Below are 230686 nucleotides of genomic sequence, written 5' to 3' on the forward strand. Positions count from 1 at the left end.
TTCGCGGCGGTTCCGGCGCTCGCGCAGGCAACGGCCAAGCCTCGGCATATTGTCTTGGTGATGTCCGACGACCAGGGCTGGGGCCAGACCGGCTACAACAACCATCCGTTGCTCAAAACCCCCAACCTCGATGCCATGGCGGCCAGCGGCCTGCGGTTCGACCGCTTCTACGCCGGCGGCCCCGTCTGCTCGCCGACCCGCGCAACGGTGCTGACCGGCCGCACGCACGACCGCACCGGTGTCTATTCCCACGGCCATCCGCTGCGCCATCAGGAAAAGACCCTGCCCCAGGCGCTGAAGGCCGCCGGCTATGCCACCGGCCATTTCGGCAAATGGCACCTCAACGGCCTGCGCGGCCCCGGCGCCCCCGTGCTGGGTTCCGACTCGCACCATCCCGGAACCTTCGGCTTCGACGAGTGGCTCACCGTGACCAACTTTTTCGACATGAACCCGATCATGAGCCGCAAGGGTACGTTCGAGGAATTCAAGGGTGACTCCTCGGAAGTGATCGTTGCCGAGGCGCTAAAGTTTATCGAGCAGCAGAACGCCGACGGAAAACCATCGTTCGCGGTCATTTGGTATGGCTCGCCCCACAGCCCCTTCATCGCCACCGATGGGGATTCCAAGGCGTTCGAAAGCTTGGACGCCAAGGGAAAGCAGCACCACGGCGAGCTGGTGGCCATGGACCGCAGCGTCGGGACGCTCCGCTCCGGATTGCGCAAAATGGGCCTTTCCGACGAAACGCTCGTTTGGTTCTCCAGCGACAACGGCGGCCTCGGCGGCGTGGGGTGCGACTCGGTCGGGGGCCTGCGCGGGAAGAAGGGTACGGTCTACGAAGGCGGGCTGCGCGTCCCCGGCATCATCGAATGGCCGGTGGGCATCAAACCGCGCATCACGAAATATCCGGCGGGCGCGGTGGATATGTTCCCAACACTGGTGGAATTGCTTGGCCTTCCAAGGCAAAGCATGGGCGGCCCGATCGACGGAGAAAGCCTGGTTCCGCTCTTTGGACAGGAACCGGGGCTTCGCAAAAAGCCGCTGCCGTTCCAGTTTGGCGACAATACGCTGCTGATCGACAACGACCACAAGATCATCTTCAACCGAAAAAAGAACCGGTTCGAACTCTACGACCTGAAAACCGATCCGAAGGAAACCACCGATATCCTGGGTGGGCAGCCGGAGATCGCCGCAAGGCTGAAAAAGCAGGTGGTTGCGCTGGCCGAGTCGATCGCCAAGAGCGATGCCGGCGCGGACTATCCCGAAGGCAAGGTGGTCGGCCCCGATCCCGGCCGCCGCTTCTGGGTGGAGGATCCGGCCTACGAACCCTATCTCGACGCCCTCCTTAAGCGCCCCGAATACCAGGGCCAGAGCGGGAAGGCGAAAAAGAAAAAATAACCCTGCAAACGTAAATGAACCACAGATGAACACGGATAAACCTAGCGTCGCATAGCCGCAACCAACCACAGATGAAAACCGAAAACACGGATTTTTTTACCACAGAGATCCCAGAGAAACAGAGCATCCTAATCCTCTGTGCTCAGTGTCCTCTACCGCAGCGGGGGTGAAAACTGGTCAGGAAAACTAGAAATTGACGGATAGTAGTACGGAAGGTAAAGGTGGTCGGTCGTTGGCCTCAACGGAGGGGGGGAAGCTGAAATCAAAATGACGATTTAGGCGGCCTGACTCTTTTTTCGGGCGGTAGATGGATCCAAAGAGGGGCCGTTATGGAAGTTGAAAGCCGAAATGACGAAATAGGCGGCCTGACCCGAATGGCTTGCGCACGGCAGGTCAGGCTGAACGTTGATCTGGCTCCGCCAGATCAACGTCGCGGTGACCGGTCCACCGGTCACCGAGACGTTCGATAAAAGAAAATGAATTTATACGCACAAATAATGTCATTTGTTCTTCCACTAGGATTCATCCTCTTCGGCTATAGTGCTTTTAAATATGGAATATCTCGCTTAATCAAATCATTGAAGAGCAGATCATGGCCTACGACCATTGGTTCTGTTAGCTATTCAGAATTGCATAAATTACGATCTCAGAAGACTGGAATTCAATATCAATACAAACCGAGAATTAGATATGAATTCATTGCAAATGACCAAGTTTTATCATCCAACAAAATCTTCTTCGGTGAATATACATCATCCAACAAATCTAGAATTGAATCGCTATTGTCGAAATACCCATTAGGAAGTGATGTTACTGTTATCTATAATCCCGACAATCCAGAAGAGGCTATATTGGAACCTATAATTTCAATCGGCACTATTTTCAGCTTAATTGCAGGTATAGTGTTCACGGGGTCGTCTTATTTAGCTTTCATTATACTTCAAGCCTTCGCACTTAAAGAAATGTAAAACAAATCGAACCACCATTAAGTCCCTCTGAGTAAAGACAAAAATTCCCCTGTCTCAATCTTCGTGTTTTTCCAACTACCACTATCGATTGAACTGTCCAACCTGGTCTCAATGCGTGCCGTTTTTATTTCTACATGGGCGAGTGAAGCAAGGCTCCCTCAAACAACCGTGCGGGCTCGGGCGGCCAGGATTCCAACCTTGCGGTCGGTGGCGGCTGTCACGGATTACTAAGATCCATGACGTCCCAGAAAATCATGCGGTACATCCCTGTGCGCTACCTATTCAAGAAAACATCGGTTGTCTGCATTCGTCTTCCGGTATTGCCGTGTTGCAGTGGAAGGCAGAAAAGGGGTCAGGAAAAGGGCAAAAGGGTCACCCATTAGAGGTTCCGGTCAAACACAAAAACCCCTTCCATGGTCGTTTTTCAACGGCCTGCTGATTTTCCCGTTTTGTTGATCGGTACTACGTTGCTTTCCATCGCTGAACGCTTGCTGCCTTATTGCTTGCCCATGGCCGGGATGGGCAGGCTGGAAAGCCTACCCCAAGGTTTTCTATCCAACCTACAGGGTGGGTGGACCCATTCCGTATCTTCTTGAATATCAGCGTCCATCGGTGTTCACCCGTGGTTCCTTCCCGAGTGAAGGATAACGGATGTCCAGGCGGTGGAAAATTTCGCTGATTTTTTTTGAACCCTTTCCGGGGAGCCGGGTCTACGTAACTACCAACACAACTCCCTGACGGCGTGCTTGCACGCCGGAGCAGCGCGCGGTTCCTCCCCCTTACCGCGCGCTGTTTTTTTTTGTTTCAGCCGCAAATGGAGGAAAAGGAGGGGGAAACCTATCTCCGATGCCGGTGCCGCCGGTTTTTCTTCTTTTGTGGAAATTCGTGGTGTTGCTCTTTTTCCAGCAGTTCGCGTTCGCGCTGCCGGCGCAGGCGTTCTTCATGCTCCGCGGCGGCGAATTCGACCTCGTTCAGCACGCCCTTCACATCGGCGCGCTTGGTGCTTTCCTTGAAGCGTCCGGTCAACTGGGTCTCGGGGGTGAGGGTGCCGGCTTCATAGTGCGCCCAGATTTCCTTGGCATATTTGCTCTTGAGCACGTCGGGGGCAAAACGGCCGTAGTAGGCGGTCATGTTTTTGACGTCGCGCGCCAGCATGGAACGGGCATTGTTGTTGCCGGCGGCATTCACCGCTTGCGGAAGATCGATGATGACGGGGCCGGACCCATCGACCAGGACATTGAATTCCGACAGGTCGCCATGCACAATTCCGGCGCAAAGCATGCGAACAATATGCTGCATGACCACCGCATGATCCTTCCGCGCTTGTTCTGCTCCCATGGCGACATCGTTCAGCCGTGGCGCAACGCCTCCCTCGGCATCGGTGATTAGCTCCATCAGCAACACGCCATCGAAGCAGCCGTAGGGTTTTGGAACACGGACGCCGGCATGGGCCAGGAGGTAGAGCGCATCGACTTCGGTGTTTTGCCAGATTTCCTCCTGCTCCTTTTTCCCGAACTTGGAGCCTTTGGCCATTGCGCGGCCACGGCGGGTGTTGCGCACATGGCGTCCTTCGCGATATTCCACGGCCTTCTTAAAGCTACGCTTCGCCGCATCCTTATATACCTTGGCGCACCGGATTTCGGTTCCGCAGCGGACGACAAATATGGTGGCTTCCTTGCCGCTCATCAGTTGGCGGAGGACTTCATCCACGAGGCCATCGTCGATCAAATCGTTGAGTCGTTTCGGAATCTTCATCGGGTTTTTATACCTTGCCCAAATTCAAATGCAACGCGGATCGACCCGCCGTGCTTGGCGGGAGGCGCGGTCGATGAAGCATTGCATGCGATTACCGCGTTGTAGCCACAACCGTTAGCATTTGAAGATGGCATTTGATTTCAGCTGTATGATTCACTCGCGTGTGCATGATAGCCGGTGAATCAACAAGGATCTTGCATGGGAAACAATGAAGAAAGGAAGCCGTGGCAAACTCGACCGAGGGCCATCTATTTCTGGCGCAGCGGATCGCGGTGATCTGCGAGTCAGACCATCCGGTATTGAGCCGGGCGTCGGGAAGACTGGTTGAAGCGCTCGACGAATTCCGTTCACGAGGGGAAATCGAAGGCGGGCGTTTCAAGGTCACCCTAAAAGGCCGATAAATACAGATGAACCGAACCCTTAAAGTAGTCCTAACCTTCGTTGCAACGATCCTGGTTCCGGTCGTGGCGATGTTTGCATGGAGCCTGTTGGTTGGAGGCGTGGCGCTGGCGGCCGGGCTGATGGTTTTCGGCCGGGTCTTGGTTCGAACGTTGCCGCCGCTGGACACACCCGGGAAAAAGTGGGCGCTGTTTCTCGTTTCGTTCATTTTATTCTTCGCCGTCGCGTTCGTGCCGTGTCTGTTTTACTATCTCGACCTGTTTTACATTCTTGGGCTCACGGTTTGGGGCTCAACCTCCCTTAGTGCATTCTTTTGGGCAAGGGGAGAGCATCGCCACAAGACGGTCATCCTGCATTTGGCGCTTTTGCTTGCCTTCATTGCCGCCACCGTCGCTGCCTATTGTCTTTATGAAAGCGGTTGGGAGCGAATAACCTTCGACTAAACCATGCAACCGTTCACCGAAGAGATCATCGAAATCATCCGCTCCATCCCGCGCGGGAAGGTGGCGACCTATGGCGGGATCGCGGCGCTGGCCGGGAACGCGCGTGCGGCGCGGCAGGTGGTGCGGGTGCTGCATACGTTTGGCTCGAAGGAAAAGCTGCCGTGGTGGCGGGTGATCAGCAGCAAGGGAACCATTTCCCTCAGGCCCGGCCACGGCTACGAGGAGCAGCGCGACCTGCTGGAGGCCGAGGGCGTGGAGTTAGGCGAGGCGGGCAGGATTGACCTCGAACGCTTTCTTTGGGAACCTGACTGGCTCAACGATTAAGGCGCCAATGAATAAGCGGGATCTGTATCATCTTACCAGGCAGGTTGATTTCCTATGGAAGAGCACGTTGGTGTTGGCGGTGGTCTTTGTTTTGCTGGGCATGGGGATCGGCTCCCTGAACACGGGGCGCCTGGACTCCTATCAACGCATCGTGTCGGTGCCGCGTTATGTGGATGAGTTCACTGAAGAGCTCGATGGCGACTATACGCGGCCCGCGCACAACACGGCGGTGGCCGATGCCGTCCGCGACATGCTGGCGAGTCCTGCGCCGTTCCACGAAAAGCTCGAAAACATCCGGTTCCTGCTCTATTTCGCCGCCCCGGATGATCGGGTTTCCGTGCCCGTTGCAACGGAGCTCCCCAACCTTTCCGGGAAGGAGCATGCGGTGGCGTCGGCATTTGTTGCGGCCGCCTCGGGCGAAAAGAACGAAGCGGCGCTCGTTGCCCTCGCGGGGGGCGATGCCCCGGTTGCGCACGCCAACTATGCGCTGGCCCTGCTCCGCGAGAGCCGGCAGGAAAATTCCAAGTCCATCGCCGCGCTGAAGCGGGAAATCGAATTCCACAACTCCGATCCGGCCCGTAGGCGGTTGGTAAACACCTATCTCGACGCAAAACAATTCAACGAACTCGAAAAGCTCATCTCCGATCCGGAATACAAACCTTTCATCTCCAGCTTTGTGTTGCGGGAGGTCGCCCTCTCCAGGATGGATTGGCCTGCGTTGGTCAAGGCGCATTTCAGGTCGGCCTACGAGGGCACCAACCTGGCGATGGCCGTGCTGGCCCTGCTATCCGGGCTGGTTTGGGCCACGATTCTTTTCCGGTTCAATGGAAGCCTTTCCGTGCTGAAGCTCGCGGTGCCGGCCCTGCTGCTCGGTGCATTGTCCACCCATGCCACCCTCCTGTTCATCTATTGGCAGGAATACCAGCTCGGTTTCACGATGGGGCAGGAGACGGTGGGGCAGATCGTCTACTGCATCCTCGGCATCGGATTGCGCGAGGAGGCGATGAAGCTGCTGCTTTTTGTTCCCCTCATTCCCTTTCTGCTGAAGCGCACCGATTTGGAGATCCTGACGATTGCCGGGCTGGTGGGGCTCGGATTTGCCATCGAGGAAAACATCAACTATTTCGAGAGCACGGCGGGCGTGAGCGCGCTGGGCCGTTTTGCCACCGCCAACTTCCTGCACATTGCGCTCACGGCCATGTGCGGCCTAACGCTGACGCGCGCCGTTGCGCACCGGGGCGAGGAGATCCAGCATGCGCTGACCACCTTCGTCTCCGCCGTTGCCATCCACGGGCTCTACGATGCCTTCATCATGGTTCCGGCGGTGGAGGATTATTCCTTCCTTTCCTCCACGGTCTTTGTGCTGATGGCCTATCAATATTTCGGGTGGTTGCGCCATTTGCGGGAGGAGTGGCGGGATCCCGTCAGCATTACCTCGGTTTTCACGCTGGGCGTCCTTCTCGTGACCGGGATTTCGTTCTGCCTCTATGCCTGGAAGGCCGGGCCCTATCCCGCCTTGCAGGCCATCGGCTACGAGGCCATCGGGGTTGGAATCATCCTGATTCTATTCTACCGCGAAATTCCGGAAACCCTCGAATAGGCGTTCGTGGAAAATATGGCGCCCACCAAGCTATGGTTTGACTTTCCCCGGCTTTCGGCGTAAAGAATTCAAATGCAGTTCGGGCGTTGCATGCATGGTTGGCATGTAACTTTCTATAGAAATTGGACTTAGCCAAAAGGAGAGTACGATGAAGACAAGAACACTGCTTATTGCAATTGGATGCATAATCATCACCGGCATGGCCGATGCGAATACCCTGAAAGACAAGCCCCCCACCATTTTCTACCCCGAAGGCCACTATCTTGAAGGCTGGCCCCGGACGGCGCAGCGCGACATGTTCGGCTACAACTACCAGCAGCACAAATTCGTCGGCTATTTCGCCAACGTCTATCTCGGCGGCGACGGCCTGCCCCCCTATGGCGGCAATGCCAAGAAATATTACCAGGCGCTGGTGGCCTATGGATATTTCGATTCCGTTGAAGCCGCCGAGGAAGCGCTCTCCGGCGAATGGTTCTGGGGCCTGCGCGACGTCCGCCTCTACATGCGCTGGAACGATGCCTGGCTCAGCAACCAGGACCGCGGCGACGACAGCATGGGCGACGAACCCGACGGCAACCTCGACCGCCACTATGGATTCCCCTCCTACATCAATTCCGGCGCCGAGCTGACCCAGTTCCAGGTCGAACCCATCAAGGTGACGTGCAAGAAAGGCAAAACCAAGACGGTCTATCTCTACTACTACTCGAAAATCGTGGCAGTTCCGGATACCGCCGTGCTGGTCGACGGCATCTGGTACACCGAGGATGGCGAAGAAATGGGGCCGCAGAGCTATGGCCAGTTCGCCAAGGTGAAGGAATTCCTCTACGACCCGCTCGAAAACGGCGATCCCTGCATGAAGCCCTGCAAGCCTCGCGTATGGAAAAAGGAAATGTGCGAAATGGTTCGTCCCGACCACTGCTGGACGGGCAAGCGTGTCTGGGGCGACAACGGAAATGGGAAAGGCCCCTACAAGATCGGGAAATAATATTGCGCCATAACGGCGAATGATTCAAAGGGCGGGACATTTGATCCCGCCCTTTTTCATTGATTAATCATCCACCGGATCCACGGGGTTGGCACTGATCTTGAAGAAGCCCGAGGCTTCCGAACCATCAACCGCGTATTCCCGGAGGATGGCGGGATCGGAGGTCGGCGGAAGGGTTTCGAGCGGCTGCCACGGCTCGCCCAGTTCGGGCGAGTACCACACTTCGTATCGGGTGTTCGGGAAGGCGTTCCACGCCAACGATGCGGAGCCTTCCACCAGCGCCACCTCGATGACCGCCACAATGTTCAGCGTGCTGTCCGGCGAGGCAGGGTTGGTTCCCAGCAAATATTCCTCGTAGTCGTCGTAGCCATCGCCGTCGGTATCGATGTCCTCAAGTACGGCGCGCATGAGCCAGCGCTTGTTTCGCGGATTGATCTGCACATGCGGCTCGTTGGTGACGGCATAGTGGATTTCGTCGAACGGGCTAAGCGCCAGCAGCTCCGCATGGGCATCGAGGTTGGAGGCAATGTTTTCGATGGGTATGCCCAGCGCGCTGACCGTCGGGATGAAGCAGTGGTTGGTTTGGGTGCAATAGTCGTCGCCGCTGGTGGGGAGGTTTGCGAAGAGGTCGAGAAAGGTGGAGCGGGCCCCGCCCGGCGCGTTGTCGAACGAGAGCGGATGGTAGGCCTCGACCGTGGCGGAATCCACGGTGATGAAGAGGAGCGTGATCTTGCCCGAGAACACCGTTGCCGGAGCAGCAGGCAACGAATAAACGTCGGAAACAATGGAGGGATCGAACAACCCGCCGGAATCCGTCCAGTGGATGATGCGCTCGCCCGCGTTGAACGGATACGTTTCCCCGAATCCGGAACCGTTGCAGATGGCAATCGTTTTGCAGTTGGTCGGATAGCCGGCGGCGGCCATCGTGGCCACGAAATCCGGGCGTTCCGGCAGGCTTCCGCCCGCCAACCCATCCGGGTGGCTGTGGTGCAACAGCAGCATCTGGCGGGCGGCGGGGCTGTCGAGCGCCGCCAGCATTTCGGCGGCGGCATCGTCTTGCGGGCCGAAAAACTCCAGGTATTCCTGCAAGCCGAGTGGAATGTTCGCCCCCTCGTGCGGGGCGTCGAAGCTGATCCAGGTATCCACGTCGTGGTTCGGCGCATCGACCAGCGCCTTGCGCAGGGTCAACCCGCCGAGGCTGGCGCCGACGGCCACAAACTTGTCCGCCGCGTCGGCGCGGTTGGCGTTGACGTAGTCGATGGCGGTTGCGTTCAGGGCCATGTTGCCCAGAATGTCCGCCGTCGAGTCGCCAAAGTTGAGCACCGCCAGGTCGCGTCCGAAGGATTGCAGGTCGGCCACGAGGTTTTCTTCGTTCAGCAGTCCATACAGCTCCGGCCAGTTCATGCTGTTGCCGATATCGAAACCCTCCACCACCAAAACCGGATTGTTCAAGGCCGCCGAGTTGGTGTCGGCTTTGAGGATGAACAATTCGCCGGAGGCCGAATAGGGTGGTGCGGAGGTGATGGCCACCGTGTAGGTCGGTTCGGGAATCGCCTGGGCGAATAGTGCCACTGAACATGCGGTCGTCGTGAAGAGGCTTTTCAAGCACATGGGTATATCCTCCGGATCGGGGGGGATCATAGGCTTTTGAGCCCACATGGGAATGGTTTAATAGCAATCATTAAGCATTGGGGCGTTGACGTTTATTGCAAGACTGATATGCTTTGGCAATGGTTTTGCGGGTGGGTATTCTTGGGATGCTGCTGTGGTGCGGGACGGGTTTCGCGCAGTCCTACACCGATTTGGCCAAGGCCTTGGCGGAGACATCCGAAAAATCCGGGATCCACCGGCTCAAGGCGCAGGTGGCCCAGGCCGCCGTGCGGCGGCTCGAAACCGAAAAGCTCTCCGCAACCGAAAGGAAAAAACTCAAGGCCGAGGCGCTGGCGCTTTGCTCGGATGTGCAGCTGGGGGCGATGGATCTTTGGTTCGGCGACTCGGTCGTGACCTGGGGGCGGTTGCTATTGCTCGAGGGCAACTGGAAGGAGGCGCGTTCCCTGCTCTGGGGCCAGGCCGAGGTGTTGCAGAACATCGAGAAAAACCTCGCGGCCAACGGGATTCCGGTTTCGTCCATCAGCCCGGTGGCGGGTTGCCGCCATGCCCTCGGCGAGACCTACCGCATGGAATACGAAGCAACCAACCAGCTCGAACCGGCGATCGAGGCGCTCAAACATTTCTACAACGTCCAAATTAAATATGGGGACAGCCCGTGGGGAATGCAGGCGCAGCAAAAGGCGGAAGCCGCAAAGGCCTTTGTTGAAGGCCGGGGCAAAGAGGTGCGGATCGACCTTGGCCAACACCGCGCCACCTTCGTTCGGAACAAGTTTAGGCTGGGGGCCCGGCTGACCGCCGAAGGAAACCATGGGGCCGCAGTGGATCAGGTTCTCGACGCCATCAATTTTTTCCCGGAGTCGGGCCAAACCATCGAGGCCCTGCGCAATCTGGGTGTCTGTTTCCTGAACCTCGGGCGCGATGATGAGGCGATGGCCTCCGCGGAATACCTTTGCGAGCGGTTCGGCTCCGATACCAACGCACCCGTCGCCGTGCTCGGCATTGGGCGGCAATACATCGAGTCGGGCCATGAGGAAATGGGGGAAGGCGTTTTCGATCTCTATCTGGCTTCCTTCCCATCGGACGCCCGCCGCACCGATATCCTCTCCTATTTTGCGTGGAAGGCCTACAAGACCGGGGATTGGCCAGAGGCCATCAACCGCTTCCATCAGCTGGAAGCCGCGCTCCGCACCAAAGGGGAAACGGGCGCCGAGCTCCAAAAGGCGGTCTACATCCAGGCCAGCCGTTCCGCCGATCCCGCCCGGCTCGAGCAGTTCATTGCGGAATTCCCGGACTCCAACCTCGTGCCAACCGCGCTTGGGGAAAAGGCGCAGGCGCTTCTGGTGGCGGGCGCCTTCGATGCCGCCTTCCAGACCTTGGAAACCCTCGGCGAACGTTTTCCGGAAGCCGCCGCATCGCGCACCGCCTTGGCCGGCCTGATCGTCGCGGCCGTCGAGGCCGAACGGTTCGATATTGCCGGGCAGGTGCTCGACCGGATGCTCGCGGACCGGAAAGCCTATGGCCACGAGGTCTATCTTTCCACCGGCGAGGGTCTGCTTTCTGCCCAGCGCCATACGCTCGCCGAACGCGCATTCGCCGCCGTTCCGCTGAACGCCAAGCGGGCATTCGTTGAGCGCGCCCTGTATGGAACCGCCGCTGCGCAGTTTGGCCGCGGACAGTTCGGGCAGAGTTTCCAGACCCTGGAAACGCTGCTGGCGAAATATCCGAACAGCGGGCGCTATTTCGATGCCCGCCTCATGCAGGCGCGTTCGTTGGTCCGGCTCGGCCGGATCAATGAAGCGGCGGAGCCCTATGGCGAAGTGGTTGCCCTGAAGCAGGACTATGCCGTGGCCTACGAGTGGGCGCAGGTGCTGCAGGAACCGGAGGAAAAACTCGCCGCCCTCCAGCGCATCGCCCTGCTGGCCGACCCCGACACCCTGGCCAACCGGCCGCTCATCGCCGATAGCATCGTCGCCAGCCTACCGATCGCTTTGGAGCTGCGGAAATACCAACTCGCCGTCGAAAGCTGCGACCAGTTCGAGGAACTCTTCCCCAAGCATGATCAACTCAACGTGGTGGCGGGATACCGGAAGGAGGCTGCCGATGCGCTGGCGCAATAGCCTTCTGCTTCTGCTCTTGGCGGGTTCCGCCGAGGCCGCCTATGTCGTCACCCAATCCGGCCGGCAGATCAACGGCACGCAAATCAGCGCCGCCGAAGATGGTTCAGTTACGCTTGTTACTGCAACCGGCCAGAAGATGACCTTCCGGAAAGGGCAGTATCGTTCCGCATCCGCCGATCGGCCGCCGGAGCTGGCGCAGGCGGAAAGGCTCCTGCTCGAAGGGCAGGGCGAAAAGGCCGTTCCCTTGCTGGAAATAGTGAAGGCCGACTGCCGCTTCCTGGCGTGGGACCAAAATGCGATCCTCCTGCTGGCCAACCACTACTATGCGACCGGGCAGTTTGCCCAGGCCGCCACCGAGTTCCAACGGTTGGAAAAACAGGATGCGGATGTTCAGGCCAAGTTAAGGGAAGCCATGGTCAAATCCGGCCAGACCGGTTCGGTGCTCCCTGTTTTGGAGCAGGATATCGCCACGGGAACTCGCGAGGCGGCGGCCCAGGCCTATCTCATGCGCGGCGACCTCAAGGCCGCCCAAGGCGACACCCAAGGCGCGCGCCGCGACTGGCTCAAGGTCGCCACCTTTTTCAAGGCACAACAGGAACTCGCAAAAACGGCGGAACAAAAACTCGGACAACAGGAGGATTTGCCACAAAAGAACGCAAAGTAAGCAAAGACCTATTCTCTGGGTTCTTTGCGCTCTCTCGTGGCTAATCGTTTTTAAGAAGGAGAAGTGGGTATGAAACGGATGATGTTGGTTTTGCTAGTGTGCGCGGCCCCTGTGTTTGCGCAGGAGGTGGTGAAGAGCGAGGCGGTGGCGACGGCCGAGGCCGCGCCGGAGGAGGTTTCCGGCTTCATGGATGTCGTCAAGGGCGGCGGCGGGTTCGGGATGGCGCTTTGGATCGGGCTGGCCGGGCTGTCGCTGGCGGCGGGCACCTTGATCGTCGATTCGGTCATCAACATTCGCGAGTCGAAGATTATTCCCAAGACGCTGGTGTCGCTCGTGCGCGAGGCGATCGACGAGGGGAGCCTGAAAAAGGCGGCGCAACGCTGCAAGGACGTGCCGGGGCCATACTCCAATATTCTGCTGGCCGGGTTTGAAAACGTTGAGGATGGTTTCGAGACCGCGCAGGAGGCCATCGGCATCGCCGCCGACATGGAGAGCGAAAAGATGCTCCAGCGCGTCAACTATCTCAACGTGGTCGGCAACCTGGCCCCGATGCTCGGCCTGCTCGGCACGGTGCAGGGGATGATCCTCGCCTTTGCTACGCTCGGCACCACCTCCGGCGCGGCCAAGAACGCGCTGCTCGCCATCAACATTTCGCAGGCGCTCTACACCACCGCCGCCGGGCTCGTCATCGCCGTTCCGGCCATCGGCTCCTACTTCTTTTTCCGCAACCGCGCCGCCAAGGTCATCCTCACCATGGAAAGCCTGACCATGGAGGTCATGAAGGGACTTAAGAATAAGGAGACAAACCACTAATCCACGCTAATGGACACTAATCAGCCATAAAGATAATTAGTGCTGATTAGTGAAAATTAGTGGTTAAAGAAGCATGAGAAGGAGTTTCCAGAAAGGAGGTAACGGCGGCATCAACATGACGCCGATGATCGACGTGGTGTTCCAGATGATCATTTTCTTCGTCTGCACGGCGCAGCTGGAGCAGGAAATGTTTTCGGAATTCATCAACCTGCCCGACTCGCCCAACGCCCCCTCGATGGCGCAGGAAAAAGATCCCCGCACCATCACCATTGAAGTCGATGAAAAAGGGAAGGTCTCCATCGCCCGGACGGCTTTGACCATGGCCAGGCTCCGGAGCGTGTTGAACAAGACCGTCGCCGACTATGGAAAACACGGAATCACGATTCCAATCCTGATTCGCGCGGATGCCGGCGTGCAGCACAGCCACGTAAAGAACGTGATGGATATCTGCACGTCATCCGGCCTCTACAAAATCGCATTCGTTGCCGTAAAGGACAGTATTGATTAACCGCGAAGGAACGCAAAGAACGCAAGAATGAGACGGAAGAAGACCAGAAGATTTGCAGGAACCAACGAAGAAATCGAACTATCGATGACGCCGATGATCGATGTGGTGTTCCAGTTGCTGATCTATTTCCTGGTGACGTTCAGCACGGCGGATATCCTGGCGCATCTGGACATTTCCCGACCATCGCCGGATGCGGCGCAGAAACAGCAACCTCCCGCCGATATGATCCGTGTTGCGGTGCTTCCCCAGGGTTTCGCGATCAACGGTAGGGAAGTCACGGAGGAGGAGCTCTCCGTAATGTTAAGGAAGCTGGCCAGCGTCAGCACCCGGCAAACGGTGCTCGTCTCCTGCGACGACCAGTCGCTCCACGGGCGCCTCATCAAAGCCCTGGACCTGTGCGCCGAAAACAAACTCACACAGATTTCAGTCATGAGCGGGAAATAGGATGAGCCACAAGAATATGTATGACCGCAAAGACGCGAAGACGAAAAGGTTCAGGAGTCTTCGTTTCTTCGCGTCTTTGCGGTCATCGATAAACCCATGAGCAGAAGCGGGAACAGTTTAATCAGCAAGATCGGTGGCCCGGCGGTTTCGGTGGTGGTGCATGGGATCATCTTCGTGGTGCTGCTGAAGGTGCTGGTCTTCCATGCCCCGGAGGAGGAGCGGGCCATCGACGTGCAGGTGGTGGAGGAACAGGTTCGGGAATTGGACAAGATCGAGCGCGAGGTGGAAAAGGCGGAGGAAATCGAGACCGAGGAAGAACTGCTGGAGGCGCCGGAAGAACTGGCCGATGAGCTGCCGCCGGATGACGGGCTTCAGGATTCCATGCTGGAGTCGGAGCTGGACTTAAGCGGGTTGGATTCGGTGGCGGAGATCGAAAGTCCGTTGGTGATCAAGGGGCTGATGGTCGGGCGCTCGGCAGCGGGGCGCAAAAAGCTATTGCGTGAATTTGGCGGGCGCTATGGCGGGCAGGCCGAAAAGGCAGTGCTCAAGGGATTGGACTGGCTGCAGACGGTGCAGAGCGAGGACGGCTCGTGGGGCGTGGGAAAAAGCAAGAGCATGACCGCCAAACAGGAACGGGCGCGGTTGACAGGATTGGCGCTGCTCAGCTATCTCGCCCATGGCGAAACGTCGCAGTCGGAACAATATGGCGGGACGGTGCAACGCGCCATCGAGTATCTACTGGATGAACAGGATCCAGCAACCGGTCGCTTTTGCCCGCTCTCGAAAACGGTTGGTTCGCACGACGACATCGGGGTCTATGGCCACGCCATTGCCACCTATGCGCTGTCGGAAGCGTTCGCCTTGACCCGCTCCCCGGCATTGAGGCAACCGGTTGAAAGGGCGGTGGAAGTGATTATCGACGGACAGCAGGCCGGCGGAGGGTGGGACCACCGCTACCAGCACGACAAGTGGAGCGATCTTTCGGTCGGTGGCTGGCAGGTGCAGGCGCTCAAGGCGGCACAGTCGGCCGAGGTTCAGGTTGAAGGCATCGGTGAGGCACTGGCCAAGTCGGTTCCCTTTGTGCAGGGCATGCACGCGAAGGAGGGCCAATTCTATTATCGCCTCGGCAACAAGACGCCCAACGCCGATCTCGACTATATGACCGGCGTGGCGGTGCTCTGCCTTCAACTAGCCGGGCAGGGCGATGCGGAGGAGGTCAAGGCCGGGCTTGCTTTTCTCAAGGACAAGGAGTGCTCCGACTGGGACGAGGGCTGGGAAAAGACCGGCAAGAACAAGAGCTTCAACATTGCCTACGAGTGGTACTACAACACGCAGGCCATTTTCCAGAAGGGCGGTTCCAAATGGTCGAGCTGGAACAACCGGTTTGCGCCGATGCTCATCGAGGCGCAGGATGCCTCCGGCGCCTGGAAGCCGCCCTCGGAGGCCGGTGAAGCCGTGTCGAAGGACATCATCTATACGACCGGCTTTTGCACATTGTCGCTACAGGTCTACTATCGTATCCTACCTTCTTTCAAGAAGGTGGCCGGCACGGACGAGCACTTTGCATTCGAGAACGATGTGAAGATCGAAATTTATTAAGGGAGCGGGAGAGCGTGATGGAAGGGCTAATTATATTGCTGGTATTCGTGGTGTTTGTTTTGCCGCTGATCCTTTCCATCGTGGCCTTGGTCAAAGTGACTTCGTTGCGGCGGGATTACGAGGCCAGCCGAAGGGCGGAACAAATTCCGCCGGCCTGGAAAGAGCCGCCTCTACCGGAAGAAACGCCGGCAAAAGAGATTCCGGATGCGTTCAAGGTTCCGGAACCCGTTGTGTCGCCTCCCCCCATTCGCCCGGCGGCGGCCAAACCGCCACCGGCCGCCCCGAAGCCACCCAAGCCAAAAGCCGGAATCGAATTCATGCTCGGCGGCAAGGCGGCGAGCTTTGCCGGGATTGCCATATTGGTGATCGGCATTGTCCTGCTGGTCGGCTACTCGATCCAGCAGGGCTGGATTGGCCCGGGCACACGGATCATTCTCGGCCTTCTCTGCGGCGGGGCGATGGTTGGAATTGGCCATTTCGTGGAGCGGAAGGACGACCGCTACCAGCTGTTCGCACGCGTCCTGACCGGCGGTGGCGGGGCACTCTTCTATTTCTGTGTTTTCGCCGCCTACAGCATCTATCAGCTGATCGGTGTCTGGATGGCGGGTGTTGGGTTGGTGGCCAGCGCCTTCGCGGTGTTTGGCTTGGCCATGGCCTACCGCTCCCAAGCGGTCGGCGTGCTGGGCGTGCTCGGTGCGTTCATCACCCCCCTGTTGATCGGCGGCGACTTCGATAAGGGCGTCTTTCCGCTGGTCTACATCGCCGTCATCAACGCGCCCGTCATTCTGCTCGGCATCAAGCGCAACTGGCAGGTGCTATACAACCTCTCGTTCGTGCTCACCGTCATCATCTTCTGCATCTGGCTGGATTGGTTCGGGCGCAGCGAATGGTGGATTGGCCTGGCGTTTGCCGTCGGCTACTTCCTCGAATATGCCGCCCTCGGCCTGCTGAAGCTGCGCTGCGAGCAGCGGATTGCCGGACGCCGCATCGATATTGTCCGTTTGTTGCTGGCCTCGCTGTTGTTGCTCGGTGCGGTCTATTGGATCCTCGACGATGCCGGCATGGACGGATGGCTCGGAACCGCCTTCCTGGCCATGGCGTTGCTTCACATCGGCCTCGCGGCCTTCGCCTTCAAGGTGCTGGCGCGCTTCAACGAGGAAATCCTCGCCTTCCTCGCCGGAGGGCTTGTCTTTGCCACGCTCGCACTCCCCGCGCAGCTCGATGGCGAATGGGTATCGCTGGGCTGGGCCATCGAAGGCGTCGTGCTGGCCTGGTTCGCCGGCCGGGTACGTTCCCGCCTGTTGCAATGCGCGGCCTTCCTGCTGGGCTTCTTCGGCATCATGAAATCGCTGGTGTTCGATGTTTCGTTGCACGATGCCCCCGGCAACCTGTTCCTGAATGCCCGCTTCATGGTCGGCCTTCTTTCCGCCGCGCTCCTCGGCGTCCAGGGCTGGCTGGCCGGCCGCTTCGACGACGAGACAACGCCCAAGTGGCAGGAGGGCCTCTGGTGGGTCGCCGTGCTCTCGGCGCTGGCCGTATTCTTCGCCGACACCTTCTGGACCATCGGCCCCGACGAGGCGCTGGCCTGGGTGATGACCTCCTTGGCGCTGCTGGTGGCCGGCGCGGCTCTCGTCTATTTCATGCCCGCCCAATCATCGCTTCAGTTGCTGGGCGGAATCCTGCTGATCCTGGTTCCGCTGAAGCTCTTCCTGCTCGACTCGTGGATCGGCTTCGATGTCGGCGGCTACCGCATGCGCGCCTTCGCCAACCCGGCGGTCTACATCCAGCTGTTTGCCCTCGCCGTGGTCGCCTTCCTTTTGCCGCGCCGCATGGCCGGCAACAGCGCCACCTACATGCTGCCCTCGCCCGACTTTTCCACCCTGCTCAACATCCTTTCGCTGGCCGGCGCCCTCGGGGTGCTGACCATCGAGCTCTTCCGGATCTCGAACGACTGGGCCGGCACGGCCGTCACCATACTCTGGGCGGTGAGTGCCATCACGTTGACCATCTTTGGCCTTGCCCGCCGCCGCCGCGCGCACCGCTATTTCGGTCTCATCCTGATCGGCCTCACCACGCTCAAGGTGCTGGTCGTCGATTCTTCCGAGCTGAAAGGGCTCGAACGCATCTCGGCCTTCATCGTCACCGGCGTGCTTCTGCTGCTCCTCTCCTTCGCCTACCAAAAGGCCTCCGCCTATTTCCATTCCTTGGAGGACAACAATGAAGAAATCTAATCTGATACTGGCCGTCTTCGGCTCGCTCTCCCTATGTTGCGCCGCCGAATCTTCCATGGCTTCCCGCTTCGAGCTGTGCCGCCAGATCGACGGCGAATTCACCGCCGGGCAGGTGGGGCGGGTCTCGCTACCCGGCGATGTGTTCGCCCAGTGCCGGTCGTTCCCGGACGACCTGCGTATTCTGGATGCGGCTGGAAAGCAGTGGCCATTCTACCTCTCGGTCGCCCGCAGCCAGGTCGAGTCGCGCGGGCAGCTGGCCGAAATCGTCAATGCCTCGTTTGTCGATGCGGAGGAGCGCTATTGGCAATTCGACCTGGTGATTCCCGCAGTTGATGGAAAAGTTCAGCCGCACAATCAACTCGAGCTGCGTTCCTCCGGCAACGGCTATGTTCGGCGGGTCGAGGTGTTCACCGCCCGTGAGCCGCGCGGCCATATGGCCACAGGCTACCTGATCCGGTCGGCCCACCACCGCAATGCCGGGAACCGGCTTGTCCGCTATCCCGCCTCCGATGCCGCGCGCCTCCACGTGCGGGTCTATGCCAACGCCAAGGACGCCACCGAGACATTCTCGGTTACCCGCGCAAACGTTCTCCACAAGGTAGCAACCACAGCGGAACGCGAAACCGTCGAATACAAGGCATTGGACGTTCCCGAGAACGAAACAACCCAGACCGTGCAGACATTCCTGTTCGATACCGGGTTTGAAAACCGGCCGGTTGAGTTTATTTCTTTCAATGTGAAGACCGCATCCTTCGTTCGTAGTGTCACCGTGCAGGGGCGCAACCGCGAAAACGAACCGTGGCAGCGGCTGGGCGGCGCCGGAATCCATCGCTATGGCGACGAATCCAAGGCGGAAATCACGCTCAGAGCCAACAAGCGCTTCCTCAAAATCGATATCCACCACTACGACGATGTGCCTCTGGCGGTAGAAGCCGTGAAGCTCGAAGCCATCCCGCGCCACCTCGTCTTCGAGGCGGCGTCCGCCGCCTCGGCCTCCCTCTGTTTCCGGGCCTGGGACATGCCGACGCCGCGCTACGACCTGGAAGCCCGGCTCTCGAAGCAAACGATGGCCGAAGCGCCGCTCTACCCAACCTTGGAAACCCGGCCCAACGAAGCCGCCAAAGCCCAGCCCTGGCGCAAATATTCCAAACTGCTCGCCGGTCTGGCGGTCGGCCTCGTCAGCCTCCTCGTCATCCGCGTCATCATCGGCATGATGAAGCAACAAGCCGGCGACTCCCAGGGCTAAGGCAATAGGGGCGCCGGCCTCTGCAACCGGCCGTCCCCGCAATTTAGATACAGTCCTTGTTTACTTCTGGAAAATCGGTAGGTACTGTCCCGCGCCTTTAAACGTGAGGAATAAGGTCATGAATTGGAAGGCGTTGGCAAACAGGATTTTGGACGGGGGTGAACCGATCAGCCGGGAAGAGGCCCTGGCGGTGCTCAACTCATCGGACGACGAACTGCTCGAGGTGCTGCAGGCGGCCTACCTGATCCGCAAGAACTGGTTCGGGAAAAAGGTCAGCCTCCACGTGCTTAAAAATGCCAAAAGCGGCGTTTGCCCGGAGGACTGCTCGTTTTGCAGCCAGTCAAAAACCTCCACCGCGGAGGTCGCGGAATACGAGATGCAATCGGCCGACGAAATCGTCGCCGGTGCCGCCGAGGCCATGGAAATGCAGGCCCTGCGCTACTGCGTGGTTACCAGCTCCCGCGCCCCGTCCGAAGGCGAACTCAAGATCATCACCGAGGCCGCCTCGCGCATCAAGGCCGCAAACCCGCAGCTCGAACTTTGCGCCTCCATGGGCTTCCTCACCGAGGAAAAGGCGCAACGGCTCAAGGATTCCGGGGTGGACCGCTTCAACCACAACCTCGAAACCTCCGCCAATTTCTATCCCTCCATCTGCTCCACCCACCAATACGAGGATCGGGTCGAAACCGCCAAAACCGTCAAAAAGGTGGGCCTCGACCTCTGCTGCGGCGGGTTGATCGGCATGGGCGAAACCCTCGAAGACCGCGTAGACCTCGCGCTTGCGCTCAAGGAACTCCAGGCCGACTCCGCCCCGATCAACTTCCTCGACCCTCGCGAAGGCACCGAGCTGGAAGGGCAGGAGCGACTCACCCCGAACGACTGCCTACGCACGCTCGCCATGTTCCGCTTCGTGCTCACCCATGCCGAAGTCCGCATTGCCGGCGGTCGCGAAACCTGCCTGCGCCACCTCCAGCCGCTCTCCCTCTACCCGGCAAACTCCATGTTCACCAACGGATATTTAACCACCGGCGGCTCCGGCTATGAGGCCGACAAACAGATGATCGAAGACGCCGGATTCGAGCTCGGCCACCTCGTCAACGCCTAGCAAAAGTATATCATCCAACCACCACGATCGTGGTGGTTGGATGATATACTTTGCGTGGGATGGGGTTGGCCGGTTGAAGGTTGGCAGTGGATTCTGTTTTCCGGAAAATCGTATTCCGAAGGTCGTTTCCTGGAACATGCGCCACTGTCTGACGCAGAGAAATCCAGGGATAAACAGGCTGCGGACCCCACGGAAAAAATCACGATCGTGATTTTTTCCGTGGGGTCCGCCCGCTGTGACGGTATCGGGAGCGGTTCGCAGAAGGGGGATGCCGTTGCAGACGAAACGTGGCTCTGGGCACAGCCCTGCTTGCGCTGGTGGGTATGGAGGAGTGGCGGGGTTATTCGCTTCTCCGCAGTAAAGTTGCTGTTCAGCGGGGTTATGTATGAAATAGCGTAGGTTTGGCTCATGCGAATGCTCAACATTGGAGGGCGAGGCTCTGTCCGAGCCGCTGCCGAGGTTCGGTTCCAGCTCGGACAGAGCCTCGCCCTCCAAAAACAACGATCTGGAATGTGGATGTTTCTCGCAGAAGATTAACACTTTTGGCTTTCGTACTAAATGCCCCTGGGAGGAGCGGCTTTCGTGGGAGGCGGGTATTTACTTCAGGGGTGGCTCTGGTATTATGCGCCTCCATTCAACGCTTTAACGAAAGGATACGACCATGCGTAGCGACAAGACGAAAAAAGGATTGGAACGGGCACCGCACCGCAGCCTGATGCGGGCCACCGGAATGTCTTCGGAAGACATCAAGAAACCGTTCATCGCCGTTTGCAATGCTTTCAATGAAGTGATCCCGGGCCACGCCCACCTCGACCAGGTTGGGAAAATCATCAAGGATGCCGTGCGTGAAGCGGGCGGCACCCCGATCGAGTTTAACATGATCGGCGTTTGCGACGGCATCGCGATGGGCCACTCGGGCATGAAATATTCGCTGCCGAGCCGCGAGCTGATTGCCGACTCGGTCGAAACCATGGTTGGCGCCCACGCGTTCGATGCCATGATCTGCATCCCGAACTGCGACAAGATTGTGCCCGGCATGATCATGGGCGCGATGCGCGTCAACATTCCGACCATTTTTGCCAGCGGCGGACCGATGAAGGCCGGCAAGACCAAGGATGGCAAGGTGGTCGATTTGATCAGTGTTTTCGAAGGGGTTGCCGCCCACAAGCAGGGCAAGATCTCCGACGAGGAGCTCGAGGAGCTGGAGTGCAAGGGCTGCCCGGGCCAGGGTTCGTGCTCCGGCATGTTCACCGCCAACTCCATGAACTGCCTGTGCGAGGCGATCGGCCTGTCGCTGCCGGGCAACGGAACCATCCTTGCGTTGGATCCGGCGCGGCACCAGTATTGGAAAGATGCCGCCAAGCGTGCGGTTGAAATGGCCTTCGCCGATGGCCCGTTGCCGCGCGACATCGTTACGCAGGAGTCGCTCGACAACGCCTTTGCGCTGGACATGGCGATGGGCGGCAGCACGAACACCGTGTTGCACACGCTAGCCATCGCCAAGGAAGCGGGGGTCGATTACAATCTCGAACGGATTAACGCCGTTTCCAAGAAGTGTCCGAACATCTGCAAGGTTTCGCCCTCTTCGCACTACCACATCGAAGACGTGCATGCGGCCGGCGGAATCAGCGCGATCCTCGGCGAAATTGCCAAGAAGGACGGCCTGCTGAACCTCGACTGCCCCACCGTCAGCGGCAAGACGCTCGGCGAGACGGTCGTTGGGTGCGATAGCCAGGATCTCGAATGTATCCGCGTTGTTGAAAACGCCTATTCCGAAACCGGCGGGCTTTCCATTCTTTGGGGCAACCTGGCCGAAGGCGGCTGTGTGGTGAAGAAGGCGGGCGTCGATCCGAAAATGCTGGTTCACACCGGGCCGGCGGTCATCTTCGAGTCGCAGGAAGAAGCCTGCGAAGGGATCCTCGATGGCAAGGTGAAGGCGGGCGACGTTGTCGTGATCCGCTACGAAGGCCCGAAGGGCGGGCCGGGCATGCAGGAAATGCTTGCGCCGACCTCCTACATCATGGGGCAGGGGCTGGGCGACAGCGTTGCGTTGATCACCGACGGCCGCTTCAGCGGCGGCACGCATGGCGCATGCATTGGCCACATCTCGCCGGAGGCGGCGGAGGGCGGCCCGATCGGTTTAATCAAGGCCGGCGACATCATTGAGATCGATATCCCGAACAACAAGCTGGCCGTGCAGCTTTCCGATGAGGAGCTGGCGGAGCGCAAGAAGGATTGGAAGGAGCCGGCACCGCGTTTCACCACGGGTTGGCTCTCGCGCTACGCCAAGATGGCCACCAACGCCAGCAACGGCGCGGTTCTGGAGGGCTAGTCCTCCCGATCTGTTAATGACCGCCAAGGCGCAAAGAAACGAAGAAGTTGTTTCCAGTTTCCTTGCGTCTTCGCGTCTTTGCGGTCATTCCCTTCTGCTTGGCTACCTGGTTGTTGGGCTGGTGTTCCAGACCCATGCCGGGAGCATCAAGGAGCGCGAAGCGGAGATCAAGGAGCGTTCCGCCGCCAAGTCGGAAGAGCAAAACCCATCCCAATCCAGCCCTAGCGCCCACTCGGCATTCGGATCGGGAACCTATCCATCTTCCGGGGGTGGAGGCAGTTTTCTGGGCGACTTCCTGGTTTGGCTGGTGGCCGCCCCGTTCCAATACCGCGCAGACGATCCTACCTCCGGCTCCGCAGGGGGCGCCGATGCAGAGGATTGGGCGGATGAACCCCATTCCATCTTTCCCATGCATCTGCCCGGCGAAGCGACGGTTCCCTATGTGCGGTTCGACTACAACCGCCAGTTTGCCGACTGGGACACGGATGATGCGCGGCTGGAACTGGGCTACAAATTCGTTGCGTTCCATGGGCGGTTTACACGCCATACGGATGATTTCGATGATAACCTGGACGTGCGGCAATACTACGCCTTGCTGCGCTACGGGGGCTACCGTCCCGACTTTCTGCCGGGCACCTTTGAGGCGGCCATCGGTTTCGGCGTGGTGCACCATGCCGGGGATGTGGACGACGATTCCTCCGGGGCGTTGACCATCCCGCTCAAGTATCATCCCTTCGAATGGCTCGGGTTTGAATTCCGCCCGGCCTGGTATCGGTGGGAGAAGGTTCGGATGGGCGACTACGATATCTCCGCCTCCCTCGGCCTCCGCTTTCTCCAGCTGCGCGGCGGCTACCGCTGGATCTGGGACGACGGAATGGTGGACGAGCAGAGCGGCTTCTACACCGGGGTGACGGTTTCGTTTTAACGGGTAACACGTAATACGTAATTGACGATCTCGCATCGCTTTGAAAATTTACGCATTACGCATTACGCATTACGCATTACGCATTACGCATCCCGATCAACGTTCCGCTTCCATTTGTGCGCCAACCCGCCTAAAGTCATGGACGACTGAGGTATAGGGTATGGCCAAACAATTCATAGACCGTGTAAAGCGCTTCCTGCATTTCCTGCAGCACGACCTGTGGCGGATCGACCTGGTGCACGACTCGAAGTTGCACGCCATTGGTGTCGAGGTGTTGCGCGTCACCCACTTGGTGCTCAAGGGCGTCAAGGACGACAACTGCAAGCTGCACGCGGCAGCGCTCACCTATTCCACGCTCATGGCGATGGTGCCGTTCATGGTCATTCTCTTTTCCATCGCAAAGGCCATCGGCTACAACGCGGCTGAGGAATCGTTGCTCGAGTTTGCCACGGAAATGCCCGAGGGCATCCAGGAATTCATCCACAATGTGCTCAATATTGTACAGGGCATCAATCCCGCAACGCTCGGCGCGGTGGGCGGCGTCATTTTCCTCTATATCATTTTCAAGTTGCTCAGTGGGATCGAGGAATCGTTCAACCAGATCTGGGGCGTGCAGTCCTCGCGCGGCATCTCCGACAAGATCCGCAACTATCTCTCCGTCTTGGTCATCGCCCCCGCGCTCATGCTGTTGGCCAATGCCGGTTCGGCGGCCATCCTCGCGTTCGCGGCAAAGGTGGAATGGCTCGGATCCCTTGTTACCTTGTCGATGCAGCTCGCCCCGATCTTCGTGCTGGCGCTGGCGTTCGTGGCGGTTTTCATGTTCCTGCCCAACACCAAGGTGGGCTTCCGGCCCGCCGCCATCGGCGGTCTGACCAGCGCGGTGATGGTGCTGATTCTCCAATACGTCATCCTGAAGTTCAGTTCCGTCCTTTTCCAGAAATACGCCATCTATGGCTCCTTCGCCTCCATTCCCCTCTTCCTGTTCTGGCTGCACCTCAATTGGACGATCCTGCTGATGGGGTCCGAATTGGCCTTTGCCATCCAGAACCGCGACACCTATGCCGAGGAGCAGGCCGCCGTCCGCGCCAGCATGGTGGCGAAGCTGTGGGTCGCCTATTCCGTCATGCAGGAGGCGGTCCGCATTTTCCAAGGGACCGAACCCGCGTTCAACACCACGCACTATGCCCGCAGGAACAACATCCCGATCCGTCTCATGAATGAAGTGGTGGGGGTTCTCTCCCGCGCGCGCCTCTTGGGCGAAGTGGCAACGGAAGGGCAGGAAACCTATGCCCTGCTTCAGGCCCCCGAGCACGTCACCGCCAAGAAAATCTATGATCTCATGATTTCCGACGGCTCTTCGCCGGAGGAGCTCGGCCTCGTCGATGACCTGGTCACGAATGAAATGCTCTCCGCCGTCGATGTCTCGCTCGACGAAACCCTCGATGCCATCAACCTCCGCAAGTTCATGGAGTAGAGCCGCCGCTATGCGGTGGCTTTTCGCTGGAACGGGACAGTAGCTCGCATATCCGATGCGAGTTCCCGTCGCCGGGGAAACGCGGATCGGATATCCACGCTACGTCATTGCGGCATCGTCTACGTTCTGGCATGTTCTCGCGCATGAATTTCCAAGAAGAACTCAACGAAGAGCAGCTCGCCGCCGTCACCGCTCCCGACGGGCCGGCACTCGTCGTCGCTGCCGCTGGCACGGGTAAAACGCGCACCCTGATTTATCGCCTGGCCTATCTGGTCAAAGAGAAAAATGTTCAGCCGTGGGAAGTCCTTTTGCTGACCTTCACCAATAAGGCGGCGAAGGAGATGATCGAACGGGCCTCCTCGTTGATCGAGTCGGAATCCGACCGCGGATTCGACCGCGGCATGAGCGGCACGTTCCACTCCTTCGCGAACCGGCTACTTCGAAGGCATGCGGGGCTGGTTGGATTCGGCAACGATTTCTCCATTCTGGACTCCGACGATTCCAAGAAGCTCGTTCGTTCCTGCATGGACGACCTGAAGGTGGAGAAGAAAAACTTCCCGAAGCCCGAAGTGATCCTGAGTTTGCTGGGGGTGACGAGCGGGCGCATGGGCGACCTCGGCGCCGCCGTGACCGATCATTTTGAGCTGACCGACGTCAACGCGGAGCAGGTGCTCGCGGTGCTGGAGCGATACAACGCCCGCAAGAAAGAGCAGAATGCGATGGATTTCGACGATCTGCTCGCATTCGCCCTCAAGTTGTTGAATGAGCACGAAGATGTTCGGTTGCGCTATCAGACCCTTTTCCGCTATGTGCTGGTGGACGAATATCAGGACACCAATGCCATTCAGGAACAGCTGGTGCGGCAACTGGTCAGCGGCCATGGTAACCTGATGGTGGTCGGCGACGATTTCCAGAGCATCTATTCCTGGCGCGGGGCGGACTACCGCAACTTTCTCGATTTCGAACAACGATATCCGGACGCCACGACCTATAAATTGCAGATCAACTATCGCTCGACGCCCGAGATCCTCGAGGTCGCGAACTCGGTCATCGCGGGAAATCCGGAGCAGTTCCAGAAAGAGCTGCGTCCCGTGCGTGCGTCGCAGGCCCGACCGCACCTTTTCCGACCGCGCGATGGGTCGATCCAGGCGCGCTACGTGATTGAAAAGGCGCGCGAGCTACAGCGCAAGGGCATGAGGCTCGCTGATATCTGCGTGCTCTATCGTTCGCACTTTCATGCGATGGAACTACAGATGGAGCTCAGCCGCGCCTCGCTGCCCTACATGCTGACCTCCGGTGTGCGCTTCTTCGAACAGGCGCACATCAAGGACGTTTGCGCCGTACTGAAACTGCTCGCGAACCCGAGCGATGAAATGGCCTTCACGCGGCTGGTGGAAATGTTCCCGAAGGTGGGGCCGAAAACCGCGCTCAAAATCTTTCGCAAATTTGGCGGGCGCTGTAATTTCCAGCGCGCCGAAACCATCGAGGAAGTCACTGCGGCCCTGCCGAAGGCCGCGCTACCGGATTGGGAAAAAATCGCACCCATTTTCACGGCCTATCGGGAGGAAAATCTTCAGGGCGACCCCGGCGAGGTCATCTTCCGTTTCGTGAAGGAGTTCTATTCCGAGTTCATGGTCGAGAATTTCGATAACCACAAATACCGTCAGGAAGACATCGACGGCTTGATCGAGTTTACCGCGAAGTTTGAAACGACCGAAGAGTTCCTCAGCGAGATCGCGTTGCAAAGCAATGTCGATGGCGAAGTCTCCTCGGAAGCGGAAGCACCGGAGGATGCGATTCGCCTGAGTACGGTGCACCAGGCCAAGGGTTTGGAGTGGAAAGCCGTCTTCATTCTCTTTGCGTGCGAGGATATGTTCCCGAGCAAAAAAGCCGCGGAGGAATCCGGCGACGCAGAGGAGCGCCGCCTCTTCTACGTCGCCGTGACCCGCACCGAGGACGAGCTGTTTATCTGCGCGCCGACGGTGCGCCGCCAGCGCGATGGCGGAATTATATTTCTCGATCCTTCGCGCTTCATCTCCGAGATCCCCCCGGAAATGTTGGACGAGGTTTCCGGGTTCAGCGCTTCCCAGACCTACTCAGCTCCGAGTGCTCCGCCGCGCCGCCCCAAGCCGCCCTCGCGGCCCATGCCGAAGCCCGCGCCGCGACCTCAAAGCACCACGCCAACGTGGGAACGCGAGCGCGAGCATAGCTGCCGGCTGCACATCGACGAATTCACGTTTTCCGACGGCGCGGCGGAAGTGGAGCTGGCTTTTGATCAGCACAATCTGCCGGGATTGACCACGTCCATCAAACAGACCATTCGCGTCGAGGATCCTCTTTTTGAGCCGATCTACAATTCGCTGAAAGATGCACTGCGCCAAGCGCCCGATGGGAGAACCATTTTGCTGTCGGTTTCGGTTTCATACACTGCGCTTTCCGTGACGGAATACGAAGTGACCGCCTGCGATTTGAAGGAATATTTGGAAACCCGCCTGGAGCAGGCGGTGCCGGCCTATTTGAACCAGCGGCTGGGAGCGTTTGAGAAGAAGGGGCGCGATTTCGTGGACATGAAAACGTTGCTTGCGGAGTGCGATGGAATTGAATCGGAATCGGAACTTGTTGAGCGGTTGGGTGCAGACGCGCGCCATGCCGAACAGATTGCCCATCTCGCAAAGGAGCATCTCGCGACGTTGGGGCCCATCAATGTCGGTACGGACGGGAATTCCGTATTGTGCCTTTTGGCGGGGGCGGAGGGTTGCTTTTTTGTTTGGGAAATCTTTGATGCCGACCTTTCCACCTATTTATGGAAATCCACGGCATCGCTGATGGAACTATCCACCAAGCCTCATCGATATGCGGAGGAGATGGCGTTGGTGCTGAAGGAGATTGAGTCGATCCCCAAGCTCGGTGGTCGGACAAAATATAAAGCGAGCAAACCCGGGAATTTTTCCCATTTTAAACACGATTATGATGCTGAAGGCTTCGAGGCGTGGCTTACCAAATTGAATCAGAAACTTGGACGGTTGCTGTAATGTTGTGGTTCGGCGAACCAGGCAAAGGTGCGCCGCCAGCGCGACGGCGGTATGATCTTCCTCGATCCCTCGCGTTTTCTTGCGGAGATCCCGGAGGATCTGCTATCCAATGATGGAGGCGGTTTTTATTAGCGGCGATGCCGCGTCGAATGTCCAAGGGCAGGGGACGTTCGACATACGACCTTCGGACTTTTGACTGGCAAATAGGGGATTGGAATGGGCTTTATATTTATTTTGGTGATTGTCGGCGTCGTTATCTATTTTGGGATGGCGAACAACAAGAAGAACCAGGCGGCGTGGCAGGCGGCGGCGGATCGGTTGAACCTGGCCTACTATGGCGGCGGTTTCGGTTCGATGGGCACGATTTCCGGGTCGGTCGATGGCCACCGCATCAACATTTCCACGTTCACCAAGGGCAGTGGCAACAGCAGCCAAGCCTATACGAAGTATACCGTTGAATACCGCCACCGCATCAAGACCGATGTAAAGATGACGCGGCAGGGGGCGCTGCATAAGCTGGGCAAGGTTTTCGGGCTGGAGGATATTACCGTGGGCGACGCGGCCTTCGATGAGCAGGTGCTGGTGCGCGGGGCCGATTCAGCGGCGGTGCGCAAGCTGCTGACCCCCGACCTACGCGACGCCATCCGGCTCATGGTCATCACCTTCCCGGACATCACCATCACGAACGAGCATGTCTGCGTGAACAAGAAGGGGAAGGATACCGAAATCTCCGCCATCGTCCGCACCGCGCGTCACGTACTGCAATTCTCTGATCAAATGAATGCTTCTTTCCCGGCAGCCAAACCGCCCGGGAATGTGCGCGTGGTTGATCCAGTTCCGCCGCCTCCCCCAATTCCCGCGGCCGAAGAGCCGGAGCCCGGGCTGGTGGAGATTGAGCCCGTTGAGCTGCCGTTCGATCCCTACACGATACCGAACCCCGTTGTTCCCGACCCGCCGATGATTCCGGTAGCGGAAGAACCGGAGCCCGAGCTCCCCGCCGTCGAAGAAGAGCCCGTCGATCAGGAACCGGAGCCGGTTGCCGAACCGGTGGTTCTCAACCTGGAGCAAGCCGCAAAGGAACTGTTTGGCGGAGATTCGAAGAGCTCGTTGGAGGCATCGAAGGTTTTCGAGGGGCAATACAAGGGCCGTTCGGTTGAAGGATCCGGCGTGCTCAAGCGGATCGGCAGGATCAGCTACGATTCCATATTCGGCAACCACCCGGGCATCAAGGCCACGCTCGAAATTTGCGAGCTGTCCGGGCCCTATTCCCAATTCAAGGTCGAGGCCAATGTCCTGTTCCCGCTTGAAAAAGAAGAAGCGCTTCGAGCGATGGTGGGGGAACCGCTTTCGATCTCCGGCACGCTCATTGCGCAGGACGCCATCATGAAGCGGCTCTATATTGCCGCCGGTTAGTTCGACACAGAAAAATCCACCATCACCGGGAAATGATCCGATCCCACATCGCCCCCGACCATCCGGTTGTGGATGGTGATTTCCGGGGAGTGGAGCACATGGTCGAGCGGGATGCGCAGGAACCGGTTGTTCGCCGGCCACGTGGGTTGGAAGCCGAATCCCTTCATGCTGTTTTTCAATCCCATTTCCGTCACTCGCCTAAACCAATAGGAAAACGGTGTAACGTTCAGGTCGCCGAGCAGCAAAACCGGATGCTTCTGTTTTTGGGCCACGTAGGGAAGATCGGCAAGCTGGCTGTTCCGATGCGAGGAATAGGTTGCGCCAATCGGCGGCAGGGGATGGGTGCCGATAATGGACACCGTGCCCTGCGGAAAATGGCCCTCGGCGATGATCGTTGGAACGCCTGCGGTGCCGATTTCAACCACCGTTGCGTGCTCCAGCGGATATTTTGAAATCATCATGATCCCGAAACACCCCTCCTGCGGTTCGGCGATGCGGTATGCATAGTCGCTGTCCAGCACGGCGAGTTCCGCCGCCCACTTCGGGGTGACTTCCTCGAGCAGCAGTAGATCCGGGTTGGCCTCGCGGATGGCTCCGAGCACCTGTTCCGTGTTCCCGTTCCCGGCATTGAGGTTCATCAGCATGGCGCGGATCGGTTTGCCCGTTCCCGGATCGGGCTTGCCGAAATAGAGCGGGAGCACGAAGGCATAGTTCAGCAGGGCCAGCAGGATGATGGCCACCGCCCGTTGATTCATCCGCTTCCAAAGCGCGATCCCGACCAGGGGCAGGCACAGCTGCATATACTGCACCCGGAAATGCGAGAATAGGTCGAAGAACCAAACGAACCGGCCGAGCAAACCTAGCAGCGTTGCAATGCCGAGGCTAATCGCCAGGAAATCAAGGGCTCCAAATAAACCAATCCGTGTTTTTTTCATTGTGTAACACCCCATCTAAACGCCGTTTCTAAATCGACGGCCGTCGATTTAGAAACGGCGTTTCATTTGTTGGGCAGACCCTATACATCGATCACGATCCCGCACCATTGGCCATCGCCATCGCGCGACACTTCCTTGCATCCGAGCTGGATGAAGGTGTCGGCCACGGCGTCGGCTTCGATTTCCCGGATGCCGCTGAGCAATATCCGCTTTTTCGCCGCGCGCTTGATCAACGGCGCGGCTTCGAGCAGCACCGAGGTCAGGATGTTGGCGCAGACGAGGTCGGCGGGTTGGGTATGCCAGCCGGGTTCCAGCACGTCGGCCTGGAAAAAATGGATCTTGCCCCCGACCCCGTTGCGCGCGGCGTTTTCGTTGCACTGTTCAACGCAAACCGGATCGTAGTCGAACGCAACGATGTCGGGGATGCCCAGCTTGCGGGCGGCGATCGAAAGAATCCCGCTGCCGGTTCCGGCATCGATCATGGTTTGGATGTCCAGCGTTCGAAAGGCATCCTCCAGCGCCTCCAGGCAAAACTTCGTTGTAAAGTGCCCTCCGGTGCCAAAGCTCAGGCCGGGATTAATGATGATGTTGGTTTTTCCGTCTACCGGCGCCTCTTCCCATTCAGGAACAATGCGCAGGTTCTGCCCGAGCTCCATTGTTTTAAAATGGTGGTGCCAAAAGGTCGTCCAGTCCTGCTCCAGATATTCTTTCGCCTCCGCCGTCTGGACCGGGAGCGTTTCCGGCAGGGCCTTCAGCGCAATCTCGGCTTCCAGCAGCGAATCAAAATAGATTTCGAGCAGCGATTCCTCGGCCAGCGGCCGGGTGACTTCGACCGGCTCCTTTACCAGCGCCCCGCGCACCCATTCGCAAACGGCATCGACCTGTTCGGTGGCAACCAGCAGGTTCAATTGCCCGCCGCTGTGTTTGTTTTCTTCGCTCATAAAACTAATCCTTTTGATGGCGCGCCTGGCGCGGCAGGCGGGCGGTATGTGTATCGCAGGCGTCTCGCCTGCTCTCCGCCTGGTCTTCTTTGGGTTCAAACGGTTTAAGGAAGCCCGGAACATCGGGACGGTTGCCGCGTTGATAGTCGAACCACAGCGCTTCCGCAACCGTTTTTTCATCCAAGCCCTTTTCCTCCACCAGATATTCGAGCAGGAGCTTGGCGAGGCGCACCATGTGCAGGTTGCCGGTGGTGTGGGTCGTGGCGTAGAGCCAGTCGGAAAAGGCCATGAATTCCGCGAAGGGGGAGTTGGGTTGTACCACCGCCGGCTCGGCGGCCCCGTGTACCGGTTCTTCGTCCGGGAGCAGGCCGGCGGCCTGCGGTACGGCGGATGCTTCGGGCAGGCCGGCGGCCTGCGGTACAGTGGTCGTATCGCAGGCGGCCCGCCTGCTCCAGATGAGCGGTGCGGTGTTGATGAACTGGCCGTTGTTCACAACCAAATTCCAGTAGCGTGCGAAGCGCTGGACACGCTGCATCTGCTCAAAGGGAATCTGGCTCGTGCTGAGGATTTCGTAGGGGGCATGGGGGCTGTAGACCATCTTCCAGTCCGTGGAATGCCGATCAATCGGCGCGCCCCGCAGCCGTTTGAGGATGCCGAGCTGGATCTCCTGCGGGTCGAGGGTCAGCAGGCGGTTGAACCCGGCTTCGAAGCTTTCGAGGTCTTCGCCCGGCAGGCCGGCGATCAGGTCGGAATGGATATGCACGCCGGTCTCTTCGCGCAGTCGCCGCACGTTGGCCTCGATCTTCTCGATGTCGAGGGGCCGTTTGATCCGGTGCGCGACTTCCTCGTTGAAGGTCTGGATGCCGATTTCGAATTGCAGCATGCCGGGGGGGCAAGCCGCAACGGCTTCCATCAGTTCGTCCGGCAGACGGTCGGGGATCACCTCGAAGTGCAGCATCATGCCCGGCTCGTAGCGTTCGTGGAAAAAGCCGAGCACTTTGAGCGCAAAGGGAATGTCGATGTTGAAGGTGCGGTCGACGAACTTAAAGTTGCGCGCCCCGCGGTCGAGCAGGTTGGTGAAGGCGGCAAACAGCTTTTTTTCCGGGAAGTAGCGTACGCACGGATCGAGCGACGACATGCAGTATTCACAGCGGAACGGGCACCCGCGCGAAGCCTCCACATAGATGGCGCGGTGCTTGATATCCTCGTCCGTGTATAGATCGTACGGCAGTTCGACCTCCGCCACATCCACTGGTTCGGCATGGATAATTTTACCACGAAGACTCGAAGAGCACGAAGGAGCACCAAGCCTCCCCTTCTTAGAGTTCTTTGTGTCTTTGTGGTTAAAAACCCGTCGGCAGAGCCTCGGGAACTCGGTTTCCCCTTCGCCGCAGATGACGTAGTCGGCATATCGGAAGATTTCCTGCTCTTCGGTTTCGTGGCTGGTTTCCGGGCCGCCGAGAACAACCACGGTTTCGGGGCTGACGCTTTTGAGCAGGGCGGCCACCTTGGTGGCGAGCTCGATGTTCCAGATATAGCAGCCGATGCCCACGATGCGCGGTTTGTGCGCGAGGATCTTTTCAACGGCGACGCGCGGCTGCACCTGGAGGTCGAACTCCATCAATTCCGTCCGATCCTTCAGTTCGCCCAGGTTGGCGAGCAGGTAGCGCGCGCCGAACGAGGTGTGGGCGTAGCGCGCGTTGAATGCGGCTAGGACAATCTCAGCCATTGCGTCCCATCATGGTTGCAATTTCGCGGAGCTGGTCATTATCGAGCTCAACGCCGCCTCCGAGCCGACCGATGTTCAAGTTGATCTTGGCAATATTTTCAAGCACCTCGATGCGGTCGAAGGCCTGCAGCAGGGTTGCGCCCGTGCAGAGTACGCCGTGGTTTTCCATCAGGATGCAGCAGGTGTGTTTCTTGAAACTACCGGCAACGGAGTCGGCCAGCGCATCCGAACCCATCAGTTCATAGGGGGCGTATTCCGGTTCGCCGACGATGGCGTAGGCCTCGGCGATCAGGCGGACGTTGATGGGCTTGCGGGCGGCCACGAAGGTGCTGGCCATCGGCGGGTGCGCATGGACGATGGCGTGCACCTGCGGGTGGCGCCGGTAGATTTCCAGGTGCATCGAGGTTTCGATGCTCGGTTTCAGGTTCGGTGTATGGTTGGTGCCGTCCATGCCGATTTCCGCTATTTCCTCGGCCTTCATGTTCCCTTTGTCGGTGGCCGAGGGGGTGAGTAGGATCAGGTCGCCGGGAACGCGCATGGAAATATTGCCGCCGGAGGTGGTGGTGAGCCCCTGCCGGTAGAGCCTGTTCATGCAGTCGGCCACAGCTTGTTTTAGGTCAATCATTGGAACCTTTCTTTCGCGTTGCGAATCCGAAATGGTATAACGCGAATCCTTAACGAAAGGAACCATTCTATGTTGGAAACCGTACGCTGGATCACTGCCGAAGGAAACGTGCTCGCCGGTTTTGAGGAGGGAGTGCCGCTATTGCCCGGCAAGTTGCGCATCATCGACCAAACCCGGTTGCCGCAGGAACTCGTCTATCTCGAACTCGACGACGTGGATGAAATCGTGGCCGCCATCCGGCGCCTTTCCGTTCGCGGTGCGCCCGCCATCGGTTGCGCGGCGGCCTTGGGCCTTGCGGCATGTGCGCAACATCTGGAGGAAAAGGAGCTGCTCGAAAAGGCCCAAGAGATCGCCGATCAACTCGCGGCCTCGCGCCCGACGGCGGTCAACCTCTTCTGGGCGCTGGAGCGGTGTTTATCACACCTCACAAGGTGTGATAAAGCGACGGCCGAGGAGCTGGTGCGGGAGGGGTTGGCCATCCTTGAAGAGGATATCCAGATGTGCCGGGCCATTGGTTCGCATGGTGCGCCTTTGATCAAGGAGGGCATGGGCGTGCTGACCCACTGCAATGCCGGGGCCTTGGCGACCGGCGACTTTGGAACGGCGCTGTCGCCCATGTATGTGGCGCACACCGCCGGTCGCAAGTTCACGGTCTATTCCGACGAAACGCGCCCGCTCAACCAAGGCTCGCGCCTGACCGCGTGGGAGCTTCAGCGGGCCGGCATCGACGTGGTGACGATCTGCGACAACATGGCGGCGCAGGTGATGAAGGAGGGGAGGATCGATCTGATTATTGTCGGTTCCGACCGCATCGCGGCCAATGGCGACGCGGCCAACAAGATCGGCACCTATGGCCTGGCGGTGCTGGCGAAGCACCACGGCATTCCGTTCTATGTCGCCGCACCGACTTCGACCATCGATTCATCCCTTGCGACGGGCGACCTGATCCCGATCGAGATCCGCGATCCGGCGGAAGTCGGCGCGGCCGAGGGGGTGCGGGTTTATAACCCCGCGTTCGATGTCACGCCCAACGAACTGATTTCGGGCATCATAACGGAGGGCGGTTTGCACCGCCCTCCGTATGGCTTTGCGTGATGTGGCGCAGGCTTTCTTGCCTGCGCAGGGCAGGCTGGAACGCGAAGCGAGTCTGAGCTGCGCGTAAGACAACCCTGCCCCACAAGCTCTACTTCGACGATTTGACGCGGAAAAACTGCTTATCGCCGTCAACCGTCCAGCTCCAGACCTGCGCCGGGCCGGCGTTCGACCAGGACTGAAGATCGTCGGAGGTTTCGAGCTGGAGGCTCAGCGTGGCTTCCGTGCCCGCCACATCCATCAGCATTTCACCGAGGGCAACATCGAGCACCGCGTTCGACGGGTAGAGTCCGTAGGTTTCCGGGTTGTCCTGGATGTGGGTCAGGAACGCGGAGCTGTCGCGGGTGGGCGAGAGGCCCTGGGCGAACTCGAAAGCATCGTTAAATCCATCGCTGTCGGTATCCACGAGCCACGGATCGGCACCGGACTCCCATTCATCGACGTTTTTGAGGCCGTCGCCGTCCGGGTCGTCGGAGAAGGAGGCGAGGATGTTGGTTGGTGCGGTCGGTACGAAGTAGATATCGGTGGCTCCCGGCCCGGTGGTGTAGCCGCCGCTCCAGCCGGTCAGCAGCCAGCCATATTGCGGGACTGCCCGGAGGTGGTGGCTGTCGTTTTCGGCGCACCAGGCCCCGTTTCCGGAATAGGCCATGTTGACCGGCTGGATTTCGCCCAGGCCGGAAACGGCCCAGGTAATCCAATGGAGTGTGCTCCAATCCCACGTCAGCGTCGATGTCACATTGGTTAGCTTTACCCAGGCGGTTCCGCTTCCCGAGGCCGGATCGGTTCCCTCTCCGGAAAAGCCGGCCAGGCTATGCAGCGTGGTTCCGCTGGGTTCATATTCCGGCGAGCCGCTGACCGAGCTATAGACCATGCTGTGCCAGGAGTTGGTCGAGACCCCGCTTTCCGGATTGGAAACCGTTCCATAGGGCGACGTGACCGTCAGGATATAATCGCGGGTGTCCACCGGTCCCGAAACCGTGTAGGTGTTATGCATGGCGGAGACACTCAGCGCTACTCCGAGAGCGACGAAGATGGATATTGTTTTTTTCATGATGATGGATCTCCTCAGCTTAATTTCCGCCGCGAACCGGCCAGACATACCGCGGGTTTTCTTTATACTGCGGGCCCTGCCGACCGGTATCGAACTTGAATTCAACGGCGAGGGCGGCATTGCCGGCAGCGGTGGTTGAGGACCAATACGCGGCCCCGGAGGTGAATTTCACGTTGTCAAACATGTCCGGAGTGACCGGCGCGTTGGTTGAATAAGTGATCAGGCTTTCGAGTTCGCGGGCATTGGGCAACCGCCAGTCGCTGTAGTTGCCGAAGTGCATGGATTCGCAGGCGGCCACCGCATTGCTCCAATTCATGCGGTTCAGGGAGGCGGCATCCTTCAACCAGACCAGTCCCGTTTGGTTGTCATTCACCGTTCCATTCCCGTTGTCGGCGAACCGCTCTCCGGCCACGGCCACGCCCTTCTGATAGAAGCCGTCGTCTCCGTCCCTCAACGAGAAGGTCTGCCCGGTTTTCGGGACCGCGGCAACATCGACCGGTTCCGTCATCCAGCGGACCAGACAGAAGCAATTCTGGCCGAATCCCCGGTGGCTGGAGAATACGGTTCCGTCGTTCAGGTTCACCGTCAGCGCATAGTCGGTGCTGTGCGGCGAAACCGTGCTGGTCCAATAGACGACGTTGGTCCAATCCGCGAACGGGTGCCCTTCCGGCAGCATCGGGGTGGATTGGCCGTAGTCGAGCAGGCTGAGCATTTCGCGCACATTCGGAAGGCGCCAGTCGGTCGCACCTGCCGAGCTTGAATATTCGCAGGCGACTATGGCCGCAGTCCAGGAGGTGTTGTATCCGTCGGAGACGTACCATTCCAGTCCGGTCCGCGAGTCATGGAAACGGCCGGAGCCTGAATGGCCAAAGCGGGGAATATATTCGTTTGTGAATTCCTTCACGCCTTTTTGCAGGTCGCCGTCGTCGCCGACCGCAAAGCTGTTGGTCTGCCCGGTAACCGGCAGCGGTTCATAGGTGGTTGGCTCCGAAATCGTTTCCTGAATTTCCACCCCGCCGCGGCAGGCCATCACATAGCAACTGTTGCCCTTCGAGTAGGCATCAATATGGCCGTTATAAAAATCAACAATATATCCATAGCCGGTGCTATACGGTGTCGAACTGGACCATACCCTAACGGCCGTGCCGCCCGGGAAGCTAACGAAGGGATGGTCCGCCGGAAGCGTCGGGCTCGGGTATTTCTCTCCGTAATCCACCAGCGTTTCAAGCTCATTGATGTTCGGAAGACGCCAGTCGGTGTGCCCAGCAGCCGTCAGGCCATTACACGCATTAAGAGCCCCTGCCCAATAGGTAGAGCCGAGTTGGGTTTTGCACCACATCAACCCGGTAAGATGATCGGTGGCCGTGCCGTCGCCATGATCTGTGAAGCGCGGTTCGGGCCACGCCTGCCCGGTCTGAAGATCCCCGTCTTCTGTCGACCGAGCAGCGTCCCAACTGTTGGCCTGGCCGGTTTTTGCAATGGCAACCATTCCGGTGGAAGAGCCGCGCACCGGAAGGTATCCATACGAACTCCCCAGGCTCAGTGGGAGTGTATAGCCGTAGTTCCCATAGACCGCATACGCGTATCCCGTATTGTATTCAAGCCGCGTGCTGGTCCAGTAATTATTTCCGGTTGAAAAATTAGAAAACACCCCGAGCTCCACAACGGGATAGCTGCGACTGAAGTTTGAAAGGAGTGAGCGCATCTCGCGGACATTGGGCAGTCGCCAATCGTCATGTCCGGCCAAAGAAAGATTCTCACAGGCGCTCATGGAGTTATACCAGGATGTATAACTGGCGGTCTTGCCCCACTGAAGACCCGTCATGTTATCCGTAACCGTGCCGTCGCCGTTATCTGCAAAACGAGGCGAGGGCCAAACCATACCAGCCTGAAGATCGCCATCCTCACCATCAATACCCATATAATAGTCCAGCGTGATTTGAGTTTTTGGGATAGCCCATGGTCCTGGCGTGTAAGGCGCATAGAACGGCAGGCCGTCTTCGGAGAGCAGATTAAACGTCAGCTCGTCCACGTTCAGATTCCAGTCCGTGCCGGCATTCCAGGTGATTGTATTGCTGGGTCCGGCGCTTACCATGCCGACCGCGCCGGATAGCGCGGAGGCATTCAGGTTCGAACCGTTTTGGAATACCTCCAGGTCAACCAGCAGGCTGCGGGTACCGGCCACATCGTAGGTCACCTCCACCTCACGCGCGCCTTCAACCTGCGCTACGGACAGGTTGGCAATCGATGCTGGAACCGAGAACGTGGCGATTGCGCTCTTTGGCGCATCCATCGTCAGCGGCGCAGAGCCGGTTCCGGTGGCATCGCCGCTCCAGCCGTCGAACACCCAGCCTTCGGCCGGTGTGGCGGTCAGCGTCTGGACCGATCCCTCATCATAGAAACCGGAGGCCTGGCTGACCGTTCCGCTTCCTTCCACCTGAATATCCAGCCGGTGGTCGGTCTCCCACAGCCAGGTTAGCCGGAGATCGGGGGAATTCAGCTCCAGTTCCGTCCAGTTCGTCGTTCCGGCGGTGATATAATAATACGAGCCAATATAATGAGAGTAGCCATGCTTTTGCCAGCCGGTGCAATAATGGCGGGTTTCCGGACCGACCACATTCTCCACCGAGCAGGTCACCACGGTTCCCGGGGCGTACATATCGTCGCCAACAGCCGGAACCGGATCGCCATGGGCCGAAACGACCGCCAGTCTGGATTCCAGATTCTCCCAGATCCAGGTGATCGACGAGGTTGCTCCGACGGTGACGACCACAGAATTGGCGCTGCCGGAGGCCGGCACCGATCCGGAGCCGGTCCAACCGGCACACCGGTAGCGAATGCCGTTGACCGTCACTTCATTCTGAACCGAACAGGTCAGCTCTGTGCCGATTGAATACGACCGGCTGCCGACCGTTGGGTACGGGGACCCGAAACCGGAGCTGACCGTAAGAACAGCATCCAAGGGCTCCCAGTTCCAGGTAATGGAGGAGTCTTCATTCAGCGCGACCGCCACCGCATTGGTGGCGCCGGAGGCCGGCACCGATCCGGTTCCGTTCCAGCCGACACACGCGTAGCGCACCTGGGTCGGGGTGAAGAAGCCGGTGTAGGCCAGGTTTGTCGCCGAGCAGTCGATAACGGTGCCTGCGGAATAGACCGAATCGCCCACGGAGGGAGAGGGTGCTCCATAGGCGGAAGCCACCGTCAGCGTATGCACTTCTGCCTGCGAAGCCGTAAAGTCCACGATGGCTTTGTAGTCCGTTGCGCTTCCGACTGCGTAGGCGCTGCCCCGCAGGTAAACATGGGTTGTTCCGGCAGGAAGCGGGGTTCCCGTAATCGTTGTGGATCCGTTTGCACTCGAATAGGAACCCTGTCCTGTGGCCGGATCGTAGGTGATGGTTTCATCAAAGAAAGCGTCCCAGGTGGCCGGCACCAGCGTATCATCGAAGCCGCCAAAGCCATAGCGGTTGGTCCCGCCATCGCTGTAGTAATGATATCCCCACCGAAGCAGAACCGTACCATCTTCCGCCACGATCTCGTCCGGCCGGGAAACGAGTGTGCCGCTGCCTCTCGAAACATAAAGGTTTCGATCAATGACAATCTCCCCGTACCCGTTTACAGGGAGCAGTATGGATTTAAAAGCGCCGGCGGCATTCTGGATCCACAGGTAGCCGGACGTCTCGGTCACGATGCCGCCGGCCGAGGATTCGTCAAAACCTGTGTGACCGCTTGCTGTAATCAGGGCCCATTTTGACGGATCAATCGAGGCATCCTCGAAATCATCCGTCAGCAGTACGGTGTTCGCGGCCTGCGCGTTGTGATGTGCCGCAGCAAGGAGCAGTGCTGCCAATAGTCGCTTTTTCATACCTCGTCCTCGTGGAAGCCGACCGAACCGAACAGCCCGGTCGGTGAATGGGTTTGATCGTTATTTTGAAGAGCGCACGCGGAAATATTTCTTCTCGCCGTCCACCGTCCAGCTCCAGACCTGCGCCGGGCCGGCGTTCGACCAGGACTGAAGATCGTCGGAGGTTTCGAGCTGGAGGCTCAGCGTGGCTTCCGTGCCCGCCACATCCATCAGCATTTCGCCCATCGCCACATCGAGCACCGCGTTGGACGGATACAGGCCGAAGGCATCAACGTTGGCGGCGATGTGGTCGACCACCCACTGATCCGACACCGTCGGGTTCCAGTTATGATCCACTTCCAGCTTGTCATCAAACCCATCGCCGTCCGTATCGGATTTCCAAGGATTGGAACCGATGGCGGTTTCATTAGAGTTGAGCAACCCATCGCCGTCCGCATCGTCGGAGAAGGTGGCGGTGACGGCTTTCGGCCCGTCCATCATGATGAAGGCGTCGTTGGTTCCGGAGGCATCGCCGCTCCAGCCCATGAAGAGCCAGCCTTCATCCTTCGTTGCAGTTAAGGTTTGCACGGAACCGGCGAGGAAGAACGCTTCATCAGGGTCCACGGATCCGCTACCCGTAATGTTGATATCGAGTAGGTAGTTGGTCGCCCAGTTCCAGGTGATAGAGGAATCTTCGGTCAGGGTGACTTCAACGCTGTTGGAAGTTCCAGAGGTTGGAACCGATCCGGTACCGGTCCAGCCGATGCATTCGTATTGCGTGGTGCCGGCATTTACATGGGCGACGGAGCAGGTGACTTCGGTGCCCCAAGCATTCGAGGTGGTTCCAATGCTTGGAACCGGCGAGCCGTGAATGGAGGCAACGGTCAGTGCGACGTCATCCATCGGGATGCCAAGGATGGAGAGATGGGCATCGTCGAGTCTGGCGTAGCCTGAAAGCTCAGTGCGGTATCGGATGGATCGTGTTGAAGGCGGAACTGTGTTGGTGGCCATCTGCTCAACCCAGGCCCCACCTGTATTTTCCACAACGGGCAGACTGTTTGTACTGATGGGCTGCTCGTTCATGTCCAGATATTCGATCTCAATCTGCCCCGCTGAGCCGTTGCCGCCAAATTGCCATCCTCCAAATGAGGCGCGGTAGATCCCGGCATCGATATCCTCAGCGGTCAATCCCTCATTCAACAAATTAATAACCTGATAGACCTCTGCGGTATATGAGCTGCGGCAGGTAACGTACGGACCATTATGATAAGGCAGGTTGTGAGGAAGAGAGCTATAAGAAATGTCCGTGCGCCCCTGACCATCGCGACGCCATGTTGTGTCATAAAGGTCGAAAGAGGGGCGGATCAGCAGATTGGTTCCGGCACCACGGTTGGCGTTTTCTCCGGTGCAGAAGCGAATGTCATCCAGGAACGGTTGAAACCCAAAATAACCCCAATAGGATGACCAGGAGCAGTGCCCGATTCCACCAAGCTTCGTAATCGATGCCGGGTCATCAATTTTCATCTCGACCTGAGTTAGGCCGGCGACAGCAGACCACTGCGTGGCGCCTTCCATTTTCATAAAAACGCTGCACAATCCATACTTCCCGTCTGGGCCGACATAGCTGAAGTCAAAGTCCAGCCGAAACTCAACCCAGGTATTAATATCCGGGGATACGGTGCTGTGCACAGGCGTTTCTTCTGCATCGTAGATGCGCAGATAGGCATCATCGCTTGTGGGAGCATGTGCTCCCATTCCAAACTCAAAAAAACGGGCTCCGTCATTGGTAAAGGAGTGGTCAGACAACGTGATTCCACTAAAACCGGAACTGTCGCTTTTAACTTTCGGTCCCAGTTTTGAGAAGTACTGGATCGACATGTGCGTGTTGGTGGTGACGCTGAAGGGCAGGTTCCGGTAGGATGCCTTTCGGTAGTACATAAAGTCCGCCCCGGTCATCACCGAATTCGAGGGCGACTCGGTTACCTGCTTCAGTCCTGACCAGGTTTCACCGGGCACGGCCTCCCAGGCCCAAGACATATATTCTCCATCACAATCATCCAGCGTGGTGAAAGTCAGATTTTCTTTGAGGGTGGTGAACGAAAGTGATTCAGCGGTCTGGACGATGCCGGAGGCACTCAGGCCGTAAACCAGCAATTCATCGCCCGGCTCGACCATTTGTTCAAAATCGAACGACAGGCTGTTGGTGGAAGAATAGAGGGTTGTATTGTTGTATTTAACCAGCACCTCTTGCACTCCGGCGGGATACGTTCCCTGAACCCGCACCCGGGACAGGCCGTCTTCCGCCGGAGCCACCCAGCGCGCAACTGCCGGATCCCAGGATTCGCTGATGATAATATTATCCAGCCCGATCGTGTCATTATCGCTGGTTGCCGCCGCAGTTTGAAGATCCAGTATTAGCGTCAACGATTGCCCGGTTACCGCGCCGAAGTTTATATTCGTATGGCCACTCGTGCTTCCATCAATCGCCATATTGTTCTGCTGGAACGGAACGGCTCCGCTTTCATTGGTTATGGTCATGCTGTCAATCGGAATAAGCCCCGTACCATAGATGCCCATATCCAGACTGTGCAGGGTAACCTGATGCGCGGTTTCGGCTTCAAAATGAACGATGGTCCAGCGTTCGCCGTCATCTTCGTTTTCCAGCACACCGATCAGGTCGCCATAGCTGTTATGCCAATAATGCAATCCATCGCCGACCCCGATATATTCCACCGTGACATTCGGCGTGAAGCCCTCACCGGCTTCTCCGTAGGAGTAGGCCCCCATGTTTGTACTGGTTACGTTGTCGCCATAATCCTGCGGCATCAGCTCATAGTTACTCACCCCAGCATCGAAGGTCAAAATGGTTGCCGATGCGGTTCCGCATGCCAGTACCGCCAGGGCGGTCAGTAGTTTGACTATATTCATGTTTTTCTCCTGCTTCCTGTTATCCGATCTGTAATATGCACTGACAACTTATTGGTGGAGAGTCGCACGCCGTGCGACCGGGCGGACAGCGTCCGCCCTTCCATTCCTACTTTGACGATCTAACGCGGAAGTATTTCTTCTCACCGTCCACCGGCCAGCTCCAGACTTCCGCCGGGCCGGCATTGGTCCAGGTGACGAGATCTTCCGACTCCTCGAGCTGGAGGCTGAGGGTGGCTGTCCCGCCCGCTGTTTCAATGACCATCTCACCGACCGCCACATCGAGAACGACGTTCGACGGATAAAGGCCGAAGGTTTCGTCGTTGTCCTGAATGTAGGTTGCGACCTCGGAGTTATCGATCGTGAGCGGCATGCTTTGCTGCGCTTCAAACAGGTCGTCAAATCCATCGCCGTCCGTATCCGCTTTCCATGGGTTGGAGCCATAACCAGCTTCCTCGGTGTTGGTGAGGCCGTCGCCATCGGCATCGTCAGAGAAAGTTGCTGAGATCGCCTTCGCAGAGGACATGGTTACCATCGTGCTGAGGTTTGTGCCTGATGCATCGCCTCCCCAATACATGAACAGATATCCCGCCGACGGTGTGGCAATGATGGTTTGGTCTGAACCTGCAAGGAAGTAACCATCCGCATGGCTCAATGATCCGCCGGTTCCAACGGTGACATCGAGGTAATGGTTGGTTTGCCAGAGCCATGTAATGGAGGAATCTTCGGTCAGCGTTACGCCTACGGCATTACTGAGGCCGGATGCAGGAATCGATCCGGTACCAATCCACCCATTACATTCATACTGTGTGCCGGATGACTCCACGTTGGCGACGGAACAGGTTACGATGGTGTTGTAGACAATCGTGTGCGATCCGACTACCGGGGAAGGGGAACCCAGAATGGAGTTTACTTGAAGCTGCACCTCTTCGACAGGCGGCACCCAATACGCGGTCGGACGTCCGCCCCACGCATCGGGAACATCCGGCCAGCCGGTAGACTCCGCAGTTCGGTAAACCGTCGCGGATGTACTGTAAAAAGGCGATGATCCTATGGATGGCGCATTTCCTCTGAAGTAGACTCCGCTCAGCACGTTGCAAAATTGAAACGCATAATCATCAAGTCGGGTCACACTTGCGGGGAGTATGACCGACGTCAGCGCGTCGCATTCTTGAAATGCCCTGACACCGATGGTTGCGACTCCCGAAGCGACCGTTAAATTGGTCAGCCCGCTGCAGTTGCCAAAGGCGTTGTTGCCAAGCGTCGTCACGCTCCCCGGAATCGTTAGCGATGTCAACGCGCTACAATTCTGAAAAGCATTATCTGAAATGTTCTTCACGCTCGTGGGAATAGAGAATTGCATCAATCCACTACAGCCGTTAAACGCGGATGCGCCAATATTCGTAACTGTGTTTGGAATCGTGATGGAGGTCAACCCGCTTCTGCCACTGCAGAGGCCTGGGTTAACGGATGAAATACTATAGTGAAGCGTCACAGATCTTAGCGCGTTGCACCAGTAGAAGGTATTATCGATACTCGTTACACTGGCAGGGATGGTCACCGACTCCAGCAAATCGCAATATTGGAACGCATAGACACCAAGACTAGTCACACTCAAAGGGACTTCCAGTGTCGTTAGTGCGTCGCAATCGCCAAATGCTCTTTGGCCGATGGTTTCTACACCCGAAGAGAGCGTTAGATTGGTTGCCCCGCTGCAGGTGCCAAAAGCATCGGCACCGATCGTCTTTACCGTCCCGGGGATCATCAACGAGGTCAACGCAGTGCACCCCTGAAATGCTACGTCGTCGATCTTTGTTACGCTGGCAGGGATGGACAGTGAATCCAATCCGCTACAGTATCTAAACGCGGAACTCCCGATATTTGTTACACTGTTTGGAATCGTCACCGACGTTAATGTACTGACAGAACTACAAAGCCCTGGAGCAACGGATGTCACGCCATCGTGAAGTGTCAGCGATGTTAATGCGGGGCAAGCATAAAAGATATTTCCAACGCTAGTTACGCTCGCAGGAATGGTCACCGATTCCAGTAGGTCGCAATATTGAAATGCATAGCTGCCAAGGCTGGTCACACTTGTGGGAATGGTCACCGACGTCAATCCGTCGCAATCACCAAATGCTCTTGTGTTGATGGTCGTTATTCCCTGGGAGAGCGTCAGCGATGTGAGCCCATTACAGCCTCCAAACGCGTCGTCACCGATCGTCTTAACTGTCCCGGGGATCGTCAATGATGCCAACGAAGTACACCCTTGAAATGCCACGTTGCCGATTGCGGATACATTGGCCGGGATGCTCAGGGACTCCAATCCGCTACAGTATCTAAACGCGGAACTCCCGATGTTTGTCACACTGTTTGGAATCGTGATCGACGTCAATGTACTGACCGAAGCACAAAGGTTCGGAGCAATGGATGTCACGCCATCATGAAGCGTTACGGATGTTAATGCGTTGCACCAGTAGAAGGTGTCACCAAAGCTGGTTACACAGGCCGGAATGGTCACCGAGTCCAGCAAGTCGCAATACTGAAATAAGTAGACACCAATGGAAGTTACGCTCGTGGGAATCGTCACCGAGGTTAGCGCGTCGCAATTGCTAAACGCTCTATCGCCGATGCTTGTCACGCTGGTCGGGATTGTCAGCGATGTTATTCCTGTGCAGTCTGCAAACGCGTTGACGCCGATACTGGTTACTGGATCGCCATAAATCGTTGCCGGAATATCCATCGCCCCGGTAGCCGCAGTTTCACAATCGGTAATCGTGACCTCTCCGCCGCTTTCAGTATAAATCAAATGCCCGTAGTCTGCTGCGCTGGTCACGCCAACCCAAGAGCCAAACAATATGCTGGCGATCAGTTTTTTATCGATTCTCATAGTTTTGCTGCTCCTATTGTTTCTTCTGGCAGGATGACCTGAATTTCAGGCTCCTTCTCTTTGTCAATCCAAATTCCACCTTTGACGACTTCACACGGAAGAATTTCTTTTCACCATCCACGGTCACATTAGGTAGGGGTAAACCCCTCGCCGTTTTCTCCGTAGGTATAGGCTCCCATCGTTGTGTTCGTCACGTTATCACCAGAGTTCTGCGGCATGGCGGCTCCGTCGGTCAATCCGGCATCGAAGGTCAAAATGGTTGCCGATGCGTTGCCGCAGATCAGCGCAGTAGCGATAAGTGTTGCTACTTTCATTGTTGTACTCCAAAGAAGAGCCGCCTCGTAGCGGCGACTCTACTGGATTAACCGGCGCTACGAACCGGTTGAAGCAAACAGTTCGCTTATTCTACTTTGACGATTTAACGCGGAAATATTTCTTCTCACCGTCCACCGGCCAGCTCCAGATCTGCGCCGGACCCGCATTACTCCACGTGTTCAAATCTTGGGAGGTTTCGAGCTGGAGGCTCAGCGTGGCTTCCGTGCCCGCCACATCCATCAGCATTTCACCGAGGGCAACATCGAGCACCGCGTTCGACGGATACAGGCCGAAGGTGGATCCGTTGGCGGCGATGTGGTCGACCGCCCACTGATCCGACACCGTTGGGTTCCAGTTGTGATCCACTTCCTGCTTGTCGTCGAATCCATCGCCGTCGGTATCAACCAACCACGGATTGGAGCCGACGTTTGCTTCCTCGATGTTGGTGAGTCCGTCTCCATCCGCATCATCCGAGAAGACGGCCATCACAACCCTGGGGGCATCCATCGTCAGAACGGCATTGTTGGTTCCGGAAGCATCACCGCTCCAGCCCATGAAGAGCCAGCCTTCACCGGGAGTCGCGACGAGGTTTTGTACGGAGCCCTCGGCATACCAGCCATCAGAATGGCTGACCGATCCGTTGCCGGTCACATTGACGTCCAGCCAGACATTGGTCTGCCAGAGCCAGGTGATGGAAGAGTTCTGGGTGATAACCACCTCCACGGAGTTGCTGTTGCCGGATACCGGGACAGAACCCGTTCCAGTCCAGCCGATGCATTCATACTGCATATTGCCGCTGATGACGTCGGCCACGGAGCAGGGGACAACCGATCCGCCGGTGTATGGGCGGGAGCCAACCGAAGGAACCGGGCTACCGAGAGCAGACTGTACGGTCAGATTAACCGAAATAACGACCTCCTCAAGATGCACTGTACCAACCTGTCCGCCGTTCGATCCTCCATCGGCGGTGAGGATTCCGGAGAACTGATTGCTCTGGTAATAGATGGCAATACGGCCGCCACCGCCGCCGCCGCTGTCTTCCTCGCCAACAACCCAGCCCGCGCCGCCAACGGCCTGGATGGAACCGAGGGAACCGGAGAGGGTCGGGGTGGTAATCCAGATGCTTCCGCCGGCACCGCCGCCGCTGGCACCCCAGCTGTGAACCAAGCCATCTACACCGTTGGCGGAAAGAAGTCCCTCAACCACGACTTCGTCTGTGGCAATGATGCGGATTGCACCGCCGCCGCCACCGCCCCGTCCGGCATAGCCGGCACCGCCGGCTGACCCCAGATCGACCGGTGCAGTTTCCGAGCCGTAGGTTCCTCCGCCCGGCTGGCCTTGACCCGGATAACCGGCACCGCCGTAGCCACCGCCGCCGCCGCCACCGTTATTGTCGGAGCGCGTTCCCGAGCCGCCGCCCGGACCGTTGCCTTTGGCATCTGTGCTCGTATAGCCCAGTCCCGTTGCCGTAAGAACACCGCCGACGTCAATGGTAAGCGTGCCGACCTGCAGCCCGGCACCATATCCAACCCAGTTGCTGTTGACCGTGGCTGAGTTGTCGGCAGACTCGCAAAGAACGACTCCGTCATCCTCGATGGTCAAGGCATCCGCATAGAGCACGGCACCGCCCTGAACGGCGACCGTTGCGTTGCTCTTAACCGTCATGGTTGCAACTGAATTTGATACTCCGGGCATTTGTTCGAGAATGCCTGCATTTAGCACCTGGACATGGTCATACGACTCGTCATTACTCAGCACCGTGCGCGCACCGGTCTGATCGCCATTATCAACAAACACGTCACCGACCGTTTGCGGCGCTGTCCGGATATAGATCGTGCCGGCACCCCCACGCTCGAACCCGCCTCCGCCTTGTGCCAGAAGAGAGCCTGAAAAGGTGTTGGCATCCGCTTCAACCGCAATGCGGCCGCCGCCTCCTCCGCCGCCATCCTGTTCGCTGACCACGGCACCATTTCCTCCGCGTACGTCCACCGAACCGCTGCCCGTAATGGAGCCGGTCGCAATCCAGACACTTCCGCCCGCGCCGCCGCCCCCGCCGCCGAAACTATGCGAGGGTCCGTTGAGGCCTCTGGCAGTGATCAGTCCGTCAAGTGAACATACTCCACTGACCACCAGGCGGAATGCGCCGCCCCCGCTTACACCGTCACCGGCATAGCCGGCGCCGCCGGCCGAGCCGAGGTCAAGCGGTTGGGCCACAGAGCCGTAGCCGATGCCGCCTTCCAGCGGGCTTTCGGGATTGCCGCCATGGCCGCCGTAGGCTCCTCCGCCTCCGCCGCCGGGCCAATCCTGCCGGGTGCCGGTGGCTCCGCCGGGACCGAATCCATTGGTGCTGGTTCCCGTATAGCCAAGGCCATCGGCCGTGATGACCGCACCGGATCCAATGTCGGCGCTCTGCGCTTCAAGTGTGACGCCGCGGCCGGCCCATTCGCCATCAACGAGTGCAGATGTGTTCATGCCGTGGCAATAGACCAGCGCATTGGAGGCCATGATGAAGGAATCCAGAACCAGGGTCGCAGCATCGCGCATGTGCATGGTGCCGCCATCGGTGATGTTCAACGAAGAGCCGGCCCATGAGTTCGTGCCGCTGACCTCCAGAATACCACCGCTTCCCACGGTCGTTTCGTCCAGTGCAAGACCGTAAGGCCATGGAGTGGCTGCGCCATTTGTGGCCAGATTGTCAACGATCAGGTTGCCTGCAGTTTGTGCATCCGATTCCAGATAGATTGTGCCGGCACCGCCTGCCTGGCCTTCCGTAACACCGTTGCCGCACAGACCTCCATAGGCCTGGAGCTGTCCCGCAAAGGTATTCGATGCATAATGGATTGCAATACGTCCGCCACCGCCGCCGCCGCCATCTTCTTCGCCTACTATATAGGCATCGCCGCCGTTAACGGAAAGAAGGCCGCTGCCGGAAAAGGTGTCCAGTTCCAGCCATACGCTGCCGCCGGCTCCTCCGCCGGAGGCGCCATAACTGTGGGCGGCTCCAGTCGATCCGTTCGCCTGAATATCCCCTTCGAGTTCGAGCGTCTCGGCCACGATCTTTATCGCCCCGCCGCCCGAAGCCCCGTCGGCGGGATAGCCTGCACCGCCGGCTGATCCAAGGTCCAGTGGTTGTGTAACAGAGCCATAGGCGATTCCTCCGGCGTAGGGGCTTTGCGGGTTACCGCCATTACCGCCCAGTGCGCCGCCACCGCCACCGCCGGGCGTGTCGCTGCGGGTTCCTGTACCGCCGCCGGGGCCGTTACCGGTGGTTGATGTGCCGGTGTAGCCCTGGCCGTTCGCCGAGATTAAACCGCCGACTTCGACCCGCAGGGTGCTGCCGGTAATGGTCACGCCCGTACCCTGCCACGCATTGTCCACCTGCGCATCAGTATTAACAGAGCGGCAAAGGATCGAAGCCGTGTCATCGATCAGAATGTCGCCCGGAACGAGCATGCTGTCGGCGCCAAGCAGTTCGACATTGGCCGCATTATCAATACTGAGGTCACCAAATCCGGTGGTCTGAACCCACGTTGATATTCCGCCTTCCAGCCCGCCGTTTTCGATCAGGAGCAGCCCGGTATCGGCTGCTGAAGACTTGTAGAAAACCGTACCTGCGCCACCGCTGCCCTCGGTCCGGATTCCACACGCCCCTCCGTGTGCAGTCATTGTTCCGTTAAAGGTGGAACTCTGGCAGATCACGGCAATGCGTCCGCCGCCGCCGCCGCCGCTGTCCTCTTCGCCCACTTCATGTCCCGCACCGCCATTGGCCGAGACTTGGCCGGAGCCGGCCAACTGGTTTGCGCTCAGCCAGATGCCGCCGCCCGCGCCGCCGCCCGCCGCGCCGTAGCTATGGCTGAGACCACTCAAACCATCAGCCAGAATCTGACCATTGAGCTGCAGGGTACCGCCGACATCGATCCGCACGTAGCCACCGCCCGGGCCGCCAATGCCGGCATATCCTGCGCCGCCGGCAGAGCCGTGCTGTACCGGTTCGGTTGCGTTGCCATAGGCTTGCCCGCCCGCAAAGATACTCTGCGGTGCGCCGCCGTTACCGCCAAAGGCGCCGCCACCGCCACCGCCGTTGCCGTCACCCCGGGTTCCGGTTCCGCCTCCCGGACCGTTGCCTGTGGACGAAGTGCCCACGTAACCCCGGCCGCTGGCGTCCACACGGCTCGAGGCATCCACCGTCATGTTGCCGCTGATCGTCAGGTCCAGTCGGAGGGTGGAATTACTTCCTGTCCCATAGGGGGAATGGGTCAGTACCGCGCTGTTATTGAGCGTCAAGCTGGCAAAAGCGTGCGAGCCGTCGACCGTCAGCGTGCAACCCGACACCACGATATCGGCATTATCATTTACTGCGTTGCCCAACCCTATATAGGTGTCGGTTGTGATAGTAATAGTCGCCGCGTGAGCAGTAAAGTTTAGCCCGAAAAACAGAGTTAAGGACCATGTGATATTCAGAAGTAGTTTAATTTTCATTGGACTTCCCCATGTGGTTTGTGTTTATCACTCACCAAGTGCGCCTACCCCTAAGCGACTCGCATTCAGACACGTTTTAAACTAAAAGGGATACAGCCAACAAGGGTTTTTAATCTCTCTTTGACCTATTCGATGTTGACATCCAAAGTGATCTCCACGAAAACCTTGCGGCTATGAGTTTACCCATTTGCACCTACGGAAACCCGGTTCTGCGGCAGAAAGCCGTGGAAGTGATGAATGTCGATGCCGAGATCCACGAGCTGGTCAAAGACATGTTCGAAACCATGTATGCCGAAAAGGGCGTCGGCCTGGCCGCCGAGCAGGTCGGCCGCACCGAGCGCATCTTCATTGTCGATATCCCGGCCGATAGCGATGTTGGCGACGACGGGCGGCGCGAAAACCCGGCGGTGGAAATGCCGCTGGTCTTCATCAACCCGAAAATCACGGGCCACACCGAAGAGATCCAGGTGGGGCCGGAAGGTTGCCTGAGCTTTCCGGACATCTTCGCCAATGTGGAGCGCTGGTACGAGGTGGACGCCGAATACATCGACCGCGACGGCCTTCCGCGGACCATCCACGCCAAGGGGCTGCTCGCCCGCGCCATCCAGCACGAGCTCGACCACCTCGATGGCGTCCTGCTGGTCGACCGCATGTCGCACGTCAAGAAGGTTGCCATCGGCGGCAAGCTCAAGCGCCTCGTCAAAGAAACCAAGAAGGCGCTTTGATTCAAACCACTAATCGACACTAATCCGCACTAATGAATCTGTTCTGGCGAATTAGTGAAGATTCGTGCTAATTAGGGGCTTCCTATGAATGCGCTGAATAAAACCATACGGCTGTTTCTCGACAGCATTGGGCGCCGGGACGAGTATGAGTTCTACCTCAACAAGTTCCAGTCCGACAAGGCGGCCTGCTTTGCCCTGTTGTGCCCGGATCTCGGCAGCATCGAGGCCGGGGCCGAGGTGCTGGCGTTCGATCTGCACTTCCTGCTGCGGCTGGAACTGGTTCCCGCCATCCTCCTTTGCGGCGAAAAGGCGCTCGAAATGAAAGAGGCCTTGTCGTCCGAACCCATCTTCGCCTTCCAGCCGCTTGAGCAGGGTTCGGTGCCGTTGTTCATCCAGCAGTCGCGCATGGCGGAAAAGGTTCCGGTGCTGGTCGGCGAGCGCCATGGCCTTGAAGAATCGTTGCTGACGCTTCTGCCCGAAACCGCAACGCGCGTTCACTTTGTCCGGGCGGCGGGCGGGTTGAAAAACCCGGCCGGCGAGCTGCTGCCCTACATCTACACCCATCGGAAAAACGCGCCGGAGATCGAGGAGCTGGAGTTCGACTATCCGGCACTGGGGCGCAAGCTGCTCGAGCAGCGCCCGGGCGTCCATCTTTCCGTCACCTCGCCGATCAACCTGCTGCAGGAAATCTTTACGGTGAAGGGGGCCGGCACGCTCTTCCGGAAGGGAAGCGAGCTGCGGCACTTCGTGGCCATGGAAGGGGTGGAGCGCGCCCGTTTGCTCGTACTGCTTGAGGCGAGTTTCCGCAAAAACCTTTCCAGCACGGGGTTTCTGGAAAACGTTTCCCATGCCTATATTGAAAAGGACTACCGCGGGGCGGTGCTGCTCGAGGAGCATCCGGCCGGGTTGTACCTTTCCAAGTTCGCGGTCGGTCGCGAGGCGCGCGGCGAGGGGCTGGCGCTGGAGCTCTGGCGCGAGGTGTGCGAAAACCACGGGGCCCTCTTCTGGCGTTCCAACGTGGCGAACCCGTTCAACTCCTGGTACGACAAACAGGCCGACGGCTACCACACCTGCGGCAAGTGGCAAATCTTCTGGCGCGGCATCCCGGCCAGCTCGATTTCCGATTGCATTGCCTACTGCTGTGCGCGGGATGAAGATTTCCAATCGACCCCGCCATCATGAACCCATTCAACGATCCCCCCGAAAAGCTCCGGGTGGAATAATCCTTCGCCCCGAGCCTCTTGCAAAACCCTTCGAGTTTGCGAGGCGGTTTTTTGTTAAAAGTTATTGGTTGTTGGGCTAACCCGCTGGTTGCGTATGACTTGTCCTGATAACCAATAACCAGTACCTGATAACTGGAACGGCAAAACCAGAGGTTTTGCAAGTTCCTTGCCCCGACTAGAATTAGTTGCTGGCAATTCTGCCGGAGTGCGTTACGCTACCGGTGAATTCGATGGAGGCAGGTGATGACGATTGCCGAACTGATTAGCCAGCAAGTAAAGAAGCTTTCCGATGCGGGGCAGCTTGAGGTCTTGGACTATGTCGAATTCATAGAGCAAAAATATCAAGCCAGATCCTTCGTTGCGGAAAACAACGACTGGAGCGAAATGTCGGTTGGTGCGGCGATGCACGGAATGGAGGATGAGCCTTCCCTCTACTCTTTGGACGACATTATCGAGGCATGAATCATGATTAAACCTGGTCAAGTTGTTCTTTTCCGGTTTCCCCATGCCGATGCTCCTTTTCTTCGTTTTGGTCGATGTAGAATAAGGTTCATTCTGGCATGGGGTTCTTCTTGCTCCAATTTCGGACAGTTTGATTTACAGTCTACCGAGTCAAGATGTGGTACTGGGTGCCATCGGCAATGTTTCCGAGGATCGGTTGGGCAGGGTGAAGGCCACGATGGCTTCATGGATCCAAGGCCGTTAAGTTTGTTTTTCCCTGCTCATTGACACCCCGCCGCCCAATCACTAGGTTTGCTGTATTTCCGAATTAACAAAAGGATGATCGTGTTATGAGCCAATTCTTCGAAGAGTATTACGCACATGTGGAAGAACGCGCCAAGGAGGGCATTCCGCCGCTTGCCCTGAGCCAGGAACAGACGGTCGAAGTGATTGAGTTGCTGAAAGCGCCGCCGGCCGGCAAAGAGGACGAGCTGATCGAGCTGATCACCAACCGGGTGAACCCGGGGGTTGACCCGGCCGCGCAGTTGAAGGCCGAGTTTTTGTTCAAGGTGGCCCATGGCGAGGAATCCAGTTCGCTGCTTTCGCCCGACCGCGCCGTTGAGTTGCTCGGAACCATGGTGGGCGGATACAACCTCGACGGGCTGATCCGTCTGGTCGATGAGCAGGGCGAACTGGCGGCCACCGCCGCCACCGCCCTGAAAAACATGGTGCTCTCCGTCAACCGTTTCGAGGATATCCAGGCGCTGGCCGACGGCGGCAATGGCGTGGCCAAGGAAATCATTACCTCGTGGGCGAACGGCGAATGGTTCACCTCGCTCCCGGCCATCGACGAAAAAATTGAAACCGTGGTCTACAAGGTCGACGGCGAAATCAACACCGACGATTTTTCCCCGGCCTCTTTCGCCTACACCCGTGCGGATATCCCGCTGCACTCCACCTGCATGGGCGGATCGCTCTTCCCCAACGGTCCGCAGGAAATCGCCGACCTGAAGGAAAAGACCGGCCTGCCGGTTACTTTCGTGGGCGATGTGGTCGGAACCGGTTCATCCCGCAAATCGGCGATCAACTCCCTGCTCTGGCATATTGGCAACGACATCCCGTGCATTCCCAACAAGCGCCGCGGCGGGGTGGTGATCGGCAGCACGATTGCCCCGATCTTCTTCAATACCGCCGAGGACTCCGGCTCCCTGCCGATCCAGACCGATGTCGCAAAACTCACCACCGGAACCGTCATCAACGTTTATCCGGCCAAAGGGCTGATCACCGATGCGGACGGCAACGAGCTCACCAGCTACGCCGTAAAGCCCGACACGATTCTCGACGAATACCGCGCCGGCGGCCGTGTGCCGCTGATTATCGGCAAACAGCTCACCGAGCGCGCGCGCAACGTGCTGGGCATGAGCTCCATCGATGAATCCGGCATCTTCGTGGTGCCGAACAACCCGCAGCCGAAGGAAGGGCAGGGCTATACGCTGGCCCAGAAAATGGTGGGGAAAGCCTGTGGCGTCGCAGGCATTCTGCCGGGCACCTCCTGCCTGCCGAAAATGACCACCGTCGGTTCCCAGGATACCACCGGCCCAATGACCGCCGGGGAAATTACCGAACTCGCCTGCCTGAAGTTCAATGCCGACCTCGTAATGCAGTCGTTCTGCCACACGGCGGCCTATCCGAAGCCGTCCGACGTGATCACCCACGCCACGCTTCCGGACTACATCATGGACCGCAAGGGCGTGTCGCTCCGCCCGGGCGACGGCGTGATCCACTCGTGGCTCAACCGCCTGCTGGTGCCCGACACCGTCGGCACCGGCGGCGACTCGCACACCCGCTTCCCGATGGGCATCTCGTTCCCGGCCGGTTCCGGTCTGGTGGCCTTTGCCGCCGCACTCGGCGTGATGCCGCTCGATATGCCCGAGTCGGTCCTCGTTCGCTTCAAGGGCGAGCTGCAGCCGGGCGTCACCCTGCGCGACATCGTCAACGCCATTCCCTACCAGGCCATCCAGGAAGGCCTGCTGACGGTGGAGAAAAAGAACAAGAAAAACATCTTCGCCGGCCGCATCCTAGAGATGGAAGGCCTGCCGGATCTCAAGGTCGAGCAGGCCTTCGAGCTGACCGATGCCGCCGCCGAGCGTTCCGCCGCCGCGGCCTCCATCAAGCTGGGCCGCGAATCGACGGTTGAATACCTTCAGTCGAACGTCACCCTCATGCAAGAGATGATCAAGGGGGGCTACGGCGATGCCGAGACCCTCGCCAAGCGCATCGAGGACGTGAAGGAGTGGATCGAAAACGGCGAGCTGATGGAAGCCGATGCCAACGCGGAATATGCCGCCGTCATCGAGATCGACCTCAACGAAGTCAAGGAGCCGATCCTCTGCTGCCCGAACGACCCGGACGATGTGAAGGTGCTCTCCGACGTCCAGGGCGCCAAGATCGACGACGTGTTCATCGGCAGCTGCATGACCAACATCGGCCACTTCCGCGCAGCCGGTGAAGTGCTCGACGGCGAAGGCTTTGCCAACGTCAACCTGTGGGTCTGCCCGCCGACCAAGATGGATGAAGCCCAGCTGACCCGCGAGGGCTACTACTCGAAATTCAGCGCCGCCGGTGCACGGATTGAGATTCCGGGATGCTCGCTCTGCATGGGCAACCAGGCGCGGGTTCGCGACAACGCGGTTGTGTTTTCAACCTCCACCCGCAACTTCAACAACCGCATGGGAACCGGAGCCCAGGTCTATCTGGGTTCCGCCGAGCTCGCCGCCGCGGTTGCGCTGCTGGGCAAGCTGCCGACCCCGGCGGAATACATGCAAATCGTCGGCCCGAAACTCGAAGGCCGAACCGAGAATGTCTACAAATACCTCAACTTCCACCAAATGACCGAGTTTTCGGTATGAACGCATGACGATTGATTCGTGAAACGTGAAAGGCGGCCTCTCCGGGCCGCCTTTTTCCTTGGCTAGGCCGGTTCCGATGAAAGCGCCGTCCTGAGGGTCGGCTCCCCGGGTGGTAAGGCTTTCCATTTGAAATCATAATTGCATATGGTTTTACTAAACGAAAATAGACTTGCGTTTGGTACTTTATGTGCGACACTGCTTTCATGATTAAGCGGTTGATCTGGATGGAACGCATTGAAGAGGCGTGGCGGGAGCGCAGCATAATCTGGTTGAGCGGTGTTCGCCGGGTCGGAAAAACCTGTTTGTGCAAATCTCTTGATAGCGTTGAATACTTTGATTGCGAGTTGCCCCGCATCCGGCGCTTGCTGGATGATCCCGAAGCGTTTCTTGAGCAATTTTCAAAATCAAGGGTGGTACTGGATGAAATCCATCGTCTTCCTGATCCGTCGGAACTCCTTAAAATCGCGGCAGATCATTATCCGGATATTCGGATTGTTGCCACTGGCTCTTCGACATTAGGCGCTTCTGCGAAATTCAAAGATACCTTGGCCGGGCGGAAGCGCGACATCTGGCTATCCCCGATTATTCAGCAGGAACTCGAGGAATTCAGTGATAAAGGAATGGATCATCGGTTCCTGCGTGGCGGACTGCCTCCGTTCTTCCTCGCCGGGGAATATCCCGAACGGGACTACCAGGAATGGTTGGACGCATTCTGGGCAAAGGATATCCAGGAACTCTACCGGTTGGAGCGGCGCGATTCGTTCATGAAGTTTTTCGAGCTGCTGATGCAGCAAAGCGGCAGTGTTTTCGAGGCCAGCTTCATGGCCTCGCCCTGCGGGGTGAGCCGGACAACCTTGCAGAACTATCTTCGCGTGCTTGAAGACACCTATGCGATGACGGTGATCAAGCCCTACTTTTCGAACAAGACGAAAGAGATTGTCTCTGCCCCGAAGGTGTATGGCTTTGACACGGGTTTTGTGGCCTTCAACCGGGGATGGCTGGATATCCGCCCGGAAGACCGGGGAATCCTCTGGGAGCATGTGGTCTTGAATGAATTGCTTGCCTTCGGTTTCAAGCAGCAGATTCGATACTGGCGAACAAAACAGGGACGGGAAATTGACTTTGTTATTGTCCGGCGAGGTAAACCACCGGTGGCCATTGAAGTGAAATGGAATTCCACGGGCAAAGGTGATCATAAGCACCTCGTTTCGTTTGCCCGAAGCTACCCCGATGCGGAATTGTTTGTTGTTGCCGGCAACATCGACCGATCATTTTCCCGGAAACACGGTGAACATACCGTTTATTACATGGGACTTGCCCAACTGGTTGCCGAACTAAGCACTTCTTCGTGACTTAAAAAGGCGGTCTCCGGGCCGCCTTTTTGCGTAGACGCGCGTCCAACTGCGTTACGCAGGATTCTCGATATGTATCGCAGGCAGCCTGCCTGCCCCGCCGCTCAGTTCTGTGGCATCGTCTACATTCTCACCTGCCTGACCGTGCAGGATTTCCACCTGCTTGTTCGGTTAAGGGTCTTCAACACCGAGCAAATGAACCAGGCCGTGTTCGCCTTCCGTCGCTATGAAGATGCATCGCTCCGTTACACCGGAATCGAAAGCCACAAAGGCTTAACTCATTACGGCTTGTACAACACCGTGGTGGGGATTGAGTAGCGGGATTGAGTTTGCTTCCATTGTAATGCGACATTGGGAACTTCAGAAATAGAGCATCCGGGCAACAGTCTTTCCTCTGAGCCTCAGTGTACTCATACCTAATTAAACTGATTCGTTTTTTTACCACAGAGGGCACTGAGGCACAGAGGAGCGGGATTGCTATATTTCTCTGTGCCTCCGTACTACTATCCGTCAATTTCTTGTTTTCCTGACAAGTTTTCACCACCCGCTGCGCTAGAGGACACTGAGGCTCAGAGGATTAGGATGCTCTGTGTCTCTGAGTTCTCTGTGGTAAAAAAAATCTGTGTCTTCGGTGTTCATCAGTGGTTCTAAATTTGGTTGCGGCTATGCCGCGCTAGGTCCTCTGTGGTGAGACCATTCAAGCTAAGTTCCCATCAGTGGTAAAATATTATTCGGTTAAATGGTTTTTCCGAGCACGCTGCCCGGAGGGTCGGATCCCGTGGCGTTCGTGCGGACGGTTCGTCGAACCGTCCCTGCTTCAAGCTTTCCAGTCCAGGATGGCGTCGTCGTCGACGCGGTCGAGCGGATAGTAGACGGCCGAGTTTTCGGCGAAGGCCTGGTTGCTGATGGCGTTGTAGGCGCAGATCATGGACCAGCGAGGCTCCGTACTCCGGTTCTGGTTGGATTTGTGCAGCAGGTTGCAGTGGAAGAAGAGGGTGTCGCCGGGATCGAGTTCCACATGGACCAGCTCGTGGTATTTCATGGCTTCTTCGACAAACCGCATGTCCGCGCCCTTTTGGTCGCCGGTGCTTTGGTGGTCGAGCCGGCCGATGTGGTGGGAACCTTTGAGCACCTGGAGGCATCCGTTTTCCACGGTGGCCTGGTTGATGGCGACCATGCAGCTGATCGCCTTGGGGTAGAGCATGAGGTTGTCGAGGTGCCAGTAGCCGAAATCCTGGTGCCATTCCCACGCGCCGCCGACGAAGGGCTCCTTCATCATGATCTTGGTGCTGGTGTGGTAGGTCGGCTCGCCAATGATGCGCTCGCAGGAATCGACCAACCGGCGACTGCGCGAAAACATGCTATAGAAATCGTCGCCCGTCTTTTGCCAGAGGCAGACCTTGCTGACCGTGCCCGTGGCATCCTTCCGCCGCCATGCGCGCTCATCGAGGCTGTCGTCGCTGAAGGCCGCCTCCTGCAGGCGCGCAATCTCCTCGGGACGGAAGTAGCCCCTGGCAATCACATAGCCGTTTTCGTGGTATTCCTTGATCTGCTCATCCGATAATCCAATGGTTTCCATCGCATGCATCTCCGATTTAATACCACAACGGTACACTAGCTCGGGGAAGATCGTAGCGAAATCCCATGGACCCTTTGGCCAGGTCGGGCGGGATAAAGGGGTGCGGACAATTTGGGCGCGGTGGTTGTAATTCCATGTGGGTCTGCTACCGTTCGAGCATGAAAACGCATACCTCTTTCGATCTGCTGCTCTCGCTGCCCCCCAACATGTGCGGGCATTTGGCCGACTGCGAACCCGCCGTTGCGGGGCGGGCCTTTTCCACGTTCGATCCCCCCGGCCAGCAGCTGGGGTCCGGTGGGGGCACGGCCTATGTGCTCGAACAGGCGTGGCGGAATTCCGGGTCGGCCTCCTTTGCCGAATGGCTGTCCGGGTCGGGCAAGCTGATCATCCATGGCGGGGGCGAAAGCCGGCGTCTTCCGCCCTATGCCGCCCCCGGCAAGCTGTTCATCCCGATGCCCGTGTTCCGCTGGTCGCTCGGCCAACGGCTCGACCAAACCCTGCTGGATCTTGCCGAGCCCACCCTGCAGCGCATGGCCACGGCGGCTTCGGACAACGCGCGCGTGATGGTCGCCAGCGGCGATGTGCTGGTGCGGCTCGAAAAGGAACTGCCGCCCATTCCGGATGCCGACGTCGTATTTTTCGGCCTCTGGGTGAAGCCGGAGGAGGCGCAAAACTTCGGCGTCATGTTCTGCAATCCCGATACCCCGGAGCAACTCGTCACGTTCCTGCAAAAACCAACCCCCGACACCATCCGCGAAAAATCGCGCAACAGCGCCTTCCTGATCGATGTCGGCATCTGGCTGCTGAGCGAGCGGGCGGTGGACTGCCTCATGAAAAAGAGCGGGTGGGATGCCGCATCGCAGGCCTTCGGCCACGGCGTCCCCGACACCTACGACCTCTACGGCAGCTGGGCGCTCAACCTCGGTTCCGATCCGGTCGAGTCCGATCCCGAGGTCGGTCAGTTGACCACCGCCGTGGTGCCGTTGCCCGATGCCGGTTTCTACCACTTCGGCACCTGCAACGACATGATCCATTCGATCTACGAATTGCAGAACCTCGTCTCCGACCAATCCAAGCTCGGCGCCGTTGCCTCCTTGGCGCAACCCAACCAGTTCGTGCAGAACTGCGTTTTCGAAGCGCCCCTGCGCCGCCAGGCAAACGATCATCTTTGGGTTGAAAACAGCTACATCCCTTCAACCTGGAAAATCGCCTCCAAAAACATTTTGACCGGCGTGCCGAAAAACGATTGGACGCTCGAACTCGAAGAGGGCGTCTGCCTCGATTTTGTTGCGGTCGAGGAACAGACCGCCCTACGTGTCTATGGCTATGCCGACGCCTTCCGCGGCGAAATGGGCGATCCGGCAACAACCTGGATCAACCGTCCGGTGGTGCGGTGGCTCGAGCAGCGCGGCATCACGCTGGAGCAGGCCGGCATCGATCCGGCAACCGACCTGCAAACGGCGCCGCTCTTCCCGCTGCTCGACGAATTCGCCCCCGGCTTCGTGAAATGGATGTTCGCCGCGGAACCGGAAGCAACGGACGAATGGAAGCGGCTTTGGCTGGAGTCGCCCCGTCGGTCGGCGCGCCAATTGGGGCAGCAGGCCAACCTGCGCAACATGTATGAACGCCGCAACGCCCTGCGCAAGGATGCCCTGCCGCTGATGGCAAAGCATGCGGAGCACAGCGTCTTCTACAAGCTCGATCTCGAAGCCACCGCCGACCTCTATGCCGACAGCCCGCATGAGCTGCCGGAACTGCTCGACGTGTCGAGCCTGCGCAATCCGATGATCGCCCTGCACGACCGCATGTTCCGCGCCGCCGTGCGCCGCCGCCGCGGCGACGCCGGGTGGGATGTGCGCGAGAAGGAGGCGTTCGCGGTGTTGCGCGACCTGATCGTGGATCGCTACAAGGCCCAACCCGTCGTGCCCGACTGCACGCTGCTTGCCGACCAGATTGTCTGGGGGCGCTGCCCCGTCCGGCTCGACTTTGCCGGCGGCTGGGCGGATACGCCGCCCTACAGTCTGGAGCATGGTGGTTCGGTCTTGAACATTGCCGTCGAGCTCAACGGCCAGCCGCCCATCCAGGTGTTTGCCCGCCGGACGGAACAGCCCGTGCTGACCATCCGCTCCATCGATCTCGGCCTTGCCGAAACCCTGGACACCTACGACGATGTCCGCGCCTACGACCAGCTCGGCAGCGGCTTCACGCTCGCCCGGGCGGCATTCGCCCTGTGCGGATTCCACCCCGACTTCAACGGAGCCGCATTCGGCTCGCTGGAGGAGCAGCTGAAGGCCCTAGGCGGCGGGGTGGAAATTTCGATGCTCGCCGCCATCCCGAAGGGGTCCGGCCTGGGCACCAGCAGCATTCTGGCCGCCACCATTCTCGGCGTGCTCTCCGACCTCGCCGGGCATAACTGGGACAAGGTGGAGATTACCCAGCGTACGCTGGCCTTGGAGCAAATGCTCACCAGCGGCGGCGGTTGGCAGGACCAGGTGGGCGGGGTCTTCCCCGGCATCAAGCTGGTGCAAACCGTGCCCGGCCTTGAACAGGTGCCGGTGGTGCGCTGGTTGCCGGGCCGCTTTTTCCACGGTGCGGAAAAGGCGCGCATGTTGCTCTACTACACCGGCATCACCCGCGTCGCGCACGACATTCTCGGCGAGATTGTCCGCGGCATTTTCCTCAACGCCGGCGCCCGTCTCGAAACCGTCCACGGCATTGCCCGTACCGCGGTCTTCTGCCACGACGCCATCCAGCGCGACGACTTCGAAGCCTTCACCGAGGCGGTGCACCGCAGCTGGACGCTCAACCGCCAGCTCGACAGCGGAACCAATCCGGACGGGGTGCAGGAAATCTTGGATATCGCGGGCGGCGACCTCGCGGCCGCGAAGCTGCTCGGTGCCGGCGGCGGGGGCTATCTCTATATGATTGCCAACGATGCCGATGCCGCGTTGCGGATCAAGGAGCGGCTGGAAAGCAACCCGCCCAACGCCGGCGCCCGCTTCGTCGAGTTCGCCCTTTCCGAAACCGGCTTGCAGGTGACGCGAAGCTGACCGGAGGCGAGGCCGCCCGCCGTGGAGGAATGCATGGGCAGGGCTGATGGAAGACCAATAAAAACAGGGGCTTCGGAGTTTTTACCGCTTGAGGTCCGCGTTTGTTTTTCGTACAACTAACCACAACTAAAGTCCGATTCGGTGCGTGCCGGGGGGATCAAACGTAATGAGCCGCATAAACTCAAAGGAGAAAGAGAATGGCTGTAACAAAAACTCAGATCATCGCTAAAATCGCTGACGACGCCGATATCACCAAGGTACAGGCGAAAGCGGCTTTGGAATCCCTGGTTACGCAGGCTTACAAAGGCGCTAAATCCGCAGACGGATTCACGATTCCCGGCATCGGCAAACTGATCAAGGTGAAGCGCAAAGCACGTATGGGCCGCAACCCGGCCACCGGCGAAAGCATCAAGATCAAAGCCAAGACCGTTCTTAAGTTCCGCCTCGCAAAAGCGGCCAAGGACGCCATCACTCCCACCAAGAAATAATCGCTTCTTGCGAGTGCATGAAAAAGGGCGACCCTCGGGCCGCCCTTTTTTTTATGTCCGGATGGTTTGAATTAACCAATCGCATCCGAGCCGGTTTCGTCGGTGCGGATGCGGATGCATTCGTCCATCGGCATCACGAAGATTTTCCCGTCGCCGATGTTTCCGCTCTTGGCGCCCTTGACGATGGCCTTGATGGTATCATCGACAAACTCGTCGTTGACGGCGATTTCGATGCGGATTTTTTCGAGCAGGTTGACGGAGCGCACCTGGCCGCGGTAGTGCTCGGTGAAGCCCATCTGGGTTCCGCAGCCGCGCACGCGGCTGACGGTCATCTTGCAGACCTCGGCGTTGAAGAGCGCTTCCTTCACATCGTCGAGTTTTTCGGGTTGGATAACGGCAATAATCATTTTCATGGAACGTTCCTTTCAGGTTTTGGTTATCGGTTATTCGTTACCAGGAACCTGATAGCCAATGGCAATTAACCGATAACCGGTTTTCCTCTACATCGCCTCTTCGGGGTTGGCTTCGATCATGTGAACGGTGAGGTCCGAGCCGCGCAGCTCTTCGTGGTGGTCGAGGCGGATGCCGACGGTGATTTTCAGCAGGCCGTAGACGACGGTACTGGCCACCACGCAGAACACGACAACAAGGGCGGTCACGATCAGCTGCGAGAAGAAGGAAACCCCGCCGATTCCGCCGAGCGCCTTCTGGCCGAAGATGCCGGCGGCGATGCCGCCCCAGGCTCCGCAAATGCCGTGCAACGGCCACACGCCGAGTACGTCGTCGATCTTCCACTTTTCGGTTTCGATCTCGAACATGAAGACGAAGATTCCGCCGGCGAAGGCGCCAACCACCGCCGCGCAGACGGGGTGGTAGAGGTCGGAACCGGCGCAGACGGCAACGAGTCCGGCCAGTGCGCCGTTGTGAACGAAGCCGGCGTCGTTCTTGGAGATGGCCATTGCGGCAATCGTTCCGCCCACCATCGCCATCAGCGAGTTCATCGCCACCAGTCCGGAAACGGCGGTCAGCTCGCCGGCGCTCATGACGTTGAAGCCGAACCAGCCGACGATCAGGATCCAGCTGCCGAGCGCCAGGAAGGGGATCGAGCTGACCTTGATCGAGTTGGAATCATAGCGCTTGAGACGTGCGCCCAGCAGCATGACGGCCGGCAACGCGAGCCATCCGCCCGTTGCATGCACGACCACCGAGCCGGCAAAATCGTGGAACGGGGCGCCGAACGTGCTGGCCAGCCAGCCTTCCGCCCCTCCCAGGCCGTTGTTGAACCTGCCCCAGGTGACGCCCTCGATCAACGGATAGACGAGGCCGACAAAGATGCCGCCGGCCACCGAGTTCGTCCAAAACTTGGCGCGCTCCGCAACGCCGCCGGAAATGATGGCGGGGATACAGGCGGCAAAGCCGAGCAGCAGGAAAAACTTCACATACTCGAATCCGTGGTTGACCGCCATTTCCTCCACGGGAACCAGGAACGACACGCCTCGGGCGAGCGGGTAGCCGATCAGGAAGTAGACGATCGTGGAAAAGCCCCACTCGCAAATAATCTTGTTGAGCGCATTCACCTGGTTCTTGCGGCGGACGGATCCGACCTCCAAGAAGGCGAAGCCGCCGTGCATGGCAAGAATCATTACTGCGCCGAGCAGAATGAAAAGGGTATTCGATGAACTTGCCAGTTCCCCCGCGGCATCCCCCTCCGCGGCCATCGCTGTTCCGGACAGGCAAAGGCCTGCCAGGAAAGTGACCGCAAGGGCCACCTTCTTGCTTAATTGCATCTCTCTCTCCTGATGTGTTTGCACCCCGGCTCCGTCCACCTCGTTAAAGGCTCTCTCTGGACGGAACCAACAAAAAACGGAGTAAGGCACGCACAAGACGTGCCATTGGGGAGGTGGTAGTCGGCAAGTGCTAGGTGCCAAGTGGATTGCAAAAATAGAGGATCTTCGCCATGGAGCCGTCTGATACAACGGATCTGACAGATATGTTGGAAGGAGCACAATATTGTTTGTTTGTGGGTGTAAAAAAGGGCGGCTCGGAGGCCGCCCTTTGGGAAGGTGGGGTCGGGAGTCCTCTCCCGGCCCGGCGCATCAGATCGCCTCGCCACCCCGTTCGCCGGTGCGGATGCGGATGCATTCCTCCAGCGGGGTGATGAAGATTTTTCCGTCGCCGATCTTGCCGTTTTCGCCGTGGCGGGCGGCCTTGAGGATGGCATCGATGGTGACATCGACAAACTCGTCGTTGACGCCGATCTTGACCTCAACCTTGGGGATCAGGTTGGGGGCAACCACTTGGCCGCGGTAGATTTCGGTGCCTTCCTGGCGGCCGTGGCCATCGACGCGGGTGACGGTGATGCGGCCGATTTCGGCAGCGGTGAGGGCCTCGCGCACTTCGTCGAGTTTGTCTTCCTGGATAATTGCGGTAATCAGTTTCATGTCAAAAGTTCCTTCAAATTAAGAATTAAGATTTAGGAATGTAGAATGGATGGCGGGGATGCCCCGCACCCCTATAGGAAATGCGTCGCAGACCCACCATTCTGAATTCTACATTCTTCATTTCTATGAGTTGAGGTTCACCATGCCGTAGCCACGCTCGGAGTGGAGGCTGTGGTCCATGCCGGCGCGCTCTTCGTCCTCGCTCATGCGGAAACCGAAGACCTTGTCGACGAAGACGATCAGGATGAGGGTCATGATGGCGGAATAGGCCAGGCTGACGAGACAGCCTTCGGTCTGCACCCAAAGCTGGTGCATCATGCTGACATCGATGGTGCCCGGACGGAGCACGAAGGTGAGGCCGATGGCGCCCCAGAGGGCGGCGACGCCATGGATGCCGAAGACGTCGAGCGTGTCGTCGTAGCCGAGCTTGTTCTTCATTTCGATGGCGAGGTAGCAGAGTACGGAAGCAACCGAACCGAGGATCAACGCGCCCCACGGCTGAACGGCGCCGGCGGCCGGGGTGATGGCCACGAGGCCGGCCAAAACGCCGGAAACGAAGCCGAGGGTGGTGACCTTTTTGTGGAATATGCCTTCGAATATCATCCAGGAAAGGGCACCGGCGGCGGCGGCCACCTGCGTGACGGTCAGCGCCTGCGCGGTAACGAGTCCGGAGCTAACGGACGAACCGGCGTTGAAGCCGAACCAGCCCACCCAGAGGAGGCCGGCACCCATGAGGGTCATCACCAGGTTGTTCGGGTGCATGGCGGTCTTCGGGTAGCCGCGGCGTGGGCCGAGGTAGAACGCGGCAACCAGGGCGGCCGCCCCGGCGGAAATGTGGATCACCGTTCCGCCGGCAAAGTCGATGGCGCCCTTTTTGAAGAGGAAGCCGTCTTCCGCCCAGACCCAGTGGCAGAGCGGGTTGTAGATCAGCAGGCTCCAGAGGGCGATGAAGATGCAGTAGCCGCGGAACTTGACGCGTTCGGCGAAGGCGCCGGCAATCAGCGCCGGGGTGATGATGGCGAACTTGCCCTGGAACATGGCGAACACATATTCCGGAATGCCGGCCTCCATGATATTGGAATCGATGCCCTTGAGCAGGAAATAGTCGGGGTTCCAGCCGAACCAGCCGCCAAGCACATTGGAGCCGAAGCTCATGGAGTAGCCGCAGATCATCCAGAGGACGCCCACCACCGCCATGGCGGCGAACGAGTGCATCATGGTGCCGAGCACGTTCTTGGTGCGAACGAGGCCGCCATAGAACATGGCCAGGCCGGGAACCATGAGCAGCACGAGTCCGGTTGCGGTTAGCATCCACGCCGTTGTACCGGTGTCAACTTCGGGTGCTCCGTCGGCCGCGAACACGGTGCTCGCTGAGCACAACAACGCGGCGAAAGCAGCCAGAACGGCTGCCAGTCTTGATTTAGGCATTCTCTCTCTCCTGTTTGTTGCATCCTCGATCCCGCTCTCCAACGGAACCTACTAAAAGTGGGGGCCTTAATGCACAAGGCGTGCCATATGGCGGGCGGTCGGTGGCAAGTCTCTAGTGTGAAACGGATTGCAAAAAATATAGCGGAAATGGAAGATCGGTCTGATCCGACAAATCCGACAGATCTGTCGGCTTGTTTCCAAAATTGTCATTTCCTGCGTTGCTTGATCCATTCCAGGCCGATCCGGCTCAGGATGAAGCCGGGCAGCAGCACCACATAGAGGCGGCACAGGATGAACAGGGCAATCATGACGGGATAGTGGTGCGGCAGGTGGTCGCCGGGGCAAAAGATGCCGGCTACAATGTTGGTGCCGACCAGCACCCGCAGCTGAATGGAGTAGACCAGCAGGATCAGCGCGGCTTGGATCAACATTTTCAAAACGATCCGTTTCATGGAGCGAATCCTCCGGGTTGCGCGGTGAGCATGGCGAACAGGATGGCATCGCCCAGCGAAGCGCCGGTCACAAAGTTGAAGCGCTCCCGTGTTTGCAGTGGAGCGCCGGCGGCGTGGGCGGTGGCGTAGAGGTGCTTGAAATAGTCGCGGTCGCCGTGGATTCGCGCGCCGCCGAGGGCGAAGCCGGTCGGCGAGAGGCCGTATCCAAAAATGACCGCGCCCGAATCGATGTCGCCATTTTGTCCGTGCACACCTCGGGCATATTCGCGCACCAGCCCGAAGCCGCAGACGTTGCCAGCCAATTCGTTTTTCACCGCTTGGTAGAGATCTTCCGAAAGATGCGGATCCATGAAGGAAAGGAAGAAGAGACCGAGGGTGGTGCCGGATCCGCGCGGGAAATCGTATATGGCTCCGGTCTTCCCGTTCACCGCTTGGAAGAGGAGTCCGGATTTCGGCTCCATGTACTTCCGGCGGCATCGCCCTGCCCAGCGTCCGGCTAGATCGTCGAAGCCTATGTTGTTCAAGCGACCGTTCAGTACAACCGAGGCAATCACGGCGCAGTTGTCGACCGGATAGGTTTCGTGCGGATAGGATTCGAGGAGCAGGGTGGGGCTGGTCTCGATGCGGCGGCGTAGCGCGGCGGAGATGCGGTCGTTGAGGTCGGCGAACTTGGAGTCGGGATTGAGATGCCGATGCAGCCCCATCGCCAGATTGACGTAACCGAGATAGGCGGCGTGGCCATCTTTGGTGTCGAGCGTTTCGAGCGGATCGCTTTTCCACATCTCAATGTCGAATTGGCGGACGCGGTCAGACAGCACTTCATCAATCGCTTCTTCCATCAACGCGAGGTAGTGTTCCTTGTTTTCCGGTTGCTGCGCGGCCAGCTGACCGAAGCCGATCGCCGCCATCACATAGGTGCCATAGAGCCACTCGCCGTCGAAAAGTTTCGAGCCGGTGGCGAAGTCGTCGCGGTCGAGTCCCTCGCGCATCCAGAACTCCACGCCGTTCGCCAGCTTGCTTTGCAATTCGGCATCGCCCCCGTACCACCGATCCGCCAGCCGCGAATGCCACGCATACGGAATCCATGCGATGCCTGCCAGGAACAATGCGCAACCCACCAGCTGTCGAAGAAGCAACCTACGCATGTCGTCTCCGGATTAGGTCGGCGATCACGGCGCACTCGAGGCCGAACGGGAGATAGCCGGCATAGCCGAGCAGCGGCATCTCGAAAACCTGGAAGCGGTGCACGAAGGGAACTTCATAGATCCACTTGGCCAGGCTGTGCCAATTCCACAACTCCCAAAAGAAGCCGCAAATGAGCGCCGCCAGCGCAAGGCGGTAGATGCGGCGCCAGTCGCCCTGCTCCAGTTCCGGAAAAAACGAGGGCTGGTTTGCGAGACGCCCGAAAGCCATCAGCAGCAGGAGCGGGGCAACCCACAGCAAGGGGAAAAGATAGTCCGGGAACCAGCCGATGAACAACAATCCCAGTCCCGAAACAAGCAGGGTGATCCATGCACCACGTTTCGGCTTGGTGCACCAGATGATGGTTCTGAATTCGAGCCCGGCGCTGGTGCGGGGATTGGCCGCCAGCCATTCCTCGGTCGAGAGCACGGCGGGCAGGACGGTGGCGAAGGGCAGGGTGGCGGCGATGAAATATTGCAGCGGCGTGAAATCGGCACCCGAGGTGTACCACCAGTTTTGCACGAAACGGTTGAGGTATTCAAAGAACCACCAGAAGACGGCGCTCAGCGGAAACAGCCAAAGGAAAAAACGGGTTTCGTGCGTCAGCAAACAGCGCCCCGTCTTTCGCCAGGTGAGCGCATTGACCACCACGATGTAGGCGATCCACTGCGGCGTGAAGGTATAGAGCTGAACCGGTTCCATCCACCCGAAGCGCGTCCACGCCAGAAGCCAAAACAAAACGCCAAACCCCACGACCATCCATCCCCACGGCGGGAAGGACCTTTGTGCTGGAGGGGCGGAGGCCGCTCCGCCCGGGCAGACGGCGTCTGCCCCTCCACGAATGACTCGCACAAGAAAAGGAACCATCACCGCCAAAATCACGACAGCCAATCCAATGAACACCGGCCACGAAAACGGTGCGTGTTCCACATGCCGCGTGCGCGGCGGAAATTCGAGGAAGGCGTCAACGTCGCGCCCGGCCAGCCAAACGCCGCACAGCGGCAGGCCAATCAGTAGAAGTGCCAGTGGCAGGAAAAATGTGACGATCCTTTTCATGGCATTTTATCTAACGTGGTTTTTACCACAGAGAACAAGGAGGCACAGAGGGTGTGATGTTGCAACGGACTCTCTGTGGCTCCGTGCTCTCTGTGGTGAGACCAGTCCAGTAGTTTCATCTCATGCGCCTCCAAAGAGAGTGTGCCACAAATATTCGTAGAAGTTGCCCGAAAATGCGGCTGGGTTGAAGAACGGTTCGGGGCGGTCGGGCATTGCAAGGAATGGGCTGAAAATCCACGAGAGCTGGCAGCCCACAAAGCCCGAAACCAGGAACCATGCGGTGAGGACGCGGTTGGGCATGGTGGTCAACGTGCGTAGCAGACGGTGGAGGTGAATGATGCCGACGGTGCCGCAAAGCCCGACGAGTGCCGTGTGGCCGAGCAGTACCCATGGGTAGGCGGCCGAGCTGACCGGCAATTGCACCGCAAAGAAAAGCGCCACCGGGCTGAGCGCGCCGAGCAGTGCGGCGGCGATCGCCATGCCGATGGCAATGCAACGGAAGACCTGCCGGAACGATAGTCCGGCGCCAAGCGCCTGCGACAGCATGGCATTGGCCGTTCCGCTCGTGGCAACGATGGAAAGGAAGAGCAGGGGCATCTTGATGGCGGAGTAGCACGCTTGCAGCGGTGAGCGCCAGATGCCGAACGCAACTCCATACAAGGCTGAGCCGGCGAGGACCATGCCGAGGCATTTCAATACGGAGGTTGCCGGCGTTGGCCGCAGGATGTTCATGGTCTCGGCTCCGTGGCGAAGCGGAGGGCGGAGCGGTAGACCGATTCGTAGAAGTTGCCGTTGAACGGATCGGGGCGCAGGAACTGGATGGCAAGGCCGGGCGAGCCGATGAAGGGCCGCAGGTTCCACGAAAGCTGCGCGCCGACCAGCAGGTTGCCGGCGAGCCAGGCTAGCAATACCTTTTGGGCAAGGATGCGCTGTCCGGTCTTCCGCAGCAGGAATTGGTGAAGCCGGATGTTCGCAACGATCCCGGCGAAGGCCAATGCGCCGACATTGATGAGCAGGAAAAAGCTATGCCCGAAGGTGTTGCCGCTCATTAGCGACGGCGTGTTGAGGAGAATGAAGAGGGTGATCGGCGCGAGCGCCGCCAGGCAGAGCGATGCCACGGTGAAGCTCATCAGCTGCGCCAGCAGGGTTTGGCGAAAGGTGAAGCCGGTGCCCATCGCGGCGGCGAGCATCCAGTTCAGGGTTCCGTTGCAGAGCGTGGTCAGGAAGATCAGCAGGGGAAACTTGAGGGCGACATAGAGCGCCATCAACCCGGCTCTCCAAAGACCGATCGTTGCGCCGTAGAGGCCGGAGCAGACGGCGATGGTCAGCATGCAGAACAGGATCCATTGCCCGCTCTGCTCGCCGAGCCATCGGTCGATTGCTTCCGAATCGCCGCGGCACAACACCGGTAGTCTGGCAGTAAATATTTTCAATGCGGATCCTTCATTATCTTTTTTTAACCACTAAGGCACCAAGAACACCAAGCTTCGTGTGCTTTGTGTCTTCGTGGTTATTTATTCCCGCAACGAAATGGTTCATCGATCCATGGTTTCCGCCCAGTGCACGAGGAAAAATTTCTTTTCGCTGAACTGCGGGGCTTCATATTCGCCGATGATGGGGCGGAGGGTGGTGCTCATTTGCAGCACGACGAGGGTAAAGATGAAAAACCAGAGGTTCAGCGTGCCGGCCTTCTTTTTGTTCAGGAAGCGGAAGGCGGTCTTCATGAGCCGCAGGCCGAAGAAGAGGCCGATGCCCCAGACGAGCAGGTAGAGGAAGCCCATGAAGGCGACCGACTCCGTCGCCTGCGAAAAGATCCACGCCACCGGCATGAAGCCCACAAACAAAATGCCGGCCAGCACGAGGCCGAGCAACAAAATCCGCGCCACCTCCGGGAAGCTCTGTTCGCCGCCCGAAAGGCAGAGCAGGATGAAGAGGCTCGGCATGCAGATGAGCACGCTCAGCAAGGTGCCGAACATCACCTTCACCGGTGCCGCCCAACATTGCGCGCCGCCGCTGAAGCTACCCATCATCAAGCCCAGCCCGGCCAGGCAGGCCAGCAACAGCAGGGTCAGGATGGCCGGTATGTTCCGGCTTTTCCGGTTCATCAATTCATGCACAACCTGTGCGGGGCGCTTCAGCGTGGCATCGACCACCGGGAACAGCCCCTGTTTTTCCAGCGGTTGGAAGTGGGCATCGAACGGATTTAGTTCAGGGGGATGTGCTTTCATGGCTGGCTCCTTGGTTGGCGGGATTGCGGTTTCCTGGTTGCCCAGATGAGAAAGAGGATGATGCCGGCCGCCGCTGAAATTGAATAGAGCAGGCCTTGGATGCGCCGGGGGGTGAAGCCCATGGAGCAGATGTATTGAATGAGCCACAGCACCGGCCAACTGAGGATGCTAAGCAGCATGAAGCCGAGGACGAACGTGTTCACCGAAAAAGCGATCCGCCCAGCCTTGCTCGTTCGGTTGGCCAGCCAGCCGACGCCGGCCGTGCAGGGGAGTGCAGTGGCCGCCATGACCGTGAACCAGAACAACCATTTCCCGATGGTTGGCTGATCCAATGCCGAGCCGGCGTGGATGATGCTGAAGCGCTCCGTGCACATCCGCCCACTCAGAATAAAGGTTGGAACGGCTCCGTTGAGCACCGACAACACCGGGTTTTCTGCCGCCAGCCACACCCAGGCATGCACGGGTAGGAGCAAGGCCGTTGTCCAAATCCAGCCCAGCCGATGGCGCAATTTTTTAGATTTGGAAAGAGCTTTGCATTGCAAAGTATGGCGGCATGAAAAACGAGTGCGGCGGGGCAGGCGAGCCGCCTGCGGTACAACCGGTTCGCCGACGAGTGTATCGCAGGCGGCTCGCCTGCCCCGCCGAACAGTCTCCGAAACTCCGGGTTTGTCCGTGTTCATCCGTGGCTCCCTGCTTATGCGGTTGCTTCTTTTCCATTGGACACCGTCTTGACGACCTTATCTTTCGGCAGCGCCTTACGGGCTTGCTTCATCACGTCGGCCAAGGCTTCGAGATAGTCGTTGAAGCGGCCGAGCCCTTGGGCGGTGATGAATACCGTCGTGCGCGGCTTGTCGTCGACAAACGCCTTCTTCACCCGCACCACCTGGCTTTCCTTCAGCACCTTCAAATGGCGGTTAAGGTTGCCGTCGGTCAGTTCGCACTCGGCCTTGAGCTCGGTGAAGGTTAGCCCATCGGTCGCCATGCAGAGGGCCGACATGATGGCCAGGCGGCTCGGTTCGTGGAATATTTTTTCCAGTGCCTGGAAGGCGTTTTCTTTTTTAGTCATCGGTATATTCCTCCATGGCCTCGGTTTTGTGGCGGTGGAAAACCAGTCCGCCGATCCATTCGCCCACCAGGAATACGACCCCGGCCGGCCATGGATTCATGAACGACGTTCCCGGCCAGAGCAGGAAAAACGCGCCGCAGGCGAGATAGTAGAATCCCAGCCACCCATTTTCCTTTGGCAGGGCGGTGCGGCAGGTGGTATGCGCCAGGCCATAGAGGCACATCCACGAACCGAACAGCAAATCCGGGTGGCCCTTCAGGAGCAAGGCCGCCGTAAACAACGCGCCAACCGCCAGGGGCGGGATGGCATCCAGCGCCGGGGATATCGTCCGCAGCGTGCGCTCGCGGTCCGGCAGCTGGACAAACCAGAGCACCAGCGCGCCATAGTTCACCGCCAGCCCCACCGAAAGAATGAAGCCCCAGCCCAGCAGGTGCATCCCGTAGCCCTCAACGTAGAGCCCCATCAGCACGCAACCGAACAGCGCCACCGACCCGCCCAGCATGCGGGCGGTTCCCGAATAGCCCGTAAACTTGCGCTTCTCCAGGATCAAGGCCTGCAGCCGGCGTACTTGCCCGAGCGCGTCATGGATGTGGTTTGCAATCATTTCCCGTCTTCCAATGTCCAGAACCTAGTCAATGGGAAAGCACTTTGCAACACAAAGTTGAGGGAAAGATGATCGCAGGTGGTTACGCCTTTAGGTGGTTGCACCCGATGCGTTTAGGCAGGGAAGCCGCCTAAAGGCGGAACAACATGCCTTTGCCGCCAAAATTTTCCGTTAAAAACGGTTGATTTTCCGACGGCGGACGCTATCTTTTGCCTCTTCTCAGTTGGTGATTGTAGCTCAGTTGGTTAGAGCGCGTGATTGTGGTTCATGAGGCCGCGGGTTCGAATCCCGTCTTTCACCCCAATTTTTTTGTAAAGCCTTGAAACTGCGGTAAAACGCATGTTCTCAAGGCTTTATTTTTGCCCTTGGTACAAATTCTGGTACAAAATCGGAGGTACTAAAGGTGGTCATAATGCAGAAAGTCCCGAATTTAACCAATCCTTCTGAAGGCAAGTACAAGTACAGGAAGGTTGTTCCCGATGACGTGCAGGCGTACATCGGGCAAACGGAATGGAAGTTTACCCTTGATACGGATGATGAAAATCATGCGGTAGCTTGGGGAAAAGGACTCAATAAAAAATACGGTAAGGAAGTTCGTGAAGCACGGCAGGCTATCAGGAAAGAATCTTCAACTGGTGTGCCTGCTTCAAAGAAACCCACTTCCAAACCATTTGACCTGTCCAGTATTGAGTCAGAGATCCATCAATTGTCCGAAAATCTGGAATGTAAAAAGAACGCTGATCTAAACACTTTGCACCTCCAGCTTGGAAATATCGGGCATAGTATGCAATACGCTGTTGAGAAGGATTTAAGTGAACAGGCTTTGGCAGGAGTTGATTTGTGTCCTGTTTCTCAGCAAACGCTACTGGAGCTATGCACACATGTGGCACAGGTTGAAAACCTAGCCGATGGTGACCTGCGACGAAAAACCGCTCGTTTTGTTATTCACAAACTCCAGCCTCTGCTGGAAGAGATGGAGGACAGCATTCCCCCGCTGATGGGAAAACCTGTGCCAGTTCGGACAACACATAAATTGATTGATGGGCGTTGGGAGGATGTTCCGGTTGAAAAGCCTGCTGTTGCGACGACTCCATCAACTAATGCCCATGGTGAAAAAATACCTACACTTTCCGAGGCTCTTGAAAAGCACATAGCGTTCAAGGACGGGGATGTTAAAGATGGCACCGCCGAAACTAAAAGGGCTGGTGTTGCTCTGTTTATTGAGTGGGCGGGTGATAGACCTGTTTCCGATTATTCTCCCGATGAATTGGTTGATTACCGAAATAACTGCCTTAGGAAGTACCCGAAAAACCGCCAGCAGTCTCCAAAGTTTGACGGGAAGAGTTTGGCAGAAGCGCTAAAGATTGGTGCCAATGATAAACACATCGGGCAATCTAGAATTAACACCTTAATAAGCAACGTCAGCTCAGTTTTTAATTTTTCCGTACAGAGAAGGTGGATAACTCTCAACCCTGCATCTGGACTGAAAGAGACTAAGCCGAATGTATTGAGCGAAGAGGATGACAAAGCATTTGAACAGCATGAATTAGAAAAGTTGTTTGAGATCCTTCCATACAAAGAGAGTAAGCCGTCTTGGTATTGGTCTGTCATAATCTCCCTTTACAATGGTTGCCGACAATCAGAGATCTGTCAGCTATTCGTTGATGACATTATAACTTATCAGGAACTCCCTTGTTTCAAATTAACCGAGGAGGGGGAGGTCGGTGCAGATAAGAGCCTTAAAAATCGTCAATCGTGCCGAATCGTGCCTATTAATCCTAAGTTGATAGAAATAGGGTTTATGCGATTTGTGGAAAATCGGCGAAGGGAACTCAATGGCAAAAATGATTTGTTGTTTTCCAATGTTCGTCGCACGGCAAATGGAAAATATAACAAGAGTCTCAGTGACTGGTTTAACCAGCGATTCAAGCATAAGTTTATAGATAAAAAGATTCAGGCTGTTCGCAGGCGTACATTCCACGGGTTGAGGCATAGCTTCGCCCATTATTCACAAAATAATGCGAGGATGGACTTTCAGGTTCGCCATGAATTAATGGGACATGAACTCAAAGGCTATAACCCTGTGAATGCTGATTATACGGGAAAACTACCAATGGCACGGTTGCTGGAGGATCTTGTGAAAATGGACTTTGGAGACTATGATTTAACAATCCCTGCCAATCCGTTCATGAAAAAAAAGGCGACCAAATGATCGCCTTCATGTGTCCTTAAATCAGATCCACCACTTTTCGCTGTGATTCGCTGTCGTGGTCAATGTACCGCTGTGTAGTTTGCAGGGTGCTGTGTCCTGCCAGATACTGGATGTCCCGTAGTGATCCGCCAACCGTGGATACCTTACGTGCGGTATTGGTGATAAAGGTTCTCCGCCCTGAATGGGATGAGTAGCCAATAAGACCAAGGTCTTTATACAGGGTGTGGAAGAAATTCACGATGACCTGTGGGGTAGAGGACTTTGATCGTTCCGTTTGAATAAGGGATGTTTCATATAGGGCGGTCTTGTTACCCCTGATCCGTTTGGAATGAATTTCCAATAGTTCCTGAAGAAGCGGCTTTAGCGTTTTATGGATCGGGATCACCCGTCCGCCATTCTTGCCCTTTGAAATATCGTTGGTCAGATGGATCGTGTCACCGACTTCAATTTCATCGGTCAGAATGTTCTTCCACTTCAGACCTGAGATTTCTTTCGCCCGTAAACCTGATTTGCAGGAAAGCAGAAACATTATCCGGTTCCGCAGTGAATTTCTACGATCCGCCAAGTATCCGAGGATCATGGATTCCTGTTTCGGGGTGAGAGTCTTTGCTTGATTTGTCAGTCCAGTCGTCATAGTCAATCCCGTTATGAAAAGTTAGATATATAAGATAACATAATGAGTATAGAATGCAAGGCAATTCAGGTAATATGCAACATGTTAAATACAAGTGGTTTGTGAGTACTCATTATAAAACACTGATTTTATAACGAGATGATTGTTCTCCTAGAATCAAGCCAGAGGGTTGGGATTGGTCTGATTTACTGCATATTACCGGGTTATTACGAAACCCCCATATAGAGGGGTTTGCCGATCAATTTATTTGGCGGTCATTTTTCCATTAGTCATGGTGTGGGTTGACGCAGTTCTGTGAAACTCACTTATTTCCCGCACTTTCTTATTTGAACCTAATATAATTAACCTGTTTTTTTTTAATATGGTCGATGAGTAAGGGTTTTGTCTGATATTAATAAAGTAGTTTGCATAAGAGATTTGCGGTCATCAATGGATAATAAAACGCCAATATCAGTTCTGAAGCTTGGGGTGAAAGCTCACAGGGCTTTGCACCGTCTTCACATCAAGAGTATCGGTGAGTTTATCGACCTAGATATGAAGGATGTTTTGCGATTAGATGGTGTCGGCAAAAAAACTGTGGTCTGCTTAGGAGTTTGGCAGAAAAAAGTAGCGTCCATTCTAGGTTCAGGGGTCGTCGATGAGGCGGTGTCCGATGCTGATTGGAAGTTTTATCAGGAATGCCTTTCGGAGGTGAGTCAAAATCGTCTGACATCTTTAGGGATTTGCTCTCTAGAAAAATTCTTTGCCTTAAGTAAGTACACATTTTTAGGACGTCAGGATGTTGGTGCAATCTACTGGGAGGAAGTCGATTATCTTCAGGAAGTACTTAGCGGCGGATTTGAATATAGTTATGATATAGGTTGTGAACCGAATGAAGAGGAACGTTCTGAGAAACATGGACTAGAGCATGAGTGGCGACTTGCGTATGCATCCTTTTCTGTGCGGACAAAAAATGGTTTAGATCGTCTATCGGTTACATCGCCCAAGCCTTTTCTGAAGTTGACTAAGGATGTTTTTTTAGGTCAGCGAGGTGTAGGAAAGAAATGCTGGAAAGAGATTGAGGGCGTTCAGAAAAAACTATTCCCCCTCCTTTCCTCGGGAGAGGTGTCACTATGGGAGCCAGACCCATATTTATTAAGTGATTATCCTTTATATAGTGGGCTTGATCTCAACGTCACTTCCTTGCCAGACGAGTTCTATCCCGATGCTCCAGTGACGTCATTTGTGACAAATGTAAGGGCTAAAAAAGCACTGGCTAATCTTGGGGTAAAAACATTAGGTGAATTATTGCTGGTTCGCTCCAACGTTTTTTTTGGCTTGAAAAATTGCGGTAAAAATACAGTTCGTGAACTGCGAAAAAATGTTGAGGAATTTTTAGAGTATCGCCGCAACCCTGAAACAAATATTTCCATGGGAGAGAGTATAAGCGACCTCATAAAGCAAATGTGCTTGGAGGTAGGAATGTCTGTCAGAGATGCTGATATTTCTTCGTGTCGAATTTGTCATGGGCGAACTTTAGAATCGGTTGCTCACGATTATGGGTGCACTAGAGAGCGCATCCGTCAAGTTGTAGCAAAATCAACCGACTTGGTAGAAACGTGTTTCAAAACTCGCATCGCATTAGACTATGTTGGAGAGGCGATGGCTGATGTTGTTAATTCCAATCGGGGCATTATTGAGATGCATGCGCTCGGCACTTTATTGGCTGAAAAACTGAACTGGAATACCCCTGTAGATGAAGGAGGGGTAAAAGAATTGATTCGGAATTTTCCTTCAATGAAAGCCCGATTTGCTTTTGAGGGAGATGTTGTTTTTCGTCCGCATCAATGCCGAGATTGTGACGAGATAACTCAGTTGTTCAAAAGGCTTGTCCGTGACTCGGAGGATAAACCTTTTACCTTGAATGCAGAAGCTCTTGAGGAACTACAAGAGATATGTCGGAAAAGAACTTTTTTTGGTTGTGAGTTTGCTGACTTGCCATTTTCATCAGGGTATGTTGATGAGCTATGTGAACGTAGTGGCTACAGAAAAGACGGTGACACTGTTTGGTCTGATGAGGCTCATGCTCTTGCCAGGGGTGGGTTGATGAGGAAAGCTGAAGCATTGCTCCAGATGTATGGGGGTGCTTGCTCAATCACCGAACTTTGGTCTTCTATTGAAGCTTTGTCTGATACAACAATTCTAAAACTGAGACAGGTTTTGTCAAATTCTAACCAGTGTTTCCGCTGGGGGAAAGATGAGTTTATTCACAAGGATTTCATCAAAGTTCGGGATGATATTTTGTCGATTATTGGGAATGAGATTAATCAACGCCTGAAGGAAAACTCAATCACCAGTGTAATCGGAATATTTAAAGAATATCAATTCACTTTCTCTGATGCAGGTGTGCCAAATGAGTATGCTTTGGCGTCTGTTGTTGCAAATTTATTTAGTGATACATGTTATGTAGACAAGTTTCGGTATATTCACTCTGAGCGACCTAGTGATGGGCGAAGCTCGATTACTTATTATGTTCAGCAGTGGGTATTGGATCAAGACGGAGCGGTTCGTTCTGACGAGATTAAAAACCAGCTTGTGAATGGTTTTGGAATGAGAGAAGCAACAGTGCCCAGTTGTTTTAGCCGCCTCGATGAGGTGATCCCATTGGGAGAGGATAAGTTTATTCATGTCGATAATCTGGGGCTAAATAAGAGTGACTTACAATCGTGTGCGGACTTGATAGAATTAACCCTTCAGTCTCATAAGCAAATTGGTGTTCATCGCTTGTTTAAGAAGAAGGAGATCGTTTGCTTTGAACTTGGCATTGAATCTCCCAACATGCTCCATGCGCTGATTCAACATTTTTTTTCTGATCAATATGAATGTCGCAGGTTCCCTCATATTTCTAGGCAGGGAAGAAGTGCAATGTCATTAAACGAGACTATCGAAAGATATCTTATAGAGAGGAATGGTGTTGTTTCTGTCGATGACTGTTCAGATCACTTCGAGAGTGTTGGGTATAATGCCGCACAAATGAAGGCACGTTTGCCTCAAACAGCTAACGTATTTGTTTATTACCCCCGGTGTTTGATTCACTCAAGCGTACTTGGATGGAGCGAGAACAAAAGTAGGGAAATCTTTAAGGTTCTGGAAGCATCGTATGAGCAAAGTCTCCGTGCTGGTGGATTCGTTGGTGATCTACAGGATGTTTTTGATCTTATGGAGGATGATCTTCCTGAATTAGAAAATGGATATGGGTGGACTGCTGATTTGCTAGCCTCAATTGCCGGGAAAATTGATGGAGTTCAGATTTTAGGTAATGCAAAGAGGGCATTCACGATAAAGGGCTCAAAGGGAGAATTAGCCAAACTAGGCGATTTGGTTTCATCTGTAGTTAAGAATGTTTTTAATGGTGGCTGTAGCCGTGATCAACTTTCTGAGTGGATGCGGGAGCATGGAGTTGTCAGAAAGAAACTCTCTTTATCCATGTTTCAGCCAAAAGATGGACTAATTATGAGTGAATATGAGTGTTATCTTGAATCAGGCGAGGTCGTAAATGGGTGATCTTCAATCTCTCTCGCTGGAAGCTGTATATGACAGTTCAGAGTACCACTTAGTGCGGGACTTGATGGTTCCATTGTTGGCACAGTCCAAGTTGTATTGCCGTGGTGTCGGGTACTTTTCTAGCGGATGGTTAAGAATAGCTTCAGAAGGGCTTGAGGAGCTTATCTCCTCTGGAGGACGTGCCCGGTTAATTATGTCGCCCATTCTTGATGAAAAGGATTGGCAAGCAATTGAACTCGGGCAACAAGCTCGTGAAAATGAGATGCTCAAAAAGTGTCTTCACTCATCCGTGGATGAAATTTCTTCATCGCTCGAATCTAACACCTTGAATACGTTTGCTTGGTTAATCGCTGATGAGCTGTTGGATGTTCGGTTCGCAGTCCCACGGGCGGGTTTTCGTGGTGGGGATTACCATGATAAAGTAGGATATTTTGCGGATGAGTCAGATAATTATGTAGCCATTCATGGGTCATATAATGACTCAATCAAGGGAACACTTAATGGAGAGGCGTTTTCTGTCTTTCGATCTTGGTATGAGGGGCAACTCCCGTTTTTGGACAAGCATGTTGCTCGGTTAAACCAGCTATGGGATGATGAAAACGCTCAGTTTCACACCTTTAAATTGCCCGATGCGGTAAGGCAACAAATAGTCCAGCTACGATCAACGGATTATAGACCGTACACTACATTATCTGGCGGAAAAATAATGCGGATTCTGCTAAGGAATGGAGAAAGCTATATCACCGCATAGGCTCCAATCAGAAACAACGTCTACTGGAAGTATTGTCTGAGGGGAAAATTAAAGAGCATCATTGTGCTTCTGAAACTGGCTTGCTCACTCCAATGCTGAAGTCGATTGAGTTGGCTTTGTTCTGTGTTTTGGAAAATGGCGAGGTACGAGCTACATATCCAGAGGGTACATGAATGATTTTTTGTGGATGGCCGTATGACCGACATAATCAATACGCTGAATCCGATTATCACCCCCGAATTGTTCGGGAGGATACTTGAGGGCTACCCTCTAGATCCTCTGGGTATCCATGGGATTTACCACTGGCTGAAGGTTGCCGAGAATGCCCGTCATCTTGCCAAGGAGGAAGGAATCCAAAGCGATGTATTTCCCCTGTTTGCCGTATTCCATGATTCCCGCCGCCTCAATGATGGCCGTGATCCCGATCATGGGAAGCGTGGGGCCTCTTTCGCCAGAGAACTGCATGGAACGTGGTTCACTCTTCCCGAAGCTGATCTGGAGCGATTATGTTACGCCTGTGAGCACCATACTGACGTGGTACGTCACAAAGATCCAGTGATCGGGATCTGTTGGGATGCTGATAGAATGGATTTGCACAGAGTCGGGATCATGCCTGACGTAAAATACCTGAATAGCAAGACCGCTAAATCCGAATACTACGGTGCCAAATTTAAGTATGAACAACCCTGTCCCAGATGTGGACGGGATACAGAACTATTCTCAGGCATCTGCGCTGAATGCCGTGTGGAGATGGAAATCCAGTTATCGGAAACCAATATCGGATGGAAGACCGACATCTTTGATTAAGGGTGGTTTCGGGCTGAAGTTTAGATCGGATTAACTGCCCGAAATGAATCAAATTCCTTCTTTTTGACTTTGCTGAGACGGAATCTAAATTCATTTTCAAACTTTTTTAAGCCCCTTTTTCTAAAACCTGTCGAGGCTGAAAATGCATTTTTTGTGACAGGGGCTAACTTGGTAAAAATCCATGAAGGGCAATAATGCCAAAAACATTAAGTTTTCTAGCAAAACCGCATATTTGAGGCTCCTCTTATGCGTCCCTACTACAGAATTCTGAAATCTCAAAATGGTTTTTTCGCCTGAAAAATATCGGTTGCGCATCTGAAAATCTGTGGTCCCATAAGACCGTGGCACTACCGCCCGCAACCAAAACTGAAAATTAACCAAGGAGACCGGATATGAAAAAAGCTAAGAAACAGAACAACAAATACTGCTGGCACTACACTACTGGGGAGAAGTTTCAGGCTATCTCGGAATCCGGTGCAATTTATACTGAGGGAAAAACTACGCCGGTACAGATTCCGGGGCTGATCAATGCCGTATGGTTTTCCACGAATCAAAAATGGGAGCCTACGGCAACCAAAGCCGAGATGGATGGTGCCGGAGGAATGAAGCAATTTAGCTTTGGGAGGATGAGGCAACTTGGCGGCGGGCTGGTTCGGTTCGGCATTTCTGCTGATTCAAGTTTCTTGATGACATGGGACGAGTGGAAGCGGAAATGTAAATGTTCCGTAGGCATTATTGAAGGTATGGAGCAAACTGCTTTGTCGCAGGGATCAAATGTGAAGAATTTCAGGGCATGTCTTTCTGATGTCCCTCGTGAACTGTGGGAAGTTGTTGATGTGTGGGAAAATGGCAAGTGGGTGCGAGTATTCACTAGGGATGAGGAAGCTTCAGCCGCCGCTTAATCTTTGGGTTTCCTTGTTAGAATACTTCCCCGCCAGAGGCGGGGATGTCCTTTTCAGAAACTGTCATTTTGCCGAACATAAAAAATAATTTTTGAAATTTTTGCATTTTTGAATGACCGGATATCTGGGGGGCAGATTCCAAAACTGCCATTTTGGGTTCCTGAAAATCTCGGTATGAAAAAAATATAAAATTTTGATTTTTGGATGGTGAAAAGGTGATTTGCACATTTTCAAAATTCTATGCCCTGACGCTAAAAGGTCAGAATCCATGTGTCATATATTTTTTTCACGGTCGCCTTATTGAATCTGAATCGAGTCATTTTTTCAGCCACCGCCGGAACTTCCAAATCTGAAATTGAACCTCTTTTCTGAATGTAAACCTCCAGCCGTCCGGGGAGAACACTACACCTCTGTTCTTTGACATATTATTTAACCGGTTCATCTCATGCTCCCAGAATATTGGCGGCTACTTCATCCCAGTTGATGCCGGTTGCTTTTGGAAACTGAATAATCCGACCTTCATTGGCTTCTTCCGGGTTATATTCCTCCAGCCTTTCCACTTCAATCCACGGCGTATGGTTAAGGCTTTTTTCCCATGCCCATTCCAAAGCACGTCTGGCTTTTGCCTCCTTTGATGCCGGGACTATCAATTCATCAAAAACCTGAACTGAAGGTACATCGCACTTCTGAAGGATCTCCATTGCTTTGAATAGAATGGATGCTTCAATCTCCACGGCATTACGGCAGGCAGACTGATAAAACTGATGTTTGATCTTTGGGTTCAGGGCTTCAACTTTGTTGAATACATCCCGGTAACCACTTTGTGTTTGCTATCAGCTTGGGCTGAAGCTCAGGACTACACCAATATGGCATCCTCATTTGCTGTAGGTGGAATATCTACCAATGGCGAGTATTCAAATGTATCCTCATGGCAACAGCCGGTAGATCCTACTCAGTCCACAGGTGGTGATTATGTCAATCAGTCTGGATTCTTGGCAGGATTCATTGAACAGGATGGATCTGATATCGATGGTGATGGTCTTGTAGATACACTTGATCCAGATAACGACAATGACGGGATTCTAGATCTGGCTGAAATTTCAGGATCTACATTCAATCCTCCAGTTCCTACAGATCCGAACAAGGATGATAGTGATGGGGATGGCAGTAGTGACATGGCGGAATTTCTATTTGGGTATGACCCGACCAATCCAGATTCCCGTTTCCAGATATCGCCTGATGTAGGTGCGAGTAATGGGGCGTATCAATTGACGTTCCAAACTCTGAAAGATCGTATGTACGTTCCTCTGTACTGCGACGACCTCGCAACTGCTAATTGGGTCGCTTTTACCAATGTTGGCAACAGTGTATGGATAGAAAGTCGTGGTGGAACAAACTCCCATACAGTTGTTGATGATTTCACAGTGAATACATCAGGGACGACACCAACGAATAGCGTTCGATTTTACAGAGTATCTGTACAGAAGATCTACTAGGGAGATATTATGAAGAAATATATAGTTCTAATTTCGCTTTTGGTATTACTCCCTCTTTTATGCACTGCTGGTACAGAGCGATTGAACTATCAGGGCAAATTGGCTCATGGTAACTCTCCTGTTACGGGAACTATTCCTATGATCTTCCAAATCTTCGATGGACAGTCTGGAACAAACGTCCTCTATGAAGAATCCATGAGTGTTGATGTCGTGGATGGATATTATTCAATTGAGCTTGGTGAATATCCGAATTTTGGGCAATTGGTCAGTGCCATTAAGCGTCAAGATGCTCATATTCAAGTGACTGTTAATGGGAAGAAATTGAAGCCTAGAGAGAAGGTTGGGAAACCGCCTTTTGCTGAGAAAAGCAAAGAAACTATTCATGATTTCTATATGAACAACAATGTGTTTCCCAAGTCGTACTGGGATAATCAAATAGCGAATACCAACTTCTTCGGCGGCTATTTTTACTCGGTGCATAATTATTCCCTGTATTTCTATAATTGTGAATCGCAACAACATTTTATGTTTGTATCTCCATCGGTGATGGAGAGGAAAACCGTCTCTCAGATAGGTATTTGGGCGAGAAATATAACAACTAATGTGCCAACAGATGTAGTCATCCAAGCTTATGCAAGAGGCTTTGATGATGATCAAATAGAAAGAGTGTTGTCGGATCAAGTTAGATTAGATCAGATGATTCCGCTCGAATGGTTCTATTTGCCAGTTATCTCTCCAGAGAATAAGGCATACATTAATTCAGATGAATACATCCATATAGAGCTTTCATTGCCAGAAGGACAAACTCAAACGAACAGATTTGATCTGACATGTATTCGTGCAAGCGTAGAATTGAAATAGTACCAAGCATTAAAAATACATATGAACGAAATTTTCGATCCAACACAAATATCTGGTGTGTCACCAACTAACGGTGTTCGTTTTTATAGAGTGTCTGTCGAAATCAATTAAGGAGTTCGAAATGCAAAAACTACTTTTACTGGCGACTTTGGTCTTCCCTTTATTGTCCTACTCAGGAACTGAGCGGCTTAACTACCAAGGCAAACTTGCCCATGGGAATAACCCCGTAACGGGCAATGTCCCGATGACCTTCCAAATCTTCGATGGACAGAATGGTACCAATGTCCTTTATGAAGAATCCATGGATGTTGATGTCGTGGATGGTTACTACTCCATTGAACTTGGTGAGTATCCAAACCTTGGGCAGTTGGTAAGTGCCATAAAAAGACAGGATGCCCACATACAAGTGACTGTTAATGGGAAAAAAATGAAGCCTAGAGAAAAAGTCGGTAAGCCACCTTTTGCAGAACACAGCGAGGAAACATGGACAGAATTTAGTTTAGAGCAGTCGGTTGATGGAGATCCTATATTTGAGCAATGGATATCGTATCAAACGAATCCATTTATTGATACTGCGGACACTCACATGAAGTACTTGGGCGGATATCGACCAAGTGAGGGATCTGCAATGTCTTTTTATTTCAACCCAGTCACCGTTTCGAAAAAAGTTAGAGAGGTTAGAGTTTTAGCGTTAAAAAATAATACTGGGTATTACAATGACGTGAATCCTATTCTTCAAAATACAAAGCTAGAAGTAGTGGTGAGATCCCTAACGACAAACGAAAAGACTCGATCTCTTTCAGAGCCTACTGATGTAAGCGAAATTATTTCAGGTGAATGGTTCAGCGTCCCGCTTACTAACAGCATAAAGGATTCTGTCGTAAATGCAGGAGAGTACCTCTGCATAGATGCATATTCCCCATACGTTGATAATGGAGTGTTTGAAAAAGGGTCTCATCTACAGGGAATCTTTATAAATGTCATTGTGTATTGATGAAGTTGACAGGTGAAGGCAAGGTCAGGTGTGTAAACTTGATCTACAAAAATGGGCTTCACTAGAATGGTAATCAATATCTAACTACAAGGGTGGTAGTCCCAATGCTGGCTGATCCAAAAACATTTGATTATGGATCACCCGAAAAGGGCTACTTCTGTAACGGTTATGGGGTGATCTGGGATGAGGGTTTTTGGATCACCTGAATCGGGTAGGGTTTTTGAATCAGTCAAACAATTCTTTAATCCTAAACCTAAGACAATGGCGTCGGCTTGCTGAGATATAGGCTAAATATCTTGATAGCCTTGTTGGGCTAATAGTTTCCTGTAATATGGATCTGGTATAGCCTTATTAAGATATGGGAATGGAGTTACTATGAGATTCAGGAACCTGAGAAAATGGGAAAATCCCAACCAATGTGAAGGATTGCTTTTTTTTGCTCAACGAATGGAGGAACTTCTATTCGACTATTCTTTGGATAGTTACAAACCCCCAGCCTTGAATTCTCTCTTTCTGTGTAAAGAAGCTCTTAGTCTCATTGAAGATATTGAGAACAGGATAATTGATCCTGAGAACCTTGTTCCTGTTCTAGAGGAACTCGATTGGAGTCTAAAGAACGACAGAGTCGCTAAATCGTTATTAGATGCAGAGCCTGAAAAATATATATTGCTGGATGAAGCGACTCAGCTAAAGGATAAGAAGATTCGGCTCGAAGTTCTTGCTAGAACATTGGGTGTGCAAAGGTACGTGGATCGATGCTCTGAGCTTCTTGCGTTAGCTATTCAGGAAAAGAGCAAAATAGAAATATCTAAGCTGTCAACGCTGTTGACGACAACACTCCTTAACTGCGGTCTCAGCAAGCAGTATCTTTATACAAAAACACTCGATTACTTCTATATTGGATCAACACCCAAGATAACTGGAAATGACAATATCAAAGAGTTCCTGGAGTCAATTTATCCAATCGGGCACGAATTTGAGGTATATTTCACCTGTTCAAGGTTGATCGCTGAAGTTAGAGATTCAATATCAGCATTTAACGTCATCATACTGGACGAACTTCCAGAGGACTTGCACGAGATATCTGATCAACAGGGGTTTAAGAAATCTGATGACGAAGTGTATGTCGAAGTAAGCGAAATTCAGTGTGCTGATGTGTTTACAGCCAGAGAGCTAGCAGAAAGACGATTAGACCAACTGCGAGATCTATTTACCCTCTTTAATCACAAAAATCAGATCTCATGGAATGAGAAAGCACTTATAAAGCAATGTTGCGTAGAAGGTCCCAAATGTGTTCTCCCGCCCAAGAGTGCTATGGAGAAAGGATTTGATATGAAGCCAGAAATGGCTTCGAGGGAATTGAATCGCTTGATTAAACAAGTATCTCTGTCAGACAGCTCTTTAGAAAAATTCAATAGGGTTGTTGATTTCCACGGCATCGGGGTTACGAATGATGTGCCAGAAAACCAACTGCTTAATATTTGGATAGCTATTGAGACCTTGTTGCCTACTCACTCGGGAGGATCGAAGATCAATGTAATTAACGATCTCATGCGACCATTCCTGTCGGTAAATTACATTAGTAGATTGGTTGAGCGATTTGCGGCGGATCTCTTGTTATGGAATAAGTTTAAGACCCGATTCGTCTTGAGGAAAATACCAGACTCAAAAGGTATGACCGTTTACCAAAAGGTACTTCGATTGCTCGCTCTAAATGAAAATGACGCTGTGTTGCAAGAGTTGTACGGGTCACTTCGAGATTTTCATTTGCTTAGGTTCAGAGCGTTCCAGTTGTCGGAAATGCTAAGAGATTTGGAAAAAATTCGTGCGCATATCGAACAACATCGAAAAAAGATTGCTTGGCAGGTTCGGCGAATTTACAGAACGAGAAATCTCATTGTTCACTCTGGGAAGAAGCCTAAGTACATCCTTTCTCTCATAGAAAATGGTCATGACTACCTTGATCAAACCCTCTTTGAGGTCATAAAAATGTCTACGGGTAGTTATTGTGTGGAGACATTTGATCAGGCTTTTGAACTAGCACGGTTAAAGTATTCGATTTACTGGAAAAACCTAAACTCTATTGAATCATTCTCCTCCGACAACATTGATTTTCTTTTGCGAGAGTCTTGGGGTTTGGAGAGGTTGAGTAATAGTCGGTCAGCTGATAAAGCAACTGACGAGACTCAATGTTAAGTGGGTCATTTGGCGTCATCCTGCCATCTGAATTTGAGGAATATCCTTCAAAGTCCGATAGACAGTCCCGTAAGACACCCCAAGCTGTTTGGCAATCCGTCTAACCCCAAGACCTTCTTCACGAAGCTTGAGAGCCTTGGAGACATCGAATCCCACACGAGGTCGTCCCAGAGTCTTACCTTCCTTGCGGGCACGATCAAGACCGCTCATTACACGCTCCCGAATGACTGATTTCTCCAATTCAGCAAATGCAGAGATGATCTGGAACATGCATTTACCCATCGGGGAACTGGTATCGATATTTTCGCTGTAGCTGATGAAGTCGATTCCGAGGTGATCGAATTCTTCCAAGCCTTCGATGAGCATCTTTGTGCTTCGTGCAAACCTGTCGAAGCGATACACAATCACCGCTGAAAAATGACGTTTCTTGGCATCTGCCAAAAGGGCGAGATATTCAGGTCTCTTGTCTGATGATCCGGACATCTGATCAACGTATTCCTTATGGATCTCAAAGCCTCTTTGGGAACAATACTGACGCAATAGGGATAGCTGGGTTTCTACATTCTGTTTGCCGTCAGAAGTGGATGTGCGGGCGTAAATGGCGATCTTCTGGACATGATTTGTAGTCATTGGGATAGATGCTCCTTGGTCTATTTGGGCTTGTCGTCTCATGTGAATATATGTATATACAATATATAGGCGAAATGCAAGCTTTATTGTATATACAAATAATTGAGATGATATGGACAAACCTAAAAAACGGGGCAGACCGTCTCTGACTGATCCTGAACGTAAGCGAATAATGCTTCCCGTTCGGTTTACTGAAGCAGAGAAAGCGAAGATTCAGCAGGATGCAAAAGATAGTGGGCTAAGTCTGACCGAATATGTGCGGCGAAAACTACTCTGACTCTATTGGGCGTGATCTATTGCCTATCTGACCTCTGTTCACAACATTACTTCAGCTTAGGCAGGAAACCCCCTTGATAATTGGTACGTCTCGTGGTACAAAAACCGCTAAATTCAAATAGGGGTATTCACTTCGCTGGACTAAGTCTGTATCTTGTGGTTTCTTCCCCTGACCGACAGGGATATTTCCTTGAACCGAACGGGTTCCATAGCGACTGCATTTTGTAGCAGACGGTAAAACAGCATTCCCCGCGAGCGGGAAGTGCGCCGGTTGAAGCGGAACGTGTATTCGTCGAGATAGTATGCCAAATGCTCGTGACTTACTGCGCCCTGATGTGTTCCGCCAAGCCACCGCTTAAGCAAACTGGCGACTCGATGGCAAAGGGGGAGCAGGTTCGCGCCAACATCCTCGGATTTCCGAACGACTTTATGGTCGTAGCCCAAAGCTCCCAAACCATTGTACCCCTTCCACCCGTCCGTCTTCACCTGCGTACCCGGATCAACTGTTTCTCGGATGGCCCCTTCAAGACTTTTGGATGAGGCATCGGGTATTTTTACAAGGCGAATGCGACCGACGGCCTTACCATTCTCCTGCGCCACGATCAGCACAAGGGTCTTGCCTTCGGCTCCGCGCCCCCGTTTCCCGGGCCTTGTGCCGCCTATGAAGGTTTCATCCACCTGCACGGTTCCGGTCAGTCTTTCCCGTCCCGGACGTACCATCGCCCGGCGGAGCTTGTGCAGCCACGTCCATGCGGTCTTGTAGCTTCCGAGGCCGAGAACGCGCATCAGTCCCAGGGCGCTGGCTCCGTTCTTCTGGCTTGTCACCCACCAGATCGCCCTGAACCAGGACGCCAGCGGTTTGCGGGTGCCCTCAAAGATCGTACCCGAGGTTACAGATGTTTTACGACTGCACTTCTTGCACTTGAAAAGGCCGTCTGCCAGTCGCCACGACTCCCCATGGCCACAGGCCGGGCAAAGGAAGCCGTTCGGCCATCGCAATGATGCAAGATAGTCGCGACATGCTTCTTCACTTGAAAAGTTCAGTTCCAATTCTTCCAGATCCTTTGGATACGCTTCCATGAAACGTGTGTACCACAACATGTGGGTCTAGTCCAGCGAAGTGAATACCCCTAAATTCAAATATGTACCGAGGTTTTAGAAATAGCAAAAACCCCTTTAAAAATGGCTATTTCTGGCAGAATCAATGCGGTGGAAACTGAAATCCCGTCTTTCACCCCAATTTAAGAGGCTTGGATTTCGGTCCAAGCCTCTCTTTTTTTGGCAATCACCATAGACGGGGGGAGGGCGGTTTTCATTTTGTGTTCGAGCTGGAATCCCATACCAGTGCCTTCAAGTGTTCACCGGTTGTGCCGCAACATCCCCCGAGCATTTTGATTCCTGCTGTTCGGTGCAGGTTGTGCATGCAACGACTCCAATCTTCAACCGGATCGGCTTTAACCGTTCCCGCGCCTTCGAGCTCGTCGTGGGAAAGCGACGAAGCGTTGGCTTGTATGGAAAGCAGGCGCTTGGCGGCATCCCCGGAAAGTTCCGATGCCTGGAGAAATGAGGGATAGCAGCAGTTGACGCCATAGCCGATGGGCGACCGGTTGGTTTCCGCATCGATCCTTGAAATGGCTTCCTCAAGGGTTGTTCCATCAAGGATGCAACCGTCTTTTCCGATGACGAAGCTGATGATGTAGGGCTTTCCGGTTGCGGCCATGGCCTGGGCAATGCCGAGGGCTTCGCCAACCTCCGGAAGGGTGACGGCGTATAGAAAGTCGGCTTCGGTCAGCCGCTCGATCTGCCAGGCGTGGAAGTCGTAGGCTTCGGAGGTGGTGATGGCTTCCTCGGGTTGATAACAGTCGTTTTTGCAGCCGAGCTGCCCGGCGATGAGGACGCTGGCATAGTCCTGTTTGAATTCCATTTCAAACTGAACGGCCGCTGCATTGAGATCGGTTGCGATGTTTTCCTCGGTACAACGCAGTTTATCAACCCGCCAGGTCGGCGTACCCAGAACGATTGGCAGGCCGGCTTCTTTGGCAATGGCGATGTATTCGCGAACAAACCCGCGCAGTATATCGCGCCCTTCCAGGGTTTGGGTCAGCAGGGAGGTGGCAAGCCTGGGATGCAGCAGGTCGGGATGCGCGCGGCGCACCCGCTCCGCGATGGCGGCTTCCATCAGGATCGTTGGACAGGATTGGAGGGTCTGTTCAAAGTTCATGATGCCATTAAACATAAAAAGCGCCCCGAATGGGACGCTTTTCTGACGAGTGATTCGTGAAACGTGAGCCGTGAAATGGATCACGCCTCACTCGTCACTTTTCACGCCTAGTGGCTGACTTCCACCTTGGCGCCTTTGGCCTGGCCGATGTCGGCGAGGAGCTCGCCGAACCAGGGCTCGTCGATGTCGAACGGCTTGCCGCCGGCAATGCGCGGGAACTCGCAGGCGCGCAGCTCGTCGTTCTTATCCTCGTCGTGGCCAACCACGCCGCCGATGCCTTCCATCGCGGATTCAACGGCCTTGTCGCAGCAATCCTTGATGAGCTTGAGGTCGGCCGCGTTGGAGGCGGCGGCCCGGGCAAAGTAGCCGGACTTCTGGATGAGCACCTTTTCGGCACCGAGCAGCTTGGCGAACTGTTTGCCGAACCAGGCGCCGGGATTGACGGCGTCGAGCTTGACGTGGCCGAAGGCATCGCGCGGGACTTCTTCGCCGGCGGCTTCCATTTCCCTGATGATGGCATCCACGCCGGCCCCTTCGGAGATGAAGATGTTCACGTTGTCGACATCGTCCATCACCTGCCCGAGGCGGGCGGCTTCGGCGGCGATGTCGATTTCCATTTCCGGAACGAAGATGGCGTGGACATCCTTGCGCTCCTTGGAGAGGCCGATGTTCGGCAGGAAGTCGAGTTCCTCGAGGTTTTCGTGGTAGACCTTGGCGGTGTAGGCGGTGAGCCATCCGCAGTTGCGGCCCATGACTTCGTGGATGATGAGCATGCGCGGGTTGGCGTTGTGCTCGGCGACGACGTTGGAGAAATATTTGGCGCCCTCTTCGGCGGCCGTCCAGGCGCCAAGGCTCTGCTTGATCGGGAAGACATCGTTGTCGATGGTCTTCGGCAGGCCAACGACGATCAGCTTGTAGTTGTTTTCGGCCAGGAACGCCGCGAGGTCGGCGGCGGTGGTGTTGGTGTCGTCGCCACCGATGGTGTGGAGGACGTCGACGCCATCCTTGACGAGCTGGTTGGCCGCAACCTCCAGCGGGTTTTCGCCGGGTTGCACGAGGCCGCGTTTTTCGCAGTCCTTGACGTTGGTGAGTTTGACGCGGCTGTTGCCGATCGGGCTTCCGCCGTGCTTGTAGAGGACGGCCGCGTTTTCGCGGATCTCGCCGTTGATCTTGATCGAGTTGCCCTGGAGCAGGCCTTTGTAGCCACCCACGTAGGCGATGATTTCGGTTTCGGGGGAAACTTCGGTGTAGCGCTCGATGAGGCGACCGATTGCGGTGGAAAGGCAGGGGGCCAGTCCGCCGGCGGTAAGCAGGGCAACTTTCTTCACAGACATGTTTAATTCCTTTCAGTTGAAGTGGTTGAAAATGAAGCGGACATAATGGGAATCGACGCACAAAACGCAAGCGGGAATTAAGGGCAATCGAAACGGGGATTGCAGGAATGCCGCGTCTTTTGTACAAAGCTCGGCTATGGCGGATTTATTCATTGTTAAGGAGCGGCTTAAGCTTTCGTTGAAGTTGGCGGCAACCGGCGTTGCCCTCGGCGCACTGGCGACCTGGCATTTCTGGACGCGGATCGAATTTGAAAGCGACCGGGCCAATTTCCTGCTTTCGGCCACCGTGACGGGGGCGTTGGCATTGGCCTGGCTGGGGTTGCTGGTGTCCTATCTGGCCGCCCGGCGCGTGATGGATCCCGGCCACCATAATCCGGGCGCGCGGGGCCACTTTCCTTGGTGGGCGGTGAAACTACTGCTGTTTGCCGGGGTGCTTGTGGCGGGGGGCATTGCCCTGAATAAATATGCGAAAGCCGTCGAAGGCGAATTTGCCCTGCTGCGCGGGAACGATCTCCCGATGCTGGAAGCACGAATCCTGGCCGATCCGGCCCTGCTGGAAAAACCCGAAGGGAAAAACGGCGGAACGCTTTTGCAGGTGGCCTTCCGGGAAAACCACCCCGAAGCGGTCGCCCTGCTGCTGGCCAACGGGGCATCCCGGGAGGGGCTGGAGCAGGACGGGATGAATATAGTCGTGGCCTCGCTCGAAAACCTTCCCATGCTCAATGCCCTGCTGAATGCGGGCTTCGATCCGGACAAGCCGGATGCCAAGGGCGTTCCGCCCATCCACCATGCCGTGGCCAAGCGGCTGGTTGACGCCGTTAAGGTTTTGCTCGAGGCCGGGGCCCAGGTGGATGCACGCGACCAAACCTTCCGCACCCCGCTCATGCGGGTGGTCGAGGCGGACGATCTGGAAATGGCCGCACTCCTGCTGGATCACCGGGCCGATGTGAATGCCTTCGACCGGCGGGGCGAGTCGCCGCTCCACCGTTCGGTGCGCAAACGCAGCGCCGAGGGCAGCCGGCTGTTGCTCGAACGCGGGGGCGACCCGCGCCAATTCAATTTTTTCCACATGACCCCGCTGCACATTGCCGTGAACGGTGGCCATACCAATCTGGTTTCCATCCTCCTCGAGCGGCCCAACATGGCCGGCCTGTACGATGAAGGCGGCCGGGTTCCGCTCGACCATGCGCTCAAGGGCCATTCGTTCGAGACCGCCGACCTGCTGATCGGGGCCGGCGCGGATGTCGATTTCATTTTGGCCAACGGCGAGACGCTGATGCACGAGACCATCCTTTCGCGCGACTACCAAACCGCCCGCTACCTCATCCGTGCCGGCGCCAGCGTGCACATCCCCAACGCCAAGGGCGAAACCGCCCACGCCATCATGCGCCGCAAGCAGCTTCACGGCCTGCTTGAGCTCGTTGAAATGCGCGACAATCCCGAGGCGTTCACCAATGCGGTGGATTCGGCGGAACTGTCCGTGGAGTAGTATAAAATACTAATTTTATACCCCGGGTTTTTTTATCGACGCATCATCTGTTCCCGTGCCATAAACTTTTCAAATTCTTTGTATATCAAACAATGGGGGTTGTTATGGTGGGGAAATTCGGCGTTATGCCATCGCTTTGCGCGTTGGTCGTTTTCACGTTTTGTTCAGCAGGTTTTGCGCAGTCCAACCCGATTGAGAACCAGGGTATAGTGACGGTCTCGGGAGCCTGGAATGTTTCCACGAACCTTTGGGTTGGCCTATATACGGGCGGGAATGGCCTGGTCGTCACCAACGGCGGAGAGGTTTCGACGGCCTATTATACCTATGTGGGGCACGATGCCGCTTCCGACAGCAACCGGGTTGTCATTGCCGGGGCGGGTTCCGAAATCAGGTGCAATGGAACCCGGGTGGGCCTTTACGGATCGAACAACTCCCTGAGAATCGAGGACGGCGGCAAGTTCTACAGCTCCATATCCGGCTACTATTCAGCCGTCGGGGATTGGCAGGGGAGCGATCACAACACGCTCGTTGTCGATGGAGCCGGTTCGCTATGGGATGCGAACTATGTCGCGATTGGCAACAACAGCTCCTTCAACAGCCTCATTGTCACCAATGGCGGATATGTCTTTGCCGACGTTTCCATGCTGGTCGGGCGCAGGAGTGGCGCGGCGAACAACAAGGTAGTGGTTACCGGTGCGGGGTCGAAGGTTGATGTTGCTTGGCATCTGTACCTGGGTTGCCAGTGGTCCGACACCCATACGAACGTGACCGATTCCGGTGGTTCGGGCAATACGGTGCGGCTCGAAGACGGCGGGGTGATGGATGTGGTTGGGTTTATCTTCAACCGCAACCAATCCAGGATTTTGCTGGGCGAGGAAGCGAAGCTCTATTGCGGAGGGAACTACACCCAGGTCTCAGGCGCGGATCTGCAGCTGACCTGTGCGCCCGATCCTTTGAAGAGCAGCCAGTTGATTGTTTCGGGCATTGCGGAACTCGGTGGGGATCTGGCGCTGGAGCTTTCCGATGGTTTTGTTCCTGCCGATGGGTATTCGGTGAAAATACTCTCAATTTCCGGCCAGGTATCCGGCCAGTTCGACTCGGTCGTGCTCCCGGAGCTGCCACCGGACTTGACTTGGGAACTTTCAAAACTCTACACCGAGGGAACCGTGTCGGTTGCCGGCCCCGGGGAGCCTTCCGAAGTAAATGGTTACAAATGGCTGGACCTGAACACCAACGGCATCTGGGATGCCGAGGAGCCGCCCCTGGAAAACTGGACGATCTATGCGGACTTGAACACCAACCTGAGGCTGGATGACGAGGAACCATTCGACCTGACGGACGCTTCCGGCAGCTACTCGCTGCTGGTTCCCTCCGGCAACCGGATGATCGGGGAGGTTGTTCCCGCGGATTGGATGCAGACCTTTCCCGGAGGAACCGGGGAGGCCGACTACAGCAATACGCTTTCCCGGTTGAACAGCTGCTATGCGCCCAACATTCTTAGTTTCGGTTTCACCAAACTTCCGCCCGCTTCCGGCGATGGCATGCTGTCGGTTTATGCCATCGCCGACCTGAATAGCAGTTCCGAATATCTGGGACTGGTTGCCGATGGCCAGTCGCTCGGAAATCTTTTTGTTAGCGGGGGGACCCAGATGTCGGTTTCTACAACGGATGTGGTTTTGGAACAATCGATGTTGAATGGTTGGCTTGCGGATCAATCCATATCCTTCCAGGCAACCCCGTCGAGTTATGTGGCCAACTTGGGCTCGACGGTGCTGCGCCTAACCCTGAGCTATCCCACGGCGGGTGGCCTGCACTCGCTGGATCTGGATTCCGGTAGCATCGTAACCAACCTTAATTTCGGCAACATGATTACGGGCTTGTACGTGCGGGTCGATCTGCCCGTAGCGGCGACCGAAGGCGATGGCGAGCTGATTGGGCAACTCCAGCTGCGCCATCCCGCCTATGTGGACACCCCCGTGGCTTTGTCGAGCGATGCCCCAACCGCACTGGCCGTTCCCACCAATGCCGTCGTTGTTCCTGCCGGGGAATCGAACGCGGTGTTCAGCGCGTGGGTCCTCGACGATGCCCGATTGGACGGAACCCAGCCCATAACCGTGCGGGCGACGTCCCCCGGCTACCAGGCGGCCGTTCATCAGATGATCATACACGACAACGAGACGGCGGCGATGACCCTGTCGTTGCCCCAGACCACGTTCGAGGGAGCCGGCACCATTTCCGGCGTGCTCCAGCTCGATCGTGCCCCCGATACCAACATTGTGGTTGAACTGGTTTCCAACAACCCCGGCAAGATCGGCGGGGCAAGCATCGTGGTGCCGACCGGGCAAACGTTCGTTTCCTTTTCCCTGCCCGTGGTCGACAACGCCATAATCGACGGCGTGCAAACCGCGACCATTGAGGCGCGGGTGGAAAACTGGACCTCTGTCCAGGCCTTTGTCTTCGTGTTCGATAATGAAACAACGGGCATCGGCCTGCAGTTGCCGGCCTCGCTGAGCGAGGGCGACGGTATTGCCACCAACGCCGGAACCGTCACCCTTACGGGAACCACGCCCGTCGATGTAAACGTCCTGCTCACCGCTTCCGATCCCTACGAAATCGGCGTCCCCATGTTCGTTACAGTGCCCGCCGGAACCAATTCCGCGCCGTTCGATATCGTGGTGATCGACGATGCCGAAACCGACGGTACACAGCAGGTTTCGTTGTTGGCCGAGGCACCCGGTTATGTGCCGGCCCAAAAATCCCTCAACATTGCCGACAACGATGTGCACCATCTAGAAGTCGGTTTGCCGGAGGGAGACCTCGATGTGGCCACTCCGGTTGCTCTCAGCGTCACGGCCAAGACCATCGATGGGTTCGTGGTTGTTGATTATGCCGAAACCCTCAACCTGACGGCATCCGGCGACGAAGGTGCGGTGCCCGTCGATCCATCGCTCGCAACCAATGCCGTTGGTGGAGTGATCAGTGCGGAAATCGCCTTTGGCCGCATCGCCAACAAGGTTCAACTGTTCGTCGAGGATGGCCTCGGCATGCGCGGAACCAGCACCGTCTTCAACGTCCTCGGTTCACTGGTTTCGATCACGCCGGCAGCCCTCACCAACACCTGGGTGGAGGTGGACGCAGCGGTTACCCGCACCCTGGTCGTCTCCAACGCCGGCAACGCCGACCTCGAGTTCGAGATTCCTGGGGTACTGTCTGGCGGCGGAGCTGTGACCAATGCTCCGATCGAAGGCTTGGTTGCTGATTATCCGTTTAACGGAAATGCCCTCGATGAAACAGGCAATGGATTTAATGGAACCGTTGTTGGCGCAGCTTTGGCCGCGGATCGCAACGGTAATGCCGACAGCGCCTATGGTTTCGACGGAGTTGATGACTATATTGAGTTGGGCAATAGTCTGGGAACGGCAAGTACGACCTTTACTGTTTCGGCCTGGATGAATTCTTCGAATCCCAGGTATCAAATTCTGGTCAGTAAAAAACCCAGCGGGATTTGGTTGCCGGGACAATGGCAGTTTTTTGTCAACGCATCGCAAGTAAGTTTTGGTTTCTGTAACCAGATTGACAGTCTTCAACAAGCGGTGGTCGATGTAAACCTCCATGATGGGGAATGGCACCATGTTTGCGGTATTTTGGAGGCGAATCGATCTCTACTTTACGTCGATGGGCAGGCCATGGCTACAAACACTTCTGTTGGGTTGGCAAGCCAATACAATATTCCCATTCGGATCGGAGACCGGAATAACAGTTCCGGTAGGCAGTTCTTTGATGGATTGCTTGATGATGTGCAGATTTATGATCGGGCATTGAATGCATCTGAAGTTGCTCAACTCTACAACGCACCGCAACCTTCTTCTATTGCTATTGATGCGAACCTGGTTGTCAATGGGGATTTCGAGGGAGGGAATGTCGGATTTAAATCCGCCTATGTCTATACACCGGCCAGCAATTCGGCGGCGAAAGGAATCTATACGGTGGCCGACGATTCGCTTGCCTGGAATGGAAGCTTTGCCACAACGATGAAGGATCACACCTCGGGAGCTGGCCAGATGCTGATGGCCACGGGAAGCTCTGCCGCAAATACGGTGGTTTGGCAGCAAGACGTTGCGGTGGTCGCCGGCGAGACCTACGATTTCTCCGCATGGACGGCTGGTTTGTCCGATCTATACCTGGCAACACTCGACTTCCGGATCGATGGGGCTTCCATCGGCTCGGTCGCCACGGAAAACCACACGTGGAAACCATTTGCTGCCGAATGGATGACTACGAACTCTGGAACGGTAACGCTCAGTGTTGTCGATACCATGGTAATCCCGCCGTTCCTCCCGTTCGGCAACAGTTTCGCCCTCGACGATATTTCATTCGCGCTTGTCGGCGGAGGTGAAACCAATCCACCGGATGAAGGCCTCGTCGCTCACTATCCCTTCAACGGCAATGCCAGCGATGAATCGGGGAATGGGCATGATGGAGCGGTCAATGGCGCAACGTTGACTGCCGACCGCTTCGGTAATCCCAACAGTGCCTATTTGTTCGATGGGACGGATGACTACATTGCAGTGGCCGACCATGTTGATCTTCGGTTGAGCAATACCGATTTTTCCATAAGCGCATGGTTTAATGAATCGGCGAGTAATCCCTCCTCCCTTAATACGCTGCTGGCGAAGCGGAATCCCTATCCCACCCAACAGGAGGGATGGATGTATGGGATCACCGGTCAAACCTTTGGTGGGGGTATCCCTGGGAAATTAAGATACTTTGTATCCTCGGGGAGCGATCCGTATTGTACGGGGAATGCGATAATACCTCAATCGACCTGGCATCATTCGGTCATGACCTACGAAGTTGCCTCTGGAACCATCAGCTTCTACGTGGATGGTGTCCTGGATTCCCAGCATCCAGGTATGCCGGTGCCGAATGCATCGACGAGCATGGAAATGAACATTGGAAGAGATAGCCGCGGCGCGGATAATCTCTTCCATGGAATCATCGACGATATCCAAATCTACAACCGGGCACTGTCCGCCACCGAGGTTGCCGATCTCTATGAGGAAAAAGATGATGGCGGCGACGATCCTTGGCTCACGGTCGAGCCGGCTTCCGGAACCGTTCCGCCGGGTGGCAGTGTTGAGGTTGCGGTCACGTTCAATGCGAATGGTTTGAACGCGGGGGAGCATTTGGAGGATGTTTTGCAGATCATCTGCAACGATGCGTTCTCGCCGACCAATCCCGTTCCCGTTTCCATGGATGTGATTGGCGGCGGCATTACGCTGCTCCCGGGGCATTTGGACTTTGGATCGCTGGAGGTTGGACTCCTGGCAACCAACGCGCTGGCCGTGGTGAACAGCGCGACAAACGAGGTCGGGGTGCAGCTGGCGTGCGACAATCCCTACTTCGTGCTGCCCATCACCAACACGCTTGTCCAGGCGGGGCAGACCGTACACCTCCCGGTCTGGTTCAATGCCCAGCGGATCGGGACGAATGCCGCCGTGCTGACCTGTGTGCCCGATGCCGACACGAACAAAACCGCGAGCGCAACCCTGGGCGCGAATGTCTACATCGTGAGTGCAACGAATGAGCAAAAGGTGATTACCTTCGATCCCGCTCCGGTTCCCAATGATGGGGCGACGATCCTGGGATACGGCGAAAAGGGCTATGGCTTCGCCATTCCGAACTACATGTACCACTACGATAGCGGTCGGTCTGGCGTGGCCGACAATGGAACCGGCTTCCTGCTTTTCAACACGGCGGGCGGTTCGCCGCTGGTGATTGCGCCGACCAACGGGGCAACGTTTAGCGTACTGCGGATTGACCTCTCGGAATACAGCATGTCGTTTGACTATCCCGCCCCCGTAGCCTTCAAGGGCAACAAAGCGGATGGCGGCGAGGTCAGCGTGACCTTCTCGACCGATGGGGCCATGGATGGGCCGGGCGGAGACGCCGACTTTGAAACCTTCGTCTTTCCGGCCGAGTTCACGGATCTGGTATCGCTGGAGGTGGCGTCCGACTTCTATGGCATGGACAACCTCGAGGTGGTCGAGAATACGGTGATCATGCCGCTGGACGCCTATTTGGCGTGGCGCGGCGGATACCTGCCGCAGTCCGCCGCCGGCTCCGGTTTGTGGGAGGATTTCGATGGCGATGGGCAGAACAACTTTGCCGAATTCATCGCCGGGATGGATCCAACCAATCCGGCATCTTGTTTCATGGTCGATTCGGTCAACACATCGACCAATGGGGCATTTGTGCTCAACTGGGAATCGGTGACCGGTCGCGTTTATTCCGTCCAGTGGAAGGAAAGCATGACCAATGGATTCCAGCATGTGGAAAGCAACCTGCGCCATCCGCGGAACAGCTACACCGACACCGTGCATCGTGTGGAAGGCAGCGGTTTCTACTCCATTGAAGTCGAGCTGGACTAAAAGGGAAATAGCCACGAAGAGGCACAAAAAACACAAAGGCAAAGCAGCCCGGGTCTTCGTGATTTTTGAGCCTCTTTGTGGCAAATCAAGCCAGGTAAATTAGGGGCTTCAGGGGAAGCCATTTGGGGACGTTGAGATGAAGAAAAGAATATCAGGTTCAGTTTGGTTCCGAGCGGTCGTGTCCCGCGCTAATGGAGGGCCCGGGTGTGCCGTGGGCTCGCTTCGCGTCACCCGGGCCGCGGTCGGGGTGGAACCCGACCCTCCAAATGGTCGAATAAAGTCCCGATGTATAGCACTGGCGGCGCTCGCGGCCTGCATGGTGGCGCAGGGCTACGACAATCCAATCGAGGGCGGAACCACGCAGGTGGTCACCGACCAATGGAACGTGCCGGTGCCTTGGCTGATGGTCGGCTCCAACACCGGCAGCAACACGCTGTTTGTGTCGAGCGGCGGCGAGGTCAACAACCAGATCGGCACCATCGGCCACAACGCTTCCTCCATGGGCAACTCGGCATTCGTCAGCGGCTCCAATGCGGTATGGAATAGTGCCCTTGAGCTGTCCGTCGGCAACCTCGGAAGCGACAACGATCTGGGGATCTTTGGCGGTGGCCGTGTGAATACCGCGAATGCCTACATTGGCAAGGCTTCCTCCAACAACTTCGTGGCCATAAGCGGTGAAGGCTCGGAGCTTTCGGCCACCACCTTGCACCTGGGGCACACGGGATCCGAAAACTCCATGGGCGTATTCGGCGGCGGACGCATCTCTTCCGCCAATGCAAGCATTGGCCATTGGATCGGCGCGAACGGCAACTATGCCCTTGTGTCCGGCACCAACTCGGTTTGGGATAATGCCGGCACCTTGAACGTTGGCGTGTATGGCGCGGACAGCATGCTGATGGTCACGGATGCCGGCACGGTTCGCAGCGCCGCGGTCAATGTGGGAGCCCAATTCTCCTCCTCGAACAACACCGTTTCGCTATGGGGCGACGGTGCCCTGCTGGATGCCGGCGAGTTGAATATTGGTGGAACCGCCACAACCACCGGCGGAACCGGCAACCGGGTTTCCGTCCGCGACGGCGCCACCGTCGCCACCACCGACCTCACCATCCACGCCGGAAACAATTTCGATCTCAACGATGGCGGAACCTTTGCCATCAACAGTGATTTCAACGTACAGACTTCCGGCTTCAACTGGAACGATGGCGGGCACCTTTCAGTCTCTGGCTCTTTGACAGGCATGCCGGTCTCCGTCGCCTATACCTACAACTTCGAAATGCTGGATGGATCGAGGCGACAGCTGTCATTGGATGGCGGAAGCTGGGTTGCCTCCGGGGATAATTCAATGGGGGTTGGCCTACATGGAGATGGGAATAGTTTGAACCTTACGAACGGCGCAACTGCCCATACGGACAGGCACTTCATGATGGGGGTTAATGCTGGGGCAGATGACAATGGCGTTAGTGTTCACGGGACGGGATCATTGCTGGAAGTAGGGTGGGGCTTAATCGTTGGCCAGGATTCGAAGAATAACTCACTTGCCGTATCCGATGGCGGGCGTGTCAGCAGCAGTAATGGAAATATCGGTACTTTAAGGAGTGCCGATAATAACCAGGCGACCGTTTCCGGCGATGGTTCCCGTTGGGACATGACCTCGGGTTTAATTGTGGGCTCATCTGGAAACCATAACTCCTTAAGTGTTGAAGATGGTGGTCAGCTATCAAGTGACTACGCGTATATCGGATATGGTGATCAAGCAAATAGTTCCTATGGGTATGGTAACCAGGTGAAGGTTTCTGGCAATGGATCGGCTTGGTCTAACAAGACTCACCTTACGGTTGGATACCGAGGATCTCGGAACTTGCTCCAAATTGAAGATGGCGGTTTTGTCGAGAGCCGTGAGGTTGTTCTGGGAAGCCAGTCTGGCGCAAATGGCAATTCCATTATTGTGGACGGAAACCAATCGGAGCTCTCGATTGGTAGTGGCCTTTATCTTGGAGGTCATAAGATCCGCACAAATTGGATTAATGGTGGTACCGGCAACTTGCTGACAGTTGAAAATGGTGGCCGAGTATTGGTCGGAGAGATGGATGAGTCGAACTTGTCGAAGATAGGAAGTCATGCTTCGATAGTGGTTGGTGGAACCAACGGGGTGGCTGAAATTATTGTCGGGAATGGATCGGTCATCAACAGCGAACGTGCATACCTCGGTCTCGGCGAAGGCGAAACCGGTTCAATCTCCATCGGCAAGGATTCGGTCTGGACAAATTCCGACTGGCTGTATGTCGGCAAGGGCGGCGACGGCAACTCCCTGCTGATCCAGGATGGAAGCAAGGTGGATTCCGGTCTCACGCTGATTGGCTACGACGCTTCCGCATCGAACAACAGCATGGTGGTAACCGGAGCAGGTTCCGAACTGGACGTCTCATCAATCCATGTCGGGCGCGAAGGTAGCGGCAACCAGTTGGAAATATTGAATGGCGCCTCGGCGTCGATCGGCGGGCTATACATGTCCAGCGAAGGGCGCTCCAGCAACAACGTCGCAATCATCGACGGGGTAGGCTCCACCATGGACGTTTCCGAATTGTACGTGGGCTACGAAGGGGACGGCAACCATGTGCAGATCACCGGCGGTGGCAAGGTGGTTGCCGACTATACCCAGTTGGGTCGGAGTTTTATTTCCGCCGACAACAGCATGCTGGTTTCCGGCGAAGGCTCGGTGCTGAGCAACAACAACTCCATGTATGTCGGCTACTGGGGCGACAACAACAGCCTGGTCATTGCGGATGGTGGCAAGGTCTACACCCGGTCGCAGTTCGCCATGAGCGATTCGGCGGCCTCGACCGGCAACACCGTGGTGGTCACCGGCAATGGCTCCGTGCTTGAGAGTGCTTCGGGATCATTCATGGTCGGCATCTCCGGCGGCCAAAACACCATGCAGGTGCTCGACGGCGCGCAGGTGTCCAACACCGGCAATGCACTCGTTGGCTACCAATATCAATCCGACAACAACACCGTCCTGGTGTCCGGCACCAACTCCGCCTGGCGCAATACCGGCAAGCTCTCCGTCGGCTATTCCGGCGAAGACAACGCGCTGCTCGTTTCCGATGGCGGACTGCTCACGAGCAAAGGCGCCGAAATCGGCCGCACCGATGCCGCGCACAACAACCTCGTGCTCGTCTCCGGCGAAGGTTCGAAATGGCATAACAATGGATCGCTCGCCATGGGCGGCTACGAATGGAACGGCTGGCGCAACGGTGGCACCAACAACACCCTCTCCGCACAGGATGGCGGATGGATTTTCGTTGGCGATGCCGACACCAACCACCTGCCGGAATTCGCAACGACCGGCGCGCTGGTGGTCGGCGATGCCGCCGGCGACAAGGAACTGTTTGCCGCAAACAAATCCGTCGTCGATGCGGGCCATGCCTTCATTGGTTTGGGCACCAGCGAATCGGGTTCGGTCACGCTTGCCGGTGAATCGAGGATGGATGTCCGCGACGGCCTTTACGTCGGCTATGCCAGTTCCGGCAGCGAAATGAATGTAACCGATGGCTCGACGCTCAACACCGAATCCGCGTTCATCGGCTTCGACAACACTGCAACCGGAAACGTGGTCAACATCGACGGCGCAACCTGGAACAACAACGACGACCTCTACATCGGCTATGCCGGCTCCGGCAACGAACTCAATATCCTGAACGGCGGGCAGGTCAACAATCAGCGTTCCACCTACATCGGCCAGTGGGCGACCGCCAGCAACAACCTTATGACTGTTTCCGGCGAAGGCTCCGTAATGAGCAACGGCAACAGCATCTATGTCGGCTACGAAGGTTCGGGCAATGCGCTGGAAATCAACGATGGCGGTAGCGTTGAAAGCTATGCCGGCCATATCGGCTACATGGCGGGCGCCGACGGCAACCGGGTTTCGGTTTCCGGCACCGGCTCCGTCTGGAGTACCCGTGGCGAGTACGCGGGCTATTTCAATGTGGGACGCGCTGGTGATTCGAACGCTCTTTCCATTGCCGATGGAGGCATGGTGGATAGCGAAGGCATGCACATTGGCTGGCTTGATGGATCGGATGGAAACGCTGTTGAAGTGCAGGGCGCCGGTTCGGTTTTGAACAGCCGCGAGGACATCATTGTAGGCGTCAATGGGGCGGGCAACACGTTGTCGATTCTGGATGGGGGGCGCGTAGACAGTAAAGGGGGCGGCATCGGGTTGGATGCGGCCGCATCCGGCAACCGCGTACTGGTTTCCGGCAAAGGGTCGGAATGGAACAATAGCGACTATCTCTATGTCGGTAGCTTCGGCTCCAGCAACACCATGGTGATCGAAGATGGCGGGCAGGTGAACAACGGCAACGGCTTTATTGGCCTGTCGCCAAGCGGGAGCGGTAACTCGGTGCTCGTGACCGGAGCCGGTTCCGTGTGGAACAACCGCGAAGACCTCTACCTCGGCCGCGCCAGCGTTGGAAACAGCATGACGGTTTCCGATGGCGGGCACGTCTACAACAACGTGGGCTACCTCGGTCAATTCAGCGGCACCGACAGCAACTCGGTTCACGTGACCGGCTCCGGCTCCATCTGGCAAAACCGCGAAGCGCTCTACCTCGGCGGATACCGCGTCGGCGACACTTGGAAAAACGGTGGCGTTGGAAATTCGTTGACCGTCGATGATGGCGGATGGGTGTTTGTGGGGGATGGCGGATCGGGTGAGCTCTTTGGGGTTAATGGTGTCGTTGTCGCGGATACTGCCGGTAATGCCGAGATGGTTGTTGCGAATGGCTCAAGCGTCCAGAATGCCTATGGAGTGATCGGGTCGGGCGATGGCTATGGCAGGGCAACCGTTGTGGGCGAAGGTTCGGTTTGGTCGAACAGCCACTCGCTTGTCGTTGGCCAAAACAGCTCCAGCAACTGCTTGGTGGTGTCGGATGGGGGGGCGGCTCAGGCTGAATACCTCTACGTAGGCAGGGAAGGGCATGGCAACTCCATGGTGGTGTCTGGTGGCGGACAGGTTCAAAGCGATATAAGCCACATTGGTTATGAAGACGGTGCAGACGGTAACCGCGTGGTTGTTTCCGGAGAGAATTCGGTATGGCGAAGTGGAGGCCTAAACGTGGGTTTGGGTGGGTCGGGCAACTCGATGTGGGTTGAGGATGGCGGCCGGGTGATCGGCTCATACGGTTCCATCGGGCACAGGGAGGGGTCGGATGGGAACGCGGTGGTGGTAACCGGTGCCGGGTCGGTCTGGAGCAACCGAAACCTCCTTGCCGTGGGAGATTCCGGTGCAGGGAATGCGCTGATGATTTCCGCAGGCGGAAAGGTGTACAACGGCCTTGCGTTTATCGGAAAGGAATCGGGTGCCAGCAACAATGTCGTGCAGGTGACGGGTTCCGGCTCGGAATGGAAGAGCAGCGACAAGCTTGCCGTGGGTTTCTATGGCTCGGGCAACGTGCTGGAGGTTGCCGATGGCGGGCGGGTTGAAGCCAGTTCCGTGGTGGTTGGAGAGATCGGTTCGGACGGAAACCGGGTGCTGGTTTCCGGCGAGGGATCGACGCTTAAGGTGCTTTCGACAGGCGGAAGCGGCTCCGCAGCAACCGTGGCAAACGGCTATCTCTATGTCGGCATGGAAGGAAGCGGGAATTCCCTTGATGTGCTGGACGGCGCAACGGTTGAAAACTCATACGGTGTAATTGGTGGATCCTTTTCCGGTTCGAACAACACCGTGCACATTTCCGGTACCGGGTCTCAATGGCGGAATTCGGAAGGGCTCTATCTGGGCGGCTGGAAACTGCCCCCGACTTCTTCAGAATATTCATGGTGGGCTGGCGGAACTGGAAACTCCCTCACTGTTCAGGGCGGTGGCTGGGTGCTCGTTGGCGATGTGGATAAGGATGATCTTCCGGGTATTGGCTTCGAAGGCGGTATTGCTGTGGGCGATTCGGGGACTGAGTCGCCGGAAATGATTATTGCAAACGGATCGCTGGTCAGCAGCGGCGAGGGCTACATCGGCCTCGGTTCGAACGATACCGGTTCCGTCGTGGTGCAAGGCGAAGGCTCGCTCTGGAACAACCGTCGATCGCTTCGTGTTGGGGCCTATGGCTCGGGCAACCGCGTTGCCGTGCAGGATGGTGCGACGCTGGTGACGGGCGATCAGTATGCGAATGTCGATAGCGTCATCGGTATGGCCTCCACTGCCCACAGCAACAGTGTCGCCATAACCGGCGAGGGCTCGGGCTGGAAAAACTGGGACAACCTCACCGTAGGCTACCAGGGTTCGGGCAATGCCCTGATGGTGACCAATGGCGGCTTCGTCGAAAACCTGGGCGATGTGCAGGTTGCCGAACGCGAAGGTTCGAGCAACAACCTGGTGCGCGTTGCAGGTAACGGTTCCGAACTGGATATCCGCAACAGCCTGTATCTGGGTGAGCGGGGTTCCGGCAATCAACTCGAGGTTCTGGATGGCGGCCAGGTTTCCGGCTATGCCGGCCATATTGGCTACCTTGCGCAGGCCGACGACAACCGGGCCACCGTTTCCGGCGACGGTGCGGTTTGGACGAATCGAAACAATGTTTATGTCGGTCACGGAGGTTCCGGCAACACGTTGTCGATCCTGGAGGGCGGCCGCGTTTATAACCACAACGGTTACATCGGCAATGTGGAAGGCGCAAATGCTAACGCGGCCATCGTTGCCGGCGAAGGTTCGGTCTGGAGCAACCGCAATGGATTGTATGTCGGGGATGAAGGCTACGGCAACGCGCTGGCGGTCTCCAATGGAGGCCACGTTTATGCCGAAGATGCGGTGGTCGGCTATGAGCTTGGTTCCAGTAACAATATCGTTGCCGTTTCGGAAAACGGTTCGGGATTGACCGTTTCGGATAGCCTCATTGTTGGGAACTATGGTTCTGGCAACAGCCTGTTGTTGGAAGATGGTGGTTCCGTCCAAGGCGGCTATATCTCCATTGGGGACAAATCCGGAGCAAGCCATAACAGCGTTGTGGTCGGCGGTTCGAATTCCCTTATGCAGAGCCATGGCGGTTTGGTTGTTGGTTATGACGGTGCAAACAATCAACTCTCCTTGGGCGACGGCGCAGTTGTTTCAGCTCAATACAGCATTGTGGGTAGGGATGTTTCTTCGAGTAGCAACCTGGTTGTCGTTTCCGATGCGGGATCGGAATGGCGCAGTCTGGATCTGCATATGGGTTATGGTGGTGCAAACAACGCGCTGTACATCACCGACGAAGGAACGGTGTCGGCGTCGAACAGTTTCATCGGCACCTATTCCGACAACAACATTGCATCGATCCAGCACTATGGATCGGTCTGGAGCAACAGCGCGGATTTCCATGTGGGCTACCAAGGGTCGTCCAACATGCTGACCATCCTCAACGAAGGCTGGATCGAGAACGAGGGCGATGCGTTTATTGGATACGACGCCATGGCCTCGGGCAACGCGGCGATGGTGTCCGGCAACTGGTCGACCTGGCGCAACTCTGGCGAACTGCACGTGGGGCATAACGGTTCGGGCAACCGGCTGGATGTGCTCGATGGAGCGCACACCTACGCATGGGATGGCCTGACCATTGGCCACGGCGCGACGGCGCACAGCAACACCGTGTCGGTTTCCGGCAGTGGTTCATTCCTGAATGCCGGCGCGCCCTACATGATTGCCCGCATGCGGATGGTCACCAACCTGCCGCCGGTAATCATCACACCCATCTACGGTACCATCGGCGGAAGTGGCAGTCTCATCAATCCAGGGGGAGGAACCATTACAATAGGCGGCGGCAACTTTTATGGCGGCAGCGGGGGGAGCGTCATCAATCCCGGCGGGGAATTGGTCATCGGAAACATTGGGGTCTCCAACCTTCTGCAAATCGGCGGTGGTGGCTCCTTGATCATTGCCACGAACAACCTGGTGGCGATTGGCGGCGGTTCCCTCGTAGGTTCAACCAACAATCTGGAGATTGGCGACGGCACCTTCACGGGCGGATCCGGCGGACTGGTGGTTGCGAGCGAAAGCAGCCGCGCCGGCGATCCGGTGACCAACTCCGTGATCCTGGTTCCGGGGACGTTCCCGGGCTATCCGTTGCTGACGGTCGACGACATGTTCAGCCAGCTGGTGGTGGGCGAGGGCGGATCGTTCAACACATTGGAGATTACCGATGGCGCAACGGTTGCCAGCGGCACGGGCGTGGTCGGCGGTTCGGAAGGCGCGTGGTACAACACGGCCTCGGTGGAGGGTTCCAACTCGCTTTGGAGCATTTGGGGCAACCTCTATATCGGTGGCCGTATGAAAAACGGCGCATGGCAGGACGGCGGACAAGGCAACTCGCTGGTGGTGAGCGACGGCGGCTTGGTCGATATCGACTACAGCCTGCATAACCGCAACCATTCGAGCATCGAGGTTGATCCCGGCAGCCGCATCAACGTGGGTGGCGACTATTATCAGGACGCAACCTCCTCCCTGCGGTTCGGCGTCGAGACCAACGCGGCAGGCGCTCCGCTGAACGCGTTGGTCAGCGTGGCCGGAACGGCCGAGTTCGAGGAAGGCGCGCGGATTGAATATGCCAGCAACATTGGGCAGCTGGAGTTCGAGACCTTCTACACCAACAAGATTGTCGAAGCCGACAAGCTGATCGTGGCCGGCATCGAAGATCCCGACTCGCTCGATCTCGAAATGCTGGATGCCTCCGGTACGTTGGTCGATGTGCTCTTCTGGGAAAACGATGCGGACATCTACGGATTGGTGGGCCGCGTCTATCTGGCCGACAGCGCCGGCTTTGGCCAAGGCACGATGATGCGCGACCTCTCCCGCGAGATCGACGAGCTTTCGCTGCTCGACAACGAAAAGGCCGCCGCCATGATCGATCTGCTCAACGGCATGACCGCCGAGGAACAAAAGCAGCAACTCTCCCAGCAATACGAACGCGGTGTGCCGACCTACCTGCATACCCGCAGCATGACCGAGGGCATGGGCGAGGTGAAGAAGCATGTCGCCGTGGGGGCCAAGGCAAGGCGCGCAGCACCGAATGGCGCGGCCGGCCCGTATGCCGCCGACCAGGGAATGCAGGGCTGGGCAAAACCCTATGGCTCCTGGGCGGACTATTCGGCGCAGGGCGACTATTCCGCCTACGACCATACGGTCTATGGAACCGTCGTTGGATTTGATCTGGCGGTTGATGAAGCGTTGGTCGGCGTTGCGGGCGGCTACGGCCACTCCCGCATCGACCAGGCCGACGGCGACCAAAGCGACGCCAACACCGGCTATTGCATACTCTATCTCAGCCATGGAACCACTGATTGGTTCGGCGACTTCAACCTGGCGTTCGGCCGCAGCAAGATCGAGCAGGAATCCGGCTCGGCGTTCGGCAACAAGGCCGACTACGATGCCAGCAACTTTGCCCTCTACTATGGCGGCGGCAAGGAGATGATGATTAACCGGCACCTCATTGTGACACCGAACGCCTCGCTGCTCTGGAGCTACTACTACCAGGAGGGCTACACCGAGGAGTCGGACTATCTTGCCCGCGAAGTGGAGATGTACGAGCGCAACAGCTTCCTCTCCTCGGTCGGTGCCTCCGTGGGCTGGAAAATGGAATTCGGGACGGCCGTGCTTCAGCCGGAGCTGCGCCTGAACTGGCTGCACGAATTCAACAGCGATGCCGATGCCATGGACTACCAGATTGAGGGAGGCCGCGGAGGCCAATACCACTTCGGCATGCCGGCCCCGGTTGCCGATGCCATCGAGTTCGGCCTCGGCGTCAGCTGCCGCATGCGCGACCGCATCGACCTCGTGCTCGACCTCGATGGCCGCTACGGCGAGGACTATTCCGCCTACACCCTCAGCGGCCGCGCCGTTGTTGAGTTTTAGGATTATAGGGAGGATGGAATGAAACAGGGATTGGTTGCGGGGTTGGTGGTTTGTTGCTGTGCGCTGCCTTTGTGCGGACATGCTGCGGCCCTTGATGGCGGCAGCCACACGGTTGTTTCCAATTCATCTTGGAATATTGGTTCCGCCGATCTGTGGGTGGGCGGAACAACCACGTCCAACTCGCTTTCCATCATCCAGGGCGGCGAGGTGTTTGACTGGCATGCATACCTCGGTTATTCCAGCAACTCCACGCACAATGCTGTGCTGGTTTCCGGGGAGGGCTCCGTGTGGAGCAATACTTCTCACCTCTATATGGGGCACTACGGGGGAGATAACAGATTGACGATTTCCGACGGTGCGCGTGTCTACAACTGGAACACGTATGTGGGCTACCGTAGAACCTCCGGAAACAATTCCATGGAAGTCGTGGGAGCGGATACCGTTTGGACGAACCGGGGAACACTTCAGGTGGGGCAATATGGCCCCGGGAATAGCTTGGCGATCTCTGGCGGAGGCCGGGTCTTTTCCGAGGTGGCATATATCGGGGTCGGCCATTCTTCGTCCAGCAACGTGGTGTCGGTGTCGGGAAGCGGCTCGGCCTGGAGTGTCGTCGATGACCTGAATGTTGGAGACTACGGGAGTGGCAATGTTCTGGAAGTCTCCGACGGCGGACGCCTGAACAGCGGAGAGGCCACCGTCGGCCTAGGTTCCGCCGGGGAAAACAATGTGGTTCGGGTGACCGGAGCCGGTTCGGTTTGGAGCAATGCCAACGATCTGGTTGTGGGTGGGGATGGTGAGGATAACGCGCTGGAAATTTCCAGTGGAGGGCAAGTCTATAGTGGCTCAGCCAATGTCGGAGCTACGTCCGGTTCGTTCTACGACACCGAGAACAATCATGTCCTTGTGACAGGGGACGGTTCGGTTTGGAGCAATCGTCAGGATTTGGCCATCGGCTTGAGGGGTTCGTCGGGCAACAGCCTGGATATTGCCGACGGCGGGCGGGTCTACAACCACCATGGCCTTGTTGGGTATTTCCGCTTTGGAACGTCGATTCCGACAGAGGGCAACGCGGCTTCCGTATCGGGCGCCGGGTCGGAATGGAACAATGCCGGCGACCTGACGGTCGGCTCTGCCTACCCCGACTGCCGGCTGGATATTCTCGATGGCGGCTGTGTCACGAGTGTCAATGGATATATCGGAAGGGGATGGACAAACAATACCGCCCTCGTCTCTGGTGCAGGCTCGGTCTGGAGTTTGGCCGACCGGCTTCATGTCGGGTTCGATGGATCCGGAAATAGCCTGGTGGTTACAAATGGCGGCATTGTTGAAAGCTTGAATGGTTCGGTTGGATATGGCCAATACGCATACGACAATTCAGTGGTGCTGGTTGGCAGCAACTCCGTCTGGCGCAGTGCTGGAAGGCTTGGTCTGGGCGGCTACATGGCCGAGGAAGGTTGGGTGAACGGCGGAACCGGGAACGCGTTGCATGTCGGGGATCTGGCTTCGGTTGAGACGGGGGATTTGCACAACCGGAACCAATCGCGGATCTCGTTGGATGCGGACGGCCGCATTCTGGTTGCGGGCAACTATTTCCAGAGCGCGGATTCGGAGTTGGAATATGTCTGTGTTTCGAATGCGGCGGGTGCCGTGACCGTGGCTGGGGATGCGATTTTGGATGGCCGGCTTCGGGTTGAATTCCCGGCGGGCTTTGTGCCGGAGCTGGGCACCTTGCTTGATCTCTTCGATTGGGGCGGAGCGGTCTCGGGCGGGTTTGCAACCAAGGAACTTCCCGACTTGCCGAATGCGTTGGGATGGGATGTCTCGGATCTCTATTCGAGTGGCCGGCTTGCCGTTGTTCCGAATCCAGACCAGGATGGCGATGGCCTACCGGACGAATGGGAGCAACGCTATTTCCAGTCCGACGTCTCACCCACGAACAATCCCGATGGGGATTGCCACAACAACCTGCAGGAATTTATCGCAGGTATGAACCCGACCAATGCAGCATCGTGCTTTGCAATCACGAATGCCGTGGCGGGCAGTAGCGGTTTCGAACTTTCATGGCCCGTGCAAAGCAATCGGCTCTATTCGGTGCTTTGGGGAACGTTGGATGGGGATTTTGAAACCATCGAAACCTATCTCGAGTTCCCGCAAAACAGCTTTACCGACACAATCCATTCCGTCGAGGCCAAGGGGTTCTATCGGGTGGATGTTCGGCTGAAATGATTTGTTTGGGCGGGGCTTCACATCGAATGGTGCTTTTTGGCATGATGCGCCCGATATGAACGATGTACCGGAATCACTGATCATAGTCGCCGGGCGCGATGCCTATCCGCGGATGCTGGCCAAGGCCGCGCGTGCGGCGGGGGTGACGCGCATTGTCGTGGTGGGGTTCAAGGGCGAGACCAACCGCGAAATGGTGGCGCTGGCCGACGAATACCATTCGTTGCCGCTGGGAAGTTTTCAGTTGTTTCTCGATACGTTGGCCGCCACCGGAATCAAGCATGCGGTTTTGGTGGGCCAGATTGGAATGCACAATGTGTTCCGCCTTCGCCTGGATAAGTTGGCAAAGGAATTGTATCGCTCGCTCGAAACACGCAATGCCCATACGATTTTCGGCACGGCGGCGGACGAGATTGAAAAGCTCGGCATCGAAGTGCTGCCGGGCAACTCGTTTATGGAATGCTATACGCCCAAGGTCGGGCAGCTCGGCCAACGCGCGCCGACCGAACGCGAACTGGCCGACATTGAACTGGGCCTCAAGTTGGTGAAGGGCACCAGCGAATTCGAGATCGGCCAGACGGTCGCCATCAAGGACGGCATTATTATTGCGGTCGAGGCCTGGGAGGGCACCAACCAGACCATCAAGCGCGCGGGAAAAGTTGGCAAGGCCGGATGCGTCATCGTCAAGGTGCCGAAAGCCGGCCACGACATGCGCTTCGATATTCCAGTGGTCGGCGCCAAAACCTTCAAGGTGATGAAGAAGGCCAAGATTTCCTGCCTGGCGGTAGAGGCCGGCAAAACCATCCTGCTTGAAAAGGAAAAGCTCATCACCTTGGCCGACCAATACAACATCGCCTTTATTGCGGTGCGGACGGATGAAAAACAGAATAATTAGGACAGAATAATTTGCGGAGGATCGGTAATCATTCTGTCCTAATTATTCTGTTAAATGAAAAATGAAGAGATCGATTCTAGTGGTGGCGGGGGAGGTGTCGGGCGACCTGCATGCGGCGGGAGCCGTGCGGGCGGTCAAAGCCCGCTCGCCCGAGACCGTCTTCTGGGGCATCGGCGGCGACCACCTCAAGGCCGAAGGCGTCGAGCTGCTGCAGCATACCGACCGCATGGGCGTGATGGGCATTGTCGAGGTCTTGAAACAATACTCCTTTTTCAAAGGTGTCCTGAAACAGGTGCTCGACGAAGTGGACCAGCGCAAACCCGATGCCGCGCTGTTGGTGGACTATCCCGGTTTTAACCTACGCCTCGCCGCCGAGTTGAAAAAGCGCGGTGTGAAGGTCTACTACTATATCTCGCCGAAAGTCTGGGCGTGGAACAAAAAGCGTATTCCGAAGATGGCGCAGGTGATCGACCGCCTGATGGTCATTTTCCCGTTCGAGGTGGAGCTGTTCGAGGGCACCGGCCTGCAGGTCGATTTTGTCGGCAACCCGCTGGTGGAGCAGATCGACGAATTCCTGGCATCGGAGCCAATGGCATTGCCGTGGCAATCCGAGCGACTGATCGCCTTGCTGCCCGGCAGCCGACGGCAGGAGATCGAGCGGATTCTGCCCTCCATTCTTTCCGCCGCGAAAAAGTTGGAAGCCCAGTTCCCCGATGTTTCGTTCCTGATTGCCTCGCCCAATGAACGAATCGAAAAACTCGTACATGAGGAAATTTCCCGTTGTTCCGAGAAGCCAGCCCGGCTGGATGTGGTTTGCGGCCATGCACGCGAAGTGATGCGGCAGGCCGAGGCGGCCATCGTGACCTCCGGCACGGCCACCCTCGAGACCGCGCTGATCGGCACCCCGCACATCCTCGTCTATAAAACCAGCGCCTTCACCTATTGGTTCGCCAAGTCGGTCGTAAAGATTTCCCATATTGGGCTGGTGAACATTATTGCCGGGAAAACCGTCTGCCCGGAGTTGATCCAGGATGAGGCTTCGCCGGCAGCCATGGCGGAGCAATCCGCACGGCTCATGGCCGACACGCCGGAGCAGCAAGCGATGCTCGCAGGCTATGCCGAAGTCCGCCGACTCCTCGGAGCAGAAAGCGCCGCGGCGAATGTTGCCCGTATCATTTGCGCCGAAGCCCGGGACGGCGTTTGAGAGGGAATGGAGGGCGCCGCTGGGAGGGGAAGATAATTCAGTCTAATCCTTTTCAGTGGTGTTTTTTTTGTTTACGATTTCAACACAGTCAGGGGGCTATCATGAATGGAAATGCTTGGAGAATAGGGATTGCTGTTGTTTGTGTTGCAGGGGGGGCTTTTGCCGATCTCGTGGAATATGATTTTTCCTCGGGGCTTCAGCCCTCGTCCTCGGGAGGGGGTGTTGTGGCAAGTCCGCTGGTACTAAATGGGGCGTGTTCCGTCACGATCACCAACGTTCCGGTGGGTTCGGCTTCGCCCTATGCCGACTCGGGTCTGGTCGGTCATTGCGACTTCAAGGCGGGGAGTTATATCCAGCTTTCAATCACGCCGCAGGCCGATTATTCGTTCGACCTCGAATCGCTGTCGTTCAAGGTGGCCGGCATTGGCGGCAACAGAAGCTACCGGGTGGAATACAGTTTTGATGGCTTCACCACCCCGGGTATTCTCGTTGCAGGGGCATCAATCCCTGCCAAAACGGGAGAGGGTTTTAGTTTTCTGGAGGTTGACGCACCGCTCGCCGATCAGGATGCGTCCGCCAACCGGACGACGGACACGGTCTTCTTCCGGTTCTACGGCCAGGGTTCGTCCTGGGGCCCCGTGGATTATTTGGCCGACAACATCACGGTGCTGGGTACGGTTGTACCGGAGCCAGCGGTTGTCAGCCTGCTCGGTTTTTTTGGCGGAGGTATGGTTTTCGTGCACCGCTTCAACCGCCGCCGCAGGGAGCGCGCGGGACTGGAATAGGCTACCAACACTCCACCTTGTTCGTAGAAGCGATGCCCTCACCGCTTGCCTGCGAACTCGGCAAGGCTTCGGCCGTCGAGCGGATACGGTCTGCCCCGCATTTCCCATGTTTGGAATTTTAAATCAGCGATCCGGCGTGCTAGCTTCATTCCCTTATTTGCAAATCCAAATGATGAAACCGCTGAAGCATGAATATTGATCAGGTCTACAAACAGGTTGTTGAAAAAGTTCTCCGGGAGGGAAAAAAGAAAACCAACCGGACGGCCACGGATACCATTGCCGTGAGCGGCTGCATGATTGATTACGACATGGCCAACGGCTTCCCGCTGCTCACGACCAAAAAAATGGCGTGGAAGACCATTCGGGTCGAACTGGAGGGATTCATCAAAGGTGTGACCGATAAATCGTGGTTCCAGGAGCGCGATTGCAAAATCTGGAACGAATGGTGCACACCGGCCAAAGTGCCCTACGGCCACGACGAGGCCACCTACCAAGCCATGGCCGAGGAAAAAGACCTCGGCCCGATCTACGGTTTCCAGTGGCGTAACTTTAACGGCCGGTATGAATTCGGAGCCGAAAAGTTGGATGGCGGCATCGATCAGCTGGCGAAGGCCATCGAAGCGCTCAAGACCAATCCCGACAGCCGCCGCATCCTCGTGAATGCCTGGAATCCGCAGCAACTCGACCAGATGGCGCTGGTTCCCTGCCATTATTCCTATCAGCTGCTCTGCAACGACGGCGTGCTCGATCTGCTCTGGAACCAACGGTCGTGCGACATCTTTCTCGGCATCCCCTTCAACATAGCTTCGTACGGCCTGCTGCTGGAGCTGGTCGCCAAGGAGTGCGGCATGAAAGCCGGCAAACTGATCGGCTTCCTCGGCGATGCCCATGTCTATGTAAACCATCAGGCGCAGCTGGATGAGCAGCTGAAGCGCGAACCCTATGCCCCGCCAAGGCTCATGCTTGACGGCTACAACTCGATCTTCGACTGGGAGTGGCAACACGCCACCCTAGACGGCTACGAATGCCATCCCTCCATCAAAGGCGAGGTCGCGGTATAATGATTGCGATTGTTGCCCGGTCTGAAAACGGAGTTATTGGCAAAGACGGCGGTCTGCCGTGGCGTTGCAAAGGCGACCTCCAGTTTTTCAAGCGCACCACCATGGATCGAAAGATTGTCGTCGGCCGCACCACCTTTGAAGGCCTTCCGCCGCTGAAAGGGCGCGATATCTACGTCCTGACCCGCAATCCGGATGCCCGATTTGAAAATGCCACCGCCGTTTCCAATCCCGCCGACGTCCCGGCCGATGCCATCATCTGCGGCGGCGCGGCGATCTATGACCTGATGATTCCCCAGTGCGACCAGCTACTGGTGACCACCGTCAAGAAAGCGGTCGAGGGCGATACCTTTTTCAATTCCCAATGGCTGGACGGTTTTGAGCCGACGGAAACCATCGAAGAGACTGACGAATATTCGATTGTTTCATATAAGCGTAATCTGTAGTGCGGATATCTGATCCGCGACCCTGCGCCTTCAACTCGCATCGGATATGCGAGCTACGACCAACAAAAAAGAGCTGCGTCACACCATTCCCGCGGGGACTTGACTGGAGTGGCTCCATTGCCGAGGAGACTGCCCGTACATGCGCTTGAACTCGCGGCTGAATTGGGAGGAGCTTGCGTAGCCCACATCCATCGCCGCTTCGTTCACAGTCGTTCCTCCAACAATTTTCATGGCGGCGCTGTTGAGTCGCATGGATTTCACGAACTGGATGGGCGACATCGTGGTCGCTTGCTTGAATTTGCGGTGGAACACGGCCCGGCTCATCCCCGCCTGTGTGGCCATATCCTCGATGGTGACCGATTTACCCAAGCTGGAAGACACATACTCGATTGCGCGGGCGATTTCATTGCCGACTCCGAAAGCACGCCGTGCGGCATCCCCCGCATCCCCCTTCAATACAGCATAATAGACCTCCCGCAGCCGACCGTTCCCAAGTACCGCCGTATCCGCCGGGCTATCCCCCAGCCGAAGCAGCCGCAACAGCGCTTCGGTGAATGCGTCGTCCCAGCGGGCGAGTGCAAACCCCTGCGGGAGTGGGCCGCCCCGAGGCGGCCGGATGGCACCGGCGGCACTTTCCATCTCAATGGCCAGTTCGGTCATCACGCGCGTATCGAGGGCAATCATCACGCCCAGGAGGGGATTGTCCGGCGAAGCGGAGGGCGTCCCCGCCTCGACCGGCATCGACATGGGGCAGCACATGTATTGGCTGCTGTCGTACACATATCTTTTCCCATCCAACAGGGCTTCCTTGGCCCCGTTCACGATGGCCACCACGGTGGGTTCGTACACCGCGGGGGCGCAGCGAAGCGGCTCGGTAACCCGGAAGAGCTGCACGCCCTTCACCCCGGTTTCCACCACGCCATCCTCGCCGACCCTGTTTTCAATGAGTTGCTTTATTTGTTGTTTGCTCATGCAGTCAACATGGCACTGCAGAGTGCATAATTCAACCAAATGATACAATTGGGCATGTATTAGCGATTATATAGCCTAGTTATGCCGGATATTGAGAGTTATGGTTTTTGTCGGACGGGAGGAAACCTGTCGCAAAAACAAGGAGCTTGAACCATGACCACCAAACAAAAATTTGGCCCCAAGGGCTGGACGCCGGAGCGGCTCGGCTCCCTCGATGGAAAAACCTATGTCATCACCGGCGCCAACACCGGTGCGGGATTTGAGGCAACACGGGTGCTCTTGTCCAAGGGCGCAAGCGTAGTGATGCTGAACCGCAACGCCGAGAAGTCATCCGCCGCGATCGCGACGCTTAAACAGGAATTCGGCGTTGCCGCTGACGTGACGTTCGTGCGTATGGACCTGGCAGTGCTGGATTCCGTGCGCGAAGCGGCGGCGGAGGTACTGGAGAAGGTTCCCCAAATCGACGCGCTTATCTGCAACGGCGCCATTGCGCAGGTGGCCAAGCAGGAGATCACCGTGGACGGCTTTGAAAGCCAACTCGGCGTGAACCACTTCGGTCATTTCCTCCTGTGTGGCTTGCTCTTCGAGTGTATTGAAAAGTCGGAGGGGCGCATCGTGGTGGTCGGCAGCAACGCGTATAAAATGGGGCTGAAGAAGATTCAGTTCGAAGACCTCAACTTCGACAAGAAGTACACCGCCTGGAATTCCTATGCCCAGAGCAAGCTCGCGCAGATGATGTTCGCCTACGAATTACAGCGCCGGATCCAGGCTGCGGGCAAGAGCGTCCAGGTTCGGGTCTGCCATCCCGGCGCGTCACGAACGAATCTGTTGAAGGATACGGCCAGCGTCTTCAACAAGATCGTTTGGGCCATACTCTCCCGCATCATCGCACAATCCGCCGAGCGGGGCTCCTGGCCGGAAGTGATGTGCGCAACGGAGGAAGGGTTGAAGCCGGAAGCCTTGTATGGTCCGACCCAAAGAGCGGATACGGTCGGCCCCGTCGGCGAGTGCCCGCTGGATGGGGTGGCCCTGAGCCAGGAAATGGCCACCAAACTCTGGACGCTCTCCGAGCAGAAAACGTCTCTGGGCTGGACGTTGTAGTTCGACTGAAAAGAACTCTGATATGGTTGTTTAGGTTTTGCCGCAGGCGCGTTTCTCTTGCGGCGGCAGGCCCAGGCTCGCGCCCGCGCCGTGGTGGATCGATTTCAACTGCTTCAAGCTGAAGGTTGACATTTGATCGCAAAAGGCGCATCAATGCGCATCACATACGTAAAATATGATCATCGGGAGTGATGCGCATGTCGACATTCGAGGGAACAGGCATAAAGAATCTGAAGCTGCGGGGCGGTATCTACTACTGGCGGCAGCGGATTCGCGGTGTTCAATACTCGGAATCGCTTCAGACGGGTGATCGTGAAGAGGCGTTAAGGCGGATGGCTGGTAAGGTGGATGCCGCGCAAAAAGGAAAAGGCTTAAAGGAGAAAACAATGACTCAAGCAAAGAATAGCAGCAGTGAAGCATCGGATAAAAGCGCCGGATGGGTCACGTTCGACCCCAATCTGAAAATCTTGGACTGCACGATACGAGACGGCGGGCTCTGCAACAACCACCAGTTTGAAGAAGGGTTTTTCCAGCGAATCTACGAGACCTGCGTCGCGGGCGGAATCGACTATATGGAAGTGGGCTACAAGGCCGACAAGAAGCTGTTTGCCGGAACCGGATGCGGCCCCTGGAAATATTCCGACGAGGAGGACATCCGCCGGGAAGTGGGGGAAAACGATACCGGGGTGAAGCTCAGCGTAATGGCCGATACCGGACGCACCAACCCTTCCGACATCCTGCCGAAGAGTGAAAGCGTGATTGACCTCATCCGCGTGGCGACCTATATCCACCAGATTCCCGCCGCATTGGAAATCGTGAAGGATGCGAAGCAGAAGGGCTACGAAGTGGCCCTCAACCTGATGGCGGTCTCCACCGTCCCCGACTACGAGCTCGACAACGGCCTCGACGTCATTGCCCAGGTCGATGAAATCGACTTCCTCTATGTGGTCGATAGCTTTGGCTCCCTCTACTACGAACAGGTTGGCGACCTGATCGAGCGCTACAAGAAAACCGGCAAAACCCTCGGCATCCATGCGCACAACAACCAGCAGTTGGCCTATTCCAACACCATCTACGCGGCCATCAACGGCGTGAAGCTGCTCGATACCACCATGATGGGCATGGGACGTGGCGCGGGCAACTGCGCGACCGAACTGATGGTCGGGTTCCTCAAGAACCCCAAGTTCAGCCTGCGCCCCATCCTGCGGTTTGTCCAGGAAACCATGTACCCGCTCAGCCAGGAAATCGACTGGGGCTACAGCGTCCCCTACATGATCACCGGCCACTACAACGAGCATCCGCGTTCCGCCATCGCCCTGCGCGATGGCGACCGCAAGGACGACTATGTCGGGTTCTACGACGAAATCGCAGCCATTTAGCGGATTTGTTTGTAAGCCGCTCGGTGATTAAGCTATAACCCATGATCGTTTTGTGAGAACCACCTCTGCATTGAGGACAGATAAAGGAGTTTTGGAATGAATGTTTTGCATGTTTGCGCCAACCCGAAGCCGACCGAAGAGTCGGTTTCCAAGCAGCTCGCCGCCGCCTTCTTTGGCAAGCTGATCGAGCTGAAGCCGGAAGTCGAGCTGGTCAATGTCAACCTATACGACGAAAAACCGCCGTTCTATTCCTACGAGCTTTACCGCGCCGTTTGGAATCCCGTCTTCGAGGAAGGCTACGAGCCGTCCAAGGTGGAAGAGATGGCCATGAACTATGCCTCCAAGCAGGCCGAACTCTTCAATGCCGCCGACGTACTCGTTCTCACCATGCCCATGTGGAACTTCTCGTCCCCGGCCATCATGAAAGCCTGGACCGACCAGATCCTCTGCCCCGGCCTTACCTTCGAAATGGCCGAAAACGGCGTCAAGCCCCTCCATAAGATCAAGAGCGTGGTGCTGCTGGTGGCTTCCGGCGGAATCTATAAGGAAGACGACGCCCGCGATGCCCTCACCCGCCAGGCCCTCACTGCCTTCGACTTCATCGGCATCGAAGATTTCGAAATCGTCTGGGCCGACGGCCAGAACCCCATGTTCAATGCAAACTGCGAAGAGCGCAAGGAAATGGCCATCGAGGCCGCGATCGAAATCGCCGAAGACATCGCCGAACTCGACCTGGCGCCGGCCTCCGAAGAGGCTGACCCCGAATAAGTCCCATGGACCCGTTCATCAAGATCTGCGGAATCTGCTCGGAGGGCGACCTCGGGCAGATTTCTGCATTAAGGCCCAACGCGCTCGGTTTCATCCAATGGCCGAAATCCAAGCGCTATATCGCCCCCGAAACCGTTGGCCAATGGGAAACGCCCGAAGGCATCCGGCGCGTCGGCGTATTCGTGGCCCCCTCCGAGGCCGAACTCGCCCACGCCGCGCAGCACGCCCGGCTCGATGTCCTCCAGATCCACCGCATTTCCAGCGGATGGAAACTCGACCGCGAACTCTTCAAGGGACTCGAGGTCTGGTGCGCCCTCAAGCCCGACGAACTCTACTTTTCCGAAGCCGGATTCCCGTTCGACCGCTATCTGCTAGACTCCTACGACCCCAAAACCATCGGCGGAACCGGCGAAACGTGCGACTGGGAAAAAGCCCAAACCCTCGTCCGCTCGCTTGAGATCCCGATCCTGCTCGCCGGCGGCCTCACCCCCCAAAACGTCGCAACGGCCATTCGCCAGGTTAAGCCGTGGGGCGTCGATGTCAGCTCCGGCGTCGAAATCGAACCCGGCGTAAAGGACATCGCCAAGGTCGAAGCCTTCATCGACGCCGCCCGGGAAGCCTGATGCTCACGCGTTTCGCGCCCAGCCTAACCGGCTACCTCCACCTCGGCCACGTCCTGCACATGCTCTACGTCTGGGGCATCGCCAAGCTCAACAGCGCAAAAGTCCTCTGCCGCATCGAAGACCACGACCTCGCCCGCGCCCGCCCCGAATACGAAGCCGCCATCCTCGAAAACCTCCAATGGCTCGGCTTTGTGCCCGACCTCGGCCTCCGTGCCGGAACGGAGGCCGCCCCGGACTCGGATTTCCGCCAAAGCGACTGCTCCGCCCACTACGAAACCGTCCTCCAAACCTTGCAGGATCGCAATCTCGTATACGGGTGCGACTGTAGCCGCAAGCAAATCCTCGAACGGGCCGGAGGGGCGGCATCGGCCTCTTCAGACGCCTCCCCCGAACTCCACTATCCCGGAACCTGCGCCGGCAAAAACCTTCCGCTCCAAGGAAACACCGTCCGCTTCAGGACCCACGATGGCGAAACCATCTTCCACGACCTCAAGCTCGGCGAACAACGCCAAACCCCGCGCAACCAATGCGGCGACTTTTCCCTCCGCGACCGCCAAGGTCAGTGGACATACCAATTCGCCTGCGTCTGCGACGACATCCGCCAAGGCGTTGGTCTCGTCATCCGCGGCGAAGACATCCTCTTCAGCACCGCCCGCCAGATCCAGCTGTTCAACACGCTCGAAGCTTCGGTTCCCCAATATTGCCACCATCCGCTCCTCCACGATGCCGCAGGAAAAAAACTAAGCAAACGCCAACGCTCAGATAGCATCAGCCGGATGCGCGAAGCCGGCGCCACCCCCGGGCAAATCATCGGCCAAGCCCTCTTCCAGGCCGGCCTGGCCCCGGATTCCTCCCCGCTTTCCCCGGCCTCCGCCATCGAAAAGTATATCATCCAGCACCCACGATCGTGGTAGTTGGATGATATACCTTTTCCTTGGACACCATGCCTTCTGAAGAAAACCGACCGTTTCCCGCACCGCCCAGCGGCTCCCCGGGGCGGCCTCCATCCGGCAATCCCCTTGAGAGGTATATCATCCGATGGCTACGATCGTGGGTGCTGGATGATATACTTTTCCAGTTGCCGGCCGATGGCGGACCGCACGGTTTTGTGCAGTTCATAAACCGCTTTTCCCCGATAGCCCTTGGGCAGGAGTTCGGAGGGAAGCAGGGGATCCGGGCGCATGCATTGGAGATAGGCCTCCGATTCCTGGCGAAGAAGGTGCAGCAACGCGGCTTCATCGTGGTCGGTTTCCTCGAGCACCCGGAGGTTTCCGGAAAACACCGACAGATAACGTTCGTGCAGCTCCTTGAGCCAGTCGAAATTCCAGCTGTTTTCCACCATTTCGATGGCCTCGTGATGCAGGACGGTGCGGGATTCGAGCAGGTAGGAGACGGCATTCACATTGGCGGCGCGTTCAAGGTCGTCGTACTCGGGGCGAATGTCGCGCGGGGAAATCCAGACGCTTTTTTGCAGGCAACCCATCCGCATCCGTTTCAGGAATTTGCGGAGGGTGTCGCGGTAGTGCCGCTCCTTTTCCGGAACATCGAACACCAGGGTGTACCAGATTCCGTTCCATTTGGTGTTCCAGAGCTTTTCCGGGAAGTGGTATTCCGGAAGAGCGGCCTGGCCCAGGGCGGTGAGCTTTAGATGGGGGAGTTTCCCGTCGTTTTCGTGCCGTACCAGCAAGCCGGCACCGCGAAGCCGGGACATGGAGTTGTGGTAGGCCCGCAGGTTCGGGTAGGTGCTTTTCCAAAAGTGCACCCTGCCGCCGGTCGTCAGGATTTCTGCGAGATCCTCGACCAAATCCAGCCATTCCTCCTGCGCCCGACGCCGTACAACGGGTAGCGACCAGTCCGGGTGATGGAAACTTATCCAGTCCATAGGTATATCATCCATTAACCACGATCGTGGTACTTAGATGATATACTTCGGGGTTGGCAAGGGAAAAGTGGAGCGGTGGGGTGGGGATTAGCCTTGAAATGACGGGGCGGGGCGGGGATTATCCGGATTCCATTTTTTACAAAGGATTTTGCGATGAAACCGACCCAACCTGATAGTCACGGCCATTTTGGCGCCTATGGCGGAATGTTTGTTCCGGAAACGCTGATGGAGCCGTTGAATGAATTGACGCGCGTCTACAAGATGGTGCGCAAGGATCCGGAGTTCAAAAAGGAGCTTCAGTATTATTTGCGCGAGTATGTTGGCCGTCCGACGCCGCTCTATTTCGCGGAGCGCATGACGGAGCAGCTGGGCACCGCCAAGATCTACCTGAAACGCGAAGACCTCTGCCATACGGGCGCGCATAAGATCAACAACTCGATGGGGCAGATCCTGCTGGCGAAGCGGATGGGCAAGAAGCGCATCATTGCGGAAACGGGGGCGGGGCAGCATGGCGTTGCCACGGCAACCGTCTGTGCCATGTTCGGCCTCGAGTGCGTGGTCTACATGGGCAAGGTCGATATGGAACGGCAGGCGCTGAATGTTTTCCGCATGGAGAGCCTGGGCGCCACGGTGGTGCCGGTAACCGTTGGCCAGCAGACGCTGAAGGAAGCAGTGAACGAGGCGATGCGCGACTGGGTGACCAACATCCGCTCCACCCACTACATTCTCGGTTCCGCCCTCGGCTCGCATCCCTATCCCATGATGGTGCGCGATTTCCAGAGCGTGATCGGCGTCGAGGCCCGCAAGCAGATTTTGAAGGCGGAAGGCCGTTTGCCCAACGCCATCATCGCCTGTGTCGGTGGCGGCAGCAATGCGATCGGCCTGTTCCACCCGTTCATCGAGGACGAGGATGTCCGCATGATTGGCGTGGAAGCCGGCGGCTTCGGGATTGATGGCGGCATGCACGCCGCGCGTTTTGCCCAGGACAAGATCGGTATTTTGCAGGGCACCAAAACCTATGTACTGCAGGATGGCGACGGCCAGATTGCGCTGACCCATTCCATCAGCGCCGGCTTGGACTATGCCGCCGTCGGCCCCGAGCACAGCTTGCTGCGCGACCTCGGCCGCGCCGAATATTCCTTTGTCACCGACGAAGAGGCGGTGGATGGCTTCGACAAGCTTTCGCAGTGGGAGGGGATTCTCCCGGCACTCGAAAGCTCGCATGCAGTTGCCTGGATCATCAAGAATGCCGGGCAGTTCGCCAAGGACGAGCTCCTGATCGTCAACGTCTCCGGTCGCGGCGACAAGGATGTGATGCAGCTTGCCGAGTGGAAGGCCAAGCAGAACAGCTAACGCCTAACCCTGCGGAGCCGGCAAAATTTTAACAGAAGGACGCAAAGTACGCGAAGAGTGGAATCTCCTCCTCCCTTTGCGTACTTTGCGAGCTTCTGTGAAAAAACCTTCGCAAGCATGACAGGATTGTCATTTGATCGAACTCGCCTTTGTAATGTGGGTCTAATAGAACGTGTTTTAGATTCCAAAGAATGGTGAAAAAGGTACAATTTCCGGTCATTGAAAACCGTTATGTCGAGGTGGAGCAAGTGAGGCTGAGAGGGAACAAGGATGGGAAGCGCGGCCAGGTGATGCTGGAATATGTCGTTGCCCTGGGTGTTTTTCTTGCGCTGGTGGGCGTGAGTGCGACGCTGATCTATGTCTTCCGGGCCTACGGCAACCGGGTGCTCGACATCATTGCGGTTTCGTGAACGGAATCAATAACCAAGGATTACAAGGAGTGTGGAAATGAAGATGGTGCCCAAAAGAAAAGAAGGCCAGGCCATGACGGAATACCTGATCATCGTGGTGTTGGTGGCCATGGCGGCCCTGGTGATCTTCGGCCTGTTCGGCGACACGATCCAGAAAAAGCTGGGCGGCGCGGTCGATGAGCTGGAAGGCGACTCCACCGGAAGCGAATCCGTTCGGTCATCCAAGAGCTATCTCCAAGACCTCGGCTCTTCCGAAGACGACTAAGCGGTTTCCCGTGCACTTGCGCTTCGGCCCAAAAGAAGGCTCCGCAATCGTGGAGTCGTGCCTTGTGATGGCGGTGCTGTGCCTGATCCTGTTCGGGATCCTGCAGGTATCGTATCTGGTTGCGGCGCGCAACGTCATTAACTATTCCGCCGTGGCCACCGCCCGCGCGGCCGCGGTGGGCATGAACGATTTCATGCTCCACAAGGTGAGCCACTATGCCGCCATTCCCGCGGCCGGCCCCATCTACACGCCCCAGGGGTTCGGGCGCGAGCGCCCCGCCGGGGAGTCGACCGGGGCGGTGTGGGACAACGCGATTTCGCGCAAGCGCAATCCGCGCTCGCAGCTTGGGGACTACGAAGTCGGCGTCAAGGAGGCCTACCACCTCGCCGGGGTCACCCGTTTCTTCAACATCCTCGACTATGAAAACTGGCAGCGCGACGAATCCACCGTGCACGGCGACTACATCCGCGACGAAGACGACCTGCTCACCGTCCGTGTCCGGCAGCGGGTTCCGCTGGCCATGCCGTTCTCCAAGTTGTTCTTTGCGCGCAACCGCACGGTCAAGGCGCACCGCAACGGGGAGATGGATATCTATCCCGCCGCCCAGCTCGAAGCCACCGTGGTGATCGAAGACCATTCCGCCTTCTACCTGCACACCGACGAACGCTTGCTGATGGAGTTTTAATGCCGACCCCCCCGCCACGTAAATCCGGGCAGGCCATCATATTCCTGATGGTGGTGCTGGTGATCGGTATCCTGGCCGTGGTCTGGAACTTTGATCTGCACCGGGTGGTCTCCGCCAAGCTGCGCATGCGCAACGCCGGTGACGCCGCCGCGATGGCCGGCGCCCGTTGGCAGGGCCACACCCTCAACATGATCGGCGACCTCAACCTGATCCAGGTCGCGATTCTTTCTGAAGCGTATGCTCTATATGATCAGGAATATCAGGCATGGCTAGCTGCCGGTGGTGATGAGAGCGACGAACCGGAACCCGTTTTCGAGGATTACTACGATCCCGCCGAGATGGAAACCCTGCACGAGTTGCGCCTGCGCCTGGAGCTGGTCGGCCCGCTGGGGGCCTTTGCCGTTGCGCAGCAAACCGCGTTCAACAACGGCGCGATGCACGATCCCGCCCTCGCTGACAATCTGCTGATGCTGGCTTCGGATCTCCGGGAGGAAATTGCCGAAACCCCCTACGACAATGCGTGGGAGGAATATGCCGACCTGCTCGAAGACCTCGCCGTGCGCGGCGTTTGTGTCGGTTCCTATGCGTTGATGCTTCCACAGCGCCCCCACCCGCTATTGAGCGAAGGGTTCTATGGCGCAATCGCCCAGGCGCTGGCCGACTGGTGGTGCCCGATGTATAGCTACCGCTACTATCTCGAAAACTACGAGGATTTCGAAAGTTGGCCCAAGTTTCCCTCCAAATTCCGCTACCGTCTGATGTTCGACCTCCAGCTCGACGAGTTCGAAGTCGAAATTCTGGACGACACGATTTCCATTCCGGAATCCGCCATGCTCGACGGGGAAGAGTATCTGGATCAGCTTGAAGGTTATCTAACAAACCAGACGGATGTTATTGACGAAGATTTTACTGATTATGTTACTAATGCGGTTTTCGAGGCTGATCTTGCTTACTGGCATGTCTACCATAGAGAGACATGGACTAGGCCTTGGCCGCGCCCAGCGAAATACAATGATGAAACTGATCTCTCGAAGCCTAGGCCTCTGTTTGCCATTCGCGATTCTGTCAAACCCAAATTTAATTATCTTGGTGCAGTTGCCGGTATTTCCATGTCGGCTCCGGTGTCCCGTGGTATCCTTTCGAGTTCAAAGAACCAGACGGTTGATCTTTCCTACAAGGCTAAGGCAAAGCCATTTGGTTTGCTTAACACGGAGGAAGGGATAGAGCCTCCCCACTATTTTGGCTTTGTCTTCCCCTGTTTCGACGACGTGCGCCTGATCCATTCCGACATCGGGCAAAAGGTGATGAGCGGCGAGTTCTATGAGCATGCCTCCCGCCACGTTCGCCCCTATCTCGAAAACGGTCCGTCCGCGCTGCACCCGGACTGTCCCTACTGCCGCCTGCTGAACGCATGGGAAAACCTCGACCGCCAGGCCGGGCTCGAATGGATCGACCGCGCCTATAGCGACGACGACGACAACCCCTGCGATCCGGAGATCGACAACGACGACCTGCCGTGGGGCGATGCCGGAGGAGGTGCCACCGGTGGCTCGTAGAACTAAATGCGGAAAGTCCGGCCAGGCGATGGCCGAGCTCCTGGTGGGGCTGGTGGCCATCATGCTATTGGTGGTGGGCCTCCAGCAGATTTCGCTGGTGTCGCGCAAGAGCTTCCTGGCCTACACCAACAGCCGGATGATGCTGGCCCAGCAGCTGGTGGATCCGAACTCCGACTTCACCGAAGGCTTCGTTTTCACCGACCGGGCCGATCCGGGATCCGACCAGAAAAACTATACCGGCGACGACCGGGTTACGGTGGGCGACGACAGTTTCTACACCGAAGGGAAGGGCTTCCTGCACATGGTCGACTATGCCATTCTCAACGGATATCTCTGGGACTACGAACGCGAGGATCCCTACTACCGCCTCTCCGATTCCGCCTTCTCCCAGATATCGGAAAGCTTCGCCATGCAGTATGGCGTCGATTACCAGGCGGTGGACATTGTGCCGTTCCTCAACAAGGTGATGGGGCGCGACACCATCAACCTTAAACGCGAAATCTGGATGCCGTCATGGAGCGGGCTGAGGGAATATGAGGATTAGGAAAATACATCTTTTCTTGGCCTTGCTCCTCTGTTGCGCATGGGGCGCGAAGGGCCGCGTCTTCCGGGCGCGCGAGGTGGGCGAAGGGCGGCTCAACGCGGCGGGGCTCCCGTGGCAGTCGGCCTACAAGACCTCCATGGAGATCAACGGCCAGCAAAACGATCTGCGTGTCTATTCCGCGCACCGCGACGAGCCGATGATCGACCAGCTCAAGGATCAGTTCGAGCGGCAGGGCGCCAAGGTTGCCCTCCACGAAACGCGCGACGGCGCCCAGGGCATCGCCAAATTCGGCAACCGCACCGTGCGGATTCTTGTGCTGGCGCCGGCCCGGCAAGCCAACCAACTCGCTTTCCTCTTTTATCCGGAGCCGGGCCGGGCCGCCGCGCCGTCGCGTCTGCCGGTGCCCGAATTCCCGGGGGCGCTGGGCGGAAACACCGTGGTGAACGAGGCCACCGGTTCCATCTGCCGATCCGCGAAAACGGAGGTGGCCCCCGACCAGGTGCAGGCCTTCTATGCCGGCGTGCTTTCGGCCGACGGATGGTCGACCCTCATCCCGCCCGCGCGGGGCGATTCGCGCATGGCGGTCTACCGCAAGGGCGAGCGGATTTGCACCATTATGGCTTCCCGGCGGCGGGATGGCTCGAACCGGGTGACTGTGCTTGTGAAAGGTGGCAGGCTTTGATACTTTTTCCCAATACTGTGAGGTCTGAATGAAGAATAAACTGATAATGGCGGTGGCCATACTCGTGGCCGTCCTGGCTTTCCTGATGAACTGGAACTATCTGCGCAAGGAGCGCGACGCACTCTATGAAGGGGCCGTGAAGGTCAAGGTCATTGTTGCCAAGCGCGACCTGCCGGCCATGACGATGCTCGCCATCGAGGATCTGGCCCTGCGCGAGGAATTCAAGTCGGCGGTCGGACGCAACGCGTTCTACGAAGACGATCTCGATGCCCTGCTCGGCAAGAAACTGCTCTATCCCGTCAAGCGCTCCGACCCGCTGCTGTGGTCGCAGGTCGATATGCCGCGCAAGCTCAAGAGCGGCCTTTCGCCGGTCATCGAAAAGGGCAAGCGCGCCATCTCGCTCTCCATCGCCGGGGCGCAGGCCGTCTCCGGCCTGGTGCAGCCGAACGACAACGTCGACATCATCGGCACCTTCACCTTCCCGTCGCGCACGAATCCGAAGGCGGTCGAGTCGGTCACGCTGACGCTGATGCAGAATGTTTCGGTCATCGCGACCGGCGCGCAGATCGCCGGGCAGGACAACCGGAACCGGCAGGGCGGGGGCGGCTACAGCACCGTCACCTTCGCCGTCACGCCGCGCGAGGCCGAGCTGCTCGTCTTCGCCCAGCAGACCCGCGGACAGCTCTACCTCTCGCTGCGCAACCCCGAAGACCGCAACTATGAAACGGAGCTGCCCTCCGTCAACTTCGACTACATCGAATCCGTCCTCCAGGAGCTCAACGAAAAGCGCCAGAAGGAAATTTTAATGACCGACCCAACCATCTGAGGAATTAAGAATGAAGAATTCAGCATGTAGAATGAGGGGTCTGCCACAGCTTTCTGTTGCAAGGTCAGACGATTCATTCTTAATTCTGAAATCTTAATTCTTCATTAACGAAACCATGCTCCAGATCCATATTACCCACCCGCAGCGCGACTTTGAATCGATGGACGCCCCGTTCGGGGTCTACCTGATCGGTTCCGATGCTTCGTGCCGCATTGTGCTCGACGACGGCAGCGTCGAAGAGGCGCACGCCGTGTTGACGCTGATGGAGGACGAGTCCTACATCGAAGACCTGGTCTCGGCCGGGGTGTTCGTGGCCGGCGAGCAGGTGGGCACGCGCCAGCAAATCTTTGCCGGCATGCCGATCCAGATCGGGAACTATACCCTGATGTTCGGCACCGAGGAGGAGCTGGCGGGCGCGGAGTCCACCCTCGATTCCAGCGCGGTTCCGGAAGTCTTCCGGCCCATGGTGGTGCCGCGCAAGGTTTCGCGCACGCAGGCCGTCAAGCAGCAGATCCATACCGAGCTGGTCGGCCGCCTCGACCTGAAGCGGCTGAGCATGAGCAAGCTGCAGAACAGCGAGCTGCAAGCCAAGATCGAGAAAACCCTCGGCGAGATCATCGAGGAAATCCGCGAGCGACTTCCGGAGGGCATCGATCCCAAGCGCCTCTCCAAGGAAATCTTCGACGAAGCCGTCGGCCTCGGGCCGCTGGAGGATCTGCTCGAAGACGAAACGATCACCGAAATCATGGTCAACGGCCCGGGGCAGGTCTATGTGGAGCGCGCCGGCAAGCTGATCCTGACCAACTGCAACTTCATCAACGACGCCTCCGTCAACTCGATCATCGAGCGTATTGTTTCGCCCATCGGCCGTCGCATCGACGAGAGCCAACCCTATGTGGACGCCCGCCTGGCCGACGGCTCGCGTGTGAACGCCGTCATCCATCCGCTGTCGCTCATCGGCCCATGCATCACCATCCGCAAGTTTTCCAAGGATCCGTTCTCGGTCGAGGACTTGATCGGCTTCGGGACGATGTCGCGCGCGACGGCCGATTTCCTGCGCTCGTGCGTGCTGTTGCGCAAGAACATCATTGTTTCGGGCGGTACCGGTTCCGGTAAAACCACCCTGCTCAACGTGCTTTCGAGCTACCTGCCCGACGACGAGCGCATCCTCACGATCGAGGATGCCGCCGAGCTGCGGCTCACCCAGGACCACATCGTACGCCTCGAGGCGCGCCCCGCCAACATCGAGGGACGCGGCGCGGTGACCATCCGCGACCTCGTGCGCAACGCGCTGCGCATGCGGCCCGACCGCATCGTGGTCGGCGAGTGCCGCGGCGCCGAGGCGCTCGACATGCTGCAAGCCATGAACACCGGCCACGAAGGCTCGCTCACCACCATCCACGCCAACTCGCCGCGCGATACGCTCGCGCGTCTCGAAACCATGGTGCTGATGGCCGGGATGGATCTGCCGGTGCGCGCCATCCGCGAGCAGGTCGGTTCGGCCGTGCATATCATTTGCCAGATTTCGCGCTTCAGCGACGGCACCCGCAAGGTCAGCAAGATCACCGAGGTTTCCGGGATGGAGCAGGACCGCATCACGCTGCAGGACCTGTTCGAGTTCAAGCAGTCCGGGGTCGATACCAAGGGCAAGGTGCTGGGCGAACTGGTGCCGACCGGTGCGGTGCCGACCTTCATCGAGGATATCGGCAAGCACGGCATCACGTTCGACCGTTCCATCTTCAACACGAATGTGGGGGGCTAACCGATGTTCTGGCTGGTTCCAACCCTCTTCGCCCTCTGCACCTTCCTGCTGGTCTATGCCCTGCTCAATTCGTTGCGCGAGGCCGAGGAGTCGTATGTCAGTGAATACACGGCCGACACCGCCCGCCAGTTCGAGGATCTCTTCCTTTTCATTCCGCCGGAGCAGATCCTGCGGCTCACGCACATTGCGGCGTCGATCGCCTTCCTGATGGTGTTCATGATGGCCGGCAACCTGGCCTCGCTCCTGGGCGTTGTCCGCGGTGGATTCGCCGGGCTCATGGCCGGCGGATTGGTCTACCTGGTTCCGCGCTTCATCCTGCGCATCATGAAGCGCCGCCGCGTCGAGCGCTTCAACCTGCAGCTGGCCGGCGCGATGGACGGCATGAGCAACGCGCTCAAGGCCGGCTTCAGCATCCAGCAGGCGTTCGACACCGTGGTGGAAGAGGGCGAAAACCCGATTGCGCAGGAGTTCGCCATGTTCCTCCAGCAGCTGCGCGTCGGCATGACCTTCGAAGAGGCGCTGGCCGACATGGACAAGCGCATGGGCTCCGAAGACCTCACGCTCATGATCCAGTCGATCGAGATTGCCCGCCAGACCGGCGGCAACCTGACCGAGGTGTTCGACCGTATTTCCGAAACCATCCGCGAGCGCCGTCGCATCGAAGGCAAGATCAAGTCGCTCACCGCGCAGGGCCGCATCCAGGGCCGCGTCGTCAGCGCCATGCCGCTGGTGCTGGGCATCGGCCTCTATTTTATCGACCAGCAAATGATGATGGCCTTCTTCCGTTCAACGGCGGGTATCATGGTGTTGGGCATTGTTGTGATTCTTGAAATTCTGGGAGCCGTTTTCATCCACAAGATCGTGGATATCGACGTTTAGGGAACTATGGATTGGGAAATCATACTCAGTAGTTTAATGCTGTTCATCGCGGCGATGGTCTTCATGGCCGCGGTGGCGCGCGCCGCCAAGCACGTGAGCTACGTCACGCTGGCCGATGGCCGCCGGCAGGAGCGCAGCCTGCCGATGTCGATCCGCATGATGCTGCCGTTCTGCATCTTCATCCCGCGCGCCTTCACCGACCTGCATGCGTTCGAGGATAGCCGCCAGCGCATCAACCGCCGCCTGGTTTCGGGCGGCTACGAGGGGCTCATCCAACCGCATGAAATCATTGCGATGCGGTTGCTGATGCCGTTGGGGCTGGGCCTGCTGGTTTGCGTGTTGCTCCACTTTTCGTTCCCCCACATGCCCGCCACCATCGGGCAGGGGCTGGCCGAGCGCCAATACATCCTCTTCGCGATCATCCTCATCCTGTTCGGTTTCCTGCCCGACACCTGGCTGAAGAAATCCGTTCGGCGCCGGCATAGGAGCATCGAGCGTTCCCTGCCGTTCGTGCTCGACCTGCTGACCCTCTCCGTCGAATCCGGCCTCGACTTCATGAGCGGCATCCACCGCATCATCGAGCATCGCGAAATCGATCCGCTCGGCGAGGAGCTCATCCGCGTCTTCCGCGAAATCCAGGTGGGCCGCACCCGCAAGGAGGCGCTCAAAAACCTGGCGACCCGCGTCGACCACGTTGATATCCGCGCGGTCACCAGCGCCCTGCTGCAGGCCGACGAGCTGGGCACCGGCATTGGCCACGCCCTGCGCATCCAGGCCGACCAAATTCGCACAAAGCGCTTCCAGCGCGCGGAAAAAGCGGGCAACGAGGCTCCGGTCAAACTGCTGTTCCCGCTCACGGCTTTCATTTTTCCGGCGGTGTTCCTCGTCTTGCTCGGACCCGTTATTTTACAGATGCTGCAGCGCGGTGGATTTTAGGCACCACCAAAAATTCGAAAATAGGACAAGCTATGTCACATCTAATCATCGAACAAGGCAAGGAGGTCGGCAGGGAAATCACCGTGCCTCCTTCCGGTATGAAGTTTGGCCGGTCTCCGGCCAACGACCTCGTACTTGACGACGAAGCCGTCATGCTGTTCCAGGGGCGCTTCTTCTTCAAGTCCGACGGGACGCTCTGGGTCACCGACTTCAGCGCGGCGGAAAAGACGACGGTCGGCGGCGAGCCGATCGACGAGTATGCCCTGAGCGTGGGCGAGCTGGTCGAGGTGGGCGCCACCGCCTTCCGGATCATCGCAACGAACCAGGAAGCCGAACCCGCCGCGAAGCCGGCCGCGCCGGAGCCGGCCGACGACGAAATCGATCTGGGGTTCAAGCCCGCCTCCAAGCCCAAGGGCGGGGGGGGCAAGGCCGAGCGCACGAAAAAGCAGTCGCTCATCCACCGCGTGCTCCAGGTTTTGATCGTGATGCTGGTGCTGCTGGTGATCGCGGTTGCCGCGCCGGAGCTGATGAAGCTCAACAGCAAGGCCGCCCCGGCCGAGGAACAGCAAAAATCGCTCTCCTTCACCTACGAGTGCGTGCGCGGAAGCTATAAGAATATTTTCCGCTACTACCTCGAGCTGACGCCGGATGGAATGGCCTCCGTTCAGATCGACGACCTGCGCAACCGCCATATTGAAAAGTTCGTCGAGGTGTCGCCCGAGGCGCTCGAAACCCTCTCCCGCCGGCTGGCCGGCAGCGGATTCTTCGATATCGAACGCGACTACGTGATCGATGCGCCGAACGCCTACGAATACTACGATGTCGCCATCTACCGCAACGGGCGCTTCAACCAGGTGCGTGTGCTGAACAAGGAACGCCCGAAGGATTTCGACCATACGGTCACCATCCTCGAAGATTTCGTTTTCAGCGAACTCGACGTCCCGTTCACGCTGCTGGAGGACGAAGAGACGCTGATGCGCCTGGCGGCCGAGGCCTACAAGCTTGGCGAGGCGCGCTTTACCGAGCGCGATGTCCGGCCGGGCAACCTGGCGCAGGCGGTCAAGCACTACAAGGAATCGATGGTCTATCTCGAAACCCTCGAACCCAAGCCCGAACTCTACACCCGGGCCAAGCAGGGCATGGAACAGGCGGCCGCCGAGCAGGACGGCCGATATAAGGATTATAAATTCAACGCCGACCGCGCCATGCGGCTGGGCGACTGGCGCGAGGCCGAAAAGCAGCTCCGCATGCTCGCCGAGCTGATTCCCGACCGCAACGACGAGCGCTATGAAACCATCAGCTCCAAGCAGCTGGAAGTGGAGGAACACCTGCGATGAGGGCTTTAATGAATCTACTACGGAACGGACTGTTCGCGGCGCTGGCCGCACTGCTGTTGGCCGGGTGCGACCTGGGCGCCGGCAAGGGCGGCGAAATCCATGTGGGCTCGGCCCCGGAAGGCGCCGAGATCTATCTGAACGGAACCAAGGCCGGGGAAACCCCGAAGCGGATCGTCCATCTCGCGCCCGGCGCCTATACCGTCGAGCTGCGCAAGCAAGGCTATGAACGCGCCTACCAAACCATCGCCCTGCTCGAAGGCCGCGAAGTCGATATGGACCTGGAGCTGAAGCAGATCGTTGGTCTTTTGCTGGTCACCTCCGATCCCGCCGGTTCCGAGGTCGTCATCGACCACGAGGTCAAGGGCACCACGCCGGCGCTGATCACCGAGCTGCCGCTGGGGGAATACCCGGTGGTGGTGCGTACCGCCGGGTTGCCGGAGCGCAAGGCGACCGTCGTCCTGGCGGATCGCAAGCCGGTCAAGCTCGAGGTTAAGCATGCGCCGCGCGTGGCCGTCAACAGCTATCCGCCCGGTGCGGAAATCCTGGTGGATGGCGAGCTGAAGGGCATTGCGCCGCTGGTGCTTGAAGATGTTCCGACCGGATCGCACCAGCTACTGGCCCAGCTCGACCAGTACGATAGCCAGGAGCAATCCATCCTGTTGATGCCGGGCCTGAACGACGCCGTTGAGTTCAACCTCGAAAAGAACAGCGGCACGTTGCTGATCGACACGGAACCGGCGCAGGTGCAGGTGTATGTGAACGGAACCCTGTTCGCCACCACCCAGCCGAAGGAAGGGGCCGACTCGATTTCCCAGCCGCTGCGCATCGCGCTCAAAGCCGGCATCGACCACAAGATCCAGCTGGTGCGCGAGGGCTACACCTCCACCTCGCTCACGGTGCAGACCGCCGTCGACCAGGTGGTTACGCAGCACAAGATGCTGCGCCGCATCTTTGTCTACGACACGCGCATCACGACCAAGGAGGAAGTGATCGACTGCCGCCTGGAATACAAGCTGCCGAACGGGAACTATTATTACGAGCGCTATCCCGGCGTCTACAACACCGCCAAGGCCGCCAACATCCTCAATGTCGAAAAGATCACGCTGGACGACGACCGCAACGAAGCGGCCCGCCGCCTGATCGAGCAGAGCAAGCAGTCGATGGAAGGGTTGTAGCCACTTCAAGGGGGCAGGCGGGTCGCCTGCCCTTTTTGCTTTAAAGAATACTTGCGGGGAGTTGGATGATGTTGTCGGTCAGCATGCGTACATCGTCGGCGTACATAGCAATCAACTGACACGGAGAATACCCGACAGGGAATAGGCCCTTCCCCGAAGGGCAGGAACAACATGTTGTTCGGCGTAGCGCGGATATCCGATCCGCGTTTCCGGGGCAGCGGGAACTCGCATCGGATATGCGAGCTACGGGTTGGCATCCCTGCCCTAGTCGGAGTCCGTTTCCAGCCGGAGGCGGTTGCCTTCCCGAATGGTTTCGAGCACCCCGCTGGCGGTTTCGAGCACGCAGTGGGTTTTGCGCGGCGCAAACGCGAGCTGCCAGGGGCGCAGGTTGCGCGCAACCTTGAGCACCCGCATTTCCTGGTCCAGGAAGGCGGCATCGATCGGGAAGCGCATGAACCACATGTGGATGCTGCGGCAGGGGCGCAGCAGCATACCGGTATCCGCCGGCAACGAAGCCCGTCCCAGCAGACCGCGCATCAAGGCGGGGGTTGATTCCGCAAGAATCAGCTTTTCCACCAGAATGGCATCGCTCCCATCGTTTATCAAAATGCGTGACATGGCCCATAAAATCCTAAATTCTGCCCATTCATTCAAGTTTAAGGAACAATTATGGCATTGAAGAGCATGACAGGTTTTGGCGAAGGGCAGGCTTCGGCGTCCGGTATCCGCGTGACGGTCGAGGTGAGCTCCGTCAACCGCAAGCAGCTGGACATCAACGTCAACCTGCCGCGCAACCTCGTCACGCTCGATGCGCAGGTGCAAAAGCTGGTGCGCGCCGAATTTTCGCGCGGGCGGGTCTCCGGCATTGTCCGGGTGGAGGCCGCCGACGGTTCGACCGGCGCGGTGAAGATCGACGCCAAGCTGGCCAGCCAATATGTGGAAGGCATCCGCAAGACCGCCAGCAAGCTCAAGCTTTCCGACGATCTCGGCGCCGAAACCATTGCGCGGTTGCCGGGGGTGGTTTCGGTCGAGCAGGAAAACCTCGATGCCGACCACGCGTCGGCCGTGCTCGATCTGGCCATGGCCCAGGCGCTCAAGGGCCTGGCCAAAATGCGCGCCACCGAAGGCAAGGCGCTCGAGAAGGATTTACGCGATCGCCTCGCCATGTTGGAGGAGATGAAGAAGGCCATCGGCAAGCTGTCGCCGACCGTGGTCGCCGCCTATCGCGAAAAACTCTTCCAGCGCCTGGAGGAGGCCGGGCTGGAGGAGATCGCCTCCGACGAGCGGATCGTCAAGGAGATCGCCCTTTTCGCCGACCGCTGCGACATCAGCGAAGAACTCACCCGTTTGAAAAGCCACCTGGCGCAGGCGCGCAAGCTGTTGCGCTCCACCGAGCCGGTCGGGCGCACGCTTGACTTCCTTTGCCAGGAACTGTTCCGCGAAATCAACACCGTGGGCTCCAAGGCCAACGAAGTGGAGATCACCCGCCTGGTGGTGAACTTCAAGACCGAACTTGAGCGGATCCGCGAGCAAGTTCAGAACATCGAGTAGGAAAGAAGATCGAAGTGGAAAACTCCCAGCATCATTTAATTGAAGAAAATCCCGCCATGCCCCGTCCATCGCGCCCCCTGATGATTGTGGTTTCCGCCCCGTCGGGGGCCGGCAAGAGCACGCTTTGCAACCGGTTGGTGGATGAATTCCCCTCGGTCAAATATTCCGTCTCCTGCACCACCCGCGAGCCTCGCGGCGAGGAAAAGGATGGCGAACACTATTATTTCCTGTCGAAGAAGGAATTCAAGGAGCGCATCAAGAACGGCGAGTTCCTGGAATATGCCAAGGTGCACGGCAATTATTACGGTACGCTCGAAGACACCGTGCTCTATGCCATGGAAGAGGGGAGCCATGTGCTGCTCGACATCGATGTGCAGGGGGCCAAGCAGATCCGCGAATCGCTCGTGCGCCTCGACCTGCGTCATCCCATCCGCCGCGGCTTCACCGATATTTTCATCTCCCCGCCTTCCATGGAAGAGCTCGAAAAACGCCTGCGCGGTCGCGGGACCGACGAGGAAAAGGTGATCCAGAAACGGCTGGAAAACGCGGCGGCCGAGCTGGCCTGCCGCACCGAGTATTCCTTCCAGATCGTCAACGACGATCTCGAAAAGGCCTACCGCGAACTCAAGACCGTCATCCTCTCCGGCATCGGGCTTGGATAGGAATGAACTTCGAACGCTGAACGTTTAATAGGCAATTAACCTGAAGAGTCTCACCACAGAGCGCACGGAGTCACAGAGCAACCAATATATCTGCCACCCTCTGCGTCTCTGTATTACTATCCGTCAATTTCTTGTTTTCCTGACAAGTTTTCACCACCCGTTGCGCTAGAGGACACAGAGGCTCAGAGGATTAGGATGCTCTGTGTCTCTGAGTTCTCAGTGGTAAAAAAAATCGTGTCTTCGGTGTTAATCTGTGGTTCTAAACCATTTGGTTGCGGCTATGCCGCGCCAGGAACTCTGTGGTAAAAAATTCAAATCAGTTTAATTTGGTGTAACTTCCAACTTCGAAGCGATATCGGAAAATCGAGGTTCGAAGTTAAACTCGTTCCGAAATCCCGATCACCTTGCGGAACTCGATGTTTTCGGCGGCGAGCACGAAGGCGAGCGGCGGCATCTCCTTGGTGGCTTCCATCAGGTTGCCGTAGTATTCGGCATACGCGTCGTCCGTCTCGTCTTCATACGGTGCGCGCATGCCCATGAAGACCAGGCCGGCGTTGTGGGAGGCGTTGCGGATAATGTCGTAGAAGCTCGGAAGGTCCTTGATCAACACCTTGGCCTCCGCGGGGATCCGCTGCTCCTCAATGAAGCTTTCGAGCCGGCTGCATGCCGCGTCGCGTTCGTCCTCGGTTTTGACGATGGTCTTGATGATGAGCTTGGACTGTTTCCAGATCGGGCTCTTCTGGATCTGGTAGGCGAGGGTGATGATGAGGCCGATGTTATCCATGTTGCCCCCCCACCAGACGTGGATCTCGTCGGCATCCTCGGGGGGTTCGACCTCGCTTTCGCGCAACATGATCAGGTTGCGTTTGACGCGGTAGACCAGCCGGATCAGTTCGGCGAACTCGTCGAAGTTGTCCCGCTTTTCAGTATCGCCCAGCAGGATGGTGTTCGGGATCAAGGGCCCGTAGCCGTAGGCGCGCACCAGCGCGCGCGCGCCTGAAATCATGTCGGGCGAGGGGAAGATCTTGACCATGGCTTCGACCTCGCGCTTTTCGAGGTAGTCGCGCATCGACCGTTCCATGCTTTGGACTTTTTCCGCCGACCAATCCTCCACCGGAAGGATGCTGGAGACGGTGAGTGCGCTGCTGTGCTGGGTGAGCGCGTGCGCCATTTCGACCAGGTGCCAGCGCGACTTGGGCGATCCGCTCAACGCCAGGATGTTCGGGCGCCAGGTGCGTTCGTCGGGCTTGAGCCGGTTGAGCCGGTGGATGGCGAAGCGCACGAGCAGGTAGAGGATGCCGTAGCGCATGTCCGCCCAGTGCGCATTCAGCTGGCGGCGCTTGACCAGGTAGAAGACCAGCGCCGTCACCAGGATGGCGAGGATCGTGGCGCCGGCGTCGATCATCAGCATGGCCGCGAAACAGGCCGCCGCCCCCAGCAGCGAGATGCCGTAGTGCACGTTGAACTTGGGGCGCCACGACGGGCTTTCAATCAACCCCTCAAGCCCGGCGGAAAGGTTCAGCAAACCGTAGGAAAGCAGGAAGAACATCGAGAGGATCGGGGCAATCAGGTTGAGGTCGCCCAGCAGGACGGCACCGAGCGCAACGGCGAACGAGATGGCGGTGGCGATGCGCGGATCGGCCTTGTCCTTGCCGAAGCCCTTTCCGATGAAGCGGGGGATGACGCGGTCGAGCGCCAGCGCCTGCAACGTGCGCGGCGCCCCCAGCAGCGAGCCCAGTGCGCTTGAAAGCGAGGCGGCGAAGACGCCGACCACGATCGGGATGCTCCAGCGCGCCACGGTGGTCATGATGTTCGAGTCGATCAGGAGCAGGTTGGAATCGTGCACCTTGTAGGCCAGGAAGATGGGCATGACCATGTAGACCAGATAGCCGGTGCCGATGGCGAGCAGGGTGCCGAGCGGCAACGACTTGGCCGGGTCCTTCAGGTCGCCCGAAAGGCCGAGCCCCGCCTCGATGCCGGTCACCGCCGGGAAGAATACGGCGAACACCACCCAGAAACTGGCTTTGGGGGGAATGAGGGTTTCCGGCGGAATGGCCAGCGCTTCGGGGGTCGGGTTGCCCATGAAGAACGAGACCAGCGACACCCCGATGGCGGCGAAGATGGCGAACTGCACCTTCAACGCGAGGTCGGCCGAAAAATAGGCCAGTGCCGTCAGCAGCACCAGGGTGCCGGAGGAAATGATGCGCGAGGCCAGCTCCGGCCCGATCCCCAGCGAGGCCAGCGGATTGCCCAGCGCCATCAGCGCCTCGGTGAAACCGGCGATGTAGAAGGCAATGCCGAAGGCGCGCGCAAAGAAGAGCGGAAGGCCGATCGCCGCGCCGGCCTCGATCCCGAGCGAGCGGGAGATGATGTAGTAGGCCCCACCGCCGCCCACCTTCATGTTGGTGGCCATGGCCGAGATCGATAGGCCCGTCAGGAAGGTGATCGCCGTTGCCATCGTTACAATGAGCAGCGTGCCCGCCAGCCCGACATTGCCCAGCACCCACCCGAAGCGCAGGTACATGATGACGCCGAAGATCGTCAGTACACTCGGGGTATAGACCCCCTTGAACATTCCGAACGAGTAGCCGTTCTTTTCCTTGGTTTCACCCATAGCTCATATTCCCGTGGCGTTGATTGCGGCAGAGTGTTCCAGACCGGCGCAGAAAAAGGAAGCATTCAGTTTTTTGAAGAAACAGGGCCTATTCCGGTGTGCCGGGCGTTGCAATATCCTCGGGCGCGAAGGGGAAACACGACGAGCGAATGTGGAGATCGCGTTGCGGGAAGGCGATCTCGATGCCGGCCTTGCGGAAGGCGTCGTCGACGGCCATCCGGTAGTTTTTCGCAATCTCGAGCAGGATCCGCTGGGCCTTCTTGGTGTCCGACCCATAGGCGATGCCGAAGGGCACCACGATGCGCAGGACGGAGTTGGTCAGCGTCCAGTTGACGAGTTCGCCGGTGACGAACTGCTTGTTGGGAATGAGCAGTTCCTTGCGTAGCGCGGATGCGGCCGCAAGCAGTCCGGGCAGTTCGCTGCGGCGCACGGTGCGCTTGTTGTTCTCTGCGTCGAGTTCGGCGAATTGCTGACGGACGGTGGCCAGGTCGGCCGTGGCTTGCTGTAGTTCCTGCTCCCACGCCGTCAGCGGCTTGGCGGAACCGGGGGCGAGTTCGACCGGGGCGGCGGGGGTCTCCAGCTCCTGCTTGATGGCGGCCAGGGAGGAGGGGGCCTGCTGGATCTGGCGCTCGAACTCGGCCGTCGAGTCGGCGAATGCGGTTGCGCGCTTGAGGCTGTCGGTGGCCTGTTGCAGGTTCTGCACAATGGCCTGCCGCAGGGTCTCCTCCAGCGAGGCATCGTTTCTGATCGCTTCGCTCTGCTTTTCAACCTGCTCAAGCGAAGGGGGCTCCGCCGGCATGGCGTCCTGTCCGGATGCGGCGGCCGGGTGCAGCAGCAACAGGGTTGCCAGCAAGCCGCCGGCGATCCGCGCGCTCTGTTTCTTCATTCATCTATCCATTGGTCCTGCCTGCCCGGGGGGGGATCGGTTGATTCAATGTCGGGGTTATAGCATACGCGGCGGGATGATGTCACTTGGTGTTTGTTTCGCCGGCCTCCGGCAACGGCTGGAGCAGCTGCTTGCGGGTGGTGGAATAGGCGTGGGTTCCGGAGAGGAGGTTGCCGAGCGCCAGGCCGGCAACCAGGCCGGCGAAGCCGAAAAAGCGGCTCCCGAGCAGGCTGAGCGGAATGATGAAGGCGAAAACGCGGACGAGGTTGATGGCCATGACCGGGCGGGGCCTGCCGATAACGTTGAGCAGCTGGCTCATCCACATGCTGACCAAACCGCCCACCATGCCGAGGACGCTGACCAGAAGATAGGTGGTGCTGAGTTGGACAACGGTTGGGTCGCTGCTGAACCAGCCGGAGGCCACCCGGGCCATCGGAAGCAGCAGCAAAACGGTGATGCCGGCATAGAGAAACGCAAAACGAATGCTGATGTGCCGCGCTTCCTCGACGCGGTGGTGCGCTTCGGCGCCATAGTTCTGGCCAACGAAGGGAACAATGGCGATGCCGTAGGCCATGGCAACCAGCAGCAGAAATGCCTCGATGCGCGTCCCGGTGGCCATGGCGGCCACGGCCTGCACCCCGCCAACGCCCGCGGCAAGGCGGATGTAGAACCCCTGCGCAACCGGGTTGAGCGCCTGCGTCAGCGCCGCCGGAATGCCCAGGCGGATAATCTCTTTCCAGGAATGCAGGGTATCCCGCAGGCGCGGCCGGCTCCAGTCGATCAGCCCATGGCGGAAGTGGAGAAAGCTGAGCGAAGCCAACATGGCGATGATCCGGGCGATGATGGTGGCGAGCGCCGCCCCGCGCATGCCCATGGCGGGAAAGGGGCCCCAGCCGAAGATCAGGATGGGATCGAGAACGACGTTCAGTACGGCAACGGTGCACATCACCAGCAGCGGCCGCACCACGTCGCCGGCGGCGCGCAGGCAGCCGTCGGAGACCGGCGGCATGATGGCGGCGACCGCCCCGATGAACCAGAGCTGCATATATTCGCGCGTCAGTTCGAGCACCCGCCCTTCGGCGCCGAGCAGGGTGAAGAGGGGATCGATGGAAAGGTAGCCCGCAATGCTGACCACCGCCGTTCCCGCGATGGTCAGGAAGATCCCGTCCGAAACGGTGCGGGCCGCCAGCGCCTTGTTCCGCGCGCCGAGCGCCCGGGAAATAATCGAGGCCGCGCCGGACGAAAAGCCCATTGCCAGCGCGCCGACGATCATCACGACGGCGAAGGTGAAGCCCATCGCCGCCAGCTCGTCGGTGCCGAGGCGGGAGACGAACCAGGTGTCGGTCAGGTTGAACACCATGATTGCCAGCATGCCCCCGATGCTCGGGAGCGTGAGGCGAACCAGATGGGAAACAACGCTGCCTTTAAGAAGCTTGCTCATGGATTTGCGTGATGAGTGAAACGTGAGGCGTGATTGGGATCCTGTCACGCATCACGGCTCAAACGTCACTTTTTTAATGGTTCAGCAACCAGCTCTTGAGGCGGCCGCAGTCGTCGATCACCATGTAGAGGCAGGGGACGAGCAGCAGGGCGATGAAGGTGGCGAACAGGATGCCGAAGCCGAGCGAGATGGCCATCGGGATCAGGAACTTGGCCTGCCGCGAGGTTTCGAGAATCATCGGCATCAGTCCACCGAAGGTGGTCATGGTGGTGAGCAGGATCGGGCGGAAGCGCTGAATGCCGGCCGAGACCACGGCGTCGTGCGCGTTGTCGTGGTCGGCGCGCCGTTCGTTGGCAAAGCTGATCAGCACGAGTGCGTCGTTCACCACCACGCCCGAGAGCGCGATCATGCCGATGATGCCGATCATGGTCATCGAATAACCCATAATCAGATGGCCGACAACGGCGCCGATGATCCCGAACGGAATCGAGACCATCACGATCAGCGGCTGGGAATAGCTGCGGAACGGGATGGCGAGCAGGGCATAGATGCAGAGCAGCACGAGCGGGATCGTGACCTTCATGCTACCGAAGCTTTCACGCTGGTCGGCGGTGCGGCCTTCATAGCTGTAGTCCAACCCCGGGAACTGGTCGGTCAACCGGGGGAAATATTCGGCATTGAGCTTGGCCATCACTTCCCCCGCCTTGGATTTGGGGCGGACGTCGGCCACGACGGTGATGGTGCGCATGCCGTTGCGGCGGTTGATGGTGGTGTAGGATTTACCGATTTCGATATCAACCGCATCGGAGAGCATCACCTCGCCGCCGTCGGGCGTGCGCAGGACAAAGCTTTCGAAGTGGTGCATTTTCGTGCGCTCGTCTTTAGGCAGGCGCACCTTGACCTTCACCTCGTTGCGGCCGCGCTGCTGGCGCAGCACCTCGGTGCCCTCGAACGCGGCGCGTACCTGGCGGCCGACGTCATTGGCGGAGAGGCCGAGGCTGATGGCCTCGGGTTTCAGGGTGAAGTCGAACTGGGTCTTGCCTTCCTGCACGCCGTCATCGACATCCTGCACGAGCGGATAGTTCTCGAGTTCGGCGGCGAGGGTGCGGGCGGCTTCTTCGAGGGTACGAATGTTCTGGTGGCGCAGCTCGACTTCGAGGGCCGGGCCGCGGCCGGGGCCGCCTTCGTCGGAGGCGTAGCGGATGAAGCGGACGCCGGGCACATCGCCGACCTTCTTGCGCCAGGCCTGGACGAACGCTTCGGTGCCCATGATCTTGTCGCGGACTTCGGGATCGGCCAGATAGACGCGCACCTGGCAGGTGTGCGCGCCGCCGCGGCCGACATTGGCAAAGATACCTTCAACGAGTTCCGGGTGGCCGGTTTCGGCCAGCACGGCCTGGGCGCCCTTGACCAGCCGGTCGGCCACGGCTTCGGTCTTTTCCACCGGGGAGCCGAACGGCAGGGTGGCCGAGGCGGCTGCATAGTCGGATTCGACCGTGGTGAACATGGAGAAGCCCAGGCGCCCGCTGGCCCAATAGCCGCCCACGAGCATCAGGATGGCCAGGGCCACAGAGATGACGACATAGCGGTGGGACAGGCAGAAGTCGAGGAACGGCCCGTACTTGGTGCGCACCCATTCGCGGAAGGCGTTGCTGAACTTTTGCTGGAAGCGGTGGAGGATGCCGAACAGGCCGGTCGGCTCCTTCTTGCGGACGTGGCTGAGGTGGGCGGGGAGGATGTAGAGGCTTTCCAGCCACGAGATGAGGAACACCGAAATCACCACGACCGGCAGCATGCCCATGATCCGGCCCATGGAGCCCGGCATGACCATCAGCGGAACGAAGGCAACGACGTTCGTCAGAATACTGAAGCCGACCGGGGAGCAGACCTGGCGCGCGCCCAGGATCGAGGCCTTGCTGCCTTCCAGCCCGTCCTGCAGGTTGTGGTAGACGTTTTCACCGACCACGATGGCGTCGTCGACCACGATACCGAGCGAGATGATGAAGGCAAACATCGTGATCATGTTGATCGAGAGTCCCGTCAGCGGCATGATCAGCATGGCGCCCAAAAACGAGATTGGAATCCCCATCGCCACCCAGAACGCCAGACGGATTTCCAGGAAGAGGCCGAGCACGAAGAGCACGAGAAGCAGGCCGAGCCCGCCGTTGCGCAACAGCAGGTCGGCGCGTTGGAAAAAGATTTCGGTGCGGTCCGACAGAATATCGATGCCGATGCCCTCGGGCAGCTGCTCCTCGATCTGCGGAAGCAGCTCGTTCACCGATTCGGAAACCTGGGACGGGGTCTGATCGCCGACACGGTAGATCTCCAGCATGATCGAGGGTTTGCCGTTGTAGTTCGCAAAGATATCGGAGTCTTCGAAGCCATCCACCACGGTTCCGATATCATTGAGTGTGAGGGGCGTTCCATCTTCGGTGGCCAGTACGGGGGTCTGGGCGAACTCCGTGCCGTAGTTGCGCCGTTCCTGCATGCGCAGCAACGTTTCGCCGCTATCGGTCTTGATGCCGCCGCCGGAGATTTCGCGCGACTGCGAGTTGATGGTCGCTGCCAGCGACTGATGGGTGAGGCCATACTCGCGCAACTTGTCCTGCGAAACCTCCACGCTGATTTCCAGGTCGCGGGTTCCCGAAAGCTCCACCTGGGTGATGTTTTCGCTTTGCAGGAGGCGATCGCGCACCTGTTCGGCAATGTTGCGCAGGGTCATGTCGGACGCGTCGCCATACAAGACGAGCGTCATGGCTTCGCGCAGGCGGGCGGCGAGCGAAACGACGGGCCGTTCGGCCCCGTCGGGGAAGGTGGTTACGCGGTCGATTTCGCTCTTGATGTCCTGATAGATCTTGATGCTGTCGACGCCTTCGAGCAGCTCGGCACTCACGGTGGCCGAACCTTCCCGGGCCACGGAGGTGACTTCGAAAACACCCTCGATGCCGCGCACGGCCTCTTCGGCCACCAGGCAGACGCTCTGCTCCATCTCTTCGGGCGTGCCGCCCGGATAGGAGACGCGGATGGTGACCATGTCGGCACTGATGTCGGGGAAAACCTCCTGCTTGATCTGCTTGAAGGAGGCGTAGCCGCCGACGAGGCAGAGAATCATCAACAGGTTCGCCGCCACCGGGTTCTTGACCATCCACGCGATCGGCCCCTTGAATTTATCCATTAAGTTGTCCATGGCTTATGCTTCCTTTTTCGCCTGGCCTTGGCCTTCGGGTTTTTTCATGCCCGGTTTGCCCTTTCCGTTTCCGCCGGGCTTGCCCTGGGGGGCGGCTTCGCCGACGCGGCGCAATTCCATGCCATCGACCGCGGCGGGCAGGCCGGAGGTGACGATTTCGAGCTGGGCCGGGCCGTCGATGCGCACGAGCACATCGTCGGCATAGCCCTGGAGCACTTCGGCGGCCAGGATGCGTAGCTTGTTTTCGCCGTCGATTGTCCAGACCACGTTGCCATCGCGCAGGTAGACGCGTGGCAGCAGCAGCGCATCGTTGATGGTTTCGCCTTCGATGCGGATGCGGACATATTCATCGATCAGCATCGGGCGGCCTTCGCCGGAATAGGGCAGGTCGGCGGTCAACAGGAGGCGCGCCATGCGCCCCTTGGTAGATAGGCCGGGCAACAGCCGATGGGTTTGCGCGGCGCGGGTGGTGCCATCGGAAAGCGTGAGGGTGGCGGCGTAGGGCTGCCGGCCGAGCTGCGGAAGGGGGCCGAGGGCGCTGAGCGGGATCGAGGCGCGGACGAAAAAGCGGTCGGTCGCGGCCAGCTCGACGAGCACCTTGGAGGACTGCGCATAGTCGCCGACGTCGGCGGTTTCCGAAACCACCACGGCGTCGAACGGCGCGCGGATCTTGGTGCGCGCAAGGTTGAGCTTCGCGGATTCAACGGCGAGTTCGGCGCTCTTGACGTTGGCCTCGGCTGATTTGAGCTGGGGTTCGCGCAGCATGAGGTCGCGGTAGCTTCCTTCCTGCTCTTCGTCCATGAGTTCGAGCTCGTGGCGAACGACGTCCTGCTGGCCTTCCTCGATGCGGTAGTTGCTTCTGGCGGTGAGCAGGGCGGCCTCGGCCTTGGCGAGCGCAAGTTCGTAGTCGGTCGGTTCAATCTCGACCAGCACGTCGCCTTTCTTCACGAGCCCGCCTTCGACCAGGCCGGGGGCGACCGCCACGATGCGGCCGCTCACTTCCGGCTGCAGGGCGGCGCTTTGGTCGGCCGCAACGGTGCCGAGACATTCGACGGCGTGGGTCTGGTCGGTGGTTTTCATTTTCTGTGTTTCGACCACGGGCACCATCGACGACATGGCCCGGCGGCGCTGGGCCTCGGGCTTGTTCTTAACGAAATAGCGCGCGGCCAGGAAGCCTCCGGCAATGAAGGCGAGGCCGATGATTATGGATACGATACGGCGGGTTGCGTTGTTCATTTTTCTTCCTCCAGCATGAATGTCCAGTCGCCCCCGAGGGAACGGTAAAGTTGAATACGGTCGCCGAGCAGGTCGGCCTTGGCTTGCACATGGGTGATCTCGAGCGACTCGCGCGCGACGATGGCGGTGAGCGCGTCGAGGAACGGCAGGGCGCCGCGCTGGTAGCGGCGGATCGATTCCGACTCGCTGTTTTGCGCGGCTTCGTACTGCTTGGCGACCGCCTCGACATATTCGGTCTGGTGGCGTTCGCTGTTGAGTGCGTCCTCGGTTTCCTGGATGGCTTCGAGCACGGCCAGGCGGTAGGCCGCGATGCGCTCGCGAGAGACGGCGTAGGTTCGGTCGACCTCGGCCTTGCGTGCGCCGCCGTCGAGCAGCGGGGCGAGCAGGCTGGCGGCGAGGTTGGAGGCCCAGTCGTCGAAGAGTTCGTCGATCTCCTCACCGCTGGTGGTGATGTTGCCCGTCAGCGAAATGGAGGGCAGGCGCGCGGCACGCGCGACGCCGACACTCCAGTCGGCCGACTCGAGCCTAAGGCGGGCGGCCTGCAGATCGGGGCGGTTTGCAAGAAGATCGACTGGAAGCCCGGCCGCCGGCTGGGGTGGGGGGGAAGGCAGCGGTTCGGGTTCCAGTCGAAGATCGGTTCCGGGAATCTTGCCGATGAGGACGGCAAGGGCGTTTTCGGTTTCCTTGATGCGGGCGCGCACGGGCGGCATGCGCGCTTCGGTCGCCGCCACCTGCTGGCGCTGCTGGAGCACGGCGAGCGAAGTGGCCTGCCCGGATTTGTAGCGGCGCTCGATGGCGGTGAGCTTGTTGCGGTTGGAGTCGAGCTGGCTTTCGTAGATGCGCAGCGCCTCGGTCTGCGCCTGCCAGGTGAAGTAGGAGACGGCCAGCTGGGCGGAGAGGCTCATGCCGGCGGTCTGCAGATCGAACCGGGTTGCTTCGTAGGTCGCGAGCGCGGCGCGTTCGCCGGACTTGAGCTTGCCCCACAAGTCCAGCTCATAGCTGGCGTAGAGGCCGAGCGTAAAATCGGGGGTGGTGGAGCTGTTGCCGGTGTTGTTTAGGTTGGATTGGTAGCGGGATGAGGCGGAGGCCTTGCCATCGAGCTGCACCTTTCCGGCGGCGCCGCTTTTGCGGGCGGTGGCTTCGGCTTGCTCGAGGCGGGCGTAGGCCTGCTCCAGCGAGAGGCTGCCCGCGAAGGCTTCGGCCATCAGCCGGTCGAGCTGGGCCGAGCCGAAGGCGTTCCACCATTCGGTTTGCAGCGCGGCGCTGCCGGATTGGGCCTTGAACTGTTCGGGGGTTTGTTCCTTCAGCAGGTCGTCCTCGCGCCCGGGTTCGAGCGTGGTGCAGGAGGCGACAAGCAATGTGGCGGATAGGGTGAGGAGGGGTTGGGTGAGTTTCATTGTCTTAAACCTTTTTTTACTTCCCGGAGTCCGCCAATGGCGAACGCTTCCACCTGTTGGATCACCTGTTCGGAATCGAGATCCGTTGGAAATTTTTTTCTGAGCGTTGGATTGTCGCGGTGTTTCTGATATCCGGCGTTCATGGAAATATGCACGCCCATGAAGTTGACCGTGGCGACGCTGAGCTGGGCCTCGCTGACGGGGTGTTCGAGGAAATCGGCGATGGCGGCCCGCACGCGCAGGCGGTTGGGGCGGAGGTAGGTGATGAAGAGTTCTTCGTGGAACGGGGTGAGCTCATTCATTTCGCGGTGGATGAGCTGGGGAAAGAGGCCGGCGGGGCCTTTGGCCATGATGCGCTCGATCCGCGAGCGCAAGAACTGCCGGAGCCAGGTCTCGGCACCGGTTTCCTCGTGCGATTCCGGCACCGGGAACCGTTCGTTGGCCGCCCGGGAAAGATAGGCCCAGACTTCCTTGTAGAGGTTGCCCTTGTCGCCAAAGTGGTAGTTGACCGCTGCAATGTTGGCATCGGCCTGTTCGCAGATTTCGGCGACGGTGGTTTTATGGAATCCCTTTTCAGCAAACATGGAGCTGGCCGCCTCGATCAATCGTTCTTTTGTTGTTTGGTTTTCCGCCATGTTTCAAATGTCCGTTTGAATTAAGGATGGAAAACGTAGGGGGTTCGTGATTTATTGTCAACCGGTTCAAAGAAATATTTCAAATGGACATTTTAAACGGGGTGAAAAAGAAAGCCCCGCCCGGTGGGGAGGGGCTATGGGCGAAGGCCTCGGCTATTTCTTCGTGCAGCTCGGGCACGCGGTTTTCTTGGCGGCTTCGGCTTTCTTGGCTTCGCAGGCCTTGCAGGCTTTTCCATCCTTGCAGGCGGTGCATTCGGTTTTGGCTTTGTCGCCCTTCTTGGCTTTGCATCCGCAAGTATCGCAAGCAAATGCGGAACTTCCGGCCATCATCAGTGCGATTGCAACGATGCTCATTGTTCTCTTCATGGTGCTACTCCTTATGGGTTGGGTTTCTACTACCTATTGCCGCGGGTGTTACCGGTGTGACGTTATGAATCCACTTTATGCTCCAAATCGAAGGAGGTGGCCGCCAGCATGCGGCGTCCGTCCTGCTCAACCAAGTCGCCTTCCACCAAAACCGGGGTCGGCCCACGGCAAAAGTGCCGCATTTTCATGTCCATTTCCGGATTGTCGACGAGATAAACGATTTCGGTACGGCCTTTATTGTCCACATACCGGATGGCCCTGAGGTGTTTTTCGGTTTGGTGCAGTGTGCAATGGGTGCAGACGCATTCCCCGTGGACGTGCAGGTGGACGTGGTCGGCCATGGCGACCGGTTGCGGATCGGACGAGGGTTTCATCAATACGCTCAGGGAGAGCAGGATAACCAGTATTGCCGCGATGGCGAAAACCGGTTGCCACAGGAACGGGTTTTTCCGCTCCTTCAATTGTTTGGTCATGGAGAGTTCGAAATCGGAGGCATCTTCCTCCGCCCGCTGCCGGGTGTGGAAGGCCGCAAGGAAGGCATCCGCCGAGCGTTCCGGCGCATTTTCCTGCGACCAGACTTCCCAGATCAGCAACTGCTCGCGGAAATCCATCGCCAGGGTTTCGTCGGAACGGAGCAGATCCGCGAGTTCGGTCAGCTCGGCTTCGCTTGGCTCTCCATCGAAGTATAGCGAAAGCAGTTCGTCGTAACGCATCATGACGCCGCCTCCCCGAACTGGCTTTCCATGCACTGTCGGACGGCCATGCGAATACGCTGGAGTTGCTTGCGAACGGCCGCGGCGGTGGATTGCAGCTCGGTCGCCAGATCCTTGGCCTGCCGCCCTTGCTGGTAGCGGCAGCGCAGCAGCTCGCGCTGGGGCTCCGGCAACTTTTCCACACAGCACTTCATGGTTTCGACCGCGCGCTCACGACCGGGGTCGGGTTCATGCTTTTCAATGCCCAGGCTCAGCAGGACATCGGAAATGCCATCGTGCAGGATCCGGTAGCGCCGGGCTGATTTGGAGCGCTCGCCCATCACCTGGCGCCGGGCGATTCCCCGGAGCCATTTGCCGAAATCCTCGTCCGGCCGGAACTGGTTCTGCTTGCGGTAGGCGACCAGGAAAACCTCCTGCGCCAGATCGTCCACCCACGCCTCGTCCGCGCCCAGCGCCCGGATAAAGGCGCGCAGCCCGGCTTGATGCTCCCGCACCAGCGCATCGAAATCCAACATATGAATCACGCTCATACCCTATATTGGCGCGGGACTTTATTATGTGACAGCTAAAAAACCTGCCATGCAGACATTTCCATGCTCACTAAAAACGCCTCCCCCTCGAGGGGAAGCGCTTTTCAAGAGAACGATGAACAACAGCTATTACGCGGTTTTCGATCCACCATCATCTTTTTTCGATCCACCGCAAGCGGTTTGGGATTTCTCGCCCTTGCAGGATGAGCCGCACTCGGTCTTATCCTTGTCTGATTTCTTCGACTCGCATCCGCAACCGCTGCATGCATACGCCACGCCGCCTGCCATTATTAATGCCACTGCCACGATTCTCATTGTTTTTTTCATTTTGGTACTCCTTATGGTTTATATTCGTGAATAACAACGAGCCTTGTTCGTGCAGGGAGGTTTAACCTTTCATCATTTCCACTTTTTTTTTTGCGGCGATCTTTCATCGACCGAAAACTACATGGGAATCCATTCCTGCCAAGGCGTAGAACCCAGTCGAGAGAAGTGCGTGCCGCCCTAAATACAGACGGCGGCGAGCAGCGTCTTGCCGTACCCCGGCTACAGCACGTGCCAGCAGGCAAACAGATACAATGTCCAAAGTTGATGTAGTTCCATAATGGAACCGAACTAGGCATTTCCCGAGCCCGCATGGCGCTTCCTCCGCATCACCAGTCCGCCAATGACGGCGGTGAACGGGGCGACGGTGACGAGGCCGAAGCTGCCCACCATCGTGTTGAGCACCTCGGCGGCGACATAGTTCATGTTGAAGACCTGGACGGGCGGGATGTCCTGGCTGGTGAAAACCATGAACATGAATACATAGGAGCTGGAGTAGGCGAGCAGCAGGGTGGTGGTCATGGTGCCGATGACGGAGCGTCCGACGCGCAAGCCGGAGCGGATATGCTCCATGAAATGGATGTCGGGGTGCTTCAGCTTCACCTCCTCCATCGAGGCGGCGATGTCCATGGCCAGATCCATGACGGCGCCGGATGCGGCGAGGAAGATGCTGGCAATGAAGATGGGGGTGAGCTGGAGGTGGGCGTAGCCGCCATACATGAGGACTTCCGCGAAGGGGCGCACCGCTCCGTGAATGTGGAACAGGTGCGTGAATAAAACAGCGAGCAGGGCGGTGAGGGCGAGCCCCATGAAGGCGCCGGCAAAGGTGACGAAGCCCTTTTGCGACACGCCGCCGACCAGGAAGCTGATGGATGCGGTGAGGGCGGCCACCACGCCGAGCGCCGTCCAGACCGGGTTGTGGCCGTTGAGGAACATGGGAATCATGACCTTCCAGATCATGAGCACGGCGAAGGCGAAGGAGAGAATGGCCTTGAGGCCGGTCACGCCGGCAACGGCGACAAGGGCGAGTGCAAAGAGTGCGAAAAGGATCAGTTCCAAATGGATGCGGTAGTGCCCGAGCGTTGCGCCCATGTCCGGCCTCCCTCCGGAGGTCAGTCGATATTTCACGAGGGCTTTTTCGCCGGGCGCGTAAAGCTCGTCGATTTCGAGGCGCCCCTGGAGGTGGTTGTTCACGGTGATCGGTTCGCCTTTGCACGGCCCCGAGAGAAGGCGCCCCTTAAGCTGCTGCGTGCCGACCTTGGTGATTCCGATGGTCTGGAGTCCGGAGCTGTTCACTTCAAGGATCCGCACCGGATGGCGGAGGGCTTTCTTGTTGGCGCCGTTGTTTTCGAATCCGGTGGGGATGAACAAAAGGATGCAGCAAAGGAGCGCAAAGACAAGGGTGAGGATGAGATCGCGGGACTTTTTGAAGCATAGGGCCATCGTGAAAAATTTCCGGTTGATGAATAAGCAGACAGGGAGCCTATGGAAGGCTCCCTGCGAATACGTCGAATAAAGGATTAGAATCGCATTAGTAGTTCAGCTCGCCGTCATAATCTTTATCGACGGCCGGCAGACTGCGTGCACGCATGGCTTTGGCCAAGCGCTTGGCAATGTCGGTGTTGTCGTAGCTGCCGGTGAAGCGCCAGCCTTCGAGGCCGACGGCCATAACCGGTACCGGAACGCAGGTGTGGCTGTAGGACGTCCAGCCGAGGCCGGCTTCCTGGTTGATGATGTGCGTCAGGGTCATGACGATCGGGTTGTAGGATCCCCCATAGTTTTCATAGTCGATGGTGGTCGGGCCCTGCAGGTCGTAGCCGGTGATGGTCTGGTTGCCTTTGGATCCGCCCATGAAGCGGTCGAATGCCTCTTCGAGCAGGCTCTTCTGGTAGTCGCTCAGATAGTTTGCCGGGCTGTCCTTCGTCCACTCTTCATCGCTCCAAACCATGCCGGAGAGGGATTCGATCAGCTCGATCATTCCTGCATCGATGTCGGAGGAGGCATCCACATAGTTGGAGTCTGCCGCCTTGTACTGATACATGCCGCCGGTCATCAGTTCATAGGAGACCAGCTGGCCGTCGAGCACCTCGAAGGCGGTCTGGTATTTGGTGCCGGCGTAGCCGAGGGTCATGCCGCCGGTTTCATGGTCGCCGGTCACAGCGATCAGGGTTTCCCACGGATGCTTTTTCATGAAGTCCATCGCAACACCGACGGCTTCGTCGAATGCGAGGGTGTCCAGGATGTTGGCTTTGGCATCGTTGGCGTGGCCGGCCCAGTCGATCTTGCCGCCTTCGACGAAAATGAAGAAGCCGTCGCGGTCGCACTTCAGGCGCTCAATGGCGCATCCGGTGACTTCCGCCAGGGAAAAGTTTTCTTCCGGGTTGTCGATGGCGTAGGGCATGGCGTCGGAACCGTAGGAAACCGGAACGGAACAGATGACCTTCTGTTCCTGTGGCTGCGCCAGTGCATCTTCGACGGTGTTGACGGTTACGTAACCAGCATTGGAGAATGCGTTGCTCACTGCGATCCCGCCGGCGTTGTCGGTCTTGTCGAGCTTGCGGAAGCATCCGCCGCCGAAAAACTCGAATCCGCTCAAGGAGGCCTGGTAGCCGATTTCCGTATAGCTGTTGCGGCTGTTGACTCGTGCATAGCAGCCAGCCGGAGTGGCGTGCGGCAGCGATACGCTGGAGATGATGCCGATGGCTTTGCCTTTTTCCTGCGCAACTTCGGCGATGCTCAGGTAGGAGGTGTCGAGGTCGGTGTTGCGGCCGATTACGCCCGGAGCGGTTTTTATGCCACAGCAGAAGGCGGTGGCCGCAGCGGCAGAGTCGGTGATGAACTGCGTGTCGGCAAAGGTGGTGGAAACACCTGCAATCGGCAACTGGCTCATGTTCAGGCGATTCTCCGTTTTCATCAGGTCAGCCGGGTTGTCCGGGTTATCGCCGTTCATGTGGGTCTTGTAGGCTTCGGCGGCCTGGATCTGGACGCTGGCCATGCCGTCGCCGACGAAGAAGAACACATACTTCGGCCCATTGCGGAACCGGGCTTCGGCGGAACCCGCTGCGAAAAGTGCCGCAACGGCACAGGATGCGGCAACGCCGCGCGTAATCATCGATTTCATTTTATTTCTCCCTTGGTTGGTTCGTCGCTTGTTATACCAGCCTTTGGCATTCGGTTGCCTCCGGCGGTTCTTCCATACAGGCCCCTACCCTTGGTTCCTGTAGGTGTCTGCGAGATCCGGGGCTCCCTATGCGGAGCCTCTCCCCGTCACTCGTGGTAAACCATCAGCACGTTGTGTTAATGGCGGGTAAGCAATATGCGTAAAGATAGAGAGGAATTTGTACGCGTTGCCTCAAAAATAAATGACACCGTAGAGGTGCGGATGAGGAGTCGTTTGACTGCATTAATGGGTACCCTCTAATTCGGGGGTTGTCAAGGTGGGGAGGCAGTCGGGGAACCCGGGTTCCCCGACTGCGGCGGACTCGCCGGTTTTCTTCATTTTTTCGATCTTGCGACGTCGGCGCTGGATGCGATTGCCCAGCTCGAAAGGGTCGAGCGTTTCGTATTCGCGTTGCAGAGCAGCCTCCTGTTGTTCGCCAAGGATGCCGCTGACCTTCAGGCGGTCAAAGGGCGTGGCGGGGGCATCGTATTTCTTTTTGTACCGGCTTTTGACGCGAACCTTGCTTTTTAGCTTGAACGAGGGTTTGAAGAAGTTGTTGAGCCGTTCCCAGTCGCGGTAGAGTGCGTTGAGCTCTCTGATCATGGCCGGGTTGTCGAGCCGGTCGTAGCCGAGCAACTCGCGCACGTGCGTCCAGTTCTTTTGTTCGACATGGGCGTTGTCGTTCTTGTGGTACGGTCTGCTGCGTGTAAAACAGACGGGCTGTTTGCGTTGCAGGAAGTAGCGCGTGAGATGGTGGTTGAGGAACTCGCTGCCGTTGTCGCAGTCGAAGCCCAGGATGGCGAAGGGCAGCTTGTTTTCCACGTCGTGGGTTTGGTGCATCACGCCTTCAGCGCCTTTGTTCCAGACCGCGCGGGTTACCGTCCAGGTGCTTATGATGTCCGTATAGGTGATCGACCAGATGAAGTCCCCGCTCATCGATCCGCCACAGTGGGCTACTGTGTCGGCTTCGAGATAGCCGGGCCGGTCGATGTCCTCGGTGGAGGTGCGGATTGGGATCTGATTCTTGAGCAGCGAGCCGGGCTTGGTACCGGTATTGCGCCTTCGCTGGTACTGCGCTTTGAAGGGTTTGAGCACCCGGTCGATGCTTGCCGGGCTGATTCTCAGTAGCTTTTCACGGCATTCGGTCGATAGCGGTTCGTAATGTTTTTCATAGTGCTTCAGCCAATGTGGCATAGCAGGCTTGAGGCGCTTCCCGCACAGTTGTCCAGAACGAAGCCACAGAGTTTTGAGGGTCTTGCGCAATTCAGCAGAGTCGTACTCGCCTTTGCGGCCGCGTTTGCCCCTGGAGGGCGTAAACGAGTCGTTGAGCAGCTTGGTGGCATGCTTGCGATCATAGCCGCATACCGCGCATACTTCATCGAGCAACCGGGTCTTGTAGGCCTTTTCCGCGCGCCTATAGCGGCGTTTTTGTACCGCGATGTATTCCATTCTGGTTTCGCAACTCATCTCTTTCATCCTCCCTGTATACAGGGTGTGATTTTTTGTGAGTCAACGAATCCTTTCCGCCCGCATCCTATCGGATGCTTCGGTGTCATTTAATTTGAGGCAACTCGTGTAAGCGGTGTTGGTCTGGTGTTAGTTCAATATTTCCGGGTAAATAGGTATGTTAATACGAGTTTTGTTTTTTTAGGAAATGCGCACGTTGTCGCTAACCCTTGTTTTATATCCGAAACGGTTTTTAAAGCGTGAGGAATCGGCGTAGGGTTCGCGCCCTATGCAACCCGATGGAACAGAGTCCCGCCCGTTTGGCGGCTGGCGCGAGCTGATGCGGATCGCCTGGCCGCTGATCATTAATTCCGGCACCTTCGCCGTGCTGAACTTTTGCGACCGGCTGTTTCTTTCGTGGTACGGCGAGGCGGAGTTCCGCGCGTCGTTGCCCTCGGGCATTCTGTTTTTCACGTTGGTGTGCGGCTTCATGGCGCTGGCCGGGTTCACCAATACCTTCGTGGCGCAGCTGTGGGGCGCGGGCGACAAGGAGGGGTGTGCCAGGGCCACCGCCCAGGGCATCATCTTTTCACTGCTTTCCATTCCGCTCATCATGGCGCTGATGCCGGTCGGGCTGTGGTTCCTGCGGATCAGCGGGCACGGGCCGGAGGTGCTGGCGCTCGAAGAGCAATATTTCAAGATTCTCATGTGGTGCGGTGGCGGCATGACGCTCAGTTCGGCCTTGAGCAGTTTCTTTTCCGGGCGCGGCAAGACCTTCGTCATCATGACCTGCAATATTGCCGCCAACGGGATCAACATTGTTTTGAACTATGCCATGGTGTTCGGTAAATGGGGCTTCCCCGAAATGGGGATTGCCGGAGCGGGATGGGCGACCGTCATCGGTTCGTGGATCAGTCCCTTGATTTTTGCGCTGCTCTATTTTGGCAAGCCGATTCGCGCCGAGTTCCAAACGCTGAAAAACCTGCGCTACAATGCATGGCTCTTCAAACGCATGATCCGCTTCGGCCTGCCCTCCGGCATCCACTGGTTCCTGGACGTGGCGGCGTTCACCGTGTTTGTCCTGCTCGTCGGCCGCATGGGGCCGATTGCGCACATCGCCAGCAACATTGCCTTGAGCATCAACCTGATCGCCTTCATGCCGATGATCGGCATGGGCATGGCCGCCTCGATCCTGGTGGGGCAATACCTCGGGCGGAACCAACCGGAATACGCCGAAAGGACGGGCTGGCTGGCCTTGAAGATCGGGATCGGCTACATCGTCTTCATCGGCATCACCTTCCTGTTGTTCCCGGGCTTCTACGCCAATGTCTTCGAGGGCGATGCCGCCGGCTCCGTCCCGTTCGATGAGCTTTTGACGGCCGTGCGAATCCTGCTGGTGATGCTTGCCATCTGGGGCGTCGCCGATGCCTCGGCCCTCATTCTTTCCGGCGCGCTCAAGGGCGCCGGCGACACCCACTTCGTCATGTATTTCCAATCGGCCGTCGCCTGGGGTTTCCTGGTGGCCGGGCAGCTGGTGCTGGTGCTGGTGCTCAAGACCAACATCTACATCAGCTGGGCCTGGACGCTGCTCTACATCGTCATCCTCGGTGTTGGCTTCGCCCTGCGCTTCCGCACCGGCCGATGGAAAAGCATCGACCTATTGGATCGTCGCCCCAGCGTTGCTGGTGGCGAAGACCAGACGCTAGGCACGAGGCAATAGGCTCCAGGAGATAAAAAGCCGGCGGGCTGTGAGCTTCGTTGCTGGAAATGGAATATCATACTTATGCAAGTAGGATAAACCATCCCCTCCCGTAGATCGGTCTCCGTGATGCGAGCGTCCGCGTTCTTTTGAGGGGTGTTCACGTTGGTTCAGGGATTGCGCTTTCCGGCCTGGGCGAATGCTCATGGCCGACCATCCGGTCCAATTTTCCTTCAGGGGGACAATGATCGCGATCTTTGTGAAATATAGAGACAATAATGTCGAAAAGGGTGCTATGAGAACAGAAGTGTCATAATTGTCGAAAAAATCAAATGCGGCCCAGAATTTGTTAGTGTTTGATTAGACGTTGTTTATGTCGTCTGCCGGGCGGTGGCACACCTTTTGCAAAAGAGGTTCACGTTCCACCACTGAGGGTGGTTCGATCGATTGTGTAACCTTTGGAGGATGCAAAATGAAAAAACTAATGAAAGCCGCGATGTTGATTTTCGCGCTCTGCGCCATCGCCTTGCCGATGGCCACCCTGGCTGAAGAGGCAGTCGCTGAAGTAACGGCGGCGGATGCCAAGGCAGCTGCGGATAACGCCCTGTTCACCGTTAACAACACCTGGATGATGGTTGCCACTTTCCTCGTGTTTATCATGCACCTGGGCTTCGCCACGGTTGAAACCGGCCTGACCCGTGCGAAAAACACCGTAAACATTCTATTCAAGAACACCGCCATTGTGGCGATCGGCCTGCTGACCTACACGATCATCGGTTTCAACCTGATGTATCCGGGCGATAGCTGGCTGTTTGGCAAGTTCCTCGGGTTCGCCGGCTTCGGTGTAACCTGCCCCGAGGGCGCGGCCGGTCTGATCGACTATGCCGGTGGAGCCTACACCTACTGGACGGACTTCCTGTTCCAGGGCATGTTTGCCGCAACGGCCGCGACCATCGTATCCGGTGCCGTTGCCGAGCGCGTAAAGCTTGGACCGTTCCTGATCTTCTGCACGATCTATGTTGCCATCATCTATCCGTGGGTTGGTTCCTGGAAGTGGGGCGGCGGATGGCTCGACGAGATGGGCTTCTATGATTTCGCGGGTTCCACCCTCGTTCACTCCGTAGGCGGATGGGGCGCACTTGCCGGCATCATCGTCATTGGCCCGCGTCTTGGCAAATATGTCGGCGGCAAGGTCAAGGGCATCATGGGGCACAGCATGCCGCTGCTTACGATCGGCGTATTCCTGCTGTGGCTCGGTTGGTTCGGTTTCAACGGCGGTTCCGTGCTTTCGGCTGATCCGGGCGCCGTCTCCTTCGTGCTCGTCACCACCTCGCTGGCCGCGGCCGCAGGCATCATCGGTTCCATGTGCGCTTCCTGGATCATCCAGAAGCAGCCCGACCTTTCCATGGTGCTCAACGGCGCACTTGCCGGCCTCGTCGGCATCACGGCCGGTGCGGACGTGGTATCCGTTACGGCATCGATCATCATTGGCCTCATCTGCGGCGCAGTAGCGGTTGTTTCCGTAATGACCTTCGATCGCCTGAAACTCGACGACCCGGTCGGTGCCACCACCGTTCACTTGGTTTGCGGTATTCTCGGTACGCTCTTCGTGGGTGTCTTCAGCGCCGACCACAGCTTCGTCACACAGCTGATCGGTGTTCTGGCCTATGCCGCCGTCTGCTTCCCGGCCGCCTTCGTCATCTTCCTGGTATTGAAGCTGACCGTCGGCATCCGCGTGAGCAAGGAAGAGGAACTCAAGGGTCTCGACCTCGGCGAACACGGCATGGAAGCCTACCACGGATTCCAGTTCTTCACGAATGTCTAATTATGGAGGTCCAAGGTCAAAAGTCCGAACGTCAAATGTCTCCAGACCTGCGACTTTCCGACTTTCGACCTGCGACATAAAGAAAGGAACTTTATCATGAAACTGATCATTGCATACATCCAGCCCGAAGCGCTCAACGAAGTGAAGCAGTCGCTTTACGATGCCGAGGTCTTCAAAATGTCCGTCACCAATGCCATGGGCTGCGGACAGCAGAAGGGCTATCACGAAACCTACCGCGGCGCGGACATTGAAGTGAACCTGCTTAAGAAGGTTCGCCTCGAGATCGCCGTGAACGACGAATTTGTCGAAGTCACCACCGATGCGATCATCAAGGGGGCGCGTTCGGGCAACATCGGGGACGGAAAGATCTTCGTTCTCGATCTGCCGGAATGCATCCGGATCCGCACCGGGGAGAAAGGCACGGACGCCGTAGGCTAGACATCACCCATCTCTCCTCCTAGCCCCCGGCTCTCTCTCCGGGGGCGATGTGCCCGACCGTCGCGAGACGGGCGGGCATTTTTTTGGGCGGGGCGAAGGGGCTCCACTCGACCGCAGCGGACCGGGGACTGTTAAAGCCGGTCGGCCAGCTCCCACATGGCTTTCACGGCCGGGCGTTTTAGGTTGCGCTTGGCGGAGCATAGGCCGACCACGTAGGGATCGAGCCGGGGCGCATTCCCGACCACCGAGACCTCGTTTCGGAACGGGCTGCGTTCAAGGGCCAGCTGCGGAACAATTCCAACCCCGGTTCCAAGCCGTACCATGGCAATCAGTGCCTCGTTGCCCGAAACCTCGGAAGCAATATTGGGGGTAACGCCTTCTTTCCGTAGCCAGCCATCGAGTCGATGGCGTGCCGTGCCCGACTGCGGCACAACGAGGGGCAAACGTGAAAAATCGGGTTTCCTCGGCAGGTCCATGGTTTTCGGGGCAATGAAAACCAGCGGGGTTTCGGCCAGCGGCATGAATTCCATCCGGGCCTGCTTCTGGTCGGGGAGGGCGGCAACGGCGAGGTCGATCTCGCCACTCAACACCTGTTCCACCGCGCGTTCGGCGGCCCCGGTGCGCAATTCCAGCTGCACCTCGGGATACGCTGAACGGTAGGCTTCCAGCAGTTCGGGCAGCAGGCTGTAGACCGCGGTGATCGAGGCGTAGAGGGAGAGCGTACCGCCTACGGCCTTTTCTGCCGAGAGCGATTCCTGGAACTGCCGCCAGTCCTGTACTGCATTCCGGGCATAGGCCAGCAGCCGGTTGCCGGCCTCCGTGAGTGCGACGCTGCGGTTGTCGCGCAGGAACAGCGGCTTGCCCACCTCTTCCTCCAGCCGCTGGATCGTGCGCGTTAACGCAGACGGGCTCAGGTTGCACGCCCGGCTCGCCTTGCCGAAATGGAGCAGCTCGGCGGTTTTTATGAAGGTTTCTAAAGCTTGGGTTTCCATGTGCGTGATCCGTGAAACGTGAGTCGTGACTCGATTCACGTTTCAATCGTCACGGCTCACGTTCTTTTGTTTCGAAATTCGCAACACTATATGTCAAACAATTCAATTTACGCAACAAATGAATTCGCGTAGGTTCCGCCCGTTTGAATTAACCAACAGGAGCAAGAAAATGGGTCAGAATTATTTCAATACACTGCCGATGCGTCGGCAACTTCAAGAGGCAGGAACCTGCCGTTTCATGGATGCCATCGAATTCCGCCACGGCTGCGATTATGCCATGGGCAAGAAAATCGTCATCGTCGGCTGCGGTGCCCAAGGCCTCAACCAGGGCCTGAACATGCGCGATAGCGGCCTCGACGTTTCCTACACGCTGCGCGAAGCGGCCATTGCCGAAAAGCGCCAGTCCTACCTCAACGCCACCGAAAACGGCTTCAACGTCGGCACCTACGAAGAAATGCTTCCGACCGCCGACATCGTCATGAACCTTGCGCCCGATAAGCAGCACACCAATGTGGTTGAAACGGTTGTGCCGCTCATGAAGAAGGGAGCCACGTTTTCCTACGCCCACGGCTTCAACATTGTTGAAGAGGGCACGCTGATCCGCGAAGACCTCACCGTCATCATGGTTGCCCCCAAATCCCCGGGTTCCGAGGTGCGCGAGGAATACAAGCGCGGCTTCGGTGTTCCGACCCTCATCGCCGTGCACGGCGAAAACGACCCGAACAACGACGGCCTCGAAATCGCCAAGGCCCTCTGCGTTGCACAGGGCGGCCACCACGCCGGTGTTCTGGAATCCTCCTTCGTCGCCGAAGTGAAGTCCGACCTCATGGGCGAGCAGACCATCCTCTGCGGCATGCTGCAGGCCGGTTCCATCCTCTGCTTCGACAAAATGGTTGAAAAGGGCATCGATGCGGGCTATGCCGCCAAGCTGATCCAGTATGGCTGGGAAACCATCACAGAAGCACTCAAGCAGGGCGGCATCACCAACATGATGGATCGCCTCACTAACCCGGCGAAGATCCAGGCGTTCGAGCTGGCCGAGGAAATGAAGTTCATCATGCGTCCGCTCTTCGAAAAGCACATGGACGACATCTTCACCGGCGAATTCTCCAAAACCATGATGGAAGACTGGGCGAACGACGACAAAAACCTGCTGACCTGGCGCGAAGAAACCGGCAAGACCGCCTTCGAGCAGACCGAACCCGCCGATACCGAAATCACCGAGCAGGAATATTTCGACAAGGGCATCCTGATGGTCGCCATGGTCAAGGCCGGTGTCGAGCTCGCGTTCGACGCGATGGTTGAGTCCGGCATCAAGCCCGAGTCGGCCTACTATGAGTCGCTCCACGAAACGCCGCTCATCGCCAACACCATCGCGCGCAAGAAGCTCTACGAAATGAACCGCATCATTTCCGACACCGCCGAATACGGCTGCTACCTCTTCGCGCATGCCGCCGTCCCGATGCTCAAGGACTTCATGGCCCGCATCGATACCGACGTCATCGGCAAGGGCCTCGAGCTGGCCGACCTTTCGGTCGACAACAAAACGCTCGTCGCCGTCAACGCCGAGATCCGCTACCACGAGGTGGAGCTGATCGGTGAAGAGCTCCGCGACGCCATGCAAAACATGAAGTCGCTGTAAAAAACGTGGAGCGGGCTTTCCTGCCTGCTCGATTCGCGAAAGGGCAGGCTGGCAAGCCTGCCCCTCGTGCCCAACGCCTCTCCCTAAACGGAGGGGCGTTTTTTGTTGGGGAGGGCAATGTCCGGAAAAAATTGTCGTATTTCGTGCAACTGTCCCAGTCGCATTTGGTTGCAAGCAATACGACCAGTCCGATCCCGTTGATCCGACAAATCTTTCCGCATAGATTCATTTTGACGAATTGTGCAAGTCGTTGAACTAAAGCTGGTTAACTTGCCCGGAAAAGCTGGCACACCTTGTGTTCATAGCGAGGTACCCATTTGACGGGGAAGTCAGCAACACAAGGAGTATGGAAAATGGCAAAGAAAGAAGTGGAACGGCTGTTGATCGCCGGGGGTGAAAGCTACGACGTGCGGTTGAAATACGATACGCTCGAACCCAAATCGGCATTCGTAGAAGCGGCCAACAAGGAAGGCTACGATTTCACCGAGCCCGAGCTCGATGAAGTCCTGCGCGAATCGGGCGACGATTTCGCCTCGTTCGGCAATCCGCGCAAGCGTGGCATTTGGTGGTTTTAGTTTTCGGCGGGATAACAGGGGCTGCTGGACATGGAGCCGTGGCCTCCCTGTTATCCTATCGAAACCAAACAGGACGGGCGGGTGACTCAGTATTGATATATAATTATGGCTCTTTATAATAATAAATCGAAATTATAATTGAGGCTGTGCGAAAAACGGATAGAGTTTCGTATTGATAATAACGTGGTCATGTATTTGAGGGAAAAGGAGGGTACATTGGACACGCACAGCCAAATCGTTAGGATCAATAGCCGGTTCGGGTTGCACATGCGGCCTGCTGCGGAAATTTCCAAAGTGGCATCCAACTTTGATGCTATCGTGGTCTTTTATAAGGGTGTCCGCATTGCGCATGCGCATAGCGTGGTTGAAATGCTGATGCTCGGGGCATTCCATGGCGATGAACTCAAGATGACCTCGGTTGGAAGCGATGCGAAGGAAGCGCTTAAGGCCATCGCCGATCTACTCGCGGATTATTCCGACGATCAATCGCCGCAGGATATAGACTCCGAAGCCGCCTGATCGCTTTCCAATGGCTGAAACCTTTCCTTTGCATTCCCGGTTGTCGTAGGCTGATGCCTTTCAACCAGGGGAACCATGAAAGTCTACAACGATTGCATCCCATGTTTTGCGCGCCAGGGCGCAGAGGCCGCGCTCGCCTACGCACCGGATAATCCCGAAATACAACAGGAAATCTTGCGGACGGTGCTGAGCATTTCCGCCGAGGGCGACTACGGGAAAAGTCCGCCGGAAGTGGCCGCCGAATATTTCCGCGCCATCGTCGAGTTGACCGGTGTGGCCGATCCCCATGCCGCAGCCAAGGCTCGTTCGAACCAGGAAGTGCTCAAGCTCCTGCCGCAATTGCGCAAGGAGGTGGAGGAATCACCGCGTCCATTGGAAACCGCCCTTCGCATGGCGATCGCCGGCAACATCATCGATTTCGGCACGCCCCATGGCCAAAAGGACAATGGTCTGATGGAGGTGATCGAGCACGCCGTCGGGTCGGACATGTGCATGGACTCTTTCGCGGCGTTTGTACAACGCGCCGACGACGCCAAGCTGATCCTGTATTTGGGCGACAACTGCGGCGAGGCGGTGCTCGACCGCCTGCTGATCGAACAACTTCCAACCGAAAAGGTGGTTTTCGTTGTTCGTGGGAAGCCGATCCTGAACGACATCACCCCGGCGGAAGTTGACCAGGTTGGAATCGACCGGGTTTGCCGGGTGGTGGACAACGGTTCGGACGCGCCCGGAACCATCCTGGATCAATGCTCGCCCGATTTCCGTGCCTTGTTCGACCAAGCCGACATGATTATTTCAAAAGGGCAGGGCAACTTTGAAACGTTGCAGGAAAGCGGACGCGAAATCTTTTTCCTGATGAAGGTCAAATGCGACGTGGTGGCCCTTGAAACGGGATTGCCCCTGGGCAGCATCTATTTCCAACGGTCGAAAGGCGCATGAGACGCAGGGCGGTCATCTCGCTGTTGCTTTTGGTTCCCGCTCCGTCTGTCGGGGTGTTGTTCGGCATGATGCTCTATCCCGATGCCGCGATCGGCAGGGCCGTTTTCATGTTTTCGAAAGTTTGGTTGCTGCTGTTTCCGGCGGTCTGGTTCCTCGGTGTTGATCGGCATCTGCCGGCTAAGGGGAAAACCGACCCCGGCGGATACAAAATGGGGCTGGGCAGCGGGTTGTTCATTAGCGTGTTCGTGGCCGGATCCGCATGCCTGCTGGGTACGCAATGGATCGATGGGGATTTCTTCAAGGAAATGATGAAGGAAGTCGGCCTCGACCATAAACCGCTCTATCTGGGTGCGGCGGCCTACTGGATCTTGATCAACTCCGTGCTCGAGGAATATGTCTGGCGCTGGTTTGTGGTGCGCCAGTTCGAAAAGGTCCTAAGCCGGATGGGTGGCATCGTGGCATCGGCCATATGCTTTACGATCCACCACTATCTCGCGATGCAGCTTTACTTCAGCTCGACGGTAGCGGCCATCTGTTCGTTTTTCATCTTCATCGGCGGCGTCTGGTGGTCGTGGATGTTCGTGCGCTACAAGACCATCTGGCCCGGCTGGCTATCGCATGCCTTGGTCGATATCGCCGTCTTCGGAACTGGCTACTGGCTGATCTTCGGCTAGGTCCGTTCCCCTTAAGGTGACATCCAAATTGACGATCGTGCAAATGGATGTCACCCCCCGGGTGGGGAAGGGTGATTCCATGCCGGAGAATCCAAGCTGTTGATGAGCTTTTCCGAGCCGGCGCCGCAGGAGATGACCGAACGCATGGCGTCCTCCACGGTTACATCCACCGGATGAACATATTGCTCGTTGAGGTGGTAGATGAAGCCTGAGGTTGGGTTCGGTCCCGTCGGCACGAAAACCGTGACCGTGCCATTGTCGTGGCGGTCGGTGATGAAGGCCGTCACCTTGGTTTCGTTCTCGAAAATCCGTACGAGGGCAACCGAAGAAAAAGGCGATTCCTTTTTGCCGAGGAACTGGTTCACGGTCTCCTTCACCATCTTGTAGCCTGGTGCCTTGCTCAGCACGCTGTCTTCGAATCCGTTGTAGATCCATTGGCCAAGCCGGGTGCGCACGAACAAGCCGACCAGAAAGCAGCCCATCACGATCACGGTTAGCACGATGGCCGTCGCGATCATCTGGTCGTACCGGTCGGGCAGGGGAATCGTGCTAACCACCAGGTCGGTCAGCGGCTTGATGCCGCTCCCCACCATGCCGAACAGCCACCGGAAGGCGAAAATGAGAATGATCGTTGGCAGGATCACGATCACACCACCGAGAATGGTCGTTCTGAAAAAGTTCTTGGTTCGTTTAAGCATGCAAGTTCCCGTTTGGACTGAAGGGGAGTCAACCACGAAGGCACAAGGAACACAAAGCAGAAAAGCTTCGTGAACTTCGTGCCTTGGTGGTTAACATCCCGTTAATTGATCCGAGGAAATGAAATGAAAATAACGTTGAATGAACGCGTGCTGGAAGTCGCGGAAGAAACATCGCTCTTCAGCCTGAGGAAGGAACACAAGCCGGATGCGGATGTGCTGGTTTATAACGGCGCTGCCGTTTCCGAAGACATTGCGCTGCACGAAGGCGACAGCGTCAACCTGATCCGGCGGGGCGAAACCCCTCCGGCCGATGAGCTCGAAGCGTTGATGGTTTCGCGCCACACCCCGGGCGTGCACGAAAAAATCAAGCAGGCTACCGTCGGCATTGCCGGGCTGGGCGGATTGGGTTCCTCCGTTGCCGTGGCGCTCGCCCGCATCGGGGTGGGGCGCCTCATCCTGGCCGACTTCGATGTGGTCGAACCGAGCAACCTCAACCGACAGCAATATTTCATCGACCAGATCGGCCAAGCCAAGGCGGATGCCCTTGAAGCCAACCTGAAGCGGATCAATCCGTACGTCGGATACGAAACCCATTGCCTGCGCATCACCCCCGAAAACATCAACGGCCTTTTTGGCCCGGTGGACGTCATGGTCGAGGCCTTCGACCGCCCCGACCAGAAGGCCATGCTGCTGCAGTCGTTCAAGGGCGCGCCGATTGTCGCCGCCTCCGGCATGGCGGGCTATGGCTCCGGCGAAACCATCGGCGTGCGCAAGCTCGGCGAGCGGATCTTCATTGTCGGCGACCTCGAAACCGGCGCCGCTCCCGGGTGCGGCCTGATGGCGCCGCGCGTCGGAATCGCCGCCCACATGCAGGCGAATGTGGTGCTGCAACTCCTGCTCGGGGAACCGCAAAGCGTCTAATTCGATTTCACGGCCGTCAATTTTAATTAGACGCTTTTGGAGAGGAACAGGCCCCCGAGTCCAATCAGGACCGTGCCGCAGACGATGAAGACGACGCGGTACACCATCGGAGGGCAGAGTTTCCGGCCGACCGAAACGCTGAACGACACAAAGCTGTACCACGCAAGATCGGCCAGGATGTGGCCGAAATAGAAACTGAGCAATCCGGCGATGCCGGACTGGATGGATTGCGTCACGAAGCCCATGCCGATGGTGACCCACCAGATAATCCAATAGGGATTGGTGACGCTCAGCACGATGCCCGCCCAGATCGGCCCATAGGGGGTTTCCGCCCCTTTTGCGTTGAGGGCGTCGTGGGTGCTCTTCTTGTTTTGAATGATCATGGTGCCGCCCATCCAAAGCAGCACGGCGCCACCGGCAACGAGGAACACCTTCGTCACAACCGGGTGCTGGAAAAACGGGCCGAGCCCCGCGAAGATCAAGGCCAGCAGCATGATTTCGAGCACGGCGTGCCCCAGTACGATCAGTGGTCCGGCCTTGAAGCCGCGCTTGAGGGTTTCGCTGATGGTGACCGTCAAGACCGGTCCCGGGGCCATCGCCCCCGAAAGCCCGACCACAAACGCGCCCGCGAAAATTGTCAGCAGGGAAAACATGGGGTATAGCTTATGCAACGAGTCGGGAGATGCCGAATGAAAAAGAGCCTGTTCAACAACATACCGGACGCCTTGCCCAACGAATGGGTCGAGGTTCTTGCGGAAAGCGCCGATGTCCGGATCGAGCGGATTGTTTCAGATGGCCACGCTTCGCCCGATGGCTTCTGGTACGACCAGGGGCAGGACGAGTGGGTCTTGCTGGTTTCGGGTTCGGCGGTGTTGACGTTCGAGGACGAAACGGTTGAACTGAATCCCGGCGACCACATCATGATTCCCGCCCGTCGGCGGCATCGTGTTGAGTCCACGTCGTCTACTGAAAAAACCATTTGGCTTGCGGTATTCCATGAAAACGACCCGATTTGAATTTGGAGAATACGACGTGCTGGCGGTGCCGGTGCTGTTCGATAATTTTGTTTATCTCGTCTGCCGCGAAGGGCGGGCGGTGCTGGTGGATGCGGGGGAGGCGAAGCCGGTCTTCAAAACGCTGGAACAGGAAAACCTTCGGTTGACCAACGTTTTGATCACCCATGCGCACCATGACCATGTTGGCGGGTGCAGGGCTATTGTCGACCGGTTGGGGGTGCAGTCGACCAGTCCCGGTGTCGAGGCCGGCGAGTTTGAGTTGTTGGGAACGCCCTGCCATGCCCTTTCAACCCCCGGGCACATGGCGGTGCACAAGTGCTACCATTTTCCGGAACTCGGAATCCTGTTTACCGGCGACACGATCATCAACGGGGCCTGCGGCCGGATACTTGGGGGGACGGCCGGGCAATATTATTCCAGCCTCCAGGCAATTTGTGAACTACCCGACGAAACCCGCTTGTTCGGAGGACACGACTATCTCGTGGAAAACATGGAATTCGCCCTCTCCACCGAGCCGGACAATCCGGACATGCTCGCCCGTCGGAATCTTTACCAACAAGATCCGGCCCGCGCCATTTTTGCCCCATTGGCGGAAGAGAAGAAAACCAACCCGTTTCTTCGCGCCGGATCACTGGAGGAGTTCATCGAGCTTCGAAGCCGCAAAGACCGTTTTTGATGGGGCTTCCGTCAGTCAATCTTGCGGGCGCTCCAGTTGCCGGAGAATCGTTCTTCCGGTGGCCCTGGATCATAATACGAAAACGTTCCGCTCATGGATGTCCCGCTGCCGATCTTCCCGTCCAGGCGGAAGGTTGTTCCATCGTCCAGCTCGATATCCAGGTCGATGGAGTTTCCGGAGACCGTGAAGGTCATGCCTCCGTAGGAGAAGGTGCCTTCCGGAACCACCCCGCCTTCGCCGGGCAGCTCGATGGTCTCGGTCATGGTTGGATAACCGGAGGCCGTAGCTGATAGTTCCCACGTTCCGGCCTCGAGGGAAACCGGATCATCATTGTCATCGTCGTTGCATCCGACGAGTCCCGCCAGGAAGCAGGCGCCAGCCAACAGCACAAACGCCTGTTTCGCAAAGTTCCGCCATTTCATATGTGCCTTCATTCCGTCCTCCACTGCCTACAATTTCGCAACCGCACCGGCCACCGCAACCGGCCACAAGCCCTTTCTACACCCACGCGCGGAATGCGAAAGTAAAAACCGGCGGCCTCACTCCTGCCGATTGTGGATGGGAATGAAAAAAGACCCAATTTTCATTAGTTGCTTCGACTGTTATTGTTGTAACCATCATCAACCAAGTGGTTTGTTTTAGTCTCAGTGAATAGGAGCATCGTATGAATCTTTCAAGCGGCATCATCATTGCAGCCTCACTCCCGCTTCTAATTCCAACTTCCTATGCAAAACCGGAAAAGTCGGCCGGGCAATCAAAGGAAATCGAGGTTTCCCTAAAGGGGATTATTGAGCGGGAAAATCTTCCGGGAATGGTTGCAGCCATTGCTTCGTCGGAAGGAATTGTCGCCATTGGCGCTGCCGGAGTTCGGAAGGACGGTTCACGCGAGGAGTTTACGCAAAACGATGTCATTCATCTCGGTTCCTGCACCAAGGCGATGACCTCCACGTTGCTGGCAACTTTTGTTGCGGATGGGACTATCACGTGGGAAACCACACTGATTGAGGTTATGCCGGAGCTTCGGAAACGAATCCATCCGGATTATCACAACGTGACCGTTTGGCAACTGCTCACGCATCGGGCGGGTGTTCCGGTCAACGCGAAAGACTGGTGGGCACACCCCGAGATGAAGCTTGAAAAACGACGCGTGGAAATACTCAAGGACAGCCTGGAAGATGCTCCGAAGGCAAAAAAGGGTGAGTATCTTTATTCCAACCTCGGCTACATGATCGCGGCTTGCATGGTGGAGCAAAAAACCGGGGACACGTGGGAGGAGCTGATTGAAGAGCGTTTGTTCAAGCCCTTGGATATGGACTCGGCCGGATTCGGCCCGCCGGGAAAACGCGGAAGAAAGGATCAGCCCTGGGGGCACAACAAATCAGGAAAAAAATGGAGCGCCATGCAATCCGACAACGCAGAGGCGCTCGGCCCGGCAGGCCGGGTACACTGCTCGGTTGAGGATTGGGCGAAATTCATTGCCTTGCAGTTGCCCAACGGAAAGGGCCAGGAGCTTTCTTTCGGCCGTGAACACCTGAAGAAACTGATTACCCCGGTCGGCGATTATGCCGGAGGATGGATTGTTGCAAAACGGTCGTGGGGCAACGGAGTGGTCTTGACGCATAGTGGTAGCAACACCATGTGGTATGCAACCGTCTGGGTTGCTTCCCAGTTGGACAGGGCCTTTATCGTGGTAACAAATTCCTGCGATGAGGATTCCCATGCGATCTGCGACAAAATGATTGGCGAACTGATCAGGATCAATAGCGGGAGTTGATCCCTCGCTAGAGACTCCGCTCTTTCTTGATGACGTCGTAGGCCTCGTTGATCTTGGCGAGCTGGTCGTGGGCGTAGGTCATGAATTCATCCGGCAAGCCCTTCGAGGCGAGCTTGTCGGGATGGAACTCGATGCACTTCTGGCGGTAGACCTTCTTGATTTCGGCATCGGAGGCATCCGGCGAAACCTCGAGCACCTTGTAGGCATTTTCGAGCGCATTCGCCGTGTTGCCGCGCACGCCGCCGAGCATGGCATCGATGGTGCCCGGCCGTAGACGGAACGCCCGTTCGGCCTGCAGCAAGATTTCGCGTTCGTTGGGATGCATGACGCCATCGGCCGCCGCCACCGTGTGCAGGGCCGCAATGAAGGTCATCGCGATTTGGGGGTTGAATTGCACCACGCCCGAAAGCTGGTTGAGATAGTCTTCCGCGGTGTGCGGATCGTCCTTTGCGCGGCGGAAGATGCCGATGGCCTGCTCGCGCATCGGGCCGGTATAGCCGAAGCGCGCCATGATCTGCTCGACCGCCTGGATTTCGTCCTGCGTAATCTGTCCGTCGGCCCGCGCCATTTTGGCCAGGCAACCGAAGAAGGCCACCTGGAAGGTCTGGGCCGTTGCCTTGATCCGGTCGGCGCCTTTGTCGAACTGATGGCCGAGGCCAACCCCCACCACCGCGCCGATGGGCCCGAGCAATGAGCCGAGCACCCCTCCAATGATTTTACCTGTCCATGCCATGCGAGCGCTCCGTGACGATTGATTCGTGAAAAGTGCGCATACTAGCGTAATGGCTGGCGGTTTCAACGCGAATCGGGCAGGGTGCCGGCCTATGAATGAACAACCCAACAATCCGCTGCACGGCATTACGCTCGAAAAACTGCTCAACCGCCTGGTCGACCACTATGGCTGGGACGAGCTGGGGCGGCTCATCGATATCCGCTGCTTCAACTGGGAGCCGAGCATTAAATCGAGCCTGAAGTTCCTGCGCAAAACCCAGTGGGCGCGCGACCAGGTGGAAGAGCTTTATTTAAGCACCCGGTTCGAAGATTCGTGATTCCGTCATCCAGGCAAATCGGAAGGCGATGAAAGAACGCCTGTTATTCAGGATGGACGTCGAGCAGGTCTCTGACGGCGGAAAGAAGTACATCGAGGGGAACGGGTTTTTCAAAGACGTAGCGGGCGCCGAACATCTTGGCCTGATTCAGGAAGTTGATCGGCATGCTGCGCATGCCGCCGGAAATCGCAATGATGGGCAGCTCTTCGGCGGTCTTGCGAATCGCAAGGAGGATTTCAAGCCCGTCCATTTCCGGCATCAGGATGTCGGTAATGATGAGGTCGGGCTTCTCCTGCCCAATGATGCGCATGCCGATCTTTCCGTTTTCCGCCTGCAAGACTTCATAGCCTTGTTTTGCCAGGAACTGGGAAAAAAGCTTCTGCACGGTCGGATCGTCGTCGATGAGCAATATTCTTTTCATTCATACACCCTCGCCTTTGTACTCTTGAATCAATTTCCCGACCATGGCGGTTAGGTTGGAAATAGTAAACGGTTTGTTCATGAATAGGTAGTCCCTGTCTTCCAGGTGCTGCCAGCGGACGTGCTGGTCGCGGTATCCACTGAGCAGCAGCACGGGCAGGGCGGGGTTTCTCTTCCGCAGTTCATCGGCCAGTTCGTCGCCCCGCAGGCCGGGGAGTTCCATATCGCTGACCAGCAGGTCGATGTTGCCATCCACATCCCGGAAATGTTCCATGGCCTCTTCGGCGCTGATGGCGAGGATGGGATCGTGTCCTGCGTTTAGCAAAATTTCCATACCCATGGTGGCCAGCTCGGGATCGTCCTCCACCAGGAGGATGGTTGCGCGGCCATGTGCCTGATGGCGGTGTGCCGGTTCTTCCGGGGATGCTGGCGAGGCCGCGATCGCCGGGAAATAGATCTTGAAGCAGCTCCCCTTTCCGGTTTCGCTGTAGACGTTGACCCATCCCTTGCTTTGCTGGGCGATTCCGTACACGACGGACAGCCCAAGCCCTGTCCCTTCGCCAACCTCCTTCGTGGTGAAGAACGGTTCGAACAACCGTTTTTTGGTGTCTTTGTCCATCCCGCAGCCGGTATCGGTGATCGAAAGGCACACAAAGCTTCCCGCCTGGGCCTCGGGAATGAGTGCGGCATCTTCGGGCTGGAACGTGCCGCTGTCGGTCGAAATGGTCAACCGTCCGCCTTCCGGCATGGCGTCGCGCGCGTTAACCGCCAGATTGATGATGACCTGGGTCAGCTGGCCGGGGTCGGCATGGATGGGGGGCAGTTGCTGCTGAAGATCCAGGACAATGTCGTATTTTTCGCCCAGCAACATGTTGAGCAAGGCCAGGGCGTCATGGACGGTGTTGTTCAGGTCCACGGTTTCGAAATGGGAGGGTTGCTTCCGGCTGAAGGTCAGCAGCTGGCGCGTCAGCTGAGCCGCTCGCTTGGCCGCCTTGTGGATCTCCACGGCTCCGTCGTATTCCGGGGATTGGGCATCGAGTTCCATCTGCAGCATCTCGCTGAAGCCCATGATGCCCTGGAGGATATTGTTGAAGTCGTGGGCGATGCCGCCGGCCAGCTGCCCGACGGCGTCCATCTTCTGGGCCTGCCGCAACTCTTCCTCCCGGATCAGCTCTTCGGAAATGTCGCGCTTGACGGCCACGTAGTTGGTAATGGTTCCGGTGGCATCCTTCACCGGGGCGATCGAGGCTTCCTCGGTGTAGAGCGTGCCGATTTTCCGGCGGTTGACGATCCGCCCCTCCCAGATCCCTCCCGAAGCGATGGTATCCCAGAGATCGGCATAATAGGCTTCGTCATGCTCCCCGCTGCTGAGCATATTCGGGTTCATCCCAAGAACCTCTTCCCGGGCAAAGCCGGAAGCCCGCTCGAAGGCGGGGTTCACATATTGGATTCTTCCCTCCAGATCAGTAATAACCACGGTCTCCGGCGACTGCTCAATGGCCGTGGATAGGCGTAGCAGCTCGTTTTCGGATGCCCTGCGTTCGCTGATATCCTCGAACATCCACAGGGAGCCCGACTCCAGCGGACTTTTCGGATCAAGCGCACTCCCGATCAGCCGGCACCAGAACAACGAACCGTCGCCGCGCTGGAACTGAAGCGTGTGTTCGAAGCGGTTGCCTTGCTCCAGCACGGCATACGCCTTTGCCCCGTTTTCCAGAAAGTCCTCCTCCGAGGCGTACAACAGGCGGGTCGAAGCGCCCTGCAATTCCTGTTCCGGAATGTTGAACAGTTCGGACATGCGGGGGTTTACCCATTTGAAGGTGCGGTTTTCAAGCAGGGCGATGCCCACCGTGCTGTTGTCGAGAATCAGGCCTTGCACTTCGGCAAGGTCCTTAAGGGTTTGTTCCGCCTTTTTCTGCGCGGCAATGAAGCGGGCCTGCTGGATGTTCTGGTAGGCCGTGGCCGAAAGCTGGTTGGCCAGCGTGAACAGCACATCCGCGACCTTCGTGAAGCGCTCGCGGGGCATGACCGGCACGCGGTGGAACGCATCCATGAACGCGTCTTCATCGGCACCGATTTCCCGGGCATAGCGGCGCATGTCTTCATCGGATTGCGACTCGTCCCGCACCTGCCCGATCAGCCAGTTGGCGATATGCCGGCCGCCCACCTCGATGCTGGCTCCCGCATCCCAAAGACCGCCGCTTAGGCAGCACTGGACAATCGGCCCTTCCTGGTGGTGCCGCCCGAGTTCGGCATCGGATTTATGGCAGTTGGCACGGCCCTTTTCCGTTTTGCGGATAATATCGTAGCACAGGCTGGTGAAATTGCTCGGCTCGGTGATGGGGGTGCCATCGGGGTGGGTAATGATGGAAGCCACGCCGGTGGCCGCGGCAAACCCATCCTGGATGCGCTGGATGGCATCCCGGCTGAAGAGATCGTCGAAGGCGATTTCCGCGTCGTCGTCCAGCGGCCGCGTCAGGGCAACAATCCTTTTCTCCAGCGCTTCCTCCATCTGCTTGCGCGCGGTGATGTTGCGCCAGGCCGTGTGGATCATGGGGCGGCCTTCGTTGTCGGTGAGCGCGGTCAACGTGACGGCGACCGGGAACACCTCGCCATTGGCCTTCTTGTGGTGCCATTCGAAACGGAGGCTCTGGCTGGTTTCCATGGCAGCGAGCATATCCTGGGCTTTTTTACCCGAATCCAGTCCATCGGGCTGAGTTGTTGGGGAAAGGTCGCCCGGAGATTTCCCGATGACATCCTCCTTGGCCGAATAGCCGAGCATATCCACGGCCGCCATGTTGCAGTCGGTAAACCGGCCCTCTTGGATGATGAGGAAGGCATCCGCCGAGTGCTCGAACAATTCACGGTATTTCGCTTCGCTCGCCGCCAGCACCTGCTCAGCGTGTTTCCGGTCGCTGACATCGTGGAAAATCACGGCGAACTGGCCCGGTGCCGGGCGGAAGGCGCGTGTTTCGAAATGCTTGTTCAGATCCTGGGAATAATCCTCGATAATGGCCGGTTCCCCGGTTTCCTCCACGCGGCCAAACTGGTTGATCCACGCCGGTTCAATTTCGGGCAGCAGTTCCCTGACGGTGCGCCCAACCACGCGTTCCGCCGCGAGGCCGGTCAGCTTTTCGAATCCGGGATTGACCTGGATGTACCGATAATCAATGGGGTTTCCCTTTTCATCGCGGATCATTTCATGCAGGGCGAAACCGGAGGTCATGTTGTCGAACAACTGCCGGTAGCGCGCCTCGCTCTCCCGCAGTGCGTGTTGGGTTTGTTCGCGCTCAGTGATGTCGCGGATGTTCACCACGCTGACGCGCTCCCCGTTTTGGTCGTAGTAGGTGGCCTTGATTTCAACCGGGAAGACCGTTCCGTCTTTCTTGCGGTGGTAGCGAAGCGGCGCAACCTGAAGCTCCTGCCTGATCGCGCTGCTGGTTTTGTCCGGTTCGGCAGAAAGGTCGGTGTTCTTCAACTGCCTGAATTCATCATGGCTGTAGCCATACAGTGCTGCCGCCGCTTCGTTCGATTCAAGAATGGTTCCGCTGCCCTGGTCGAGCAGGAACATCGCGTCTCCTGCGGTGGCGAACACCAGCGTATAGCGCTCCTCGTTTGCGCGCCATTCAGCGGTTTGCCTTCGGGCTTTTGAGTTGAGAGCCCAGCTGCAAGCCAGCAACGCCATGGCCGCAAAGATAACCAGCCCAATCACTCCCCATAGCCATAGGGGAATGCCGTCCGCCTGTGCAACCGGAACAAGCGCCAAGGCGGCGCCAATCCCGTTGATGGAGAAGAAGGGTTCCATGGGGGAGGGCCCAACGTGGCGAGCCGAAGCTGTTTCGGCATGGCTTTGCAGCGTCACCGCCGTTGGCGGCAACCCGTGCAATCCGATCCTAAACAACTTTTTCATTCGCCTTTCTTTCCCTTTGCAGCGAGCTCGAAAGCTAGCTGGTTCCATCCATACCGTTGAGCAGAACTAGCACGAACCGTGCAAAAATCGCCAGTTCCCGCCCGGCTGATAACATGGACGGAAACTATTCCAACCCCTCCAGGTGCGAGGTGAGGAGCTGGCCGGTGTGGTCGATGGCGTCGGGATAGGCGGTGCGGAGCTCCTCGAAAAGCCTTTTGGCCTCGCCGTCCTTGCCGTCGTGTTTGAGGCGCATGCCGAGGTAGAGCCGGGCGTAGGCGCCAACCTGCACGCCGTTGGCGTAGAAACACATGTTGTGTGTTTCAATCGCCTGTTCCAGCAGCTTGATCTGCGCATCGCCTTCGGAGGCCTGCGCCAAGGCGAGCACGGCGCAGCCGGTACGGTTGGCGCGCGGATATTTTTCGGTCAGCACGGCCACCGTCTTCTTGGCTTCTTCCGTTTTCCAGTCCTGGTTGGCGGCGTGGTAGCCCTTTTCAATCAGGTTGAGGTCGTTTCGGGAAAGGTATTCGCCATCCATCATCATGCGGGTACGCGCCAGTTCCTTTTGCCGGGCGGCGACTTCTTTCACGCGCTCTTCCTCCAGCACCGGGGCCAGCCTGGCCTCCAGTTCGGCCACGCGTTTTTCGAGTGCGACGATGCGCTGGAGCAAAACCCCTTCGTCGGCATGTACCGCTGCGGCGAACACGAATGGCAGGATGAAGGCTCTTTTCATATTAATTTCCAGTCGTTGCAGGTTGGAAGAGGCCCGCTTGTTGCAGGAAGTAGATCACGAGCAGGGCCATCACGGCGATCACGGCCAGTTTCATCGTCGCCTTGATGGCTTTGTTGAACAGCACGGCAATGCTGATGGCGATCGCTACGATTAAAATGATCCAGGTCATGGGGCTGAGGGTCTGCAAGGCTTCCACTTCATTCTCCGGGTTAAGAAAGCGTAAGCTTAAAGGTTGCCCGCCCGAATGTCTTTCCGTTTATCAGGATTTCCACGGCATGCCCGCCCGGATAGTAGTTGCGCGTGGAGATCGGCTTGATGGCATGCCGCTTGGCCAGTTCAACCGTTTCCCCGGGGGCGATCTCCAGGGAGCGGAATTTGAACACCTTCGGGCTGGTTTTCCCATTCGCCTTCCTGTGGTGGAGCGCGTAGTCGACCACCACCTTCTGGGTGGTTTTTGCCGTGGATTCGATCATCGCGTTGAACTCGATCGCTTCCCCCAGGCGGATGGCCCCAGGGGAAACCTTGAGCGACTTGAGAGCGAGCTTGGGGTTTTCCGTGTAGCCGAGCAGGCCGAACACCGCCGGATGCCCGGCCTTCACCAGGGTACGCGTGGCATGCCGGATGATCCACTGCCGCTCCGGGCCGGCCCCCTGCCGCCACCGCTTGCAAACCTTGATGACGGTTTCCGGATGATCCTTCGAAATATCGTTCAGGTTGTTGGCGACCGAGCGGCGCACAGTTTCGCTGGGATCGTCCTTCAGGTTGTCCAGCAGCTGGAGAACCGGGGAGGGATCGGCAATGAATTGCGGCAGTTGCCGCCCCCACGGCAGGCGCGGCCGGATGCCCTCGGAAACCAACCGCCGCACCTGCTCGTCCGGATCGTCCGCCCATTGCCCCAAGGTGCGGAACGTGGCCTCGAAATGTTCAGTGATGAATGGACGGATGGCAAATTCGGCCGAAAAGAACGAAGTGAGCTCCTTCAGCACCTTCAAGGCGGTTTCCGGATGGCCAAGACCGTGCTCGCCGACATAGTCGAGGATCGGCCAGGCGGCGAAGCCCTGCAGGTTGTCGTCCGGATCGCCGGGAATCCAGTTGCCCTTCAACCGGATGAGGATTGCGGCGGTTTCTTCGAAATCATCTGGAAGATACGTGTTCAGCACCCCGATCAGGTGCCGCACCCGATCCTTCAGTTCCAACTCCTCGATGCCCGCCATCGCATCCGCAATGAAACGCTGTTCGGGAAAACCCGGAACCGTACGCGCCAACGACCCGGCCATCCGTTCCACCGCCGCCTTCCCGAGGCCGTCTTTCATCAGCATCAGAACAACTCACTGATCTTGAGCACCATTTGGCCGATGCCCTGGTGGAAATAGAGGCCGATCTGCGCAACCAACGACCAGGCCACGGCAAACTGCGCCAGCGCATACCCCGCAAGCGTGAACTGGCCGATGCCGACCAGCCCAACCCCGAACTGTGCCAGGGTAACCACGCCCACGCCGAACTGGCCAATGGCAATGATGCCGTAGGCCGGCACCGGTTTGCGGTCGCGGTATTTGAAGGAAACGTGAACCAGCGGCACGCCCATCACGGTGGCGGCGGACTTATACTCGAAGCCGTAGCCATCCCATTCATCCTTGGCGGGGAAGGGCGCCCCGCACTGCGGGCACGCCCGGGCCTGTTCCGAAATTTCATGGCGACACGCTCTGCACGGTTTCATGGGAAAGACCCTCGCGTTTGTGCCCGAATGGTCGAGTTTGCCTATCTTTCCGGCCGCGAGCGGGCGACGAGCTTAATGAAGATCGGCGCGCCTTCGAGGCCGAACGCCTCGCGGAACTGGTTCTGCAAATATTTCAGCCAGTTGGAGCGCGAATAGGTTGGATCGTTCACGAACACCTTGAAATAGATCGGGTTGGTGCCGGACTGCGTGGCATAGAACACCTTCAGGCGCTTGCCCTTCGCGATGGGCGGCGGATATTTCTCGACCGCCTGCTGGACGACGCGGTTCAACACGCCGGTGGTGATTTCGACGCGCGTCTGGGCGGCGACATAGTCGATCGCTTCCACGGAACGCTTGATGTTGTAGCCGTCCTTGGCCGAAACGAACAACACGGGGGCGAAGCCCATGAAGGGCAGCGCCTCGCGCAGGGCCGGCAAATATTTGGTCTGCGTAACGTCCTCATCGGCGTCTTTCGCCAGGTCCCACTTGTTGATGAGCAGGATGCACCCCTTCTGGGCTTCGATAATCTTGGCGGCCACCTTCTTGTCGCGGGTGGTCGGCCCGGTTTCGCCGTCCAGCACCATCACCACCACGTCGGCGCGTTCGATCGCCTTGTCGGTGCGCAGGTTGCTGAACCAATCCACCGCGCTTTTGCCGCGGGTGTCCTTCTGGACGCCGGCGGTGTCGATCAGCTGGTAGTGGCGGGCGGTTTCGCCTTTGCCGATGGTGAAGGGGATTTCGATGCTGTCGCGGGTGGTGCCCGGAATATCCGAGACAATCACGCGTTCGTCCTTGAGCAGGCGGTTGATGTAGGACGATTTCCCGGCGTTCGGCCGGCCCACCACGGCCACCCGGAGCGGTTCTTCCTCCGTTGGGTTTTCCTCTTTCGGCAGCTCGGGGATCAGCGCCTCCATCAGGGTGACGATGCCGCGGTTGTGGACGGCGGAAACGGGGAAGACGGGGAAGCCGAGCTGGTCGAAGTCGTACGCGCCCTCTTCCCGGTCTTCATTGTCGGCCTTGTTGGCCGCGAGGAATACGGTGCGCCCGCTCTGATGCAGGATGCGCGCCACCTCTTCATCCAGCGGGGCGAGCCCGGCCGAGATGTCGACCACGAAAATAATGAACGAAGCATCCGCAATGGCCACTTCCGCCTGCGTTTCGGTTCCTTCAACGATTTGGTCGGGGGAAACCTGCTTGCCGAAATGGCCCAGTCCGCCGGTATCGATCAGCTCGAACCGCTCGCCTTCCCAGTTGGCCTCGCACACAATGCGGTCGCGCGTTACGCCTTCCTCTTCGTGCACGATCGACACGCGCCGCCCCACCAGCCGGTTGAACAGCGCCGACTTCCCTACGTTCGGGCGACCCACGATCGCCACAACCCTTTTGCTCTTCGTCTCTTCCATAGTGCGGAGGGTGATACACGAATCCCCCAACCGGCACAACGGCAAAGGGTGGAAAGATTGACGGCAACCGCCGCCTCCCTGGCCGATCAACTATTTGGTATTGCGGCTCGACGGAAGTCTTTAATGTCAATATGATCTTTGGCAGATACTTAATCAGGCCCTGCTTTTGGGGATGCCGGGCCAACGGAAACCCAGGGGTGGAACGTGGTTGACGAAGCTTTGATCGAACACCTGGCGGAAGCGGTGCATGTCCGCTGGATGGAAGGGCGTCTGGCCGAGGGCTGGACGCATGGGCCGGTGCGCGATGAAGCCGCCAAACAGCATCCGTGCCTCGTTCCCTACAACGACTTGCCCGAAAGCGAACGGGAATACGACCGCGCCACCGTCCGCGCCACGCTGGATGGGCTGAAGAATCTGGGGTATCGAATCCAGGGGGCAGGGGATGGAAAAGAATAGACGACCGGTTTTTAGGATATTCGTGAGTTCGCCCTCCGACGTAGTCGAGGAGCGGCGGGTGGTCGATACCGTGGTTGCCGAGCTGTGCGAACGGTATGCTTCTTGGGTGCATATCGAACGGGTGCTCTGGGAAAAGGAACTACTGTGCGCCAATCGGGGTGGTTTTCAGGATCAGATTGTTCCCATTGAGCAAACACACCTCGTGGTTTCCATCCTTTGGTCGAAGATTGGTTATCCGCTGGGAGAAGGAAAGACGGAGGACATTAAACCGGTGTTTCATCCGCCCACCTGGCAAGGGCGGAATCCGACTGGAACCGAGCTGGAGATCGTAAGGGCGTTGCAGGCTTATGACGATACCCCCTCCTCCGAGCGCTTCCCCGACCTGCTCGTCTACCGCAAAACCGGGCGCGAACCTTTGGTTCCCATTGAGGAGGCGGAGGATGCCAGCCGGCAGCTCCGCGAAACGCGCACCTTTTTCGACTGGCTAACCAAAAACGAAAGCGATGGCAGCTTCTCTGCCGCCTTTCACCAATTCGAGTCGCTCAACCAGTTCGAGGAACTGCTCAAGGAGCACCTGCCGCGGTGGATCGAGGATCGGCTCGGGGTCGGGCGCGAACAGAGCAAGCTGCACCTCACCTGGCCGCATGGTTCGCCCTTCCGCGCGCTCGAACCGTTCGACGTCCACCACCATCCCGTCTTCTTCGGGCGTCAAAAGGAAACATTCGGCATCTTGGAACGCTTCCGGATGCTGGACGAACAGGGCATGGCGTTTCTGATGGTACTGGGCATGAGCGGTAGCGGAAAGTCCTCGCTCATCCGGGCGGGGGTTATAGCACGTCTCGATGCCCGTCGGGATGAGCGCTGGTGCTATGCCATCATGAATCCCGGCTTGGAAGCGAATCTGGCCGGGGCATTGATTGAGGCGTTGCACAATGAAACCGCCTTGCCGGAATTGAGTGGTAATGAAACCCTTGCCAACATCGCCAAGGATAGTCCGCAAAGTCTCGGCCTGATGGTCGAGGATTGCTTGGAAGCGAAAGAGGCGAATCTATTCCTCTTCATTGACCAGTTCGAGGAATTGTTCACGGGAACCAGGAATGCCGCAGAACGCAAGGCGTTTGCCCGAATCCTCTTGGAACTCGCACGCAGTAAGCGGGTTTGGGTGTGCGCCACCATGCGTAGCGATTTCTACCATCGACTCGAAGCGTTGCCCGACCTGCTCGATGCCTCGGGTAGCGATGGCCTTTTCCATCTGCAGTCTCCCTCGCTCTCCGCGATCGACCTGATCGTCCGCCGTCCCGCCCTGGCCGCCGGGCTCCGCTATGAAGAGATTGACGGCGTCGGGCTCGACCAAGCCATGATCGACGACGCCAACGGACTGGGCGACTGCCTCCCGTTACTGGAATTTACCCTGCATCGCCTTTATGAAGTGGGTTACGAGGATGGAATACTCGCATACGACGAATACGAATCCATCGGCAAGATCGGCGGCGCGGTTGACCAGCACGCCCGATCCGTCGTCGCCTCGATGGACAAGGAGGAGCAAAGGGCGCTGCCGCGAATTTTCGATGAGCTGGTTGGGCTGGACAGCGACGGCAAGGCTGTCCGCCAATATCCCCGGCGCAAATTTTTCGGGCAGGATACTCCTGCCGACCGCATGATCAAGCGACTGGTTAAAGAACGATTGCTGATTGCCGGGGAGGACGCCGAACACGAGCCCACGGTCGCCCTTGCCCATGATCTGTTGCTGGTGCACTGGTCGGAGGTGGGGCTTCACATCGAACAGAACCGGGAACGCATGCAGCAGCGCCAATGGCTCCGCGAATCCGCCCGGCAGTGGGATGCCGAACACCGCAACCGCGCCCTGCTGCTCGAAACCGACCGGCTGGTCGATCGCGCGGAAATCCAATGGGTGTATGCCGGTGGTGCATTAGGCGACCTTGAGCGCGCATTCGTCGAGGCATCGGTCAAGCGGCGGGGCCGCAAGAGTGTGCTTGGCTGGGTCGCTATCGGTACGATGGATATTATTTTGCTGGTATGTATGGGAATTCTTGTTGCAGGGATCGTTTTTCCATCGTTCCGCGATGTAGTGGTGGAAAACGATTCGATGGAGATATGGGTGGATTTCTATGCAACCCCCTTGGCCATTCTTCTGGCCTGGATGCCTGCACTCCTGTTCATGGGTTGGCTAACGTGGCGCAAGGTCATGCCCGTACCTTCGGTCAAATGTGTAACGACAGACCTGAGGGTTGCATTGGTTGGACTTGGCTTGGATCTGGCGGGATATGCCACATGTTTTACCGATGGAACGGATTTGTCCGATAGCCTGGCGTTCGGGATTCCCGTCACCCTGCTGTGGGGGCTCTGGATTGGAAATAGCCTTCGAACCAAGCGGCAGATTGCCGGATGGAGCAGGAAGCGTAATCCAATCCGGCGCCTGAACGTGTTGCGCGTATATTTCAAGCCGTTGTTACGGGGGATGGTCTATGCCGCTGCAACGGTGTTTATTATTGCCATCATTGCCGTCGCCATGGAGGAGACCTCCACCGAGCAGGCGCAGTGGAATCTCGACAAGGTGATGGCCGAATCCTGGAATTACAATGGCGGTGCCATGCTCTCGCTCGTCGAGGACGGGGCGGGGGTTGACACCCGCAATGCGTACGGGAGCTCACCACTGCATTTGGCCGCCTTATACAACGACACGGCCACGGCGCAATCGTTGCTGGATTTGCATGGGGCGGACATTGATGCCGTCGACAAAGCAGGCAACACTCCGCTGTTTCTTGCTCTCCAAGGAAGTTCGACCGCACACACGAACGATGTGGTTTGGGCGTTGCTTTCCCACGGGGCGGATTTGGAGCATCGGAACTATATCGGGGGAACCCCGCTGGGATTTGCCACCGAACTTGGAAAGGTCGATCTGACCGAGCTCCTCCTGAGGCAGGGGGCGGAAACAGAGGTGCGCACCCATCTCGGCGCAACTCCGGCCTATTCGGCGGCCATGAACGGCCATCTACATGTGCTGTCGCTGTTGTGGGGCTGTACACAGGAAGAGGTGGCCCGATCGCTTTCAGCGTCGGCGCAAAAACAGGACGGCCTGGATTTCGACCGGCTTTGCTGCGCGGCCGTGTGGCACCGGTGGAAAGGGGCATTGGAGGAATCGCGCAGGCTCTATGCCGCCGCGCTTGCCTTGGCGGAAACCGAAGGCAACGGCCTTGAGGCGTTCGTGCTATCGGAATACGCACAAACCTATTTTGTGGTTGATCCCTCTGCGGCTGCCGGCATCGACCTTGTTGAGCGGGCATGCGAAGAGGAATCCTCCGGTTTGATGAGGGAGAACCTCGTGGGCAACCTGCTTTGGCACTATGTTCAGGGCGGGCGTTTTGACGATGCGAACAAGCGGGCGCAGGAAATGATGCCGACCCTGGACGAGTCGGATCCGTCTCCCTTGTGGATGAATTGTGCGCACGCCCTCTTGTTTACCGGCGACAAGGAGGGGGCACGCGAAATCTATGCCCGGCATTGGAACGAGACGTTTGTCGATGGCCGGAACTGGGGAAATGAAGCCGTTTCCGACTGGTCGCAGTTGGAATGGCTGGAGGTGGACACCGATATCCTTCACTCGGCCAAAACCGAGTGGGAGGTGCATACTCCCGACCTCTCCTTCATGAGAAAACCGGAAGGGTGCGACACCGGAGAGCTGAAAACCTTGCGGGATCGCATGGTCGGAAGGTGGCGATGTGAAGAGCTGTTCGAAGGCCGGGTTTTCATTCTTGAGTGGACGATTCTTCCCGATGGCCGATGCAGCTACAACTTTTTCCGTGCCGCCGATAGATCACTTCACCAAACCTCCTATTCCACTTGGAAGATAGGCATCCACGACGGCATGAATATTTGGGGCGAACAAGGCGGTATCGACGGTGCTGTCACGTTGGCAAGCATACAGTTCGGGGCGGATGGCGACGAACTTGTTCTCACCCGCGCGGAAACCACATCCCAGTGGAACAATTTCCAGCAAAGGCTCTACAGAAGGATCAAATAATGAAGAAAAAAAGCACATTCAGGTGGTGGTCGCAGATGGTTTACTTGGGCGAGGAGTTCTGCTCCAGGCAATTGTTCCGTTTTATCCCGGAGTTTGTTTAATGGCTCTGATGGGAATCATGTAGTGGAACCCATTTAGCGGAAAGATAGAAGATGAGTGAATCCAAACCGATGAGACTTTTCATTTCCTATTCATCGAAATCCGGCGAGGCCGCCCGCTCGTTCGCGGACAAGCTGCGAACCCTGGGCTACGACACCTGGCTCGCGCCGGAGGAGATCCATGGCGGGCAGGATTTTGCCGAGCAGATTATGGAAGGCTTGGATCAATGCCACGGATTCGTGCTGTTGCTGACGGCCGAGGCCAACGAGTCGCCCCATGTGAAGAGCGAGCTGAACCAGGCCTTTGGCCGCAAGATGCCGATCCTGCCCGTCCTGTTGGAAGAGTTTGAGCTATCGCGGAGCTATGTCTACTATCTTTCCCACGCCCAATGGGTGGATGCCTCCAACGGCGCGGACGGTTGCTGGGATGAGGTAACCACGGTGCTGGATGCCTGGCGCGCGGGGCGGACGCCGACAAGAACCGTCCAGCCCCCCTTGCCCTTCAAGCGGGTTAGGGCGTGGCCGAAGGTGGCCGCAGGCGTGGCGGTGGCGGGGCTGCTGGCTCTGGGGGTCTGGAAACTCGCCCCGAACGACGCTCCGAGTCCGGAAGACGAAAACCAGGTACGGCGCGTGGCCTCGCACATGCTGTTCATGCTGGTTTGCTGGGATCAGCAGTTCGGATCCTTCGAGCGCTATACGGAATATCTTGAAGGTAAGGTCATATCCGGCTCGGACTATCCGATGGATATGCAGATCAAGGAGCTGGAAGGTCAGGCGGCACATGTTGCGGGCGAAATGCAAAATACCGGTGCGAAAATACACCCGTTCCCGGAAGGCCTGCTCGCGTGGATTCAGGGATCGCCTTTGAACGCGGCCGACGCCGATGCGTTCGTGCCCTTTGCTTCCACGATGACCGAGGAGTTGGTGAACAATGTCGGCTTCCTGCGGAATTGCGTCGATCCGCGGTTCGTGATGAGTCCGGCCAACAAGCGCGAGCTGCTTGTCCAATACCGGAAGTGGAACCGCGAAAGCGCCGCGATGGCGTGGTATGGCGCAGCGGAATTCCTCGCGCCGCTGAACCAGGATACGGAAGGGTTCCGGAAGGCCTTCCGTGAGCCGCTCTCCACCTGCGCCTATCTGGCCAGCCTCAACCTGCTTTGGTTGGACGACCAGGCCGAATGCGAACGCCTGGCGAAAAGCGCCGAGGAGCGGATGAACCGCATCATGAACGAAATGGCTGCGCTGGTGGGCGAAGAGCAGGCCAACCTCAGCCGCCAGGAAGATGCGATGCTTCCGCTTCTTCAAAAGGCCGAAGAGGTGGAGCAAATGGAAAAGCAGTTGGCGGAGCTGGAGGCCATGCTTGCCGAACAGGAACCCGCCATCCGCGCCGACTGCACGCTCCTGCCCGACGACGATCCGGGCATCATGTGGGGCAAGATTATCCGGCTGATGGCCTGCGGCATGCATGCCGATGCCTCCCTGCAAATGGATCGGTTCCTGGAATTCAACCCGGACTCCACCTCTGCCCCCCGCGTGGTCAAGGCGGTCAAGGCCTATGCAACGGAAGCCGCAAAAACCGGCATGCGGCACGGGGCCGTGGTGTGGGGCACCGAGAACGATGTTGTGCACTCCGTGCTTCGTCCGGGCGACATTGTGGTTGAGCTGAACGGTGAGCAGGTTCTTGGCGGGGCGTCTTATGTCGCAATCAAACAAAAGAGCGGTGCGGAGAACAGCGACTTTCGATACCTGCGGTTGGATTCCAACGGGCTTCTAATGGAGCATGTGGATAAAGGAAATTCCAACGAGCCCCGCATCAGCATTACGGATATCGTGGAACAGATGGATTGAAAGGTGGAACAATGAAAAAAAATGCATTCGGATGTTGGTGGTCGCAGATGGTTTATCGGGCGTGGAGTTCGACGCCGCGGCAAATTATCGTTTTGATCGGGGCGTTTGCACTGATTGTGGCCTTCGGGGCCGTGTTGCTCTGCCTGCCGTACTTCGAGTTCGGCGCGAAGGATCTCGGCGACAATCCGTGGTGGGTCTCGTTCATGCATGCAACGTGCCCGGACTATCTCGGCGAAACGACCGGCTGGAGCCGGGTGCTCGACTTCTTCGTGACCTACGGCGGATGGTTCGTGCTGCAAGGGGTGTTCGTGTCGATCCTCGTCAACGCGCTCGACCGCCGGGGCCAACGCACCTTGGAGGGCGATGCCCGCTGCCGGTTCAAGGACGGGCACGGCGTGGTGCTGGGCTGGGGCGCCATGGGCGTCTCCGTGGTTGAAAAGCTCGCCAAGCCCGGCCGCAAGGTCATCATCCTCTCGCAGGAAAACGCCGAGGAGGTGCGCGAACAACTGCGCACCGAGTTCGATTGCCCCGAATGTGCGGTCGATCCGCGCAAGGTCTTCGTCTTCCGCGGCTCGCTCGATTCCAACACCGATCTCAAGGCCTTGAATGTTGCCGGGGCCGACGAGGTGGTGGTGTTGGGCGACCGCAACGTGCGCGGCAACGATAGCCGCAACCTGCAGGCCGCCACCCGCATCGCCGAGCTGCGCGATGCGCGGAAGATGGAAGGGAAAGTCACCATCCATATCCATATCGACGATCTGCGTTCCTACGACCTGATCCAGGACATCGACATTCCCTCGGGCAGGCAGGGGGTGGCCAACTTCCACCCCTTCAACTTTTGCGAGGACTGGGCGCGGCGCATCTGGTGCGCCATTCCGGGTGGCTCAACGGCCCATGTGTATCCGCCCTTGGCCTATGCTCCCGAAGTTGCCCGGAAGGAATCCTCCGCCTATGTGCATCTCTTCGTGCTCGGTTTCGGCCAGATGGGCCAGGCCATCGCCGTGCAGGCCGCACGGATTGCCCACTATGCCTCCGGCAGGAAAACCAAAATCACCGTCGTTGATTCCAAGCTCGAAGCCCGCGAGGTCTCCTTCCGCAGCCATTGTGCCATCGATGCCATGCCGGACATCGAATTCACCTTCCTCAAGGCCTATGCCGAATCGGCCACGGTACGCGACAAGCTGGCCGAAGCCGCCGACGATCCGAACCAGATCCTCAGCGTCGCCGTCTGCTTCTCCGACCCCGACGCGTCCATGAGTACCGCGCTTTCGTTGCCGGCTCCCGTCATTACCGGCGACAATCCCGTCTACGTCCGGCAGGAAACCCGCTCCGGCCTCTCCTCGCTTGCGCAGAAAATCAAGGACCAGAAGCGGTGGAAGGATATCCGTTTCTTCGGCACCCTCGACGAATGCTACGGGTTGGTTCCCGGGCAAGACAAGATTGCCGAACAGATCCACAACAGCTACATCGAGCAGGCCAAGGCCGAAGGCTGGTACGATCCCGAAAAGCCCAGCTTCCATCCCTGGAAATCGCTCGCCGAGCACTACCGCTGGTCGAACCGCTACCAGTCCGACGCCTTCCTCGAGCGCATCCGCGCCTTCGGCTACTCGCTCCAGCCGGTCTCCGCTTCCGAAACCATCTCCCGCTTCCCCCTGGAGCAACTCGAGCTCCTGGCCGAAACCGAGCACGACCGCTGGTGGGCCGAGCGCCTTCTCGCCGGCTGGACTCCCGGCGACCGCAACGACGACCTCCGCCAGCACCCCAACCTCGTCCCCTACGAAGGGCTCGACGAACCCACCAAGGAATACGACCGCGACGCCATCCGCAACATGCCCTCCCTCATCCAGGACAACTTCGGGATGGGGTTGGTTCGCGGAGGTTCGTAAGCGCGAACCGAGCCACGAAGCCCCTTTTAAGGGTTAAAGGTCTCCGGTGCCCCGGCTCCGGATTTTGCCGGATTGCCGCTTGACGGCGCGGGGCGGGAAGCGTACTTTGCTCGACTTGTTGATAGTTTGGCTCTGGATGAGAGTGGCCCCTGGCCGCTCTTTTGTTCTCTATGGGCCTGTTATTTGATTTATTGAAGGTTGAGCAAGGAGGTGGCGAATGAATGCTGCGGAACTGAAAGCCGTTGTGGAATACATGGAAAGCGAACGGGGCGTGGAGCGCGAAACGATTATTCGTGCCATCGAATCCGCCCTGCAGAGTGTTGCCGAGAAAAACGGGGACGAAGTGGACGAGGATTTGCGCATCGAGATCGATCGCCGCACCTTCGAGCGCAAGGCCTACCGGAAACTGTCGGATGGCTCCGAAATCGAAACCACTCCTCCGCGCATGGGCCGCATCGCCGCGCAGACCGCCAAACAGGTGATCATGCAGAAGATCCGCAACGCCGAGAAGGAAATCATTTTCGACGAATACAAGGATCGCCTCGGCGAAATCACCACCGGAACCGTGACGCGCTTCGACCGCTCGGACGTGGTGATCGAGCTGGAGCACGGCGAAGCCATCATGCCTTCCAAGGAACGCGTTCCGACCGAGGAATATGAGATTGGCGAGCGTGTCCGGGCGCTCATCCTTAATGTCCGCGAGCGCGAGCGCGGCCCCGAGATCGTGCTTTCGCGCAACCACCCCGATTTTGTCCGCCGCCTTTTCGAACTGGAGGTCTCGGAGATTTCCGATGGCACGATGGACATCAAGGGCATTGCCCGCGAGGCCGGCTACCGCAGCAAGGTGGCGGTGATTTCGCACGATGAGCGCGTGGATCCCGTTGGCGCCTGTGTTGGCATGCGCGGCATGCGCGTGAAGAACATTGTGCGCGAACTCTCCGGCGAAAAGATCGATATCGTCCGCTGGAGCGACGATATCCACACCCTGATAACCAACGCCCTCGCACCGGCCCGGCTGAAGCATGTCGAAGCCGATGCGGATACGCAGACCGTCAAGGTTACGGTCGAGCCCGACCAGCTTTCGCTGGCGATCGGCAAGCGCGGCCAGAACGCGCGGCTGACCTCCAAGCTGACCGGCTGGCGCGTGGACATCCAGAAGGATGAAGAGAGCATGGACTTCGAGGAGCGCGTTGCCGTTGCGGTAACCAAGCTCGCTGCCATCGAAGGCATCGGCGACGAATACGCCGACAAGCTGGTATTCTCCGGCTTCCTGACGCTGGAAGGTATCCTGGCCGCCGAGATGGGCGACCTCTCTTCCATCGAAGGCATTTCCCCCGAGCAGGCCAGGGCCCTCTGGTATGCGGCAGAGGCGGAATACATTAAAGAACACGGTGAGATTACGGAATGATGACAGTACAAGAGACAGCTAAAGATGTCGGCGTATCCGCCGAGGAATTGATCGAGATTCTGGGGGATATCGATATCGTCGTTGATGGCCCGGAATCCGAACTGACCAAGGATCAGATCACCCAGGTTTGCGACGAGCTGGGCTACGGCTCGATCGAGGACGCGCGCGAGGATAATGTCTCGGCCGAGGAAGAAGAAGAGCCCGAAGCGGCTCCTGCCGAAGAGGTGAAGGAAGAGGCCGCCCCGGTGGCCGCCGCCGAGGAAGCCCCGGTTGAAGAGGCCGCCGCCGAAGAGGTGGTTGCCAAGGAAGCTCCGCCCGCCGCCTCCGACGAACCGGCGAAGGACCCGACCCTGATCGAGTTGAAAAAGCCGAAGGTGATCGTTAAGGACTTTGCCGAAATGATGGGTATGAAGCCCAACATGGTGATTGCCGAGTTGATGCGGATGAACGTGTTCGCCTCCATCAACGCCGAGATCGATTTGAAGATCGCCAAGCAGATTGGCGAGAAGCACGGCTTCACCGTACGCAAGGAAGAGAAGAAAAAGGCCGCGCCGCAACAGCCGAAGACCAGCAAGAAAGTCCAGGCCAAGAAGCTGGCTGAAGCTCCGGACACGCCCGACGCCCTGCTGCCGCGGCCGCCGGTCGTCACCTTCATGGGGCACGTCGACCACGGCAAGACCTCCCTGCTCGACAAGGTGCGCAACACCCGCGTCACCGCCGGCGAGTCCGGCGGCATCACGCAGCACATCGGTGCCTATACGGTCGAACTCAACGACCACAAGATTACGTTCCTCGACACCCCCGGCCACGCCGCCTTCACGGCCATGCGTGCCCGCGGTGCAAACCTCACCGATATCGCCGTGCTCGTTGTTGCGGCGGACGACGGTGTGATGCCGCAGACGATCGAAGCCATCAAGCACGCGAAGGCGGCCGGCGTTTGCACCATCATTGCAATGAACAAGATGGACTTGCGCGCCGCCAACCCCGACCGCTTGAAGCAGCAACTTCAGGAAAACGAAATCATGGTCGAGGACTGGGGCGGCGACATCGGCTGCATTCCGGTGAGTGCCGAAACCGGCGAAGGAATCGATTCGCTTCTCGAACGCATCCTGCTCGAGTCCGAAATGCTCGAGCTCAAGGCCAACCCCAACAAGCCGGCAACCGGTTTCGTGGTGGAGGCCCAGATGGAGCCGGGCATGGGCCCGACCGCCAGCGTGCTCGTCAAGAGCGGTACGCTTAAGGTGGGCGACAACGTGATCTGCGGCAATTATTGGGGCCGCATCAAGGCGCTCATCAGCGACCAAGGCAAGAAGATCCGCACGGCCGGACCGTCCACCGCCGTGAAGATTCTCGGGCTCACCAACGTGCCGGGTGCCGGCGACGAATTCCAGGTGCTGGCCTCCGACAAGGAAGCCAAGGCGCTTTCCGAGGAGCTGCAGGCCGAAGAACGCGCCGCGCAGCTGGGTGGCGGAGCCGCCCCGAAGAAGATGTCGCTCGACGACCTGTTCGGAGCCGGCGCAGGGGACGAGAAGAAGGAACTCAAGGTGATCATCAAGGCCGACGTGCAAGGTTCGGTCGAAGCCATTGCGCATTCGCTTGGCGGCATCAAGAGCGACAAGGTGGAGATCAACATCATCACCAACGATGTCGGCAACATTACCGTCAACGACGTCATGCTGGCGAGTGCATCGGATGCCATCATTCTCGGTTTCCACACCGGCAACGAAAACGGAACCAACGCCGCCGCCAAGCGCGAAGGGGTTGAGATCCGCTTGTACAGCATCATCTATGAATTGATCGAAGATGTTGAGAGCGCCATGAAGGGTTTGCTGGAACCGGAACTGCGCGAACAGGTGATCGGCGAAGCGGAAGTCCGCGAAGTATTCGAGCTCAGCAAGAAGAGCAAGATTGCCGGTTGCATGGTGATGAGCGGTCGCATTACTTCGAAGGCGAGCATCCGAATCAAGCGCGGTCGCGACATTCTTTTCGAAGGCCTCATTGGTTCGCTCAAGCGTTTCCAAAACGATGCCGCCGAAGTGCGCCAAGGGCAAGAGTGCGGCATACGTCCGGAGAACTTCACGAACTTCGAAGCAGGCGACACGATCCAGGCCTACATCGTCGAAAAGATCACGCAGGAATTATAGCGCGTACAACCATGGCGATTTCGGAATCGCCTTTATTCATCGGGTCATCCCCGATGTCCGGCAAAAAAAGCCGTCCGCGATGCGGGCGGCTTTTTTGTTGTGCACCGCACCGATATTTCATTGCTTGTGATCCCATAAATTCATTGATGCAACTTCATATGAGACATGCGTTTTTATAAAGCAAACGGGTTGCATAACATTCGCTTTGTGCTTATAAACGTTTTTCAGAAGGGCGATCATTGATACTTCTTTGAAGGATTGCAAACTCGTTTGGGCAATGGAGATGCATCGATGGTTGCTTGTCAGGAGTAATAACCAAGGAGGCTACAATGGCAGCGAAGAAGAAAGCAGCAAAGAAGGCACCGGCTAAGAAGGCCGCGAAGAAAGCACCGGCTAAGAAAGCCGTAAAGAAAGCACCGGCCAAGAAAGCACCGGCCAAGAAGAAGGCCGCCGCCAAGAAGGCACCGGCCAAGAAGAAGGCCGCGAAGAAAGCGCCCGCCAAGAAGGCTGCGAAGAAAGCGCCCGCCAAGAAGAAGGCTGCGAAGAAAGCGCCCGCCAAGAAGAAGGCTGCGAAGAAAGCGCCTGCCAAGAAGAAAGCCGCCAAGAAGGCACCGGCTAAGAAGAAAGCAGCCAAGAAGGCACCGGCTAAGAAGGCTGCCAAGAAGGCACCGGCTAAAAAGAAAGCCGTGAAGAAAGCGCCGGCCAAGAAGAAAGCCGCCGCCAAGAAGGCACCGGCCAAGAAGAAGGCTGCGAAGAAAAAAGCCGCTAAAAAGAAATAAGGCGTGCTTCTGACAAAGTCGAAAACGTCCCGCATCTGCGGGGCGTTTTTTATTGTTCGGACTCGTCCATTAAGTCTATGTTCTGCGCAACCTAGGGAAGGGGTACGCTCCATGAGATGTCCAAAATGTGAAGGCCGGGAAAACCGTGTAATCGATAGCCGGGAAGTGCGCAACGGCGATGCCATCCGACGGCGGCGCGTATGTGTTGGCTGCGGGCACCGCTTCACCACCTACGAAGAGATCCAGCGTGCCCAGCTCCAGGTGACCAAGCGCGATGGCCGGCGGGAAGAGCTCAGCCGCAGCAAACTCGTTAAGAGCCTCAACATTGCCTGCCGCAAACGGCACATCAGCGTCGAGCAGATCGAACGTCTGGCCGACTCGATTCTCTTGGAAGCCGAGTCGGAATTCGAAAAGGAAATCCCGAGCATCATGCTGGGTAAAAAAGTGATGGCCGCACTCGAGAAGCTCGATGAGGTTGCCTATATCCGCTATGCCTCCGTCTATCGCCGCTTCCGCGATGCCGGCCAGTTCATGAACGAGGTCGAGCGCCTGATTGGACGCGAATGAGAGCCGCGGCCTTTCACACCCTGGAACGGCAGGATCCCTGGAAGGTACATCTGCAGGAGGTTTTCGCCGCGTTGGAAATCCCCCCCGGAACCATGGCGGACAATGTGGCGGCGAGCGTTGCCATGTATTGCCGCGAATTCCATCCGGGCGGGGTGCAGCGCACCGACCTGGCCCTGTTGATTGCCCGCGCGTTCTGCGCCGTGAACGACCGTGCCGCCGCCGAGCGGGTGCTCGGCTCCATGCAACCCCACAGCCGGCACGTTGCCCGATGGCTTGAAATCCTTTCCGAGCTCCACCATTTCCCGTTGTTGCTTCCCTACTTTTCACTCGGCATCATCCGTCCGGCCGAGTGGGCGGGGGCGCAGGTCGACCGGATGTGGACGCTCGATTTCGGGCGGCTTGCCCTTTCCGAATCCGAACGGCATGAGATGATGCTCTACCGATCCATCCGCGCCATCATCGAGAACATGTTTGTCTTCTGGGATGCCACCGAAGGCGAGGGGGTGCTTGGGCTCAAGGGGTTGGCCGCGCTGAATGTCGAAGAAGGTTCGCGGTGCAAGCAGACGCTCACCGCAACCGACGACCTGCTCGAATACATGGCCGATCTATTCCGCCAGCAGATGCAGCACCGCAATTGGCAATCGGTTCCCTCGCTGATGAACCTCGACTTTTAACGAATGGATTTCGCATGATAGGCTCGTTCAAGGAAATGGACAAGAAGCGGCAGAAATACGATGCCGAACGTCCCGCCATAAATCTCAACAACCCCATTTTCCAGTCGATCTGGTTCGCGGTCTTCGGCAGCATCCTATCCGGCGTGTTGCTGGCATTGGGCTTTCCGGGCTTTGGCAACTCGACCTTGATTTTCGTGGCGCTGGTTCCGCTCATGTTTGCCGTGCAAGGCGCGTCCATCAAAAAGGCGTCGTGGTTGGCGTTGCTCTCCGGCTTTGTCTTTTTCATGATGTCGCTCTCGTGGTTGCACAACCTCACCGGCACGGTCGAAGGGGTTGGCATGAAGGCCAGCGCGTTGGTGGGCTATGCCCTGCTCGCGCTCTACTGCGGCCTCTACTTCATTCCGTTCGCCATCACGGTCACGCTCGGGGTGCAACGATGGGCGGGCGAGAACGTTTGGAAAAACGTACGCTTCATGTTTGCCGTCACCATGGTGTGGGTCGGGGCCGAATACGTGCGTGGTTTTTTGCTGACGGGCTTCCCGTGGAATCCGCTCGGTGTTTCGCAATACGCGAACCCCACCATCATCCAGATCGCCGAGTGGGGCGGGGTCTCCATTGTGTCGGCCTACATTGTTTGGATGAACGCCGGCGCCTTCATCACCTTCCGCCAATACACCCACGGTTCGCGGATGAAAAAATACCGACCGCATTTCGAGCTGATGATCGGCATCGTTCCGCTCGCGCTCTCGATCGCGCACGGCATGAACGTGCTCTTCAACCGTCCCGAATTCTACGAATCGGTCAACGTTGCCCTCGTGCAACCCAACATTCCACAGGTTGAAAAATGGGACACGGAGATGGATCAAATGATCCGCGACCGGTTGGCCGAGCTGGGCAGCACCGCCCTGCGGCTCGAGGGGATCGACCTGATGATCTGGCCCGAAACCGCCGTGCCCGATTTCCTCCGCACCAGCCGCGCCAGCTACGACCTCGTGAAAAGCATGACCGCCACCGGAACGCCGTTGCTGCTGGGCAGCATGGATGTCGAATTCACCGAGGCCGGCCGCATCTACTACAACAGCTCCATGCTGTTCGGCAAGGATGGCGAAGAGCTCGGAAAATACGACAAGCAGCACCTCGTCCCGTTCGGTGAATATGTTCCGTTCCCCGGCCTCATGCGCAAGTTCACGCCCATCGAAGTCGACTTCCGCCACGGCGCGGGAAGCACCATCCTGCCGCTGCGCGGCAACGCCTCCTTCTCCGCCCTCATCTGTTTCGAAGACATCGTGGCCCCGCTTTCCGTCAACGCCACCCGCGCCGGCGCGCGCTGGTTGGTCAGCCAAAGCAACGATGCCTGGTTCGATCCCTCCGCGCAGTCGGAGCAGCACCTGGCCCACGCCATCTTCCGCTGCATCGAAAACCGCATTCCCATGGCGCGCTGCTGCAACACCGGCGTCTCCTGCATCATCGATGCCTACGGCAACGTGCAGCGCAATCTCGAGCCCCTCACCAAGGGCTTCACCACCGGTCAACTGCATCCCCGCCCCATCGGCCTCGAAAAAACCTTCTACACCCGCAACGGCAACGTCTTTTCCAAGGTCGCCCTCATTGCCGGCGCCACCGTCCTCTTTGTGCTTCGTTCCAAAGGCTGGAAATTCCGGAGGAAGAAGGATGTGCCTGAAGTCGAATAGGGAAGTTCGCAAGAAATCTGTCTTGGAGGGCCCGGTTCCACCCGGGCCAATGGAGCGTCCGGTTCCACCCGGACATCCCCGCAAGGCAAGGTGGAACTTGCCCCTCCAGTCGTCGAGGAGGAACTCGACTCTCCTTTTTTGCTGTTCCGTCATCGCCCTGATGGTTGCCGCCAACACCCATGCATCCATCACGCTCTCCAACGTGTCCGCCGCCCAGCGCGAAGGAACCAGACTGGTAGACATCCACTACGATGTTTCCAGCATCTCCGGTTCAAGCGTCCATGTTTCACTCATTGTTTCAAACGGTTCAACCCGGGTATCAACAACCGATCTGGGCACCGTGTCCGTAGGCACCGGCCTGCATGCGTTCTGGGAGGGCGGCACCGAGCTGAATGGCGTTGTGGTCTCCAATCTTTCCATCACGGTGCAGGCCTCCGATCCCGTTCCATCCGAAATGGCGCTTGTTCCAGCGGGAGATCCTTTTTTCATGGATGCGTTCGAAGTGGATAAGGAGCTCTGGCAATCCGTTTACAACTGGGCCGTGGCCAATCAGTTTTCCATAAACACAACTTTTGAATCTCGCGCATCCGGGCATCCAATCGTGAAGGTCGATTGGTACGACGCCGTCATCTGGTGCAACGCCCGTAGCCAGAAGGAAGGGCTGGTTCCCGTTTATGAAACTTCAACCGGATCCGTTTACAAGAACCGTCTTTTTGGCGAACCGGAAATCGGCTCGGGCAATGGATTCCGGCTGCCCACCAACGGGGAATGGGAATTTGCCGCGCGCGGCGGCTTGCAAAACCAACGTTTCCCGTGGGGCGATGAAATTGCGCACACCAACGCCAACTATCAAAGCTCATCCTCCTACAGCTACGATGTGAGCGATACCTCTCCTCCCGGATGGCATCCGGACTTCGACGATGGCTCCCGTCCGCACACCAGTCCCGTCGGCTATTTCGAAGCCAACGGATATGGCCTATACGACATGGCCGGCAACGTATACGAGTGGTGCTGGGGAACAGGATTGTCGAGAGCCATTCGCGGCGGAAGTTGGGATCATTATGCACCCTACGCGCGATGTAGCGATGTCAGTACGACAGCACCCTCCATTTTTCAGGACACGATCGGTTTCCGCACCGTCCGTGACACAACGTTGGCCTCGGAATCCGTATCTGTAGTTTTCGACGCGCGCGATTATGAACTCACCGTCGTGTCCGATTTCGGCTCGCCGGTTCCCGCTGCTGGAACCGCGGCCTATGCCTGGAGGTCGACGGTCACCTGTTCCGTGGATACCGTTGTTGATGTCGGCGGCACCAATTTCACCTGCATCGGTTGGACGGGCACCGGCAGTGTTCCGGCATCCGGCAGTTCCAACCGCATCGTGGTGGTCTTGGACGACCTTGCCTCCTCCATCGTTTGGAGCTGGGCCAGCGACGACACCGACGGCGATGGCCTGAACGATGACTGGGAACGCGATTATTTCCTGAACCTCTCCCAGGCCGCCACCAACGATTTCGATTCCGACGGCCAGGACAACCTGTCCGAATACATTGCCGGAACCATCCCCACCAATCCCGCCTCGCTGTTCAAGCTCTCGGCCAGCCCCGTCTCCGGCAACTTCATCCTCGAATGGCCGACCGCCTCCAACCGCGTCTACAACATCCACTGGACGCCCAATCTCAAGCACACGCAGTTCACCCCCTTCGAAACCAACATCGCCTACCCCCGCAACTCCGCCACCGTCACCCCGACCCAGGCACAAGGCTTCTTCAAGGCCGATGTGAAGAAATAGGCTTTTCAACATGGGGCAGGCTTTCCAGCCTGCGCCGGGCAGACAAGAATGTCCGCCCCACTGTCCTCCAACCCCGATCCGCCGCCCCGGACATTAAATCCAGATTGACGATCGTCAATCTGGATTTAACATTCCCGCAAAAACCGCCGCCGCGCGCTTCCATGGGGAGGGGGATTCGGGGAATACTTTTCCATTGTTTGGAAACAGCTGAACAACCGGGATTTTAACCGTGTCGAATTCGGCACGGTTAGAAATGAAGCGGGCAGCAACGCCTTTGTTATGACCCCGTCCAAGTGGATCCTGCCGACAGGAGCCATCGGCATTGTTTCAAAGGCGGGTCGCTACGGGGGGACGTTTGCGCACAAGGATATTGCGTTCGCGTTTGCCTCGTTGGTGTCGGTGGAGTTCAGGCTGTACTTGATCAAGGAATTCCAGCGCCTCAAGGAAATCGAGCAGAAGCAGTTGGGGTGGGATATCCGGCGCAACCTGGCGAAGATCAACTACCGCATCCATACGGATGCGGTGCAGGCCAACCTGATTCCGCCGGAGCTGACCCCGCAGCAGATCAGTTTTGTCTACGCGAACGAGGCCGATGTGCTCAACACGGCACTTTTCGGCATGCCGGCGAAGTAGTGGCGCGAAAGCCATCCCGATGACAAGGGGAACATCCGCGACCACGCCAATGCGGCGCAGCTGGTTTGCCTGGCCAACCTCGAAAACCTGAATGCGCTTTTCATCGCCGAGGGTATGGATCGAAAGGATCGGTTGGTGAAGCTCAACCAGACCGCCATCCGGCAGATGCAGTTGCTTACCGAAGATACCGCTGTCCGGCGGTTGGACGAAAAGAAACACTAGCTTTTTTCTTCAATGCAGGGTTTGGCATCGGGGAAGGTTGGGCTATATTGCGCCCTTCCAACGATTGGACTGAACCGATGACCCAAGACGAACTGAAAAACAAGATAGATGAATTCCGGGGCCAGCTTTCCGAGATGGAGGGCTATCTGGCGATTGCCGCCAAGCGCGCGGAGCTTGAAGCGCTCGAGGCCGAGGCGGCCGGGCCGGATTTCTGGAACGACCAGAACAAGGCGCAGGCCAACATTGCCGCGACCAAGGGGCTCAAGCTGGTGCTCGACCCGTTCGATGCGATCAGCGCCGGGCTCGACGATGCAGGGGTGATGCTGGAGCTGGCCGAGGCGGGCGAGGATGAGGCGCTGGCCGAGGCCGCCGCCGAAATCGCCAAGGTCGAGAGTGGGTTCCAGTCGCTGGAAATGCAGTCGCTGCTCGGCGGCGAGTTCGATGGCAACGGGGCCTACCTGACGTTGCACGCCGGGGCGGGGGGCACGGAGAGCTGCGACTGGGCGGATATGCTCTACCGCATGTTCACGCGCTATGCCGAGCGCAAGGAGTTCAAGGTTCAGATCATGGACTACCAGGCCGGGGATGAAGCGGGCATCAAGAGCGTGTCGGTGTTGATTTCCGGTGCGTATGCCTATGGCCTGCTGAAGTCCGAACGCGGGGTGCACCGGCTGGTGCGCATCAGCCCGTTCGATTCGCAGTCGCGCCGCCACACCTCGTTTGTCGCTGTCGACGTGACGCCGGAGATCGATGACGACATCGATATCGAAATCGTGGAGTCCGAGTTGCGCATCGATACCTACCGGGCCCAAGGTGCGGGAGGGCAGCACGTCAACACCACCGATTCGGCGGTGCGTATCGTCCACTTGCCGACCGGCACGGTGGTGCAGTGCCAGGCCGAGCGTTCGCAGCATAAGAACAAGGCCGCCGCCATGAAAATGCTCAAGGCGCGGCTCTATGAACACGAGCAGGACAAGCAGCGCCAGGCCGTCGAACAGCTCTACGGCGACAAGGGCGAAATTGCCTGGGGCTCGCAAATCCGCTCCTATGTCCTTCAGCCGTATACGCAGGTGAAGGACCACCGCACCGACGAGGTGGTCGGCAACGCCCAAGGGGTGCTCGACGGCAACCTCGATCCGTTCATTGAGGCGTATCTCAAGAAGAATAGATAGCCACGAAAAGGCTCAAAAAGCACGAAGACTACGAATCATGAACATTCTCGAACAAATCTGCGCGGACAAGCGTGTTGAAATTGAAGAACGGAAGAAGCTCGTTTCGCTCGCTGACCTGCAGGCGCAGGCGGTTGAAAGCCGCCCAGACTTCGTTGAGGCGCTGCGGGCAACGCCGATGGGGCTGATTGCGGAAGTGAAGCGTAAGTCGCCGTCGGCCGGGCTGATCCGCGATCCGTTCAGTCCGTCGGGCATCGCCCGGGGCTACGAGGCCAACGGGGCCAGCGCGGTTTCGTGCCTGATGGACCACACATATTTCGGCGGCGGGGCGGAGGATTTTGCGGAGGTCCGCGAGGCCATTGGCTTGCCGATGCTCTACAAGGAGTTCGTGGTTGATTCCTGGCAGATTGCCCATGCCAAGACCATGGGGGCGTCGGCGGTGCTGCTGATTGTGGGCGCGCTGACGGATGGCGAACTGGCCACCTTCCTGAAGGAAATCCGAGGAATCGGGCTCCAGCCGCTGGTGGAGGTGCACGACAAGGAGGAGATGCTCCGCGCCATCGATGTGGGATCGGACTGCATCGGCATCAACAACCGCAACCTGAAAACCTTCGTGACCACGCTCGACACCACGTTCGAGCTGGCGGCCATGGCGCCGGCTGGCTGCACCCTGGTTAGCGAAAGCGGTATAAAGGCTCCGGAGGACGTCGTGCAGCTTAAAGAGGCCGGCGCGCATGCGATCCTGGTGGGCGAAAGCCTGCTGCGCGAAACCGATCCCGGCGTGGCGGCGGCACATCTGTTGAGTCTGATTTAACCTCTTTTTTCTTTTTATACCCCCCATGCGGTAGCATCATTCCCAACTGCTGGACAAAGGATGGGAAATGTGAAAGCGGACAGGTTCATAGCACTGGATATAGGCGCGGATTTCATCCGGTTGGGTGTTTTTGCCCGCCATGCCTCCGGCCAGCTTGAACTGCTCGACCACGGCAGTGTGGCGATCGATTCCGACCCGCATATCGAGATGGCCCGCGAGGCCGTTGTGGCCACGGCGCTGAAGCGGCTGCTGGACGAGCGCAAGCCGACCGTGCGCAAGGCCGTTGTTTCCATCGAGGGCCAATCCGTCTTTTCCCGGCTGGTCAAACTGCCGCCGGTCGCCGCCGACAAGGTTGCGCAGACGATCCGCCATGAAGCCGTTCAGAATATTCCTTTCCCGATCGACGAGGTGGTCTGGGACGCCCATATCGTCGATGCATCGGCCCCGGAACCCGAAGTGCTGCTGGTGGCGGTCAAGGCCGAGCTGGTCGATGGGTTGGTGCATGCGGTCAGTGCCAACGGCCTGCTGGTCGAGCGGGTCGATGTGGCCCCGGCGGCGCTGGCCAATGCCGTGCGGGCAACACAACCCACCGGTACCGGGCCCAGCCTGCTCGTCGATGCCGGCAAGCAATCGACCAACCTCGTCTTCATCGATGGCGACCGCACCTTTTTCCGTACGTTGCCGGTGGCGGGCAGCATGGGGCAACGGCTGGTGCAGGAGATCGAGCGCTCCATCACCTTTTATCGGAGCCAGCAGGGGGGCAATGCCCCGCAGCGCATCCTGCTGGCGGGCGGGCTCGGCCATCTTGGCGAAACGGAGAGCCGGCTCGGCATCCCCGTGGAAGCGTTCGACCCGTTGCTGGGCGTTCAGCAAAGCGTAGTGGTTGCCGATCCTGGCAACATCGCGGTTTTGGCGGGCTTGGCCCGGTCGGGCGGGATGGAAATCAACCTCGTGCCGGAAGCGCTGGAAAAGGCGCATAGCTTCCGCCGGAAGCAGCCGCTGTTCGTCGCCGGTGCCGCCGCCGCTGTGCTGGTGGCCGGCACATGGATTGTTGGACTCAACCGGCTGGCTGCCCTTGCGGAGATCGAGAACCGCGAGGTGCGTGCCCGAATCCAGGCCTTGGAGCGCGTTGAAAAAAAGATGCTACCCCTGGAGCGCAGGATTGCCGAATTGCAGCGCCAATCCGAAGTCTATGAGGGCGCCATTGAGCGCCGTACCTTCTGGCTGGATGTGCTGGTGGATATCCGCGGTTGTCTGGCCGAAGGCATGTTCGTGCTCGGAAGCGAGCCTATCCTGCAGGATGAAAGCACCATCGGGCAGCGAATTACGGTGGTGAGCTATCTCGACCGGGAGGGCAAGGGAGAGGATGCCATTATCCAGCTCCGCGACCGCCTGCGTGCGAAGGATCGGTTCAGTGAAAAAACGAAGGTGTTCAAGCGGCCGACCAAAAAGCGGTTTGCCCGGGAGTTTGTGCTCGATGTCCATTTCGAGGAGGGCTCGGAATGAATTTCGAGAAAAACAAACTGTTGATCATGGGCGGCGGCCTCTGTGCCATGCTCCTCGTTGCCGAATTGGTTTTCCTGGTTCTGGGCAATGTCAGGCTGGGCAACGAGAAGCGGGCGCTGAAAAGCAGCTATCGCCAACTTGAGCGGTTGCACGACCGTCAGCCCTTCCCTTCGGAGGAAAATATCGGAGCCGTGCAGGAAAACCTGGACAAGCTGGAATATGAAGCCGGCGAGCTGGCGGCGGCCCTCATGCGGGATCCGCTTCCGCAGGACAGCATCGAGGCGGCCGATTTTTCGGCGCGTGCGCAGGATGTGATTGAACGGTTCCGGAAAATGGCGCTGCAGGAGGGGGTCGTTTTGCCGGATTCGCTGGAGGTCGGGTTTGCCCAGTATGCCAGTGGCGGTTCCGTGCCGGCCAACCCGCACGTGCCGCGCCTTTCGCGCCAGCTCTATTCGGTCGAGCGCGTTGCCGAGGTGCTGGTTCGTAGCGGTGTGGGCTCCATCGACAGCCTCACGCGCGAAACGTTCGAGGAGGAAGCTTTGCCGCCGCCGAACCAGGAGCGTCGCCGCCGGCCAAGCCGTCCGGCCAATCCAGAGGAGAGACCCCGGGCGCGTATGTTGCTGGCCTCGGAAGTCCATCCCGAAGGCCTCTACTATACGGAGCGCGTGGGGGTTTCCTTCACGGCCAAGGAGGATGTGGTTTGGCGCGTACTCGACCGGTTCGCCGCCGCCCCGCATTTCATCGTTGTATCCGGGTTTTCGCATACCACGAAATCGAACATCCTCGCCTACAATCCCGACCTGGTGAAGCGCGCCGGCGAAACGGACGATGAAACCCTGCGCTATCTTTCCGAGGGCATCCTGGTCGGGAAAAAGGCGCTCTCGCGTCCCGAGCGGATTATCGCCGGCAATGATGACGTTCAGGTGTCCATGGTGGTGGATGTCTACAACTTCGGTGCGGAAGGGGAGGGCCGATGAAGACGTCCCGCAAGGCTTTCCTGGGGATCGAAGGCATGGTGTTGCTTTGCCTGTTGATCGCTTTGGTTGTGTCGTTGGTTGCCGTTGGCAGGCAGGTCGTCTCGGGCAAGGCCCGCCTGGCCGCCCGCGCCTGGGCAAGCCCAAGCCGTGAACGCCCGGCCGAAGCGTTGGATTTCGGAGCCCTGGAACGTGCCGTCGCCGCAACGGAGCGCCCGGTTCAGTCGGATGCTTCCCATCTGGGCCTGTTGGTCAGTGAATTGCGGGTTGTGGCGATCGGCAGCGCCTACCCCATTCCCTACGAGGCGGAGGTCTGCCCCTATTCGAACATCCCACAACCCGCAATGAACCAACTGGATCGCGACGGCGACGGCATTACCGACGACTGGGAGCTTAAATATGGACTGGACAAATATAATGTCGCGGACGCGCTGACCGATCTGGACGGCGATGGGTTTACCAATCTTGAGGAGTTCCGTTTTAAGAGCGACCCCCGGGATGCCGGCTCCCATCCCCCGTATGCCTTGAAGCTGCGGTTTGTCAAACGGCGCGATATTCCGTTTCCGGCCGTGTTCCAGGGGGAGAGCGAATTGCCCGATGGGAAGCTGGTTTTCCAGATAAACACACCTTCCGACGGCAACACCTATTTCAAAATGGTGGGCGAGGATCTGGGTGAAGGGCTGCGTGATGAGATCCATGAGGATTTGAAGAGCGCCCTGAAAGGCATTGTCGTTCAACGCTTTATCCCCGGGCAGGCATTCGGTGAAACCGGACGGCTTGTGGTCCGGCGCGGCGAATCGGAAATTGTGCTCGAAAAGGGCAAAACGACCGCCGATCCAGAAAGTGAAGTTGAGTTGATTAATATTCTTGATCGCACTCCCATAATCGCTACTATGGGCGCGTTATTATCTTTGCATAGTGACGAGTACACGGTTCTGAGTGTGCATCCCGACAAGGTCGTGGTGAAGCATTTGGAAACCGAAGAAGTGTTCGACATTGTCGGTTTGGCCGAAGGCGGGCTAGGTGGTTCGCCGGAGGATTTAGAATAGGGTGATAGTTGTTGGTAAATGCTTTCCGCGGGCCCTGGTCAACACGCGGTTGAGTTGGCATTTAAATAGAAGTAGAGGGGAAGGAAATGAATAGAACCTATATCTCATCTCTTTTGGTTGTATCTCTTGTTGGAGTACAAACGATTCGAGCCCAGGAAAGCCTGGATGACGTATTCGCGCAGCTGGATGCTGCCCAGGGCACCGAAGCCGCTGCACCCGCAGCCGCTCCGGAAGCCGCACCCGCGCCTGCCGCGGTTGAATCCGCGCAACCTGCAACGGTAGAAACCGCGGCCGTAGCTCCTGCTCCGGTGGCCGTCGCTCCCGCTGAAGTTGAATCCGACATGTTCTCCCGGGCTGTCGCATTCTATCGCGCTGGTGACTTGGTCAAGGCCGAAGCCGCTTTTGAAGCTGTTTTGGACGAAGACCCGTTCAACCGCAAAGCAATGGAATACCTGAAACGCACCGCACAGAAGATTGCTTCCAACGAAGTTCAGAAGCAACGTTCCAGCCGTGCACAGGCCATGGCCAGTGTGGATACCGCATGGAATCCGGAAAGCACGGTTCTTAACGTCGACCTCGGTGAAACCGAAGTTAAGGTTAAGTCCCCGGAGCAGATCGCCGTCGAAAACATGACTGCGCGTTTGCAGGGAATCACCATCCCGAGCCTCGACTTCCGCGATGCAAACATCAAGGACGTTGTGCTCTTCCTCACGGAAACTTGCCGTCGTCTCGACACCAGCAAGCAGGGAGTGAACATCCTTCTGCTCGGCATGGAGGATTCCATGGCCGCCGACCAGAACAACATCACCATCTCCATCCGCGACATGAGCCTCTTCGAAGCGCTTTCGTACATTGTGGAAATGGCTTCCCTGAAATTCGAAGTGCAGCCCAAAGCCGTTGCGATCATGCCGGTTGGCCATGTTCCGCCGGCCGACCTTAAAACCGTACCCTACGACGTGATCCCAGAAGTCGGCATGGAACTCGAGTCCATGGCTGGCAGCGGTGGTGGCGGCGGAGCCGACGACCTGTTCGGCGATGCCTCCTCCGATAGCGCCGCCGGCGGACCGGTTGACGTTCAGGGATTCTTCTCCATCGTTGATTGGCCGGAAGGTTCCTCTGCAATCTACCAGCCGAACTTCCACAAGCTGTTCGTCAAGAACACCGAGAAGAACATCAAGGCGGTTGAGGACATCCTTGCCGAGCTCGAAGACGACGCGATCAAGAAGCGTTCCCAGCAGGTTGAAATCGAAGCCAAGTTCGTTGAATACAACGAAGGTGCCTTGGAAGAACTCGGATTCGACTGGACGCTGTACGACGACGGCGAATTTGCCGGCCTCGGTTTGGACACGCAAAACTCTTACTACAAGCGTAGCCAAGGTGTTACATCTGGTACAACTGCAGTAGGACCGAGCAGCGGCGTTCTGTTGAACAGCCCATCCACGGGTTATGAAACGATCTCAAATCCTTACAACTCGACTGGCCCAGGCCAGAACATGTTCGGTAACGCCCAGCGCAACAACACCACGGCCTTCGAGACCCTCCAGTCCGGCATCCTGTCCAGCATGGGCGGTGCTCCGGCCCAGATGGTTCTCGCAAACAACGGCCAGTTCCCGTTCGACCTGGCGATCACCGCCATGGAACAGGAAGGTACCGGCGATGTTCTCTCCGCTCCGCGTGTAACTACCAAGAGCGGCAACGAAGCCATCATCCGCGTTGTGGAAGTCCACCGCTACCCGCAGGACTACGACGTTGAAACCGGTCAGCGTACTGCTCCGGTCGTCAAGCCGCAGGACTGGGAAGACTACGACCTTGGTGTCGTGCTCAAGGTTACTCCGGTGGTTGACGCTGAAAGCAACACCATCGACCTCGACCTGCAGCCCGAAATCAACAACTTCAAAGGTTTCGACAACTACGTCGTAGGTTACAACGCATACGAATCCGGTGGTAACAACCAGTCCGAACTGTTCGGCGACGGTAGTGCCCTGTTGGCTCGCATGCCTTACTTCGAAACCCGGACGGTTCAGACGCAGGTCACCATCGCCGATGGTAGCACTGTCATTATGGGCGGTCTGGTTGACGAGCGCACTGAAACCTTCCGCGACCAGGTTCCGTTCCTCGGGGATATCCCGTACATCGGACGCCTCTTCCGCACCGAAGGTTCCCGTTCGCAGAAGAAAAACCTGATCATCTCCGTCAAAGCCACCCAGGTGGACGACCGCGGAATGACTCGCGCCCAGCGCGAACTGGCTCGCCAGACCGCTTCCACCAACTAAGGAACGCGTCAGGTGATTCGAAAGACCCGCCCATTAACCCGGGCGGGTTTTTTTTATTCCCCTTTTGGTTCGCAAGAGCCGAAACCATCCTATATTGGTACTATATTATGAAATTCGTTGCTTTTGATTTGGAAACCACGGGAACAAAACCCAATGCCGACATGATTGTCGAAGTGGGTGCGGTTTTGTTCGACGGAGCCCGGGCCGTGAAAGGCTTTGGAACCTTGGTTGATCCAGGCATTCCGATTCCGCCGGATGCATCGGAGGTGAATGGGATCTCGGATGATATGGTTCGGGGCCAGCCCCGTATTAAAGACGTGATGGGCGATTTTGCCGACTTCTGCGGTGATTTGCCTTTAGTGGCGCACAATGCTCCCTTCGATTTCAAGTTCCTGCTTGAGGATGTGAATTTGCATAAGGCAGCCGCGCCGAAAGGTGTCGTGCTCGACACGCTTCCGCTGGCGCGCCTTGTTTTCCCCGGCCTAGCGAACTATCGCCTGGGGACGTTGGTTCGCCATTTCGGATTCCCAAGCGGAACCTTCCACCGGGCGGAGGAGGATAGTTCCTACTGCGGGCTTCTATTCGCCAAAATCCTTGAGACGCTTGAAATGCGCGGGGAATCCTGCCTGGAGCACGATCTGGTGAAAATGATTGGAAAGGCGGAAATGCGTTTTCCCCAGTTTGCGGCACAGCCCGACCAGCTCGACCTATTTTAAGGCCCATCCCCGAACGAGAACCCCATGAAAATCGCTTTTTTCAGCAACAAACCCTACGACCGTAAGTTTTTTGATTTGGCCAATAAGGATTTTGGCCACGAGATTACCTATTTTGAATCAAAGCTTCGCCGCGAAACCCTTAAGTTGGCCGAGGGCTACGAGTGCGCCTGTGTCTTCGTGAACGATCAGGTCGATGCTTCCGTGCTGATTGCACTGGCTGCCCAGGGTACAAGGCTCGTGGCCTTGCGGTGCGCGGGGTTCAACAATGTTGATATCCACAGTGCCAAGGAGCTGGGTATTTCGGTTGTTCGCGTTCCGGCCTATTCCCCGTATGCCGTCGCGGAGCACACGGTGGGTTTGATGCTTGCCCTGAACCGGAAGGTCTACTGGGCGAATTCGCGGGTCAAGGAAGGCAATTTCTCGCTGGATGGACTCCTGGGCTTCGATATGCGGGGGCGCACGGTTGGTTTGGTGGGAACCGGGAAAATCGGGGAATGCGTGGCCAGAATCCTGAATGGATTTGGTTGCAACATCATTGCCCATGATAAATTCAAGAATCCAGCGTGCGAGGCGCTAGGCGTAAAATATGTCGAGCGCGATGAACTGTTTGCACAATCGGACATTATTACGCTTCACTGCCCCCTGTTTAAGGAGACGCGTCATTTGATCGGGATGGATGCCATCGCCAAAATGAAGAAGGGCGTAATGATCATCAACACCAGCCGTGGTGCGTTGATTGATGCCCGTGCTGCCATTGAAGGCCTAAAATCGGAGAAGATCGGCTATCTGGGGATCGACGTCTACGAGGAAGAAGAGGAACTGTTCTTTGAAGACAAAACCTTTGAAATCCGTACCGACGATGTATTTGCCCGCCTGACCACCTTCCCGAACGTGGTGATTACGGGGCATCAGGCCTACTTTACCGAAGAAGCCGTTTCGGCCATTGCGAAGACGACGCTCGAAAACATTTCCGCCTATGAAAAAGGTGAAGAGCTGGCCAACGCCGTGGACCCCGACTAGAGCAATTTAATTTAAACTGTAGCCGCATGAGGCAAACCAACCTTGAGCATCCGCCGCACTAACGCACCCTAAGGCAGCGCCGATCGCATCAAACAGAGATTCCAGGGAGCGCGCTTTTTCCCCGCGAAGCAATTGCTTTACTTTGCTCCACATCTTTTCGATGGGATTGAGATCAGGACTGTAGGGCGGAAGGAACCAAACCTCTGCCCCAGCTTCTTCGATCAACTGTAACGAAGCCTTGTCCTTATGAGCCGAGAGGTTATCAAGCACAACGATATCGCCCACTCGAAGAGTCGGAGCTAGAACCTGTTCGACATAGGCACGGAATACATCGCCGCTTGTGGCGGCATCAATCGCCATGCAGGCTGTTTCTCCGTTGAAACGAATGGAGGAGATCATGGTGGTGGTACACCAATGGCCATGCGGGGCGTGATCGTAAGCCCGCTCATTTTTCGGCGAGCGTCCGTACAGCCGAGTCATATTGGTCTTGGCTCCAGCCTCATCAATAAAGACCAACCGAGCAATGTCAAGTTGCCCTTGCATGGCCATCCACTCAGCCCGTGCGAGTTTCACGTCTTCGCGCCCTTGCTCGCTGGCGTGAAGCGTTTTTTTTAAAGCTCATCCCCATGTCCTTGAGTACATAGTGAATGGCAGGCAGCGTGCAATCGAGCTCCAGTTGCTCTCGGATCTCCCACAACGTGATATCAGGTTGCCGATCAATCAGCGTTTTCATCTGCTTCCGGTGCTCTTGGGTGAAGTAGGGTTTTCTTCCTGAATGGCTGTGAAGCGGGGCGATATCGCCGGTTCGCTTCCGTTGCGAGAGGAGCTTCTTTACCATACCAAGCGATACCTTGTATCGGTCAGCAATGTCCTGCCGGGTTCCTTCTCCGGCATCGTAGGTGGCCAGAATTCTCTGGCGTAGATCCAGTGATAGAGTGCTCATGCAAAGAACTCTACACAATGACTCATCTAATGGCTATAGAATTATTTAAAATGCTCTAATCGTTGGACGGTTCGGATTCATTCTCCAACTCCCGCATGATCAGCTCAGCGGGGGTGAGGTATTTCTTCTCGTTGTTGCATTCCTTGCAGCAGGCAACGCAGTTGGACTTGGTGCTCTTTCCGCCGCGTACGACGGGCAACACATGATCCATGGTCAACTCATCGGGTTGGAAATGACCCCCGCAATAATGGCAGACCCCTTGGGTGAGTTGTTGTTTCCACCAGTCGCCCTTGCGCAGTTCCTTGGCCTTGGCCCGCTCACGCTTCACATGTGCAGGGTCTTTCCTAATATCGATCCAGTCGTCGTTCACCATGCTCTCCATTCGATGGCAGGAACCTAATCCCCCTCGGGGGCGGTTTCAATGAAATCGTTGGAAAAGAAAATTGTGTCTGCATTGAACAGCAACTAGACTAAAAGGGTCTTTTATTCGGAGGTTGCATGATGAGGTATCTATATACTGTTTTATTAATCGCCTTGGCCGGGTTGACGGCCTGCGCAAAAGAGGAGGCAAAATCCATGGATACGAACAAGGTGGTCAAAACCGAGGCCGAATGGAAGGAACAGCTCGACGACATGCAATATTACGTTGCCCGGCAGAAGGGAACCGAGCGGCCATATACGGGGAAATACTGGGACAACAAGGAGTGGGGAATCTATTCCTGCATCTGTTGCGGAACCGACCTCTTTCTTTCCGACACCAAGTTTGATTCCGGTTGCGGGTGGCCAAGCTATTTCAAGCCGGTCAACGACAAAGTCATCACCGAACACCGCGATACCTCCGCCGGCATGATCCGAACCGAAGTGGTCTGCAGCAAATGCGATGCCCATCTGGGGCACGTCTTTCCCGACGGTCCGCCACCCACCGGCCTGCGTTATTGCATCAACTCGGCCTCCATCAGTTTCCGGGAAACCGAAAAGCCAGCGGAGCAGGAAAAAAAATAGTGGGCAGGTTTAACGCTTGGTGAATTCACCGTTTTTCAACCGTTTGCAATATTTCTTTGTTTCCCTCGCCACGACACCGGAGAGCAGCATCAGGCCGATCAGGTTGGGGATGGCCATGAGGGCGTTCGAAATGTCGGCCAGTGTCCAGATAACCTTCAATCCGCCTACGGCGCCGATGGTGATGGCAACGACGAATAGCCAGCGGTAGACCGGAATTGCTTTCGACCCGAACAGGTATTCCGCGCAGCGATCCCCGTAATAGGACCAGCCGAGCATGGTGGAATAGGCGAAAAACACCAGGCCGATGCCAACCAGATAGTGCCCCCAGCCAAACAACCCTTCCTGGAAAGCGTATGCCGTTAGCGCCCCGCCATCGTGCTCGCTGGAATGGGCGCCCGTCACCAGGATCACCAACGCCGTCATGGTGCAGATGATCAGCGTATCGATGAGCGGCCCCAGCATGGCCACCGTGCCTTCGCGCACCGGCTCGTTGGTTTTGACCGCCGCGTGGGCGATCGGCGCCGAGCCAAGACCGGATTCGTTGGAAAAGACACCACGCGCCACACCGAAACGCACCGTCGTCCCAATCACCCCGCCGCCAACGGCGTAGGGCGTGAAGGCATATTTGAAAATCAAACCGAACGCTTCGGGAATGGCCGCGGCATGAAGGATCAGGATGACGCCCGCGCCAACGACGTAGAAGCAGCACATGAATGGAACAATGACACCTGCAACATTGGCGATGCGCTTGATGCCGCCAAGAATCACGATGCCGGCCAGCGCCGAAAGGGTAAGCCCGGTCGCCAAGCTCATCCAGCTGATTTCAAAGCCATCCCAAAGAGTGAATCCTCCACTTTGCGCGGCATCCGGCAACAGGTAGGCCAGGCCTCCGACCACGGAGTTGGCCTGCACCATGTTTCCGATTCCAAACGACGCCACTACCCCGAAGAAGGCGAACAGGGCTCCGAGGAATCCGCCCAGCATTTTGTTTTTCAAACCCAGGGAGAGGAAATACATGGGGCCGCCGCTGGCAGAACCATCCTCATGGATCTTGCGGTACTTCACCGCCAGGGTGCAGGAGGTGAACTTGGTGGCCATGCCGACCAGCGCCGTGACCCACATCCAGAATACCGCGCCGGGGCCGCCGGACGCAATGGCCGTGGCCACGCCGGCAATGTTGCCGGTGCCGATGGTGGCCGAGAGGGCCGTGGCCAGCGCCTTGAAATGGGAGACATCGCCGCTTTCATCGGGCTGGTCGTATTTCCCCATCACACAGGCGATGGCATGGCCGAGATGCCGGACTTGCACGAACATCAGGCGTACGGTCAGGAAGAGTCCGGAGCCGACCAGCAGGACGATCATCACCGGCCCCCATACAAAATCATCCACCTTGCCCAGCAACTCGTTCAACCACTCCATGAAAACCTCCGTTCAAGCTAAGGTAATGAGCACGGCGCGGCTTGGCAAACGTTGCTTATCCCAAAAGAAAAGCCCCGCCAAAAATGACGGGGCTGGTGGTTGTGCCGTGACGGCACATTTTGGCCAGCGGCTAGGTTGCTAGAGGTTCAGCCACCATTTTTCCGGGTTGTTTTCCTTGCTGATGACAATGCCACCCTTCCAGATCGGCAGCATGCTGCCATTGTCGTAGATGGTGGTCTCGGCGCCGGTAACATCTTCCTTCCAGATACGGATCCGGAAGGTATCGGCGGTGTCGTCGCCCATCCAAACCATGAACTTGTATCCGGGCTTTCCATTGGCGGTGCCTTCGCCCGAAATCTGGGCGTTCTTTCCATCCGGGCTGACGACCAGAGCTTCATAGTTATCGCTAGCGAACTTCAGGCTGCCTGCCTGGAGGTTGAAGCCGGCACGGCCAACCGGAATGGTCTCACCGTCGTTGTATTTCGAGTAGACCACGAAGCGGGCTTCGCCGTTGATCGACCCATTCGCCGAATAGGCACCCTTCGGCGAGGTTATGCATCCCCAGCCGAACGCAAATCCGGCGCGGATGTCGGAAACAACAACCGTTACAGCAAGGCTGGTGCTATTGCCGGCATCGTCTGTCACGGTTACCGTGGCTTTGTAGGTTCCAGCAGCGGCATAGGCATGCGTCGTGTCGGTGGTTGCAGGCGATCCGTCGCCGAAGTCCCAGACCACATCGAGGGTGGGGTCGTAGGAGTCGATCGCGTCGACCGAGAAGGTGACGGTTTCGCCCACCATGGCCGGGTTCGGGATCGCGTCGGCAGACAGGATTTGGGGCGGTGTGTGGTCTGCGACTGTTACGTCGGCTGCTCCAACGGAGGTGCGGCCATCGTTATCCATGGCACGAACCCTGACGATGCCCGTGTATTCGGCAGGCCAGGAGTGTGTCGCCGTCGGCACGCCGGTGGCTTCGTCATAAACACCGTCGGCGTCCCAATCCCATTCGAACAGGACAATCACGCCGTCGGGATCGAACGAGGCACTCGCATCGAAAACGATGGCTTGGCCAGGATCGCCGATATACGGGCCGCCAGCATTGACGACCGGGGAATAGGAAATCTCTTCCAAGGCGGCCTTAATAGCGGCAACAACGGCACTGGCGTTGGCGGCGGTGAAGACTTCGCCACCGGTGCAGTCGGCAAGGGCCTGGAAGTAGGCGGCTGCGGAGCTGTCGCCACCGATAATCACAGGATACAGGATCGACGCGCCAGCTTCGAGGGCTGCCAGGCAAACGTCGTTTGCGACATACCCAGTGAAGGGTTCCGGGTCGTGCGGCGGAGCGTCGGTCATGATGATCATCACCCGTTTGCTCATGCCTTCCGGGCGCCAGCCACCAAGAGAGGTGGAGTCGATGCAGTGCATCAGGGCCGCATAGGCGGATTCCGGCCAGTCGGCACCTCCGCCCGTTCCGATGGAGTTGATGGCAGCCACAGCTGCGGCTTGGTCGGTGGTGAAGGGCAGGACATCCCGGTACTCATAATCCGTGCTACCTCCGTAAGGGGAAACGGGGAAATCACGGTAGTCTACCACTGCAATCCTGAATTCAGGAATGTCCGTGGCGATTTGGGTGATGATCTCGTTCGCGGCGGCTTTTACAGCGCCAATGTCGTCCCACATGCTGCCTGTGCTATCGATGCAGAAGATCAGATCGACCGGGGCAAGCGTGACGGGGGCGACCGCCGGTTCTACCATGGCCACCATAGGCGCTCCTTCCGGTGCGATGACGGTTGCGGTGATGTCCCACTCAAGCTCAAGGCCTTCGGGTTGTTCCTGGCCCGTGAATTCGGGCGTGACCACGGCTACCGTGTCGTCGAGCACAACGCTGGCACCAGCGGCCAGATAGTCGATCGTGAACACGCTCGGTATCACCGTCAAGGCCGATCCCGACGCGGCGGACACCGTTACGTCGCTAACGGCGGTTCCAAGTGAATTGACCACACGGACTTGAGATACCATGACATTCGCGGAACCTTCCTTGAACGTATTCACCGCACTCAGTTTTACTTTGACACCTTCCGTCGTTCCGTGGGCGATCGATGCAATCGCGAGGAACGCGGCGGCAACAACGCCTAGTTTCTTTCTTACATGTTTCATTTTAGCCTCCCTAGCTAATGTATGATTGAAATATACTTAGGATTATCAATGTGACTTTCCGATCATCTCTTCATTGCATTCTCTTTATCCAACCACCTCCCTAGTGGATGTGCCACCATTAGGATGCCTTGTGATAAAGGAGTGGGATCGTGCTGAATGGAATTCGGTTCAGGGGGTCGTGGTCGCAATGAAACCCCATTGCGTAAAACGCCTCGTAGGTATTCGAATCATCAGCTGTTCAAGCACTCCCTTCCAAGCAAGGACTATCCAACAGGCCAGCATTGTAAGAAATCGAACCCCACGATTCCAAAAAACATAGCCAACGCCCGGATTGGTTTAACCAGTCGCCCGCTTTGTTGGGTTGGATTAAAAGATGATAATGCAGTTAGATGCAATAAAAAATAAACATAAAAAAGAAATGTTAGAAAATGCTAATATAAAGTTGTGTGATTGAGTACTTCTTTTAGCAGTTCATTCGTTCATGAAAAAGCCCCGCCATTCCTGACGGGGCTGATCCATGTGCCGGAACGGCACGGTTACCAGAAAACCAGGAGGCTAGAGTTCCAGCCACCAGTTTGCCGGATCGTTTTGCTTACTGATAACAATGCTGCCTTTCCAGATGGGTAGCTTGCTCCCGTTATCATAGATGGGGATTTCCACACCCAGTGCATTTTCCTTCCAGATGCGGATCCGGAAGGCATCGACACCATCGTGCATATAGATCCTGAACTTATAGCCGAACTTGCCGTTGGCCCAACCTTCTCCGCTGATCTGGGCGTTCTTGCCATCCGGGCTGACCACCAGCGCTTCATAGCCCGTGCTCATGAACTTGAGGCTTCCGGCCTGGAGGTTGAAGCCGGAGCGGCCAGTCGGATCGGGATTGCCGTCGCGGTATTTTGCATAGACCACGAAGCGGGCTTCGCCGTGGATCGATGCGTTGGCTCTGTAGGCCCCCTTGGGTGAATCGATGCAGCCCCAACCGAAAACAAAACCGGTGAGGGAGTCGCCAACAACAACGGTGACCGGGGCGCTGGCGGAATTGCCGGCATCGTCCGTTACCGTAACGATCGCCTTATAGGTTCCGTCGGCGGCATAGGCATGGGCCGTGTCGGTGGTGGGAGGCGATCCGTCGCCGAAGTCCCAAACCACATCCAGCAGGGCGTCGCAGGCGTTGGTCGCATCGACCGTGAAGCTCACGGTATCGCCTGCCATGGCCGGGTTCGGCGCTGCGGCGGCATCGAGGATTTCCGGCGGCGTGCGGTCTTCGACCGTTACGGTTGCGATGCACCAGTCGGAGAATCCGCCGTCATCGGTGACCAGCAGGGTTACCTGTGTGTCGCCCAGCGGGTAGGGGCCGGCCGGGATTTGCTCGATGATGATGGCATCGCCATCCGGATCGAAGGAGCCGTCATCGATCGAGGCATTTGCGCTGCACGTGCCGGCATCGGTTCCCACCACGACATCCGTGCAAAGGGCAACCGGTGCCTGGTTGGAAATGATGGTGACGGTGGTGTGGTCAACAGCTGTTTCGCCGAAACTGTCGGTAACCTTCAGGGCAATGTCGTAGACCTTGCCGAGCTCGCCCGAAACGCAGAAGGTCGGGTTGGTCTCGGAGCTGTCGTCGAAGACACCGTCGCTATCGAGATCCCATGCATAGGACGCGATGTAGTCGCCGGGGTCGATATCGAACGATCCGCTGCCATCGAGCTCGAAGCAGGTGTTGGTCGGAACCATGTAGTGCCCGCCTGCATCCGCGATCGGTCGATGGTTGCCGATTTTGATCTCGGTGAAATCCAAGTCTTGGCAAATTTCAAAGATCTCGCCGTTGTCGGCAATGCCCGTATCGGTAACCCGCAGGCCGATAATGCCCTCGTACGGAGCATGCCAGACCCATTGCGGTTGGTTGCCGAAGGCGTCGGAGCCGATGCCGAAGCAATCGAGGTCGTCTGCGCCGAAGAGGCCATCGTTATCCAGGTCCCATTCGATGAGGGAGAATTCCAGCGGATCGCCGAGGTAGGGGAACTCGGCGGCGTCGGGGTCCCACGAACGGGTTGCGTCGAATTGGACGGGGGTTCCGACAAAGCCAACATAGGGGCCGCCGGCGTAGGCATGCGGGCAATGCGGGGGCTCGTGCACGTCGATTTCGCAGATGGCGATATCCGTCAAGGCACCGCTTGGTGTGTCGTCCGTCACGCGAAGGGCGACGGGATAGATGCCGGGAACGGCGTAGCCGCCTGGGATTTCCGCCGTGATGCCGCTGGCATCGGCCACGAAAGTGCCGTCGTAGTCGAAGTCCCACTCATATTGGACAAGTGAGCGTTTGACGTCGGTATGGTAGGAGCAGGAGCCATCGAGCTGGATGGTCTGGTTGAGGTTGTATTCCTGCTTGTCGCAATTGCAAACCACGGCAACCGGTGGACGAAGCGTTACCCTGGGCGACAGAACCAAGATGCGCCATGCGGTTGCGAATTCATCGTAGACCGCGTTGGGGCCGATGGTGTCGTCCCAGCTGCCATCCCCCTGTTGGGTCACCACGGTATAGTATCCGATGCCTTGGTTGGCCTGGCCTTCGGGCCAATAGAACCAGTCGAAGGTATTGGCGGTTTGCGTTCCGGCGGTATAGTCGAATTCCGTTACGTCCGCCATGGCGGGATCGGTGATGCGCATGGCTTTTTGGAGTCCATACATGCCGTAGCTGTTGCCGTGCAACTTGGTGTAGTCCCACCCTGTTCCGGTGTCATTCCAGTGGCGGTAGATGAAGCCAATTCCGGCCTGCACCCTGGTGTCGGCGAGGAAAGCCGCCAGTTTGGCGTCATATTCGACCTGGGTTGCAGAGGGACTCAGGTAAAGGAATTCGTAGCAGATCAATCCCGCACCCTGTTTGGTAATGTTGTAGTAGGGGTAATAACCGGGATAATAGTAGGCAAAGGCACCGTGATTATTGCCGGCCGCGAGGTTTTGCGAGGTATTCATCCAAATGGGCAACTCTGCCCGGACGAAAGCCGGAACGATGCTATGCATGTTGCGTTCCGCCGCGAGCATGCCCAATGCCGGCCATTGCGAGGTCGACATGTCGGATTCGGTATAGTTGGCGTAATAGCGCCAGCCGCCGCGGCCCCAGCCGGAATCGACCTGCCCGTAGGCAAAGAAGTCAACCATGTCCTGGACGATGTCGGCATAGGTGCGGCCCACAACGTTGACGCTACCGACCTGGGCAACGACATTGGGCGCACCGCTCGATGCCAGTGCCGCCATGCAGATGCCGCCGATGTAGGTCTGGCGCGCGGTGGACTCGTTGTTGGCCACCAGGCCGATGCCGTTGCCGTTGGTGTCGGGATCGCCCGCGGGTTGTGGACCGATGGCGTAGGTGCGGATGTTGTAGAGCAGGTAGTTCATGGCGCGTTGCACGGTTTCGGTATACGGGTCGTGGTCGTAGTCCGATAGAACCGTGTGCCCCGAAAGCTGGAACGCCTCGATGCCCGACCCCGTGGCGGCCAGCGGATAATAGCTGGGTTGCCAGTAGCCGACGGGTTGCCCAAAGCCCGGCGAACCTGCGGCATATGTGGTGCGGTTGAGCCGCGTATGCAACCACCAGAGCCCCGCGTCGATCGCCATGTTTCTGCGCACTTCCAGATGGTCGTTGTTGCGTAGGTTCGTGCTGACGAACATGCGGATGGGGTAGGTGTCGCTATTCTCCTCGCCCAGTCCGTTGCGTACGGTCAGCGTTGCAATAAACAGTTGGTTGGGCACTCCGGTGTAGACATGTTGAACACCTAGGTTGTAGGGGTTGGCGATGGTCATCCAGCCGGTATCGCCGCTCCCATCCCCATAGTCCCATTTGTATTCAACGGCATCCCCGCGCGCTATGCCTTTGAGGGTGATTGCCGCCCCGTCATACGTCCAGTGCGGCAGGCTCTCGTCCGATTTCCACGGTACGCAAATGGCTTCCGGCGCAGCCAGGGCTGCGAGCGATGGCATCATCACCAATGCCACCATGACGATATGTATCAGTCTTCCCAAGAATCTTTTCGTCGTTCTCACTTCTATTCCTCCCAGAATAACAAGGTTAATTAACATACGGCATTCACTACGCCCTAAAATCAGATGTAATTTATGACTAAGTTGATCTTATCACCTCCTAAATACTTTAAGTTCGGCATGTTGCGCCCTCTTCCGTTTAAGAAACGTAAAATACAGCACCCGTCATAAGTGTATCAAGAATATAGTGCTAGAATTCCGTTGTTTTTCCGGAGTGGCAGTTCGAATACTTGTTAAGTGCCAAAAACGGGCCTTGGCATTGACTTTCCCAGTCCTAGTCCGTATTGATAATCCCATGAATAACGATCATGTTTCAGGAAGTATTGGGGGGCGGTCCGACGTGGTGTTGATTGGCGGCGGAATCATGAGCGCCACGCTGGGCACCATGCTCAAACAACTGAACCCGGAACTCTCGATGCAGATTGTCGAGGCATTGCCGCGCGTTGCGCAGGAAAGCTCGAACGCGTGGAACAATGCCGGAACCGGGCATGCGGCACTTTGCGAGCTCAACTATACGCCCGAAGACGCCCTCGGCAACATCGACATTTCGAAGGCCGCACGGATCAACGAACAATTCGAAACCACCAAGCATTTCTGGGGCTGGCTGGCGGGGCAGGGCATTGTTGCCGACCCGTCCTCCTTTGTCCGCCCGTGTCCGCACATGAGTTTTGTCTGGGGCGAATCGAACCAGGACTTCCTGCGCAAGCGCCATGCGGCCATGGAGAAAAGCCACCTGTTCGAAACGATGGGGTTCACGACGGACTGGGCGACCATAGAAGGCTGGGCGCCGCTTTTGACCGAAGGTCGCCCCTCCGGTGAATCCCTGGCGGCCACCCGGGTGGAAGCGGGCACGGATGTGAACTATGGATCGCTCACCAAGCAACTGATCGATCATCTGGTTTCCCTCGATGGCGTTGAGCTGGCGCTCGATACCAAGGTCGGCAGCATTCGCCGGACAGGTGATGGCTGGAAAGTGGGCCTTGTTGGCGGAAAGAGCATTGCGGCAAGGTTTGTCTTTATCGGGGCAGGCGGCGGGGCGTTGCCGCTGCTGCAGAAATCCGGCATTCCCGAAGGCAAGGGCTTCGGCGGCTTTCCCGTTAGCGGCCAGTTCCTGGTTTGTAAGAACCAGGAGATCGTTAAACGACATGCCGCCAAGGTCTACGGCAAGGCGGCGGTCGGTGCGCCGCCCATGTCGGTGCCGCATCTGGACACCCGGGTAATTGGCGGCAACAAGTCGTTGCTTTTCGGCCCCTATGCCGGCTTTTCCCCCAAATATCTAAAAACCGGTTCGAACCTCGACCTGTTAAAGTCGGTCAAGCCCGACAACCTGGCGCCCATGCTGGCCGCCGGACGCGACAATATGCCGCTGACCCAATATTTGATCAACGAATGCCGCAAGAGCCACAACGACCGCTGCGAAATGCTCCGCGAATTTTTTCCCGACGCCAGGAATGACGACTGGACGCTGATCAATGCCGGGCAGCGCGTGCAGATTATCAAAAAGGATGCCGAGCGAACCGGGAGCCTGCAGTTCGGAACCGAGGTGGTGGCCTCCGCCGATGGCTCGCTCTCGACGGTGCTCGGCGCTTCGCCCGGCGCCTCGACGGCGGTATCCATCATCCTCCAGGTTCTGGAAAAATGCTTCCCGCACCAGATGGCTTCCGCCGATTGGAAGGCGCAGCTGGCCGCGATGGTGCCCGCCTATGGCCTCGACCTGACCAAAGACAAGGCGGCCTATCTCGACCTGGGCGGCAAAGCCGCCACCTTGCTCGGGCTCTGATTCGGTTCCCTTCAGAAAATGCTCGCCCGGGCCCCGGACAACGGGTAGACATTCCGCCAACGGTTGGAGGAGAGAACAACCGGAGAAAAAAAATGCTCGATCAAATTATGGATGTCTTAACGCCTCGACGCATGATGACCGTCGGCAACCTTGCGTTGCAGTTCGAGATGAAGCCCGAAGAGCTTCATCCTCGATTGGAGCAACTGAATGCCGAAGGCCGGGTGCGCTATGCGCTCTCGAAATGCAATGGCTCCTGTTCCACCTGCTCAACCTGCACGGTTTCATCTTCGGGAGAAGTGGTGAACGATGCCGACTTGGCGGTCGACCCGACCGCCATTGTGATCTCCATGGAAATCCGCCAGCAGGACGATTAGGCGCTTCCGGCTGGAAACCGAACCCTCCGCTTAAAACTCGCTGCCCAGCGAGAAATAGATGCTGTGGTAGCCGCCGTCCGCAAGGCCATAGGTTAACATCAACGGGCCAATATTCAGGTCAACGCCAACCCCCAGCGATCCGCCATACCGAACGTCGGAGTTCATGCCGTTCTCCCAGACATTGCCCACATCGAAACGGGACAGGGTATAAATACCGCGCCCCAACTGGGCCGGTAGCTCCTTGAGCCGGTAGCGGTAGGCGAGCGTTGCCACCCCAAGACTTGATCCGCGAAACTGATCCTGGGCCAGGCCGGAAAAACCATCGGCCCCGCCGAGTGTGAACTGGGCATAGCCTGGAATGTCGGTGCCGAGCGAGGATCCGCCTTCCAGCGCCATTTCCATCGTGTGGTCGTTGATCGAATGGCTTAGGATGAAGTCGGCCGAAACCTTATCGAACGAAACATCGCCCCCCCAATCCTCGCGCGGGAAGAATCCGCGCGTTTCAAAATAATAGCCCTGCCGCGGGAAATAGGTTCTGTCCTTCTGATCGACGATCAGGCTGAACGCCGGGCCTGCATAGTGGTCGTCGAAATCCGGCAATCCGGTAAGGCCGGTCTCGACCTCGCCCTTTCCGATGCCCCATACCGGCCCCACGCGCAGTTCCGCGAAGCGGCGTAGCTGAATGCCGAAATCGAAATTGGCCTCGGTCTTCTCCACATTGTATTCGGCAATGTGGTCTTTGTCGTCGTAGAGATCCTGGAGTTCCGAGCGGTAGTTGATCATCGGAGCAACAAACAAATAGCCGCCATGGCCCAGGGGCTGGTAGAACTCGGAAAGAAGGCCCTGGGTGCTGCCGATGATGGCATCGTTGCGCCACTCGGCTCCGAGCGGGCCGATGCTCCGCCGCGTCAGGTTGAGCAGTATGTTCCAATCGGTGTCGTTCTGGAAATCGCTGCGCAGGTTAAGGCCGACGTTGAGATAGAGCGGTCCTCTGGGATCTTCCGTCACCACATAGTTGAGCGAGCCCGTTTCCTCGTCTTTTTGATCCAGGTGGAAGAGCACCTGCTCGAACTCGCCGATGCCATAGATGCGCATGAGGTCAAGCTGCAGGGTCTGGGCATCGAACGAGGTGCCGGCCTTGCTTTGGATGCGGCCGCGGATCGACTTTTCGCTGACGCGGCTCTGACCTGCAACCTCGATGGCATCAAGCTGCACACCGGTGGGGTTGGCGCGGCGGTGGCGCTTGAGGTAGGCCGCATATTCCTCCTTGTCCACGCTGAGTTTGGCAATCTCATCGAGCTTGCCGCGCGCGGCAACTTCCCCCTTTGGCACCAGCTCTAAAACGCGGGCGAATTGCGAGGCCGTGAAATCCGCCAGCTCCGGCTGCAGGCCAAGGTCTGCCTGTTCGAACTGCTTAATCTGTTCCGGGCGCTGCATGATGGCGTAGGTGCGCCCCAGGATTCCGGTAATGCCCTTGAGCTCTTCCGGATCCACATCGTCGGATGCCGAACCAACATCGACGGCAATGATGAACTCCGCCCCCATCGCCTTGGCCACATCGACCGGAAGATTGTTGACGATGCCGCCATCCACCAGCAACCGACCCTCGATTTCAACGGGAGTGAAGGCGCCGGGAACGGCCATGCTCGCCCGCATCGCCCGCGCCAGGTTTCCGTGGCCGATCACATGGGCGCTGCCGGACTGAAGATCGGTGGCCACGGCGCGGTAGGGAATGGAAAGGTGATCGAACTCGGTGATGGTTGCCGCGCGTTGCACCTGGAGCTGCAGCAGGTTATTGAATTTTTGCCCGGCCGCCATTCCGGCTCCCATCTTCAAGCCCTTCCGGCCAAGCCCCATCTCGATGAGATAGCGTTGGTCTTCGAGCTTGCGGCGGAAATAAAGTTCGCGGCGCGGTGTGGCATCGCTCATCACCTGGTTCCAGTCCAGCCCGGAAAGGAAGGCCTCGATTTCGTCCGGCGACATCCCGCTGGCATAAAGGCCTGCAATAATGGCGCCCATGCTCGTGCCGCAAATATAGTCGATCGGTACGCGTTGCTCTTCGAGCACCCGCAGGACACCGATATGCGACATCCCCAGCGCCCCGCCGCCTCCGAGCACCAGTCCAATCTTCGGACGTTCGTCGCTGCGGTTTTCGTTCCCCGTTGCCTGGAACGACACCATCAGCAGCATGCTCCAGATTATCCACCGCATTGTCATCGCAACCCCTTTCCCGGATTTCCCCAAATCAGTCCGCCCTCCGGCCAAACATTGGAACACGGTAAACCACGGGGCATGCGGATGACAACCGGGAAAAGGAACGGGAGCAGGAATATCCCCGCCCCGTTTGCTGTCCGGCTTGTGCTACTTTGACAGCATCTTCAGCAGGTAGACATAGCCGAGGCTTTCCATCATCGCCTTCTGCTCGTTGGTCACGCCTGCGCCGTGGCCGCCCTCGGTGTTTTCGAAATAGAAGAAGGGGTGGCCGAACTGTTCCATGCGCGCCGCCATTTTTCGGGCGTGCCCCGGATGCACCCGGTCGTCGCGCGTGGTGGTCGTGAAATAGATCTTCGGGTAGTCGCCGTCCTTCGCAAGGTTTTGGTAGGGCGAATAGTTGCCGATGTATGCCCACTCCTCGGGAATATCGGGATTGCCGTACTCCGCCATCCAGCTCGCGCCGGCGAGCAGTTTGTTGAAGCGTTTCATGTCGAGCAGGGGAACGGCGCAGATCACGGCCTCGTAAAGCTCCGGCCGTTGGGTGGCGACCACCCCGACCAACAGGCCGCCGTTGCTACCGCCCTTCACGCCGAGGGTCTTGGGCGAGCAATAGCCGCGTTGGATCAGGTCTTCCGACACCGCAATGAAGTCGTCGTATGCCCGCTGGCGGTTTTCCTTGAGGGCGGCCTGATGCCATGCGGGGCCAAACTCGCCGCCGCCGCGGATGTTGGCGACGGCAAAGGCGCCGCCGTTGGCCAACCAGGTTGCGCCCATCACCGGCGAATACCCCGGCCGAAGCGAAATCTCGAAACCGCCGTAGCCATACAGCAGGGTCGGGTTGGAGCCATCGAGCTTGGCCGCCCTGGGCAGCACGATGGAGTAGGGGATCATGGTGCCGTCCTTCGAGGCGGCTTCGTGGAACTCGACCTTGAAATCGTTGCCGTTGAAGAATTCGGGCAGGCTCTTGACCTTCGAGAATTCCTTGGTGTCCTTCGAATAATAGAGGGTGCGGGGGGAGAGGGCGCTTTCGTGCGTCAGGAAGAGGCGGTCGGAATAGTCGTCCGCCGAAACCACCGACAGGGTGCCGTGTTCCGGCGCTGCAACGTGGTCAACCGTCCATTTCCCCTTGTCGAACGAATGTTGGATCAACAGGTCGTAGCGCCCGCCCTTGAAGACGCGAACCAGGATCAGGTTTTCCGTGGAGGAAACCGCGCCGAGGCTGTCGCGTTCCGTGGGTTTGAACAGCACCTTGAATTCATGTTTGCCCTGGAGCAGGGCGTGGTAGTCGAGCGCAAGCAATGAACCGCCAACGACCTTCCTTCCACCTACGTTCCAATCTTTTTTCGGTTTCGCCAAGAGGTGTCCCTTGAAGAATCCGCTGACATCGACGTCGAGGGGCAGGTCGAGCTTGATCAACTTACCCGTCTCATAGGCATGGTATTCGCTCTCGTAAAACGAGATGCCGCGCGTTATCACGGCATATTTCCGGGCGACCGTGTTCTGCACAAACGACCGCACGCTCACATCGTCGTGCTTTCCTTCGAAGACCAGCCCGGCCTTTTCCAGCGGTGTGCCGCGCGTCCACTTCTTCACTTGGCGCGGATAGCCGGAGGCCGTCATGGAACCTTCACCGAAGTCGGTGCCGACCAGCAGCGTGTCGCGATCCAGCCACGAGGTGTCGCTCTTGGCTTCCTCCAAAACGAAGCCGCCTTGAACAAACGCCTTTTCCCCGATGTTGAATTCCCGGCTGACCACCGCATCGCCGCCACCGCGCGAAAGGCGCAGCATGCAGATGTCGAAGTCGGGATGGAGCGTGTCCACGCCCTTGAACGACCAGTTTTCACCCTCCTTTTCGGAGAGCTTGCTAAGGTCGAGCAGGATTTCCCATTCGGGGGCATCCTTGAGATAGGCCTCCAGTTTAGTCCGCCGCCAGACTCCGCGCGGGTAGGTTTCGTCCTGCCAGAAGTTATAGACATGGTCGCCACGGATCGCCGGATAGGCAATGCGCTCCTTCGAGTTGAGGATCTCCAGCGTCTTGTTGTAGACCTGCCCGAACTTCGGATGCTGTTTCAACACGTTGGTCGTGGCCGTATTCTGTTGCTCGACCCATTCCATCGCTTTTTCACCATCCACCTCCTCCAACCAGAGGAAAGGATCTTCTTGGGCGGTGGTAACCATGGCCATCATCAGTGCCGTAAGCAGGATTTGTTTTCGCACAGCGGTTCTCCATTCATAAATAGACTCATTTGGACAGTTTTAGGCGTTCGGTGGTTTCCAGTTCGGGGCCGCCACCGCGCCCACCGGAACCTGAGCAGGTATAGATGCAGTTTTTGTGCAGGATCAACGCCGTGCCATGGCGTCCTTGCTTGAGCGGGGGATAGTCGTGCCACTTCTCTTTTAACGTATCCCATGCCTCCACTTCGGCATGCGCTTCTTTCTGGGTCATGCTCTCGCCACCAGCCACCACGATGTCCTGGCCGATGGTCGCCGTCGAGTTGCCTGCTCGCGGGGTTGGGAGGTCGTCCTTTAGTACCGACCACGCGCCGCTCTTGATGTCGTAGACATCGACCTCCGGCACCGTGAGGTCGAACACTTGGTTTGTTTCCTTCGAGGTGGTGCGACCGCCGGCCGCATAGATTTTTCCATCGAGGTAGGTGCATTGGAAATGGTCGCGCTTGTGCTTGGCGTTTTTCAGCTTTGTCCATTCGCCGGTGGCCGGGTCATATCGATCCGCCCAGTTCACATAGCCGCCCACATGGCCATTGACGATCCCGCACATGACATAGATCTTACCATCCACATTCACCACACCCGCCGAACCGCGCCGCCGGTTTTTCGGGATTTCGTCACCCCAGCTCCACGTATCCTTTTTCGGTTCATAGACCAAAACCTTTTCGAGCCCCGTCTCGTTCGGGTAGCGCCCGGTCATGGCGCAGATGATCAGGATTTTATCTTCATGGACCACCGGTTGGAAATGGTGGATCTCTATTGGCGGCTTCGAGGCGTTGCGCCACGTTTTGGTTTCGGGATTGAAAATGTTCACGGGCTGGATGCGCCGCCCGCCCAGCAGGTAGAACTCGCCCTCGAATTCCACAAAGGCCGCTTCGTGGCGGGGGTTCGGTTGCCCCTTGGTTTCCAGTGTTTCCCATTCGGCGGCGACCACCGATGTGGCTGCGAGCAGGGCGATGATGAGTGCTTTCATATCAGTTTCTCCTTCAAGGCGAGAATCTTGCGGGCAAGTTCGGCATCCGTTGCATAGAGGATGCCCTTTCGGTTCATGTAGATCGAGTCGGCATGGTTCAGATCGAGCGGGTCGCCGTGGATGTCGGACACGTGCGCGCCCAGCTCGCGGTAGATGCAGGCCGTTGCGCCGAAATCCCAGAAGGTACCGCCGCCGACCTTCTCTTTGGGCATCCTGACATAGCAGGCCGGCGCGTTTTCCAGCGCCCAGATGGCGTTCATCACTCCGCCGCCGTGCGTGGTGGTCTCCAGCTTTCCGTATCCAAAGTTCTCCAGCCCAGCCACCAACGCCGGATATTCCGGCTGTTCGGCCACGCTGCGGTCGGTGTTCATGAACAGCCGACCTTCCACATGGCCGAGCGTCCAGGGTTTTTCGTTCCGGAAGGCGCCTTGGCCGCGGATCGCGTGGTAGAGGATGTGCTCGATCGGATCGTACACCACCCCAATGTAGGGAACGCCCTCCTGCGAAATTAAGGCAATGGAAACGGCGTAGCCCGACGTCCCTTCGATGTAGGGCAGGGTGCCATCGATCGGGTCGATGCACCAAAAAAAGTCCTTCACCAACCGGCTCCCGTCGTCCGGGCTCTCCTCCGTTAGCAGGGCGAGGTCATATTCGGCAAACGTCGGTTCAAGTGTTTCCAGGATCATCTCCTGGCATTGGCCATCCACTTCCGTCAGCACCTGCGAGGCGAGGCTGTCGCCCTCCTTATCCTGCCGGATGTCCGTTGGCCGCGTCTTGGAAATATGCGCACCCGCCTTCCGCGCCGCTTCGATGGCCAGATTGCAGAGGTCGGTTAAATTGTCTGTGTTGAGTTTCATGCCGGGAAGGGTAGCAACGAATGAATGGAAAGCAACGAATAGTTCGGATGGGAGGATTCGTTGCCTATTTCAGTTGTTCCAGAACTTCGTGGGCGAGGCGCTCGCTGTAGCGGTGGATCTTCCAGTGGCCGGGACTCCAGCCTTGGAGGAAACGGAAAAAGTCCGTCCAAGCCACGGGGTAGAGCGACCGCCAATCCGCTTCCAACGCCGTGAAGTCGATTTGCTTTTCATGGTTTCCCAATGCGGTTTCCAGAGTTTCAAAATAATAATGAAGCAGGGCGGTTTCCTGCCGCTCGCATTCGTCTTCGCAGAGGCAGCTGCCGAGGAAATAGGCGACGTCTTTCATGCCGCACCCGCCGCCGACATACTGGAAATCGACCGCCGCCACCCGGCCGTCGGCGGCAAAGCAAAAGTTGGCCAGCTTGGCGTCGCCATGGACCAGCGTCTGGAACGGGCTTTCGTTCAACTTCCGATCCATCGCCGGAGCGGCGGCTTTGAGCTTCGGATCGTCCAGCTCCGCCCATTCATCCGGCCGCGTTTCGAGATGCCAGTAGGTGCCCGTTTGCCATAATTTGTCGGGCGTCTCGCCCATGAACGTGGCGTGGAAGTGGGCCAGCCACGATAGGCAGGCTTTGATTTCGGCATCCGAAACGTAGCTGCGCCGTCCATCGAAGCCGGAGGCATCGAGATCCTCCATCACCATGAACACTTCGTCGCCATGCGTTTCGAGTGCAAAACATGCCGGCACGCGGCAGGTATCGTTGCATCGCGCCGCCCACTCGGCATAGAACGCGGTTTCCACCTGGTAGGACTTAACCTTCCGTTCGTGCGACCGCCCCGTATTCCACCCGCGCGGATGGTGCTTCTCGTCCGGCCAATGCACATGCTTCACGACGACGCTTTTGAGATCGGATCCGTCCAACCCGACGCGCACAATCTTCCCATATCCGCTCCAAAGGCTTTGGATCACTTCGGATTCGGTCAGCGCCGTTGCGCCGGTTGCCTTCAGCGTAATTTCGGTAAAATGTTGGTTCATCTATTCAGCCATTTCCTTGCCATGCGCAGCATGGATTCATCGGTCGTATATTCATCGAGGTGATTGATCGTACCCCACGCGAGATCGTGCGATTCGTTGCTGACCGCGTATTCTTCGCTTCCTGTGCAGCGGAAGGCGAAGCGGATGTCGTGGTGATCGTGCTCCGGCTCATTCTTGCGGGCGGGGATGAGATGGATGTCGATATCGAAAATATCTGTGCTGATCGGCTCAAGGTCGGGCAATCCCGATTCCTCGCGGGCTTCCTGCAGGGCTGCATCGAGGATGTCGGTATTGCCGTCGGCGTGGCCACCCAGCTGCAACCAGGCGTTGAGTTTGCGGTGGTGCGTCAGAAGGACGTGGGTGCCCGCTTTGTTAACCAGCCAGGCGGAGCCGGTGATGTGGCCAACCGAAAGCGACCGTTCAAAGCAGTCGGTATGGCGCTCCACGAAGCTGATCAGCCGGTCGGTCATGGTGGCCTCATCCGGCCAGTGTTCCCGATAGTTACAAAGTTTGGAAAGCAGGTCATTGCGGTGCATGTAAACATCCTGAAGCGGGAGCCCGGTGTAGCCGAGGTCCTCGACCTCGGTCCGCGATCATGGATCGCGGCTACACATTCATTAATCAGGCGGATTAAACAGAGGGAAGAGGGCGTCGTATTGCTCCATCAGCGCCTGCGGCATGACGCGCGTGTCGGAGAGCACCGGCATGAAGTTGGTGTCGCCTATCCAACGTGGAACAATGTGCTGGTGGATGTGGTCTTTCAGGCCGGCACCAGCGGCGGCGCCAAGGTTGTAGCCCAGATTGAGCCCGTCGGTTTTCAGTTCAGCCTTGAGGATTTCGACGGCCTCGATGGTGAGGTCGGTCATTTCGAGCCGCTCCTCGGGCGTCATGTCCTTGAGGTTTTCGAGATGCCGGTAGGGGGTGACCATCAGGTGGCCGCCGGTGTAGGGGTAGCGGTTCATCACCACGGCGCAGGTTTTGCCCCGTTTGAGGATGAGGTTGTCGCGGTCGGCCGCATCCGCGAACATCTTGCAGAGGAAGCACCCCTCTTCCTTGTCGGACAGAATATATTCAATGCGCCACGGCGCCCAAATCGTCTTTTGCATAATCTATTTCTCTCGACTTGCAGGCAGAATATTTGCGGCAGAACTATCTGCTGAGCATAAACCGGATCAGATTTTTCTGCCTATTATCTTTCTGCCCAATTATCCCTTTGTGGTTTTCAGTTTCAAACACAGGGATTAAATCATATCTTGTGCGGATTGGAAGAGGAACAATTTCATGGCGGACAACGTATATTTTTATTGTGGCAACGATGAATACCTGGTGGGGCTCAACGCCCGGAAAAAGGTCGACCAGGTTTGCCCGGCGGAGGAGCAGGCGCTCTCGTTGGAGATCATCGACGGCAGTGCCTCGAAAATCGAGGAGGCGGTCGCGGCGGTCGACCAATGCATCGCGGCGTTCCGGACGGTAGGCCTGTTTGGTGGCAAGAAGGTGGTCTGGTTCCGCGAGGTCGCGTTCTTGAAAAACGCGGTGATCATGAAGAACGCCGATGTGAAGCGTCTGTTGGGCGAGCTTTCGAACGACCTGAAATCCGGGCTCTCGCCCGACCAGTTCCTGATCATTTCCGCTCCGGGAATCGATAAGCGCTCAGCCTTCCACAAGGCGTTGAAGGAGGTCGTCCAGCTTGAGGAATTCAATATTCCCGAACGCGACTACGAAGCACGCCCGGTGGCTCTCGAGCGCGCCCTCTCCCTCTTCAAGCGCGAAGGCTATTCCATCGACAACGATGCCGCCCAAGTCTTCATCGACCGAACCGGATTCGAGACGCGCCAGATCATGAACGAGGTTGAAAAGCTGGTGTTGTTCAAGGGCGCCGACAAGACCATCCAGCTGGCCGATGTCCAGTTGATGACCTCCTCTTCCGGCGAGGCCATCACCTGGGACTTCACCGATGCCATTGCCGAACGCAAGCTGGCCGTTGCCATCCGCATTTTCCGGCAGCTCCTGTTCCAGAAGCAGACGGCCATTGGGCTGATTATCCAGATCGAGAGCATGTATCAGAACATGTTGCGTTTCCGCGAATACATGGAGGCGGGCTGGCTGCGCATGAACGGCAACCGGATCCAGTGGGCATCCGGCCAGGAGATCGACGACTATTTCGAGGCCATGCCCGACGACCCGCGCACGATGCACTGGTTCCGCGCCTCGAAGATCGCCAACCAGGCCGCGCCCTATTCCGTTACGCGCCTGGCGGCCAGCAAGCGGCTGGTGGTGGATACGCATGAACGGATGCTTTCGGGCGGATCAATCCCCCACGAACTGATGCTCGAGACCCTGCTGGCCAAACTCTGCGCCCCGCCGCAGCGCCGGAGATAGGCGCAAAAAAAACCGCGGGATCGCCCCGCGGTTTTACAGAACTGGCCCTGGCTCGAATTATTCGCCGCCGAAGCTCCAGTTGACAATGATCATGCCCTGGGCCAGATCACCCGGGAAATCCTTGAACCAGGCATTGTCGGCAATAATGTTGACCAAGCCTAGCTGGAAGAGGTTGTTCGCGGTTGCGGCATAGTTCACCAAGCCCCACTGGAAGCCGGCTTCAACGCCCTGGGCAATGTTGACCGTGCCCAGCTGTACGCCGGTCAGGTTGCCGGCATAGTTGCCGATCCAGCCCCACTGCAGGCCTTTCATGTCGCCGGACGCATAGTTGACCCAGCCCATCTGGGCTCCGGTATAGTTTTCGGCATAGTTGAAGATGGTCGGCAGGAAGATAAACCACTGGAGACCGACACTGTCGCCGGTGGCGCCGTTCACGAAACCGAACTGCCAGTTAAACGTGGGGCTTGGGTTTTCATTCCACACACCCAGGGAGACTCCGGTAATATTGGCATCCCGATCCTGGAGTGCGATGTCGGGGGTCAGCGATAACTGGAAGGCTGCATCTTTCGCCATAACGCTGGAAGCCACTACGCAACTGAGTGCCACTACGATCAACTTTTTCATTCTATCTCTCCTTATGTTTGGTTCCGAATGAACTCGCCCGACGGTCACATCTCCGTCAGAAACTAGGGGCATTCTAAATAGGACCAAAAGTATTGCAATTAAAAAACGCAGGCATCCTTGGCCCGATTTTCCGGGCAGGTTTCGGTGCAAAACAACGCTTTCCGGGATCGCCATGTTTGGTATGCTAGGCCTCTTTGAAGGGACAGTTGGTCTTGTAAATGGGAAACGAACGGCATGAACGAAACATTTGAGCAACGGTTGGAGCGGGTGGAGCAGCGAATTGCCAAGGCCTGTCAAAACGCCGGGCGCTCGCGCGAGGAAGTCCGCCTCCTGGCCGTTTCCAAAACCAAGCCCCCCGAAGCCGTACGCGAGGCCGCCGGATGCGGGCTGCGCCTCTTTGGCGAAAACCGGGTGCAGGAGGCGCAGTCGAAAATCCCCCTGTGCCCGCCCGGACTCGAGTGGCATTTGATCGGGCATCTGCAAACCAACAAGGCCAAGATTGCCGCCCGGTTTTTCCAGATGGTGCATTCCGTGGATTCGCTCAAGCTGCTCGAAGCGCTCGATAGCCATGCCGGAACCACCCTCCCGGTTTTGCTGCAGGTCAATGTTTCCGGCGAGGCCGCCAAGTTCGGCATGAAACCCGACGAGGTGGCCGGGGTCATCGAAACGGCCAACCGCCTGCAGAAGTGCGAGGTGCACGGCCTGATGACCATCCCGCCCTTTTCCCCCGATCCGGAAAAAACACGCGTCCACTTCCGCGCCCTGCGCGAGCTGCGCGACCGCCTGCAGCAGGAAACCGCAACCCCGTTGCCCGAGCTTTCCATGGGCATGTCGCACGATCTCGAAGTCGCCATCGAAGAAGGCAGCACCTGGGTCCGCATCGGAACCGATTTGTTTGGATCACGAAACTAGGCGTCACAGTTATGCTGACGGCCGTCAGCATAACTGCAACAAAGGAAAAGCATGAACATTGTATTTATTGGAGCGGGCAACATGGCCGAGGCCATTGTTGCAGGGATTGTGAAGAACAAGGTGGTTGCCGCCGCCAATGTCTGCGTAACGGATGTTTCGGAAGAGCGACTGACCCATTTTCTCATGAAATACGATGTCAGCACATCCGACGACAATGCCTACGCGGTGGCCAAAGCCGATGTGGTGGTGCTCGCCGTCAAACCGCAGGTTTTCCCTTCGGTCTGGCCGGAGATCGAAGGCGCCCTGAAGCCCGATGCCCTCGTTGTGAGCATCATGGCCGGCATCCCGTCGGCCAAAATCGCCAATGGCCAGCCGCTCCGGGTGGTGCGGGTTATGCCGAACACGCCGTCGCTTGTTGGCATGGGGGCGGCGGGGATCGCGGCGGGGGAACGGGCAACGGAATCCGATCTGCAGGTTGCGCAAAAACTGCTGGGTGCGGTGGGCTCGGCCGTGATTGTGGCGGAAGAGGAGATCGATGCCGTCACCGCGCTGAGCGGTAGCGGCCCCGCCTATGTGTTCTACCTGCTCGAAAGCATGCTCGAGGCGGCTGGGAAGATGGGATTGGAGCAAGGAATTTCCCGTGAATTGGCGCTCGCAACCGTGATGGGCGCCGCTAAACTGATGCAGGAAACCGGCGAGGATGCCGCTGTTCTGCGCAAGAAGGTCACTTCCAAGGGCGGCACCACCGAAGCCGCCATCAATACCCTGGAAGAGCGGCATGTGAAGGACTCGGTTGTGGCCGCGCTGCTGGCGGCCCAGGCGCGCTCGAAGGAGCTGGCAAATGGCTAAAGTGAAAACCGCAAAAAAGAAAAGACCCCTGAAGGTGCGGATCAAGCGCAACCTGGTCACCGCCACCACGCTCTTGCTGATCCTATACATCGGTGTGCACGTCATCACCCGCACCGACGGCTTCCGCACCCTGGTCGCCGACAAGTTGTCCAACGGCACCCGCCAGCTCATCACCCTCGAAAAATGCGGCGCCACGCCGCTGCTGGGCTTGCACCTGCAGGGACTCGGTTTCGAAGGCGCCGTCATTCCCGATGCCAAGGTGTTGTTCAACTGGCATGGCCCGCTGTACAAAGACGTACCCCTCGTCCGCAGACTGATCATTGCCAATCTCGATATCGAATTCCGCCGTATCCCCACGAGCGGCAACTGGGAGCCACTCGTGTTGAACGGCGTGGGCGCCCGGCTTGGTGCCATTCTTGGGCTTAATCCCGCAACAATGGATGAAAACGACGCCCTTCCCAAATTCCCGGCCTACGCCATAAACGAGAAAACCCTCGTCCAGCTACGCCGCGCGAAACTCGTTTGGCGCGATGAAAAAGGGCGCGAGCTC

General features: G+C 57.6%; 183 protein-coding genes, 1 tRNA gene and 2 pseudogenes (2 of these 186 only partly in view). 111 read left to right on the forward strand and 75 right to left on the reverse strand.

What is annotated here, in order from left to right:
* Together E9954_RS27540 and E9954_RS33970 are read left to right on the forward strand one after the other, a co-directional pair.
* Nucleotides 1-1395, forward strand: the 3' portion of a protein-coding gene (locus E9954_RS27540; protein WP_222847344.1) for a sulfatase family protein. Its footprint begins 36 nt before the window's first position; 1395 of the gene's 1431 nt are visible here — the last part of the coding sequence; its start codon lies off the left edge, out of view; its stop codon occupies nucleotides 1393-1395.
* 497 nt (nucleotides 1396-1892) lie between these two features.
* The gene (locus tag E9954_RS33970; protein WP_407947778.1) at nucleotides 1893-2363 is read left to right on the forward strand and encodes a DUF3592 domain-containing protein; all 471 of its coding nucleotides are present in this window, start codon (nucleotides 1893-1895) and stop codon (nucleotides 2361-2363) included.
* A gap of 837 nt (nucleotides 2364-3200) precedes the next feature.
* Here the strand turns inward: E9954_RS33970 and E9954_RS27550 are convergent.
* Nucleotides 3201-4118, reverse strand: coding sequence for a PA4780 family RIO1-like protein kinase (locus tag E9954_RS27550; protein WP_136082515.1), 918 nt, complete (start codon nucleotides 4116-4118; stop codon nucleotides 3201-3203).
* 224 nt (nucleotides 4119-4342) lie between these two features.
* Here E9954_RS27550 and E9954_RS32800 point away from each other — a divergent pair, with 224 nt between their 5' ends.
* From E9954_RS32800 to E9954_RS27570, 5 genes are all read left to right on the forward strand, one after another.
* Nucleotides 4343-4519 carry a hypothetical protein gene (locus tag E9954_RS32800; RefSeq protein WP_168442642.1) on the forward strand — a complete coding sequence of 59 codons (177 nt, stop codon included), beginning with the start codon at nucleotides 4343-4345 and terminating at the stop codon, nucleotides 4517-4519.
* Nucleotides 4520-4525: 6 nt separating this feature from the next.
* Complete coding sequence (locus E9954_RS27555) at nucleotides 4526-4960, forward strand: hypothetical protein (RefSeq protein ID WP_136082516.1); 435 nt, start codon at nucleotides 4526-4528, stop codon at nucleotides 4958-4960.
* Between the two features lie 3 nt (nucleotides 4961-4963).
* Complete coding sequence (locus E9954_RS27560) at nucleotides 4964-5284, forward strand: MGMT family protein (RefSeq protein WP_136082517.1); 321 nt, start codon at nucleotides 4964-4966, stop codon at nucleotides 5282-5284.
* A 7-nt stretch (nucleotides 5285-5291) separates the two neighbouring features.
* Nucleotides 5292-6884: a PrsW family glutamic-type intramembrane protease gene (locus E9954_RS27565; protein ID WP_136082518.1), complete on the forward strand. Its 1593-nt coding sequence runs from the start codon at nucleotides 5292-5294 to the stop codon at nucleotides 6882-6884.
* Between the two features lie 148 nt (nucleotides 6885-7032).
* A complete protein-coding gene (locus E9954_RS27570) occupies nucleotides 7033-7869 on the forward strand; it encodes a hypothetical protein (RefSeq protein ID WP_136082519.1) in 837 nt (278 codons plus the stop codon).
* A 63-nt stretch (nucleotides 7870-7932) separates the two neighbouring features.
* Here E9954_RS27570 and E9954_RS27575 read toward each other — a convergent pair whose 3' ends face one another.
* Entirely contained in the window at nucleotides 7933-9480 is a 1548-nt protein-coding gene (locus tag E9954_RS27575; RefSeq protein ID WP_136082520.1) for an esterase/lipase family protein, read from the reverse strand.
* A 119-nt stretch (nucleotides 9481-9599) separates the two neighbouring features.
* Between E9954_RS27575 and E9954_RS27580 the strand changes: the two genes are divergently transcribed.
* From E9954_RS27580 to E9954_RS27645, 14 genes are all read left to right on the forward strand, one after another.
* Nucleotides 9600-11597, forward strand: a complete 1998-nt coding sequence (locus E9954_RS27580) for a tetratricopeptide repeat protein (RefSeq protein ID WP_246046752.1) — start codon at nucleotides 9600-9602, stop codon at nucleotides 11595-11597.
* Complete coding sequence (locus E9954_RS27585) at nucleotides 11581-12261, forward strand: hypothetical protein (RefSeq protein ID WP_136082522.1); 681 nt, start codon at nucleotides 11581-11583, stop codon at nucleotides 12259-12261. The genes E9954_RS27580 and E9954_RS27585 overlap by 17 nt, the downstream gene beginning before the upstream one ends.
* 69 nt (nucleotides 12262-12330) lie before the next feature.
* Nucleotides 12331-13074, forward strand: a complete 744-nt coding sequence (locus E9954_RS27590) for a MotA/TolQ/ExbB proton channel family protein (RefSeq protein ID WP_136082523.1) — start codon at nucleotides 12331-12333, stop codon at nucleotides 13072-13074.
* A 73-nt stretch (nucleotides 13075-13147) separates the two neighbouring features.
* Nucleotides 13148-13582, forward strand: a complete 435-nt coding sequence (locus E9954_RS27595; RefSeq protein WP_136082524.1) for an ExbD/TolR family protein — start codon at nucleotides 13148-13150, stop codon at nucleotides 13580-13582.
* A 27-nt stretch (nucleotides 13583-13609) separates the two neighbouring features.
* Nucleotides 13610-14026 carry an ExbD/TolR family protein gene (locus E9954_RS27600; protein ID WP_136082525.1) on the forward strand — a complete coding sequence of 139 codons (417 nt, stop codon included), beginning with the start codon at nucleotides 13610-13612 and terminating at the stop codon, nucleotides 14024-14026.
* A gap of 96 nt (nucleotides 14027-14122) precedes the next feature.
* The gene (locus E9954_RS27605) at nucleotides 14123-15625 is read left to right on the forward strand and encodes a prenyltransferase/squalene oxidase repeat-containing protein (protein ID WP_136082526.1); all 1503 of its coding nucleotides are present in this window, start codon (nucleotides 14123-14125) and stop codon (nucleotides 15623-15625) included.
* A 17-nt stretch (nucleotides 15626-15642) separates the two neighbouring features.
* A complete protein-coding gene (locus E9954_RS27610; protein WP_136082527.1) occupies nucleotides 15643-17856 on the forward strand; it encodes a DUF2339 domain-containing protein in 2214 nt (737 codons plus the stop codon).
* Nucleotides 17843-19102 carry a DUF3999 domain-containing protein gene (locus E9954_RS27615; protein ID WP_136082528.1) on the forward strand — a complete coding sequence of 420 codons (1260 nt, stop codon included), beginning with the start codon at nucleotides 17843-17845 and terminating at the stop codon, nucleotides 19100-19102. Before E9954_RS27610 ends, E9954_RS27615 begins: the two co-directional genes overlap by 14 nt.
* A gap of 118 nt (nucleotides 19103-19220) precedes the next feature.
* Nucleotides 19221-20207 (forward strand): biotin synthase BioB, encoded by a 987-nt coding sequence (gene bioB / locus E9954_RS27620; RefSeq protein WP_136082529.1) that lies wholly within the window; start codon nucleotides 19221-19223, stop codon nucleotides 20205-20207.
* Between the two features lie 661 nt (nucleotides 20208-20868).
* Nucleotides 20869-22539, forward strand: a complete 1671-nt coding sequence (ilvD, locus tag E9954_RS27625) for a dihydroxy-acid dehydratase (protein WP_136082530.1) — start codon at nucleotides 20869-20871, stop codon at nucleotides 22537-22539.
* Nucleotides 22540-22555: 16 nt separating this feature from the next.
* Complete coding sequence (locus E9954_RS27630) at nucleotides 22556-23464, forward strand: hypothetical protein (protein WP_136082531.1); 909 nt, start codon at nucleotides 22556-22558, stop codon at nucleotides 23462-23464.
* A gap of 160 nt (nucleotides 23465-23624) precedes the next feature.
* Entirely contained in the window at nucleotides 23625-24938 is a 1314-nt protein-coding gene (locus tag E9954_RS27635; protein ID WP_136082532.1) for a YihY/virulence factor BrkB family protein, read from the forward strand.
* Nucleotides 24939-25081: 143 nt separating this feature from the next.
* Nucleotides 25082-27970 carry an ATP-dependent helicase gene (locus E9954_RS27640; RefSeq protein WP_168442643.1) on the forward strand — a complete coding sequence of 963 codons (2889 nt, stop codon included), beginning with the start codon at nucleotides 25082-25084 and terminating at the stop codon, nucleotides 27968-27970.
* A gap of 216 nt (nucleotides 27971-28186) precedes the next feature.
* On the forward strand, nucleotides 28187-29383 hold the full coding sequence (locus E9954_RS27645; protein WP_136082534.1) for a hypothetical protein: 1197 nt from the start codon (nucleotides 28187-28189) through the stop codon (nucleotides 29381-29383).
* Here the strand turns inward: E9954_RS27645 and E9954_RS27650 are convergent.
* From E9954_RS27650 to E9954_RS27665, 4 genes are all read right to left on the reverse strand, one after another.
* Nucleotides 29380-30318, reverse strand: coding sequence for an endonuclease/exonuclease/phosphatase family protein (locus E9954_RS27650; protein WP_168442644.1), 939 nt, complete (start codon nucleotides 30316-30318; stop codon nucleotides 29380-29382). The genes E9954_RS27645 and E9954_RS27650 overlap by 4 nt on opposite strands.
* Before the next feature lie 80 nt (nucleotides 30319-30398).
* Nucleotides 30399-31259, reverse strand: coding sequence for a 50S ribosomal protein L11 methyltransferase (locus E9954_RS27655; RefSeq protein WP_168442645.1), 861 nt, complete (start codon nucleotides 31257-31259; stop codon nucleotides 30399-30401).
* Between the two features lie 4 nt (nucleotides 31260-31263).
* The gene (locus E9954_RS27660) at nucleotides 31264-32988 is read right to left on the reverse strand and encodes a B12-binding domain-containing radical SAM protein (RefSeq protein WP_136082537.1); all 1725 of its coding nucleotides are present in this window, start codon (nucleotides 32986-32988) and stop codon (nucleotides 31264-31266) included.
* Entirely contained in the window at nucleotides 32981-33613 is a 633-nt protein-coding gene (locus E9954_RS27665) for a class II aldolase/adducin family protein (RefSeq protein WP_168442646.1), read from the reverse strand. The genes E9954_RS27660 and E9954_RS27665 overlap by 8 nt, the downstream gene beginning before the upstream one ends.
* A 69-nt stretch (nucleotides 33614-33682) precedes the next feature.
* On the opposite strand from E9954_RS27665, the gene mtnA reads away from it, so the two are divergent.
* Nucleotides 33683-34708, forward strand: coding sequence for an S-methyl-5-thioribose-1-phosphate isomerase (gene mtnA, locus E9954_RS27670; protein WP_136082539.1), 1026 nt, complete (start codon nucleotides 33683-33685; stop codon nucleotides 34706-34708).
* Between the two features lie 88 nt (nucleotides 34709-34796).
* On the opposite strand, the gene E9954_RS27675 is transcribed toward mtnA, so the two are convergent.
* The 6 genes from E9954_RS27675 to E9954_RS33565 form a co-directional block, all read right to left on the reverse strand.
* Entirely contained in the window at nucleotides 34797-35756 is a 960-nt protein-coding gene (locus E9954_RS27675; protein ID WP_136082540.1) for a hypothetical protein, read from the reverse strand.
* 19 nt (nucleotides 35757-35775) lie between these two features.
* A complete protein-coding gene (locus tag E9954_RS27680) occupies nucleotides 35776-39618 on the reverse strand; it encodes a DUF1566 domain-containing protein (RefSeq protein ID WP_136082541.1) in 3843 nt (1280 codons plus the stop codon).
* Nucleotides 39619-39678: 60 nt separating this feature from the next.
* Nucleotides 39679-42525 carry an InlB B-repeat-containing protein gene (locus E9954_RS27685; RefSeq protein WP_136082542.1) on the reverse strand — a complete coding sequence of 949 codons (2847 nt, stop codon included), beginning with the start codon at nucleotides 42523-42525 and terminating at the stop codon, nucleotides 39679-39681.
* A 106-nt stretch (nucleotides 42526-42631) separates the two neighbouring features.
* Nucleotides 42632-45412, reverse strand: coding sequence for a leucine-rich repeat protein (locus E9954_RS27690; RefSeq protein ID WP_136082543.1), 2781 nt, complete (start codon nucleotides 45410-45412; stop codon nucleotides 42632-42634).
* 128 nt (nucleotides 45413-45540) lie between these two features.
* The gene (locus tag E9954_RS27695) at nucleotides 45541-45726 is read right to left on the reverse strand and encodes a hypothetical protein (protein WP_136082544.1); all 186 of its coding nucleotides are present in this window, start codon (nucleotides 45724-45726) and stop codon (nucleotides 45541-45543) included.
* A gap of 91 nt (nucleotides 45727-45817) precedes the next feature.
* Nucleotides 45818-50206, reverse strand: coding sequence for an InlB B-repeat-containing protein (locus E9954_RS33565; protein WP_136082545.1), 4389 nt, complete (start codon nucleotides 50204-50206; stop codon nucleotides 45818-45820).
* 173 nt (nucleotides 50207-50379) lie between these two features.
* On the opposite strand from E9954_RS33565, the gene def reads away from it, so the two are divergent.
* From def to E9954_RS27730, 6 genes and pseudogenes are all read left to right on the forward strand, one after another.
* On the forward strand, nucleotides 50380-50931 hold the full coding sequence (def, locus tag E9954_RS27705; RefSeq protein ID WP_136082546.1) for a peptide deformylase: 552 nt from the start codon (nucleotides 50380-50382) through the stop codon (nucleotides 50929-50931).
* An 84-nt stretch (nucleotides 50932-51015) separates the two neighbouring features.
* Nucleotides 51016-52113: a hypothetical protein gene (locus tag E9954_RS27710; protein ID WP_136082547.1), complete on the forward strand. Its 1098-nt coding sequence runs from the start codon at nucleotides 51016-51018 to the stop codon at nucleotides 52111-52113.
* Nucleotides 52114-52397: 284 nt separating this feature from the next.
* Complete coding sequence (locus E9954_RS27715) at nucleotides 52398-52616, forward strand: DUF2281 domain-containing protein (protein ID WP_136082548.1); 219 nt, start codon at nucleotides 52398-52400, stop codon at nucleotides 52614-52616.
* A gap of 329 nt (nucleotides 52617-52945) precedes the next feature.
* Nucleotides 52946-55504, forward strand: coding sequence for a bifunctional aconitate hydratase 2/2-methylisocitrate dehydratase (acnB, locus tag E9954_RS27720; RefSeq protein WP_136082549.1), 2559 nt, complete (start codon nucleotides 52946-52948; stop codon nucleotides 55502-55504).
* Nucleotides 55505-55707: 203 nt separating this feature from the next.
* Nucleotides 55708-56856 carry an ATP-binding protein gene (locus E9954_RS27725; protein ID WP_168442647.1) on the forward strand — a complete coding sequence of 383 codons (1149 nt, stop codon included), beginning with the start codon at nucleotides 55708-55710 and terminating at the stop codon, nucleotides 56854-56856.
* A gap of 129 nt (nucleotides 56857-56985) precedes the next feature.
* Nucleotides 56986-57174: pseudogene (locus tag E9954_RS27730) on the forward strand (hypothetical protein); the annotation flags it as partial.
* Between the two features lie 499 nt (nucleotides 57175-57673).
* On the opposite strand, the gene E9954_RS27735 reads toward E9954_RS27730, so the two are convergent.
* Nucleotides 57674-58435, reverse strand: coding sequence for a phytanoyl-CoA dioxygenase family protein (locus E9954_RS27735; protein WP_136082551.1), 762 nt, complete (start codon nucleotides 58433-58435; stop codon nucleotides 57674-57676).
* A 158-nt stretch (nucleotides 58436-58593) separates the two neighbouring features.
* Here E9954_RS27735 and E9954_RS27740 point away from each other — a divergent pair, with 158 nt between their 5' ends.
* Together E9954_RS27740 and E9954_RS27745 are read left to right on the forward strand one after the other, a co-directional pair.
* Nucleotides 58594-61485, forward strand: coding sequence for a bifunctional fucokinase/fucose-1-phosphate guanylyltransferase (locus E9954_RS27740; RefSeq protein WP_168442648.1), 2892 nt, complete (start codon nucleotides 58594-58596; stop codon nucleotides 61483-61485).
* A 197-nt stretch (nucleotides 61486-61682) separates the two neighbouring features.
* Nucleotides 61683-61973, forward strand: coding sequence for an HU family DNA-binding protein (locus E9954_RS27745; protein WP_136082553.1), 291 nt, complete (start codon nucleotides 61683-61685; stop codon nucleotides 61971-61973).
* A 71-nt stretch (nucleotides 61974-62044) separates the two neighbouring features.
* On the opposite strand, the gene E9954_RS27750 is transcribed toward E9954_RS27745, so the two are convergent.
* From E9954_RS27750 to E9954_RS27810, 13 genes are all read right to left on the reverse strand, one after another.
* Entirely contained in the window at nucleotides 62045-62386 is a 342-nt protein-coding gene (locus tag E9954_RS27750; RefSeq protein ID WP_136082554.1) for a P-II family nitrogen regulator, read from the reverse strand.
* Between the two features lie 87 nt (nucleotides 62387-62473).
* Nucleotides 62474-63691: an ammonium transporter gene (locus E9954_RS27755; RefSeq protein WP_136083050.1), complete on the reverse strand. Its 1218-nt coding sequence runs from the start codon at nucleotides 63689-63691 to the stop codon at nucleotides 62474-62476.
* 378 nt (nucleotides 63692-64069) lie between these two features.
* Nucleotides 64070-64414 (reverse strand): P-II family nitrogen regulator, encoded by a 345-nt coding sequence (locus E9954_RS27760; protein WP_136082555.1) that lies wholly within the window; start codon nucleotides 64412-64414, stop codon nucleotides 64070-64072.
* Between the two features lie 123 nt (nucleotides 64415-64537).
* A complete protein-coding gene (locus E9954_RS27765; RefSeq protein ID WP_136082556.1) occupies nucleotides 64538-65842 on the reverse strand; it encodes an ammonium transporter in 1305 nt (434 codons plus the stop codon).
* A 206-nt stretch (nucleotides 65843-66048) separates the two neighbouring features.
* Nucleotides 66049-66294 (reverse strand): hypothetical protein, encoded by a 246-nt coding sequence (locus E9954_RS27770; RefSeq protein WP_136082557.1) that lies wholly within the window; start codon nucleotides 66292-66294, stop codon nucleotides 66049-66051.
* Entirely contained in the window at nucleotides 66291-67439 is a 1149-nt protein-coding gene (locus E9954_RS27775; RefSeq protein WP_136082558.1) for a hypothetical protein, read from the reverse strand. Before E9954_RS27775 ends, E9954_RS27770 begins: the two co-directional genes overlap by 4 nt.
* Complete coding sequence (locus tag E9954_RS27780) at nucleotides 67432-68532, reverse strand: hypothetical protein (protein ID WP_136082559.1); 1101 nt, start codon at nucleotides 68530-68532, stop codon at nucleotides 67432-67434. The genes E9954_RS27775 and E9954_RS27780 overlap by 8 nt, the downstream gene beginning before the upstream one ends.
* Nucleotides 68533-68652: 120 nt before the next feature.
* Nucleotides 68653-69264, reverse strand: coding sequence for a hypothetical protein (locus E9954_RS27785; protein ID WP_136082560.1), 612 nt, complete (start codon nucleotides 69262-69264; stop codon nucleotides 68653-68655).
* Nucleotides 69261-69965 (reverse strand): hypothetical protein, encoded by a 705-nt coding sequence (locus E9954_RS27790; RefSeq protein ID WP_136082561.1) that lies wholly within the window; start codon nucleotides 69963-69965, stop codon nucleotides 69261-69263. Before E9954_RS27790 ends, E9954_RS27785 begins: the two co-directional genes overlap by 4 nt.
* 102 nt (nucleotides 69966-70067) lie before the next feature.
* Nucleotides 70068-70760 (reverse strand): hypothetical protein, encoded by a 693-nt coding sequence (locus E9954_RS27795; protein ID WP_136082562.1) that lies wholly within the window; start codon nucleotides 70758-70760, stop codon nucleotides 70068-70070.
* Nucleotides 70757-71233, reverse strand: coding sequence for a hypothetical protein (locus E9954_RS27800; RefSeq protein ID WP_168442649.1), 477 nt, complete (start codon nucleotides 71231-71233; stop codon nucleotides 70757-70759). Before E9954_RS27800 ends, E9954_RS27795 begins: the two co-directional genes overlap by 4 nt.
* Nucleotides 71234-71454: 221 nt before the next feature.
* On the reverse strand, nucleotides 71455-71826 hold the full coding sequence (locus E9954_RS27805; protein ID WP_136082564.1) for a transcriptional regulator: 372 nt from the start codon (nucleotides 71824-71826) through the stop codon (nucleotides 71455-71457).
* Nucleotides 71819-72430, reverse strand: coding sequence for a hypothetical protein (locus E9954_RS27810; protein WP_136082565.1), 612 nt, complete (start codon nucleotides 72428-72430; stop codon nucleotides 71819-71821). The genes E9954_RS27805 and E9954_RS27810 overlap by 8 nt, the downstream gene beginning before the upstream one ends.
* Before the next feature lie 226 nt (nucleotides 72431-72656).
* Here E9954_RS27810 and E9954_RS27815 point away from each other — a divergent pair.
* Together E9954_RS27815 and E9954_RS27820 are read left to right on the forward strand one after the other, a co-directional pair.
* Nucleotides 72657-72733 (forward strand) — tRNA-His (locus tag E9954_RS27815).
* Between the two features lie 109 nt (nucleotides 72734-72842).
* Nucleotides 72843-74642: a site-specific integrase gene (locus E9954_RS27820; protein WP_136082566.1), complete on the forward strand. Its 1800-nt coding sequence runs from the start codon at nucleotides 72843-72845 to the stop codon at nucleotides 74640-74642.
* Between the two features lie 16 nt (nucleotides 74643-74658).
* Here the strand turns inward: E9954_RS27820 and E9954_RS27825 are convergent, their stop codons facing one another.
* Nucleotides 74659-75276 carry a tyrosine-type recombinase/integrase gene (locus E9954_RS27825; protein ID WP_136082567.1) on the reverse strand — a complete coding sequence of 206 codons (618 nt, stop codon included), beginning with the start codon at nucleotides 75274-75276 and terminating at the stop codon, nucleotides 74659-74661.
* Nucleotides 75277-75705: 429 nt separating this feature from the next.
* On the opposite strand from E9954_RS27825, the gene E9954_RS27830 reads away from it, so the two are divergent.
* From E9954_RS27830 to E9954_RS27845, 4 genes are all read left to right on the forward strand, one after another.
* Nucleotides 75706-78819, forward strand: a complete 3114-nt coding sequence (locus tag E9954_RS27830) for an RNA polymerase sigma factor RpoD (RefSeq protein WP_136082568.1) — start codon at nucleotides 75706-75708, stop codon at nucleotides 78817-78819.
* Nucleotides 78812-79570, forward strand: coding sequence for a phospholipase D-like domain-containing protein (locus E9954_RS27835; RefSeq protein ID WP_136082569.1), 759 nt, complete (start codon nucleotides 78812-78814; stop codon nucleotides 79568-79570). Before E9954_RS27830 ends, E9954_RS27835 begins: the two co-directional genes overlap by 8 nt.
* A gap of 195 nt (nucleotides 79571-79765) precedes the next feature.
* Nucleotides 79766-80377, forward strand: coding sequence for a hypothetical protein (locus E9954_RS27840; protein ID WP_136082570.1), 612 nt, complete (start codon nucleotides 79766-79768; stop codon nucleotides 80375-80377).
* Between the two features lie 392 nt (nucleotides 80378-80769).
* Nucleotides 80770-81279: a hypothetical protein gene (locus E9954_RS27845; protein ID WP_136082571.1), complete on the forward strand. Its 510-nt coding sequence runs from the start codon at nucleotides 80770-80772 to the stop codon at nucleotides 81277-81279.
* Between the two features lie 16 nt (nucleotides 81280-81295).
* Here E9954_RS27845 and E9954_RS33570 read toward each other — a convergent pair whose 3' ends face one another.
* On the reverse strand, nucleotides 81296-81430 hold the full coding sequence (locus E9954_RS33570; protein WP_281281277.1) for a hypothetical protein: 135 nt from the start codon (nucleotides 81428-81430) through the stop codon (nucleotides 81296-81298).
* A gap of 292 nt (nucleotides 81431-81722) precedes the next feature.
* Nucleotides 81723-82013, reverse strand: coding sequence for a hypothetical protein (locus E9954_RS27850; protein WP_136082572.1), 291 nt, complete (start codon nucleotides 82011-82013; stop codon nucleotides 81723-81725).
* A gap of 30 nt (nucleotides 82014-82043) precedes the next feature.
* On the opposite strand from E9954_RS27850, the gene E9954_RS27855 reads away from it, so the two are divergent.
* The 4 genes from E9954_RS27855 (at nucleotide 82044) to E9954_RS27870 (ending at nucleotide 86826) form a co-directional block, all read left to right on the forward strand.
* Nucleotides 82044-82775 carry a hypothetical protein gene (locus E9954_RS27855; RefSeq protein WP_136082573.1) on the forward strand — a complete coding sequence of 244 codons (732 nt, stop codon included), beginning with the start codon at nucleotides 82044-82046 and terminating at the stop codon, nucleotides 82773-82775.
* A 9-nt stretch (nucleotides 82776-82784) separates the two neighbouring features.
* On the forward strand, nucleotides 82785-83636 hold the full coding sequence (locus tag E9954_RS27860) for a hypothetical protein (protein WP_136082574.1): 852 nt from the start codon (nucleotides 82785-82787) through the stop codon (nucleotides 83634-83636).
* A 121-nt stretch (nucleotides 83637-83757) separates the two neighbouring features.
* A complete protein-coding gene (locus E9954_RS27865; protein ID WP_136082575.1) occupies nucleotides 83758-84630 on the forward strand; it encodes a hypothetical protein in 873 nt (290 codons plus the stop codon).
* Between the two features lie 375 nt (nucleotides 84631-85005).
* Complete coding sequence (locus tag E9954_RS27870; protein WP_136082576.1) at nucleotides 85006-86826, forward strand: hypothetical protein; 1821 nt, start codon at nucleotides 85006-85008, stop codon at nucleotides 86824-86826.
* Nucleotides 86827-86841: 15 nt separating this feature from the next.
* Here E9954_RS27870 and E9954_RS27875 read toward each other — a convergent pair whose 3' ends face one another.
* The gene (locus tag E9954_RS27875; protein WP_168442650.1) at nucleotides 86842-87456 is read right to left on the reverse strand and encodes a recombinase family protein; all 615 of its coding nucleotides are present in this window, start codon (nucleotides 87454-87456) and stop codon (nucleotides 86842-86844) included.
* 172 nt (nucleotides 87457-87628) lie between these two features.
* Between E9954_RS27875 and E9954_RS33975 the strand changes: the two genes are divergently transcribed.
* Nucleotides 87629-87733, forward strand: coding sequence for a plasmid mobilization protein (locus E9954_RS33975; protein WP_407947779.1), 105 nt, complete (start codon nucleotides 87629-87631; stop codon nucleotides 87731-87733).
* 140 nt (nucleotides 87734-87873) lie between these two features.
* Here E9954_RS33975 and E9954_RS27880 read toward each other — a convergent pair whose 3' ends face one another.
* From E9954_RS27880 to E9954_RS27890, 3 genes are all read right to left on the reverse strand, one after another.
* Nucleotides 87874-88812, reverse strand: a complete 939-nt coding sequence (locus E9954_RS27880; RefSeq protein ID WP_136077625.1) for an IS1595 family transposase — start codon at nucleotides 88810-88812, stop codon at nucleotides 87874-87876.
* A 232-nt stretch (nucleotides 88813-89044) separates the two neighbouring features.
* The gene (locus tag E9954_RS27885) at nucleotides 89045-89968 is read right to left on the reverse strand and encodes a homocysteine S-methyltransferase family protein (protein WP_136082578.1); all 924 of its coding nucleotides are present in this window, start codon (nucleotides 89966-89968) and stop codon (nucleotides 89045-89047) included.
* Nucleotides 89969-90060: 92 nt separating this feature from the next.
* Nucleotides 90061-91287 carry a pyrophosphate--fructose-6-phosphate 1-phosphotransferase gene (locus E9954_RS27890; protein ID WP_136082579.1) on the reverse strand — a complete coding sequence of 409 codons (1227 nt, stop codon included), beginning with the start codon at nucleotides 91285-91287 and terminating at the stop codon, nucleotides 90061-90063.
* 517 nt (nucleotides 91288-91804) lie between these two features.
* On the opposite strand from E9954_RS27890, the gene E9954_RS27895 reads away from it, so the two are divergent.
* The 9 genes from E9954_RS27895 to E9954_RS27935 all read left to right on the forward strand — a co-directional run bounded on the left by E9954_RS27895 (nucleotide 91805) and on the right by E9954_RS27935 (nucleotide 115692).
* A complete protein-coding gene (locus tag E9954_RS27895) occupies nucleotides 91805-92776 on the forward strand; it encodes an ankyrin repeat domain-containing protein (RefSeq protein WP_407947780.1) in 972 nt (323 codons plus the stop codon).
* A gap of 104 nt (nucleotides 92777-92880) precedes the next feature.
* Nucleotides 92881-99207, forward strand: coding sequence for a LamG domain-containing protein (locus tag E9954_RS27900; protein WP_168442651.1), 6327 nt, complete (start codon nucleotides 92881-92883; stop codon nucleotides 99205-99207).
* 136 nt (nucleotides 99208-99343) lie between these two features.
* Nucleotides 99344-109081, forward strand: a complete 9738-nt coding sequence (locus E9954_RS27905) for a hypothetical protein (protein ID WP_136082582.1) — start codon at nucleotides 99344-99346, stop codon at nucleotides 109079-109081.
* Between the two features lie 18 nt (nucleotides 109082-109099).
* Nucleotides 109100-111307: a hypothetical protein gene (locus E9954_RS27910; RefSeq protein ID WP_136082583.1), complete on the forward strand. Its 2208-nt coding sequence runs from the start codon at nucleotides 109100-109102 to the stop codon at nucleotides 111305-111307.
* Between the two features lie 55 nt (nucleotides 111308-111362).
* Entirely contained in the window at nucleotides 111363-112199 is an 837-nt protein-coding gene (locus tag E9954_RS27915) for an LpxI family protein (RefSeq protein ID WP_136082584.1), read from the forward strand.
* Between the two features lie 61 nt (nucleotides 112200-112260).
* Complete coding sequence (gene lpxB, locus E9954_RS27920; protein WP_136082585.1) at nucleotides 112261-113403, forward strand: lipid-A-disaccharide synthase; 1143 nt, start codon at nucleotides 112261-112263, stop codon at nucleotides 113401-113403.
* Between the two features lie 101 nt (nucleotides 113404-113504).
* Nucleotides 113505-114188: a hypothetical protein gene (locus tag E9954_RS27925; RefSeq protein ID WP_136082586.1), complete on the forward strand. Its 684-nt coding sequence runs from the start codon at nucleotides 113505-113507 to the stop codon at nucleotides 114186-114188.
* A gap of 188 nt (nucleotides 114189-114376) precedes the next feature.
* Entirely contained in the window at nucleotides 114377-115249 is an 873-nt protein-coding gene (gene thyA, locus E9954_RS27930; protein ID WP_136082587.1) for a thymidylate synthase, read from the forward strand.
* Nucleotides 115249-115692: a dihydrofolate reductase gene (locus E9954_RS27935; protein ID WP_168442652.1), complete on the forward strand. Its 444-nt coding sequence runs from the start codon at nucleotides 115249-115251 to the stop codon at nucleotides 115690-115692. Before thyA ends, E9954_RS27935 begins: the two co-directional genes overlap by 1 nt.
* A gap of 78 nt (nucleotides 115693-115770) precedes the next feature.
* On the opposite strand, the gene E9954_RS27940 is transcribed toward E9954_RS27935, so the two are convergent.
* Nucleotides 115771-116664: an AraC family transcriptional regulator gene (locus E9954_RS27940; protein WP_136082589.1), complete on the reverse strand. Its 894-nt coding sequence runs from the start codon at nucleotides 116662-116664 to the stop codon at nucleotides 115771-115773.
* A gap of 153 nt (nucleotides 116665-116817) precedes the next feature.
* Between E9954_RS27940 and E9954_RS27945 the strand changes: the two genes are divergently transcribed.
* From E9954_RS27945 to E9954_RS27965, 5 genes are all read left to right on the forward strand, one after another.
* Nucleotides 116818-117765, forward strand: a complete 948-nt coding sequence (locus E9954_RS27945) for an SDR family oxidoreductase (protein ID WP_136082590.1) — start codon at nucleotides 116818-116820, stop codon at nucleotides 117763-117765.
* A gap of 386 nt (nucleotides 117766-118151) precedes the next feature.
* Nucleotides 118152-119144 carry an aldolase catalytic domain-containing protein gene (locus E9954_RS27950; RefSeq protein ID WP_136082591.1) on the forward strand — a complete coding sequence of 331 codons (993 nt, stop codon included), beginning with the start codon at nucleotides 118152-118154 and terminating at the stop codon, nucleotides 119142-119144.
* 96 nt (nucleotides 119145-119240) lie between these two features.
* A complete protein-coding gene (locus E9954_RS27955) occupies nucleotides 119241-119912 on the forward strand; it encodes an FMN-dependent NADH-azoreductase (protein ID WP_136082592.1) in 672 nt (223 codons plus the stop codon).
* Nucleotides 119913-119917: 5 nt separating this feature from the next.
* Nucleotides 119918-120535: a phosphoribosylanthranilate isomerase gene (locus tag E9954_RS27960; RefSeq protein WP_136082593.1), complete on the forward strand. Its 618-nt coding sequence runs from the start codon at nucleotides 119918-119920 to the stop codon at nucleotides 120533-120535.
* A complete protein-coding gene (locus E9954_RS27965; RefSeq protein ID WP_136082594.1) occupies nucleotides 120535-121449 on the forward strand; it encodes a glutamate--tRNA ligase family protein in 915 nt (304 codons plus the stop codon). The genes E9954_RS27960 and E9954_RS27965 overlap by 1 nt, the downstream gene beginning before the upstream one ends.
* Nucleotides 121450-121577: 128 nt before the next feature.
* On the opposite strand, the gene E9954_RS27970 is transcribed toward E9954_RS27965, so the two are convergent.
* Nucleotides 121578-122417: a PaaX family transcriptional regulator C-terminal domain-containing protein gene (locus E9954_RS27970; protein ID WP_168442653.1), complete on the reverse strand. Its 840-nt coding sequence runs from the start codon at nucleotides 122415-122417 to the stop codon at nucleotides 121578-121580.
* Nucleotides 122418-122570: 153 nt separating this feature from the next.
* Here E9954_RS27970 and trpB point away from each other — a divergent pair, with 153 nt between their 5' ends.
* The 13 genes from trpB to E9954_RS28035 all read left to right on the forward strand — a co-directional run bounded on the left by trpB (nucleotide 122571) and on the right by E9954_RS28035 (nucleotide 134827).
* The gene (trpB, locus tag E9954_RS27975; RefSeq protein WP_136082596.1) at nucleotides 122571-123770 is read left to right on the forward strand and encodes a tryptophan synthase subunit beta; all 1200 of its coding nucleotides are present in this window, start codon (nucleotides 122571-122573) and stop codon (nucleotides 123768-123770) included.
* Between the two features lie 191 nt (nucleotides 123771-123961).
* Complete coding sequence (locus E9954_RS27980) at nucleotides 123962-124180, forward strand: hypothetical protein (RefSeq protein ID WP_136082597.1); 219 nt, start codon at nucleotides 123962-123964, stop codon at nucleotides 124178-124180.
* A 37-nt stretch (nucleotides 124181-124217) separates the two neighbouring features.
* Nucleotides 124218-124445, forward strand: coding sequence for a Flp family type IVb pilin (locus E9954_RS27985; protein ID WP_136082598.1), 228 nt, complete (start codon nucleotides 124218-124220; stop codon nucleotides 124443-124445).
* Nucleotides 124357-125130, forward strand: coding sequence for a TadE family protein (locus tag E9954_RS27990; RefSeq protein ID WP_136082599.1), 774 nt, complete (start codon nucleotides 124357-124359; stop codon nucleotides 125128-125130). Before E9954_RS27985 ends, E9954_RS27990 begins: the two co-directional genes overlap by 89 nt.
* A complete protein-coding gene (locus E9954_RS27995) occupies nucleotides 125130-126686 on the forward strand; it encodes a pilus assembly protein TadG-related protein (protein ID WP_136082600.1) in 1557 nt (518 codons plus the stop codon). Before E9954_RS27990 ends, E9954_RS27995 begins: the two co-directional genes overlap by 1 nt.
* Nucleotides 126676-127230, forward strand: coding sequence for a hypothetical protein (locus tag E9954_RS28000; protein ID WP_136082601.1), 555 nt, complete (start codon nucleotides 126676-126678; stop codon nucleotides 127228-127230). The genes E9954_RS27995 and E9954_RS28000 overlap by 11 nt, the downstream gene beginning before the upstream one ends.
* Nucleotides 127220-127912: a hypothetical protein gene (locus E9954_RS28005; RefSeq protein ID WP_136082602.1), complete on the forward strand. Its 693-nt coding sequence runs from the start codon at nucleotides 127220-127222 to the stop codon at nucleotides 127910-127912. Before E9954_RS28000 ends, E9954_RS28005 begins: the two co-directional genes overlap by 11 nt.
* A gap of 28 nt (nucleotides 127913-127940) precedes the next feature.
* Nucleotides 127941-128738 carry a Flp pilus assembly protein CpaB gene (gene cpaB / locus E9954_RS28010; protein ID WP_136082603.1) on the forward strand — a complete coding sequence of 266 codons (798 nt, stop codon included), beginning with the start codon at nucleotides 127941-127943 and terminating at the stop codon, nucleotides 128736-128738.
* 115 nt (nucleotides 128739-128853) lie between these two features.
* On the forward strand, nucleotides 128854-130500 hold the full coding sequence (locus tag E9954_RS28015) for an ATPase, T2SS/T4P/T4SS family (protein WP_136082604.1): 1647 nt from the start codon (nucleotides 128854-128856) through the stop codon (nucleotides 130498-130500).
* Nucleotides 130501-130503: 3 nt separating this feature from the next.
* A complete protein-coding gene (locus E9954_RS28020) occupies nucleotides 130504-131379 on the forward strand; it encodes a type II secretion system F family protein (RefSeq protein ID WP_136082605.1) in 876 nt (291 codons plus the stop codon).
* Between the two features lie 6 nt (nucleotides 131380-131385).
* Complete coding sequence (locus E9954_RS28025) at nucleotides 131386-132315, forward strand: type II secretion system F family protein (protein WP_136082606.1); 930 nt, start codon at nucleotides 131386-131388, stop codon at nucleotides 132313-132315.
* Between the two features lie 32 nt (nucleotides 132316-132347).
* Nucleotides 132348-133652 carry an FHA domain-containing protein gene (locus E9954_RS28030; RefSeq protein ID WP_136082607.1) on the forward strand — a complete coding sequence of 435 codons (1305 nt, stop codon included), beginning with the start codon at nucleotides 132348-132350 and terminating at the stop codon, nucleotides 133650-133652.
* An 8-nt stretch (nucleotides 133653-133660) separates the two neighbouring features.
* Nucleotides 133661-134827, forward strand: coding sequence for a PEGA domain-containing protein (locus E9954_RS28035; protein WP_168442655.1), 1167 nt, complete (start codon nucleotides 133661-133663; stop codon nucleotides 134825-134827).
* Between the two features lie 264 nt (nucleotides 134828-135091).
* Here E9954_RS28035 and E9954_RS28040 read toward each other — a convergent pair whose 3' ends face one another.
* Complete coding sequence (locus E9954_RS28040) at nucleotides 135092-135445, reverse strand: DUF192 domain-containing protein (RefSeq protein WP_136082609.1); 354 nt, start codon at nucleotides 135443-135445, stop codon at nucleotides 135092-135094.
* A 51-nt stretch (nucleotides 135446-135496) separates the two neighbouring features.
* Here E9954_RS28040 and E9954_RS28045 point away from each other — a divergent pair, with 51 nt between their 5' ends.
* Together E9954_RS28045 and gmk are read left to right on the forward strand one after the other, a co-directional pair.
* Nucleotides 135497-136378, forward strand: coding sequence for a YicC/YloC family endoribonuclease (locus tag E9954_RS28045; protein ID WP_136082610.1), 882 nt, complete (start codon nucleotides 135497-135499; stop codon nucleotides 136376-136378).
* A gap of 56 nt (nucleotides 136379-136434) precedes the next feature.
* Complete coding sequence (gene gmk / locus E9954_RS28050; protein ID WP_136082611.1) at nucleotides 136435-137040, forward strand: guanylate kinase; 606 nt, start codon at nucleotides 136435-136437, stop codon at nucleotides 137038-137040.
* Between the two features lie 376 nt (nucleotides 137041-137416).
* On the opposite strand, the gene E9954_RS28055 is transcribed toward gmk, so the two are convergent.
* The 10 genes from E9954_RS28055 to E9954_RS28100 form a co-directional block, all read right to left on the reverse strand.
* A complete protein-coding gene (locus E9954_RS28055) occupies nucleotides 137417-139654 on the reverse strand; it encodes an APC family permease (protein ID WP_136082612.1) in 2238 nt (745 codons plus the stop codon).
* A gap of 88 nt (nucleotides 139655-139742) precedes the next feature.
* On the reverse strand, nucleotides 139743-140540 hold the full coding sequence (locus E9954_RS28060) for a mechanosensitive ion channel domain-containing protein (protein WP_136082613.1): 798 nt from the start codon (nucleotides 140538-140540) through the stop codon (nucleotides 139743-139745).
* An 82-nt stretch (nucleotides 140541-140622) separates the two neighbouring features.
* A complete protein-coding gene (locus tag E9954_RS28065; protein WP_136082614.1) occupies nucleotides 140623-141981 on the reverse strand; it encodes an MATE family efflux transporter in 1359 nt (452 codons plus the stop codon).
* A 73-nt stretch (nucleotides 141982-142054) separates the two neighbouring features.
* Complete coding sequence (locus E9954_RS28070) at nucleotides 142055-145168, reverse strand: efflux RND transporter permease subunit (RefSeq protein ID WP_136082615.1); 3114 nt, start codon at nucleotides 145166-145168, stop codon at nucleotides 142055-142057.
* A 3-nt stretch (nucleotides 145169-145171) separates the two neighbouring features.
* A complete protein-coding gene (locus E9954_RS28075) occupies nucleotides 145172-146404 on the reverse strand; it encodes an efflux RND transporter periplasmic adaptor subunit (RefSeq protein ID WP_136082616.1) in 1233 nt (410 codons plus the stop codon).
* Nucleotides 146401-147801, reverse strand: a complete 1401-nt coding sequence (locus E9954_RS28080) for an efflux transporter outer membrane subunit (RefSeq protein ID WP_136082617.1) — start codon at nucleotides 147799-147801, stop codon at nucleotides 146401-146403. Before E9954_RS28080 ends, E9954_RS28075 begins: the two co-directional genes overlap by 4 nt.
* Nucleotides 147798-148436, reverse strand: a complete 639-nt coding sequence (locus tag E9954_RS28085) for a TetR/AcrR family transcriptional regulator (RefSeq protein WP_136082618.1) — start codon at nucleotides 148434-148436, stop codon at nucleotides 147798-147800. Before E9954_RS28085 ends, E9954_RS28080 begins: the two co-directional genes overlap by 4 nt.
* 153 nt (nucleotides 148437-148589) lie before the next feature.
* Nucleotides 148590-148802, reverse strand: coding sequence for a hypothetical protein (locus tag E9954_RS28090; protein ID WP_136082619.1), 213 nt, complete (start codon nucleotides 148800-148802; stop codon nucleotides 148590-148592).
* 62 nt (nucleotides 148803-148864) lie between these two features.
* Complete coding sequence (locus E9954_RS28095) at nucleotides 148865-149518, reverse strand: hypothetical protein (RefSeq protein ID WP_136082620.1); 654 nt, start codon at nucleotides 149516-149518, stop codon at nucleotides 148865-148867.
* A complete protein-coding gene (locus E9954_RS28100; RefSeq protein WP_246046754.1) occupies nucleotides 149515-150030 on the reverse strand; it encodes a sigma-70 family RNA polymerase sigma factor in 516 nt (171 codons plus the stop codon). The genes E9954_RS28095 and E9954_RS28100 overlap by 4 nt, the downstream gene beginning before the upstream one ends.
* A 130-nt stretch (nucleotides 150031-150160) precedes the next feature.
* Here E9954_RS28100 and E9954_RS28105 point away from each other — a divergent pair, with 130 nt between their 5' ends.
* A complete protein-coding gene (locus E9954_RS28105) occupies nucleotides 150161-150406 on the forward strand; it encodes a hypothetical protein (protein ID WP_136082622.1) in 246 nt (81 codons plus the stop codon).
* A gap of 254 nt (nucleotides 150407-150660) precedes the next feature.
* Here E9954_RS28105 and E9954_RS28110 read toward each other — a convergent pair whose 3' ends face one another.
* The 3 genes from E9954_RS28110 to E9954_RS28120 form a co-directional block, all read right to left on the reverse strand.
* Nucleotides 150661-151812: a YibE/F family protein gene (locus E9954_RS28110; protein WP_136082623.1), complete on the reverse strand. Its 1152-nt coding sequence runs from the start codon at nucleotides 151810-151812 to the stop codon at nucleotides 150661-150663.
* An 88-nt stretch (nucleotides 151813-151900) separates the two neighbouring features.
* A complete protein-coding gene (locus E9954_RS28115; protein WP_222847349.1) occupies nucleotides 151901-153490 on the reverse strand; it encodes an alkaline phosphatase in 1590 nt (529 codons plus the stop codon).
* Nucleotides 153491-153772: 282 nt separating this feature from the next.
* The gene (locus E9954_RS28120) at nucleotides 153773-154996 is read right to left on the reverse strand and encodes a DDE-type integrase/transposase/recombinase (protein WP_136077388.1); all 1224 of its coding nucleotides are present in this window, start codon (nucleotides 154994-154996) and stop codon (nucleotides 153773-153775) included.
* A 268-nt stretch (nucleotides 154997-155264) separates the two neighbouring features.
* Here E9954_RS28120 and E9954_RS28125 point away from each other — a divergent pair, with 268 nt between their 5' ends.
* The 3 genes from E9954_RS28125 (at nucleotide 155265) to E9954_RS28135 (ending at nucleotide 158937) form a co-directional block, all read left to right on the forward strand.
* Entirely contained in the window at nucleotides 155265-156695 is a 1431-nt protein-coding gene (locus tag E9954_RS28125; protein WP_136082624.1) for an MATE family efflux transporter, read from the forward strand.
* A 451-nt stretch (nucleotides 156696-157146) separates the two neighbouring features.
* Complete coding sequence (locus tag E9954_RS28130; protein WP_222847351.1) at nucleotides 157147-158499, forward strand: ammonium transporter; 1353 nt, start codon at nucleotides 157147-157149, stop codon at nucleotides 158497-158499.
* 96 nt (nucleotides 158500-158595) lie between these two features.
* The gene (locus tag E9954_RS28135) at nucleotides 158596-158937 is read left to right on the forward strand and encodes a P-II family nitrogen regulator (protein ID WP_136082625.1); all 342 of its coding nucleotides are present in this window, start codon (nucleotides 158596-158598) and stop codon (nucleotides 158935-158937) included.
* A 131-nt stretch (nucleotides 158938-159068) separates the two neighbouring features.
* Here E9954_RS28135 and ilvY read toward each other — a convergent pair whose 3' ends face one another.
* The gene (gene ilvY / locus E9954_RS28140) at nucleotides 159069-159929 is read right to left on the reverse strand and encodes an HTH-type transcriptional activator IlvY (RefSeq protein WP_136082626.1); all 861 of its coding nucleotides are present in this window, start codon (nucleotides 159927-159929) and stop codon (nucleotides 159069-159071) included.
* A 169-nt stretch (nucleotides 159930-160098) separates the two neighbouring features.
* Here ilvY and ilvC point away from each other — a divergent pair, with 169 nt between their 5' ends.
* The 5 genes from ilvC (at nucleotide 160099) to E9954_RS28165 (ending at nucleotide 164278) form a co-directional block, all read left to right on the forward strand.
* The gene (gene ilvC, locus E9954_RS28145) at nucleotides 160099-161571 is read left to right on the forward strand and encodes a ketol-acid reductoisomerase (protein WP_136082627.1); all 1473 of its coding nucleotides are present in this window, start codon (nucleotides 160099-160101) and stop codon (nucleotides 161569-161571) included.
* A 353-nt stretch (nucleotides 161572-161924) separates the two neighbouring features.
* Nucleotides 161925-162146, forward strand: a complete 222-nt coding sequence (locus tag E9954_RS28150) for a Nif11-like leader peptide family natural product precursor (RefSeq protein WP_136082628.1) — start codon at nucleotides 161925-161927, stop codon at nucleotides 162144-162146.
* A 216-nt stretch (nucleotides 162147-162362) separates the two neighbouring features.
* Nucleotides 162363-162665: an HPr family phosphocarrier protein gene (locus E9954_RS28155; RefSeq protein ID WP_168442656.1), complete on the forward strand. Its 303-nt coding sequence runs from the start codon at nucleotides 162363-162365 to the stop codon at nucleotides 162663-162665.
* A 75-nt stretch (nucleotides 162666-162740) separates the two neighbouring features.
* Nucleotides 162741-163604, forward strand: coding sequence for a damage-control phosphatase ARMT1 family protein (locus E9954_RS28160; RefSeq protein WP_136082630.1), 864 nt, complete (start codon nucleotides 162741-162743; stop codon nucleotides 163602-163604).
* The gene (locus E9954_RS28165; RefSeq protein WP_136082631.1) at nucleotides 163601-164278 is read left to right on the forward strand and encodes a CPBP family intramembrane glutamic endopeptidase; all 678 of its coding nucleotides are present in this window, start codon (nucleotides 163601-163603) and stop codon (nucleotides 164276-164278) included. The genes E9954_RS28160 and E9954_RS28165 overlap by 4 nt, the downstream gene beginning before the upstream one ends.
* A 50-nt stretch (nucleotides 164279-164328) precedes the next feature.
* Here E9954_RS28165 and E9954_RS28170 read toward each other — a convergent pair whose 3' ends face one another.
* The gene (locus E9954_RS28170) at nucleotides 164329-164976 is read right to left on the reverse strand and encodes a DUF502 domain-containing protein (protein WP_136082632.1); all 648 of its coding nucleotides are present in this window, start codon (nucleotides 164974-164976) and stop codon (nucleotides 164329-164331) included.
* Between the two features lie 123 nt (nucleotides 164977-165099).
* Here E9954_RS28170 and thiF point away from each other — a divergent pair, with 123 nt between their 5' ends.
* Nucleotides 165100-165897, forward strand: coding sequence for a sulfur carrier protein ThiS adenylyltransferase ThiF (gene thiF / locus E9954_RS28175; RefSeq protein ID WP_136082633.1), 798 nt, complete (start codon nucleotides 165100-165102; stop codon nucleotides 165895-165897).
* A 26-nt stretch (nucleotides 165898-165923) separates the two neighbouring features.
* Here thiF and E9954_RS28180 read toward each other — a convergent pair whose 3' ends face one another.
* The gene (locus tag E9954_RS28180) at nucleotides 165924-166550 is read right to left on the reverse strand and encodes a LysE family transporter (RefSeq protein ID WP_136082634.1); all 627 of its coding nucleotides are present in this window, start codon (nucleotides 166548-166550) and stop codon (nucleotides 165924-165926) included.
* A 36-nt stretch (nucleotides 166551-166586) separates the two neighbouring features.
* Here E9954_RS28180 and E9954_RS28185 point away from each other — a divergent pair, with 36 nt between their 5' ends.
* A complete protein-coding gene (locus E9954_RS28185) occupies nucleotides 166587-166913 on the forward strand; it encodes a cupin domain-containing protein (protein ID WP_136082635.1) in 327 nt (108 codons plus the stop codon).
* On the forward strand, nucleotides 166894-167589 hold the full coding sequence (locus E9954_RS28190; protein ID WP_136082636.1) for an MBL fold metallo-hydrolase: 696 nt from the start codon (nucleotides 166894-166896) through the stop codon (nucleotides 167587-167589). The genes E9954_RS28185 and E9954_RS28190 overlap by 20 nt, the downstream gene beginning before the upstream one ends.
* An 11-nt stretch (nucleotides 167590-167600) precedes the next feature.
* On the opposite strand, the gene E9954_RS28195 is transcribed toward E9954_RS28190, so the two are convergent.
* A complete protein-coding gene (locus tag E9954_RS28195) occupies nucleotides 167601-168023 on the reverse strand; it encodes a hypothetical protein (protein ID WP_136082637.1) in 423 nt (140 codons plus the stop codon).
* Nucleotides 168024-168253: 230 nt separating this feature from the next.
* On the opposite strand from E9954_RS28195, the gene E9954_RS28200 reads away from it, so the two are divergent.
* The gene (locus E9954_RS28200) at nucleotides 168254-169363 is read left to right on the forward strand and encodes a serine hydrolase domain-containing protein (protein ID WP_136082638.1); all 1110 of its coding nucleotides are present in this window, start codon (nucleotides 168254-168256) and stop codon (nucleotides 169361-169363) included.
* A 7-nt stretch (nucleotides 169364-169370) separates the two neighbouring features.
* Here the strand turns inward: E9954_RS28200 and djlA are convergent, their stop codons facing one another.
* Entirely contained in the window at nucleotides 169371-170096 is a 726-nt protein-coding gene (gene djlA / locus E9954_RS28205; protein ID WP_168442657.1) for a co-chaperone DjlA, read from the reverse strand.
* Between the two features lie 91 nt (nucleotides 170097-170187).
* Between djlA and E9954_RS28210 the strand changes: the two genes are divergently transcribed.
* Nucleotides 170188-170412 (forward strand): VF530 family protein, encoded by a 225-nt coding sequence (locus E9954_RS28210; RefSeq protein ID WP_136082640.1) that lies wholly within the window; start codon nucleotides 170188-170190, stop codon nucleotides 170410-170412.
* 43 nt (nucleotides 170413-170455) lie between these two features.
* Here E9954_RS28210 and E9954_RS28215 read toward each other — a convergent pair whose 3' ends face one another.
* The 7 genes from E9954_RS28215 to der form a co-directional block, all read right to left on the reverse strand.
* Nucleotides 170456-170833, reverse strand: a complete 378-nt coding sequence (locus E9954_RS28215; protein WP_136082641.1) for a response regulator — start codon at nucleotides 170831-170833, stop codon at nucleotides 170456-170458.
* Nucleotides 170834-174742 (reverse strand): PAS domain S-box protein, encoded by a 3909-nt coding sequence (locus tag E9954_RS28220; protein ID WP_168442658.1) that lies wholly within the window; start codon nucleotides 174740-174742, stop codon nucleotides 170834-170836. It lies immediately after the preceding gene.
* A 124-nt stretch (nucleotides 174743-174866) separates the two neighbouring features.
* Nucleotides 174867-175472 (reverse strand): hypothetical protein, encoded by a 606-nt coding sequence (locus E9954_RS28225; RefSeq protein ID WP_136082643.1) that lies wholly within the window; start codon nucleotides 175470-175472, stop codon nucleotides 174867-174869.
* A gap of 1 nt (nucleotide 175473) precedes the next feature.
* Complete coding sequence (locus E9954_RS28230; RefSeq protein ID WP_136082644.1) at nucleotides 175474-175668, reverse strand: hypothetical protein; 195 nt, start codon at nucleotides 175666-175668, stop codon at nucleotides 175474-175476.
* 13 nt (nucleotides 175669-175681) lie between these two features.
* Nucleotides 175682-176791: a DNA alkylation repair protein gene (locus E9954_RS28235; RefSeq protein WP_136082645.1), complete on the reverse strand. Its 1110-nt coding sequence runs from the start codon at nucleotides 176789-176791 to the stop codon at nucleotides 175682-175684.
* On the reverse strand, nucleotides 176791-177189 hold the full coding sequence (locus E9954_RS28240; protein ID WP_136082646.1) for a zinc ribbon domain-containing protein: 399 nt from the start codon (nucleotides 177187-177189) through the stop codon (nucleotides 176791-176793). Before E9954_RS28240 ends, E9954_RS28235 begins: the two co-directional genes overlap by 1 nt.
* Before the next feature lie 41 nt (nucleotides 177190-177230).
* Nucleotides 177231-178565, reverse strand: a complete 1335-nt coding sequence (gene der / locus E9954_RS28245) for a ribosome biogenesis GTPase Der (protein WP_168442659.1) — start codon at nucleotides 178563-178565, stop codon at nucleotides 177231-177233.
* 231 nt (nucleotides 178566-178796) lie between these two features.
* On the opposite strand from der, the gene E9954_RS28250 reads away from it, so the two are divergent.
* From E9954_RS28250 to E9954_RS28345, 20 genes and pseudogenes are all read left to right on the forward strand, one after another.
* Nucleotides 178797-179048, forward strand: coding sequence for a RyR domain-containing protein (locus E9954_RS28250; RefSeq protein WP_222847354.1), 252 nt, complete (start codon nucleotides 178797-178799; stop codon nucleotides 179046-179048).
* Entirely contained in the window at nucleotides 179035-183090 is a 4056-nt protein-coding gene (locus tag E9954_RS28255) for an nSTAND1 domain-containing NTPase (RefSeq protein WP_136082648.1), read from the forward strand. The genes E9954_RS28250 and E9954_RS28255 overlap by 14 nt, the downstream gene beginning before the upstream one ends.
* A gap of 152 nt (nucleotides 183091-183242) precedes the next feature.
* A complete protein-coding gene (locus tag E9954_RS28260) occupies nucleotides 183243-185036 on the forward strand; it encodes a TIR domain-containing protein (RefSeq protein WP_136082649.1) in 1794 nt (597 codons plus the stop codon).
* A gap of 11 nt (nucleotides 185037-185047) precedes the next feature.
* Nucleotides 185048-186922 carry a RyR domain-containing protein gene (locus E9954_RS28265; RefSeq protein WP_136082650.1) on the forward strand — a complete coding sequence of 625 codons (1875 nt, stop codon included), beginning with the start codon at nucleotides 185048-185050 and terminating at the stop codon, nucleotides 186920-186922.
* Nucleotides 186923-187139: 217 nt separating this feature from the next.
* Entirely contained in the window at nucleotides 187140-188330 is a 1191-nt protein-coding gene (nusA, locus tag E9954_RS28270; protein ID WP_136082651.1) for a transcription termination factor NusA, read from the forward strand.
* Nucleotides 188327-190474, forward strand: a complete 2148-nt coding sequence (infB, locus tag E9954_RS28275) for a translation initiation factor IF-2 (protein ID WP_136082652.1) — start codon at nucleotides 188327-188329, stop codon at nucleotides 190472-190474. Before nusA ends, infB begins: the two co-directional genes overlap by 4 nt.
* Before the next feature lie 329 nt (nucleotides 190475-190803).
* The gene (locus E9954_RS33740) at nucleotides 190804-191253 is read left to right on the forward strand and encodes a histone (RefSeq protein ID WP_136082653.1); all 450 of its coding nucleotides are present in this window, start codon (nucleotides 190804-190806) and stop codon (nucleotides 191251-191253) included.
* A gap of 111 nt (nucleotides 191254-191364) precedes the next feature.
* Nucleotides 191365-191820 carry a transcriptional regulator NrdR gene (gene nrdR / locus E9954_RS28285; RefSeq protein WP_136082654.1) on the forward strand — a complete coding sequence of 152 codons (456 nt, stop codon included), beginning with the start codon at nucleotides 191365-191367 and terminating at the stop codon, nucleotides 191818-191820.
* The gene (locus tag E9954_RS28290) at nucleotides 191817-192494 is read left to right on the forward strand and encodes a hypothetical protein (protein WP_136082655.1); all 678 of its coding nucleotides are present in this window, start codon (nucleotides 191817-191819) and stop codon (nucleotides 192492-192494) included. Before nrdR ends, E9954_RS28290 begins: the two co-directional genes overlap by 4 nt.
* Before the next feature lie 14 nt (nucleotides 192495-192508).
* Nucleotides 192509-194185: an apolipoprotein N-acyltransferase gene (lnt, locus tag E9954_RS28295; protein ID WP_136082656.1), complete on the forward strand. Its 1677-nt coding sequence runs from the start codon at nucleotides 192509-192511 to the stop codon at nucleotides 194183-194185.
* 97 nt (nucleotides 194186-194282) lie between these two features.
* Nucleotides 194283-195977: a formylglycine-generating enzyme family protein gene (locus tag E9954_RS28300; RefSeq protein WP_168442660.1), complete on the forward strand. Its 1695-nt coding sequence runs from the start codon at nucleotides 194283-194285 to the stop codon at nucleotides 195975-195977.
* A 195-nt stretch (nucleotides 195978-196172) separates the two neighbouring features.
* Nucleotides 196173-196832 (forward strand): annotated as a pseudogene (locus E9954_RS33745) (KilA-N domain-containing protein); the annotation flags it as partial.
* Between the two features lie 77 nt (nucleotides 196833-196909).
* Entirely contained in the window at nucleotides 196910-198004 is a 1095-nt protein-coding gene (prfB, locus tag E9954_RS28310; protein ID WP_136082658.1) for a peptide chain release factor 2, read from the forward strand.
* A 37-nt stretch (nucleotides 198005-198041) separates the two neighbouring features.
* Entirely contained in the window at nucleotides 198042-198815 is a 774-nt protein-coding gene (gene trpC / locus E9954_RS28315; protein ID WP_136082659.1) for an indole-3-glycerol phosphate synthase TrpC, read from the forward strand.
* 69 nt (nucleotides 198816-198884) lie between these two features.
* On the forward strand, nucleotides 198885-200321 hold the full coding sequence (gene pilM / locus E9954_RS28320; protein ID WP_168442661.1) for a type IV pilus biogenesis protein PilM: 1437 nt from the start codon (nucleotides 198885-198887) through the stop codon (nucleotides 200319-200321).
* Nucleotides 200318-201298, forward strand: coding sequence for an Amuc_1100 family pilus-like protein (locus E9954_RS28325; RefSeq protein WP_136082661.1), 981 nt, complete (start codon nucleotides 200318-200320; stop codon nucleotides 201296-201298). The genes pilM and E9954_RS28325 overlap by 4 nt, the downstream gene beginning before the upstream one ends.
* Nucleotides 201295-202344, forward strand: coding sequence for an Amuc_1099 family pilus-like system protein (locus E9954_RS28330; protein ID WP_136082662.1), 1050 nt, complete (start codon nucleotides 201295-201297; stop codon nucleotides 202342-202344). Before E9954_RS28325 ends, E9954_RS28330 begins: the two co-directional genes overlap by 4 nt.
* 86 nt (nucleotides 202345-202430) lie before the next feature.
* On the forward strand, nucleotides 202431-204617 hold the full coding sequence (locus E9954_RS28335) for a hypothetical protein (RefSeq protein WP_136082663.1): 2187 nt from the start codon (nucleotides 202431-202433) through the stop codon (nucleotides 204615-204617).
* 107 nt (nucleotides 204618-204724) lie between these two features.
* Nucleotides 204725-205333: a 3'-5' exonuclease gene (locus tag E9954_RS28340; protein WP_136082664.1), complete on the forward strand. Its 609-nt coding sequence runs from the start codon at nucleotides 204725-204727 to the stop codon at nucleotides 205331-205333.
* A 24-nt stretch (nucleotides 205334-205357) separates the two neighbouring features.
* Entirely contained in the window at nucleotides 205358-206353 is a 996-nt protein-coding gene (locus tag E9954_RS28345) for a 2-hydroxyacid dehydrogenase (RefSeq protein WP_136082665.1), read from the forward strand.
* A 6-nt stretch (nucleotides 206354-206359) separates the two neighbouring features.
* Here E9954_RS28345 and E9954_RS33190 read toward each other — a convergent pair whose 3' ends face one another.
* From E9954_RS33190 to E9954_RS28355, 3 genes are read right to left on the reverse strand one after another with little or no spacing between them, the layout of a single operon-like run.
* On the reverse strand, nucleotides 206360-206926 hold the full coding sequence (locus E9954_RS33190; RefSeq protein ID WP_222847015.1) for an IS630 family transposase: 567 nt from the start codon (nucleotides 206924-206926) through the stop codon (nucleotides 206360-206362).
* Nucleotides 206907-207296: an IS630 transposase-related protein gene (locus E9954_RS33195; protein WP_222847016.1), complete on the reverse strand. Its 390-nt coding sequence runs from the start codon at nucleotides 207294-207296 to the stop codon at nucleotides 206907-206909. The genes E9954_RS33190 and E9954_RS33195 overlap by 20 nt, the downstream gene beginning before the upstream one ends.
* Before the next feature lie 55 nt (nucleotides 207297-207351).
* Entirely contained in the window at nucleotides 207352-207669 is a 318-nt protein-coding gene (locus E9954_RS28355) for an HNH endonuclease (protein ID WP_136082666.1), read from the reverse strand.
* A 203-nt stretch (nucleotides 207670-207872) separates the two neighbouring features.
* Here E9954_RS28355 and msrB point away from each other — a divergent pair, with 203 nt between their 5' ends.
* On the forward strand, nucleotides 207873-208298 hold the full coding sequence (msrB, locus tag E9954_RS28360; protein WP_136083054.1) for a peptide-methionine (R)-S-oxide reductase MsrB: 426 nt from the start codon (nucleotides 207873-207875) through the stop codon (nucleotides 208296-208298).
* 9 nt (nucleotides 208299-208307) lie between these two features.
* On the opposite strand, the gene E9954_RS28365 is transcribed toward msrB, so the two are convergent.
* The 3 genes from E9954_RS28365 to E9954_RS28375 all read right to left on the reverse strand — a co-directional run bounded on the left by E9954_RS28365 (nucleotide 208308) and on the right by E9954_RS28375 (nucleotide 215891).
* A complete protein-coding gene (locus tag E9954_RS28365) occupies nucleotides 208308-209717 on the reverse strand; it encodes an alanine/glycine:cation symporter family protein (protein WP_136082667.1) in 1410 nt (469 codons plus the stop codon).
* A gap of 138 nt (nucleotides 209718-209855) precedes the next feature.
* On the reverse strand, nucleotides 209856-211871 hold the full coding sequence (locus E9954_RS28370) for a PKD domain-containing protein (RefSeq protein WP_136082668.1): 2016 nt from the start codon (nucleotides 211869-211871) through the stop codon (nucleotides 209856-209858).
* A gap of 555 nt (nucleotides 211872-212426) precedes the next feature.
* Entirely contained in the window at nucleotides 212427-215891 is a 3465-nt protein-coding gene (locus E9954_RS28375) for a PKD domain-containing protein (RefSeq protein WP_168442662.1), read from the reverse strand.
* Nucleotides 215892-216204: 313 nt separating this feature from the next.
* Between E9954_RS28375 and mqo the strand changes: the two genes are divergently transcribed.
* Both mqo and E9954_RS28385 read left to right on the forward strand, forming a co-directional pair.
* Nucleotides 216205-217689, forward strand: a complete 1485-nt coding sequence (mqo, locus tag E9954_RS28380) for a malate dehydrogenase (quinone) (protein ID WP_136082670.1) — start codon at nucleotides 216205-216207, stop codon at nucleotides 217687-217689.
* 92 nt (nucleotides 217690-217781) lie between these two features.
* Nucleotides 217782-218063 (forward strand): FeoC-like transcriptional regulator, encoded by a 282-nt coding sequence (locus tag E9954_RS28385; protein ID WP_136082671.1) that lies wholly within the window; start codon nucleotides 217782-217784, stop codon nucleotides 218061-218063.
* 30 nt (nucleotides 218064-218093) lie between these two features.
* Here the strand turns inward: E9954_RS28385 and E9954_RS28390 are convergent, their stop codons facing one another.
* From E9954_RS28390 to E9954_RS28420, 7 genes are all read right to left on the reverse strand, one after another.
* On the reverse strand, nucleotides 218094-220274 hold the full coding sequence (locus E9954_RS28390) for a patatin-like phospholipase family protein (RefSeq protein ID WP_168442663.1): 2181 nt from the start codon (nucleotides 220272-220274) through the stop codon (nucleotides 218094-218096).
* Between the two features lie 150 nt (nucleotides 220275-220424).
* The gene (locus E9954_RS28395) at nucleotides 220425-222494 is read right to left on the reverse strand and encodes a prolyl oligopeptidase family serine peptidase (protein WP_222847357.1); all 2070 of its coding nucleotides are present in this window, start codon (nucleotides 222492-222494) and stop codon (nucleotides 220425-220427) included.
* Nucleotides 222495-222519: 25 nt separating this feature from the next.
* A complete protein-coding gene (locus E9954_RS28400; RefSeq protein ID WP_136082673.1) occupies nucleotides 222520-223479 on the reverse strand; it encodes a Kelch repeat-containing protein in 960 nt (319 codons plus the stop codon).
* A complete protein-coding gene (locus tag E9954_RS28405; protein ID WP_136082674.1) occupies nucleotides 223476-224336 on the reverse strand; it encodes a 3'(2'),5'-bisphosphate nucleotidase CysQ family protein in 861 nt (286 codons plus the stop codon). Before E9954_RS28405 ends, E9954_RS28400 begins: the two co-directional genes overlap by 4 nt.
* Before the next feature lie 64 nt (nucleotides 224337-224400).
* Complete coding sequence (locus E9954_RS28410; RefSeq protein WP_136082675.1) at nucleotides 224401-225372, reverse strand: phosphotransferase; 972 nt, start codon at nucleotides 225370-225372, stop codon at nucleotides 224401-224403.
* The gene (locus E9954_RS28415; protein ID WP_136082676.1) at nucleotides 225369-225908 is read right to left on the reverse strand and encodes an NUDIX hydrolase; all 540 of its coding nucleotides are present in this window, start codon (nucleotides 225906-225908) and stop codon (nucleotides 225369-225371) included. The genes E9954_RS28410 and E9954_RS28415 overlap by 4 nt, the downstream gene beginning before the upstream one ends.
* An 81-nt stretch (nucleotides 225909-225989) precedes the next feature.
* The gene (locus E9954_RS28420) at nucleotides 225990-226478 is read right to left on the reverse strand and encodes an HIT family protein (protein ID WP_136082677.1); all 489 of its coding nucleotides are present in this window, start codon (nucleotides 226476-226478) and stop codon (nucleotides 225990-225992) included.
* 175 nt (nucleotides 226479-226653) lie between these two features.
* Here E9954_RS28420 and holA point away from each other — a divergent pair, with 175 nt between their 5' ends.
* The gene (gene holA / locus E9954_RS28425) at nucleotides 226654-227751 is read left to right on the forward strand and encodes a DNA polymerase III subunit delta (protein ID WP_136082678.1); all 1098 of its coding nucleotides are present in this window, start codon (nucleotides 226654-226656) and stop codon (nucleotides 227749-227751) included.
* Nucleotides 227752-227808: 57 nt separating this feature from the next.
* Here holA and E9954_RS28430 read toward each other — a convergent pair whose 3' ends face one another.
* Complete coding sequence (locus E9954_RS28430) at nucleotides 227809-228375, reverse strand: hypothetical protein (RefSeq protein ID WP_136082679.1); 567 nt, start codon at nucleotides 228373-228375, stop codon at nucleotides 227809-227811.
* A 234-nt stretch (nucleotides 228376-228609) separates the two neighbouring features.
* Between E9954_RS28430 and E9954_RS28435 the strand changes: the two genes are divergently transcribed.
* The 3 genes in view from E9954_RS28435 to E9954_RS28445 are tightly spaced (at most 51 nt apart) and all read left to right on the forward strand, a layout consistent with a single transcriptional unit that may run on beyond the window.
* The gene (locus E9954_RS28435; protein ID WP_136082680.1) at nucleotides 228610-229287 is read left to right on the forward strand and encodes a YggS family pyridoxal phosphate-dependent enzyme; all 678 of its coding nucleotides are present in this window, start codon (nucleotides 228610-228612) and stop codon (nucleotides 229285-229287) included.
* Nucleotides 229288-229338: 51 nt separating this feature from the next.
* Nucleotides 229339-230136, forward strand: a complete 798-nt coding sequence (gene proC / locus E9954_RS28440) for a pyrroline-5-carboxylate reductase (RefSeq protein ID WP_136082681.1) — start codon at nucleotides 229339-229341, stop codon at nucleotides 230134-230136.
* Nucleotides 230129-230686: the 5' portion of a hypothetical protein gene (locus E9954_RS28445; RefSeq protein ID WP_136082682.1), read on the forward strand. The gene runs 270 nt beyond the window's last position; the window shows 558 of its 828 coding nt (coding positions 1-558); it begins with the start codon at nucleotides 230129-230131; the stop codon falls past the right edge of the window. The genes proC and E9954_RS28445 overlap by 8 nt, the downstream gene beginning before the upstream one ends.

Source organism: Pontiella desulfatans, from assembly GCF_900890425.1.
Lineage (GTDB): Bacteria > Verrucomicrobiota > Kiritimatiellia > Kiritimatiellales > Pontiellaceae > Pontiella > Pontiella desulfatans.

Excerpts from the sequence above, each read along its gene's own strand:
- E9954_RS28025 (WP_136082606.1), top strand. The coding sequence starts at position 131,386 with ATGGATTGGGAAATCATACTCAGTAGTTTAATGCTGTTCATCGCGGCG.
- E9954_RS27785 (WP_136082560.1), bottom strand. The coding sequence starts at position 69,264 with ATGAACATCCTGCGGCCAACGCCGGCAACCTCCGTATTGAAATGCCTC.
- holA (WP_136082678.1), top strand. The coding sequence starts at position 226,654 with ATGGCGGACAACGTATATTTTTATTGTGGCAACGATGAATACCTGGTG.
- E9954_RS28330 (WP_136082662.1), top strand. The coding sequence starts at position 201,295 with ATGAAGACGTCCCGCAAGGCTTTCCTGGGGATCGAAGGCATGGTGTTG.
- E9954_RS27965 (WP_136082594.1), top strand. The coding sequence starts at position 120,535 with ATGCTCACGCGTTTCGCGCCCAGCCTAACCGGCTACCTCCACCTCGGC.
- E9954_RS27580 (WP_246046752.1), top strand. The coding sequence starts at position 9,600 with ATGGTTTTGCGGGTGGGTATTCTTGGGATGCTGCTGTGGTGCGGGACG.
- bioB (WP_136082529.1), top strand. The coding sequence starts at position 19,221 with ATGAATTGGAAGGCGTTGGCAAACAGGATTTTGGACGGGGGTGAACCG.
- msrB (WP_136083054.1), top strand. The coding sequence starts at position 207,873 with ATGGATACGAACAAGGTGGTCAAAACCGAGGCCGAATGGAAGGAACAG.
- E9954_RS28185 (WP_136082635.1), top strand. The coding sequence starts at position 166,587 with ATGAAAAAGAGCCTGTTCAACAACATACCGGACGCCTTGCCCAACGAA.
- E9954_RS27830 (WP_136082568.1), top strand. The coding sequence starts at position 75,706 with ATGGATAATAAAACGCCAATATCAGTTCTGAAGCTTGGGGTGAAAGCT.
- E9954_RS27600 (WP_136082525.1), top strand. The coding sequence starts at position 13,610 with ATGAGACGGAAGAAGACCAGAAGATTTGCAGGAACCAACGAAGAAATC.
- E9954_RS28180 (WP_136082634.1), bottom strand. The coding sequence starts at position 166,550 with ATGTTTTCCCTGCTGACAATTTTCGCGGGCGCGTTTGTGGTCGGGCTT.
- E9954_RS28200 (WP_136082638.1), top strand. The coding sequence starts at position 168,254 with ATGAATCTTTCAAGCGGCATCATCATTGCAGCCTCACTCCCGCTTCTA.
- E9954_RS28085 (WP_136082618.1), bottom strand. The coding sequence starts at position 148,436 with ATGGCGGAAAACCAAACAACAAAAGAACGATTGATCGAGGCGGCCAGC.
- E9954_RS27590 (WP_136082523.1), top strand. The coding sequence starts at position 12,331 with ATGAAACGGATGATGTTGGTTTTGCTAGTGTGCGCGGCCCCTGTGTTT.
- E9954_RS27995 (WP_136082600.1), top strand. The coding sequence starts at position 125,130 with ATGCCGACCCCCCCGCCACGTAAATCCGGGCAGGCCATCATATTCCTG.
- E9954_RS28390 (WP_168442663.1), bottom strand. The coding sequence starts at position 220,274 with ATGCGGTGGATAATCTGGAGCATGCTGCTGATGGTGTCGTTCCAGGCA.
- cpaB (WP_136082603.1), top strand. The coding sequence starts at position 127,941 with ATGAAGAATAAACTGATAATGGCGGTGGCCATACTCGTGGCCGTCCTG.
- E9954_RS27860 (WP_136082574.1), top strand. The coding sequence starts at position 82,785 with ATGAAGAAATATATAGTTCTAATTTCGCTTTTGGTATTACTCCCTCTT.
- E9954_RS28060 (WP_136082613.1), bottom strand. The coding sequence starts at position 140,540 with ATGAAGAAACAGAGCGCGCGGATCGCCGGCGGCTTGCTGGCAACCCTG.
- E9954_RS28405 (WP_136082674.1), bottom strand. The coding sequence starts at position 224,336 with ATGAAACTCAACACAGACAATTTAACCGACCTCTGCAATCTGGCCATC.
- E9954_RS27605 (WP_136082526.1), top strand. The coding sequence starts at position 14,123 with ATGAGCAGAAGCGGGAACAGTTTAATCAGCAAGATCGGTGGCCCGGCG.
- E9954_RS28115 (WP_222847349.1), bottom strand. The coding sequence starts at position 153,490 with ATGAAATCGATGATTACGCGCGGCGTTGCCGCATCCTGTGCCGTTGCG.
- E9954_RS27945 (WP_136082590.1), top strand. The coding sequence starts at position 116,818 with ATGACCACCAAACAAAAATTTGGCCCCAAGGGCTGGACGCCGGAGCGG.
- E9954_RS27835 (WP_136082569.1), top strand. The coding sequence starts at position 78,812 with ATGGGTGATCTTCAATCTCTCTCGCTGGAAGCTGTATATGACAGTTCA.
- E9954_RS28410 (WP_136082675.1), bottom strand. The coding sequence starts at position 225,372 with ATGAACCAACATTTTACCGAAATTACGCTGAAGGCAACCGGCGCAACG.
- E9954_RS27615 (WP_136082528.1), top strand. The coding sequence starts at position 17,843 with ATGAAGAAATCTAATCTGATACTGGCCGTCTTCGGCTCGCTCTCCCTA.
- gmk (WP_136082611.1), top strand. The coding sequence starts at position 136,435 with ATGCCCCGTCCATCGCGCCCCCTGATGATTGTGGTTTCCGCCCCGTCG.
- E9954_RS28335 (WP_136082663.1), top strand. The coding sequence starts at position 202,431 with ATGAATAGAACCTATATCTCATCTCTTTTGGTTGTATCTCTTGTTGGA.
- E9954_RS27570 (WP_136082519.1), top strand. The coding sequence starts at position 7,033 with ATGAAGACAAGAACACTGCTTATTGCAATTGGATGCATAATCATCACC.
- E9954_RS27925 (WP_136082586.1), top strand. The coding sequence starts at position 113,505 with ATGAATGGAAATGCTTGGAGAATAGGGATTGCTGTTGTTTGTGTTGCA.
- E9954_RS27695 (WP_136082544.1), bottom strand. The coding sequence starts at position 45,726 with ATGAAAGTAGCAACACTTATCGCTACTGCGCTGATCTGCGGCAACGCA.
- E9954_RS27780 (WP_136082559.1), bottom strand. The coding sequence starts at position 68,532 with ATGAAAAGGATCGTCACATTTTTCCTGCCACTGGCACTTCTACTGATT.
- E9954_RS33570 (WP_281281277.1), bottom strand. The coding sequence starts at position 81,430 with ATGGCAGTTTTGGAATCTGCCCCCCAGATATCCGGTCATTCAAAAATG.
- E9954_RS27770 (WP_136082557.1), bottom strand. The coding sequence starts at position 66,294 with ATGAAACGGATCGTTTTGAAAATGTTGATCCAAGCCGCGCTGATCCTG.
- E9954_RS33565 (WP_136082545.1), bottom strand. The coding sequence starts at position 50,206 with ATGAAAATTAAACTACTTCTGAATATCACATGGTCCTTAACTCTGTTT.
- E9954_RS28035 (WP_168442655.1), top strand. The coding sequence starts at position 133,661 with ATGAATCTACTACGGAACGGACTGTTCGCGGCGCTGGCCGCACTGCTG.
- E9954_RS28070 (WP_136082615.1), bottom strand. The coding sequence starts at position 145,168 with ATGGACAACTTAATGGATAAATTCAAGGGGCCGATCGCGTGGATGGTC.
- E9954_RS27955 (WP_136082592.1), top strand. The coding sequence starts at position 119,241 with ATGAATGTTTTGCATGTTTGCGCCAACCCGAAGCCGACCGAAGAGTCG.
- E9954_RS28100 (WP_246046754.1), bottom strand. The coding sequence starts at position 150,030 with ATGTTGGATTTCGATGCGCTGGTGCGGGAGCATCAAGCCGGGCTGCGC.
- E9954_RS28090 (WP_136082619.1), bottom strand. The coding sequence starts at position 148,802 with ATGAAGAGAACAATGAGCATCGTTGCAATCGCACTGATGATGGCCGGA.
- E9954_RS28370 (WP_136082668.1), bottom strand. The coding sequence starts at position 211,871 with ATGAAACATGTAAGAAAGAAACTAGGCGTTGTTGCCGCCGCGTTCCTC.
- E9954_RS27805 (WP_136082564.1), bottom strand. The coding sequence starts at position 71,826 with ATGACTAAAAAAGAAAACGCCTTCCAGGCACTGGAAAAAATATTCCAC.
- E9954_RS27610 (WP_136082527.1), top strand. The coding sequence starts at position 15,643 with ATGGAAGGGCTAATTATATTGCTGGTATTCGTGGTGTTTGTTTTGCCG.
- E9954_RS27750 (WP_136082554.1), bottom strand. The coding sequence starts at position 62,386 with ATGAAAATGATTATTGCCGTTATCCAACCCGAAAAACTCGACGATGTG.
- E9954_RS27875 (WP_168442650.1), bottom strand. The coding sequence starts at position 87,456 with ATGACTACAAATCATGTCCAGAAGATCGCCATTTACGCCCGCACATCC.
- E9954_RS28065 (WP_136082614.1), bottom strand. The coding sequence starts at position 141,981 with ATGAGCAAGCTTCTTAAAGGCAGCGTTGTTTCCCATCTGGTTCGCCTC.
- E9954_RS28030 (WP_136082607.1), top strand. The coding sequence starts at position 132,348 with ATGTCACATCTAATCATCGAACAAGGCAAGGAGGTCGGCAGGGAAATC.
- nusA (WP_136082651.1), top strand. The coding sequence starts at position 187,140 with ATGAATGCTGCGGAACTGAAAGCCGTTGTGGAATACATGGAAAGCGAA.
- nrdR (WP_136082654.1), top strand. The coding sequence starts at position 191,365 with ATGAGATGTCCAAAATGTGAAGGCCGGGAAAACCGTGTAATCGATAGC.
- E9954_RS27650 (WP_168442644.1), bottom strand. The coding sequence starts at position 30,318 with ATGAAAAAAACACGGATTGGTTTATTTGGAGCCCTTGATTTCCTGGCG.
- E9954_RS28345 (WP_136082665.1), top strand. The coding sequence starts at position 205,358 with ATGAAAATCGCTTTTTTCAGCAACAAACCCTACGACCGTAAGTTTTTT.
- E9954_RS28045 (WP_136082610.1), top strand. The coding sequence starts at position 135,497 with ATGGCATTGAAGAGCATGACAGGTTTTGGCGAAGGGCAGGCTTCGGCG.
- E9954_RS27760 (WP_136082555.1), bottom strand. The coding sequence starts at position 64,414 with ATGAAACTGATTACCGCAATTATCCAGGAAGACAAACTCGACGAAGTG.
- proC (WP_136082681.1), top strand. The coding sequence starts at position 229,339 with ATGAACATTGTATTTATTGGAGCGGGCAACATGGCCGAGGCCATTGTT.
- E9954_RS27630 (WP_136082531.1), top strand. The coding sequence starts at position 22,556 with ATGACCGCCAAGGCGCAAAGAAACGAAGAAGTTGTTTCCAGTTTCCTT.
- E9954_RS28385 (WP_136082671.1), top strand. The coding sequence starts at position 217,782 with ATGCTCGATCAAATTATGGATGTCTTAACGCCTCGACGCATGATGACC.
- E9954_RS28095 (WP_136082620.1), bottom strand. The coding sequence starts at position 149,518 with ATGATGCGTTACGACGAACTGCTTTCGCTATACTTCGATGGAGAGCCA.
- E9954_RS33970 (WP_407947778.1), top strand. The coding sequence starts at position 1,893 with ATGTCATTTGTTCTTCCACTAGGATTCATCCTCTTCGGCTATAGTGCT.
- E9954_RS27595 (WP_136082524.1), top strand. The coding sequence starts at position 13,148 with ATGAGAAGGAGTTTCCAGAAAGGAGGTAACGGCGGCATCAACATGACG.
- E9954_RS28400 (WP_136082673.1), bottom strand. The coding sequence starts at position 223,479 with ATGAAAGCACTCATCATCGCCCTGCTCGCAGCCACATCGGTGGTCGCC.
- E9954_RS33740 (WP_136082653.1), top strand. The coding sequence starts at position 190,804 with ATGGCAGCGAAGAAGAAAGCAGCAAAGAAGGCACCGGCTAAGAAGGCC.
- E9954_RS27765 (WP_136082556.1), bottom strand. The coding sequence starts at position 65,842 with ATGCCTAAATCAAGACTGGCAGCCGTTCTGGCTGCTTTCGCCGCGTTG.
- E9954_RS27680 (WP_136082541.1), bottom strand. The coding sequence starts at position 39,618 with ATGAAAAAGCGACTATTGGCAGCACTGCTCCTTGCTGCGGCACATCAC.
- E9954_RS27890 (WP_136082579.1), bottom strand. The coding sequence starts at position 91,287 with ATGTCTGTGAAGAAAGTTGCCCTGCTTACCGCCGGCGGACTGGCCCCC.
- E9954_RS27715 (WP_136082548.1), top strand. The coding sequence starts at position 52,398 with ATGACGATTGCCGAACTGATTAGCCAGCAAGTAAAGAAGCTTTCCGAT.
- E9954_RS27745 (WP_136082553.1), top strand. The coding sequence starts at position 61,683 with ATGGCTGTAACAAAAACTCAGATCATCGCTAAAATCGCTGACGACGCC.
- E9954_RS27980 (WP_136082597.1), top strand. The coding sequence starts at position 123,962 with ATGGTGAAAAAGGTACAATTTCCGGTCATTGAAAACCGTTATGTCGAG.
- E9954_RS27740 (WP_168442648.1), top strand. The coding sequence starts at position 58,594 with ATGAAAACGCATACCTCTTTCGATCTGCTGCTCTCGCTGCCCCCCAAC.
- E9954_RS28225 (WP_136082643.1), bottom strand. The coding sequence starts at position 175,472 with ATGAAAAGAGCCTTCATCCTGCCATTCGTGTTCGCCGCAGCGGTACAT.
- ilvD (WP_136082530.1), top strand. The coding sequence starts at position 20,869 with ATGCGTAGCGACAAGACGAAAAAAGGATTGGAACGGGCACCGCACCGC.
- E9954_RS27970 (WP_168442653.1), bottom strand. The coding sequence starts at position 122,417 with ATGGACTGGATAAGTTTCCATCACCCGGACTGGTCGCTACCCGTTGTA.
- E9954_RS27645 (WP_136082534.1), top strand. The coding sequence starts at position 28,187 with ATGGGCTTTATATTTATTTTGGTGATTGTCGGCGTCGTTATCTATTTT.
- E9954_RS27555 (WP_136082516.1), top strand. The coding sequence starts at position 4,526 with ATGAACCGAACCCTTAAAGTAGTCCTAACCTTCGTTGCAACGATCCTG.
- E9954_RS28075 (WP_136082616.1), bottom strand. The coding sequence starts at position 146,404 with ATGAACAACGCAACCCGCCGTATCGTATCCATAATCATCGGCCTCGCC.
- lpxB (WP_136082585.1), top strand. The coding sequence starts at position 112,261 with ATGAAGAGATCGATTCTAGTGGTGGCGGGGGAGGTGTCGGGCGACCTG.
- E9954_RS27870 (WP_136082576.1), top strand. The coding sequence starts at position 85,006 with ATGAGATTCAGGAACCTGAGAAAATGGGAAAATCCCAACCAATGTGAA.
- E9954_RS28215 (WP_136082641.1), bottom strand. The coding sequence starts at position 170,833 with ATGAAAAGAATATTGCTCATCGACGACGATCCGACCGTGCAGAAGCTT.
- def (WP_136082546.1), top strand. The coding sequence starts at position 50,380 with ATGAGTTTACCCATTTGCACCTACGGAAACCCGGTTCTGCGGCAGAAA.
- E9954_RS27710 (WP_136082547.1), top strand. The coding sequence starts at position 51,016 with ATGAATGCGCTGAATAAAACCATACGGCTGTTTCTCGACAGCATTGGG.
- E9954_RS27675 (WP_136082540.1), bottom strand. The coding sequence starts at position 35,756 with ATGAAAAAAACAATATCCATCTTCGTCGCTCTCGGAGTAGCGCTGAGT.
- E9954_RS27565 (WP_136082518.1), top strand. The coding sequence starts at position 5,292 with ATGAATAAGCGGGATCTGTATCATCTTACCAGGCAGGTTGATTTCCTA.
- E9954_RS27895 (WP_407947780.1), top strand. The coding sequence starts at position 91,805 with ATGCTGGAAGCACGAATCCTGGCCGATCCGGCCCTGCTGGAAAAACCC.
- E9954_RS28125 (WP_136082624.1), top strand. The coding sequence starts at position 155,265 with ATGCAACCCGATGGAACAGAGTCCCGCCCGTTTGGCGGCTGGCGCGAG.
- trpC (WP_136082659.1), top strand. The coding sequence starts at position 198,042 with ATGAACATTCTCGAACAAATCTGCGCGGACAAGCGTGTTGAAATTGAA.
- E9954_RS28430 (WP_136082679.1), bottom strand. The coding sequence starts at position 228,375 with ATGAAAAAGTTGATCGTAGTGGCACTCAGTTGCGTAGTGGCTTCCAGC.
- thyA (WP_136082587.1), top strand. The coding sequence starts at position 114,377 with ATGAATATTGATCAGGTCTACAAACAGGTTGTTGAAAAAGTTCTCCGG.
- E9954_RS27775 (WP_136082558.1), bottom strand. The coding sequence starts at position 67,439 with ATGCGTAGGTTGCTTCTTCGACAGCTGGTGGGTTGCGCATTGTTCCTG.
- E9954_RS28005 (WP_136082602.1), top strand. The coding sequence starts at position 127,220 with ATGAGGATTAGGAAAATACATCTTTTCTTGGCCTTGCTCCTCTGTTGC.
- E9954_RS27560 (WP_136082517.1), top strand. The coding sequence starts at position 4,964 with ATGCAACCGTTCACCGAAGAGATCATCGAAATCATCCGCTCCATCCCG.
- E9954_RS27855 (WP_136082573.1), top strand. The coding sequence starts at position 82,044 with ATGTTTGATCTTTGGGTTCAGGGCTTCAACTTTGTTGAATACATCCCG.
- E9954_RS27880 (WP_136077625.1), bottom strand. The coding sequence starts at position 88,812 with ATGGAAGCGTATCCAAAGGATCTGGAAGAATTGGAACTGAACTTTTCA.
- E9954_RS33975 (WP_407947779.1), top strand. The coding sequence starts at position 87,629 with ATGCTTCCCGTTCGGTTTACTGAAGCAGAGAAAGCGAAGATTCAGCAG.
- E9954_RS28195 (WP_136082637.1), bottom strand. The coding sequence starts at position 168,023 with ATGAAGGCACATATGAAATGGCGGAACTTTGCGAAACAGGCGTTTGTG.
- E9954_RS28260 (WP_136082649.1), top strand. The coding sequence starts at position 183,243 with ATGAGTGAATCCAAACCGATGAGACTTTTCATTTCCTATTCATCGAAA.
- E9954_RS27865 (WP_136082575.1), top strand. The coding sequence starts at position 83,758 with ATGCAAAAACTACTTTTACTGGCGACTTTGGTCTTCCCTTTATTGTCC.
- E9954_RS28130 (WP_222847351.1), top strand. The coding sequence starts at position 157,147 with ATGAAAAAACTAATGAAAGCCGCGATGTTGATTTTCGCGCTCTGCGCC.
- E9954_RS28210 (WP_136082640.1), top strand. The coding sequence starts at position 170,188 with ATGAATGAACAACCCAACAATCCGCTGCACGGCATTACGCTCGAAAAA.
- E9954_RS27950 (WP_136082591.1), top strand. The coding sequence starts at position 118,152 with ATGACTCAAGCAAAGAATAGCAGCAGTGAAGCATCGGATAAAAGCGCC.
- E9954_RS27825 (WP_136082567.1), bottom strand. The coding sequence starts at position 75,276 with ATGACGACTGGACTGACAAATCAAGCAAAGACTCTCACCCCGAAACAG.
- E9954_RS27635 (WP_136082532.1), top strand. The coding sequence starts at position 23,625 with ATGGCCAAACAATTCATAGACCGTGTAAAGCGCTTCCTGCATTTCCTG.
- E9954_RS28255 (WP_136082648.1), top strand. The coding sequence starts at position 179,035 with ATGGAAAAGAATAGACGACCGGTTTTTAGGATATTCGTGAGTTCGCCC.
- E9954_RS28080 (WP_136082617.1), bottom strand. The coding sequence starts at position 147,801 with ATGAAACTCACCCAACCCCTCCTCACCCTATCCGCCACATTGCTTGTC.
- E9954_RS27960 (WP_136082593.1), top strand. The coding sequence starts at position 119,918 with ATGGACCCGTTCATCAAGATCTGCGGAATCTGCTCGGAGGGCGACCTC.
- mqo (WP_136082670.1), top strand. The coding sequence starts at position 216,205 with ATGAATAACGATCATGTTTCAGGAAGTATTGGGGGGCGGTCCGACGTG.
- E9954_RS27655 (WP_168442645.1), bottom strand. The coding sequence starts at position 31,259 with ATGAGCGAAGAAAACAAACACAGCGGCGGGCAATTGAACCTGCTGGTT.
- E9954_RS28190 (WP_136082636.1), top strand. The coding sequence starts at position 166,894 with ATGAAAACGACCCGATTTGAATTTGGAGAATACGACGTGCTGGCGGTG.
- E9954_RS27640 (WP_168442643.1), top strand. The coding sequence starts at position 25,082 with ATGAATTTCCAAGAAGAACTCAACGAAGAGCAGCTCGCCGCCGTCACC.
- E9954_RS28040 (WP_136082609.1), bottom strand. The coding sequence starts at position 135,445 with ATGTCACGCATTTTGATAAACGATGGGAGCGATGCCATTCTGGTGGAA.
- E9954_RS27940 (WP_136082589.1), bottom strand. The coding sequence starts at position 116,664 with ATGAGCAAACAACAAATAAAGCAACTCATTGAAAACAGGGTCGGCGAG.
- E9954_RS28165 (WP_136082631.1), top strand. The coding sequence starts at position 163,601 with ATGAGACGCAGGGCGGTCATCTCGCTGTTGCTTTTGGTTCCCGCTCCG.
- E9954_RS28110 (WP_136082623.1), bottom strand. The coding sequence starts at position 151,812 with ATGGCCCTATGCTTCAAAAAGTCCCGCGATCTCATCCTCACCCTTGTC.
- E9954_RS28265 (WP_136082650.1), top strand. The coding sequence starts at position 185,048 with ATGAAAAAAAATGCATTCGGATGTTGGTGGTCGCAGATGGTTTATCGG.
- E9954_RS27900 (WP_168442651.1), top strand. The coding sequence starts at position 92,881 with ATGGTGGGGAAATTCGGCGTTATGCCATCGCTTTGCGCGTTGGTCGTT.
- E9954_RS27935 (WP_168442652.1), top strand. The coding sequence starts at position 115,249 with ATGATTGCGATTGTTGCCCGGTCTGAAAACGGAGTTATTGGCAAAGAC.
- E9954_RS28135 (WP_136082625.1), top strand. The coding sequence starts at position 158,596 with ATGAAACTGATCATTGCATACATCCAGCCCGAAGCGCTCAACGAAGTG.
- E9954_RS28105 (WP_136082622.1), top strand. The coding sequence starts at position 150,161 with ATGAACAACAGCTATTACGCGGTTTTCGATCCACCATCATCTTTTTTC.
- E9954_RS28220 (WP_168442658.1), bottom strand. The coding sequence starts at position 174,742 with ATGAAAAAGTTGTTTAGGATCGGATTGCACGGGTTGCCGCCAACGGCG.
- ilvC (WP_136082627.1), top strand. The coding sequence starts at position 160,099 with ATGGGTCAGAATTATTTCAATACACTGCCGATGCGTCGGCAACTTCAA.
- E9954_RS28435 (WP_136082680.1), top strand. The coding sequence starts at position 228,610 with ATGAACGAAACATTTGAGCAACGGTTGGAGCGGGTGGAGCAGCGAATT.
- E9954_RS27840 (WP_136082570.1), top strand. The coding sequence starts at position 79,766 with ATGACCGACATAATCAATACGCTGAATCCGATTATCACCCCCGAATTG.
- E9954_RS28415 (WP_136082676.1), bottom strand. The coding sequence starts at position 225,908 with ATGCACCGCAATGACCTGCTTTCCAAACTTTGTAACTATCGGGAACAC.
- E9954_RS28160 (WP_136082630.1), top strand. The coding sequence starts at position 162,741 with ATGAAAGTCTACAACGATTGCATCCCATGTTTTGCGCGCCAGGGCGCA.
- E9954_RS28150 (WP_136082628.1), top strand. The coding sequence starts at position 161,925 with ATGGCAAAGAAAGAAGTGGAACGGCTGTTGATCGCCGGGGGTGAAAGC.
- djlA (WP_168442657.1), bottom strand. The coding sequence starts at position 170,096 with ATGGCATGGACAGGTAAAATCATTGGAGGGGTGCTCGGCTCATTGCTC.
- E9954_RS28290 (WP_136082655.1), top strand. The coding sequence starts at position 191,817 with ATGAGAGCCGCGGCCTTTCACACCCTGGAACGGCAGGATCCCTGGAAG.
- E9954_RS27985 (WP_136082598.1), top strand. The coding sequence starts at position 124,218 with ATGAAGATGGTGCCCAAAAGAAAAGAAGGCCAGGCCATGACGGAATAC.
- E9954_RS27725 (WP_168442647.1), top strand. The coding sequence starts at position 55,708 with ATGATTAAGCGGTTGATCTGGATGGAACGCATTGAAGAGGCGTGGCGG.
- E9954_RS28235 (WP_136082645.1), bottom strand. The coding sequence starts at position 176,791 with ATGCTGATGAAAGACGGCCTCGGGAAGGCGGCGGTGGAACGGATGGCC.
- E9954_RS27990 (WP_136082599.1), top strand. The coding sequence starts at position 124,357 with ATGAGCTGGAAGGCGACTCCACCGGAAGCGAATCCGTTCGGTCATCCA.
- E9954_RS28420 (WP_136082677.1), bottom strand. The coding sequence starts at position 226,478 with ATGCAAAAGACGATTTGGGCGCCGTGGCGCATTGAATATATTCTGTCC.
- E9954_RS27660 (WP_136082537.1), bottom strand. The coding sequence starts at position 32,988 with ATGGCTGAGATTGTCCTAGCCGCATTCAACGCGCGCTACGCCCACACC.
- infB (WP_136082652.1), top strand. The coding sequence starts at position 188,327 with ATGATGACAGTACAAGAGACAGCTAAAGATGTCGGCGTATCCGCCGAG.
- E9954_RS28325 (WP_136082661.1), top strand. The coding sequence starts at position 200,318 with ATGAATTTCGAGAAAAACAAACTGTTGATCATGGGCGGCGGCCTCTGT.
- E9954_RS27585 (WP_136082522.1), top strand. The coding sequence starts at position 11,581 with ATGCGCTGGCGCAATAGCCTTCTGCTTCTGCTCTTGGCGGGTTCCGCC.
- E9954_RS27755 (WP_136083050.1), bottom strand. The coding sequence starts at position 63,691 with ATGGCCGCGGAGGGGGATGCCGCGGGGGAACTGGCAAGTTCATCGAAT.
- E9954_RS28355 (WP_136082666.1), bottom strand. The coding sequence starts at position 207,669 with ATGGTGAACGACGACTGGATCGATATTAGGAAAGACCCTGCACATGTG.
- E9954_RS28170 (WP_136082632.1), bottom strand. The coding sequence starts at position 164,976 with ATGCTTAAACGAACCAAGAACTTTTTCAGAACGACCATTCTCGGTGGT.
- E9954_RS27795 (WP_136082562.1), bottom strand. The coding sequence starts at position 70,760 with ATGAAAGCACATCCCCCTGAACTAAATCCGTTCGATGCCCACTTCCAA.
- thiF (WP_136082633.1), top strand. The coding sequence starts at position 165,100 with ATGAAAATAACGTTGAATGAACGCGTGCTGGAAGTCGCGGAAGAAACA.
- E9954_RS27550 (WP_136082515.1), bottom strand. The coding sequence starts at position 4,118 with ATGAAGATTCCGAAACGACTCAACGATTTGATCGACGATGGCCTCGTG.
- prfB (WP_136082658.1), top strand. The coding sequence starts at position 196,910 with ATGACCCAAGACGAACTGAAAAACAAGATAGATGAATTCCGGGGCCAG.
- E9954_RS27910 (WP_136082583.1), top strand. The coding sequence starts at position 109,100 with ATGAAACAGGGATTGGTTGCGGGGTTGGTGGTTTGTTGCTGTGCGCTG.
- lnt (WP_136082656.1), top strand. The coding sequence starts at position 192,509 with ATGATAGGCTCGTTCAAGGAAATGGACAAGAAGCGGCAGAAATACGAT.
- E9954_RS27905 (WP_136082582.1), top strand. The coding sequence starts at position 99,344 with ATGAAGAAAAGAATATCAGGTTCAGTTTGGTTCCGAGCGGTCGTGTCC.
- E9954_RS28120 (WP_136077388.1), bottom strand. The coding sequence starts at position 154,996 with ATGAGTTGCGAAACCAGAATGGAATACATCGCGGTACAAAAACGCCGC.
- E9954_RS28055 (WP_136082612.1), bottom strand. The coding sequence starts at position 139,654 with ATGGGTGAAACCAAGGAAAAGAACGGCTACTCGTTCGGAATGTTCAAG.
- E9954_RS28020 (WP_136082605.1), top strand. The coding sequence starts at position 130,504 with ATGTTCTGGCTGGTTCCAACCCTCTTCGCCCTCTGCACCTTCCTGCTG.
- E9954_RS33195 (WP_222847016.1), bottom strand. The coding sequence starts at position 207,296 with ATGAGCACTCTATCACTGGATCTACGCCAGAGAATTCTGGCCACCTAC.
- E9954_RS27735 (WP_136082551.1), bottom strand. The coding sequence starts at position 58,435 with ATGGAAACCATTGGATTATCGGATGAGCAGATCAAGGAATACCACGAA.
- E9954_RS27685 (WP_136082542.1), bottom strand. The coding sequence starts at position 42,525 with ATGAATATAGTCAAACTACTGACCGCCCTGGCGGTACTGGCATGCGGA.
- trpB (WP_136082596.1), top strand. The coding sequence starts at position 122,571 with ATGAAACCGACCCAACCTGATAGTCACGGCCATTTTGGCGCCTATGGC.
- E9954_RS28340 (WP_136082664.1), top strand. The coding sequence starts at position 204,725 with ATGAAATTCGTTGCTTTTGATTTGGAAACCACGGGAACAAAACCCAAT.
- acnB (WP_136082549.1), top strand. The coding sequence starts at position 52,946 with ATGAGCCAATTCTTCGAAGAGTATTACGCACATGTGGAAGAACGCGCC.
- E9954_RS28015 (WP_136082604.1), top strand. The coding sequence starts at position 128,854 with ATGCTCCAGATCCATATTACCCACCCGCAGCGCGACTTTGAATCGATG.
- E9954_RS27690 (WP_136082543.1), bottom strand. The coding sequence starts at position 45,412 with ATGAGAATCGATAAAAAACTGATCGCCAGCATATTGTTTGGCTCTTGG.
- E9954_RS27845 (WP_136082571.1), top strand. The coding sequence starts at position 80,770 with ATGAAAAAAGCTAAGAAACAGAACAACAAATACTGCTGGCACTACACT.
- E9954_RS27575 (WP_136082520.1), bottom strand. The coding sequence starts at position 9,480 with ATGTGCTTGAAAAGCCTCTTCACGACGACCGCATGTTCAGTGGCACTA.
- ilvY (WP_136082626.1), bottom strand. The coding sequence starts at position 159,929 with ATGGAAACCCAAGCTTTAGAAACCTTCATAAAAACCGCCGAGCTGCTC.
- E9954_RS27915 (WP_136082584.1), top strand. The coding sequence starts at position 111,363 with ATGAACGATGTACCGGAATCACTGATCATAGTCGCCGGGCGCGATGCC.
- E9954_RS27810 (WP_136082565.1), bottom strand. The coding sequence starts at position 72,430 with ATGATTGCAAACCACATCCATGACGCGCTCGGGCAAGTACGCCGGCTG.
- E9954_RS27820 (WP_136082566.1), top strand. The coding sequence starts at position 72,843 with ATGCAGAAAGTCCCGAATTTAACCAATCCTTCTGAAGGCAAGTACAAG.
- E9954_RS28240 (WP_136082646.1), bottom strand. The coding sequence starts at position 177,189 with ATGAAACCGTGCAGAGCGTGTCGCCATGAAATTTCGGAACAGGCCCGG.
- mtnA (WP_136082539.1), top strand. The coding sequence starts at position 33,683 with ATGTTGGAAACCGTACGCTGGATCACTGCCGAAGGAAACGTGCTCGCC.
- E9954_RS27885 (WP_136082578.1), bottom strand. The coding sequence starts at position 89,968 with ATGTTTAATGGCATCATGAACTTTGAACAGACCCTCCAATCCTGTCCA.
- E9954_RS27665 (WP_168442646.1), bottom strand. The coding sequence starts at position 33,613 with ATGATTGACCTAAAACAAGCTGTGGCCGACTGCATGAACAGGCTCTAC.
- E9954_RS28365 (WP_136082667.1), bottom strand. The coding sequence starts at position 209,717 with ATGGAGTGGTTGAACGAGTTGCTGGGCAAGGTGGATGATTTTGTATGG.